The 230686-nt window shown below is 54.7% G+C and carries 156 protein-coding genes, 4 tRNA genes, 3 rRNA genes and 69 pseudogenes (2 of these 232 running past the window's edge); 134 read left to right on the top strand and 98 right to left on the bottom strand.

Features of this window, described 5'->3' with window-relative positions:
- The 14 genes and pseudogenes from FDY98_RS28840 to FDY98_RS22145 form a co-directional block, all read left to right on the top strand.
- Positions 1-785 carry the 3' portion of an immunoglobulin-like domain-containing protein gene (locus FDY98_RS28840; RefSeq protein ID WP_340146939.1) on the top strand. The gene continues 202 nt to the left of window position 1, outside the view, so the window shows 785 of its 987 coding nt (coding positions 203-987); its start codon lies off the left edge, out of view; the stop codon is at positions 783-785.
- Positions 671-1696 carry an immunoglobulin-like domain-containing protein gene (locus tag FDY98_RS26350; RefSeq protein WP_340147094.1) on the top strand — a complete coding sequence of 342 codons (1026 nt, stop codon included), beginning with the start codon at positions 671-673 and terminating at the stop codon, positions 1694-1696. Before FDY98_RS28840 ends, FDY98_RS26350 begins: the two co-directional genes overlap by 115 nt.
- Before the next feature lie 138 nt (positions 1697-1834).
- The gene (locus FDY98_RS22190; RefSeq protein WP_155706207.1) at positions 1835-2578 is read left to right on the top strand and encodes an immunoglobulin-like domain-containing protein; all 744 of its coding nucleotides are present in this window, start codon (positions 1835-1837) and stop codon (positions 2576-2578) included.
- Positions 2478-3674, top strand: coding sequence for an immunoglobulin-like domain-containing protein (locus FDY98_RS22185; protein ID WP_155706206.1), 1197 nt, complete (start codon positions 2478-2480; stop codon positions 3672-3674). Before FDY98_RS22190 ends, FDY98_RS22185 begins: the two co-directional genes overlap by 101 nt.
- Positions 3671-3940, top strand: a complete 270-nt coding sequence (locus FDY98_RS22180; RefSeq protein WP_155706203.1) for a hypothetical protein — start codon at positions 3671-3673, stop codon at positions 3938-3940. The genes FDY98_RS22185 and FDY98_RS22180 overlap by 4 nt, the downstream gene beginning before the upstream one ends.
- A gap of 19 nt (positions 3941-3959) precedes the next feature.
- Positions 3960-4028, top strand: a pseudogene (locus FDY98_RS29800) (hypothetical protein); the annotation flags it as partial.
- Complete coding sequence (locus FDY98_RS28835; protein WP_442907976.1) at positions 4025-4414, top strand: immunoglobulin-like domain-containing protein; 390 nt, start codon at positions 4025-4027, stop codon at positions 4412-4414. The pseudogene FDY98_RS29800 and the gene FDY98_RS28835, both read left to right, overlap by 4 nt.
- Before the next feature lie 139 nt (positions 4415-4553).
- Positions 4554-4862, top strand: coding sequence for an immunoglobulin-like domain-containing protein (locus tag FDY98_RS22165; RefSeq protein WP_155706196.1), 309 nt, complete (start codon positions 4554-4556; stop codon positions 4860-4862).
- A pseudogene (locus FDY98_RS28830) lies at positions 4802-5101 on the top strand (immunoglobulin-like domain-containing protein); the annotation flags it as partial. The gene FDY98_RS22165 and the pseudogene FDY98_RS28830, both read left to right, overlap by 61 nt.
- A gap of 206 nt (positions 5102-5307) precedes the next feature.
- Positions 5308-5457: pseudogene (locus FDY98_RS28825) on the top strand (immunoglobulin-like domain-containing protein); the annotation flags it as partial.
- A 24-nt stretch (positions 5458-5481) separates the two neighbouring features.
- Positions 5482-5772 (top strand): immunoglobulin-like domain-containing protein, encoded by a 291-nt coding sequence (locus FDY98_RS26345; RefSeq protein ID WP_340147092.1) that lies wholly within the window; start codon positions 5482-5484, stop codon positions 5770-5772.
- Positions 5773-5911: 139 nt separating this feature from the next.
- A complete protein-coding gene (locus tag FDY98_RS26340; RefSeq protein WP_196518286.1) occupies positions 5912-9016 on the top strand; it encodes an immunoglobulin-like domain-containing protein in 3105 nt (1034 codons plus the stop codon).
- Between the two features lie 47 nt (positions 9017-9063).
- Positions 9064-10998 carry a hypothetical protein gene (locus FDY98_RS22150; RefSeq protein WP_155706192.1) on the top strand — a complete coding sequence of 645 codons (1935 nt, stop codon included), beginning with the start codon at positions 9064-9066 and terminating at the stop codon, positions 10996-10998.
- 104 nt (positions 10999-11102) lie between these two features.
- Positions 11103-11423 carry a hypothetical protein gene (locus FDY98_RS22145; RefSeq protein ID WP_022522757.1) on the top strand — a complete coding sequence of 107 codons (321 nt, stop codon included), beginning with the start codon at positions 11103-11105 and terminating at the stop codon, positions 11421-11423.
- Positions 11424-11446: 23 nt separating this feature from the next.
- Here the strand turns inward: FDY98_RS22145 and FDY98_RS22140 are convergent.
- The 3 genes and pseudogenes from FDY98_RS22140 to FDY98_RS22130 form a co-directional block, all read right to left on the bottom strand.
- Positions 11447-13347, bottom strand: a pseudogene (locus tag FDY98_RS22140) (EAL domain-containing protein).
- Positions 13348-13361: 14 nt separating this feature from the next.
- A complete protein-coding gene (locus FDY98_RS22135) occupies positions 13362-14063 on the bottom strand; it encodes a transglutaminase-like cysteine peptidase (RefSeq protein WP_009287953.1) in 702 nt (233 codons plus the stop codon).
- Between the two features lie 86 nt (positions 14064-14149).
- Positions 14150-14853: pseudogene (locus tag FDY98_RS22130) on the bottom strand (arylesterase).
- A gap of 76 nt (positions 14854-14929) precedes the next feature.
- Here FDY98_RS22130 and FDY98_RS22125 point away from each other — a divergent pair.
- From FDY98_RS22125 to FDY98_RS22110, 4 genes and pseudogenes are all read left to right on the top strand, one after another.
- Positions 14930-15730 carry an ABC transporter ATP-binding protein gene (locus FDY98_RS22125; protein ID WP_231500643.1) on the top strand — a complete coding sequence of 267 codons (801 nt, stop codon included), beginning with the start codon at positions 14930-14932 and terminating at the stop codon, positions 15728-15730.
- Positions 15727-18318: pseudogene (locus FDY98_RS22120) on the top strand (ABC transporter permease). The gene FDY98_RS22125 and the pseudogene FDY98_RS22120 overlap by 4 nt, the downstream one beginning before the upstream one ends.
- Before the next feature lie 430 nt (positions 18319-18748).
- Positions 18749-19678, top strand: a complete 930-nt coding sequence (locus FDY98_RS22115; protein WP_155706189.1) for an alpha/beta fold hydrolase — start codon at positions 18749-18751, stop codon at positions 19676-19678.
- A pseudogene (locus FDY98_RS22110) lies at positions 19671-20701 on the top strand (patatin-like phospholipase family protein). The gene FDY98_RS22115 and the pseudogene FDY98_RS22110 overlap by 8 nt, the downstream one beginning before the upstream one ends.
- A 3-nt stretch (positions 20702-20704) precedes the next feature.
- On the opposite strand, the pseudogene FDY98_RS22105 reads toward FDY98_RS22110, so the two are convergent.
- Positions 20705-21273, bottom strand: a pseudogene (locus FDY98_RS22105) (Smr/MutS family protein).
- 176 nt (positions 21274-21449) lie between these two features.
- Here FDY98_RS22105 and prmB point away from each other — a divergent pair.
- The 5 genes and pseudogenes from prmB to phaC all read left to right on the top strand — a co-directional run bounded on the left by prmB (position 21450) and on the right by phaC (position 26793).
- Positions 21450-22406, top strand: a pseudogene (gene prmB, locus FDY98_RS22100) (50S ribosomal protein L3 N(5)-glutamine methyltransferase).
- 13 nt (positions 22407-22419) lie between these two features.
- Positions 22420-23511 carry a chorismate synthase gene (gene aroC / locus FDY98_RS22095; RefSeq protein WP_027958405.1) on the top strand — a complete coding sequence of 364 codons (1092 nt, stop codon included), beginning with the start codon at positions 22420-22422 and terminating at the stop codon, positions 23509-23511.
- A 62-nt stretch (positions 23512-23573) separates the two neighbouring features.
- On the top strand, positions 23574-24083 hold the full coding sequence (locus FDY98_RS22090; protein ID WP_051430497.1) for a hypothetical protein: 510 nt from the start codon (positions 23574-23576) through the stop codon (positions 24081-24083).
- A gap of 253 nt (positions 24084-24336) precedes the next feature.
- Entirely contained in the window at positions 24337-24747 is a 411-nt protein-coding gene (locus FDY98_RS22085; protein ID WP_007113285.1) for a phasin family protein, read from the top strand.
- 117 nt (positions 24748-24864) lie between these two features.
- Entirely contained in the window at positions 24865-26793 is a 1929-nt protein-coding gene (phaC, locus tag FDY98_RS22080) for a class I poly(R)-hydroxyalkanoic acid synthase (RefSeq protein WP_155706187.1), read from the top strand.
- A 75-nt stretch (positions 26794-26868) separates the two neighbouring features.
- On the opposite strand, the gene ahpF is transcribed toward phaC, so the two are convergent.
- Together ahpF and ahpC are read right to left on the bottom strand one after the other, a co-directional pair.
- A complete protein-coding gene (gene ahpF / locus FDY98_RS22075) occupies positions 26869-28425 on the bottom strand; it encodes an alkyl hydroperoxide reductase subunit F (RefSeq protein ID WP_027958408.1) in 1557 nt (518 codons plus the stop codon).
- 173 nt (positions 28426-28598) lie between these two features.
- Positions 28599-29166, bottom strand: a pseudogene (gene ahpC / locus FDY98_RS22070) (alkyl hydroperoxide reductase subunit C).
- Between the two features lie 387 nt (positions 29167-29553).
- Here ahpC and FDY98_RS22065 point away from each other — a divergent pair.
- From FDY98_RS22065 to FDY98_RS22050, 4 genes and pseudogenes are all read left to right on the top strand, one after another.
- Positions 29554-30656: pseudogene (locus FDY98_RS22065) on the top strand (polyamine ABC transporter substrate-binding protein).
- A 101-nt stretch (positions 30657-30757) separates the two neighbouring features.
- A pseudogene (locus tag FDY98_RS22060) lies at positions 30758-31935 on the top strand (ABC transporter ATP-binding protein).
- Between the two features lie 68 nt (positions 31936-32003).
- Positions 32004-32911: pseudogene (locus tag FDY98_RS22055) on the top strand (ABC transporter permease subunit).
- A complete protein-coding gene (locus FDY98_RS22050; protein ID WP_027958412.1) occupies positions 32911-33738 on the top strand; it encodes an ABC transporter permease subunit in 828 nt (275 codons plus the stop codon). The pseudogene FDY98_RS22055 and the gene FDY98_RS22050 overlap by 1 nt, the downstream one beginning before the upstream one ends.
- A 6-nt stretch (positions 33739-33744) precedes the next feature.
- Here FDY98_RS22050 and FDY98_RS22045 read toward each other — a convergent pair whose 3' ends face one another.
- Positions 33745-33954: a CPXCG motif-containing cysteine-rich protein gene (locus FDY98_RS22045; protein ID WP_027958413.1), complete on the bottom strand. Its 210-nt coding sequence runs from the start codon at positions 33952-33954 to the stop codon at positions 33745-33747.
- A 147-nt stretch (positions 33955-34101) separates the two neighbouring features.
- On the opposite strand from FDY98_RS22045, the gene FDY98_RS22040 reads away from it, so the two are divergent.
- A complete protein-coding gene (locus FDY98_RS22040; protein WP_022522778.1) occupies positions 34102-34530 on the top strand; it encodes a DUF3617 domain-containing protein in 429 nt (142 codons plus the stop codon).
- Positions 34531-34670: 140 nt separating this feature from the next.
- Here FDY98_RS22040 and FDY98_RS22035 read toward each other — a convergent pair.
- The 5 genes and pseudogenes from FDY98_RS22035 to FDY98_RS29780 form a co-directional block, all read right to left on the bottom strand.
- A pseudogene (locus tag FDY98_RS22035) lies at positions 34671-36730 on the bottom strand (efflux RND transporter permease subunit).
- Between the two features lie 111 nt (positions 36731-36841).
- Positions 36842-36979, bottom strand: coding sequence for a hypothetical protein (locus tag FDY98_RS29795; protein WP_442907975.1), 138 nt, complete (start codon positions 36977-36979; stop codon positions 36842-36844).
- Positions 36980-36998: 19 nt separating this feature from the next.
- Entirely contained in the window at positions 36999-37265 is a 267-nt protein-coding gene (locus FDY98_RS29790; protein ID WP_442907974.1) for an efflux RND transporter permease subunit, read from the bottom strand.
- 92 nt (positions 37266-37357) lie between these two features.
- Complete coding sequence (locus FDY98_RS29785) at positions 37358-37774, bottom strand: efflux RND transporter permease subunit (RefSeq protein ID WP_442907973.1); 417 nt, start codon at positions 37772-37774, stop codon at positions 37358-37360.
- Positions 37774-38854, bottom strand: a pseudogene (locus tag FDY98_RS29780) (efflux RND transporter periplasmic adaptor subunit). The gene FDY98_RS29785 and the pseudogene FDY98_RS29780 overlap by 1 nt, the downstream one beginning before the upstream one ends.
- 136 nt (positions 38855-38990) lie before the next feature.
- Here FDY98_RS29780 and FDY98_RS22025 point away from each other — a divergent pair.
- Positions 38991-40175: an NAD(P)/FAD-dependent oxidoreductase gene (locus FDY98_RS22025; RefSeq protein WP_027958416.1), complete on the top strand. Its 1185-nt coding sequence runs from the start codon at positions 38991-38993 to the stop codon at positions 40173-40175.
- Between the two features lie 184 nt (positions 40176-40359).
- Here FDY98_RS22025 and FDY98_RS28810 read toward each other — a convergent pair whose 3' ends face one another.
- The 3 genes from FDY98_RS28810 to FDY98_RS22015 are packed head-to-tail and all read right to left on the bottom strand — an operon-like array spanning position 40360 to position 42159.
- Positions 40360-40704 carry a helix-turn-helix domain-containing protein gene (locus FDY98_RS28810; RefSeq protein WP_340146935.1) on the bottom strand — a complete coding sequence of 115 codons (345 nt, stop codon included), beginning with the start codon at positions 40702-40704 and terminating at the stop codon, positions 40360-40362.
- Between the two features lie 53 nt (positions 40705-40757).
- Entirely contained in the window at positions 40758-41513 is a 756-nt protein-coding gene (locus FDY98_RS22020) for a sigma-54 dependent transcriptional regulator (protein ID WP_340146934.1), read from the bottom strand.
- Complete coding sequence (locus FDY98_RS22015; protein WP_155706185.1) at positions 41473-42159, bottom strand: XylR N-terminal domain-containing protein; 687 nt, start codon at positions 42157-42159, stop codon at positions 41473-41475. The genes FDY98_RS22020 and FDY98_RS22015 overlap by 41 nt, the downstream gene beginning before the upstream one ends.
- A gap of 225 nt (positions 42160-42384) precedes the next feature.
- On the opposite strand from FDY98_RS22015, the gene FDY98_RS22010 reads away from it, so the two are divergent.
- Genes FDY98_RS22010 through FDY98_RS21995 form a run of 5 tightly spaced genes read left to right on the top strand, consistent with a single transcriptional unit; the run spans position 42385 to position 46024 of the window.
- Positions 42385-42912, top strand: coding sequence for a 2,4'-dihydroxyacetophenone dioxygenase family protein (locus tag FDY98_RS22010; RefSeq protein WP_022522783.1), 528 nt, complete (start codon positions 42385-42387; stop codon positions 42910-42912).
- Between the two features lie 8 nt (positions 42913-42920).
- The gene (locus tag FDY98_RS22005) at positions 42921-43739 is read left to right on the top strand and encodes an SDR family NAD(P)-dependent oxidoreductase (protein WP_027958417.1); all 819 of its coding nucleotides are present in this window, start codon (positions 42921-42923) and stop codon (positions 43737-43739) included.
- Entirely contained in the window at positions 43739-44743 is a 1005-nt protein-coding gene (locus FDY98_RS22000) for an alcohol dehydrogenase catalytic domain-containing protein (protein WP_022522785.1), read from the top strand. Before FDY98_RS22005 ends, FDY98_RS22000 begins: the two co-directional genes overlap by 1 nt.
- Positions 44736-45137, top strand: coding sequence for an MFS transporter (locus FDY98_RS28805; RefSeq protein ID WP_340146933.1), 402 nt, complete (start codon positions 44736-44738; stop codon positions 45135-45137). The genes FDY98_RS22000 and FDY98_RS28805 overlap by 8 nt, the downstream gene beginning before the upstream one ends.
- Positions 45092-46024 carry an MFS transporter gene (locus tag FDY98_RS21995; RefSeq protein ID WP_340146932.1) on the top strand — a complete coding sequence of 311 codons (933 nt, stop codon included), beginning with the start codon at positions 45092-45094 and terminating at the stop codon, positions 46022-46024. The genes FDY98_RS28805 and FDY98_RS21995 overlap by 46 nt, the downstream gene beginning before the upstream one ends.
- A gap of 210 nt (positions 46025-46234) precedes the next feature.
- Here FDY98_RS21995 and FDY98_RS21990 read toward each other — a convergent pair whose 3' ends face one another.
- From FDY98_RS21990 to FDY98_RS21975, 4 genes are all read right to left on the bottom strand, one after another.
- Positions 46235-46546 (bottom strand): YqjK family protein, encoded by a 312-nt coding sequence (locus tag FDY98_RS21990; RefSeq protein ID WP_022522787.1) that lies wholly within the window; start codon positions 46544-46546, stop codon positions 46235-46237.
- Entirely contained in the window at positions 46521-46925 is a 405-nt protein-coding gene (locus FDY98_RS21985; protein ID WP_022522788.1) for a phage holin family protein, read from the bottom strand. The genes FDY98_RS21990 and FDY98_RS21985 overlap by 26 nt, the downstream gene beginning before the upstream one ends.
- Positions 46925-47257 carry a DUF883 family protein gene (locus tag FDY98_RS21980; protein WP_022522789.1) on the bottom strand — a complete coding sequence of 111 codons (333 nt, stop codon included), beginning with the start codon at positions 47255-47257 and terminating at the stop codon, positions 46925-46927. The genes FDY98_RS21985 and FDY98_RS21980 overlap by 1 nt, the downstream gene beginning before the upstream one ends.
- A 109-nt stretch (positions 47258-47366) precedes the next feature.
- Positions 47367-48398 carry a phospholipase A gene (locus FDY98_RS21975; RefSeq protein WP_022522790.1) on the bottom strand — a complete coding sequence of 344 codons (1032 nt, stop codon included), beginning with the start codon at positions 48396-48398 and terminating at the stop codon, positions 47367-47369.
- Positions 48399-48631: 233 nt separating this feature from the next.
- Here FDY98_RS21975 and mscK point away from each other — a divergent pair.
- A pseudogene (mscK, locus tag FDY98_RS21970) lies at positions 48632-51913 on the top strand (mechanosensitive channel MscK); the annotation flags it as partial.
- Between the two features lie 33 nt (positions 51914-51946).
- On the opposite strand, the gene FDY98_RS21965 reads toward mscK, so the two are convergent.
- From FDY98_RS21965 to FDY98_RS21955, 3 genes and pseudogenes are all read right to left on the bottom strand, one after another.
- Positions 51947-52705, bottom strand: a complete 759-nt coding sequence (locus FDY98_RS21965) for a TlyA family RNA methyltransferase (protein ID WP_022522792.1) — start codon at positions 52703-52705, stop codon at positions 51947-51949.
- Between the two features lie 30 nt (positions 52706-52735).
- Positions 52736-54807 (bottom strand): annotated as a pseudogene (locus FDY98_RS21960) (hypothetical protein).
- A 30-nt stretch (positions 54808-54837) separates the two neighbouring features.
- On the bottom strand, positions 54838-56061 hold the full coding sequence (locus tag FDY98_RS21955) for an ATP-grasp domain-containing protein (protein WP_009287975.1): 1224 nt from the start codon (positions 56059-56061) through the stop codon (positions 54838-54840).
- Positions 56062-56269: 208 nt separating this feature from the next.
- On the opposite strand from FDY98_RS21955, the gene FDY98_RS21950 reads away from it, so the two are divergent.
- From FDY98_RS21950 to FDY98_RS21940, 3 genes are all read left to right on the top strand, one after another.
- Positions 56270-56623 (top strand): DUF1820 family protein, encoded by a 354-nt coding sequence (locus tag FDY98_RS21950; protein ID WP_155706183.1) that lies wholly within the window; start codon positions 56270-56272, stop codon positions 56621-56623.
- 63 nt (positions 56624-56686) lie between these two features.
- Positions 56687-57322 carry a TIGR04211 family SH3 domain-containing protein gene (locus tag FDY98_RS21945; RefSeq protein WP_009287976.1) on the top strand — a complete coding sequence of 212 codons (636 nt, stop codon included), beginning with the start codon at positions 56687-56689 and terminating at the stop codon, positions 57320-57322.
- Between the two features lie 54 nt (positions 57323-57376).
- Positions 57377-58009 carry a Thiopurine S-methyltransferase subgroup gene (locus FDY98_RS21940; protein ID WP_009287977.1) on the top strand — a complete coding sequence of 211 codons (633 nt, stop codon included), beginning with the start codon at positions 57377-57379 and terminating at the stop codon, positions 58007-58009.
- A 49-nt stretch (positions 58010-58058) separates the two neighbouring features.
- On the opposite strand, the gene FDY98_RS21935 is transcribed toward FDY98_RS21940, so the two are convergent.
- Both FDY98_RS21935 and FDY98_RS21930 read right to left on the bottom strand, forming a co-directional pair.
- Positions 58059-58652 carry a YajG family lipoprotein gene (locus tag FDY98_RS21935; protein ID WP_027958420.1) on the bottom strand — a complete coding sequence of 198 codons (594 nt, stop codon included), beginning with the start codon at positions 58650-58652 and terminating at the stop codon, positions 58059-58061.
- Between the two features lie 150 nt (positions 58653-58802).
- Complete coding sequence (locus FDY98_RS21930) at positions 58803-59705, bottom strand: DMT family transporter (protein WP_027958421.1); 903 nt, start codon at positions 59703-59705, stop codon at positions 58803-58805.
- A gap of 278 nt (positions 59706-59983) precedes the next feature.
- On the opposite strand from FDY98_RS21930, the gene FDY98_RS21925 reads away from it, so the two are divergent.
- Positions 59984-60604 (top strand): alpha-ketoglutarate-dependent dioxygenase AlkB family protein, encoded by a 621-nt coding sequence (locus FDY98_RS21925; protein WP_035537972.1) that lies wholly within the window; start codon positions 59984-59986, stop codon positions 60602-60604.
- 49 nt (positions 60605-60653) lie between these two features.
- Here the strand turns inward: FDY98_RS21925 and FDY98_RS21920 are convergent.
- The 4 genes and pseudogenes from FDY98_RS21920 to cysP all read right to left on the bottom strand — a co-directional run bounded on the left by FDY98_RS21920 (position 60654) and on the right by cysP (position 64462).
- Positions 60654-61747 (bottom strand): annotated as a pseudogene (locus FDY98_RS21920) (sulfate/molybdate ABC transporter ATP-binding protein).
- Positions 61744-62572, bottom strand: a pseudogene (gene cysW / locus FDY98_RS21915) (sulfate ABC transporter permease subunit CysW). Before cysW ends, FDY98_RS21920 begins: the two co-directional pseudogenes overlap by 4 nt.
- Positions 62572-63426 (bottom strand): sulfate ABC transporter permease subunit CysT, encoded by an 855-nt coding sequence (gene cysT, locus FDY98_RS21910; protein WP_027958424.1) that lies wholly within the window; start codon positions 63424-63426, stop codon positions 62572-62574. Before cysT ends, cysW begins: the two are co-directional and overlap by 1 nt.
- A 26-nt stretch (positions 63427-63452) precedes the next feature.
- A pseudogene (cysP, locus tag FDY98_RS21905) lies at positions 63453-64462 on the bottom strand (thiosulfate ABC transporter substrate-binding protein CysP).
- A 252-nt stretch (positions 64463-64714) separates the two neighbouring features.
- On the opposite strand from cysP, the gene rpe reads away from it, so the two are divergent.
- Positions 64715-65407 (top strand): ribulose-phosphate 3-epimerase, encoded by a 693-nt coding sequence (gene rpe, locus FDY98_RS21900; RefSeq protein ID WP_027958425.1) that lies wholly within the window; start codon positions 64715-64717, stop codon positions 65405-65407.
- 21 nt (positions 65408-65428) lie between these two features.
- On the opposite strand, the pseudogene FDY98_RS21895 reads toward rpe, so the two are convergent.
- A pseudogene (locus FDY98_RS21895) lies at positions 65429-66726 on the bottom strand (NAD(P)/FAD-dependent oxidoreductase).
- Between the two features lie 103 nt (positions 66727-66829).
- Here FDY98_RS21895 and FDY98_RS21890 point away from each other — a divergent pair.
- Complete coding sequence (locus tag FDY98_RS21890; protein ID WP_027958427.1) at positions 66830-67573, top strand: phosphoglycolate phosphatase; 744 nt, start codon at positions 66830-66832, stop codon at positions 67571-67573.
- Between the two features lie 18 nt (positions 67574-67591).
- Here the strand turns inward: FDY98_RS21890 and FDY98_RS21885 are convergent, their stop codons facing one another.
- Positions 67592-68506, bottom strand: a complete 915-nt coding sequence (locus FDY98_RS21885) for a metal ABC transporter substrate-binding protein (RefSeq protein ID WP_009287987.1) — start codon at positions 68504-68506, stop codon at positions 67592-67594.
- A gap of 384 nt (positions 68507-68890) precedes the next feature.
- On the opposite strand from FDY98_RS21885, the gene FDY98_RS21880 reads away from it, so the two are divergent.
- From FDY98_RS21880 to trpC, 3 genes and pseudogenes are all read left to right on the top strand, one after another.
- Complete coding sequence (locus FDY98_RS21880; protein ID WP_009287988.1) at positions 68891-69526, top strand: anthranilate synthase component II; 636 nt, start codon at positions 68891-68893, stop codon at positions 69524-69526.
- Between the two features lie 37 nt (positions 69527-69563).
- A complete protein-coding gene (gene trpD / locus FDY98_RS21875; RefSeq protein ID WP_027958429.1) occupies positions 69564-70583 on the top strand; it encodes an anthranilate phosphoribosyltransferase in 1020 nt (339 codons plus the stop codon).
- A 9-nt stretch (positions 70584-70592) separates the two neighbouring features.
- Positions 70593-71395, top strand: a pseudogene (trpC, locus tag FDY98_RS21870) (indole-3-glycerol phosphate synthase TrpC).
- Here trpC and FDY98_RS21865 read toward each other — a convergent pair.
- The 3 genes and pseudogenes from FDY98_RS21865 to FDY98_RS21855 form a co-directional block, all read right to left on the bottom strand.
- Positions 71392-74595 (bottom strand): annotated as a pseudogene (locus FDY98_RS21865) (FAD-binding and (Fe-S)-binding domain-containing protein). The pseudogenes trpC and FDY98_RS21865 overlap by 4 nt on opposite strands.
- 87 nt (positions 74596-74682) lie before the next feature.
- Positions 74683-75273, bottom strand: a complete 591-nt coding sequence (locus tag FDY98_RS21860; RefSeq protein WP_027958432.1) for a DUF4202 domain-containing protein — start codon at positions 75271-75273, stop codon at positions 74683-74685.
- Positions 75274-75433: 160 nt separating this feature from the next.
- Positions 75434-76678 (bottom strand): annotated as a pseudogene (locus tag FDY98_RS21855) (dicarboxylate/amino acid:cation symporter).
- 419 nt (positions 76679-77097) lie between these two features.
- Between FDY98_RS21855 and serS the strand changes: the two are divergent.
- The gene (gene serS, locus FDY98_RS21850) at positions 77098-78375 is read left to right on the top strand and encodes a serine--tRNA ligase (RefSeq protein ID WP_027958433.1); all 1278 of its coding nucleotides are present in this window, start codon (positions 77098-77100) and stop codon (positions 78373-78375) included.
- Here the strand turns inward: serS and FDY98_RS21845 are convergent.
- Positions 78320-79177, bottom strand: coding sequence for an SIMPL domain-containing protein (locus FDY98_RS21845; protein WP_027958434.1), 858 nt, complete (start codon positions 79175-79177; stop codon positions 78320-78322). The two genes, serS and FDY98_RS21845, sit on opposite strands and share 56 nt — an antisense overlap.
- A gap of 204 nt (positions 79178-79381) precedes the next feature.
- On the opposite strand from FDY98_RS21845, the gene FDY98_RS21840 reads away from it, so the two are divergent.
- Positions 79382-80485: an AI-2E family transporter gene (locus FDY98_RS21840; RefSeq protein ID WP_009287994.1), complete on the top strand. Its 1104-nt coding sequence runs from the start codon at positions 79382-79384 to the stop codon at positions 80483-80485.
- A gap of 68 nt (positions 80486-80553) precedes the next feature.
- On the opposite strand, the gene trxA is transcribed toward FDY98_RS21840, so the two are convergent.
- The gene (trxA, locus tag FDY98_RS21835; protein WP_155706180.1) at positions 80554-80880 is read right to left on the bottom strand and encodes a thioredoxin; all 327 of its coding nucleotides are present in this window, start codon (positions 80878-80880) and stop codon (positions 80554-80556) included.
- Between the two features lie 389 nt (positions 80881-81269).
- On the opposite strand from trxA, the pseudogene cysB reads away from it, so the two are divergent.
- Positions 81270-82243, top strand: a pseudogene (cysB, locus tag FDY98_RS21830) (HTH-type transcriptional regulator CysB).
- 14 nt (positions 82244-82257) lie between these two features.
- On the opposite strand, the pseudogene FDY98_RS21825 reads toward cysB, so the two are convergent.
- Together FDY98_RS21825 and pabB are read right to left on the bottom strand one after the other, a co-directional pair.
- A pseudogene (locus FDY98_RS21825) lies at positions 82258-82877 on the bottom strand (phosphoadenosine phosphosulfate reductase domain-containing protein).
- A gap of 117 nt (positions 82878-82994) precedes the next feature.
- Positions 82995-84348: pseudogene (pabB, locus tag FDY98_RS21820) on the bottom strand (aminodeoxychorismate synthase component I).
- A 281-nt stretch (positions 84349-84629) separates the two neighbouring features.
- On the opposite strand from pabB, the gene FDY98_RS21815 reads away from it, so the two are divergent.
- From FDY98_RS21815 to prpD, 6 genes and pseudogenes are all read left to right on the top strand, one after another.
- On the top strand, positions 84630-85325 hold the full coding sequence (locus FDY98_RS21815; RefSeq protein ID WP_340146931.1) for a GntR family transcriptional regulator: 696 nt from the start codon (positions 84630-84632) through the stop codon (positions 85323-85325).
- A gap of 48 nt (positions 85326-85373) precedes the next feature.
- On the top strand, positions 85374-86264 hold the full coding sequence (gene prpB, locus FDY98_RS21810) for a methylisocitrate lyase (protein ID WP_022522896.1): 891 nt from the start codon (positions 85374-85376) through the stop codon (positions 86262-86264).
- A 232-nt stretch (positions 86265-86496) separates the two neighbouring features.
- Entirely contained in the window at positions 86497-87624 is a 1128-nt protein-coding gene (prpC, locus tag FDY98_RS21805; RefSeq protein WP_022522897.1) for a bifunctional 2-methylcitrate synthase/citrate synthase, read from the top strand.
- 67 nt (positions 87625-87691) lie between these two features.
- Complete coding sequence (gene acnD / locus FDY98_RS21800) at positions 87692-90301, top strand: Fe/S-dependent 2-methylisocitrate dehydratase AcnD (protein ID WP_027958437.1); 2610 nt, start codon at positions 87692-87694, stop codon at positions 90299-90301.
- Positions 90302-90388: 87 nt separating this feature from the next.
- Complete coding sequence (prpF, locus tag FDY98_RS21795; RefSeq protein WP_051052137.1) at positions 90389-91588, top strand: 2-methylaconitate cis-trans isomerase PrpF; 1200 nt, start codon at positions 90389-90391, stop codon at positions 91586-91588.
- A 54-nt stretch (positions 91589-91642) separates the two neighbouring features.
- A pseudogene (gene prpD / locus FDY98_RS21790) lies at positions 91643-93126 on the top strand (2-methylcitrate dehydratase).
- Between the two features lie 78 nt (positions 93127-93204).
- Here the strand turns inward: prpD and FDY98_RS21785 are convergent.
- Positions 93205-93486 (bottom strand): ComEA family DNA-binding protein, encoded by a 282-nt coding sequence (locus tag FDY98_RS21785; protein WP_022522901.1) that lies wholly within the window; start codon positions 93484-93486, stop codon positions 93205-93207.
- Positions 93487-93757: 271 nt separating this feature from the next.
- Here FDY98_RS21785 and pyrF point away from each other — a divergent pair, with 271 nt between their 5' ends.
- Positions 93758-94459, top strand: a complete 702-nt coding sequence (gene pyrF / locus FDY98_RS21780; protein ID WP_027958440.1) for an orotidine-5'-phosphate decarboxylase — start codon at positions 93758-93760, stop codon at positions 94457-94459.
- 30 nt (positions 94460-94489) lie between these two features.
- Here pyrF and lapB read toward each other — a convergent pair whose 3' ends face one another.
- The 3 genes from lapB to FDY98_RS21765 form a co-directional block, all read right to left on the bottom strand.
- Entirely contained in the window at positions 94490-95695 is a 1206-nt protein-coding gene (lapB, locus tag FDY98_RS21775; RefSeq protein WP_027958441.1) for a lipopolysaccharide assembly protein LapB, read from the bottom strand.
- On the bottom strand, positions 95696-96001 hold the full coding sequence (locus tag FDY98_RS21770; RefSeq protein ID WP_027958442.1) for a LapA family protein: 306 nt from the start codon (positions 95999-96001) through the stop codon (positions 95696-95698).
- Between the two features lie 89 nt (positions 96002-96090).
- Entirely contained in the window at positions 96091-96387 is a 297-nt protein-coding gene (locus FDY98_RS21765) for an integration host factor subunit beta (RefSeq protein ID WP_008959540.1), read from the bottom strand.
- A 206-nt stretch (positions 96388-96593) separates the two neighbouring features.
- Between FDY98_RS21765 and FDY98_RS21760 the strand changes: the two genes are divergently transcribed.
- Together FDY98_RS21760 and FDY98_RS21755 are read left to right on the top strand one after the other, a co-directional pair.
- Positions 96594-96887: an FAD assembly factor SdhE gene (locus FDY98_RS21760; protein ID WP_022522904.1), complete on the top strand. Its 294-nt coding sequence runs from the start codon at positions 96594-96596 to the stop codon at positions 96885-96887.
- 18 nt (positions 96888-96905) lie between these two features.
- The gene (locus tag FDY98_RS21755) at positions 96906-97274 is read left to right on the top strand and encodes a hypothetical protein (RefSeq protein WP_340146930.1); all 369 of its coding nucleotides are present in this window, start codon (positions 96906-96908) and stop codon (positions 97272-97274) included.
- Here FDY98_RS21755 and nadB read toward each other — a convergent pair.
- The 7 genes and pseudogenes from nadB to uvrY form a co-directional block, all read right to left on the bottom strand.
- Positions 97271-98877: pseudogene (gene nadB / locus FDY98_RS21750) on the bottom strand (L-aspartate oxidase). The gene FDY98_RS21755 and the pseudogene nadB sit on opposite strands and share 4 nt — an antisense overlap.
- A 270-nt stretch (positions 98878-99147) precedes the next feature.
- Positions 99148-99234, bottom strand: a tRNA-Leu gene (locus tag FDY98_RS21745).
- 68 nt (positions 99235-99302) lie between these two features.
- Positions 99303-99376: transfer RNA gene (locus FDY98_RS21740), tRNA-Cys, on the bottom strand.
- Positions 99377-99462: 86 nt separating this feature from the next.
- A tRNA-Gly gene (locus tag FDY98_RS21735) sits at positions 99463-99537 on the bottom strand.
- Positions 99538-99621: 84 nt separating this feature from the next.
- Positions 99622-100170 carry a CDP-diacylglycerol--glycerol-3-phosphate 3-phosphatidyltransferase gene (gene pgsA, locus FDY98_RS21730; protein WP_027958445.1) on the bottom strand — a complete coding sequence of 183 codons (549 nt, stop codon included), beginning with the start codon at positions 100168-100170 and terminating at the stop codon, positions 99622-99624.
- A gap of 95 nt (positions 100171-100265) precedes the next feature.
- The gene (gene uvrC, locus FDY98_RS21725) at positions 100266-102080 is read right to left on the bottom strand and encodes an excinuclease ABC subunit UvrC (protein ID WP_027958446.1); all 1815 of its coding nucleotides are present in this window, start codon (positions 102078-102080) and stop codon (positions 100266-100268) included.
- Between the two features lies 1 nt (position 102081).
- Positions 102082-102771, bottom strand: coding sequence for a UvrY/SirA/GacA family response regulator transcription factor (gene uvrY, locus FDY98_RS21720; RefSeq protein WP_155706176.1), 690 nt, complete (start codon positions 102769-102771; stop codon positions 102082-102084).
- Positions 102772-102967: 196 nt separating this feature from the next.
- On the opposite strand from uvrY, the gene FDY98_RS21715 reads away from it, so the two are divergent.
- Positions 102968-103042, top strand: a tRNA-Ala gene (locus tag FDY98_RS21715).
- Between the two features lie 76 nt (positions 103043-103118).
- Here FDY98_RS21715 and argF read toward each other — a convergent pair.
- Positions 103119-104038 (bottom strand): annotated as a pseudogene (gene argF, locus FDY98_RS21710) (ornithine carbamoyltransferase).
- A gap of 260 nt (positions 104039-104298) precedes the next feature.
- Between argF and grxD the strand changes: the two are divergent.
- From grxD to FDY98_RS21670, 8 genes are all read left to right on the top strand, one after another.
- Complete coding sequence (grxD, locus tag FDY98_RS21705; protein ID WP_022522910.1) at positions 104299-104649, top strand: Grx4 family monothiol glutaredoxin; 351 nt, start codon at positions 104299-104301, stop codon at positions 104647-104649.
- Between the two features lie 162 nt (positions 104650-104811).
- Complete coding sequence (gene dnaX / locus FDY98_RS21700; RefSeq protein WP_027958447.1) at positions 104812-106830, top strand: DNA polymerase III subunit gamma/tau; 2019 nt, start codon at positions 104812-104814, stop codon at positions 106828-106830.
- A 75-nt stretch (positions 106831-106905) separates the two neighbouring features.
- The gene (locus tag FDY98_RS21695) at positions 106906-107232 is read left to right on the top strand and encodes a YbaB/EbfC family nucleoid-associated protein (RefSeq protein WP_022522912.1); all 327 of its coding nucleotides are present in this window, start codon (positions 106906-106908) and stop codon (positions 107230-107232) included.
- A gap of 3 nt (positions 107233-107235) precedes the next feature.
- Positions 107236-107841 carry a recombination mediator RecR gene (gene recR / locus FDY98_RS21690; RefSeq protein WP_009288010.1) on the top strand — a complete coding sequence of 202 codons (606 nt, stop codon included), beginning with the start codon at positions 107236-107238 and terminating at the stop codon, positions 107839-107841.
- A gap of 47 nt (positions 107842-107888) precedes the next feature.
- The gene (gene rnd / locus FDY98_RS21685; RefSeq protein ID WP_035537978.1) at positions 107889-109022 is read left to right on the top strand and encodes a ribonuclease D; all 1134 of its coding nucleotides are present in this window, start codon (positions 107889-107891) and stop codon (positions 109020-109022) included.
- Entirely contained in the window at positions 109022-109336 is a 315-nt protein-coding gene (locus FDY98_RS21680) for a YcgL domain-containing protein (RefSeq protein ID WP_022522914.1), read from the top strand. The genes rnd and FDY98_RS21680 overlap by 1 nt, the downstream gene beginning before the upstream one ends.
- Positions 109337-109348: 12 nt before the next feature.
- A complete protein-coding gene (locus tag FDY98_RS21675) occupies positions 109349-109927 on the top strand; it encodes an acyl carrier protein phosphodiesterase (RefSeq protein WP_009288012.1) in 579 nt (192 codons plus the stop codon).
- 31 nt (positions 109928-109958) lie between these two features.
- The gene (locus FDY98_RS21670; protein ID WP_027958449.1) at positions 109959-110414 is read left to right on the top strand and encodes a YcgN family cysteine cluster protein; all 456 of its coding nucleotides are present in this window, start codon (positions 109959-109961) and stop codon (positions 110412-110414) included.
- A 15-nt stretch (positions 110415-110429) separates the two neighbouring features.
- Here FDY98_RS21670 and FDY98_RS21665 read toward each other — a convergent pair whose 3' ends face one another.
- Entirely contained in the window at positions 110430-112532 is a 2103-nt protein-coding gene (locus FDY98_RS21665) for a S9 family peptidase (protein WP_035537981.1), read from the bottom strand.
- Positions 112533-112594: 62 nt separating this feature from the next.
- On the opposite strand from FDY98_RS21665, the gene FDY98_RS21660 reads away from it, so the two are divergent.
- From FDY98_RS21660 to FDY98_RS21580, 19 genes and pseudogenes are all read left to right on the top strand, one after another.
- Entirely contained in the window at positions 112595-113020 is a 426-nt protein-coding gene (locus FDY98_RS21660; protein WP_027958451.1) for a hypothetical protein, read from the top strand.
- A gap of 63 nt (positions 113021-113083) precedes the next feature.
- Positions 113084-113861, top strand: a pseudogene (locus tag FDY98_RS21655) (class II glutamine amidotransferase).
- A gap of 211 nt (positions 113862-114072) precedes the next feature.
- Positions 114073-115742: pseudogene (locus FDY98_RS21650) on the top strand (AMP-binding protein).
- A gap of 130 nt (positions 115743-115872) precedes the next feature.
- Positions 115873-117258: a helicase-related protein gene (locus FDY98_RS29775; protein ID WP_442907972.1), complete on the top strand. Its 1386-nt coding sequence runs from the start codon at positions 115873-115875 to the stop codon at positions 117256-117258.
- Positions 117171-119906 (top strand): ATP-dependent RNA helicase HrpA, encoded by a 2736-nt coding sequence (gene hrpA / locus FDY98_RS21645; RefSeq protein WP_442907971.1) that lies wholly within the window; start codon positions 117171-117173, stop codon positions 119904-119906. The genes FDY98_RS29775 and hrpA overlap by 88 nt, the downstream gene beginning before the upstream one ends.
- 127 nt (positions 119907-120033) lie before the next feature.
- On the top strand, positions 120034-121155 hold the full coding sequence (locus FDY98_RS21640) for a beta-ketoacyl-ACP synthase III (RefSeq protein ID WP_027958455.1): 1122 nt from the start codon (positions 120034-120036) through the stop codon (positions 121153-121155).
- 42 nt (positions 121156-121197) lie between these two features.
- A pseudogene (locus FDY98_RS21635) lies at positions 121198-122021 on the top strand (MlaA family lipoprotein).
- A gap of 8 nt (positions 122022-122029) precedes the next feature.
- The gene (locus FDY98_RS21630) at positions 122030-123223 is read left to right on the top strand and encodes a PP2C family protein-serine/threonine phosphatase (RefSeq protein WP_027958456.1); all 1194 of its coding nucleotides are present in this window, start codon (positions 122030-122032) and stop codon (positions 123221-123223) included.
- On the top strand, positions 123213-123731 hold the full coding sequence (locus tag FDY98_RS21625; RefSeq protein ID WP_022522924.1) for an STAS domain-containing protein: 519 nt from the start codon (positions 123213-123215) through the stop codon (positions 123729-123731). The genes FDY98_RS21630 and FDY98_RS21625 overlap by 11 nt, the downstream gene beginning before the upstream one ends.
- Before the next feature lie 140 nt (positions 123732-123871).
- A pseudogene (locus tag FDY98_RS21620) lies at positions 123872-125060 on the top strand (Bcr/CflA family multidrug efflux MFS transporter).
- A gap of 59 nt (positions 125061-125119) precedes the next feature.
- A pseudogene (locus FDY98_RS21615) lies at positions 125120-125850 on the top strand (sulfite exporter TauE/SafE family protein).
- Between the two features lie 130 nt (positions 125851-125980).
- Positions 125981-126994 carry a PstS family phosphate ABC transporter substrate-binding protein gene (locus FDY98_RS21610; protein ID WP_009288020.1) on the top strand — a complete coding sequence of 338 codons (1014 nt, stop codon included), beginning with the start codon at positions 125981-125983 and terminating at the stop codon, positions 126992-126994.
- A gap of 95 nt (positions 126995-127089) precedes the next feature.
- A pseudogene (pstC, locus tag FDY98_RS21605) lies at positions 127090-128338 on the top strand (phosphate ABC transporter permease subunit PstC).
- An 18-nt stretch (positions 128339-128356) separates the two neighbouring features.
- Positions 128357-129522 (top strand): annotated as a pseudogene (gene pstA / locus FDY98_RS21600) (phosphate ABC transporter permease PstA).
- 26 nt (positions 129523-129548) lie between these two features.
- Positions 129549-130387 (top strand): annotated as a pseudogene (gene pstB, locus FDY98_RS21595) (phosphate ABC transporter ATP-binding protein PstB).
- Between the two features lie 156 nt (positions 130388-130543).
- Positions 130544-131590 (top strand): ArsJ-associated glyceraldehyde-3-phosphate dehydrogenase, encoded by a 1047-nt coding sequence (locus tag FDY98_RS21590; RefSeq protein WP_027958458.1) that lies wholly within the window; start codon positions 130544-130546, stop codon positions 131588-131590.
- Positions 131591-131642: 52 nt separating this feature from the next.
- Entirely contained in the window at positions 131643-132809 is a 1167-nt protein-coding gene (arsJ, locus tag FDY98_RS21585; RefSeq protein WP_101148356.1) for an organoarsenical effux MFS transporter ArsJ, read from the top strand.
- Positions 132806-132934: pseudogene (locus tag FDY98_RS28800) on the top strand (MFS transporter); the annotation flags it as partial. The gene arsJ and the pseudogene FDY98_RS28800, both read left to right, overlap by 4 nt.
- 145 nt (positions 132935-133079) lie before the next feature.
- The gene (locus FDY98_RS21580; protein ID WP_009288026.1) at positions 133080-134231 is read left to right on the top strand and encodes a trans-sulfuration enzyme family protein; all 1152 of its coding nucleotides are present in this window, start codon (positions 133080-133082) and stop codon (positions 134229-134231) included.
- A gap of 55 nt (positions 134232-134286) precedes the next feature.
- Here the strand turns inward: FDY98_RS21580 and FDY98_RS21575 are convergent, their stop codons facing one another.
- From FDY98_RS21575 to arsH, 3 genes are all read right to left on the bottom strand, one after another.
- A complete protein-coding gene (locus FDY98_RS21575; protein WP_022522929.1) occupies positions 134287-134580 on the bottom strand; it encodes a CC/Se motif family (seleno)protein in 294 nt (97 codons plus the stop codon).
- A 75-nt stretch (positions 134581-134655) separates the two neighbouring features.
- Positions 134656-135735, bottom strand: coding sequence for an ACR3 family arsenite efflux transporter (gene arsB / locus FDY98_RS21570; protein ID WP_027958460.1), 1080 nt, complete (start codon positions 135733-135735; stop codon positions 134656-134658).
- Between the two features lie 13 nt (positions 135736-135748).
- A complete protein-coding gene (arsH, locus tag FDY98_RS21565) occupies positions 135749-136486 on the bottom strand; it encodes an arsenical resistance protein ArsH (RefSeq protein WP_027958461.1) in 738 nt (245 codons plus the stop codon).
- A gap of 151 nt (positions 136487-136637) precedes the next feature.
- Here arsH and FDY98_RS21560 point away from each other — a divergent pair.
- From FDY98_RS21560 to FDY98_RS21550, 3 genes and pseudogenes are all read left to right on the top strand, one after another.
- Positions 136638-137049 (top strand): annotated as a pseudogene (locus tag FDY98_RS21560) (arsenate reductase ArsC).
- A gap of 24 nt (positions 137050-137073) precedes the next feature.
- The gene (locus FDY98_RS21555; protein ID WP_009288029.1) at positions 137074-138774 is read left to right on the top strand and encodes a methyl-accepting chemotaxis protein; all 1701 of its coding nucleotides are present in this window, start codon (positions 137074-137076) and stop codon (positions 138772-138774) included.
- A 155-nt stretch (positions 138775-138929) separates the two neighbouring features.
- The gene (locus tag FDY98_RS21550; protein ID WP_340146929.1) at positions 138930-139991 is read left to right on the top strand and encodes an SLC13 family permease; all 1062 of its coding nucleotides are present in this window, start codon (positions 138930-138932) and stop codon (positions 139989-139991) included.
- A gap of 47 nt (positions 139992-140038) precedes the next feature.
- On the opposite strand, the pseudogene FDY98_RS21545 reads toward FDY98_RS21550, so the two are convergent.
- Positions 140039-141224 (bottom strand): annotated as a pseudogene (locus FDY98_RS21545) (acetyl-CoA C-acyltransferase).
- A 125-nt stretch (positions 141225-141349) separates the two neighbouring features.
- Here FDY98_RS21545 and FDY98_RS21540 point away from each other — a divergent pair.
- The 8 genes and pseudogenes from FDY98_RS21540 (at position 141350) to rlmM (ending at position 153449) form a co-directional block, all read left to right on the top strand.
- Complete coding sequence (locus FDY98_RS21540; RefSeq protein ID WP_035537983.1) at positions 141350-141919, top strand: TetR/AcrR family transcriptional regulator; 570 nt, start codon at positions 141350-141352, stop codon at positions 141917-141919.
- A gap of 186 nt (positions 141920-142105) precedes the next feature.
- Positions 142106-143776 (top strand): annotated as a pseudogene (locus FDY98_RS21535) (AMP-binding protein).
- Positions 143777-143901: 125 nt separating this feature from the next.
- Positions 143902-144640, top strand: a pseudogene (locus FDY98_RS21530) (SDR family NAD(P)-dependent oxidoreductase).
- Positions 144641-144886: 246 nt separating this feature from the next.
- A pseudogene (locus tag FDY98_RS21525) lies at positions 144887-146691 on the top strand (acyl-CoA dehydrogenase C-terminal domain-containing protein).
- A gap of 547 nt (positions 146692-147238) precedes the next feature.
- Positions 147239-148771 (top strand): 16S ribosomal RNA (locus FDY98_RS21520).
- A 308-nt stretch (positions 148772-149079) separates the two neighbouring features.
- A 23S ribosomal RNA gene (locus FDY98_RS21515) occupies positions 149080-151968 on the top strand.
- Between the two features lie 154 nt (positions 151969-152122).
- Positions 152123-152238 (top strand): 5S ribosomal RNA (gene rrf / locus FDY98_RS21510).
- The 16S, 23S and 5S rRNA genes sit together here, the layout of an rRNA operon.
- A gap of 140 nt (positions 152239-152378) precedes the next feature.
- Entirely contained in the window at positions 152379-153449 is a 1071-nt protein-coding gene (gene rlmM / locus FDY98_RS21505) for a 23S rRNA (cytidine(2498)-2'-O)-methyltransferase RlmM (protein WP_027958876.1), read from the top strand.
- Between the two features lie 18 nt (positions 153450-153467).
- Here the strand turns inward: rlmM and FDY98_RS21500 are convergent, their stop codons facing one another.
- Positions 153468-153755, bottom strand: coding sequence for an antibiotic biosynthesis monooxygenase family protein (locus FDY98_RS21500; RefSeq protein ID WP_022522948.1), 288 nt, complete (start codon positions 153753-153755; stop codon positions 153468-153470).
- A 29-nt stretch (positions 153756-153784) separates the two neighbouring features.
- Between FDY98_RS21500 and tusA the strand changes: the two genes are divergently transcribed.
- Entirely contained in the window at positions 153785-154039 is a 255-nt protein-coding gene (gene tusA, locus FDY98_RS21495; protein WP_027958877.1) for a sulfurtransferase TusA, read from the top strand.
- A 128-nt stretch (positions 154040-154167) separates the two neighbouring features.
- On the opposite strand, the pseudogene FDY98_RS21490 reads toward tusA, so the two are convergent.
- From FDY98_RS21490 to FDY98_RS21480, 3 genes and pseudogenes are all read right to left on the bottom strand, one after another.
- Positions 154168-154862: pseudogene (locus tag FDY98_RS21490) on the bottom strand (hypothetical protein).
- A gap of 109 nt (positions 154863-154971) precedes the next feature.
- The gene (locus FDY98_RS21485) at positions 154972-155961 is read right to left on the bottom strand and encodes a DUF3080 family protein (protein WP_027958878.1); all 990 of its coding nucleotides are present in this window, start codon (positions 155959-155961) and stop codon (positions 154972-154974) included.
- Between the two features lie 2 nt (positions 155962-155963).
- A pseudogene (locus FDY98_RS21480) lies at positions 155964-157377 on the bottom strand (MATE family efflux transporter).
- Positions 157378-157511: 134 nt separating this feature from the next.
- Here FDY98_RS21480 and FDY98_RS21475 point away from each other — a divergent pair.
- The gene (locus FDY98_RS21475; RefSeq protein WP_027958879.1) at positions 157512-158096 is read left to right on the top strand and encodes an elongation factor P hydroxylase; all 585 of its coding nucleotides are present in this window, start codon (positions 157512-157514) and stop codon (positions 158094-158096) included.
- On the opposite strand, the gene FDY98_RS21470 is transcribed toward FDY98_RS21475, so the two are convergent.
- Both FDY98_RS21470 and FDY98_RS21465 read right to left on the bottom strand, forming a co-directional pair.
- Entirely contained in the window at positions 158093-158572 is a 480-nt protein-coding gene (locus tag FDY98_RS21470; protein ID WP_022522953.1) for a hypothetical protein, read from the bottom strand. The genes FDY98_RS21475 and FDY98_RS21470 overlap by 4 nt on opposite strands.
- A 13-nt stretch (positions 158573-158585) precedes the next feature.
- The gene (locus FDY98_RS21465) at positions 158586-159434 is read right to left on the bottom strand and encodes a TatD family hydrolase (RefSeq protein ID WP_155706171.1); all 849 of its coding nucleotides are present in this window, start codon (positions 159432-159434) and stop codon (positions 158586-158588) included.
- A 237-nt stretch (positions 159435-159671) separates the two neighbouring features.
- Here FDY98_RS21465 and FDY98_RS21460 point away from each other — a divergent pair, with 237 nt between their 5' ends.
- The 5 genes and pseudogenes from FDY98_RS21460 (at position 159672) to FDY98_RS21440 (ending at position 166698) form a co-directional block, all read left to right on the top strand.
- A complete protein-coding gene (locus tag FDY98_RS21460; RefSeq protein WP_009288638.1) occupies positions 159672-160913 on the top strand; it encodes an ABC transporter substrate-binding protein in 1242 nt (413 codons plus the stop codon).
- A 176-nt stretch (positions 160914-161089) separates the two neighbouring features.
- A complete protein-coding gene (locus FDY98_RS21455; RefSeq protein WP_027958881.1) occupies positions 161090-162643 on the top strand; it encodes a fatty acyl-CoA synthetase in 1554 nt (517 codons plus the stop codon).
- Between the two features lie 2 nt (positions 162644-162645).
- Positions 162646-163788, top strand: a complete 1143-nt coding sequence (locus tag FDY98_RS21450; protein ID WP_027958882.1) for an acyl-CoA dehydrogenase family protein — start codon at positions 162646-162648, stop codon at positions 163786-163788.
- A 32-nt stretch (positions 163789-163820) separates the two neighbouring features.
- The gene (locus FDY98_RS21445; protein WP_340146928.1) at positions 163821-164900 is read left to right on the top strand and encodes an acetyl-CoA C-acyltransferase; all 1080 of its coding nucleotides are present in this window, start codon (positions 163821-163823) and stop codon (positions 164898-164900) included.
- Between the two features lie 146 nt (positions 164901-165046).
- Positions 165047-166698 (top strand): annotated as a pseudogene (locus tag FDY98_RS21440) (fatty acid--CoA ligase).
- Positions 166699-166715: 17 nt separating this feature from the next.
- Here the strand turns inward: FDY98_RS21440 and FDY98_RS21435 are convergent.
- Positions 166716-167696, bottom strand: coding sequence for an AraC family transcriptional regulator (locus FDY98_RS21435; protein WP_340146927.1), 981 nt, complete (start codon positions 167694-167696; stop codon positions 166716-166718).
- Positions 167697-167891: 195 nt separating this feature from the next.
- Here FDY98_RS21435 and FDY98_RS21430 point away from each other — a divergent pair.
- Positions 167892-169805: pseudogene (locus FDY98_RS21430) on the top strand (ATP-binding cassette domain-containing protein).
- Between the two features lie 61 nt (positions 169806-169866).
- Here the strand turns inward: FDY98_RS21430 and FDY98_RS21425 are convergent.
- Positions 169867-170318, bottom strand: a pseudogene (locus tag FDY98_RS21425) (universal stress protein).
- 183 nt (positions 170319-170501) lie between these two features.
- On the opposite strand from FDY98_RS21425, the gene FDY98_RS21420 reads away from it, so the two are divergent.
- Complete coding sequence (locus FDY98_RS21420) at positions 170502-171068, top strand: hypothetical protein (RefSeq protein WP_035538416.1); 567 nt, start codon at positions 170502-170504, stop codon at positions 171066-171068.
- Here the strand turns inward: FDY98_RS21420 and slyA are convergent.
- The gene (gene slyA / locus FDY98_RS21415; RefSeq protein ID WP_155706170.1) at positions 171047-171496 is read right to left on the bottom strand and encodes a transcriptional regulator SlyA; all 450 of its coding nucleotides are present in this window, start codon (positions 171494-171496) and stop codon (positions 171047-171049) included. The genes FDY98_RS21420 and slyA overlap by 22 nt on opposite strands.
- Before the next feature lie 45 nt (positions 171497-171541).
- A pseudogene (locus tag FDY98_RS21410) lies at positions 171542-172721 on the bottom strand (DUF5924 family protein).
- Positions 172722-173031: 310 nt separating this feature from the next.
- Here FDY98_RS21410 and fadB point away from each other — a divergent pair.
- Both fadB and fadA read left to right on the top strand, forming a co-directional pair.
- Positions 173032-175218, top strand: a complete 2187-nt coding sequence (gene fadB, locus FDY98_RS21405; RefSeq protein ID WP_027958889.1) for a fatty acid oxidation complex subunit alpha FadB — start codon at positions 173032-173034, stop codon at positions 175216-175218.
- Positions 175219-175242: 24 nt separating this feature from the next.
- Positions 175243-176421, top strand: a complete 1179-nt coding sequence (gene fadA / locus FDY98_RS21400; RefSeq protein WP_027958890.1) for an acetyl-CoA C-acyltransferase FadA — start codon at positions 175243-175245, stop codon at positions 176419-176421.
- 81 nt (positions 176422-176502) lie between these two features.
- On the opposite strand, the pseudogene FDY98_RS21395 reads toward fadA, so the two are convergent.
- The 3 pseudogenes from FDY98_RS21395 to FDY98_RS28795 all read right to left on the bottom strand — a co-directional run bounded on the left by FDY98_RS21395 (position 176503) and on the right by FDY98_RS28795 (position 179668).
- Positions 176503-177859: pseudogene (locus FDY98_RS21395) on the bottom strand (IS3 family transposase).
- 95 nt (positions 177860-177954) lie between these two features.
- Positions 177955-179042: pseudogene (locus FDY98_RS21390) on the bottom strand (histone deacetylase family protein).
- A 150-nt stretch (positions 179043-179192) separates the two neighbouring features.
- A pseudogene (locus FDY98_RS28795) lies at positions 179193-179668 on the bottom strand (flavodoxin family protein).
- Positions 179669-179761: 93 nt separating this feature from the next.
- Here FDY98_RS28795 and FDY98_RS21385 point away from each other — a divergent pair.
- The 3 genes from FDY98_RS21385 (at position 179762) to FDY98_RS21375 (ending at position 181074) form a co-directional block, all read left to right on the top strand.
- A complete protein-coding gene (locus tag FDY98_RS21385) occupies positions 179762-180163 on the top strand; it encodes a thiol-disulfide oxidoreductase DCC family protein (protein ID WP_009287121.1) in 402 nt (133 codons plus the stop codon).
- A 17-nt stretch (positions 180164-180180) separates the two neighbouring features.
- Positions 180181-180657 (top strand): YbhB/YbcL family Raf kinase inhibitor-like protein, encoded by a 477-nt coding sequence (locus FDY98_RS21380; RefSeq protein ID WP_009287120.1) that lies wholly within the window; start codon positions 180181-180183, stop codon positions 180655-180657.
- 75 nt (positions 180658-180732) lie between these two features.
- A complete protein-coding gene (locus FDY98_RS21375) occupies positions 180733-181074 on the top strand; it encodes a zinc ribbon domain-containing protein YjdM (protein WP_022522972.1) in 342 nt (113 codons plus the stop codon).
- Between the two features lie 77 nt (positions 181075-181151).
- Here FDY98_RS21375 and FDY98_RS21370 read toward each other — a convergent pair whose 3' ends face one another.
- Positions 181152-181355: a putative motility protein gene (locus tag FDY98_RS21370; RefSeq protein WP_027958665.1), complete on the bottom strand. Its 204-nt coding sequence runs from the start codon at positions 181353-181355 to the stop codon at positions 181152-181154.
- Between the two features lie 300 nt (positions 181356-181655).
- Between FDY98_RS21370 and FDY98_RS21365 the strand changes: the two genes are divergently transcribed.
- The 8 genes and pseudogenes from FDY98_RS21365 to FDY98_RS21335 all read left to right on the top strand — a co-directional run bounded on the left by FDY98_RS21365 (position 181656) and on the right by FDY98_RS21335 (position 188469).
- A complete protein-coding gene (locus tag FDY98_RS21365) occupies positions 181656-182120 on the top strand; it encodes an SUF system Fe-S cluster assembly regulator (protein WP_022522974.1) in 465 nt (154 codons plus the stop codon).
- Positions 182121-182197: 77 nt separating this feature from the next.
- A pseudogene (gene sufB / locus FDY98_RS21360) lies at positions 182198-183638 on the top strand (Fe-S cluster assembly protein SufB).
- Positions 183639-183711: 73 nt separating this feature from the next.
- Positions 183712-184461 carry a Fe-S cluster assembly ATPase SufC gene (gene sufC / locus FDY98_RS21355; protein WP_027958666.1) on the top strand — a complete coding sequence of 250 codons (750 nt, stop codon included), beginning with the start codon at positions 183712-183714 and terminating at the stop codon, positions 184459-184461.
- Positions 184458-185797: pseudogene (gene sufD / locus FDY98_RS21350) on the top strand (Fe-S cluster assembly protein SufD). Before sufC ends, sufD begins: the two are co-directional and overlap by 4 nt.
- 26 nt (positions 185798-185823) lie before the next feature.
- Positions 185824-186630: pseudogene (locus tag FDY98_RS29770) on the top strand (aminotransferase class V-fold PLP-dependent enzyme).
- Positions 186527-187122, top strand: a pseudogene (locus tag FDY98_RS29765) (aminotransferase class V-fold PLP-dependent enzyme). Before FDY98_RS29770 ends, FDY98_RS29765 begins: the two co-directional pseudogenes overlap by 104 nt.
- A gap of 36 nt (positions 187123-187158) precedes the next feature.
- Positions 187159-187728, top strand: a complete 570-nt coding sequence (gene sufT, locus FDY98_RS21340; RefSeq protein WP_009287114.1) for a putative Fe-S cluster assembly protein SufT — start codon at positions 187159-187161, stop codon at positions 187726-187728.
- An 18-nt stretch (positions 187729-187746) separates the two neighbouring features.
- The gene (locus FDY98_RS21335; RefSeq protein WP_009287113.1) at positions 187747-188469 is read left to right on the top strand and encodes a SanA/YdcF family protein; all 723 of its coding nucleotides are present in this window, start codon (positions 187747-187749) and stop codon (positions 188467-188469) included.
- A gap of 50 nt (positions 188470-188519) precedes the next feature.
- Here FDY98_RS21335 and FDY98_RS21330 read toward each other — a convergent pair whose 3' ends face one another.
- The 4 genes and pseudogenes from FDY98_RS21330 to FDY98_RS21315 all read right to left on the bottom strand — a co-directional run bounded on the left by FDY98_RS21330 (position 188520) and on the right by FDY98_RS21315 (position 191522).
- Positions 188520-188975 (bottom strand): hypothetical protein, encoded by a 456-nt coding sequence (locus tag FDY98_RS21330; protein WP_155706167.1) that lies wholly within the window; start codon positions 188973-188975, stop codon positions 188520-188522.
- An 87-nt stretch (positions 188976-189062) separates the two neighbouring features.
- Positions 189063-189969, bottom strand: a pseudogene (gene rimK, locus FDY98_RS21325) (30S ribosomal protein S6--L-glutamate ligase).
- Positions 189970-190010: 41 nt separating this feature from the next.
- Positions 190011-190451, bottom strand: coding sequence for an ATP-dependent zinc protease family protein (locus FDY98_RS21320; RefSeq protein WP_009287110.1), 441 nt, complete (start codon positions 190449-190451; stop codon positions 190011-190013).
- Positions 190452-190484: 33 nt separating this feature from the next.
- Positions 190485-191522: a DUF3549 family protein gene (locus FDY98_RS21315; protein ID WP_009287109.1), complete on the bottom strand. Its 1038-nt coding sequence runs from the start codon at positions 191520-191522 to the stop codon at positions 190485-190487.
- A gap of 327 nt (positions 191523-191849) precedes the next feature.
- On the opposite strand from FDY98_RS21315, the gene FDY98_RS21310 reads away from it, so the two are divergent.
- The gene (locus FDY98_RS21310; RefSeq protein ID WP_027958669.1) at positions 191850-192185 is read left to right on the top strand and encodes a YqcC family protein; all 336 of its coding nucleotides are present in this window, start codon (positions 191850-191852) and stop codon (positions 192183-192185) included.
- Here the strand turns inward: FDY98_RS21310 and FDY98_RS21305 are convergent.
- Positions 192169-192831: pseudogene (locus FDY98_RS21305) on the bottom strand (OmpW/AlkL family protein). The gene FDY98_RS21310 and the pseudogene FDY98_RS21305 overlap by 17 nt on opposite strands.
- A 614-nt stretch (positions 192832-193445) precedes the next feature.
- Here FDY98_RS21305 and FDY98_RS28790 point away from each other — a divergent pair.
- Both FDY98_RS28790 and FDY98_RS29760 read left to right on the top strand, forming a co-directional pair.
- A complete protein-coding gene (locus FDY98_RS28790; protein ID WP_340147090.1) occupies positions 193446-193742 on the top strand; it encodes an AAA family ATPase in 297 nt (98 codons plus the stop codon).
- Between the two features lie 260 nt (positions 193743-194002).
- On the top strand, positions 194003-194242 hold the full coding sequence (locus FDY98_RS29760) for a VOC family protein (protein ID WP_442907998.1): 240 nt from the start codon (positions 194003-194005) through the stop codon (positions 194240-194242).
- A gap of 167 nt (positions 194243-194409) precedes the next feature.
- On the opposite strand, the pseudogene FDY98_RS21295 reads toward FDY98_RS29760, so the two are convergent.
- Positions 194410-194538 (bottom strand): annotated as a pseudogene (locus tag FDY98_RS21295) (type II toxin-antitoxin system RelE/ParE family toxin); the annotation flags it as partial.
- Positions 194539-194668: 130 nt separating this feature from the next.
- On the opposite strand from FDY98_RS21295, the gene FDY98_RS21290 reads away from it, so the two are divergent.
- The 4 genes from FDY98_RS21290 to FDY98_RS21275 all read left to right on the top strand — a co-directional run bounded on the left by FDY98_RS21290 (position 194669) and on the right by FDY98_RS21275 (position 196197).
- Positions 194669-194995, top strand: coding sequence for a DUF7709 family protein (locus FDY98_RS21290; RefSeq protein ID WP_027958672.1), 327 nt, complete (start codon positions 194669-194671; stop codon positions 194993-194995).
- A 3-nt stretch (positions 194996-194998) separates the two neighbouring features.
- Positions 194999-195385, top strand: coding sequence for a hypothetical protein (locus FDY98_RS28785; protein WP_340146926.1), 387 nt, complete (start codon positions 194999-195001; stop codon positions 195383-195385).
- Between the two features lie 309 nt (positions 195386-195694).
- Positions 195695-195937: a type II toxin-antitoxin system Phd/YefM family antitoxin gene (locus tag FDY98_RS21280; RefSeq protein ID WP_027958673.1), complete on the top strand. Its 243-nt coding sequence runs from the start codon at positions 195695-195697 to the stop codon at positions 195935-195937.
- Positions 195934-196197 (top strand): Txe/YoeB family addiction module toxin, encoded by a 264-nt coding sequence (locus tag FDY98_RS21275; RefSeq protein ID WP_027958674.1) that lies wholly within the window; start codon positions 195934-195936, stop codon positions 196195-196197. The genes FDY98_RS21280 and FDY98_RS21275 overlap by 4 nt, the downstream gene beginning before the upstream one ends.
- A gap of 171 nt (positions 196198-196368) precedes the next feature.
- On the opposite strand, the pseudogene putA reads toward FDY98_RS21275, so the two are convergent.
- Positions 196369-200023, bottom strand: a pseudogene (gene putA, locus FDY98_RS21270) (bifunctional proline dehydrogenase/L-glutamate gamma-semialdehyde dehydrogenase PutA).
- 144 nt (positions 200024-200167) lie between these two features.
- Positions 200168-200725, bottom strand: a pseudogene (locus FDY98_RS21265) (sodium:solute symporter family transporter); the annotation flags it as partial.
- Positions 200726-200865: 140 nt separating this feature from the next.
- Here FDY98_RS21265 and FDY98_RS21260 point away from each other — a divergent pair.
- The 5 genes from FDY98_RS21260 (at position 200866) to FDY98_RS21240 (ending at position 206857) form a co-directional block, all read left to right on the top strand.
- Positions 200866-201546, top strand: a complete 681-nt coding sequence (locus FDY98_RS21260) for a heteromeric transposase endonuclease subunit TnsA (RefSeq protein WP_027957962.1) — start codon at positions 200866-200868, stop codon at positions 201544-201546.
- Complete coding sequence (locus FDY98_RS21255) at positions 201539-203467, top strand: Mu transposase C-terminal domain-containing protein (RefSeq protein WP_027957961.1); 1929 nt, start codon at positions 201539-201541, stop codon at positions 203465-203467. Before FDY98_RS21260 ends, FDY98_RS21255 begins: the two co-directional genes overlap by 8 nt.
- Positions 203464-204348, top strand: a complete 885-nt coding sequence (locus FDY98_RS21250; RefSeq protein WP_027957960.1) for a TniB family NTP-binding protein — start codon at positions 203464-203466, stop codon at positions 204346-204348. Before FDY98_RS21255 ends, FDY98_RS21250 begins: the two co-directional genes overlap by 4 nt.
- The gene (locus FDY98_RS29755; protein ID WP_155706165.1) at positions 204348-205433 is read left to right on the top strand and encodes a TniQ family protein; all 1086 of its coding nucleotides are present in this window, start codon (positions 204348-204350) and stop codon (positions 205431-205433) included. Before FDY98_RS21250 ends, FDY98_RS29755 begins: the two co-directional genes overlap by 1 nt.
- Positions 205434-205951: 518 nt before the next feature.
- The gene (locus FDY98_RS21240) at positions 205952-206857 is read left to right on the top strand and encodes a hypothetical protein (RefSeq protein WP_027957958.1); all 906 of its coding nucleotides are present in this window, start codon (positions 205952-205954) and stop codon (positions 206855-206857) included.
- 126 nt (positions 206858-206983) lie between these two features.
- Here FDY98_RS21240 and FDY98_RS21235 read toward each other — a convergent pair.
- The 4 genes and pseudogenes from FDY98_RS21235 to FDY98_RS21220 all read right to left on the bottom strand — a co-directional run bounded on the left by FDY98_RS21235 (position 206984) and on the right by FDY98_RS21220 (position 212301).
- Positions 206984-208026 (bottom strand): annotated as a pseudogene (locus tag FDY98_RS21235) (L,D-transpeptidase family protein).
- A 53-nt stretch (positions 208027-208079) separates the two neighbouring features.
- Positions 208080-209611, bottom strand: a pseudogene (gene lnt, locus FDY98_RS21230) (apolipoprotein N-acyltransferase).
- Positions 209612-209615: 4 nt separating this feature from the next.
- Entirely contained in the window at positions 209616-210119 is a 504-nt protein-coding gene (gene lspA / locus FDY98_RS21225; protein ID WP_027957956.1) for a signal peptidase II, read from the bottom strand.
- Positions 210116-212301 (bottom strand): annotated as a pseudogene (locus FDY98_RS21220) (heavy metal translocating P-type ATPase). The gene lspA and the pseudogene FDY98_RS21220 overlap by 4 nt, the downstream one beginning before the upstream one ends.
- 86 nt (positions 212302-212387) lie before the next feature.
- On the opposite strand from FDY98_RS21220, the gene FDY98_RS21215 reads away from it, so the two are divergent.
- Positions 212388-212846, top strand: a complete 459-nt coding sequence (locus tag FDY98_RS21215; RefSeq protein ID WP_027957954.1) for a MerR family transcriptional regulator — start codon at positions 212388-212390, stop codon at positions 212844-212846.
- 28 nt (positions 212847-212874) lie between these two features.
- Here the strand turns inward: FDY98_RS21215 and FDY98_RS21210 are convergent, their stop codons facing one another.
- From FDY98_RS21210 to FDY98_RS21195, 4 genes are all read right to left on the bottom strand, one after another.
- Positions 212875-213657: a ZIP family metal transporter gene (locus tag FDY98_RS21210; protein WP_016916429.1), complete on the bottom strand. Its 783-nt coding sequence runs from the start codon at positions 213655-213657 to the stop codon at positions 212875-212877.
- A gap of 112 nt (positions 213658-213769) precedes the next feature.
- Complete coding sequence (locus tag FDY98_RS21205; protein ID WP_016916430.1) at positions 213770-214759, bottom strand: M23 family metallopeptidase; 990 nt, start codon at positions 214757-214759, stop codon at positions 213770-213772.
- Entirely contained in the window at positions 214759-215436 is a 678-nt protein-coding gene (locus FDY98_RS21200; protein ID WP_027957953.1) for a DsbA family protein, read from the bottom strand. Before FDY98_RS21200 ends, FDY98_RS21205 begins: the two co-directional genes overlap by 1 nt.
- A gap of 113 nt (positions 215437-215549) precedes the next feature.
- The gene (locus tag FDY98_RS21195) at positions 215550-216464 is read right to left on the bottom strand and encodes a cation diffusion facilitator family transporter (protein ID WP_016916432.1); all 915 of its coding nucleotides are present in this window, start codon (positions 216462-216464) and stop codon (positions 215550-215552) included.
- Positions 216465-216667: 203 nt separating this feature from the next.
- On the opposite strand from FDY98_RS21195, the gene FDY98_RS21190 reads away from it, so the two are divergent.
- Complete coding sequence (locus tag FDY98_RS21190; protein WP_155706163.1) at positions 216668-217585, top strand: bile acid:sodium symporter family protein; 918 nt, start codon at positions 216668-216670, stop codon at positions 217583-217585.
- A 369-nt stretch (positions 217586-217954) separates the two neighbouring features.
- Here FDY98_RS21190 and FDY98_RS21185 read toward each other — a convergent pair whose 3' ends face one another.
- Together FDY98_RS21185 and FDY98_RS21180 are read right to left on the bottom strand one after the other, a co-directional pair.
- Positions 217955-219466, bottom strand: coding sequence for a hypothetical protein (locus FDY98_RS21185; protein WP_155706161.1), 1512 nt, complete (start codon positions 219464-219466; stop codon positions 217955-217957).
- A gap of 80 nt (positions 219467-219546) precedes the next feature.
- Positions 219547-220391: pseudogene (locus tag FDY98_RS21180) on the bottom strand (YifB family Mg chelatase-like AAA ATPase); the annotation flags it as partial.
- 204 nt (positions 220392-220595) lie between these two features.
- On the opposite strand from FDY98_RS21180, the gene FDY98_RS21175 reads away from it, so the two are divergent.
- Positions 220596-220799 (top strand): type II toxin-antitoxin system PrlF family antitoxin, encoded by a 204-nt coding sequence (locus FDY98_RS21175; RefSeq protein WP_340146925.1) that lies wholly within the window; start codon positions 220596-220598, stop codon positions 220797-220799.
- A 310-nt stretch (positions 220800-221109) separates the two neighbouring features.
- Here the strand turns inward: FDY98_RS21175 and FDY98_RS21170 are convergent.
- Positions 221110-221579 (bottom strand): annotated as a pseudogene (locus FDY98_RS21170) (OsmC family protein).
- A 63-nt stretch (positions 221580-221642) separates the two neighbouring features.
- On the opposite strand from FDY98_RS21170, the gene FDY98_RS21165 reads away from it, so the two are divergent.
- Positions 221643-222227, top strand: a complete 585-nt coding sequence (locus tag FDY98_RS21165; RefSeq protein ID WP_340146924.1) for a GntR family transcriptional regulator — start codon at positions 221643-221645, stop codon at positions 222225-222227.
- A gap of 77 nt (positions 222228-222304) precedes the next feature.
- Here the strand turns inward: FDY98_RS21165 and FDY98_RS28780 are convergent, their stop codons facing one another.
- From FDY98_RS28780 to FDY98_RS21130, 11 genes and pseudogenes are all read right to left on the bottom strand, one after another.
- Positions 222305-222520, bottom strand: coding sequence for a hypothetical protein (locus FDY98_RS28780; protein ID WP_340146923.1), 216 nt, complete (start codon positions 222518-222520; stop codon positions 222305-222307).
- A gap of 37 nt (positions 222521-222557) precedes the next feature.
- Positions 222558-222845, bottom strand: a complete 288-nt coding sequence (locus FDY98_RS28775) for a hypothetical protein (protein ID WP_340146922.1) — start codon at positions 222843-222845, stop codon at positions 222558-222560.
- Positions 222842-223038 (bottom strand): annotated as a pseudogene (locus tag FDY98_RS21155) (type II toxin -antitoxin system TacA 1-like antitoxin); the annotation flags it as partial. The gene FDY98_RS28775 and the pseudogene FDY98_RS21155, both read right to left, overlap by 4 nt.
- Positions 222958-223128 (bottom strand): type II toxin-antitoxin system TacA family antitoxin, encoded by a 171-nt coding sequence (locus tag FDY98_RS28770; RefSeq protein WP_340146921.1) that lies wholly within the window; start codon positions 223126-223128, stop codon positions 222958-222960. The pseudogene FDY98_RS21155 and the gene FDY98_RS28770, both read right to left, overlap by 81 nt.
- Positions 223129-223214: 86 nt before the next feature.
- Positions 223215-223574: a hypothetical protein gene (locus FDY98_RS29750; RefSeq protein ID WP_442907970.1), complete on the bottom strand. Its 360-nt coding sequence runs from the start codon at positions 223572-223574 to the stop codon at positions 223215-223217.
- An 11-nt stretch (positions 223575-223585) separates the two neighbouring features.
- Complete coding sequence (locus FDY98_RS29745) at positions 223586-223726, bottom strand: hypothetical protein (protein WP_442907969.1); 141 nt, start codon at positions 223724-223726, stop codon at positions 223586-223588.
- Entirely contained in the window at positions 223714-224103 is a 390-nt protein-coding gene (locus FDY98_RS29740) for a hypothetical protein (RefSeq protein ID WP_442907968.1), read from the bottom strand. The genes FDY98_RS29745 and FDY98_RS29740 overlap by 13 nt, the downstream gene beginning before the upstream one ends.
- 182 nt (positions 224104-224285) lie before the next feature.
- Positions 224286-226389 (bottom strand): annotated as a pseudogene (locus tag FDY98_RS21145) (TonB-dependent siderophore receptor).
- Between the two features lie 157 nt (positions 226390-226546).
- Positions 226547-227545 carry a helix-turn-helix transcriptional regulator gene (locus tag FDY98_RS21140; RefSeq protein WP_051430622.1) on the bottom strand — a complete coding sequence of 333 codons (999 nt, stop codon included), beginning with the start codon at positions 227543-227545 and terminating at the stop codon, positions 226547-226549.
- A 49-nt stretch (positions 227546-227594) separates the two neighbouring features.
- Complete coding sequence (locus FDY98_RS21135) at positions 227595-229646, bottom strand: TonB-dependent receptor (RefSeq protein ID WP_340146920.1); 2052 nt, start codon at positions 229644-229646, stop codon at positions 227595-227597.
- A gap of 263 nt (positions 229647-229909) precedes the next feature.
- On the bottom strand, positions 229910-230263 hold the full coding sequence (locus tag FDY98_RS21130; protein ID WP_035539258.1) for an accessory factor UbiK family protein: 354 nt from the start codon (positions 230261-230263) through the stop codon (positions 229910-229912).
- 344 nt (positions 230264-230607) lie between these two features.
- On the opposite strand from FDY98_RS21130, the gene FDY98_RS21125 reads away from it, so the two are divergent.
- Positions 230608-230686, top strand: the 5' portion of a protein-coding gene (locus FDY98_RS21125; RefSeq protein ID WP_007112359.1) for a P-II family nitrogen regulator. It continues 260 nt past the right edge of the window; 79 of the gene's 339 nt are visible here — the first part of the coding sequence; it begins with the start codon at positions 230608-230610; its stop codon lies beyond the right edge, outside the window.

Below are 230686 nucleotides of genomic sequence, written 5' to 3'. Positions count from 1 at the left end.
TTGAAGACGCCGCGGCCACCGACGGCAGCGCGTTCGAGAACGTCACCTGGGCGACGCCGCCGAGACCACGGTCATCGACACTATCGACACCGTCACCGCCCCTGAGTGCCGACAGTGACAGCGTCGCCGAAGGCGGCACCGTCACCTACACCGTGACGCTGACCGGCCCGCAAGGCGCCGACCTCAGCGGACACAACGGCCTCGAGTTCCGCCTCGCCGACGGTTCCACGGTCCACCATCGCCGCCGGAGAACTCAGCGGCAGCGCCACCGTGACCGCCGCCGACGACGCCTTCGAAGGCGGCCAAGCCCCCTGGTCAACAGCATCGCCACGGTAGAGAACGACAGCGACAGTGAGTTCGAACAACTCGTCACCGCCGGTGAGACCAGCGTCACCGTCACCGACGAACCCGGCACCCCGGGTAACCCTGGCGATCCTGGTGATCCCAATGGCGGCGACGCGATCAGCGTCAGCATCGTGGCCGACCAAGCCGAGTTCAGCGAAGCCGAAGAGCAGACCTTCACGGTCAGCCTCAGTGAAGCGGTCGACCGCGACGTCACCGTCACCCTGGACGGCGGCAACACCGTCACCATCGCCGCCGCGAGACCGACGCCACCTACACCCGTGACCCGCAAGGCGACGACGTCTTCGTGGACGGCGAGAACGTCACCGTGGCCCTTGAAGACGCCGCGGCCACCGACGGCAGCGCGTTCGAGAACGTCACCCTGGGCGACGCCGCCGAGACCACGGTCATCGACACTATCGACACCGTCACCGCCACCCTGAGTGCCGACAGTGACAGCGTCGCCGAAGGCGGCACCGTCACCTACACCGTGACGCTGACCGGCCCGCAAGGCGCCGACCTCAGCGGACACAACGGCCTCGAGTTCCGCCTCGCCGACGGTTCCACGGTCACCATCGCCGCCGGAGAACTCAGCGGCAGCGCCACCGTGACCGCCGCCGACGACGCCTTCGAAGGCGGCCAAGCCACCCTGGTCAACAGCATCGCCACGGTAGAGAACGACAGCGACAGTGAGTTCGAACAACTCGTCACCGCCGGTGAGACCAGCGTCACCGTCACCGACGAACCCGGCACCCCGGGTAACCCTGGCGATCCTGGTGATCCCAATGGCGGCGACGCGATCAGCGTCAGCATCGTGGCCGACCAAGCCGAGTTCAGCGAAGCCGAAGAGCAGACCTTCACGGTCAGCCTCAGTGAAGCGGTCGACCGCGAGGTCACCGTCACCCTGGACGGCGGCAACACCGTCACCATCGCCGCCGGCGAGACCGACGCCACCTACACCCGTGACCCGCAAGGCGACGACGTCTTCGTGGACGGCGAGAACGTCACCGTGGCCCTTGAAGACGCCGCGGCCACCGACGGCAGCGCGTTCGAGAACGTCACCCTGGGCGACGCCGCCGAGACCACGGTCATCGACACTATCGACACCGTCACCGCCACCCTGAGTGCCGACAGTGACAGCGTCGCCGAAGGCGGCACCGTCACCTACACCGTGACGCTGACCGGCCCGCAAGGCGCCGACCTCAGCGGACACAACGGCCTCGAGTTCCGCCTCGCCGACGGTTCCACGGTCACCATCGCCGCCGGAGAACTCAGCGGCAGCGCCACCGTGACCGCCGCCGACGACGCCTTCGAAGGCGGCCAAGCACCCTGGTCAACAGCATCGCCACGGTAGAGAACGACAGCGACAGTGAGTTCGAACAACTCGTCACCGCCGGTGAGACCAGCGTCACCGTCACCGACGAACCCGGCACCCGGGTAACCCTGGCGATCCTGGTGATCCCAATGGCGCGACGCGATCAGCGTCAGCATCGTGGCCGACCAAGCCGAGTTCAGCGAAGCCGAAGAGCAGACCTTCACGGTCAGCCTCAGTGAAGCGGTCGACCGCGAGGTCACCGTCACCCTGGACGGCGGCAACACCGTCACCATCGCCGCCGGCGAGACCGACGCCACCTACACCCGTGACCCGCAAGGCGACGACGTCTTCGTGGACGGCGAGAACGTCACCGTGGCCCTTGAAGACGCCGCGGCCACCGACGGCAGCGCGTTCGAGAACGTCACCCTGGGCGACGCCGCCGAGACCACGGTCATCGACACTATCGACACCGTCACCGCCACCCTGAGTGCCGACAGTGACAGCGTCGCCGAAGGCGGCACCGTCACCTACACCGTGACGCTGACCGGCCCGCAAGGCGCCGACCTCAGCGGACACAACGGCCTCGAGTTCCGCCTCGCCGACGGTTCCACGGTCACCATCGCCGCCGGAGAACTCAGCGGCAGCGCCACCGTGACCGCCGCCGACGACGCCTTCGAAGGCGGCCAAGCCACCCTGGTCAACAGCATCGCCACGGTAGAGAACGACAGCGACAGTGAGTTCGAACAACTCGTCACCGCCGGTGAGACCAGCGTCACCGTCACCGACGAACCCGGCACCCCGGGTAACCCTGGCGATCCTGGTGATTCCCAATGGCGGCGACGCGATCAGCGTCAGCATCGTGGCCGACCAAGCCGAGTTCAGCGAAGCCGAAGAGCAGACCTTCACGGTCAGCCTCAGTGAAGCGGTCGACCGCGACGTCACCGTCACCCTGGACGGCGGCAACACCGTCACCATCGCCGCCGGCGAGACCGACGCCACCTACACCCGTGACCCGCAAGGCGACGACGTCTTCGTGGACGGCGAGAACGTCACCGTGGCCCTTGAAGACGCCGCGGCCACCGACGGCAGCGCGTTCGAGAACGTCACCCTGGGCGACGCCGCCGAGACCACGGTCATCGACACTATCGACACCGTCACCGCCACCCTGAGTGCCGACAGTGACAGCGTCGCCGAAGGCGGCACCGTCACCTACACCGTGACGCTGACCGGCCCGCAAGGCGCCGACCTCAGCGGACACAACGGCCTCGAGTTCCGCCTCGCCGACGGTTCCACGGTCACCATCGCCGCCGGAGAACTCAGCGGCAGCGCCACCGTGACCGCCGCCGACGACGCCTTCGAAGGCGGCCAAGCCACCCTGGTCAACAGCATCGCCACGGTAGAGAACGACAGCGACAGTGAGTTCGAACAACTCGTCACCGCCGGTGAGACCAGCGTCACCGTCACCGACGAACCCGGCACCCCGGGTAACCCTGGCGATCCTGGTGATCCCAATGGCGGCGACGCGATCAGCGTCAGCATCGTGGCCGACCAAGCCGAGTTCAGCGAAGCCGAAGAGCAGACCTTCACGGTCAGCCTCAGTGAAGCGGTCGACCGCGAGGTCACCGTCACCCTGGACGGCGGCAACACCGTCACCATCGCCGCCGGCGAGACCGACGCCACCTACACCCGTGACCCGCAAGGCGACGACGTCTTCGTGGACGGCGAGAACGTCACCGTGGCCCTTGAAGACGCCGCGGCCACCGACGGCAGCGCGTTCGAGAACGTCACCCTGGGCGACGCCGCCGAGACCACGGTCATCGACACTATCGACACCGTCACCGCCACCCTGAGTGCCGACAGTGACAGCGTCGCCGAAGGCGGCACCCGTCACCTACACCGTGACGCTGACCGGCCCGCAAGCGCCGACCTCAGCGGACACAACGGCCTCGAGTTCCGCCTCGCCGACGTTCCACGGTCACCATCGCCGCCGGAGAACTCAGCGGCAGCGCCACCGTGACCGCCGCCGACGACGCCTTCGAAGGCGGCCAAGCCACCCTGGTCAACAGCATCGCCACGGTAGAGAACGACAGCGACAGTGAGTTCGAACAACTCGTCACCGCCGGTGAGACCAGCGTCACCGTCACCGACGAACCCGGCACCCCGGGTAACCCTGGCGATCCTGGTGATCCCAATGGCGGCGACGCGATCAGCGTCAGCATCGTGGCCGACCAAGCCGAGTTCAGCGAAGCCGAAGAGCAGAACCTTCACGGTCAGCCTCAGTGAAGCGGTCGACCGCGACGTCACCGTCACCCTGGACGGCGGCAACACCGTCACCATCGCCGCCGGCGAGACCGACGCCACCACACCGTGACCCGCAAGGCGACGACGTCTTCGTGGACGGCGAGAACGTCACCGTGGCCCTTGAAGACGCCGCGGCCACCGACGGCAGCGCGTTCGAGAACGTCACCCGGGCGAGCCGCCGAGACCACGGTCATCGACACTATCGACACCGTCACCGCCACCCTGAGTGCCGACAGTGACAGCGTCGCCGAAGGCGGCACCGTCACCTACACCGTGACGCTGACCGGCCCGCAAGGCGCCGACCTCAGCGGACACAACGGCCTCGAGTTCCGCCTCGCCGACGGTTCCACGGTCACCATCGCCGCCGGAGAACTCAGCGGCAGCGCCACCGTGACCGCCGCCGACGACGCCTTCGAAGGCGGCCAAGCCACCTGGTCAACAGCATCGCCACGGTAGAGAACGACAGCGACAGTGAGTTCGAACAACTCGTCACCGCCGGGAGACCAGCGTCACCGTCACCGACGAACCCGGCACCCCGGGTAACCCTGGCGATCCTGGTGATCCCAATGGCGGCGACGCGATCAGCGTCAGCATCGTGGCCGACCAAGCCGAGTTCAGCGAAGCCGAAGAGCAGACCTTCACGGTCAGCCTCAGTGAAGCGGTCGACCGCGACGTCACCGTCACCCTGGACGGCGGCAACACCGTCACCAATCGCCGCCGCGAGACCGACGCCACCTACACCCGTGACCCGCAAGGCGACGACGTCTTCGTGGACGGCGAGAACGTCACCGTGGCCCTTGAAGACGCCGCGGCCACCGACGGCAGCGCGTTCAGAACGTCACCCTGGGCGACGCCGCCGAGACCACGGTCATCGACACTATCGACACCGTCACCGCCACCCTGAGTGCCGACAGTGACAGCGTCGCCGAAGGCGGCACCGTCACCTACACCGTGACGCTGACCGGCCCGCAAGGCGCCGACCTCAGCGGACACAACGGCCTCGAGTTCCGCCTCGCCGACGGTTCCACGGTCACCATCGCCGCCGGAGAACTCAGCGGCAGCGCCACCGTGACCGCCGCCGACGACGCCTTCGAAGGCGGCCAAGCCACCCTGGTCAACAGCATCGCCACGGTAGAGAACGACAGCGACAGTGAGTTCGAACAACTCGTCACCGCCGGTGAGACCAGCGTCACCGTCACCGACGAACCCGGCACCCCGGGTAACCCTGGCGATCCTGGTGATCCCAATGGCGGCGACGCGATCAGCGTCAGCATCGTGGCCGACCAAGCCGAGTTCACGAAGCCGAAGAGCAGACCTTCACGGTCAGCCTCAGTGAAGCGGTCGACCGCGACGTCACCGTCACCCTGGACGGCGGCAACACCGTCACCATCGCCGCCGGCGAGACCGACGCCACCTACACCCGTGACCCGCAAGGCGACGACGTCTTCGTGGACGGCGAGAACGTCACCGTGGCCCTTGAAGACGCCGCGGCCACCGACGGCAGCGCGTTCGAGAACGTCACCCTGGGCGACGCCGCCGAGACCACGGTCATCGACACTATCGACACCGTCACCGCCACCCTGAGTGCCGACAGTGACAGCGTCGCCGAAGGCGGCACCGTCACCTACACCGTGACGCTGACCGGCCCGCAAGGCGCCGACCTCAGCGGACACAACGGCCTCGAGTTCCGCCTCGCCGACGGTTCCACGGTCACCATCGCCGCCGGAGAACTCAGCGGCAGCGCCACCGTGACCGCCGCCGACGACGCTTCGAAGGCGGCCAAGCCACCCTGGTCAACAGCATCGCCACGGTAGAGAACGACAGCGACAGTGAGTTCGAACAACTCGTCACCGCCGGTGAGACCAGCGTCACCGTCACCGACGAACCCGGCACCCCGGTAACCCTGGCGATCCTGGTGATCCCAATGGCGGCGACGCGATCAGCGTCAGCATCGTGGCCGACCAAGCCGAGTTCAGCGAAGCCGAAGAGCAGACCTTCACGGTCAGCCTCAGTGAAGCGGTCGACCGCGAGGTCACCGTCACCCTGGACGGCGGCAACACCGTCACCATCGCCGCCGGCGAGACCGACGCCACCTACACCCGTGACCCGCAAGGCGACGACGTCTTCGTGGACGGCGAGAACGTCACCGTGGCCCTTGAAGACGCCGCGGCCACCGACGGCAGCGCGTTCGAGAACGTCACCCTGGGCGACGCCGCCGAGACCACGGTCACCGACACTATCGACACCGTCGATGCCACACTGACCTCGACGCAGGCAGCAGGCAGCAACGAAGACGCTGTCACAGTGACCTACACCATCACACTGGGCACTGCACCAACAGCGACTGAAACCTTCACCTTCGACGTCAATGGCGAGCAGCAAACTATTACAATAGAAGCGGGTGCCACCAGCGGCACCACTGAGTTCACTTTCAGTGATCCCGATGTGTTTGTTGATAGCGATACCATTAGTGCACCGACCAACTTTGAAAGCAGCAATAACAGCGGCTACGAAGACCTCAATCTTGTAAACAGTGCCACCGCGCATGAAGTTGTCGATAGCATCGATATCACCACGCTCACCTTGAATGATGTCTCCGTGGAGGAAGGGACTGGTACAGCGACTATCACTGCCACGCTCAGCAACCCGGCGGGCCAGGGCTTCACCGTGACTTTAAGCAATGGAGCCACCATTGTGTTTGCTGAAGGAGCCACTGAAGGCACCTCAAACGCGTTCGTGGTTCAGGGTGACGACGTCTACCTTGATAGTGAAAGTTACAGCGTCTCAGTTGCTGATGAAGGTGATCACAACTTTGAGAAACTAGACAGTAGTGATTCCGCGATGGTTACGGTCAACGATACTATCGACATCACCACTGTTGGCATCACTGCCATTGTGACGAAAACTTCTGAAATTAATGTTGGCAATGTCGATGACACCGATAGCTTCACCGTGACAGCCTATCGATCCGAGGATGATCAAGGAGCTATCTCCAAAGTCACAGGCACCGACCACGATGGATTTGGCGTCGAGGGTACAACTTCTGGTAGTGGTGATAGCAGCGAACTTGGTTATGGTACTAACGGTGGTAGCGAAAAAATCGTTGTTGACTTTAATAACGAAGTGAAAACCTTTGATATTCAGTTCGCTTGGCGTAACAACGGTGAGAAGGCAAAAGTTGAATTCTTTGATGAAGATGGAAACTCTGTTGGTTGGGCAATCGTGTCTGGCGGCGGTACGTCGACGGATGCTCTAGTGACTTACTACGACGCTGAGGGCAAAGTCACCAAAACAGAGCATGCGGCTGGTGGTTCTGACCGTGTTGACAACTCATATACCTTTGAGCCGGGAAGTGGCGAAACGTTTGTCCGTGCGGAGTTCACAGCAGTTGGTTTCGATGATGATTACCTAATCCATTCCATTCAATACAAGGAAGTGATGAACGGTGAGGCGATTAGTATTGATGGTGCATCCGAAGTCATCTTCGAAATTGAGACATCCAACCATCCTGACGAAAGCAAGTATGATTTCGTAGATACTTTCCCGACCGCTACGGTAAATATTGGTGGCGAGATTTATGAAGTCAAGCTTGATCGCAATGGCAAGGGATCTGTGGCGGTTGAAACCGATGGTGCCGAAGATCTGGTTGCGAAGGTCATTGAGGTGAATGGCAACTTCGAAGAGGTTGCTGTACCAGTCAGCTTAACACTAGAGAACAACACTCCTACGATTGAGAGTATCACTACCGCTGCCCAAGGCGGAGAGGTAGACGAAGGCGACAATGCCGTCTTCGAGGTCGCGCTGAGCAATTCTAGTGGCAGCACCCAGACCTACGCCATCAGCCTAGGTGCCACCGGTGATACTGCCACCAGCGGTTCGGACTATGATGACGTGCTGGCGAACGCCACCTTCAGTGATGGTGTTACTTATGCCAACGGCCAGATCGCTGTGCCTGCGGGTATTACAACGTTCAGCATCACCGTTGAAACGATTGAAGACTTTATCGACGAAGCGGATGAAACTTTCACACTTACAGTAGGAGGCGAGTCCGCCGAAGCGACTATTATCGACGCTGATAGCACCCCAACCTCCACCAACGACGTTGTCAGCTTGAATGAGGGCGCTTCCAATGTAGTTTTGGGTATCAATGATTTTGGTGACTACTCGGATGTAGATAACGAACCATTAGAAAGTGTGCGCATAGAGTCTTTGCCTGATAACGAAATTGGTAAGCTTCAGTTAAATGGAATTGACGTGGCGGTTGGCGAGGAGGTGACAGCTCAACAGCTGACTAACGGTGAGCTTGCGTTTATTCCTGCTAATTCGGATACAGACGCAGATACGTCATTTGAATTTAAAGTCTCCGATGGACAAAATTGGTCAGCGGATACTTATATGACGACGGTCAATATTGATGCCGTTGCTGATAAACCAACTGTTGCCATCTCTCTTGGCGATGCGATGTCTGTCGATGAGACAGGCACCATTTCGGGTCAATCTAGGGAGTTTACTGAGCTACTTGGTGAAGAGCGTGGAGATGGCAATATACAGGGAACGCCTAATTACAATTATTCTGAAGCTTCAACCCAAGTATTTGACTTTGGCACAGTGTTTGCTGGTCAACAAGTTACTGTTGATATGCCCGTGCTAATCCAAGGTAGCTGGAATAGTGGCTGGAATGTGTTTGATGACCGTTGGGTTGTCAGAGCAAATGGTGATGAAGAGTTTGTTTTTGATGATTATGGCTCTTCATCGAATTACAACCTTAACTTCGTTGATAATGTTTCAATTACCACGACTCTTGACAGTCAAGGAAGATTGACGCTGGAATTTAGTGCAGCAACAACAGAGACATCTGAAACAGCGACTATTCAAGGTGCAACCGTTTCGGTTGGCTCTGTTGAAGTTACTGAGGTATCTGCTTATCAATATGCTGTTGATTTAACTGCTGCACTTAGCGATACAGATGGCAGTGAGACCTTGAGTATTAAAGTCACAGGCGTACCCGAAGGTGGTGTGCTTAGTCAGGGGCAGAACAGGGTGATGGCAGTTGGCTGATCGAAGTAGATCCGGGTGAGACCAGCTACAGCGGCAATGGTTTGACATTGACAGTACCTGTTGGTCAGGCGGGCGAAGATTTCCAGCTTTCCGCTGAAGCTATTGCGACCGAGTCTAATCCAGGCACCACGGATACAACGGTCGAAACATTAACTCGTTCAGCAACTGATTCGGCTGAAAGCAAAACTGTACCGATACCGCCAGATAATACTGCTTCTGAGCCTGACGATAACAGCGGTGAACCTGAAGGCTCATGGGAAGGTTTCGAAAGTAACGATGATCATACATTGAATTGGTGGGATCCATCCGAGCCTTATAATTTAGGTGGGAACGCTACTAGTGTAGATATTGAGCTCCAAGGGTTCGGTGGGGTTTTCGACTCAGGGTATGTAGAATTTTATGAGGACGGCAACTCTCTAGGCTATTCATACCTTTCCAAGGGGAGTAATAATGGTTCGTTTGAACAAACGTTCACTCCCGGCTTTGAATTTGATTCTGTTAAGGTCGTGCGTACCGGTGGAGAGTTCGAGATTAAAAGCCTGGCAGCTTATAACGCGACGCAGGCACAGCTGGTCGACGGCATTGTAGAAGGCGCGATGTACACCACCTCCTCCGGGCTTAGCGGTACTACCGATGAGAACGGTGCTTTTGAGTACCGTGACGGCGATTCGGTGACCTTTATGGTAGGCGATGTCGTGATAGGTACCGCCTCCGCGGAAGCCCTTGCCGATGGCAAAGTGTTCCTGCAGGAAATGGCGAATACCGAGCTGACTGACCTCAACAATGAGTACGTTGAGAATATGGCAGTGTTCCTGCAGTCGCTGGACGCGGACGGCATAGCCGATAACGGCATCACCATTACCTCCGCCATGAACGCCGCCTTTGAAGGCAGTACGCTTGATTTGCGTAACGTTTCCGAGGCTGAGCTTAAATCGGCACTGGAGGGAGTTGGTGATAGCTACGTCACCGAAGAAGACGCCATGCAGCACGTGCGCGATATGCTTGAGAAGCATGCGGGGATTACCACCTTTGATGAACATACGGATGATTCAATCAAAACGGCGGTGCTCGCTCATGACGTGATCGACGGTCTGACCTACCAAACCAGCAGTGGCTTGATCGGCGAACTCACCGATGGAATGTTTGCTTTTGACGAAGGTGACACCGTTGAGCTATTTGCTAATGGCCAGTTGGTCGCTTCGTTTGCCACTGCCGATATAGGTGATGATGGTCTCATCACCTTCGCTGAAGCAGGCTTCTTGATGAGTGCCGAAGAGCTTGACGCACTGATTAACAGTGAAGAAGAAACTCAACCTTCTGTTGAAGGGGAGGAAGCGGTAGACGAGCCAGAGCCGACAGACGACACCACTGTTGACGATGCTGAAGACATCGATGAGGAAGAAAGTCGTGACGATAACATTACAGATGACGATACCTCTTCAAGCGATAAGGCGTCAGAAGATGAGAGTGAAGAAGAAGTCGTTGAAGAAGGTGTAGCGACACCTGATGACGAGCAGAGTCAGGATGATGCTCTAACGCAGGGTGATGAACTAGCGCAAGAAGAAGTGCTGGCTGACAATGATGAAGTCACTAACGTTGCTCCAGCAACACCAGGGGATGAAAAAGAGGAACCGGAAAGTAGCGGTAATGGCTATTCGTTGCTAGAAGATGACGAGACGCTGTTTACCTTGAACGATGATTCAGAGAATGCAACAACACCAGTCCCCGCGAGTGAGTTGCAGACTAGCGAATCTGAAGGTGATATCGAGGCTTCACTAAGTGAGAGTGAGTTGTTCTCCAGTGATGAAGACGAAAGCGTTGATAGCCTGCTGCCGCCTTCTGAAAGTGGTGAAGAGAAAGCCAAGCCTGCTCCTGATGCGCCGCAAGAAAGCACTGTGTCGACTGAAGTGGAACCGGCGGGTGGGCATACTGATTATGTGAAACTACATAATGACCATGCTACCAGTAACTCTGATATTTAATCAGTCGTACAATCAACAAGGCCGCCCACAGGGCGGCCTTGTTGTATTAATGCTTTAATTACCTTTCGCAATACTTGAGCGCGTTTACTTACAGAGGACAGGTCATGCTCTACACCAAACGTAATACATCCGGCGAGATCCTGATGCTCAGCAAAGAACCAACGTCAGAGTGTAACGAAACGATTGATCCTGATTCACCTGAGGTACTGGCTTTCCTTGCTGATCAGCCAGGATCCTCAGCACACTTTATAGCGTCTGACTTAGCGTTTGTGAGGGTGGTAGAAGATATTCTTGAGGTGTTACTAAACAAGGGAGTCATCACTTTCACTGACCTTCCGGAAGCTGCACAGGCGAAAGTGATGGAGCGTAAGTCCTTGCGGGTTAAAAATGATGTAGGTTTGCTAAGCGACGACGACACTATCTAGTCGTCGTCGATTGCGTTTATGCGTTAAAGGCGTACGCCTGGTCCGGTGGCTCCATCGACACCCACGCGGAACAGGCAGGCTATTTCCTCATCGTCTGCAACGCCTTCCCCTATCACCTGAATGCCCAATGAATGGCAGAGCGTAGCCATGCCGCGGACAATGGTTTGCTGCTCATTTGAAGCATGCAGTTGGTGAATAAGACTGCTATCCATTTTTAAGTAAGCAAGACCCACATCGTGTAAATCTGCAAGTTTGGTGAATTCTGCCCCCACATGCTCTATACCAAACGTGCAACCAAGGGGCCGTAAGGCGGTACAAAGCCCCCGTAAGCTACCAATCGCGTGCGTGCTAAGCGTGGCGGGCACTTCAAAGCAGAGCTGCTTGGCCAATAGTGGGTGCGCTGCCAACAGAGTCCGTAGCTCGTTAACGAACTGTGTATTAGTGATCGATGCCGCAGAGAGGTTAATGCCTACCGGCTTTAGATCATCTTCTAGATTAGCGAGCGCTTTTTGACCACGGCTAAATCAAGTGCAGGCTCCATCTCAAAGCGGGTGATCCAGGGAATAAAGACTCCGGCGGTTTGCCACTCCCCACCTAGCAGTAAGCGAGCCGGGCATTCGTAATGGATGATGTCTCCGTGAGCGTCTACTACCGGGAAGTACGCTAACTCAGGGCCAACCAGGATTGCTGCTTCCAGTGCATTTCGCCATTCGGCATGGCTGCTGTAGAGTGAAATACGCTTGCGCTGACGCACGACTACCTGTTCAAAGGACGTTAGGCTTTCGGCTTGTGCCAAAGCGTCATCCAGGGTGGCTAACAGTGTGCCGCGATCATCATGTGGAGCATAAGGAACAATCGCCGTTGGTAGATAAATCTCCACGTCGGGCTGCGTGGCGGCTACCTCGGCTAACGCTGCCATCACCTGAATTCGAAGCTCCTCTACATCATCCATAAGCGGCAGCATAAAGATAAAATCGCTGCCGTTAAGGCGGCCTACCATTGGTTCTGCCGACGCGCTGTCCAATTGCCCCAACTGGGTAACCAGCGTATTTAATAGTTGGTCTGTGGCAGCGTAGCCGAGCTGCTCATTGAGTGACTCTAATGCCTGTACGCGAACCATGATCAACATGCCCGTTGCGCGGGCATCTTCACTGCCCAATTGAGACGAAAGCTTACCCATAAACACGTCGCGATTCAGCGCACCGGTGACTCGGTCATGCTGTAAATGGCGGCGTAACTCGTCCAGCTTATGGCTTTCATGACTGAGCATCTGATGGACATTGGCAGAAAGCACGTTCATTGCTTGAGTGACTTGGCGTAACTCCAGCGTGCGTGGCTCCTTAATAGTGGTAAACCGCCGCGCACTGATATCTTGCGCCTGAGTGACGACGCGGGAAAGGGGGTGCTTAATACCACGAACGATCACGGTAGCAATCGCTAAACTAATCACTCCGGCAAGTAAAAACCAAGCAGCGAGTTCCAGCATGCTGCGCCATAAAGAGGTGTAGGCAAAACTGTGTTGGCTCTCAAGCTCCAACGTACCGTACTGTCGCCAGCCATCTTGAATCGTCGCGGTGCCGTTGGGCACATCAAACTCAATAAGCTGACGAAACCAGGCGGGCACATCGCCACTATACTCTTCGGCGGAGCGTTCAATAAGTACGCTATCGTCCGTATCGCGCAGGGTGATTCGGCGGTAGTAGCCGGTGTCAAATTGAGCTGCGATTAACAGTTCGAGGGTGACAAGGTCTTTATCGAGCTGGCTCATTGAAAGCGCCAAAGCGGTAGCATTGTCAGCGTTCTTAATGCGCACTTCCTGTTCGATATAATCGCGGCTAGTGGTAATACTAATGGCAAGACTACCAATGAACGACAGCAGCAGCAGGGCGATAATGGCAATCCAAAGTTGTTTGATAAGTGACATCGTGCCAATTCCTCTTAAATGAAACCCTGGGTTTGCATACGTTCAATGACGCTGCGCCAGCGTGATAGCCGAGCCAATGGGTCTGCGCGGGATTCAGAAGAACCACCTGCCCAAAGTCCATCGCTATTAAAACTAAACAGTGGGTCGAGATCAGTACGCTGAGAGGCAGGGGTGATAGACGGTACAATATTGTCTAGCACCAACGGTTCTGCATCTGGGGTCGAGTAATAGCCTAGCACCATGTGGGCTTGGGTAATTTGACTACGCCCAATGCGCGCACGGACATAAATCATGCGTAGGTACTGACTAGTAATGCCTAATTGTTTAAGGGTAATGTACTTGGCAATGGAGTAATCCTCGCAATCTCCCTGGCCTTTACCCATTGCTTCCAAAGGCGTAGCCCAATAATCCTCTTGCCCCCACACCTGGATATCGTCAATCCACCGGATGCGGCGATTAAAGAAGTCATTAACCCCACGCAGCTTGGCTTGAACGTCTTGGTTTTGTAGCTGTTGAAGCAGGTTAAACCACTCCTCTAATACGGACAAACCAGCCTGCCCATACTGTTGCTGCATGCTTTGGCGTAGGCGTTGTGGATCAAACGCTGCGGCAGGCGTTGGATGAATGCCAAGACCTGCGCCTAACCAAAGCGCGCCGACTGTTGCTAAGAACTGTCGACGCGAGAATGTAGGAGTGTGATGCGAGGATGCAGGCATGAGTCGCCGTTAGTAACCGCCAAATAGGGCTTAAGATTACAAGCTGACGAGTGGAAGTGCTACACCTCTCAGTCAAAAGGCTGAGGTTATTGAACCGCTGCCTGATGCGTGGTTTCTAATAGGGGTTCAATTAGCGGCTCAAGTTCGGGCCATACATTGTCGAGGATAATCGGCTGAGCATCGGCGGTAGGGTGAATGCCATCGCTCTGCATTAACGCCTCGTTCAGGGCGATATCCTCCAATAAAAAAGGCACTAGGGAAACGTCATACTCTTCCGCCAGCGAGTGGAAAACCCCGGTGAAGGCGTCTCGGTACGCTTGGCCATAGTTAGGCGGGATATCGATCCCCAGTAGCAGCACCTGAGCACCAGCGTCTTGGCTCTGCTCAATCATACTGGCTAGGTTTGCCTGCATTTGATTGGGTGATAAGCCGCGTAGACCATCGTTGCCGCCCAGCTCAATGAGAACAATATCCGGCTCCCGCTGTCCGAGAAGGTCAGTGAACCTTTGTAATCCTCCAGACGTCGTTTCACCACTAATGCTGGCGTTAATGACTTGGGCATCATCTCCCAAGCGTTCTTCCAGTAGGTTCACCCAGCCCTCATCACGCTCTATGCCGTAAGCGGCGCTTAAGCTATCACCATCACCAGCAGGGTGGGGCCCGGGTTTGTGTCTGCGTTGACAGGCTCTGCGTTGATAGACGATGAGGCAAAGGTGACTATCAGCAGCACCAGCCATCCGGTTACCATGCGGTTCAGTCCATGCCATGCCATAGGGATGCCACGCTTCATGTCTTATTCCTCAAGTTCAAACTCTTCAAGTTCAAGCTCCTCAGATAAAGCTGCCAATGCTGCTATGGATATATCCATGTCGAGCGAGGCATCCCAAGGTGAGCGCCAAGCTACTACCGACAACCAAGCGGTAGCCGATGTTCCCCGCGGCACTGTTAGGCAAGCCGTGCTGCACGCTGACAAACTTTCTAAAAAAGTCACCAGCGGTGAACGCTCGCTCACCATCTTACACGACCTGTCGCTGAGCGTAGCGGCGGGAGAGAGCGTAGCGATTCTGGGTAAGAGCGGTGCGGGTAAATCAACGCTTTTGGGGCTATTAGCGGGTCTTGATACGCCAAGCGACGGTGAACTAACGCTGTTTGGACACGCATTAAGCCGTTTGGATGAAGATGGTCGAGCAGCGCTGCGTGCCGGACGAGTAGGCTTTGTGTTCCAGAACTTTCAATTGCTGCCCACTTTGAGTGCGCTTGAAAACGTCATGTTGCCCCTTGAATTATCGCCCCGCGCCGGAGAGACGCAAACCGCTGCTCAGTGGTTGGAGCGTGTTGGGCTTGGTGAGCGAGTGAACCACTTACCCAAACAGCTTTCCGGCGGCGAGCAGCAGCGCGTTGCCGTGGCGCGTGCTTTCGTGACCGACCCCGAGCTGGTATTTGCTGATGAGCCCACCGGCAACCTGGATCTGGATACCGGTGGGCAAGTCATAGATTTGCTCTTCCAGCTCAACCATGAGGCGGGCACTACGCTTATTCTGGTTACTCACGACCACGCCTTGGCGCGGCGCTGCGATCGCTGCTTGCGGTTAGATCATGGCAAGTTAGAAGCCGTACTTGAAAACATCGTACCAACTGCCGCTTCGATTGATGAGGGCGCGCAATGAGTGATGTGAATTGGCGTTTGGCGATGCGCAGCCTCAAGCGGGATCTGCGCGCAGCTGATGTGCGTGCGCTATTTATTGCCCTGGTATTGGCTGTCGCGGCCTCCACCATGATTGCGTTTTTTCTTGATCGGTTAGAGCGCGGTCTGGAGCGCCAGGCAGGGCAGATGTTGGGCGGAGATCTGGTGCTAGAGCAGCGTGATCCTTTTTCCGAGGAGCTGAGAGAGCGCTTGGAAAACGCTGGTTTTGTGCTTAGCGACCAAGTGGACTTGGTGTCGATGATTAGCCGCGAGGGGCGCTTTCAGCCTGCCAGCTTAAAAGCCGTGGATGAAGTCTACCCTCACTACGGTGTCTCCTACGTGGACTTTGGCAATGGCACCGAGCAAACTGCTTCTGGTCCGCCGCCAGGGGAGGCGTGGGCGGATCCACGCTTGATGGAACTGGTCGAAATCGAGCTGGGTGATCGAGTACAGGTGGGGCAAACTGAACTGGCCGTAACGGGGATCATCGAGCGCGAAGCGGATCAGTCCGGTGGTTTTGGTAGTTTTAACCCGCGCTTGATGCTCAATACGGCAGATGTCGAGGCAACGGGCCTGGTTCAAGAGGGCTCACGGATTGAGTTTGAAATTCTAGCCGCAGGCCCGCCGGAGGCGCTCGATCAAGTACAAGGCTTACTTGCTGAGCTACGCCGCAATGGGGTAGAGGTGCGGGATGTTCGCGTTGACCGTCCCCAGCTTGGCAATGCGTTACAGCGGGCAGAAAGCTACCTGGGGCTAGCCGGGTTAGCGGCGGTATTGCTGGCGGGTGTGGCCGTGGCAATGTCTACCCGGCGTTATGTCGAGCGCCATTTGGATACCGCTGCGCTACTGCGCTGTTTTGGTGCCAGCCAGCGTCAGTTAGTGACGATTTTCACCCTTCAGTTACTCGGTTTGGCACTGGTCGCGGCAGTCATTGGAGCGCTGCTTGGCCTTCTTGGCCAAGCGGTGCTGATTTGGCTATTGGTGAGTTTTCTACCCATGACACTTCCGCCACCGGGGCTGATGCCACTAGGGTTGGGGGTCTTCACCGCGCTTGCCGTGCTGGTTGGGTTTGCCGGGCCAACGCTGTTGCGTATCAAGCAAGTCAGCGCACTAAAAGTACTGCGTCGTGAGCTAGATCCACTGCCGCCATCGGCCTGGCTGGTCGTTTGGCGTAGCGAGCATCGTGTTTGGTGGGTTGCTTTGGCTCTACTCGGGTAGCCTGCCACTGGCGATTGGATTATTGATCGGTGGTGCGCTGCTGCTTGGTGTGCTTTGGATAATTAGTGCCTTATTACTTAGCGGCTTACTGCGTGTTGTGCAGCGGTTCTCAGGGCGCAGTGAGTGGTCACAGGCACTTCGCTTAGGCGGCCGTCAATTGGCACGGCGTCGCCAAGCGGGCCTAGGTCAGTTGCTGGCCTTCTCGGTGACCTTCTTTGCCATGGCGATGATTGTCTTGGTGCGTGGCGATTTGCTAAGCACCTGGCAGGATCAACTGCCTGAAAATACGCCTAACTACTTTGCCATCAATATTCAGCCTTCCGAGCGTGACCCTTTTGAAGCGGCGGTTTCACCACGGGTGGAAACCCAAAGCACCCTCTACCCGATGGTGCGTGGGCGAGTGATAGCGATCAATGATCAGCCACCCAGAGAGGCCGTGCCGCCGGATGCCCGTGGCGACAACTCACTGCGCCGTGAGCTCAACCTTACTTGGCAATCTGAAGTGCCAGAAGGCAACCAGTGGTGGCTGGCGAGTGGTTCACGCCAGCGCAGCTGGGTAGCAACTCAGGCAGTGAGAGCAGCGATGAAAGCCAAGGCTGGATGAGTGCCGTGGAGGCAACACCACAGTCGGGGCCTGTGCCCATTTCAATGGAGGATGGGCTCGCCGAAAGGCTTGGGCTAAGCATTGGTGATGAGATGACCTTCTCGGTGGGTAGCGACGAGATCACTACCCAAATTACCAGCCTGCGCAGTCTGAATTGGGATAGCTTCCAGCCTAATTTCTTCGTTATTTTCCCGCCGGGCGTGCTGGAGCAGTTTGGCCATAGTTACATCACCGCTTTTCACCTGCCAGACGCGGAACAGGGACTGATTCGTGAGCTGATCACCGACTTCCCTGGCGTCTCGTTGCTTAATGTGGACGCGATTTTAGGTCAGGTGCGGGATGTGCTTGCCCAGGTCACCCGGGCAGTGGAGTTGGTGCTCGCCTTGGTGCTACTGGCAGGGATTAGCGTGCTGTATGCCGCGCTGACCGCAAGCCGCCCGGTGCGTGCCCATGAAAGCGGCCTACTGCGCGTATTTGGCGCAGGCAGCAGAATGATTTCACGGGTACAGGGGGCCGAGTACGCGCTGTTGGGTTTTGCCAGTGGTTTGATGGGCGCAATACTTGCGGAGCTAACCTCGGCCGTACTGTATATTTACCTGCTGGATCTCACCCCGCGTTTGCATCTGGGACTATGGGTTTTCCTTCCCGTTGGCGGGGCGCTATTGATCGGTGTCATTGGGCATGCGCTTTCGCGGGGGTTGCGTCGCCAAGCGCCGGCAGCCAGCCTCGGCCTACTGGGTGAAGCTTAATCCGGTGAGGATTTGACGACTCATGAATCAGCGGGCCAGCCAAAAACCGACGACGGTGGCGCTGATGACAGCAACAAAAAAGACCAGATTACGGGCGCGGGTATCACGACGTGGTTTCATAACGGCACCAATGCAGTGTTAAGTACTATGTTAAGTACAATGTTGAAGTAAAATATTCCTAGCATGGTAACGTTTGTCGCCTACGCCGTCATCTTGCTGACCCTGTGACGCGGCCGTTTGTTTAGGATTATTAGGAAACCTCTGATTAACTATTGCGCTCGACCATACGGCGTTAAAAATCGCCTCAAAATGCTCATTTACAACCCGTAAACTCCGCTTTTTCGTTGATTTTTGCCTTGTCTGGCCTTCGCTCATTACGTTAATCAGAGGCTCCTTAGCTGTTTACTCAGGACTGTTACTTTATGCCCAAATCACCCCGGCAGCGCTCTCTGTTGCGCCAAAGCCGCTGTCGCTTGCCCAAGGTCGCTTAGCGGCGCTGAGCTGGGGGCGTGCTGACGCCCCAACCTGGTTAGCCTTACACGGCTGGTTGGATAATGCGGCCAGCTTTACCCGATTAGCCCCGCTGTTGGTAGAGGCGTTGGATATTCGTATTGTGGCGCTGGATTTTCGCGGCCATGGTCATTCGGCACACGCGCCACAGGGCGGTGACTATGCCTTATGCGACTATGCCCTTTGGGACTATTGCCATGACGTGTTGGATGCCATGGAGTCCTTGGGGCTGGAGCAAACCAGCTTACTGGCCCATTCCATGGGGGCGGCAGTGGCCTGCTTGCTCGCCGCTTCGTTACCCGAACGCGTCGAGCGGCTAACGCTGATTGATGGACTTGGAGCGCTCAATACGCCCATTGAAGAGACCGCCAACCAGCTGCGTAAGGGGCTTACAGCCTACCGTCGGCCGCTGTCACGAGCGCCGCGTTACCCCGATATCGAGAGTGCCGTTGCTGCGCGTGTTGCAGGCGGGGTCACGCCGCTGGATAGCATCGCGGCAACGCCGCTAGTAGAGCGTAACACCCAGCCTACTGCTGATGGTCATGTGCAAATGCGCACCGACAGCCGGTTACTGAAGCCGTCCCTGGTGCGCTTTACCCCTCAGCAAGTGCTATCGCTACTGGCGGAAATTAACGTTCCGCTGCTATTGATAGAAGGCGAGCAGGGAATTTTAGGCGAGCGCAAATGGGCTCAAGAGGCACGGCAAGCGGTCAAAGGATTAACCCGAAAAGTGCTCAAGGGGGGCCACCATTTACACTTGGAGCCTAGAGCAGTGGCGCAAGTTGCCAAGGTTATCGGCGCTCACTGGGTAACACTGGTGCCGTTTAAGGGAGGAACGCAGCATGAATGAATTGGCTCACGTGAGCAGTGGCAATAAAGTCGCTCTGGTATTGGGCAGCGGTGGTGCCCGTGGCTACGCGCATATCGGCGTGATCGAAGCGCTGGAGGCGCGGGGGTTCGAAATTATTGCCGTATCGGGGTGTTCAATGGGCGCAGTGATTGGCGGTATTTATGCCGCGGGTAAGCTGCCTGAATACCGTGACTGGGTGTGTCAACTCGACTACCTGGATGTGCTCAAACTGGTTGACGTAACCTGGAGCTCAATGGGGGCGATGCGTGCAAGCAAGGTCATGAGCAAACTGGAAGCGCTGGTCGGCGATATTCTGATTGAAGACCTAGCGATCCCCGTCACCACGGTAGCGACAGACCTGGTGCGGCAACGGGAAGTGTGGTTTCAAAGTGGCCCTTTGCTGCAGGCGATTCGTGCCTCAATGGCCGTGCCGGGTGTTATAACCCCTGTTCATCTGGGCGAGCAGGTGCTGGTGGATGGCGGGCTGCTCAACCCGCTGCCGATTATGCCTATGGTAGCCGCGCACCAAGCAGACTTTGTGGTAGCGGTTAATGTGACTGCCCATAGCCCGTTGCCGGTGACCTTGGATGAGTTACTGCCTAAGAGGAGGAAAAAGCCGATAGCCGCACCCAAAGCGAGATCGACCGCGATCAACGCATGAGCAGTTGGATAGGCGATGTACGCGCAGCTACCCAAAAACTGTGGGCAGGGCTGGGTGCCAATGGTGATGGCGCAAACGGGGAGAGCGACGACAAAGAGCTAGAAGAAACCACTGAAGCGCGCGGCAAGCGCGAGTGGAGCAAGCTCGATATGATTTTGGAGTCGTTTGATATTACCCAGGCGGCGTTGGCCAAGTACAAGGTGGCGGGGTACCCGCCTGATGTGCTGATCGAAATCCCCAAAACGGTGTGTAGTACTTACGAATTTTACCGGGGCCGAGATTTGATTCGCCTTGGTCGCCACTTGGCAGATGAAGCGCTGGAACGCCGGATGCCCAGTATCGCTTCCGATGCTACCGAGTAACGGCTACTGACCCCGCTTGCGCAGTAGGATGTACACTGCCCCTGTGCCACCATCGAGATCGATGGCCGAGCAGAACGCCAACACCCCCGGCCACTCCCGTAGCCAGGTATTGGTATGGCTTTTGAGTACAGGAAAATCAGAGGTGGTGCCCCACGCTTTGCCATGCACCACCAGCACACAGCGCAGACCTTGCCCCGCTGAATCACGCAGAAAACTCTCCAACTCCGTGCGGGCCTCCTCCAGCGTATAGCCATGTAGATCAAGCCCCGCCTGCCATGCGGTTTGGCCGCGCTTTAGCTGGCTAAACGTGCGCCATGGTAAGTCGGGCACGCTGAACTCGAGGTACTCTGAGGGGCGCACGGCTTCCACCCGGCCATCCGAAGTGCGCCCGCTGGATTGAGGGGCGCTGCTCTCAACCGCCGCGTTGCGCCGTGCTTCATGGGCCTTAACGTCGCGCTTGGGTTTGCCTGGGTCGGCCTGATTGGTGGCGATAGGGCGTACCCCGCCGCCTTCAAGGCGTCGCGGAAGGCACTGATATCGTCATCATTCGGCAGGTGGCGGTGTCGCGTCATGTCAGGCTCGGGTGGGTAGAAAAATGGGGGTAGCACGGGTGAATCAGTTAAAGAAGCACAGTATAGCGGGCTGAGCGTTGCTGTGAACCGGGCGGCGTGAAAGGTACAATTTTTATTCGTCATATGGCTCAGGTTCTATTGCCTGTAGTCATGATTATCGTTAACCAGGAGCCGCTGTGACCACGCATCTAAATGTTGAGCATTCTCACTCAACCTTTCCTCCCGTAGTCGTTGCTGGTGAGCCAGCTCTTTACGCTGCGCGACTACCTGCGCTGGGTCTCCAGCGAGTTTATCTGGCGGGCCTGCACTATGGCCATGGTACCGATTCTGCCTGGGATGAGGCGGTGGCACTCTGCTTGGGCGCGCTGCATCTGCCGTGGAATATTGACCCCAGTGTGTTAGAAGCGCGGCTTCTGCCCGTGGAGCGTCAGCGGATTATTGCCTTGGCGCGGGAGCGTGTTACCACCCGCCGCCCGCTGCCTTATCTGCTCGGCGAGAGCTTCTTTGCCGGTCACCCGTTTAGCGTTGACGAGCGCGTGCTGATTCCGCGCTCGCCGATTGCCGAGTTGATTGAAGACGGCTTTGCCGCCTGGTTTCCCGAAGAGCCGCCTGCTAGCGTGCTGGATCTATGCACTGGCTCCGGTTGTATCGGCATTGCTACGGCACTCTATTTGCCCACTTGTGAAGTGGCGCTTGCAGATATCAGCCAGGATGCCCTGGCCGTGGCACGGCAAAATATTACCCGCCATGATGTGGGAGACCGGGTGCGAGCGGTGGAATCGGATGTATTCAGCGGCTTGGAAGGTCGACGTTTTGATCTCATCGTCTCCAACCCGCCCTATGTTGATGCCCGCGACCTGGCCACCATGCCTGCTGAGTTCCGCCATGAACCCTCCTTGGCACTGGGGGCAGGCAGCGATGGCTTGGATATCGTGCGGCGCATACTCCGTGAAGCGCGGGAACACCTAACCGATGAGGGTTGGCTGATCTTAGAAGTCGGCAACTCTGATCGCCATGTGGAAGCGGCGTTTCCCGACGTGCCTTTCCTATGGCTTGAATTCGAGCGTGGCGGCCAGGGCGTATTTGCCTTGAGCGCCGCTGAACTCGACGCCCATGTGGCGTCTTTCCAGTGAGGAACTAATCGCCATGTCTGGCAATACGTTTGGCAAACTATTTACCGTCACTACCTTTGGTGAGAGTCACGGCCCAGCGCTCGGCGCGATCGTTGATGGCTGCCCGCCTGGGTTACCGTTAAGCGAAGCAGATTTACAGCATGATCTGGATCGCCGTCGGCCGGGCAGTTCGCGGCATACTACCCAGCGCAAAGAACCTGATCAGGTGCGCATCCTGTCAGGGGTGTTTGAAGGCAAGACCACCGGCACCTCTATTGGCCTGTTAATCGAAAATACCGACCAGCGCTCTAACGACTACTCAAAAATCAAAGAGCAGTTTCGGCCAGCGCATGCGGATTACACCTACCACCATAAATATGGCCACCGTGACTACCGCGGCGGCGGGCGCTCCAGCGCCCGTGAAACCGCTATGCGAGTGGCGGCAGGGGCGATTGCCAAGAAATATTTGGCCGCCCAAGGTGTTCAGATTCGCGGTTATATGAGCCAGCTAGGCCCCATCAAGATTGATTTCAAACAGTGGGAAGCGGTGGGTCAAAATGCCTTTTTCTGCCCTGACCCGGAGCGCGTAGCAGAACTGGAAGCCTACATGGATCAGCTGCGCCGCGATCAGGATTCGGTAGGTGCTGAGATCACCGTGATTGCCGAAGGGGTGCCGGTAGGGCTAGGCGAACCGGTGTTTGACCGCCTGGATGCTGACCTAGCGCATGGTTTGATGAGTATTAATGCGGTAAAAGGTGTGGAGATAGGCGCAGGGTTTGGTTGTGTCGCTCAGCGGGGCAGTGAACACCGTGACGAGATGACGCCTGAAGGCTTTCTCTCCAATCATGCTGGTGGCGTGCTGGGCGGTATTTCCAGCGGCCAACCCATTGTGGCTCGTTTGGCGCTAAAACCGACGTCCAGCATTACCACGCCTGGCCGCTCTATCGATATCCATGGACAGGCCGTCGAAGTGATTACCAAAGGGCGTCACGACCCCTGTGTGGGTATTCGCGCAACGCCCATCGCTGAGGCGATGATGGCGATTACGTTGCTGGATCACTGGCTGCGTCATCGCGGCCAAAATGGTGAGGTGAGCGTTGATACGCCGCGTTTAACCCAGCGCTAGCGCAATACGGTGAGGTTTGCAGTTCACTGCTACACTCAAACAAAACAGTGCAGGAGCCGCCTATGAAGATTAACGTTGAATTTGATCTTACCCCGGACGAATTTCGCCAATCTCTGGGTCTGCCGGATGTCGAAGCTTTCCAGAAAAACCTGCTGGAAAATATCCAGCGGCAAATGGAGTCTGGGGTAGAGGGCTACGACCCCATGAGTCTTATGAGGCCCTTTCTCCAGCAGCCGATGATGCAGCAAGGGCTCTCGCAGGGACTATCTGAAGGACTGTCTCAAGGGCTAGCCAACTTCGGCACTTATCAGCAAATGATGCTGGATATGTTGCGCCAAGCGGGCAGCGCCAGCACTAATGCCACTAGTGCGTCCTCGTCTAACGGCAGTGCGGCTGAACAGGGTGGTAACACCAGCTCTAAAAGCAGTGCGGCGAGTTCCAGGGCGAGCAGTACTAATAATAGTAGTGCCAATAAAAGTACCAGTAGTGGTGGTAAGGCCAAGTCAACAGCGTCGTCGCGCTCCCGTTCCGGCTCAAGCACACGTTCAACATCCAAGCGCAGTGATTCATAAATCAGTAACGATAGACTGGCAAAAATAGATTGTGGGGAAGTGGATTGAAAGATTGCTAATGGCGATGTGAGAGAGGCATTGCGGAGACGTTTTGTAGCGTTACTGAATGCAGCTACTTAAAACAGTGTCGCTGTTGCAATGCAGCATGTCAGGGACTACTCTTTTTGCAGTGCAGCAAATCAAGGCAAGACAAGCTACATCACGATGAGTCACTCCAAGGCTCATGCCAAGGAACTAAACAGGAGCAGACACTATGCAAGACAATATGATGGACGCCTTCAACGCCCAAACTAAGCAAATGTTTGAGCCCATGCGTAAAATTAATTCGCTGATGCTCAACAACATGGAAAAAATGACCCAGTATCAGCTGGAAGCCATGAAGCGCTACAGCCAGATGGGTACAGAGCGCATTCGTAGCGCCACTGAAATTCAAGACGCAGAAAGCCTGCGTGATTTCGGCACCAAGCAAGCTGAAATGATGAACGAGCTTTCCCAGCAGATGCAGGAAGACGCGCGCGTCATGAGCGAAATGAGCCTGCAGTTTAAGTCTGAAATGGAAAAAATGTTCAGCGAAGCCGGTCAGCAAATGTCCGAGCAAGCCAAGGCGGCTACAAAAAGCGAGCAACCTGCCAAAGCCTCTAGTCAGTCATCGCGCAAAAGCTGATTAGTGACCTCATCGCGGCGCCCAAGGCGCCGCGATGCATTTATAAGCTTTAATTTATATATGCTTACATAGCCAAAGTGGTCGGTGCGCCCGATGATAGGCGTAGGGAGAATGAGTATGCAGTCAGCGTGGCACAATCCGTTCCAGGCAATATCACAAGGGCTATCTGACAGCCTGTCTGAAGGGCTTTCTCAAGGACTGCCTGAAGGGTTATCCCCAGAGGAAATTGAAGCCTGGAATAACCAGCTTAAAGAGATTAGCGAACAGTACCAAGGATTGATGCAGGATCTGCTTTCCCGTATTGCGCCCAGTGAAGCCGCCGACTCAATTTACAGTGATATGCGTGAAAGCTTTGAAGCGGGTGCGCAGTCATTAATGCAAAACCCTACGCTGCTGTGGGAAACCCAGAACCGTTTGCTTCAAGACCAGTGGCTATTGTGGCAGCAGGCCCTGCGTGGCATGGCTGGCGAGCAAATAACGCCGCTGATTACCCCGGCTAAAAGTGACCGTCGCTTCAAAGATGAAGCCTGGACTCAAAACCCCCACTATATGGCCATTATGCAGCAGTACTTACTGTTCTCGCAGATGGTGGAAGAGCTGGTTGAAAACTTAAGTGGGTTGGATGAAACCCAGAAGCGTAACTTGATGTTTTACGCGCGCCAGTTGGTCAACGCGATGGCGCCCACTAACTTTATAACTACCAATCCAGAGGTCATGCGCCGCACCATTGAAACCCGTGGTCAAAACCTAGTGGATGGTCTGGCCCGTCTACGTGAAGATTTAGGTAACTCTGGTGAGGGCATTAATGTCCGCATGACAGACCGCGCCGCCTTTGGCGTAGGCGAAAACATAGCGGTAACGCCCGGTTCAGTGGTGTATGAAAACGAACTGATTCAGTTGATCCAATACACGCCAACGACGGAAAAGACCTTTAAAACGCCGTTGCTAATGGTGCCGCCGTGGATCAATAAGTACTACATTCTCGATCTGCGCGAAGATAACTCAATGGTGAAGTGGCTGGTGGATCAGGGCCATACGGTGTTCCTGATCTCCTGGCGTAATCCTGGCCCGGAGCAGCGCGATGTTACCTGGGCCGACTATATGCAGATGGGGCCGATCAGCGCGATAGAAGCTATCGAGCAGGCCTGCGGCGAGAAGTCGGTTAATCTTCTCAGCTACTGTGTCGGCGGCACGTTAACGGCATCTACGGTAGCGTACCTCACCAGCACCCGCCGTGGGCGCAAAGTAAAGTCGGTGACCTATATGGCCACGCTGCAGGATTTTCGTGATCCTGGCGATATCGGCGTATTTCTCAATGAGCGGGTGGTTGAAGGCATTGAGCAAACTCTTGAGGCGAAGGGCTACCTTGATGGCCGCTCAATGGCTTACACCTTCAACTTGCTGCGTGAGAATGATCTGTTTTGGTCGTTCTACATTAATAACTATTTGAAGGGCGAGACGCCTGCCGCCTTTGATCTACTCTACTGGAATACTGATGGTACCAATTTAACTGCAGGTACCCATGCCTGGTATTTACGCCATATGTATTTAGAGAACCGCTTGGTTGAGCCAGGTGGCATTGAGCTGGATGGCGTGAAAATTGATCTGCGCAAGGTGTCGGCGCCCAGCTATTTTATCTCCACCAAAGAAGACCACATCGCCAAATGGAACAGCACCTACTATGGGGCGTTGCTACCCAAGGGGCCAGTGACCTTTGTGCTAGGCGGCTCGGGGCATATCGCAGGTATCGTCAACCCACCCCATAAGAACAAGTATAGCTACTGGACTAACGACACACTGCCCGAAAGCCATGAGGAGTGGCTTGCAAGTGCTACGGCTCAGGAAGGCTCCTGGTGGCCTCACTGGCAGGCATGGATGACCGACAATGGCTATGCCAATAGCGAAAAAATGGTGCCCGTGCGCCAACCAGGGGACGGTGAACTCAACATTATTGAGCCTGCGCCGGGCCGCTACGTGAAGATGACAATCCCTGAAGTGTTGGGGAAATCCCGTCTTCTTCGTAATTGGCATAGGCGAATAGCCTAAGGTTTCGCGAGCTGAAGCTCCCTCCCACTAAAAAGCCCGCTGGCATTTTTGTCAGCGGGCTTTTCTTCGCCACTGTCAGTTTCGAATGAGATAGTCGAAAGCACCCAGCGATGCCTTGGCGCCTTCGCCCATGGCGATGATGATCTGCTTGTAGGGCACGGTAGTTACATCGCCTGCGGCGAAGACGCCGGGCACGGATGTCATACCATGGGCATCGACGATGATCTCACCGCGGGGTGTCATCTCAATCGGAGAGCCTTTCAACCACTCGGTGTTAGGCACCAGACCAATCTGAACAAAAATACCTTCCAGCGCGATGGATTTGCTCTCGTCAGACGTGCGGTCTTTATAGTTCAAACCATTTACACGGCTGCCATCGCCTGTCACTTCGGTGGTCTGTGCGTTGAGGATAATATCGACGTTAGGCAGACTCTTGAGCTTTTTCTGCAGCACCGCGTCGGCGCGCATTTCTCCCATAAACTCTACGAGTGTGACATGGCCGACAATACCCGCCAGATCGATCGCCGCTTCAACGCCAGAGTTACCGCCACCAATCACCGCTACCCGCTTACCTTTGAACAGCGGGCCGTCACAGTGAGGGCAGTAAGCCACCCCTTTGTTGCGGTACTGCTGTTCGCCGGGCACATTCATTTCGCGCCAGCGGGCACCCGTCGCCAGTACCAGGGTTTTGCTCTTAAGCGTTGCACCCGACTCAAAGGAGACTTCGTGCAGCCCACCTTCCGCCTCGGCTGCTTTGAAAGCCGTGGCAAGCTGCAGGTTCATGACATCGACTTCGTAATCTTTTACGTGCTCTTCAAGCGCGCTAACTAGCTTGGGGCCTTCGGTATGGGAAACGGAGATAAAGTTTTCAATTCCCATGGTGTCAGCCACCTGGCCACCGAAACGCTCAGCGGCAATGCCGGTGTTAATGCCTTTGCGTGCTGAGTAAATAGCGGCTGCCGCGCCTGCCGGGCCACCACCAATGACGAGCGTATCGAAAGCGGCTTTCTCGTTTAGCTTTTTGGCATCGCGTTCGGCGGCACCAGTATCAACTTTGGCCAAAATCTGCTCAAGGGTCATGCGGCCTTGATCGAACGGCTTACCGTTCAGATAGATGCTTGGCACTGACATGATTTCCCGCGACTCAACTTCGTCCTGAAACAGTGCCCCGTCGATAGCGACGTGACGAACGTTCGGGTTGAAGATAGCCATGAGGTTAAGCGCTTGAACCACGTCAGGGCAGTTCTGGCACGAGAGCGAGTAGTAAGTCTCGAAAAGCATCTCGCCGTCGAGGGCTTTGATTTGGTCGAGTAGCTCAGCAGACGTTTTAGGCGGATGGCCGCCGACTTGCAGCAGCGCCAATACCAGCGACGTGAACTCGTGGCCCATGGGGATACCGGCAAACACCACGCCAGTCTCTTCACCCGGGCGGTTAATCGCAAACGATGGCGTGCGGTCGTCCTGGCCATCGCTGTGTAGGGTAATCTTATCGCTCAGGCTGCTGATGTCCTCAAGCAAGCCGAGAAGTTCTTGTGACTTGGCACCGTCATCGAGGGAGGCAACGATCTCGAACGGCTGAGTCACTTTTTCCAGATACGCTTTTAACTGGGATTTTAAATTGGCGTCCAGCATGACAGTAGCTTCCTCGCAAGTAACAGACGTATTAAATACACGCGTGTGACGGCGCTAATCATTAATAATTTAAAACTGTTTTAAAACAGAACGCCCGGGCGAAACCCGGGCGTTGAACCTGCACGCTCTTGCGCCACGCAAATAAGAGCAAGCGCGTGAAAGCCGTAGGCGGTTTAGATTTTGCCTACAAGATCCAGTGAAGGTGCCAGCGTTCGTTTCTTCGCCTTCTTTCCATTTAGCCGGGCACACTTCGTTCGGGTTGGCACGAACGTATTGAGCGGCTTTCACTTTACGCAGCAGCTCTTCGGCGTTACGGCCGATATTGCCAGCGTTGATTTCGACAATTTGGATTTTACCGTCTGGGTCGACAACGAATGTGCCGCGCTCAGCAAGACCCGCGTCTTCAATCAAGACTTCGAAGTTACGTGAAATCCGTAGCGTCGGATCGGCGATCATTGGGTACTGCAGCTTGCCGATGGTCTCTGAGCTGTCGTGCCATGCTTTGTGAGTGAAGTGGGTATCGGTCGAAACGCTGTAGATCTCAACGCCCAGCTTCTTGAACTCGGCATAGTGATCGGCCAAATCGCCCAGCTCAGTGGGGCAAACAAAGGTAAAATCGGCGGGGTAGAAGAAGAAAATAGACCACTGGCCTTGCAGATCAGCTTCACTTACGTCGACGAATTCGCCATTCAGGTAAGCAGTGGCTTTAAACGGTTTTACTTCAGTGTTGATCAAGGACATTCAGATAATCTCCAGTTGTCATGAGCGAAGGGTTTATAAAGTAGTGCTAATGCTAACGGCTAGCGACTAATGTCTAAAATTAAAAAAAGCCATCTAGCCAATAGCATTGCCCTATTGGCGTACCACAAGATCCTGTTTTACTAGCTACTTAATGGGGTCGGTAGGGCAAAATACAAGAATTTTTCACATTGGCTTGCGGTAGGCGTCACTGCACCGCAAAATTCGCACGGTCAGTAATATGGCCTACGCTATTGTTAGCCGCTGAGGGCTGTTGCCGGCAGCAGCAGGGCGCACTTGGTATGAAGACACTTGGCAAAACATTTGGCTGAATTGTTTAGTGAATGCTGAATTGTTTAATGACTAGTTGAGACAACAGGAGCAGTGATAATGGGGAACATCCACAAACTTTCCGCGGCCGTTGCGGCTATCTCATTCGCCGCAGCGGCTAGCGCTGCCCACGCTGAAGAGGTGCGGGTATTTAACTGGTCAGACTACATTGCCCCGGAAACGCTGGAAAAATTCACCGAGCGTACCGGCATTGAAGTGACTTATGACGTTTATGACAGCAATGAAATTTTGGATGCCGCACTGCTCGCCGGGCGTTCCGGCTACGATGTGGTGGTACCTTCTACCTACTATTTTACCCGCCAAGTGAAAGCCGGTGTTTTTCAGCCGCTCAACCATGAGTTACTAACCAATTTAGACAATCTCAACCCCGAGCTGATGGCCAACCTGGAAACCATCGACGCCGGTAGCGAATACTCGGTTCCCTATAGTGGGGCACCAATGGGATCGGCTATAACGTTGACCGGGTAAAAGAAATTCTGGGTGATGACGCGCCGGTAGATAGTTGGGCACTGCTGTTTGATCCTGAAATAACCGCTGCATTGAGCGAAGCGGGCTGCGGCTTGTCGATGCTGGACTCTGCCGATGAAATGCTCTCGCCCGCCATGGCGTACCTGGGGTTTGATCCCCTGAGTGAAAATCTGGACGATATTGAAGCGGCTGGCGAACTGATCGCCGACGTTCGCGATGACATGACTTATTTTCACTCTTCCCGCTATGTGTCCGATCTGGCGAATGGCGATATCTGCGTGGCCGCTGGTTACTCGGGTGATGTTTTCCAGGCCGCCGATCGTGCTGAAGAAGCAGGGCGAGATTTCACCATCGCCTATAGCATTCCTAAAGAAGGCGCCGCGCTCTGGTTCGACATGATGGCAGTACCCGCCGATGCGCCTAATACTGAAAACGCTCACGCCTTTATCAACTTTATTCTGGACCCGGAAATCGCTGCTGAAATTACCGAGTACGTGCGTTATGCCAATCCTAACGCGGCGGCCGATGAGTACCTCTCTGATGAAATCATCAATGACCCGGCTATTTACCCAGAAACCGAGGTCATGCAAAACCTATACGTGCAGGCTGAAAAGCCTCAAGATGTGCTGCGTGCCCGTACGCGCATTTGGAACCGCGTAAAGTCTGGTCGTTAAACCGACATTTATCCGACGGCGAGCCTGGAGTTAATTCTCTATGGCTCGCTGCTCGTCTTTTTTAATGCCCGGATTGCCGGGCCTTTTGATGGGAGTGGCGAATGGTCACTACGCCCCTGTCGAACGAGCCTTCATCTGCTTCGCCAATCACTCCTTCTTCGTCGCGCCCCCAGGGTAAAACCCCGCGGTTTGCTGAAGATGTGGTGCTGGAAGTAAAACGCTTAAGCAAGCGGTTTGATGATGCGCTGGCGGTGGATGATGTCAATTTGCAGGTTAAGCGCGGAGAAATTTTCGCGCTATTGGGTGGTTCCGGGTCAGGTAAATCAACCCTGCTGAGGATGTTGGCGGGTTTGAAACTCCTTGAGGGCCGTATTTTATTAGACGGTGAAAATATCACCGCTATGCCTCCGCACAAGCGGCCTATCAATATGATGTTCCAGTCCTATGCGCTATTTCCGCATATGACGGTGGCGCAGAATATTGCCTTTGGTTTAAAGCAGGATAAGCTCCCCAAAGCGGATATCGACGCTCGCGTCGCGCAAATGTTGAAGCTGGTGCATATGGAGCGCTTTGCCAAGCGCAAACCGCATCAACTTTCTGGCGGTCAGCGCCAGCGTGTAGCACTGGCGCGTTCGCTGGCCAAGCGGCCCAAACTGTTACTGTTAGACGAGCCCATGGGCGCACTGGATAAAAAACTGCGCACTGAAATGCAGCTAGAGGTAGTGGAGATCATCGAGCAGGTGGGTGTTACCTGCATTATGGTCACTCACGACCAGGAAGAGGCCATGACCATGGCCGACCGCGTGGCGATCATGGCCGATGGCTGGATCGAACAAATAGGCTCGCCGATCGATATTTATGAAAGCCCGGTGAGCCGCATGGTGGCGGAATTTGTCGGTACGGTGAATCTGTTTGAAGGAGAGATTAGCGAAGATGCTGCTGACCACTGCCGCATCGTCGCTCCCGCGCTCGAGCGGCCCATTTATATTGACCACGGTATTACCACCCAGGCGTCGAATCGGCGGGTTTGGGTCGCGCTGCGCCCTGAAAAAATCTGGCTAACCCGCGAGAAACCACAACAGAATATAACTGGGCAGAAGGCAAGGTGGATGATATTGCCTATTTAGGCGGTTTCTCGCTCTACTACGTGCGCACCCAGTCGGGCCAGATCATTAAAGTCAGTATGGCCAATACCGAGCGTCGCGGTGATCGACCCACCTGGGAAGACAGTGTGTATGTCTACTGGGAAGATCACAGTACGATTGTTTTGAACCGCTAGCGTCTTGAGCTGCTAACGTTTTGAATTGCGATAGTGGCGCATTCCTTACCGCGAGGAGACTGCCTTTAATGAAGTTATCTCGTTCTTCAGCACTGCTCAAACGCTTGCAGCTGGGGCGCCGAGCAGTGATCGCGTTTCCGCTCGTGTGGCTGATGCTGTTTTTTTTACTGCCCTTTGCGCTGGTGCTCAAAATCAGCCTCTCCGAAGCGGCGATTGCGATTCCGCCCTATGGCCCGCTGCTTGAGTACGCCGATCAGACGCTGCATGTCTTTCTTAATCTGGGCAATTATCTCTTTCTGCTCTCAGATTCGTTGTATATCGCCGCCTATTGGGGCTCAGTGAAAACGGCGTTTATTGCCACGCTGGCCTGTTTGTTGCTCGGTTACCCGATGGCGTATGCCATGGCCCGAGCCCCAGCACGCTGGCAACTGCTGTTACTGCTGCTGGTCATGTTGCCGTCATGGACGTCGTTTTTGATTCGTGTCTATGCCTGGATGGAATTCTAAGCAACAGTGGGTTAATCAATAACCTGTTGATCGGGATTGGCCTGATTGATTCGCCGCTGCGCATGATGAATACCCAGTTTTCAGTGACTATTGGCATTGTTTATGCCTACTTGCCGTTCATGGTGCTGCCGCTATATGCCCACTTAACGCGCATGGATAACTCGTTGTTAGAGGCCGCTGCAGATCTTGGCTCGCGCAAGTTCAATACCTTTATCAAAGTCACCTTGCCGCTCTCTACGGGCGGCATTGTGGCCGGTTCGATGCTGGTGTTCATACCTGCGGTAGGGGAGTTTGTGATTCCTGAACTGCTGGGCGGCCCTGATACGCTAATGATCGGCAAAGTGCTGTGGGAGGAGTTCTTTCTCAACCGCGACTGGCCCGTGGCGTCGGCGCTGGCCATGGTGATGCTACTGCTGTTACTGGTGCCGATAGTCTGGTTTCATCGTTACCAGTCCAAGGAGCTTGAATAATGAGCATGCGACGGCCGAGCTTCTCAACGGTCATGCTGGTGCTTGGCCTGCTGTTTCTTTACCTGCCAATGTTTGTGCTGGTGGTGTATTCGTTTAACGCCTCGAAACTGGTCACGGTGTGGGCGGGGTTCTCCACCCAGTGGTACGGCGAGCTGTTTCGTGATCAGCAGATTTTGTCGGCGGTATGGACGAGCCTGCGCATCGCGTTTTTCGCGGCCAGCATGGCGGTTTGCCTGGGCACCGTGGCAGCCTTTGTAATGACACGCTATGGCCACTTCCGTGGTAAAACGGCGCTGTCGAGCATGGTCACGGCGCCGCTGGTAATGCCCGAAGTCATCACCGGTCTTTCGCTGCTGCTACTATTTGTGCAGATGGCGCAGATTACCGGCTGGCCAGCCGATCGGGGCATGGCAACCATTTGGATTGCTCACACCACCTTTTGCAGTGCCTATGTGGCTGTCGTGGTGGCTGCGCGGCTGCGGGAAGTGGATCACTCCATTGAAGAGGCCGCCATGGATTTGGGCTCACCTCCAGTGAAAACCTTCTTTTCTATCACGCTGCCGATCATTACCCCCGCGCTGGCTGCAGGCTGGCTGCTGGCGTTTACCCTCTCCCTGGATGACCTGGTGATCGCCAGCTTTGTTTCCGGGCCAGGGGCCAATACGCTGCCGATGGTGGTGTTTTCTTCGGTGCGTATGGGGGTGTCGCCGAAGATCAATGCGCTTGCTACATTGATCATCCTAACGGTATCGCTGGCGACACTGTTGGCGTGGTTTCTTATGCGACGTAATGAGACCCGGCGGAAGGCTGCTCTACGAGAAGTTTAAATCAAACTATAGAACGTCGTCGTCGCGCCCGGCGACGACGCTATCGAGTTCTCCGGTCACCGGTGAGACGATGATCTGTAGCTGGATGGGCGCGCAGCATTGATGGCAATCCTCCCAGGTATCATGGCTGCCCTGTGACGTATCAATCAGAAAGGTCAGCGGCGAATCGCAGTAGGGGCAGTGGAAGTCATAATTGACCAGGGCGTCGTCTTGCATTGTTGGCTACCTTGTATAGCGGATGCGCTAAATCAGTTTCTTACCCAATGAGTGTAGCAGTGTGGTCGTCGGGTAGGGCATCGTAGGATTGAATCAGGTAGGATATCCCAGGATTTAAGTTCCCAAAGCAACGCAGCGAGAGTAGCGATGATGTTACGTAACATGGCAGTAGCGGCCCTAGTGGCCTTTCCGATGGTCGCGTTGGCTGAAACCCCCAATGTCACCGCTGGTGAGTGGGAGTTTGTGAGCAAAACCAGCGTCACCGGCGAAATGGAAATTCCGGATCAAACGGAAACCGAGCGCCAGTGTATTAGTCAGGAAGAGCTTGAGGGAGCTGAATTTGGCTTCATCGAGGAAGAAGAAGGCTGCGAGCTGCTCGACCAGGAGCTGAATGCGGACGGTCTCAGCTACAGCATGGTGTGTCGCGCTGAGGGTGGCGAAGCCACCATCGATGGCGAAATGCGTTTTATGGGCGAGCGTATCGAAGGCAGCGTCGATATCCTTACCCAGTCCCCCATGGGTGAGCTGAGCATGAATACCGTGATTGAAGGCGAGTATCTTGGCGAGTGTGAGTAATCGCTAGCTCTCTTTTCAAAGGGTGCCAACAGGCACCCTTTTTCATTGAGGTCGTCATTGCGAGGAGCGCAGCGACGCGGCAATCTCAAGCGTGCGGTGGCCTCTAAAAACCAGATTGCTTCGCTGCGTTGGCAATGACATCAGTCAGATGGTGCATTAGCAATTTCCTCCTCTAACCGCCTTTTCACTGCCCCAGGCGAACCGGTGTGGCGCGCCAGCAAGTCGTAAGCCACAGGCACTACAAACAGCGTAAACAGCGTTGCCGAGCCGAGCCCCGCCATAATCACGGTGCCGATAACCAGGCGAGACTCAGACCCCGGCCCTGTCGAGACAATCAGCGGAATGGCGCCGGCCATGGTGGTCACAGCGGTCATTAAGATGGGTCTTAAACGCGTCACAGAGGCTTCAATCAACGCCGCACGGAAGGCTTTACCCTCATCGCGCAACTGGTTGGCAAACTCGACAATTAAGATGCCGTTTTTCGCCGCTAGTCCAATCAACAGCACAAGCCTACTTGGCTATAGATATTAAGCGATTGACCGCTTAGTAGCAGGGCGAGTAGCGCACCGCTCATCGCGAGCGGCACCGTAAGCATTATCACAAAGGGGTGAATCAGGCTTTCGAACTGCGCTGCTAACACCAAAAAGACCACAAGCGCGCCCAGTATTAACAAGAACGCGGTGGCGCCACTGGCCTGCTGGAAGTCCCGTGATGCGCCTGCCACATTGGTTTGCGCCTCTTCCGGCAGTAGCTCCGCGGCGCTCTGCTCTAAATAGGTCAAAGCTTCGCCAAGGGGGTAGCTATCCGCCAGGTTGGCTTCAATGGTAATCGCCCGTATACGGTCAAAGCGGTTCAAAGTGCTGGCGCCAGCAAAGTCGGAGAGGGTGACCAAACTGGCCAGGGGGATTAGTTCACCTGTGCGAGCGGATCGAACCTGAATGTTATCCAACGCCCTCGGGCTGTTTTGACTGCCGCGGTCACCTTCCAAAATGACGTCGTACTCTTCACCATCATCAACATAGCGAGTGACGTTACGGCCACCTAACAGCACTTCAAGCGTTCTGCCGATCTCGGTAACCGTAACGCCCAACGAAGCGGCACGCTCGTAGTCAATATCGACTCTTAGCTGTGGCTGGGTTTCGTTGTAGTTGCTCTCTAGTGCCATCAAGCGCGGGTTGTTTTCGCGCACATGATCGATCAGCGTATCGCGCCAGCGGGCAAGCTCTTCGTAAGTCCCACCGCCCAGTACAAACTGCACCGGCTTTTGGGTACGCTGCCCAAACCCCTGGCGCATCACCGGGAAGGCTTGTACCCCCGGCAACGTACGCAGCTTTTCGCGTACTTCGCCCATGATCTCCCAGGCACTGCGTCGGCTGCCCCAGTCGGCCATATTGACGATAATAAAGCCGCTATTGAAATTCTCTATGTTGCCGTAGCCACGAGGGGCGCGAACGACTACGCGCTCCAACTCACCGCTCTCCACCAGTGGCGTCATCCGCGCTTCGATCTCATCCATGTAGTCCATCATGTAGTCGAAGGTGGCGCCTTCAGGGCCATTCACTAATACGATAAAGTTACCGCGATCCTCTTGAGGCGTGTATTCGTTGGGCAGTACCGTGGCCAGCCAGGCGGTGGCGCCAATCAATAATACAAACGCCGCGACCACCAGCCAGCGCATTTTGAGCATCCACTCTAACGTGGCCTGATAGCGGCGCTGTGTGCCGCTGAGCAGCCACTGCACAGCCTTGCCAATCCGGCTTTCGTGCATGCCCGGCTTAAGAATTTTAGACGCCATCATCGGCGTAAGCGTCAGTGCTAGCAGAGTAGAGACCACTACCGCAGCGGCCATGGTTAGCGCGAACTCGGAAAATAGTCGGCCAATATCGCCTTGCAACATACTGAGTGGCAAGAAAACCGCCACCAACACTAGGGTGGTGGCGATGACTGCAAAGGCGATTTGCCGGGTACCTCGAAAGGCGGCGACTAGCGGCGTCTCGCCGTAGTCGTGCATACGCCGGTTAATATTTTCAAGCACGACGATGGCATCATCGACAATCAGACCGATCGCCAGCACCAGCGCCAGCAGAGTTAGCAGGTTAATTGAGAAATTCATCGCTGCCAGAGCAGTAAAGGCGCCAATAACGGCAATCGGAACGGTCACCGCGGGTACCAGGGTGGTGCGCAAATTGCCCAAAAACATAAAGATCACCACCACCACCAGCCCATGGCGATAAACAGCGTCATAACGACCTGCTCAATCGCCCCGGAGACGAACAGCGAGGCGTCGTAGTTCAGGCTCAGTGACATCCCTTCAGGCAGGTACCTTGTAGGCGTTCAGTTCGACCTGAACGGCTTCAGAGAGCTCTATCACATTGGCCGTCGACTGCATGATCATACGCCAGCCGACCATGGGGATGCCGTTAGAGCGGAAGACAGAACGATCCTCCACGCGCCGACCTCTACTCTTGCTACGTCAGCAAGGCGCACCAGATAGCCGTTTTCCTCCTGGTTTTGGAGAGCTGAGGCGAGGCGCTGAAAATCTTCGGCACTGGCAAAACTACGGGGGAGGCGGACAATAAACTGCCGATCCTTGGATTCAAGCGAGCCTGCCGTAGCTCTACGTTCTCTGCCCGCAGTGCGTCTTCGATATCGCTAACGGTGAGTCCCCGTGCGGCCAAGGCATTGCGATCCAGCCACACGCGCATGGCGTAGTCACTGCCGCCGCCGACACGCACCCGTGCTACCCCTGGCTGAACGGAGAGCTGCGACCAAAAAGCGGTTAGCGTAGTCGGTTAGCTCAGTAATGGAATAGTCGTTTCCGGAAGGCTTAACCAACCACCACTTCTTCGCTGCTATCGGCTTTGGTGACCTCTGGGTTGTCAGCGTCGTCGGGTAGGTTGCGCAGCGCGCCGGAGATGCGGTCGCGAATATCATTGCGCGGCATTGATATCCATATCAATGCAAATTCGATCTCGATCTGAGAGCGTCCATCCTCGCTTTGCGAGGTAATCAGCTCAATGCCTTCAACGCCAGCAATGCGGTCTTCTAATACTTGGTAATCCTGTTTCGACGACGCTGGCCGAGGCTCCGGGTAGCGGGTATCGATGGTGACCACTGGCGGGTCGATGGTGGGGTACTCTTCAGCGGCAGACGATTGAGTGCCAGCAGGCCAAAGGCAATAATCAGCGCCGCGATTACCATCGCCAATACCGGCCGCTGAACAGAGATATACCGATAAACGCATTAGCGGTCGGCCTCCAACAGCGCTCGTATACCGGTCTCGTCATCGGCGATCCCGATTAACCTGGCTTCTTGCCCGTCACGGGCCAGCTGTAGGCCATGAAAGACAATTAAATCGTTGGCGGCGAGTCCCTCGAGAATTTCCACCTCGCCATTGCGGCGCTCGCCGATCACCACTTCACGCTGTGCCAAGCGTGTGCTGCCTTCACTCTGTTCAATTAACATCACGAAGTGACGGTCACCGCTAGGCTCAATGGCCGCCTCAGGGATAACAACCGTATCGCGTACGTGCTGTTGAACGATCACTTCCATCAGCATGCCAGGCCGCAAGCGGCCATCGGTATTCTCGAGATCAGCGCGGACGCTTACGCTGCGCGTGACTGGATCCACCCGTGGCCGATGGTGGCAATTTCACCCGCTAAAGAGGGCGTCAGGGTAGGCGGCAGTTGTGGCATTGAGCATCAAGCCTGGTGAGAGGCGGTCGAGAAATACTTCGGGACGCTGAAATCTAGCTGCATAACATCCAATTTATCGAGCGTCACCAGATCCATGCCTGGAGTGACCAGGGCGCCAACACTGATATTGCGAAAGCCGACGCGGCCACTAAAGGGGCTTTTATCTGGTAATTGGCCAACTCCGCTTCAATCGCTTGAATATCGGCATCTGCCTGGCGCAGCCGTGATTGGCTATCTTCTACATCGGCCCGAGCCGCCAGGTTGCGCTCTTGCAACTGCGAAGCGCGATTTGACGCATTACGCCGCTCTTCGCGAAGTGCCTGGGACGCCCTCAGCTGCGCCTGTTCCTCGGCATCCTCCAGACGAATAAGCAACTGGCCTTCTTCGACCTGCTCGCCGTCACGGAAATTGATCTCGGCAACGATATCCGTGACGGTAGCCGATAGTGTGACGCTCTCATCGGCACGAAGGGTGCCCAAGGCTTCTATTGGATCCGACCAGGTAGTCATGATCGCCCGGGTGCCTATGACTGACGGCGCCGATTGGGCGAACGCTACGCTGGAAAGCAGAAGAGTGAGAGGCAGGAGTGCGAGTCGCAACAGCCGTCGTCGATGAAAGGGCAAAAGCATAGTGTTCTCAGCGTTAGATAATATTTATACAGTTATTGTATATGGTAATTGTATCCGCATAATAATTTTTAAGTGCGACCCTGTTAGAATGCCTGCCTTTTACGACGGGAGTCGCTCTCAATATGAGCTGTCCATTATGATCTATGACGTTGTCATCATCGGTGCTGGCGCCGCAGGCTTAATGTGCGCAGCGCAAGCAGGCTATGCCGGAAAGCGGGTCTTAGTGCTTGATCATGCTAACAAAGCGGGCAAGAAGATTCTCATGTCCGGGGGTGGCCGCTGCAACTTTACCAATCTTGGCACAACGCCACAGCACTTTTACTCTTCAAACCCTTACTTTTGTATTTCGGCGCTCAAACGTTACCGCCCTGAGCACTTTGTTGAGCTGGTCGAGCGCCATGGCGTTGAACATGTTGAGAAAACGCCGGGTCAGCTATTCTGTGCAACCTCGGCTAAAGATATTGTCCATACGTTACTGACCGAGTGTGAGTGGGCTGGGGCTGAAATCAGGCTCAGCACCCAGGTTACCCGCGTGGAGCAACAGGGCAGTGCCATGCGTCTAACGACTTCGATAGGTAAAATCGATGCCGGGGTGGTCGTCATCGCGAGCGGTGGGCTTTCCATTCCGAGCATGGGCGCGACGGGTTTTGGCTACGACATTGCCCGTCAATTTGGTCTAGAGGTATTCGCTACGCGACCCGGGCTGGTGCCCTTTACCTTAAGCGATAGCTGGAAAGCGCGCGCAGCTGAGCTCTCTGGTTTGAGCGTGCCAGTGGCTGTTAGTGCTGGCAGTCGCCGCTTTGTGGAACCCATGCTGTTTACCCACCGCGGCTTGTCTGGGCCGGCGATGCTGCAGATATCCAGCGTTTGGCAGCCAGGGGAGAGCATTAGTATCGATCTACTGCCCAATGAAAACGTGGCGGAATCCCTACGTGAGGCACGCCAAGAAACGCCTAAGCGTCAGCTCTCGACTTGGCTTGGCGAACGCTTTCCGAAACGCTTTGCGCAAGCACTGCTGGAGTGGTACCCCGACCATGACTTGGCGCGGCCCCTGGCCCAGTATGCTAATGCCGCATTGGATGAGTGGGCGCAAAGACTCAACGCTTGGCAACTGAAACCAGCAGGAACAGAAGGTTGGCGTACCGCAGAGGTAACCATGGGCGGGGTCAATACCGACGCGATTTCGTCCAAAACCTTTGAGGTTAAAGGCTTACCACAGTTGCGCTTTATCGGAGAAGTATTAGATGTAACGGGAGAGCTAGGCGGGTATAACTTTCAGTGGGCGTGGGCGAGTGGCGTAGCCTGCGGGCAGGCTGTTTAATAAGCTGATCAAAGATTTGCAAGTGCCGTAAACCGATACACTGGCTGTATTAAGCCTCTTGTATTTTGGCGATGGGTTCAAGTTTAGGGGCTGTTGACGTTTCGCTTATGGCAGCGCTGAAAAGTCAACAGAGCCTAGGGCAATGCTGCCAAGAGGTCGGCTGGTAGGTCGATCAGGCGCTTCCTTACAAGTGCCGAAACAGACTAGGATCTAATCCAGCTTTTTGAATTCGATAGGCTAGCTTAGCTCTCGTTACGCCTAGTTCTCTGGCGGCCTTAGACACGTTGCCATCTGTTTTATAAAGTGCATTTGACAAAATTTCTGCTTCACTTCTCCTGTGATATTTAGCGCTCTTCTGCGTATCGTCAATCTTACCCCGGCCAAATAGATCAGGCCCACTTGTGCCAGCCTCCAGCTCTCCTGTGGGATCAATATTGAGGCCTGAAGGGGGATTGAGTTTTGTGGCAAAGCCAACGTCGTCAAACATATGAAACACATTGAGCGGCTCAGAATCTAGCGCGTTAATCACGCCACGTTCTATTAAATTCTGAAGCTCGCGAATATTTCCAGGATAACTATAGTCTAAAAGTGCTTCACTGGCCTTTCGGGTGAGTCCTGGAATATTTTTTTATAAACGTTTGAGTAGCGGTATAAAAAATGTTCGATCAATAAGGGGATATCATCCTGGCGTTCTCTAAGAGGGGGAAGGCGAATAGGAAAAACATTTAAGCGGTAATAAAGATCCTCTCTGAATAGTCCATTCTGCACTTCCTTGAAAAGATCTTTATTTGAGGCGGCAACAACCCTGACGTTAACTTGAATAGGGTGTGCACCACCGACTCTTTCTATCTCACCATTCTGCAGGGTGCGAAGAAGCTTACCTTGTGCCTCATAACTTAATGATGGAATTTCATCAAGAAATAGTGTGCCCCCATTGGCTCGTTCGAACCGACCCGGTCGACTTTTTTCTGCACCTGTAAACGCACCTTTTTCTACGCCAAACAGCTCTGCCTCAACCAATGTGTCAGGGATTGCAGCACAGTTAAGGGCGACAAAGGGGCCGTTTGCCAAGTTGCTTTTGCGGTGAAGCTCGTTAGCAAACAAGTCTTTCCCAACACCTGATTCTCCATTGAACAGTACCGTGGCTGGCGTTGGCGCGACTCTTTCGATCTTCTGCAAAGCAATACTGACTGCTGCTGAAATACCCACGATCTTTTGGGTATCTATTTTCTCATGGATAGAGGCAGGAGATGACGCTGTCGTAACGCCAGTGGTTTGTCGAGACGACTTACGCGCTTCAGGCGCAAGGTATTCTCCTGGTGAGCCAGCTAAGGTCATGGGTACTGCCTATTTCTTGATTTGTCATCTCACCTACGATTCGGCAGAAAGAGCCGCCGCAGCCAGCACACTCCAACTCACGATATATCACTCGCTTACCGTAGAAAGCACTGGCGTAGCCGCTGGCATAACCTAGCTGCATCCAGCAAACCGGTTCACGTGATAGGCCGTACGCATTTATATGTTCGGCGGCTTCGATTGAACCATGCCAAAGGAACTCGGCATTGAAAATACCGTTCGGGATGTCGTGGTCGCGTCGTACCGTTTCGACTTTAACCATCCCCATGACCGCATGTAACCGCTCTCCCGCGGTCAACGCACCAGCTTCATCGTTTAGTGGCCAATGTTTTCGTACAAAAGCTGCGTCGGCAGATCCAGCTGAAAAACCTACGCGCATCAGCAAGCTGCATGCTCTAGAAAAGCCTAGTGATTCAATGATTTCTCTGCGCAACACACCAAATGCATTAGCCCCAAGTAGCACCATGCGGCGATCATCGAACCAAATTTTTCCATCGTTAGGGGTAAGGCGCAGCCTCTCTGTCAAATCACGTAAAGTGGGTGGGTCTCCATCATCAAGGCCTATCTCACAAGAGCTCGCTTGATTGGGTTGCGTTGTCATTTTCGAAAGCGTCATTTTTTTTGTCATGTCTTTCTCATTTTTTTATTAAAAATATTAAATTAATTAAATACTGGCGAGTCTTGTTCAATCCTTCAGTTGTACTTTAGTCGTGTCTAGTCTCTTAACTTCCTTTGCATAATAAGAATTTTACTTTATTTTTTATACTAAGGTCTAGGTTTTGAGTAGTTGGCATAGCAATTGCTGAATAGTTCTCTGTAATACATCGTTTCCATAAATAAAGTGAGAACAATAATGGCTAATGCACCCGCTAGTAATGCTTATCGTATCGTAGAAGTTCCTGAGCCAATGAAGGCAATGCAAGACCGATTTGGGCGTGAGGGAAGCTATGTAGGGCTCTCTGAGGTAGAAAGCCCATGGGTTCCTTTTGGTGATAATGCAGCTATACGGCATCTGGCCTTTGATGTAAGGAATAATGTTTATTGCAATATTTTATGGATTAAAAGCCCTGGTGTGATTGGTACCCATAAGCACCGAGGAATGGTATGGGCTGTAGGAATGGAGGGATCTTTCCGATATTTGGAATACGACTGGGTTTGCGGGCCTGGTGAGTTTATAACGGAAATGCCCGGACAGGCTCACACGTTAGTGACCGACGATGCTAATGGAATGAAAGCTCTATTTTGGATGCAGGGAGCTAACGAGTTCTTCGATGAGAAGGGGGAGTGGGCAGAAACGCTGGATGTTTTCTGGTTCATCAATCACTACGTCACTTATTGTGAAGAACACAATATCCCCATCAATGAACAGTTATTTCTATGAGGTGGGATATGCGTGTATTAGAGCAATTCAGCGTAGAAGGGCGTTCAGCCCTGATCACGGGGGGAGCCTCAGGTTTAGGACTTGCCTATGCCGAAGCGTTGGCAGAAAACGGAGCTAACGTGACACTAGCGGATATAAACATCGACGCAGCCGAATGTGAGGCACAAAGACTCCGTGACGAAGGCTGCAAGGTTCATGCTGTCCAGCTAGATGTCGCTGATCGAATGCAGACCAGTCGAGCCTTCGAAGAACATGTCCGCCAGTTTGGCAACTTGGATATTGTTTTTGCTAATGCGGGGATCGATCCTGGGGCAGGGTTTTGGAACCCTTCAGGAGGGCGAAATAGAGATGGTCAGATTGACGTTTTAGATCCAGCCCGCTGGGATAGAACAATTTCTATTAATCTGACGGGGGTCTTTAATACTCTGCGAGTGGCAGCTAAATACATGAAGCCACGGCGTCGAGGATCAATTGTTGTCACGTCCTCCAATGCTGCCTTTATTACAGAGCCTGTGGTCGGGCTTGCTTACATGCCTGCAAAAGCGGGAGTGTCCCATTTAGTACGTCAAGTTGCCTTAGAGTTGGCAGAGTTCCGGATCCGGGTCAACACTATCGCGCCCGGCGGTTTCGTAACCAACATTGGTGGTGGCTGGTTGAAAGACGAAGCAGTTCGCCAGGCCTGGAACGCCAAGGTACCTCTAGGGGAAATCGCTGATCCTGAACAGATCAAGGCACTGGCGCTATACCTAGCCTCTGACGCCTCTTCCTATATGACCGGTGCTCAATTGGTTATTGACGGAGGCACTTCTCTTGGGAGGGTGGGCTGATGCGTGCTGCCGTCTTTCAGGGGTTACACCAGCCTTTAGATGTTTGCGAACTTCCAGACCCTACACCAGGAGACGATGAGGTTGTCATCCAGGTGAAACGATGTGGAATTTGTGGCTCCGATCTCCATATGACTGAGGATCCCATTTTCGGCATTTGTCCTGGCGATGTGCTGGGTCACGAATATGCAGGCGAGATAGTCGCTTTAGGTCGAAAAGTCAGTGATGTATCTATAGGAGATCTTGTATCCGTTATACCTTTCCGAAGTTGCGGTTATTGCGCTGCATGCCGTTCTGGGAATCCTGCTTGGTGTCTAGATATGGCGTTGGAGGGAGGGGGATATGGTGAATATGCCGTCACCGCTGCGCGCCAGTGCGTACCTCTTCCTCTCAATGCAAGCATGGACGACGGTGCAATTGTAGAGCCTTTAGCCGTTGCTCTCCATGGTCTCCAGCTATCCGGCATGAAACCTGGTGACCGTGTCCTCATCCTTGGTGCTGGGCCTATCGGGTTAGCTGTCGCTTTTTGGGCGCGCCGCTTTGGCGCTCAGACGGTTGTCATACAGGATATTACCCGATACCAAGAACAACGTGCCTATGACATGGGGGCGACCGGTTTTGTTTGTGATCCATATCAACCCATTAAAGCTGCAGAGCGGTCACTTGGAGGTTCAGCAGACATAGTATTCGAGTGTGCGGGCGTTCCTGGTCTCATTGCGCAAGCCATTGAGCAGGTTCGCACGCACGGTACGATTCTGCTTCTTGGTTTATGCACTAAGCCTGACAGCTTTATACCCTTTAGTGCTTTATCAAAGGAAATACGCCTTCAAACTGCCGTTTTCTTCTCACGACGTGAATACGAAAGTGCGTTGGATATTCTCGATTCTGGCGTTGTAGAGCCTCGCCATTTAATCACCGAGACCGTGCCACTTAACAATGTGCCAACCGCATTTGAAGCGTTAAAAAAGCGCACCCATCAATGCAAGGTGTTAATAAGCCATGACTAACAATAATACAGCTACCCTGCCTAACACGCCCAATAACACTCGTTATCAAATCCTTTTAGTTACTCTATTGAGCCTTAACTTTGGCATTGTATTTTTTGACAGGAATGCACTTAACTTCCTGATGCCATTTGTTCAGCCAGAGTTGGCCTTGACAAACCTACAGATAGGCCTAACAGCCTCTGCGTTATCAGTCACCTGGGCAATATCTGGTTTAATATTTGGTGCAATGTCTGATCGAAGTGGCCGAAGAAAGATATTTTTGATCATGGCGACGATTGTGTTTCTCTCTGCTCTTTTTTATCAGGTCTTGCCACCTCATTCTTATTGCTTCTCGGTGCTAGATTGCTTATGGGTGTTGCAGAAGGCCCTATCCTGCCTATATCGCAATCAGTAACGGCAATAGAAGTTACTCCTGAAAGGCGGGGCATTGCTATGGGGGTCATGCAGAACTTCGGGTCAAATTTATTGGGTTCTTTTGCTGCGCCGGTTGTCCTTGTGGCTGTTGCTTCTGCTTTTGGCTGGCGAGAGGCGTTTTTCCTTGCAGGGCTTCCAGGTCTTCTAGCCGCTGGACTCCTCTGGTGGTTAATGCGTGAACCGACAGCATCTTCAGTACCTATCGCAACGGGTGTGAATCAGTCCTGTCAGCGCCCAAGTCTCAAAGAGGTCTTCGCTCATCGAAATATGCTGCTATGTTCGCTTATTGCGGTGTTATTGATTGGATACTTAGTAACTTGCTGGTCTTTCATGCCAATTTACCTAACCAGTGTACGTGGTTATTCTGCTGAAACCATGGGGTGGCTGATGGGAACTTTAGGCATCTCGGCAGCGGTCGGAAGCTTCGTCGTCAGCGGTATCTCTGACAAAATTGGTCGTAAGCCAGTAATGGTAATTACCCCATTTATGGGGCTCATCCTCACCTTAAGCGCCATGTATTTTGATGGCTCGGCTATTATTCTGGCAGTGTTGTTTTTCTTTGGTTGGGCATTGAACGGCATCTTTCCGCTTTTTATGGCCACCGTTCCCTCTGAAACCGTCGATTCGCGCCATATTGCAACAGCCCTGGGTTTTGTAATGGGTATTGGTGAGATATTGGGAGGTGGGGTTCTACCGGCGCTAGCAGGCGCTGCGGCAGATAGTGTTGGCCAATCCGCACCGTTGTGGTTAATGAGCGCTATTTGTGTGATTGCTGGAGTCCTGGCTTTGGGGCTCAAAGAGACCGCACCAGCAGTTCTGGTTAAGCGTGCTCAGGCGCCTGATGTTTCGGCATCTTTCAGCAGTTAGTCGCTAAATACCGATAATCACACAAGAAGCTCAGCTTTCGGGCCAAATGTGTCGGTATAAAGCGAATAGCGAGCTATTTAACGAAAGTGATCAAATTAAGTTGGCCGACAGGCCAGAATTTTTCACTGAGTGGCCGCCTTAAACGATGTTTGGCTAATCTCCGCTCGCTGGCTTCTAAGGTACAGTCAGCGAGCCGCACAGCCGTCCAAATTAACTAGCCACTTTGGCTAATAATTTAAGTTTTTTGAGTAGCATATAGCCCGCAAGGACTTTTCTACCTGCCGCCATTGCTCCACCTGGGTGGCGCATCAGCTTGAATGCAGCAAAGCCACCAATGGCGTAAAGCGGCAGCTTGAAGCTTTGCCAGTTTCTATCCAGTGGTGAGGCGGCTTGCTGTAAAAATTCGCTATCGACCAAAATATCCACGCGCTGCTGCTCTAGCTCGGCTAACAAAAGCGCTTTGCGTTCAGCGCGGCTGAGCGGTTTGGTTGGTGGCTTAGCGGTGTCTGCGGATGGTTTCATCACTTGGCTCCTCAAGCAGTGCTCGATCAGCAGCAAGCTGTTTGAGTGTTTCTTTTAACAGAGAGTGTTGCTTGGACTGGCGAATCGCAATAACCGCGAGTAGCAAACTGGCGCCGATCAGCACACCTGCACTGATGGCAATGGCGGTTAAGCGATAGGTATCCCAGAATATAACCACTACCAGTGCCGTCAAAGTGGCAATACCCAACAAGAGCAGCAGTAAGCTAGCTCCTGCCAGAAGAAGTAGAACCAGTAAGCGAGCACGCTCCTCTTCTAACTCAAACACCGCCAAACGCAGGCGGGTTTCGCTATTCGCAATCAGCGATTTCAGCAAGCGTTTGGCGGCAGAGAAGACGCGTTGGGTGGGGCCCAAAGCCATTAGCGACGACCGAGCAGCATACCCACAACCATACCTACTGCGGCACCAATGCCAATACTCGTCCAGGGGTTTTCATGGACGTAGCGATCACACGCATCGGCCTGATGAGTCAGCGAGTCGCGGGTTTCGTCATAAATACGCTCGCCACGAGCTTCAAGACGTGCACGAGTGTCTTTCAAACGACGTTCGGCGCGAGTACGTAGATCGTTCATCTCTCCGCTGGCATCTTTAGCGGTCGCATTGACCAGCTCTTCAACGGTTTCACTCAAGTGGCGCAGATCATCTTTGAGTTGATCGGCTTGAGTAGAGTAGGTGGGTTGACGTTTAGCCATGGAGTCTTCCTTTGACGAGTGAATGATTGGGCTACTAACTATTAGTTACTGTATTTTTGCTGCTGACTACAAGCATAGCAGCCAGCTAGTAACAGACAAGCAAATGCGTCTATCGGTTCAGCCCTGTCGCACTAAATAAGGGATTTAAACTAAACCCAAGGCTCAAGCGGTGCACGCGATGATCATAATCGATCATGCTTTCACCATATCCGTAGTAGTACTGTACATGCGCTCGCAAGCTGTTGAAAGCGGGCCAGCTGTAATCAATCTGGGTGCCGATATTGCCAGCGCTGGGATTGCCGCGTAACTGACCGCTCACTTCATGGTTATTATTGAGACGCTTGGCGAGGCGAATATCGCCGTATCCCATGTAGCGTTCGATATCCGGGTTGTCGTCATCCTCTGAGGATTCCGGTACCCGCCAGTGGGGTGCCAGGGTGAACGCCCAGTCGCCGCGCTGGAAGGTGCTTTCAAGGTATACCCGGTTCCAACTGCGCGAGAGAGGATCTGAGCGACCATTAGACTGGTGATTGAGAGATACTCGGTTGCGGGTATTCACCCAGCCAAGCGCTTCCCAGGCATTGTCAAAGTCGATAAACACTTCCGGCTCGTAGTTGGTTTCCCTAAAGGGTGATGAGGCGTCGGTATTATAAGCCTGCCACCAACTGCGCTGGGTGTAGCCAAAGTAGACGTCGCCGTAGTTACCGAATACCTGTTCAGCCAGATTAACCTTGGCACTGAACTGGAATTTTAACTCCACGCGATCTGCGGGGGTGCCGTTAGCCACCGTGCGGAAACTTTCACGATTTTGGTTAGCATTGTAACTAACAGGGAACAGATAGTTGGTGCGGTGGGTGGTGATTGAAAACGGATTCCGGGTTGATTCCTGCTCAAGTTCACGGCGATCGCTTAAATCTTCCCTTGCAGCCTCTTCAGGCAACTGTTCAAACGGTATGTCTAGCGCGGCGTCTTCGGGATTTTCTATCTGCTGCAACTGTTGATGCAGATCATACAGTTCAGCATTGAGGGCACGGATACGCGCCTCAATCTCTTGCTGAGACTCGGCAACGGCATTCACACTAAACGTAGCAAGGCTCAGCAGAACAATAAGTTTCGTCAACGGCAATTTTCGGGTGACCATCAAGGTGACTCGCAAAATGAAGGAATAAGTAAACGCCAAGCTTGTTTCTATCACGCCGCCTGTGGAAGTCAACACCTCTGATTGCGCTGACCATCAGAACGCCTGACAATAACCTCATTCTCCGTCTCTGCGGAGCATTTGATGCCAGCGAGGCCCTAAGTAACGTGTTGATACGTAACGTGGTGAGATGCGCCTGTAAGTGGAGTATAACCTGTTTGTTGCTGCTGCTTGTCATGAGCAGTGTCGCTATTAATCCAGCCTACGCTGCGCTTCAGACCAATATGCTGGAGCGGGTGCCCGAGCAGGCTGAATTGGCATCAAGGCTTGCTCAGTTAGAAGCCCTTGAAGAACCCTTGACCGCCCAGCAGGCCAACGATAAAGAGGCCCTGGAAGCGGCCCTCGAAGCTTATGAGCGGCTGGCTTCTGTTGACGAGCGTCTTGCCGCGCTAGATACCCGGGTAGAACAAGCCCCTGAAATGTTAGCACGCCTGCAGCGCGAGTTGAGCGAAGCGGAAGAAGCTTCGCAGCAGCTAACGGTTGCCGACTTGAGCGACCGCCCCCTCGACGAGCTGGAAACGTTGCAAACTAACGCCGTGGTCGAGTTGCAGCAGTTGCAAAGCCAATTGGCGGAAGTGAACTCGCAACTGTTAGCCGCTCAAACACTCCCTGAGCGGGCCCAGCAATCCATTGCGGAAACCCTTCAGCGCGCGGAAAGTTTACGCCGACAGCACGATGAGCGCGAGGCTTTGCTGGCGGATCGTCAACTTTCTGCCCTTAGCGATGCGCAACTGATCCAATTACGCCTTGAACGGGCGCTGGCCGAACGCGAAGTAAGCTTTTATCAGCGCGAGCTAAGCGCTAACAGCCGCCTGCGCGAATTAGCTCAGGAGCGGCGCGATGTGCTGATGCTGCAGGTCGATTATCAAGAGCAGCAGCTAACGATGTTACAAGGGGTGATTGATCGGCAGCGTCGGTTGGCCTCTGAACAAGCCATTGCCGACGCTGCCAGGGATAACCCGCTGATCGCCGCGGGACATCCGGTGGTGGTGCAAGCGCAGCAAACCAACCAGACCCTAAGCCTGGAGCTGCTACGGGCAACCGACCGTGCTAACACTGTTGTGCGTGACAATATTGAAGCCCAGCGGCAGTTGGAGAACGTGCGTCAGCTACAGCGTAGCCTTAATGAGCAAATCGAGGCTATTCGCGGCAGTCAACTGCTGTCGCGAATTCTGCGCGAACAGCGCAAGTCGCTGCCTCCGTTGTCTGCGCCCCGGGATTTGCAGGACGAAATTGCCGACCTGCGCTTAAAGCAGTTTGATTTAGTCCGCCAGCGCGATCAGCTACGCCAAAGCGAACAGTATGCTGCTACGCGGCTGTCCGAGGAGGGCATAGAGGCGACGCCGGGACTGATCGATTCCCTTTCGCAGCTTTATCAATCCCGCCGTGAGCTGGTCGAGCAGTTGGAACAGTCTTACGGCAGCTTATTAAGTGCGGCGATTGAGCTTCAGCTCAACCAGCAGCAGCTGGTCACAACGACCAGTGAGCTGCGTAAAACCATTGATGAGCAGCTGTTTTGGGTTGCTAATAGTCGCCCTTTGGATATCAATTGGCTGCGTCAATTGCCCCGCAACCTCCAGCTGGAGTGGCAGGAAGGGGAGTGGCGAGCCATTTTACCCACTCGCTGGAAAGGGCTCTCTTGGGAGGTGCTCAGAGGGCGCCCCTGATGGTATTAAGCCTGGTATTAATCGGGTCACGACGCCAGATTAAAGCCCGATTGGACAAACTGCACTCGCAGATTGGTCGGTTAAAAAGCGATACCCAGCTGCATACCCCCAAAGCGGTGCTGCTGAATGCGCTGCTAGCGCTCTCCGGCCCGCTGGCCTTGGCCGGGGTTGGGGTTGGGCTCTTGGGAGCAACTGGGCCATTGGCTAATAGCGTTGCCCCTGCGCTGCTTCAGTTGGCGTTAAGTTGGGCGGTGGTCGCCTGGGGCCGCAGGTTATTGGTCGCCGATGGCGTGGCCGAGCGCCACTTTACCTGGTCTGCGCACTACAACGCTCGGTTACGCCAGCTGTTAGGTGGGTTAGGCATTTCCTTGGTGCCTGTCATAGCCATTGCGGCGATGTCTGGAGAGATGGAAACCCCGCTGGCACTGCGTCCCGTTGCGTTGGGGTTGCTGTCGCTTGGGTTGTTGGCGATGAGCTGGTGGCTGGCGCAGTTGATACTGGCGCATATCCCTATTTTTTGGCGTGCGCCTGTTTCGCTTGCTGTTGGGGCTTGCGATGGCCTCGGTGCCGCTGATGCTGTTGGGATTGGTAGTCTGGGGCTACGAATACACCGCGTTGCACCTAGTGGGGCGATTCGCGATCACGCTTTACTTGCTGGGGTTATGGGTTGTGGTGGAGGCGACCTTGGTAAGAAGCCTTGCGGTGGCTGCAAGGCGGCTTGCCTATCGCCGTGCTCTGGCGCGCCGTCGTGCTCAGGTGCAGGAAGGGGCGGAAGGTGGTCTCGAAGTCGTGGAAGAGCCGCCGCTGGATATGGAGCAGATCAATAGCCAGTCGCTGCGGCTTTCCAAGTTGATTGTCTTGATCGGCTTCAGTGCGCTGCTTTATTTGGTCTGGTCAGACTTGCTCTCGGTGCTCGGCTATTTGGACAACGTGTCATTGTGGGAGGCGCAAGAAGGGGATCTGGTCGATAACGCTCTATCGATATCCGACGTCTTTGCTGCACTGCTGATTGTCGCTATTACCTTTATCATGGCAGGCAATCTACCCGGCCTGTTAGAAGTGATGGTGCTATCCCGGCTGTCATTGAAACAGGGCAGCGCCTATGCCATTAGCTCGCTGCTCTCCTACACCATTGTGGGTACGGGGATTGTCATGGGGCTGTCGACCCTGGGCGTTTCCTGGGACAAGCTGCAGTGGCTGGTGGCCGCCTTGAGTGTGGGGTTGGGGTTTGGCTTGCAGGAAATTTTTGCCAACTTTATATCGGGCTTGATCATCCTGTTTGAGCGCCCGATTAGGATTGGCGATACGATTACCCTGGGAAATTTGCACGGCACCGTCAGCCGTATCCGTATCCGTGCGACCACTGTCACCGATTTCGACCGTAAAGAGATTATTATCCCCAATAAAACCTTTGTGACTGACCAACTGATCAACTGGTCATTGTCGGATAATATCACCCGTGTTGTGCTCACCTACGGTGTGGCCCACGGCTCCGATATGGCCAAGGTGCACCAGCTATTACGTAAGGTGGCGGACGAAAACCCCCGAGTGCTAACCGACCCAGAGCCTCAGGTTTTCTGTTTAAGCTATGGACAGCACAGCCTCAATTTTGAACTGCGTATTTTCGTCAATGATCTGCTCGACCGGCTGTTTGCTGCCGATGAAATCAACTGCCGTATAGATGCGCTGTTTCGCGAAGCGGGTATACGCGTGGCGTTTGAGCAGATGGATGTGTGGCTACACCCTGAGCAAGGCGAGGAGGTTAAAGTGCAGTCGGCGAATCAGTTGCCCCGCGTCTACGTAATGCACTTTAAGCTCTCTTTTTTAAGGCTCTTTTACTGCATGCAGGAGAAATTCTCGGTTGCCGTCGCCACCGGTGATCGGGCTCTCCTGCCAATGTTGAATGGTAAGTCCGCAGGCGTCGCAACTGCGACGAATGTTGGCCTCCACTTCTGCAAAGCGTTTAGCGTCGCGTACCACGCCACGTTTATCCAGGGCGCCAGGGCTTAGCTCAAACTGCGGTTTCACCAGCGAAATCAACTGACCGCCCGCTGGCAGCAGGGCAGCAATCTCGGGCAGAATCAGCGTTTGCGATATAAACGACACATCCATGATGGCGCTATCAATGGGGAAAGCAGCAAGCGCGCTATTGAGGGCTTCGCTACTACTCATCGAGCGCGCATTTATCCCCTCTAGACAGGTGACGCGTGGGTCGCTGCGCAACTCAGGTGCAAGCTGTCCGTGGCCAACCTCTACACCAATCACATGGTGGGCGCCAAAGTGCAGCGCACAGTCGCTGAAGCCGCCGGTTGATTGACCAATGTCGAGCACAACAGCGTCATCAAAACGCAGCTCAAGCGCTGTGAGCACCGCCTCTAATTTCAACCCTGCTCGGGACACATAGCGCTCTTCGGGATCGTCCTCTACTTCAAACCGGGTATCGTCGGGCCATTTTTCGGATGCTTTGGTTAACGGCTTACCGTTCTCGGCAAGCCGTATCCGCCCGTGCCGAATAAGCCTTTGGGCGCGGGTACGCGAGTTGGCCAGCCCCTGGATGACCAACAATTGATCGAGTCGCATCATAGTGATTGAAAGTGTCGCTAAGCGTACTTGTTACCCTTCGTCGCGAGGCGTTTCGGGTAGCGGTGAATGGGGGAGGGTTGAGTTGGAGCCTTGATCCGCCTGTAGCTCGGTAGGTGGAAGGCGCGAGGCTCCCCAGCTCCGATGCAGGAAGTGTCTGACATTTTCCACCTCTTCGCTGGTGACGTCGGCGATGTCAACGCGCTCCAGGGGATCATAGTGGTAAATATACAGCCGCGATGCAAAGCGCTCAAAGGCAGCGAGGCTTCGCCAAAACGTTCACCATTGCCCGATGTACTCACAATGACGCCATCGCCCCAATCCTGCCCGCTATCATTGTTGGGATTATAGAAGTAAACCCGCATAACATCAGAGGGGTCGAGAGAGGCCCGCAAAATAGTAATCGCGTGCCAGCCGATAAAACGCGCCGCGCTATCGGTGACCGCAATGCCCGCTGGCTGAGGGTGAATCAGCGGCTGGTTGCCATTGTAATAAGGGTGATAGTAAGCGAAGAAGTGGCGTATAAAGTCGTCCACATCGCTTAGTTGACCGGTGGCAACGTCGACATTGATGCGAAAGCCGCGGCCAGACCACCAGCCGTGAAATTCAGGATTCACCCAGCGGTGAGGGTCACCTTCACGGCCAATGCAGCGCCGGCCCATTTCGGCATAAATTCGATCCAAGTGCGGCACGACAATCAGCGAAACCGGGTCGAGATCGATGGGTAACTGGGTCGCCACACCTGAGAGACTCGCCATTGATGAAATGGCTTGTCCTTCAAAATGCATAATGATTTCGTCATCCCGGGCAGCCCAGGCCACCATCTGCAGCAGGTAATCTGGGTCGTTATAGGCCCACATGGAGAGTGCCCGTGCCGACTGGCAGGTAGGGTTGTTGCCCTGACCAACGCCTAGCGGTAATCCCAGCATGCAGAGTACGCCCTCTATCAAGCGTGCCCGGGGAGAAACAGTGTCGCCATAGGCCATGGAGAGTCGCGACTGTGCCCACTCTGATAGCGGTAGATTAAGCTGACGCCACATTGCCGGTGCTACCGGCGGCTGATAGAGAATGCCGCGTTCAAGCATCAGCGCCAGGCCGTAAACCGCTTGAGCGGTAGCAGGGTAAACGCCGCCACGAATTAGCGCTTGAACAAGCTCGCGGTAGCAGAGCAGGCAGTCGCGGCCGGTAGATGAAAGGCCCAGTGCTTCGGAGAGTAAGTGATCCCCCTCTTCGAGTAGATGACGCAGTAATACGGCGTGATATGGCGATACCAGGCCGGTGTCGTGCATCGCCCGGGCGAAACCGGTGGATTCAGCCTGCAAAGCAGCCTGATCCATACGTTCTAACCGATCACGGTAAACGTCGACCCCAGGGTCTTCACGACAGGCTTGAGTTGGGCCATAAAGCGAACTCACCAGGCGGTCGGCGCCCTGGCCGCTGGCGCCAAGATCAATTTCCGGGTTGGCCTGACACAGCGCAATTTGGGTGATCATCTGTTTGATCGAATCAACCTGAATAGGGCGCTGTTTTAAAATGCGCCAAATCTCATCGATCAGGCGATCAACAATGTGCTCGTAGCCGATGCGCTCGGCTAAATGCTGGAAAAGCTGGCGGGGAATAGTGGCCAGGCGCCCCTGGGTTTCCCGCTCCGCTTCGCTGGGCGGTAAAAACAGTAGCCACAAATTGATCGCCATTACCTGAGTCAGGTAATGGTGAGCATGCTCTGCGGACACCAGTGGATGCTCAAAATTGCCTTTAGCCACAGCTAGGAGCCGAAGCTCGCTTAGCGCCTCAATGACGACAACATTGGCATCCGCGCTTTTCAGCGAGAAGGTTGTCAGAGTCGGCACCAAATATTGGGGTGTTTCCCAATCGGAGCCCAAAAATACACCGGAGTCCTCAAACGCTTGCGCGCGGGTCTCCAGTGCTGCACAACCGCCGTCCTGAAGCAGTACTCGACGCGCAGTGTCCATCACACGCGGCAGCTTGGCGGGTTTTGAGAAGGCGGGCGCCTGGGTAAGCAGGCGAACGGCGTCATCAAATTTGCTCAACAATCCATTGAGCTTGCTATCTTCTTGAGAAGACGTCACTTGATCTGTCTCCACGGTGACTCCTTATCCCAGCGTTAGCGGGGATTATACATAGAAGTCGAGGTCTTCTTGGCGTTTTAGCAGATCGCGAATCGTATGCGCATCCTCGCCTTTGAAGTAGACCAGACCCCAATGGGTACCAAACGCGGTGCGTTTAGTAACGGTTTCTTCTACTGGTGAGGTTAGCTCATGAGACTCGAAGTAGGGGTGATCTTCGGTCTCTTCGGGAATTTCCAAGCGGCTGACCACACGACGGCGGGGGTAAACGCCAAAGCAACCGGCAAAGCCATCGGCATCGACCACTTCTTTCGGAAAGAACGTGGCCACTTCTTCTTTCGTGGTTTTCGGGTCGAACACCAGCATGGAAGCCTGGTAAGCATTGAAGCCGTAAACACGCTCTAGCAGCTCGAATACCTTGAAGCCGGGCGGACGGTAAGCTACTTCGCCAAAGTACATCTCACCATCGCTGGTGACAAAGTATTCCGGATGGATCAAGCCAAACTCAATGTCGAACGCTTTAATTAACTTCTCGATCTGTTGGGTGATCTGCTCGCGGTAAATCTCAAGTTCAGGCGATGCGGGCACAAACACTGAGTAACCCAGCGTCACGTACTCTGAGATGTTCAAGAAAGCGATTTTGCCATCGTGAACCCATGCTTCAACGGCAAATTCCCAGCCATCCAGGTGCGATTCCATCAGTACCGGGAACTCTTCTTCCGGGATGGTATCGACTTCATCTGGGGTACGAATAACGCGATGACCAAGACAGCCTGCTTTATCAAACGCTTTAAGGTGAATCGGGTCGTTGGGGTCGCCGTCCAGCTTAAGCAGTGTCTGGTTAACGCGCTTTAGGAAGCGCACGACATCTTCTTTATCGTGGGCTTCTTCAAAAATACCCACACGGATGCCGCCGAGTTGGGCGCGACGCTTCATCAACGCTTTATCGCGTAGCAGCAACGACTGACCGTAAAGGCGCGGGTTATCCAGTAGCACAGAGTTGATGGCCCCGGCCCATTCAACGGTCTCTTCGTAGAGCGGAATGGCGACATCGACGCCTTTCTCTTTAAGCGTCTCGGCAATTTCCATCGAGCGGTCATTGAGTCGCTCGAAATTCCAAGGCACGTAGGGAATGTCGTGTTTTTGGCAATACTCTTCCGCCCAATCAGGTGCAACGACAATGTAGCGACGGTCAAAATTTTCGGCCGCTTCAATCGCATTGAGGCTCCAGCCTAACAGAGCGATATAGCCCTTATTTGGATCCTTCTGCATGTTGATGACTCCTACTTGGTGAAAAAATATTATTGCTAAACCACGCTAGCTACCATACATGAGAGGCGCATGCCCGGCTAATGAGCGCTTTGTCCGTCGTATTAACGCTAAGCTTGCTAAGGGTTAAGCCTAAAGGCGCGGCGATGGGAATATGGTAAGCTAGGCGGTTCAACTTTTAATGTACGAATGGCAAGAGGATTAGGCCAAGATGGCGGCCAAGCCGATCTACCGTGTGGTGGTCCACCAGCAGGGTGAAATTTGGGATTTATACGTCCGAGAAATCTTTCAAAGCGAACTCTGGGGCTTTATTGAAGTCGAGGAGTTTGTCTTTGACGATGCTTCACGGGTAGTGGTTGACCCTGCAACTGAAAAATTGCAACGAACCTTCGATGGCGTCAAGCGTAGCTACCTACCGTTAAATGCGATTGTGCGCATTGATGAAGTAGAGCGCGAAGGACCATTGAAAGCGGTCAAAACCGATACTCGGGTAGCGGAGTTCCCCCGTCCCTTTCCGTTGCCCCCCGCGGAGAAGGGTAAGCGTATGAGACAAGCGCACCGCTAAGTTAGGCGATAAGCGCTGTTGGCTTCGTCCGCCTTGCAGCGTTTTTAATCAGGACATGATGTCATGCTAGTAAATAGAACTCGTTATCGAAATTACGCCGCTGCGGCTGGCATTTTACTCAGTGTTACCAGCCTCAATGCCACTGCCCAATCTGCTAACCAAGCCTGGGTGACCGATGAACTGAGCACCTATGTGCGCAGCGGCCCAACTGATGGTTACCGCATTATTGGCACGCTCAACGCAGGCGAGCAGGTAGAGGTGCTGGAAACCAGCGGTGACTACACCCGAGTGCGCAACAGTGATGGCAATGCGGTCTGGGTGTTGAGCAATGAGCTTCAAGAAACACCCAGTGCGGTTGAACAGCTACCTGCGTTAGAAGCCCAGGTAGAGGAACTCACCGCCGAGCTTGAGGGCATCAATGAAACCTGGGAACAGCGTACGGCCTCAATGACTGAGACTCTAGAGTTGCGTGAGAGTCGCATTGCCGAGCTTGAGGCCAGCAACCAAGAACTGGATGCGCAAGCGGAGCAGTCCCGCCGGCAAGTTAGGGCGCTTCAAGCGCGGCTGGAAACCCAGGAGGAAGACCTGCTGATGCGTTACTTCATGTATGGCGGCGGTGTGGCTGGCGCAGGCTTGTTGGTGGGACTGATTGTGCCGCACCTACCGCGGCGGCGTAAAAAGCGTGACCGCTGGTTTTAACGGCGCGATAAGCCTCCTCTTCGCTAGTGCAATCGACTTCACGGTGGCCAAATAATGAGCGATCAATGGCGCAAGCGCTGGCAAGAAGGGCGTATAGGCTTTCACCTGCAGCAGGCACACCCGGCGTTGCTGCGTCATTGGGCGTCGCTCGGCGTTGCTAAAGGCACCAAGGTATTGGTGCCGCTGTGCGGTAAAAGCCTTGATATGCGCTGGTTGGCAGACGAGGGTTATCCCGTTCTGGGAATTGAGTTTGCCCCGGAAGCCATTGAGCAGTTTTTGGCTCAGCGCAGCACATCGGTATCCCGCTACCGTCAGGCAGATTTTACGATTTCCCGCCAAGGCAGCGTGGAGCTATGGTGCGGGGACTTTTTTCACCTGCATATCCAGCAAGCCGCCGAGATCGGGGCGTTTTATGATCGCGCCTCGCTGATAGCGTTGCCACCTGCAACAAGGCAGCGCTATGCGTTTCACCTTGCTCAGTTGGTGCCGCCTGGTGCCAAGGGGTTGCTGATTAGTTTGTCGCATCCTGAGGGCAGTGCTGGGCCGCCTTATAGCGTGCCCAACAGCGAAATCGAAAGCCTGTTCACCCCCAACTTCATACTGACGTTTCTGGAACAGGGCAGCCCCGATGAGCGTGGCCGAACGGAAAGCGTATGGGCACTTGAACGACGCGGGCCGCGGCTCTAGGAGTAAAGAGGCGCAGCCCGAGTCAGAGGTGTTTCTATAAAGGGTAATCTTAGCGTGCGAGTAAATTGGCCAGTTCTGGATCGCTAAAGGCGCGGTTCATGCCATCGCTAAGTAGGTCGCTAAGCATCCGTGCGTTGCTGTCGGCATCGGGCTTAAGGGCGTAGCCCTGGGTACGGCGCGAGGTGTAGGTGCCCGTATAGGTAGTGCCCTTGTTTTTAGCAATAGCGCGGAAAACGCCTTCAAGACGTGCTTCATCTACCAGTGGCTGGCCGCTGTCGCCACGGGCGTAGTGCAGGCTGGCAAGTTCCAGGGTTAAGCTCGGGCGGCCTTCGGCCTGCTCGGTGGTGGGGCTAAAGCCCATATCGCGTACCGCGCGCTCAGCTTCTTCTTGGAGACGGGGAATTAACTCGTGGCTGCTCACGGTAATGTGCGCCGTCGACATACCACCACCTGCTCGATTGCCAATAATGTCGCTCTCGCGTCCATCCTGGGCAATCACAGTCACCTGCTGGCCTGAGCCAACTTGCGGCACCTGGGTACTGCGTTCAGGGCTGAGCTGTAAGTATTGGGGGCTTGCGCAACCAGCAAGCCATGCACTGGCAAGCAGTACACCCGAAATCCGTAAAAAGTGACGCCGAAGCATGGTCTTCCTCCGCTATGGCTAAAACGCCAGTATAACGCGGGTAGCGCGTTGGCGGTATGTTCTGGCGATGTGGCTTTGCTCAATCACTTCCGATGTCTCACTGTATATTGCCTTTGCACACCGTTGTGAATGCGAAAGCAGTGAAACAAGCTAGCCCGTTAGGCTGTTTTTTTGAGAATCGGGACTCACGATTAGCCAAACGGAAAGTAAAACGATCAAAGAGCCAAGTAAGAATCCGCTGGAAATTGTTTCATCAAGGATTAAAAAGCCCCATAACACCGCGAAGGGTGGCACCAAGAATGTAACGGTGAGTGACCGTAACGGCCCAATGTCGGCAATCAATCTAAAATAAAGGATATAAGCGAGGGAGGTGCATAAAAAGCCGACTGCGAACAGGCTGATCCACACATCACCTTGAAGCCAGTCGATAGTGGGGCCAGATGAAATATTCCAAAGCAAAAAAGGGCTGAGAAAAGCGGTAGCGCCTATTTGACTGCCAAACGCAACCAGCGTTGAATCCAGGCCACCCTGTTGGGTTATCCACTTGCGGGTAAGAAAGCCAGCAAAGCCGTAACCAATAGTGGCTATCATGCAGGCAGCCACGCCAATATAGATGTTGCCAACGATACTTGAGTCACCCACAGTGGTGATAACAGTGATGCCAACAATTCCTAGCGTTACGCCCAGCCATTTTTTTATAGTTAAACTCTCGCTAAAGATAAAAAAGCCAATCATGGCACCTGTTAAAGGCGTTGTCGCATTTAGAATCGCTGAATAGCCAGTAGGTAGTAGTGTTGCTGCTATGCTGTACATAAGAAATGGGATGCCTGAATTTATAGCACCCAAAATCAAAATTTTGCCTAGTTTGCCTCTGAACGCCAGACTTTTACGTATGATAACGATGATAAAAGCCAAACCAATGAGGCCAAAAAAGACTCTAAAAAATGCTGTGTTGATTGGGCCTATCGCCGGTGAGGCGATTCTCATAAAAAGGAAGCTTGCTCCCCAGATAGCGGCTAGCGACAGCAGTCGTATATAGTCTATTGCTCTCATTTTATGTCCCTTTTCAAGATTTTCTCTTAGCCTCAAGCCGCTAAGTGATGGTTGGCTTTTTTAAGTTTTTTACCTGGAGTGGTCAGGGTGTGTCTTGGTTTTTTGCTCCATGGCAATGCAGTATTGGCTTTTGATAGCATCGAAAAAACCGTTTCTTGCTCTTGTTACGTGTTTTTAAACCGGAATGTGAAGGCTTATGGTTTGAGGCGTCGGGGTTGGCTTCGTGCCACGGGGCGGCTGGCGCCGCTTTCCGCGGCTTCGGGCATTAGAGGGGAAAAATGGATCTGTTTGAAAACGACGATATGAAGTTGATTAATCTGCTTCCAAGGGATGGTGAGGTTTACTACCACGGCAAAGTCTTGGATACAGTTACCGCCGATATGTATCTGGATAAATGCCTAAGCGAATTAACCTGGGAGCATGATCGTGCGTTTATTTACGGCAAAGAGATCGTTACAAAGAGGAAAATAGCCTGGTATGCGGATAAGCCGGTTTCCTATACATACTCAGGATATACAAAGATGGCGTTAGTATGGCCTGATTTTTTACGAGAGATTAAGCAGGTGGTGGAGAGCCACTGCGGGGAGATGTTTAATTCGTGTCTGGGTAATTTTTATAGCTCAGGCGATGAAGGCATGAGCTGGCACAGTGACGCCGAAAAAGACCTTGTTGAGAGTGGATCAATCGGGGCGTTGAGCCTAGGCGGCGCAAGGAAATTTTCGTTTAAGCATAAGCCAACAGGGGAGAGCGTGTCGCTTAATTTAGAGCACGGCAGTCTGTTAATTATGAAAGGTACTACACAACAAAACTGGCTACATAGCCTGCCTAAAACCAAGAAAGATGTTGAGCCGCGGGTGAGCCTGACCTTTAGGCAAATGCGTTTTGAGCTAATGCGATGAAACGTCAACGCTAGCTGCTCCATTTAGGGCAGCTAGCGCTTCCGTAGCGTTATGCCACGCGGCTTTGCTCCGTTGCTTTCGACTCAGCGTTGGGAAAGCGTCGCCAGTGGCGGGGGTGGGCGAATAAGCGTTGCCCGCGGCGAAGCGCCAAGTGCTCAAAGTCAGTATGGCGCACGGTAGCCAGCCAAGGCTGGGCGAGCCAATCCGCCTCCAACTCCACGCGCACTTCTGCGCCCACCGGCGAGATCGCCGTGATAGTGACCGGTAGGTGGCTCTCAGAGGTGGGTTGCTCGGTTAACCGCACTTCATGGGGGCGTAGCAGCAGCTCTTCATGGCCATCGGGTAGATCCACGTGCCAATAGGCATCGCCACAGGTAAGTACGCCGTTGGTCACTTTGCCTTCCAGATGGTTCACATCGCCTAAAAACTCAAACACAAAGCGGTTTTTGGGCTCCCGGTAGAGCTCATCGGGAGTATCAATTTGCTCAATACGGCCGTTGCTCATGACTACGACGCGGTCGGAAAGCTCCAGCGCCTCTTCCTGGTCGTGGGTGACAAAGACGCTGGTGAAATTGAACTCGTCATGCAGGTGGCGCAGCCAGCGGCGTAACTCTTGGCGCACTTTGGCATCAAGTGCGCCAAAAGGCTCGTCCAACAGCAGTACTTCCGGTTCCACTGCCAAGGCGCGGGCTAGCGATACTCGCTGCTGCTGGCCGCCGGAAAGCTGAGCAGGGTAGCGGTTGGCGAGGTGCTCCAGCTTGACCATTTCAAGTAGCCTAAACACCCGGGCGCGAATCTCACCGCTGCTGGGGCGCGTTTACGCGACAACACGGTCAGGCCAAAGGCCACGTTGTCGTAGACGCTCATATGGCGAAACAGCGCGTAGTGCTGGAAAACAAAGCCAATTCGCCGGTCGCGCACATGTACATTGGTCACGTCGCGGTCGCCAAACAAAATCTTGCTGGGTTGTGCGGTGCGGTCGGCATTTTCCAAGCCGGCAATAATCCGCAGCAGCGTCGTTTTGCCCGAGCCCGAAGGGCCAAGCAGGCCGACCAGCTCGCCTTCGTGAATATCCAGGTTGATCGGCTCTAACGCCTGGGTAGTGCCGAAGTGCTTAGCGATGTTGTGTAAGTGAATGCTCATGCAAATGCCTCCCGGCGCGCTGCGCGCCATTCCAGCCCGGCCTTGGCGGCGAGCGTTAGTAGGGCAATAAAGGCGAGTAGCGCCGCGCAGGCAAACGCCCCTACGGCATTATAATCCTGATAAAGCTGCTCAAGGTGCAGTGGTAGCGTATTGGTCTTGCCGCGTATAGCGCCGGAAACCACTGAAACAGCCCCAAATTCCCCCACCGCACGGGCGTTGGTAAGGATAACGCCGTACAGCAGTGCCCAGCGGATGTTGGGCAGTGTGACACGACGGAAGGTCGTCCAGCCGGTAGCGCCAAGCGTCACGGCTGCTTCTTCTTCACGGGAGCCTTGGGCCTGCATCAACGGGATCAGTTCCCGGGCCACAAAGGGGCAGGTAACAAAAATAGTCACCATGAGGATGCCCGGCCAAGAAAACATCAGCTGAATATCATGGCCGTCCAGCCAAGTGCCGATCCAGCCGTTGCGGCCATACAGCAGCAAGTAAATCAGACCCGCGACAACGGGAGAGACCGCAAAGGGGATATCGATCAACGTTTGCAGAATGCGCCGCCCAGGAAAGCTGAACCGCGTGACCAGCCACGCCAGGGCAACGCCAAATACCAGGCACACGGGAATGGTTTAGTAGCGCAATCATCAGCGTCAGACCAATCGCGTGCAGGGTGAAGGTGTTACTGACATTCGACCAGAAAACCATAACGCCCTGGGAGAATGCCTGAGCAAAAATGGCCACCAGCGGCAGCAGTAAAAACAGTGCTGACAGCACCAGAGCGGCACCTATCAGCAGGCGCCGGATAAGTGGCGCATCACCAATTCGACGCATTACCCCTTACCTCCATGCAGACGGCGCACAAAGCGGCCCTGCCAAATATTAATTGCCAGTAGCAGCGCCAACGAGACAAACAGCACCACTGAAGCAATCGCCGAGGCCCCTGCATAGTCATACTCTTGCAGCTTGACGAAAATCATCAGTGCGGTGATTTCCGTTTCATAAGGCATATTACCGGCGATAAAAATGATCGCTCCGAACTCGCCTAGCGAACGAACAAACGCCAGCCCCGTGCCGGTCACCAAGGCAGGCCAGATATGCGGCAAGATCACGCGGCGAAAGGCCACGCCGTCGGTAGCACCCAATGACATAGCGGCTTCATCGACTTCCACTGGCATATCTTCCAGCACCGGCTGCACCGTGCGCACCACAAACGGGATGCTGGTAAAGGCCATGGCCAGGGCGATGCCCACCCAGGTATAAGCGACTTGAAACCCTAGCGGCTCCAGCAATCCACCCATCCAGCCGCTACTGGCATAAAGGGTTGCCAACGTAATGCCTGCCACTGCGGTGGGTAGCGCGAAGGGGAGGTCCATTAAGGCATCGAGTAAGCGCTTGCCAGGGAACTCGTAGCGAACTAACACCCACGCCAGCAATAAGCCAAATATGGCGTTGATAATCGCTGCAACGGCTGCCGCGCCAATGGTGACCATATAGCTGGCAACCACGCGTCCTTCGGTGATGATCGCCCAGTATTGGGCAAAACTAAGCTCCGCTAACTGACCGAACAGGCCCGTAATAGGGAGTAGTAGCACCAGCGAGATAAACAGCACGCTGATACCCATAGAAAGGCCAAAACCCGGCAGCACACGAGTACTGCCGGTTCGCCAGGAGGCAAGTTGACTCATAGTTCAGGCTGGCTCATGAGTGAATATTAGCGGCGCTGCAACTGGTCGAGAAGGCCACCACCCTCAAAGTGGGTCTCCATGGCTTCATCCCAGCTACCAAACACTTCATCTACTTCAAGCAGTTCGGTTTCCGGGAACTGGTCGGCGAACTCTTCGACCACGGCTTCGTTATGCACTCGGTAGTTGAAACCTGCCAGCAGGCGCTGAGTCTCTTCTGTGTAGAGGTACTCAAGATAGCTCTGGGCCAAATCGCTGTTACCGTTGCGCTCTGCGTTTTCACCAACAACGGCAACGGGGAACTCTGCCAGAATGCTAACGGGTGGCACGATTACTTCGTAGTCGTCACTGCCATACTCTTTGCGAATGTTGTTGACTTCAGACTCGAAACTAATCAGTACATCGCCAATTTCACGCTCGATAAAGCTGGTGGTTGCGCCACGACCGCCGGTATCAAACACCGCTACGTTGGCTAAGAAGGTGCGCATGAACTCTTCGATTTGCTCTTCATCGCCATCGAACTCGTTCTCGGCAAAGCCCCAGGCGGCTAAGTAAGTATAACGACCGTTACCCGAGGTTTTCGGGTTGGGGAAGACCATCTGTACATCTTCTTTGACTAAGTCGTCCCAGCTCTCAATTCCTTTAGGGTTGCCTTTACGCACTAGGAAGGCGGGTAGTGGGAGTAGGGAGAGGCATTGTTCTCAAACGCATCCTGCCAATCTTCGGCCACCAGCCCAGCATCGGCAAGTACCTGCACGTCGGTCACCTGGTTAAAGGTCACCACATCGGCACGTAAACCCTGAAGGATGGCACGGGCTTGTGCGGAAGAGCCGCCGTGAGACTGGCTAATGGCAATCTCTTCACCGTGTTCCTCCTGCCACCAAGCTTGAAACTCAGGGTTGATCGCAGCAAACAGCTCGCGAGCGATATCGTAAGACGAGTTGAGTAGTTCACGCTCTTGGGCGGCGGCGGTTCCACTTACCGTAACGCCTAATGCAATGGCAATCAGGCTGCGGCGGAAAATTGTTGGCAGTGCCATAGAGAAACTCCTTAAAAACAGTAAGCGCTTAGTATCGCGATATTGGCAAGGTTAAATCTATCAATGTGGAATTACAATCATGCTTTATATTCTATTTAAGAATATGTGTGTGATGAGATGCGCGACGCGGATACGTGGTTCTGTTAAGCGGCTCTGATAAGATAGCAGCCTGGCTTTGCTCTCTTGCCTGCACACTCGCGGGTATATCGAGTGTCTACACTTCGTCTACTGATTGATAAGCAGGAATGGAATATGACCGCTGCGCAGGATTTCTTGATTGCCCCCTCTATTTTATCGGCTGACTTTGCCAGGCTGGGTGAGGAGGTGGATAACGTGCTGGCTGCAGGCGCGGATGTGGTGCACTTCGACGTCATGGATAATCACTATGTGCCCAACCTGACCATTGGGCCCATGGTGTGTAAGGCGCTGCGTAAGCATGGCGTCACGGCGCCCATCGACGTGCATCTAATGGTTAAACCGGTAGACCGCATGATCAGCGACTTTATTGAGGCGGGCGCCAGCTATATCACCTTTCACCCGGAAGCGTCTGAGCACGTTGATCGCTCGCTGCAGCTGATCCGTGATGGTGGCTGTAAAGCCGGCCTGGTATTTAATCCGGCCACGCCGCTCTCCTATCTCGACTATGTGATGGATAAAGTCGATATGGTGCTGCTGATGAGCGTCAACCCAGGTTTTGGTGGGCAATCCTTTATCCCCGGCACGCTGGACAAGCTGCGCGAAGCACGGGCGCGCATTGATGCCTCAAAATTTGATATGCGCTTGGAAATCGACGGTGGGGTGAAAGTGGATAACATCGCCGAGATCGCCGCAGCAGGCGCCGATACCTTTGTGGCGGGATCCGCCATTTTCAGCGCCTACCAAGCCAGCGACCCGCACGGCTATGACGCGGTGATCAAGCAGATGCGAGCGGCGCTGGCCAAGTAAAAAGTCAGTGTCGAGTGTCGTTTAGTGCAATTTCATGCGCGGTTTTAAGTAACGATTAAGCTTATCGACCAGCCAGGCCAGCCCCGTTTTCGGCGCCCCATGAATAGAGAGCTGGTGCATGCGGTAGAGCGATGCATAGGCTTGGCGAGCCAGCCAGCCCTCTAAAAACAGGCCGCGGGAGGCGGAGCTTCGCATCAAATTACCTACCGCATCGTAGCGGGCCAGCGATACCAGTGAGCCGTGATCGCGATAGCGGAAATCGGCTAGCGGTTTGCCTTCCAGTTTATTGACCAGATTTTTGGCGAGCAGCTTAGCCTGCTGGTGAGCCGCCTGGGCGCGAGGAGGCACCGTGCCGCTTTCACCCATCGGGCAACTGGCGCAGTCGCCTAGAGCAAAAATTTTCTCATCATCGACGCTTTGTAGGGTGCTTTTTACTTCAATTTGGTTTTTCTTATTCGTTGTCAGGCCTAGCTCCGCCAAAAACGGCGGCGCTTTGATACCTGCTGCCCACACGTTGATATCGGTCTTGATCACTTCATCGTCACCGGTGATCAACTGATGCGCCTGAGCTTCTTTAACGGCGGTATCGGTATGGACGGTTACGCCCATGCTCTCAAGCTCTGTTTTGACAGTTTGGCTGACCCGCTCGGAAAGCCCTGGAAGCAAGCGCGGCGCCGCTTCCAGTAGGTGTACGCTGATTTGCTGGTGATCAACGGACGTCACCCCATAGGCATTGAGCATGCGCGAAGCGTCAAATAATTCGGCCGCAAGCTCTACCCCTGTTGCACCGCCGCCGACGATACCAATGGTTAACTGAGTATGTTGGCGTAGGTTGGGGTCGGTATAGCGCAGAAAGGTGTTGATCATATCGCGCTGGAACGCCTTGGCCTGCTCGGGCGAATCAATAAAGTGGCAGTGCTCCGCCACGCCGGGCGTGCCGAAATCGTTGGAAACGCTGCCTATGGCCATGACCAGATAGTCATAGGCAAGCTCGCGGGCGGGTAGTACCTCTTGCCCATCTTCATCATGAATCGGCGCTAATTGCAGCGTCTGTTGCTCGCGATTAATGCCGGTTAGCGAACCGCGCTGATAACGGTAGAAGTGAGCCGATGAATGCCCGCGAAGATCCACCTCGTCCATACTGGAGTTCAGTACGCCGGTGGCCAGTTCGTGGAGCAGCGGTTTCCATACGTGGGTGGTATTGCGATCCAGCAGCACAATTTCTGCGCGTTTGCGCTTACCAAGGTGCGGCCTAATCGTGTGGCAAGGGCTAAGCCGCCAGCACCGGCGCCGACAATCACGATTCTGGGAGTGGGCATATCACTACCTCCTTAACTAAATTAGCCCCAGCATAGAAGGTTCTGATGCGTCTGACTAATGCGAACGTTTGCTTTGAGCAGGTAAAATGGTTTTTAAATCAAAATGGGGCAGAGCGCATTGAAAATACATCCAAGCCACTACTCAGAACGACACCCAGTGCTACAGGGAAAACGGCTAATTGCCTTCGACTTGGACGGAACGCTGATCGATTCAGTGCCCGACCTGGCCGCTGCCGTGGCACGCACGTTAAGCGAGCTGGATTTACCCGAGCCGAATGAGACAAAGGTGCGGGATTGGGTGGGCAATGGCGCGCCGGTATTAGTGGAAAGAGCCCTGACCTGGGCGTTAAAAGCGGCGCCTGAGCCAGCGCTTCTTGAGCGCGGTTATGATGTGTTTATGGCGCACTACGGCGCTGCACCCAATACCCTGACAACGCTCTACCCGGGAGTAAAGCCAGCCCTAGAGGCGCTGCACCAGCAAGGTTTGACCCTGGTGCTGATTACCAATAAACCCGAACGCTTCATTGAGCCGCTGTTAAATCACTTCGAGCTGCTGAACTATTTTACCCTATGGCTCGGCGGTGATTCTTTGGCCGAAAAGAAGCCCCACCCATTGCCGCTACTTCACGCTGCGCACCATTGCCAAATACCGCCAGCTGACTGTGTGATGGTCGGCGATTCACGTCACGATATGGCGGCTGGAAAGGCGGCAGGCTTTACTACTCTGGCGCTGCCCTATGGTTATAACCATGGGGAGCCGATAGAGAATAGCCATCCCGACCTAGTGCTCAGTTCGTTAACTGAATTGCTGTTGAAAGCACCTCGACCCACAAAGGGCATTGACTAGGCTTGGTCGGTCGCTTACTTACTCGGCCGTGGCGCCCCCTAGCGCGGTATGCATCACTTCAGCGTTATGGCGCAGCATGTCCGCGTAGTTGGCAGCGGGGCCATCTTCACCGCTCAGCGAGTCGACATACAGCGGACCTGCTAGGGGCAGTGAAGCCTCCCGGGACAGGGCGTCCATATGGATACTAGGTGTAGTGCTTTCAAAAAACAGCGCAGGGGGGCGTTTCTCGGCAAGCTGTTCGCTGATCTTGGCCATTGCCTGGGCGCTGCCTTGAGTCTCATGGTTAACCCCCCACACCCCTTGGGCATCAAAGGCGTAGGCGCGGGCAAAATAACCAAAACCTGCCTCACTGGTTAGTAATGTGCGGTTAGTTTGTGGGATACCTTCAAGCCGCTCTTTTACCGCTTGGTTAAGATTGTTCAGCGCCCTGCGTGCCTCGTCAGCGCGGGCATAAAACGCATCGGCTTGCTCGGGTAGATGCTCGGCCAGGGTCTCAGCAATGACATCGATGTAGGCTGCAGCGCCCTCTGGATCCATCCACATATGCGGGTCTGGCTCGCCTTTATACTGTCCGGTGGAAATCGTCAGTGGCGTATAGTCGGCCTTTTTAGCCACTTCCACTAGCGTTAGCTGGTCGTCAGACATCGCCTCAACATGGCGTATCCAAGGCTCTAGTCCAAGCCCGTTATAAAACACAATATGCGTCTCTTCTAACGCCAGTACGTTGGGTGGGGTTAGCTCCCAGCGGTGAACATCTTCTCCCCGTGGCACAATGACATTGACGCTGACAGTGTCACCCGCCACTCGTTTGACCAGCTCCTCCATGACTGAAAAGGAGGCAATTACGCGCAGCGTTGTGTTGGCATAAGCTGGCGCAGCGCTTATCAGCGCGACGAATAAGAGCGCCCACACCCAGGTAAACCACTTTGACATCCCACGCTCCTAACTGGCTAAAAAAACTATCGAAAAAGACGGCAGATAATAAAGACTGCGGTGGCCCGTTGCCAGTTCCACTGCAATGCGAGGCCGCAAGAAGTATTACCCAAGGGAGGATTCCCTCAAGTGAAAAGTGCCACTATGCTGAATAGTATTACACTCCTAAGCATAGCGTGCCTTATGACTGGCTGAACGGTTTCTTATTCGCGGCATCGGTGTGGCATCCCCAAAGCTGTGATTTATCGCCCATAGCGCTGGTGGTCTAAAGGGGAGGGGGCTGGTTGACACTTAACCCCTGCAAGGGAGTGCTCGGTTGCGGTATCATCACTCCATTAACGGTTTAATCTGTGGTCGAAATGACACAACGGAGTAAGTGGGGCAATGGCGCAAGCTCAGTCGGTGCATAAACAGCCATCACAGGAACAGTCAGCGCAAAAAGTGGTGATGCTGGACAATTATGACAGTTTCACGTTCAACATTGTCCAGTACCTGGGTGAGCTTGGTGCCGAAGTCATCACTCACCTCAATGACGAAATCACCATTGAGCAGATCGAAATGCTGGCGCCGACACACCTGGTGGTATCGCCTGGGCCCTGCACTCCCAACGAGGCGGGCATATCCATGACCGCCATCAAACACTTTGCAGGCAAGCTGCCTATTTTAGGCGTTTGCCTGGGCCATCAGGCGATTGGCCAAGTGTATGGTGGCAAGGTCGTGCACGCGCCACAGGTGATGCATGGTAAAACCTCCGCTGTGCTGCATGCTAACCAAGGCGTGTTTGAAGGGCTGGATAACCCGGTTGAGGTTACCCGCTATCACTCCCTGGTGGTCGATAAAGCGAGCCTGCCCGACTGTTTACAAATCACTGCCTGGACAGGTGATGACGACGTAACCCCCGGTTTAGTCATGGGGTTTCGTCACCGCGAGTTGGATATTGAAGGGGTGCAGTTTCACCCCGAGTCGATTCTTACCCGCCAAGGCCATGAGCTGTTGGCCAACTTTTTAAAACGCGGCTGATAGCCGGTTTCACACGCTTTTAGGGGCCCCTCTGCTCATGCAAATGCGAGATGCGATTAATGCGGTGATGCGCCGCGAAGACCTCTCTTTCGATGCCATGCACGCTTTGATGCGTCAGATCATGACCGGCGATGCAAGCGATGCACAAATTGGTGGCCTGTTAGTAGGCCTCGCCATGAAAGGTGAAAGTGCCGCGGAAATTAGCGCCGCTGCTCAAGTAATGCGCGAGTTGATGAAGCGCGTTGAACTGAGTGCTGAAAACGTTGTGGACATTGTCGGCACCGGTGGCGATGGTGCCAACCTGTTTAACGTTTCCACCGCCGCCAGTTTTGTCGCCGCTGCCGCTGGTGCCCATGTGGCCAAACATGGCAACCGAAGCGTTTCGTCTTCATCGGGTAGTGCGGATCTGTTCGATGTGGCGGGCATCTACCTGGATCTCAAGCCTGACCAGGTAGCGCGCTGTATCGAGCAGGTGGGTGTAGGCTTTATGTTTGCGCCTAATCATCATCCGGCCATGCGCTATGCCATTGGCCCCCGCCGTGAAATGGGCGTGCGCACGCTGTTTAATATTTTGGGCCCGTTGACCAATCCTGCTGGTGCTCCCAATCAGGTACTGGGTGTTTACGCGCCGGAGCTGGTGCCGCTGATGGCGGAAGTGTTGCAAACCTTGGGTAGCCGCCACGTGATGGTCGTTCACTCCGAGGACGGCCTGGATGAGATATCTCTGGCCAGCCCCACCTTGGTAGCCGAGCTTAAAGCGGGTGAGATTACCCAGTACACCATTACACCCGAAGAGCTGGGTATTGAGCGCCAAAGCTTGGCAACGCTGAAAGCCGCCAGCGCCGAAGACAGCCTGCGCTTGGTTAAGGCCGCGCTTTCCGGTGAAGGTGCCGCTGCCGATATGGTCGCGCTAAATGCAGGGGCCGCGCTCTACTGTTCGGGCGTTGCGGATACGTTAAAAGAGGGTGTGATGGTAGCCCAGGACGCGCAAGCTTCTAAACTGCCGCTTGAGAAGCTTAGAGAGCTTTCGCACTTCACCAGCGTTTTTAAACAGTAAGAGACCACCATGACTCAACAGGCAACGCCGACTATTTTAACGCGCATTCTTGCTCGCAAAGACCAAGAAGTGGCTGAGCGCCGTCAGGCCGTTTCAGAGGCGGATTTGCTCGCGTTAGGAGAGCAGCAGAGCACCCCGCGTGGCTTTATTGAGGCGCTTAATACGCGCATCGCAACGGGTGATCCGGCGATTATCGCCGAGGTGAAAAAGCCTCACCGTCAAAAGGCGTTATTCGCGAAGAATTTCACCCCTCGGATATCGCCAAAAGCTACGCCCAGGGCGGTGCTGCCTGTCTCTCTGTGCTTACCGACGCCGACTTTTTCCAGGGCCATGAAGACTATCTAATTGCCGCTCGGGACGTCTGCACGCTGCCGGTGATTCGCAAGGACTTTATCACCCATGGCTATCAGGTTTGTGAAGCGCGGGCGATTGGTTCGGACTGTATTCTGCTGATCGTTGCCGCCCTGGATGATGCTCAACTGCGCGACCTGCATCAGCAGGCCAATCAGTTGGGTATGGATGTGCTGGTCGAGGTGCACGATGCCAACGAGCTTGAGCGTGCCCTGGCACTGGATCTAAAGCTGGTCGGCATCAACAACCGCAACCTGCATACCTTTGAAACCAGCCTGAATACCACCCTGGATCTGTTGCCGCGCATTCCTGAGGGCGTCACGGTGATTACCGAATCGGGTATTCATACCCGCGATGACGTTGAGCTAATGCGTGACCACAATGTTAACGGCTTTCTGGTTGGCGAAGCCTTTATGCGCGAAAGTGATCCAGGCTTGGCGCTGAAAAGGCTGTTCTTTTAACCTGCTTGCTTTAGGCACACAAGCAGTGCCTGAAGCGGGTGCGGTAATGATTGTTCCGAGTAACGCTTCACTTGGCTACGGCAGGAATAGCCGGTGGCCAATAGCTTGCCTGTGTTTTCTTCGGCCTCCACCTGGGGCTGCCACGACTGGCGTAGATAGTTTTGGACGTAGCGGCATTGCGGGTTTCGTGGCCATAGGTGCCAGACATACCGCAGCAGCCGGTGTCCATCAGCTCAAGCTCTAACCCAAAGGCCGCAAATACCTGCTGCCATGCTTTAGGGCTACCCGGTGCATTGGTTTTCTCGGTGCAGTGGGAGAGCAGCTTAAAGCCGGGGTCGGTTAGCTTAAGTTGGTTGGGCGCTAGCGTATTGATGCGGGTCGTGAGCCACTCCTGCAGCATCAGCACCTCCGGCACCGCCTCATTACCTAGCGCTTTGACGTACTCCTGGCGGTAGGTGAGCGTCATCGCCGGGTCGATGCCCACCAGGGGGATATCAAAGCGGGCCAAGGTGCGTAGCCGCTCGGCCTGCTTGGCGGCGGTACGTTCGAAGGCGCCCAAGAAGCCCTGCACCTGGAGTGGTTTGCCGTTCGCCGAATAGGGCATCACAAACACGCGTAGATTGAGGCGCGAGAGCAGTTCCACCACGTCCATCACCAGCTTGGCTTCAAAGTGGGTGGTGAAGGCATCCTGGACAATAATCACGCTATTGGCACGCTGCTGTTCGGTTAACAGGGCCAGTGAGAGCGGTGTTGCCTCGGCGACGCCCCAGGCGTTCAGCTGCTTTTTAACACTGGCCCGTGAAAGCGCCGGGGAGTCGCTCATGCCCAGCGTACGGCGCATCAGTTGCTCTACCCAGCGCTGGCCAATCACGGCGTTATACAGCGGTGCGGCTTTGGCCAGGGTAGGCAGCATAAACTCGGTGCCGCCAATCACGTAGTCGCGCAGCGGGCGCAGGTAACGGCCGTGGTAGACCTCCAAGAACTGCGAGCGGAACTGGGGAACGTTGACCTTGATCGGGCACTGACTCGCGCAGGACTTACACGCCAGGCAACCCGCCATGGCGTCATAAACTTCATGGGAGTAGTCGTGGTGCTGCTTGCGGCTTAGAGTATTCGCCACCCGCAGCGGAAAGCGTTTAATAAAGCCCCAGCCGCCTTCGGCTTTTTTCTTGCGCGACTCCTCAACAACATCGATTCCCGCCTGGGTCTGCAGGCGCAGCCACTCGCGGATCAGGCTGGCGCGGCCTTTGGGCGAGTGACGACGATCCCGCGTCGCCTTCCAGGAAGGGCACATGGGATCGTCAAGGTCGTAGTTGTAGCAGGCGCCGTTGCCGTTGCAGTACACCGCGGCGTCATAGGCTTGCCAGGCGCGCTCGTCGATGGTGCGATCAAACTGACCGCGCATGGGCACGCCATCCACCGTCAACAGATCAGGGTCGCTATCCCTGGCAATTAGCTCGTTGCTTTGAGGCTTACTCGCAGCGTCGGGCGAGGGGAAATGCCCGCGGCCCCGGGCGGGTTAGAGAGAGGTGAGGCGATCTTGCCAGGGTTTAGCTGGTTATAGGGGTCAAAGGCGGCTTTTACCCGCTGTAGGCTGGGGTAGAGCTCACCAAAGAATTTAGGTGAGTACTCCGAGCGCACGCCCTTCCGTGTTCGCCCCACAGCAGGCCGCCATATTTCTGGGTCAGCGCCGCCACTTCATCGGACACCGCGCGAATCAGTGTTTCCTGTTCGGGATCCTTCATATCGATGGCGGGACGCACGTGAAGTACACCGGCGTCGACATGGCCAAACATCCCGTAGGCGAGGTCTCGGGCATCCAGCGCGGCGCGGAACTCGGTGATAAAGTCCGCCAAGTGCTCCGGCGGCACGGCGGTATCTTCCACAAACGGAATCGGCCGCTTCTCGCCCTGCACATTGCCGAGCAAACCCACTGAGCGCTTGCGCATGGCGTAGACTTTCTGGATCTGCCCACGCCCCTCGGCCAAGTGTAGCCTAGGCGCTCAACGGTGGTGTCTTGGCTTAGGTGGTCGGTGAAGGCGCGAACCCGCTTGGCGAGGGCGCTCTCATCGTCGTCATTAAACTCGATCAGGTTAATGCCGCGAATCGCCGTGTTAGCGATCGCCGGGAAGAACTCCGCCACGCTGTCCCAGACGAAGTCCTCCATGGCCAACTGCAGCACGGTGTCGTCGATGGTCTCTATGGAAGTAGGGCGCAGCGCCTGCGGCTGGGTTGTAGCGCCTGCGGCTGAGGTTGTGAAGAGGTGCTAGCGGCCATCAGCGCTTTGGCATCCCGCAGTGCATCCATAAAACTGGTGTAGCGCACATTGACCAGAGTGGAGTGCTTGGGAATCGGCAGCACATTCACACCGCCTCGTTCAAAAAGCCCAGCGAGCCTTCCGAGCCGCACAGCAGGCTGTTGAGGTTGAGCTGCCCCTTGTCGTCGCGCAGGTGGGCCAAGTCGTAGCCGGTCAAGCAACGGTTGAGCGGCGGGAACTTGGCTGCAATCAATTCGCGCTGTTGGTCGATAATATTGGCGGCGGTGGCATGTACGCGGCCCAGAATACCTTCCTGCTGGCACTCAGCCTGCTCTTCGTCCGATGTTAAAGCGCGGCTGTGCAGGTGCTTTCCACCGATCAAAATGGTATCGAGCTCCAGCACATGATCACGGGTTTTTCCGTATTCGCAGCTGCCCTGGCCGCTGGCATCGGTAGAGATCATGCCGCCTATAGTGGCGCGGTTGGAGGTCGAAAGCTCCGGGGCGAAAAACAGCCCATGGGGTTTGAGCGCGGCGTTTAATTGATCCTTCACCACGCCCGCCTGAACGCGCACCCGCCGTGCTTCCACATCGATCTCTAGGATCTGATTCATATGGCGGGAGACATCCACCACAATGCCATCGGTGAGCGACTGACCGTTGGTGCCGGTGCCGCCGCCTCTGGGCGTTAATACAATGCTGCGGTGAGTGGTTTGCGCGGCCAACCGGGTAAGGCGCTCTAGGTCTTCGGCATGCTTGGGGTAGACCGCCGCCTGGGGCAGGCGCTGGTAAATTGAGTTATCCGTCGCCAGCACCGTGCGGTTGGCGTAATCGGGAGCAATTTCGCCTTCAAAACCGCGCGTTTTAAGAGCCTGTAAAAAACGTACATACTCATTGCCCAAGCGTGCGAACGGGGCGGTACGGGTGTCCAAGGATGCAATCATAGTTGATCAAGCCGTCAGTGCCGGGGGCGCAATAAAAGACCGCTACTTTACCGCAGCGGCTGCCTCGCTGCATCTCACTGTAGCGCTTTACTCTGCTCCCAGGGCCTCTTTTACCAGCGCTAATGAGGCATCCGACATCGGTAGCTTCAAGGCTAGTGCATGGGCGCGGGGTGACATTTTACGCCAGGTCATCTGCACAATGCGCACCATATGGTCGTGCTCGATCTTGCGCGAGAAATCGGCAAAGTAGTTCTCTAGAAACACCAGGCAGGCGCAATCTTCCAGCGCTTGTACATCGGGGTCGCGGCCCAGGCCTTTCTTGCCGATAATCGTTGCGGCTCTGGCGGCATCTTCGTCTGCATAGCCTGCGTCGCGCATTAGCTGGGCGGTGGTATCGCCTGCGCGCTTGCCCTGGTCGCGTCGCCAGGTTAAGTAGCCTACGCGCCCTTCGGGGTACTCCTCACGCGGCACTAACCAGCGCTGTAAGTGCTGGGCGCGTACGGCTAAGCGCAGCACCTCATCTGGAGCGTCATGCACGCGGTCTAGCCAGTCGCTCATGCGCTGGGCATAAGCCAGTTCCTGGGGCATGGGTGTGCCATCGGCAAGCGTCGTGGAGCGCGGGTCTTCGGCATGCAGGGCATCGATGGCGATGAGCGTTTGATCAAAAGCGGTAGGCATAGCAGCGTTGCTCGGCTAAAAATGATGCTAATAGGTTGCCGAGAAACCGTGCGAATCACAACTGCTGTATGGGAGGGGGTTATGAAAGGCGGTAAAGCGCAGCGCCCGCTGCTAAGCACAGCGGACGCCTTTTCATACGCTATAAATGCTAGCGTTAAAGTTAGCGACGGTTGTAGATTTCTTCGTTGAGCTCACCCTCGCTTTTACCTACCAGCGTGGTGACCATTAAATCGCCCGCGACGTTGACGCTGGTGCGTGCCATATCAAGGATCCTATCAATCCCCGCGACCACGGCGATAGCTTCCAGCGGCAGACCAACCTGGGCCATCACAATCGAGAGCATAATCAGGCCAGCGCCTGGTACGCCTGCGGTACCAATGGAGGCCAGCGTGCCGGTGGCGACAATCATGCCGTAATCCATCATGCTCAAATCAGTGCCAGTCATTTGGGCGATGAATAGCACGACCACGCCCTGGTAAAGCGCGGTGCCATCCATATTGATGGTGGCGCCTACCGTAACACAAACCCTGAAACCCCTTCGGAAACGCCCAGGTTCTTCTGCGCGCAACGTATAGAGACCGGCAGGGTGCCCGCAGAAGAAGCGGACGAGAACGCCACAACAATAGCGTCCAGACTGCCCTGCAAATAGCGCATGGGGTTTAGCCGCCCCAGTAGCGAGATCAAACCCGAGTAGATCACCAGCACGTGAAGAATGCTGGCCAGGTACGCCACGCCAATCAACTTGGCCAGCGGCAGCAATATCTCTAAACCGTACTGTCCGGAGACGTGGGCGATAAGCCAAATACGCCGAAGGGCGCAAACGCCATCACAATGCCAGTGAGCTTGTACATTGCCTCGGCAAAGCTATCGAAGACCTTCATGACCGGCTCGCCTTTATCGCCGATCAACGTCAGCGAAATACCTAAACCAATGGCAAACACAATGATCTGCATAATGTTGCCGTTGGCCAGGGCGTCCAACGGGTTACGCGGCACTAAGTTAACCAGAATAGAGACCAGCGATGGCGCTTCGTTAGCGGCCACTTCAGAGTCAAAACTTAAATCAACGCCCACGCCCGGCTGCAGCAGGGTGGAAAGTACCAGACCAATGGAGATAGCAAAGGCGGTGGTGACCAAATAGAGCGTAATGGTACGCGCGCCAATACGACCCATTTTCTGGGGGTCGCGCATTGAGGTAATACCCACCACCAGAGTGGAAAACACTAGTGGCACAATCAGCATCATAATGGCGTTAATAAAAATATCGCCAGCGGTTTAAACACGCTGGCGGTCTCACCTAATAGCGCGCCTGCCAAAATACCCAACGCCAAGCCGGCGAGAATCTTCTTCCATAGGGCAATTCGTCGCCACCAGGCAAACTTTCCTTGCTGTGCTGTCTCCTGCACTGCGCTTCTCCTGTCAAAAGTGTTAAAACCTATTATTTATCGATTCGTTAGACGAATCGGCGGGCACTCTATCACTTTTGGCTAACGGGCTGGGATGGATATGCCGAGTGGTCATAGCACATACAGTCGATTCGATAACTGAACCTTGCTTAGCGATAGTGCAAACTTATTACGTGCCGCTACCTTCTAGCAGCGCTATGCGCTGCATTCGCGGGTGCGCCGTAGGCTTACCACGCGCTACTGGAGTGTGGCGTTAGCTAGTGCTGACTTCTCTGGTGCTGGAGCCTTTTAGCGTAGCTAAACGTGCGTCTGGTGATACCGGCCATAGCTCCTCGCCGCGCTTTTGCCTACAATAGACCCCTTTATGCACGCGCATTGGCGCGGTGCTTTTATTGTTTTCAGGCCAAGGGACAGGATTCATGCTCGATCCGAAACTGCTGCGCGGTGATCTTGACACGGTTGCTCAACAACTGGCCCGGCGGGGCTTTGTGCTTGATAAAGCGGGATTGCAGGCGCTGGAGTCGCGTCGCCGCGAGCTGCAAACGCAAACCGAGCAGCTGCAAAATGAGCGCAATATGCGCTCCAAAGCGATTGGTAAAGCCAAAGCCAACGGTGAAGATATTCAGCCGCTGCTGGATGAAGTCAGCGATTTAGGCGATCGCCTGGATAAAGCCAAGCGCGAGCTAGCCGACGTCCAGGAAGAGTGGGACGACGCTATCAGCGGTATTCCCAACCTGCCCCATGAAAGCGTGCCGGAAGGCAAAAGCGAAGACGAGAATGTCGAGCTGCACCGCTGGGGCACGCCGCGGGAGTTTGATTTCGAGGTGCTCGATCACGTTGATCTGGGTAAGCAGTCGGGTTATCTCGATTTTGAGCTGGCGGCTAAAATCACTGGCGCTCGCTTTGCGGTCATGCGCGGGCCGATAGCGCGCCTGCACCGGGCGTTGGCGCAGTTTATGCTGGATACCCAAACCGAACAGCACGGCTACGAAGAGTGCTACGTGCCGTATATGGTCAACCGCGATTCGCTGATGGGCACCGGCCAACTGCCGAAGTTTGGCGAAGATTTGTTCAAGTTGGACGATGAGCGCGAGTACCACCTGATTCCCACTTCAGAAGTACCGCTGACCAACTTTGTACGCGATGAAATTGTCGAGCAGGCAGCGCTGCCGATGAAGCTTACCGCACATACGCCCTGTTTCCGCTCCGAGGCGGGCTCGCACGGGCGCGATACCCGCGGAATGATCCGCCAGCATCAGTTCGATAAAGTCGAGATGGTGCAGATTGTGGAGCCGGAGAAGAGCTACGAAGCGTTGGAAGAGATGCGTGGTCATGCAGAGGCGATCCTGCAGGCACTGGCGTTGCCGTATCGCGTAGTGACGCTATGCACTGGGGATATGGGCTTTGGGGCCACGAAGACCTACGACTTGGAAGTGTGGCTGCCCAGCCAGGAGACTTACCGGGAGATCTCGTCTGTCTCTAACTGCGAGGATTTCCAGGCCCGGCGTATGCAAGCGCGGTATCGCCATCCGGATTCCAAAAAGCCGCAGTTGCTACATACGCTGAACGGTTCAGGGCTGGCGGTTGGTCGTTGCCTGCTGGCGGTGCTTGAAAACCACCAGCAGGCAGATGGCTCGGTGATTATTCCTGAGCCGCTACGTCGCTATCTGGGCGGCGTGGAGTGTCTGGCCCTTTAAGCGCCCACTCAACGCTAACCCCGGCATCAATGCGGATGGTGCCGGGGCTGTAATCGCTGGCGGCACTGGATTGACTGGCGCCAGCGGCATCGCTTTCTGCACGCATCGCCATCATGCGCGGCTGGAAGATAGGTGATTGCGTCTCTTCAATGCGCTGCACATGACCAAGCTCAGCATCTAAGCTGTCGGCCATCAGGTTTGCTTTGTGTTGCGCTTTCTCCAGCGCTTTGACCAGCGCTTCGTCAGTGGCAGCGTCGCGGTCTTGTAGGTCAAACTGCACGCCATCCAATGAGTTAACACCAGCGGCTATTAGCGCGTCTAACACCTCGCTTAACTGACCAAGGTCGGTGAGTTCGACGGTGATCGGGCGCTCAAGACGTGTGCGCTGCAGGGTCTCATGCTCGCCATCTTCATTGCGTGGCCCTTGAATATGCTCAGGATAGACATTTAGCGAGCCTGCATTGATGGCATTGCGTTCAAGGCCGGTGGCTTCCATTTGTTCGATTAATTCGCTGGCGCGGGTCTCTAAGCGCTCGCGGGCATCGCTAAGTGCGCTACTATCGCTCTCTTCCAAGGTGGAAAGGGCGGGTGTGTTTTCCCACAATCGTGCATTCAGGGTGGCCTTGTCGGGTTCTACCTCAACCCAAGACTGCGCTTGAACATGCAAGCTTGGCTGGGGCGGTGTTGACGGTGAAGCGTGTGCAAAAGGAGCGCTAAGGAGTGCCAATAGAGCGCCGCCTAGTAGGCCATTGCGTAAACGTTTAGAGCCTGGTTTTTGAAGGTTAGCTGGTATGGCTTGCATAAATGTTTTCCTTAGTGAGCGGGCAGTGGCGCCGCCAAGTTAAAACCGGGTATAAATCATTCAAGTAGACGCAGCTTTGAAGCGAAGTAGAAAAGAAAGTTCAGTACGGAAGAGTGGACGCAAAACAGTTGCTTATTATTTGCACGGTTTGTGCAATACGCCGAATGCAGCCATCATATATGGACAACAAGCTAGGGATGGATTATGTCGAACTTGTCGGACGAGGATTACCGCAGTATTCCCCTCAATGCCACCTTGGCACTCGCTGCGTTGGTAGTGATCATCGCTGGAATGAAAGCAGGTGCTGATTTGTTAGTGCCGTTGCTGCTCGCGATATTTATCGCAGTAGTGTGTACTTCACCGGTGCAGTGGCTGCATCGCTGTGGCTTAAGCATGCGAATGTCGGCATTTCTAACATTGATGGTATTGCTGGCGTTTATATCGCTGATTGGCCTGCTGGTGGTCAATAGCTTCAGTACCTTCGTGGCAGCGTTGCCGGAAATTGAGTCGCGGCTTTATGAACAGTATTGGAATTTACTTAATGCGCTCTCTTCACGCGGGCTAGCAATTAATCCCGACCAGATTAACTCGCTGTTTGAAATGGAGGATGAGGGCTCTTGGATGCCTGCCTTACTGGGTCAGCTAGGCAACCTCTTTATGCAGGGCATCATTGTTGGACTGCTGGTTATATTCATGCTGTTCGAGACGTTGAACGTGCGCGATAAAATTTCCCGCGCACTGGAAAATCCGGCGCCTAGCTTGAAGCGTTTTAGTGAGTTCAGCTTAACGCTGAAGCGCTATCTAGCCGTAAAAACCATGATTAGCCTGGCCACTGGGGCGCTGGTATGGCTCTCTTGCATGATTGTAGGCGTGGATTTTCCGCTGTTGTGGGGCGTGTTGGCCTTTGCACTCAACTTTATTCCCAATATTGGCTCCGCGCTGGCGGCGATCCCCCCCGTGTTGTTGCTGTTGGTCGCCCAAGACGGCGGTGCTTTTCAGGCGTTACTGCTAGCCTCTGCTTATTTGGTCATCAACTTTGTGCTCGGCAATCTGATTGAACCGCGGGTAATGGGGCAGGCGTTGGGGCTTTCTACATTTGTGGCGTTTTTATCGCTGGTGGTATGGGGGTGGATCTTTGGTGCGGCGGGGATGCTACTTTCGGTGGTACTAACGATGACGTTGAAGATCGCACTTGATAGTCACCCACAAACACGGTGGATCGCTAGGCTGTTAGGGCCTGGAAGGCGTCGTGTAAAAGATATTCGGGTAAGCGATGCGAGTCTGCCGCCGTGGAAACGCAAAAATTAGGAAGGAAAGTTAGCGAAGGCGTGTTACCGCCGACAGAGTCGGCGGCTATTACAAGTGCTACACATTCATCAGGCGTTTTGTTCGATGAATTGCGTCAGTTGTGACTTAGATTGCGCGCCAACCAGTGAAGCGACTTTGGTGCCGGATTTAAACAGCATGACGGTAGGTACACCGCGGACGCCTTGCTCGGCAGCAATTTCTGGTGCGTCGTCTACATTGACACTAACAACTTTCAGGCTTTCCTGACGTTCTGCAGCTACTTCATCAACGACCGGGGCCATGACCTTGCATGGGCCACACCAGGGCGCCCAGAACTTCATTAGCACAGGCTGTTCAGCGTTGAGGACTTCTTCTTGCTCAAAATTGGCGTTGGTGACATCAACATTATTAGCCATTTGCTTCTCCCGTTTGCGTTGCTCTTACTGTTTCGTTGCCTCAAATGGAGCAACGGTCATTACGCGATCCATTGGTGCTCTTTCAGTGCGCCTCGTGTCTATCGCGACAAGTGTGGGCAGATGTTAGCGGGCGCGAAGGTTGCTGGCAAATTTCCTGCACAGTGAGTTAACTAAATAGCAGAAATTAAAGGGTGCTGGTAGGGCGTTTTTTTATAATATAAAAGTATTATTTTGGTGTTTTTTATTCTATATGGTGCTGTAGAGTGCCGAGTGTGACGACACGATCCGTCAGACGTGATGTGGCATCAGCGCTGTGTGTGCTTAAAGATTCGGCCTACATCAAGATACGGTCTACATAGATCTGTATAGAGAATAAATAAGGTGAGGATATGAAGCTACAACAGCTCCGCTATATCTGGGAAGTCAATCGACATAACCTGAACGTCTCGGCCACAGCGCAAAGTCTATTTACCTCACAGCCGGGGATCTCTAAACAGATACGTTTGTTAGAAGATGAGCTTGGCGTCGAGATTTTTGCGCGCAGTGGTAAGCACTTGACACGTGTGACGCCTGCCGGGCAGTCAATTATTGACCTGGCCGGGCAGGTACTGCGTCTCACCGAAAACATCAAGCAGGTGGCTCAGGAGCATAGCGATGAGCGCCGCGGTAGCCTCGCCATTGCTACGACCCATACCCAGGCCCGTTATGCGCTACCGCCCATTATCAGCGAATTCACCCTTAAATATCCTGATGTGGCGCTGCATATGCAGCAGGGTACGCCCAAGCAGATTGCACAGATGGTCAGTGAAGGCCAGGCCGATTTCGCCATCGCGACCGAGTCGCTGGAGCTATTTACCGATTTAGTGCTACTGCCCTGCTATCGTTGGAACCGCTGCGTACTGGTGCCTAAAGGGCACCCGCTAGCCACTCATCAGGGCCCGTTGACCCTGGAGGCGCTCGGTGAACATCCGCTGGTCACCTACGTGTTTGGGTTTACCGGCCGCTCGCAGTTAGACGACGCCTTCAAAGCGAAAGGGTTAACGCCCAATGTGGTGCTAACCGCCGCCGATGCCGACGTGATCAAGACCTACGTGCGGCTGGGCATGGGGGTTGGCATTGTGGCGCATATGGCTGTGGACGAGGCGCTTGATGATGACTTGGTGGCACTGGATGCAAGCCACCTGTTTGCCAGCTCTACGACAAAAATTGGTATCCGTCGTGGCACCTTTATGCGCGGTTACATGTATGATTTTTGGAGCGCTTTGCGCCTCATTTAACCCGCGACCGGGTTGATGAAGCATTAACGGCAGGCCCGCGCCATGAGCAGTCGTTGTTTGACGACCTGGACCTGCCGGAGTATTAACCCGCAGTGTGGAGTTAGTGCTGCAAATGTAGCCCGCACTCGCGTTTCTCTTCCACCTTGGTAGGGTCGAAGTAATCGAAGTTATTGGGCAGATTATGCGCCTGTAGATACTGGTACATATCTTTGGCGCTCCACTGCAGCAACGGGGCAACTTTCAATAGGCCATCGCTGTTGCGACTAACCGGCTGCATTTTTGCGCGCTCGGGGTGTCCTCAGCGCGCAGTGCGGTGAACCATACGTCGGGCTGCATTTCACGCAGCGCACGCTCGAAGGGCTCGATTTTAACTTCCTGAGTAAAGGCTGCGTGGCGTGGGTCGTCGATACCCGGCATGGGGCCTTCCAGCGCTTCACGGTGGGCGCGCGTGCGCCGGGGTACAAAGCTCACGATGTTCAGGTTGAGTTGTTGAATCACTTCGTCAGCGAATTGATAGGTCGCTTCGGTGTTGTAGCCGCTGTCCATCCACACAATGGGTATATCCGGGCGCACCTGGGTCACCATATGCAGAATCACCGCCTCAAAAGGGCGAAAGTTGGTGGTGCAAATAGGTCGTGCACCCTGGGCCAGCGCCCACTCAACTAACCCTTGAGGATTATTTGCGAAATCTCTGTTAATCGCTTCAAGCTCTGAGGACATACTGCCTCCTAATCGGAAATTAAATAATACTGACTAGGCTACCAAACAGGAGGCAGCGAACCCCAATACCGTTTAGTTTGGCTTTTATATTCCTTTTTGATATAGAGCTCGCGCTGCTTATTCCAAAGCGCCAATAAGGTGGCGAATTTTATCCAGAGTCTCGGTGTACTCTTCGTCCGCTTGAGAGTCTGCTACTAAGCCCCCTCCGCCCCATACATGCAGTCTTCCCGCCTCGGCAACCATAGTGCGAATAGCGATGGAGGTATCCATGCTGCCACGTACATCGACATAGCCAAGGCTGCCGCAATAAACACTGCGTTGGCAGGGTTCTAGTTCATCAATGATCTGCATCGCGCGAATTTTAGGTGCACCGGTAATTGAGCCGCCAGGAAAGGCCGCCTTAAGCAGTGCCAGCGGGGTGTAATTACCGGCCAGCGTTCCCTGCACCACGCTAACTAGGTGGTGCACGTTAGGGTAGCTCTCTAAGCGACATAGCTGCGGAACGCGAATGGAGCCTGGCTGGCAGACGCGACCCAGGTCATTGCGCAGCAGGTCAACGATCATCACATTTTCAGCGCGATCTTTAGTGCTGCTCAATAGCTGTGCCGCCAGCGCCTGATCCTCTTCATGTGTGGCCCCTCGCGGGCGGGTACCTTTAATCGGCCGTGTTTCGACCTCGCCGTTGCTGCACTGAATAAACCGCTCGGGTGAAAGTGACAGTACGGCCTTATCGCCCCAGGCCATAAAACCTGAATAGGGTGTGGGGGTCGCTTTGCGTAACTGCAGGTACGCCTGCCACTCATCCCCTTGGTAGTCGGCATAAAAGCGTTGAGCCAGGTTGATCTGATAGCAGTCACCCGCGCGAATATAGCGCTGCACGGCGTTAAAGCGTGCGACATATTGGGTGTGGCTAAGTTCTGCTTTAAAGGTATTCGTTAATGTAAACGCGCTAGTTGGCTCTGGCGTCTTGGTAAGCCAGTTTTCCACCTGCTCACGACGCTGCGGAGTGGCGATTAGCCACGCCTGCTGGGCCATGTGATCCAGGGTGATACACCAGTCGTAAAGCCCCAAACGGGCTTGCGGTAAGGTGACCGGGCTTGCCTGAGCACTCTGAACCGATAAGGTTTTACGCCCTAAATCGTAGCCCCAGTAGCCTATTAGCCCGCCTAGAAAAGGGAGTTCACTGGTTTCATCAGGGATATCCAGTTGATCCAGTAGCCACTGCTGAAGGGCAAACGCATCGTTAGCCAAGTGCGCCGGTGGGCTAAGCTGATCTGACGCAATACTCGCTTCGCCATGATGAGTAACTTCCAGCGTAGCAAGTGGGTCGCTGCTGATAATATCAAAGCGACCGGTGGCGATAGGGCGGCCACTATCGAGCAGCACCGCCGGGCCTGGCACGTAGGCAGGCGAATATACCCAATGGGTCGGGTGAATAGGGCAGGGCAGTTATCGTCAACGCCTGGTTCATTAAGCAAACGCCTGGCCGGTAAAAGGGCTGCATATGTTAGAGGTCGTTGAAGATCGGCACCAGTCGCACGATTGACGCATTTCTCACGCTTGGAAGAGGATTGTTGACACTGTTTTTGCAGCTAGACTTTTTGCCTACAACGAAAGATGTATAAAGTCGCTTTATAAGCAGGTTGACGGCGGTGGTTCGCGGGGCTAAAGTTTCGCTATGTTTCTAATTGTCGACAATTCGCCATGAGCTTACCTGTTTCTTCTTCTTATTCCGATTCCTCGCCGCATGAAATGGCAACCCCTGAAGTACGCACGCTCGCCGAGCGGGTATTTCATCAGTTGCAGGATGCCATCGTACGCGGCGAGCTTGCTCCCGGCAGTAAGATCACCGAGCCGGGATTGTCTAAAACCTACGGTATTTCACGTGGGCCGCTGCGCGAGGCGATGCGCCGCCTGGAAGCACACCGCCTCATCGAGCGGGTTCCCCATGTGGGCGCAAAGGTGGTTAAGCTCTCAATGAAAGAGCTTTTAGAGCTGTTTGACCTGCGTGAAGCCCTGGAAAGTATGGCGGCGCGCTTGGCGGCTGAGCATATGTCACCGGCAGAGGTTCAGGGTTTGCGGGATGTGCTGGCGCTGCACGAAGGTCAGGCGGATTTAAAGCGTGGCGAAGCTTACTACCAGCGCGAAGGCGATCTCGATTTTCACTACTGCATCGTTCAGGGCAGCCACAACAAAATGCTAATGAACCTGCTCTGTGATGACCTTTACTACCTTGTGCGCCTTTATCGCACTCAGTTCAGTGCTAGCGGCACGCGACCGCAGCGCGCCTTTGTGGAACACCATCGCATTGTGGATGCCATTGAAGCTGGCGATGCGGAGCTGGCCGAGCTGCTCATGCGCCGCCATGTCAGCGCCTCCCGCGCCAATGTGGCGGATCGCTATGCAGCGACCCTCGAACAGTCAGCATCTAAATCGCAAAGCTCTTAATCACGCAGCTAAAACATAACTAGAAATTAGCAATAGGAGAAACACCCCATGTCCCAGATGACTCCCGGCGCCCGGTTTCGAGCCGCGCTTGAGGCTAACCGTCCGCTGCCGATCTTAGGCACCATTAATGCCTATACAGCGCTAATGGCCGACAAGGTTGGCCATCAAGCCATTTACCTCTCTGGTGGCGGTGTAGCTAACGCCTCGTTCGGCTTGCCGGATCTGGGCATGACGACCATGAATGATGTGGTGGAAGATGCCCACCGTATCTGCGGCGCTACCGAGCTACCCCTGCTGGTGGATATCGATACCGGTTGGGGCGGTGCCTTCAATATTGCACGCACGGTAAAAGAAATGCAGCGCGCTGGCGTGGCCGCGGTACATATGGAAGACCAGGTGGCTCAAAAGCGCTGTGGACACCGCCCCAATAAAGCAATTGTCTCTCAGCAGGAGATGGTCGACCGCATTAAAGCTGCCGCCGATGCCAAGATCGACCCCGACTTCTATTTGATTGCTCGCACCGATGCGTTTCAAAAAGAGGGGCTTGATGCTGCCATTGAGCGTGCCAACGCCTGCGTTGAAGCCGGTGCAGATGCCATCTTCGCTGAAGCGGTTCATACCCTGGATGATTACAAAGCCTTCTGTGAACGGGTCAATGCACCCATTTTGGCTAACATCACCGAGTTCGGTGCTACTCCGCTGTTTACTCAAACGGAGCTTGGCGAGGTTGGCTGCCGCATGGTGCTTTACCCGCTCTCGGCCTTCCGCGCCATGAACGCTGCGGCACTGCAAGTCTATCAAAGCATCCTCGACAACGGCCACCAAAAAGACGTGGTGCCGCTGATGCAAACCCGCGACGAACTCTACGATTTTCTCAATTACCACGACTTTGAGCAGAAGCTGGACGCGCTGTTTGCCGAGAAAGGCGATGACCAATAAACCGCCAGTTAAGATGAAGCGCAGTTGGAAATGATTTCTTCTGCAAACTGGTGAGAGGACAGGTTGAAGCGAGGGTCTTTTGTCATGGATGACAAAAGTAGCGCCCAGGGAGGGGTTCACAGCGCCCTCGCGGAAACCTGTCCTCTCACCAAGATAGCTTTGCCGAAAGTTTAATGAACGACCTTATTCATAAATCGATAGTAAAAATAAAAGCAGTAATAGGAGACACACCATGGCTGATAAACCCGCAACAGGTGCAGGACTGCGTGGCCAGAGCGCCGGTTCCACCGCGCTATGTACAGTAGGCAAAACCGGCTCAGGCCTGACCTACCGTGGTTTCGATATCAAAGAACTGGCTGAAAAAGCCAAATTTGAAGAGGTCGCTTACCTGCTGTTAAAAGGCAAGCTGCCTAATCAGGGTGAGCTAGACCACTACATCAGCAAGCTCAAAAGCCTGCGCGGCTTGCCCGATGCATTAAAAACGGTACTTGAGCAGATCCCCAAAGACGCTCACCCGATGGACGTAATGCGCACCGGCACTTCAATGCTGGGCAATCTAGAAACCGAGGAGAATTTTGATCAGCAGCAAGACGTTGCTGATCGGCTGCTGGCGGTGCTGCCCTCGATTATTTGTTACTGGTACCGCTTCTCCCACGACGGTGTGCGCATCGATACCGAAACGGATGATGACTCAGTAGGCGGGCATTTCCTTAATATGCTGCGCGGCGAGCCCGCCTCTGAACTGCATGCGCGGGTCATGAACGTATCGCTGATTCTTTACGCCGAGCACGAGTTTAACGCCTCTACCTTTACCGCAAGAGTATGCGCCTCGACGCTTTCCGATATGCACTCCTGCGTGACCGGTGCGATTGGGTCGCTGCGCGGCCCACTGCATGGCGGCGCCAACGAAGCGGCCATGGCGATGATCGAGGATTGGCAGTCGCCGGAAGAAGCAGAAAGCAAGATCATGGGCATGCTGGAGCGTAAGGATAAAATTATGGGCTTCGGGCATGCGATTTATCGCGAGTCCGACCCGCGCAACGCGATTATCAAGCACTGGTCCAAGAAGCTCTCTGACGATGTGGGTGATAAGGTGCTTTACCCGGTTTCTGAGCGGGTCGAAGAGGTCATGTGGCGTGAGAAGAAGCTGTTCTGTAACGCAGACTTCTTCCACGCCAGCGCATACCACTTCATGGATATACCCACCAAGCTGTTTACGCCGATTTTCGTCTGCTCTCGGCTGACCGGCTGGGCGGCGCACGTATTTGAGCAGCGCGCCAATAACCGCATTATTCGCCCTAGCGCCGATTACACTGGCCCCGAGAAGAGCGAGTGGGTGCCGATAGAAGCGCGAGACTGAACCGCTTGCTGCCCGGTGACTTGGACACCGGGCTTTTTTCAGCCCCCTTCTTGTGAGTCTGCCTGCTATGAATACCCAATACCGTAAACCGCTGCCTGGCACAGAGCTTGAGTTTTTTGATGCTCGCGAGGCGGTGGAAGATATCCAGCCCGGTGCCTATGCACATCTGCCCTATACCTCTCGTGTGCTGGCGGAGCAGCTGGTGCGTCGCTGTGATCCTGAATTGCTTACCGATGCGCTAAAACAGTTGATTGAGCGCAAGAGTGACCTGGATTTTCCTTGGTATCCCGCGCGTGTCGTCTGCCACGATATCCTAGGCCAGACTGCGCTGGTCGATTTGGCCGGGCTGCGTGACGCCATTGCTGAGAAGGGCGGCGACCCCGCCAAGGTCAACCCGGTAGTGCCCACCCAGCTAATCGTTGACCACTCGCTGGCGGTGGAGCACGCAGGGTCGGAAGAGGGCGCCTTCGAGAAAAACCGCGCCATTGAAGATCGCCGCAACGATGATCGCTTCCACTTTATCAACTGGACTAAGACGGCATTTGAGAACGTCGATGTGATTCCCCCCGGCAACGGCATCATGCACCAGATTAATCTGGAGAAGATGTCGCCGGTGGTGCAGAACCGCGACGGCATTGCCTATCCGGATACCTGTGTGGGTACCGATAGCCATACGCCCATGGTCGATGCCCTTGGCGTTATATCCGTAGGTGTGGGTGGTCTGGAGGCTGAAAGCGTCATGCTGGGCCGTGCCTCCATGATGCGCCTGCCGGATATCGTCGGCGTGGAGCTGACCGGCAAGCTGCAGCCCGGCATTACCGGCACCGATATGGTACTGGCGATTACCGAGTTCCTGCGTAAAGAGCGGGTAGTGGGCGCTTACCTGGAGTTCTACGGTGAAGGTGCCGACGCGCTAACGGTCGGCGATCGCGCCACTATCTCCAATATGACCCCCGAATACGGCGCGACCGCGGCGATGTTCTACATCGATGGCCAAACTATCGACTACCTGAAAATTACCGGCCGTGAAGATGAACAGGTGGCGTTGGTCGAAACCTACGCCAAGCACACCGGCCTGTGGGCGGATAGCTTGACCGAGGTTGAGTACGAGCGGGTACTGACCTTTAACCTCTCGTCGGTAACCCGCACCCTGGCGGGGCCCTCCAACCCCCACGCCCATTTGCCAACTTCAGAGCTTGCCCAACGTGGTATTGCTGTTGGGCTTGAGGCGGCACAGGCGGAAGAGAAAGCGGGCAAAATGCCCGATGGCGCGGTTATCATCGCCGCCATTACCAGCTGCACCAATACTTCTAACCCTCGCAATATGGTCGCCGCCGGGCTAATCGCCCGTAACGCCAACCGGTTGGGTTTGCTGCGTAAGCCATGGGTGAAATCGTCGCTGGCGCCGGGCTCGAAAACCGTCAAGATGTACCTGGAAGAAGCTGGGTTGATGAGCGAGCTGGAAAACCTCGGCTTTGGGGTAGTGGCCTACGCCTGCACCACCTGTAACGGGATGTCCGGGGCGCTGGATCCAAAAATCCAGCAGGAGATTATTGAGCGTGATCTCTACGCTACCGCCGTGCTTTCCGGCAACCGTAACTTCGATGGCCGTATCCATCCCCATGCCCAACAGGCCTTTTTGGCGTCTCCGCCCCTGGTGGTCGCCTACGCCATTGCGGGTACAATTCGCTTTGATATCGAAAAAGACGTCCTGGGCGTGGATCAGGCGGGAAATCCTGTCACTTTGAAGGATATCTGGCCAGCGGATGAAGAGATCGATGCGATTGTTAAATCGTCGGTGAAGCCGGAGCAGTTCCGCCAGACCTATATTCCCATGTTCGATCTGGATAAGAGTGCCCGCGCTCAGGTCAGCCCGCTATATGACTGGCGGCCCCAGAGCACCTATATCCGTCGCCCGCCTTACTGGGAGGGCAATATGGCTAAAGTGCGCACCCTGAAAGGCATGCGGCCGCTGGCAATTTTGCCGGACAATATCACCACCGATCATCTCTCACCCTCCAACGCGATTCAGTTGAACAGCGCGGCAGGGGAGTACTTGGCCAAAATGGGCCTGCCGGAGGAAGACTTCAACTCCTACGCCACCCACCGCGGTGACCACCTGACTGCCCAGCGCGCTACCTTCGCCAACCCGAAGTTGTTCAACGAGATGGTGCGCGATGCCGACGGCAACGTTAAACAGGGCTCGCTGGCGCGGGTAGAGCCGGAAGGCCAAGTCACCCGCATGTGGGAGGCGATTGAAACCTACATGGCCCGCAAGCAGCCGCTGATCATTATTGCCGGGGCGGATTACGGTCAGGGCTCCTCACGGGACTGGGCGGCTAAAGGCGTGGCGCTGGCGGGCGTGGAAGCGATCGCCGCCGAAGGCTTTGAGCGTATTCACCGCACCAACCTGATCGGGATGGGGGTGATGCCGCTGGAGTTTGAGCCCGGGACTACGCGTATGACACTGGGCCTGGACGGCACTGAAACCTTTGATGTCGAAGGCGCCGTTTCGCCAGGGGCGATGCTCACCCTAGTGATCCACCGCCAAAACGGTGAAAGCGAGCGGGTTACGGTGAAGTGCCGTTTGGACACCGCCGAGGAGGTGTCTATTTACACTGCTGGTGGTGTACTGCAGCGTTTTGCCCAGGACTTTCTTGAGTCCACGGCGGCTTAATTGAAACGGCCTAGCTGACCAAGTGAACCCGGTGCCTTTAGCTTTTCAGATAAAGCTTGGAGCACCGGGTTATTTTTAGGAGTGGTAATGATGAGCGAGTCAGTTCAAAACAACCGTGTGCCGCAGATAAAAATTCCAGCCACCTATATGCGCGGCGGCACCAGTAAGGGCGTGTTTTTTAAACTAAGCGACCTACCCGAAGCGGCCCAGCAGCCAGGCGTGGCGCGGGATCAGTTGCTACTGCGTGTCATCGGTAGCCCTGACCCTTACGAAAAGCAGATTGATGGTATGGGGGGCGCCACTTCAAGTACCAGCAAGACGGTGATTCTGTCTGAAAGTGAATCGGCAGAACACGATGTGGATTACCTGTTCGGTCAGGTCTCCATCGACAAGCCCTATGTGGATTGGAGCGGTAACTGCGGCAACCTCTCCGCGGCGGTCGGCCCTTTTGCGATTAGCAATGGTCTTGTTGACCCTGCACGTATTCCTGAAAACGGGGTGGCCGAGGTACGCATTTGGCAGGTGAATATACAGAAAACCATCGTCTCACGGGTTCCTATCGTCAATGGCGAAGTGCAGGAAACTGGCGATTTTGAGCTGGATGGCGTGACCTTTCCTGCTGCCGAGATTCCGGTGGCCTTTATGGATCCGGCCGATGGTGAGGGAGCCATTTTTCCCACCGGTAATCTCATTGATCAGCTTGATGTGCCAGGCGTGGGGATATTGAAAGCAACCCTGATTAATGCCGGTATTCCCACCGTGTTTATTAACGCCGCCGACATTGGCTATACCGGCGCCGAGCTGCAGGATGCCATCAATGGTGACAGCCGGGCGCTTGAGATGTTTGAAACTATCCGTGCCCATGGCGCTGTGCGCATGGGGCTAATCAGTGATGTCAGCGAAGCGGGTAAACGACAGCACACGCCCAAAGTGGCTTTCGTAGCGCCGCCGGCGGATTACGTATCATCGAGCGGTAAAAACGTACTGGCGGCGGATATCGATCTGCTGGTGCGAGCGCTCTCCATGGGCAAACTACACCACGCCATGATGGGCACCGCCGCCGTTGCCATTGCTGCGGCGGCGGCCATTGAAGGCACATTAGTGAACCTGGCCGCCGGTGGCGGTAAACGAAACGAGGTCACCTTCGGGCATCCTTCCGGCAGCCTGCGGGTGGGAGCTGAGGCAAGCCTGGTGGAAGGGCGTTGGCATATCGAACAGGCACTGATGAGCCGCAGCGCGCGGGTGTTGATGGAAGGATTTGTGAGAATTCCTGGTGACAGCTTTTAGGACGCATTCCTTGGGCCATACTGAGTAGGTGATTCAACAGTAGGAGATAGATCCATGTCTGCCACATCCGAAGCCAATGAGCGGCCCGATTACGACCCCGAGCTACAGGCTATTGCCGATTACGTACTCAATTATCAGGTGGCGTCCGATGAGGCATTGGAAACCGCCCGCTACTGCTTAATGGATACGCTTGGCTGCGGGCTGTTGGCGCTGCGTTTTCCAGAGTGCACAAAGCACTTAGGCCCGATAGTGGAGGGCACGGTAGTACCGTTTGGGTCGCGGATACCGGGCACCTCGCTTCGCCTTGACCCGGTTAAGGCGGCGTGGGATATCGGCTGTATCATTCGCTGGTTGGATTATAACGACACTTGGCTTGCCGCCGAGTGGGGGCACCCTTCCGACAATCTTGGCGCGATACTCGCCGTTGCTGACCACCTTTCCCAGCATCGGGTTGCACAAGGCGACGCTGCGCTTGCGATGCGCGATGTGCTCAACGCCATGATCATGGCCCATGAGATTCAGGGCGTGCTGGCGCTGGAGAATAGCTTCAATCGGGTTGGCCTCGATCACGTGGTGCTGGTGAAGGTCGCCTCTACGGCGGTGGCCGCCAAGCTGTTGGGCGCCAATCGTGAACAGTTGCTCTCGGCGCTTTCACACGCCTGGGTGGATGGTCAGAGCCTGCGCACCTATCGTCATGCGCCAAATGCTGGTTCACGTAAAAGCTGGGCCGCAGGGGACGCCACCTCACGGGGCGTGCGCTTAGCGGATATCGCCCTGCGCGGTGAAATGGGTATTCCCAGCGCGCTCTCGGCGCCCCAATGGGGCTTCTACGATGTGCTGTTCAGTCATGCCAACAAAGATTTGAGCCTCAAACCGGAAGCTGACCGCCGCCTACGCTTTCAGCGGGAGTTTGGCAGCTACGTGATGGAGAACATTCTGTTTAAGATCTCCTTCCCGCTGAGTTTCACGCTCAAACCGCCTGTGAAGCCGCCGTGACGCTCCATCCGCAGGTGAAAGACCGCTTGGCCGATATCGAGAAAATCGTGCTCACCACCCACGATTCGGCTATTCGGATTATTTCCAAAACCGGCGCACTCGCCAATCCGGCGGATCGTGACCACTGCCTGCAATACATGACAGCGGTGCCGCTTATCTTTGGTGCGCTTACCGCCGAGCACTATGAAGACAGCTTTCATGCAGCTCATCCGCTAATAGATGAGCTGCGTAATAAAATGGTGGTAGAAGAAAACGCCGAGTATTCGGCGGATTACCACGACCCTGAGAAGCGCTCTATCGCTAATGCAGTGCAGGTGTTTTTTAGCGATGGGAGTGCGACCGATAAAGTGACAGTGGAGTATCCGGTCGGCCACCGACGTCGTCGGGAAGAGGGGATGCCGCTATTGGTTGAAAAGTTTGAGCGCAATCTGGCAACTCGCTTTCCGACAAGTCGTTGCCAAAAAATCGCCGAGCTGTGCAGCCATCAAACAACGCTTGAAGCGATGCCAGTACACAAATTTATGGATATGTGGATGATTTAACGTGCGCTATTCACAGTGCCCGGTGCTTATACACACCGGGCACTGTGGTGTTAACGAGCGACATGCTCTCCAATGAGGCTATTCAAATGTCACTTGATCGCGCATGCGGTCAACGGTGGCAGGCCCAATGCCGCTGACGCGCTCAAGATCTGCAGCGCTTTCAAAGACGCCGTTGGTTTCGCGCTCTTCAATGATCGCGTCGGCTCGGCTGGGGCCGATCCCTGGTAGTTCGGCCAGCAGTTCAGCATCGGCAGTATTGACGTTAATCGGGGCTACATCTTGTGCCAGCACGCCACTGGAAAGCCCTAAGCTAATGCTAAACAGTAGTGCGGCCAGCATTCCTTTAAGTGTCATTTTCATATGCAATGATCCTTTTAATAGCGTTGGTTTTTTGTGTTTACACATGCGACGTCGTGTAGAGGTTTCTACCTGTGCCCGCGTTATCAGTGGGCAAGATAAACGCCGCTGCACTTGTTAACTTAGCCTTATTTAAAGCGTGTTTATGTCAGCGATATATGACAGCAGTTGTAAGATTTTAGCTATGGATATATGGCAAATGGCTTACATGATGAGGGCGCGAGGAGTAGGGAGAGGCTGATATAATGGTCAAAAACGTACTTGGAGTAACGTTGTGGTCACCGATTCCCCGATTATTATTGCCCTTGATTACCCGTCGCTAGACGCCGCGCTGTGCATGGCTGATCAGTTGGATCCCACCCGATGCCGTGTGAAAGTGGGTAAAGAACTGTTCACCCGTAGCGGCCCGGCAGTGCTTGAGGCGCTGCATGGGCGCGGGTTTGAGGTGTTTTTGGATCTTAAATTCCACGATATTCCCAATACCGTTGCCAGCGCTGTGCAGGCGGCGGCGGAGCAGGGCGTGTGGATGGTCAACGTACATGCCAGCGGCGGGCGGCGGATGATGGAGGCGGCCGTGCAACGTCTGGATCAGAATGCCTTAACGACCCATCTAATCGCCGTTACCGTATTGACCAGTATGCAGACCGATGATTTGGCAGAGCTGGGTATTAAGGCACCACTCGCCGATCACGTGGAGCGCTTAGCGCTGCTGGCGAAGCAGAGTGGCTTACAAGGAGTGGTCTGCTCGGCCCAGGAGTCTGCGCGAATCAAAACGCTATGCGGTGAGTCGTTCTTGAAAGTGACCCCTGGTATTCGACCAAGTTTTGCAGTCGCTAATGACCAACAGCGGACGATGGGCCCCAGTGAGGCTATGGCTGCGGGAAGCAGCCACCTGGTCATTGGTCGCCCCGTCACTCAGGCTGACGACCCCATGGTAGCGCTTGAGGCGATTGAGGCGGAGCTAGAGGGGCACTAAATATTTCTGCATACCTTAGCTTTGTGAACACTATTCGCCCTCCACGCCAATGACCGGCTTAATCGTGCCCCAGAAGCGGCAACTGGGGCACTGCCACTGTAACGCGTCGCTAGCAAAGCCGCAGCGCTGGCAGCGATGACGCGTGCGGTTAAGCAGCAGCGCCTCGGTATGATGTTTTAGCAGCAGCAGGCGCGTATCAGGGGAAGGTTTTCCGCTAAGCCGCTGGCTTTCGATATACAGATCGATCAAATAATCCAGCCCGCCTAAGCTTGGTACTGCGCGCAATCGCTCACCAATCAACTCAATCGCTTTGTCGACGCCGTCACGCTGATGAACGAGCTGACCTAGGGCAATAATGGTACTGGTGTAAGGCGCTAGCTCAAGCAGGCGATAGAGGTGCGCTTCGTAGCCGGTGTCATCATTATTGCGCATATAGGCGTGCTTAAGGGCAGGCAGCATGGTGGGGATATGCGCTATCTCCTGGCCGGGGATGTTGTCTAATCGCTCAATAGCGCGGGCATAGTGCCCGTTGTCCATCTCTAGTTCGGCCAGCATCAGGGTGGCGCGAACGCATTTCTCATCCAGCTGCAGGGCTTTTTTGAGATGCTTTTTCGCCAGAGGTCGACTGGCTTCACTAATTTCTTCCAGTGCCAGCTCGCATAGCCAGTGCGCCGCGGGGCGACGCATCTTAGGATACTGTTTAAGCAGCGGCTGAATAACGTCAAGGGCTTGCTGCCACGCTTTTTCACGCTCTAGTAAGTCGACGAGCAGCTGTTTGGCAGCATAGCGGTGATCATCATCACCGCTATGCTCCAGCAGGGTATTGAGTAGCCGCTGGGCGCGGTCATGAACACCAAGCGCCATAAAATCCCGAGCAAGTTCAAGCTGGATCTGTTCGTTAGTGTGCTGCGAAAGGGCGGGGCGAGCCAATAGGTTTTGGTGAATGCTAACGGCTTTGTCGGCCTCGCCGCGGGCGCGAAACAGCTTGCCGAGGGCGATATGGGTGTGAACCGTGTCACTGTTGACCGCTAGCACGTTGATAAAAGTATTGATCGCTTCGTCGGGCTGCTCATTAAGCAGGTAATTAAGCCCGACGAAGTAGTCCCGGGAGAGGCCTTGAGACGAGGCCGCAGGCGGATGGGTGCGATGTCGGCGGCGTAAGGCTTGGCGATAACCTAACCCGTAACCAATGGCAATGGCGACCAACAGTACGCTTAGCAGCGCGACATCCAGCATTTATGCCAGTTCCTTAAACTCCTGGGTGCGTAGGCTATCGAGCTCTTTACGCTGCTGCTTATTCTGGCGCTGGCTGCGGGCCAGGGTGGCTTTTAACCGCACGTAGACACCTAGCATGGCGAGCATGCCGAGTATGACGCCAAACACCAGGGTCGCGAGTAGCCAAACCGAGAGTGATACCGCTGGCAGCTCCAGCCAGATAAGGTTTAAGGCAATGGTTTGCTGATTATTAACGGCAAACAGAATGCCTACCAGCACTACTATCAGCAAAATAACGGCTAAAATCAGCCCTTTGATCCAACGCATGTGAGTTTCCTAGTCTGTGACGTTCACGGTAGCGCTATTGTGTACGACTCAAGCAGCGACGTCATCCCACAGAAATTAATAGTCGCGTTTTAGTAGCCTAGTGCTCGACTAGCGTCTACCTGCTCGCGTAGCTCCTTGCCAGGCTTGAAGTGCGGCACATACTTACCTTCCAGATCGACTGCATCGCCTGTTTTTGGATTGCGCCCTACCCGCGGCTCCCGATAGTGCAGTGAAAAACTGCCGAAACCACGGATTTCAACGCGACCGCCGCTAGCTAGAGAATCCGTCATGTCGTCCAGGATAATACGCACCGCCGTTTCAACATCTTTGGCGGATAACTCCGGCTGACGCATCGCAATTTGTTCGATTAATTCAGATTTAGTCATCGGTTGGCTCCCTGCGAACATTGAAGGCCGTGACGCGCTCTCGACCTCGCTAACATCAAATTCAGCATACTGCGCAATTCAGTATAAAACAATTCAGATAAAACAAGGTTCTACACTCTTTAATAGCATAGGCGATGGAGGGCGCTGGCGCGACCCCACAGCTTAGGTATACTGGCCTTTCATTTATATAACTGGAGCGGCTGACGTTGAACGACGATAATTCCCCAGCAGCCATTTTGCGCAAACGGCTTTACTGGCACTCCCGGCGCGGTATGTGGGAGCTTGACCTGCTGCTTATTCCATTTCTTGAACAGCGTTTTGACCATCTTGGCGAAGCGGATCAACTGGCCTACCAGCAGCTCATTGAAGGCGAGGATCAGGATCTTTTTGTCTGGCTGATGCACCGAGAGTGGCCCGAGGAGCCTAGCCAGCGGCGTATCGTACAAATGATCGTTGAACATGCTGAAACCACCGATAATTCTGCCTATCGTACCCTCTAAGTATTGGCTACTAGCCCAATGTGGATTGTTGATCGGCATTGTGGCGCTGAGCTATTGGGTAGGGGCATGCCAGCGGCGGTGGCGATAACGGTGTTAGGCGTTGTCCTTGGATGGCGCGGCTATCTTCGTCAACCCAAAGGCGTGCTCTCGCTGACGTCGACGGCGCCACAAGTTCAAGGTCGTTGGCTGCGCGAGTCGCAGCCTGAAGAGGGGGCTCTCACGCGAAATGAGGCTCTGGGCGATACGGATCGAGTACGCTGTGACTATCTAGGGCCCTGGTTAATAGGGCTTTATGTGGGTAAGCAGCGGGTTTGGCTCTGGCCTGATAGCGCGCCTCAACAAAGCTTGCGTGAGGCGCGCAAGCTCTTTCATCGTCCGGGCCGCTAGCGGTTTGTTGCTAACGCGTCTGTTAAGTCGTTCATCGCAAGCGAAGAAGCAACGGCTTCAGGCTGCCGGCTAGGCCAGTCGGTGGAGTAATGCAGTCCGCGTGACTCATGCCGCTGCTGAGCGGCGAGAACAGTCAATAGTGCTAACTGTAGGGTCTGGTGCAGGCGTTTGCCTTCCGGGGCTGTTAGGGCCCCCTGAATCTCTTCCACACTGTTTAGCAGTGACTTCAAGTGCGTCAGGGCAGTACTTAGCCCGGTGGCGCTGCGCACAATGGAGACATGCTGGCTCATGGTGGTGCGCATTTGTTGGCGTATATCGCTGAGTACTGCCTTGGGTAAGACAGTCGCCGCAGCCTGCGCCGGGGGGGGAAATCCGCTACCGCTGGTCGTTTGGCCGTGCTGTTCCACATCGGCTAACAGCGCTTGTGCACAGCTGCGGGCAAATACCAAGCACTCTAACAGCGAGTTGCTGGCCATACGGTTGGCGCCATGCAGCCCCGTGCAGGCGGTTTCACCGATGGCATAGAGGTTGGCAACGTTCGTGGCGCCTTGCAAGTTGGTGGCGACACCGCCGCAGCTATAATGGGCGGCAGGCACCACGGGGATAGCCTGCTGGGTGATATCAATCCCCGGCAGGCACAGTGCGCCAGAATAGTGGGGAAGTGGTGGCGAATTGCCTTTTCACCTAAATGGCGAATATCCAACCACACGTGGCCCAGAGCGCTGCACTGTATTTCGGCATCAATGGCGCGGGCGACGACATCCCGCGGGGCTAGCTCCGCACGCTTATCCAGCGCCAGCATGAAACGCTCTCCCGCCTCATTGAGCAGATGTCCGCCTTCACCACGAACCGCCTCACTTATCAAAAACGCCGGGCCTTCGGGGTCAAACAGACAGGTTGGATGAAACTGTTGAAACTCTAGATTCATTAACCGAGCACCCAGCTCTGCAGCCATCATCATGCCTTCGCCGCTACTGGGAGCGGGCGTAGTGGTGTGGCGGTAAAGGCCGCTTGCGCCGCCAGTGGCCAATACAGTATGGCGCGCAGTGAGCGAGTGCCACTGGTGGTTAGTATCGCTGCCATAGGCGCCGCGGCAGGCACCTTGGGGATCTTGTAGCAGGCCAACCACCGTTAAATCGTTGCGCTGGGTGATGTTGGGGTGCTGCGCTACTTTGTCTATAAGAGTATCCACCACGGCGCGGCCGGTGGCGTCGTCAGCATGTATGATCCGCCGTGCGTTGTGGCCGCCTTCTCGGGTTAGATGATATGGGTAGCGTGCGGCAGGGTCGTGCTCGGGTGTAAAGGGAACGCCCTTATCAATCAGCCACTGAATAGCAGCGGGCCCATGGGTAACGGTAAAGCGAACGGCCTCGATATCGCATAGCCCATCGCCAGCCACCAAGGTGTCATTGATATGCGCGTCGAGGTCGTCATCCGGCGAGAGCACGGCGGCAATGCCGCCTTGAGCCCAGCGGCTGGCGCCTTGATCATCTTGTGCAGGGCGAACCAGCGTCACTGACCTGTGATCAGCCACCTCCAAGGCAAGGGTGAGCCCAGCGACGCCGCCGCCAATGATAAGTACATCGGATGTTGGCGTGCTCATGGTGCCCGCTCCCTCTTGATACTGATCGAAATATTGCAAACCCTAAACGTCACTAGCTTCGTCGAGCGCGAAAAGTTAGAAGGCAGGCATCATAGCGCGGCGATTAGCGTTTAGCGATGCTTCGGCTTAAGAAATGAGTGATATTCGGGGAGACAATTGCGCGATGTTCAAGTACGCGAATAGGCGCGGTAAAAGGCCGCGTAAAGAAAACCGATACAGGAAATAAATGACTGAAGAAGAAAAGATGGAGGGGAAGTAAAAAAACAGAAATGGTGCCCGGAGCCGGACTTGAACCGGCACGGGGTTGCCCCCGAGAGATTTTAAGTCTCTTGCGTCTACCGATTTCGCCATCCGGGCTATACATCACAAAAAATCACATCGCAATGCTGTTTCGTTCTGCTTAAAACACCACTGCTACACAAAGATGGAGGCTGGAGTCGGAATCGAACCGGCGTACACGGAGTTGCAGTCCGCTGCATAACCACTCTGCCATCCAGCCTCAAAAGTCGTTGGAGCGGGAAAGTAGATTCGATCGGACTGGCGCACCAGCTCACGACCCTAGCCTTCAATACCACACATCCAAAATGGAGCGGGAAAGGAGATTCGAACTCCCGACCCTCGCCTTGGCAAGGCGATGCTCTACCACTGAGCTATTCCCGCTCGACTCGAGGGCGAATTATACGGATCGCCACCGCGTTGTCAATCAATGAATTAGCGTGTGTTCCTTATTTACTTATCAGCAGCTTACATGGAGCGGCTAAGATGCGGCCAGGCGGCTTTTAGGTACTGAATCATCGACCACAGCGTTAGGATAGCGGCGGTATATAGTACTACAACGCCTAACAGCGCAAATTCGTGCGTCGGTGGAAGCGCCAGCAAGATCAGCAGTGACACCATTTGCAGAGTGGTTTTAAGCTTGCCTATCCAAGAAACCGCCACCATGCCGCGTTTGCCCATTTCAGCCATCCACTCACGCAGCGCCGAAATGACAATTTCCCGGCCGATAATCACCAGCGCAGGGAGCGTCAGCACCAGGGTGTCGTAACGCTCGATCAATAGCGCTAGGGCGACGACCACCATGAGTTTGTCAGCCACTGGGTCTAAAAAAGCGCCAAAAGGCGTTGACTGATTCCAGCGTCGCGCTAAATAGCCATCCAGCCAGTCGGTAATGGAGGCCAGACCAAATAGACCGGCCGCCACGGGCATGCTCCAACTGAAGGGTAGATAAAACAGCACCACTAGCAGCGGAATAAAGGCGATTCTCGCCAGTGTCAGTATGTTGGGTATATTCATCGCAGAGAGCGATCCTTGCCGGAAAATCAGAGGATTCGAAGTGTCTGGCCTCATTCTATCCCCCTTGGCCGATGGCATCCATGCCAAACGGGCGTTTATCCGTTGAGTGCTCGGTAAATACTCTCGGCTAACGACGCATTAATGCCCGGTACGCGAGCGAGTTCATCGCGGCTGGCCTTTTGCACGCCCTGCAGGCCGCCGAAAAAGCGCAGTAATTCCCGTCGACGTTTGGGGCCAATGCCGGGGATATCTTGTAGGGTTGAAGTGCGTCGCGCTTTATCGCGCTGAGCGCGGTGGCCAGCAATGGCAAAACGGTGTGATTCATCACGAATATGCTGGATCAAGTGTAGGGCGGGGGAGGCAGGGTCCAAATCTAGCGGATTGTCCGCTGTTTCCACAAACAGGCTTTCAAGCCCCGCCTTACGCGTGGTGCCTTTGGCGACACCCAATAGAATGATGTTGACGATGTCGAGTTCTTTAAACACCTCGCGGGCCATATTGAGCTGGCCCTTGCCACCGTCGACGATCAGGATGTCAGGGGCGACTGCTTCACCGCTTTTCACGCGCTTAAGGCGTCGGGTTAGGGCCTGCTGCATGGCAGCGTAGTCATCACCGGCGGCTACCCCTTCAATGCGGAAATGGCGGTAATCGCTTTTGCGTGGGCCTTGGTGATCAAACACCACGCAGGAGGCAACGGTCGCCTCGCCGTGGCTATGGCTGATGTCGAAACACTCCAGGCGTTGCGGTGTGTCCGCTAAGTCCAGCGCTTTCTGCAGGGCGGTAAAGCGTTGAGTGAGCTGGGTTTGGTTGGCCAGTTGAGAGGCTAGCTGCTGCTCAGCGTTGGTAATGGCGAGCTGTTGCCACTGGGCGCGGTGGCCGCGCACTTGGCTGGTAACGCGAATGCGCTTGCCCGCCTGTTGGGTCAGCGCTTCGGCAATCAGCTCGCTGTCGTCTAACGGGTGGCTGGTAATCACTTCGCTGGGCACGTTGTGCGGTTGACCGAAATAGTATTGGCTGACTACTTCGGTGAGCAGCGTTTCAAGCGGTAGATCCAGATCGTTTTTCGGCGTGTGATGACGCGCCCCCAGCAGGCGACCATCGCGCACGCTCAACACCGAAACGCCCAGTGCACCGGGGCGCTGGGCGAGGGCGAAAATATCCGCATCACCGCCGCCGGTGTCGACAAACTGGCGTTGCTGAAGCTGGCGCAGTTGCTGAACCTGGTCGCGAAGACGGGCGGCCTCCTCGAAGTTGAGTGCCTGGCTGGCCTTTTCCATCGCCTCCATCAGTTCTTGAGTAACACTCTCACTTTTGCCTTCCAGGCACATCACTGCGTGTTCGAGGTCGCGCCGGTAGTCTTCGGCGGAGATATAGTCGACGCAGGGAGCGCTACAGCGATGAATCTGATACTGCAAGCAGGGGCGTGAGCGATGGGCAAAGACGCTGTCCTCGCAGTTGCGAATATGAAATATCTTTTGCATCAGCGCCAAGCTTTCACGCACGGCTCCGCTGCTAGGGTAGGGGCCTAGGTAGCGACCATCGTCGCTGCGCTGACGGGCGCGCTTATACTCAAGTGCCGGGTAAGGGTGGCGGTCGGTGACAAAGACAAACGGGTAGGACTTATCGTCGCGCAGTAAAATGTTATAAGGCGGACGCAATTGTTTGATCAGCGTCTGTTCGAGCAGAAGGGCTTCAGTTTCCGTGCGGGTGACGGTGACCTGAACGTCGGCGATACGCCCCACCATGGCCTGGGTTTTGGTATTCAGTTGACCACGGAAATAGCTGGCTAGGCGTGCCTTTAAGCGCTTGGCTTTGCCCACATAGAGCGTATTGCTTTGCTCGTCGAGCATGCGGTAAACCCCTGGAGAGGAGCTTACCGAGCTCAAGAACTGTTTTGAATCAAAGGTCATATTAGCGTGTCGGTACCCGATAACAGCAGGGAAGATAGGGGTTATATTTGGGTGGCGTCAAACCCTCGACCAGCCCGTGACGGAGCGCTAAGTGAGTAAGCTCGACGTCGGTGGCAACCTGTAGTTTATCAAAGAGTCGGTAACGATAGGTGTTTACCGTTTTAGGGCTTAAGTGCAGGCGATCGGAGATATCTTGCACTCGCTGGCAGTTAACGATCATCAGGGCAATCTGTAGCTCACGGTGGGAGAGGTGGCTAAACGGATTATCTTCCTCGGTGAAGTGCGAAAGCGCCAGGCGTTGGGCAATTTCCTGACTGACATAGCGGCGGCCATGAAACACTTGGCGAATGGCATCGGTCATTTCTATCGCATCTGCACCTTTGCTTAAAAAGCCTGAAGCACCTGCTTCAAGCATGCGGCGCAGCACGCTGTCTTCCATATGCGCGGTCAAGATCAAGACCTTCACGTCTTCCATGTTGCGGTGAATGCGTCGAGTGGCTTCGAGCCCGCCTATGCCCGGCATGCGAATATCCATCAACACGATGTCGGGTTTTAAATGGCGACACTGTGTTACTGCACTTTCGCCATCGTCGACCTCGCCCACAATTTTAATGTCACACTCTTCATTTAGCAGGTGAGCAATGCTAGTTCTTACTAGGTGATGATCATCGGCGATAAGTACACTGATCAATGGACAGGCTCCTGCTTGGAAACATCATGGACTCAGGCGTTGGCCTTGGACACTACTCTATCTTGTTAACTATATGTGCATATAGAGTGCCACAGCTAACGACAAAGGAGAATTAGTTGTCCGCTGCTGATGTAAAAACTTGACCGCGGTAAATGTTCACCGTAGTATCCGCCTCGCTGTTGGAAAGACAGCACGTGGGGCCTTAGCTCAGCTGGAGAGCGCAACACTGGCAGTGTTGAGGTCAGCGGTTCGATCCCGCTGGCCCTCGCCACCAACAAAAATTTCACCCAATATTAGAAAAAAGCCTCGTTGTTTAAACGAGGCTTTTTTTGTTTGCAGTAAATCGTTTATTCAGTGACCTTACCCAGAAGCAAAAACTCGATCAACGCTTTTTGTGCATGCAGGCGGTTGCCTGCTTCCTGCCAAACCACGGCACGTGGGTCGTCGAGCAGCGTGTGGCTGATCTCTTCTCCGCGATGGGCAGGCAGGCAGTGCAGGAAGAGGACGTCTTGGTCTGCCTGATCGAGCATGGCTTCAGTAACTTGGAAACCTGCGAAGTCGGCTTCACGTTTCGCCTGCTCCTCCTCTTGGCCCATGGAGGCCCAAACGTCGGTGGTGATCAGGTCGACGTGCTTTACCGCTTCCTGAGGGTCGTGCAGCAGCGTTACTTGATCGCCAGCGGCCGCCATAATATCGGCTCGGGGCTCGTAGCCTTTCGGGCAGCAAATGCGCAGATGGAAACCGAATTGGCGAGCGGCATTGATCCAGGAGTGGCACATGTTGTTACCATCACCAATCCACACTGCTGTGCGTCCCTTTACGCTGCCGCGTAGCTCAGTCCAGGTCATCACGTCGGCAAGTAGCTGGCAGGGGTGGTAGTCATCGCTTAAGGCGTTAATCACCGGTACGCTGCTGGCGCTGGCGTAGGTTTCCAGCCAGCGTGGGAGAAGGTGCGAATCATCACCGCATCGACCATTTCAGACAGTACGCGAGCGGTGTCTTCAATTGGTTCGCCACGACCCAGCTGAGTATCGCGGGGGGAGAGAAAGAGTGCATGGCCGCCAAACTGTGCCATTCCCGTTTCAAACGAAACCCGTGTACGCGTCGATGATTTTTCAAAGATCATCGCCAGGGTACGGTTGGGGAAGGGTGTGTAAACAGGACCTTGGGCTTTTAGATTAGTTTTGATCGTAATGGCACGCTGGATCAAATAGTCCAGCTCATCTGGGGTCAAATCTAGCAAGGTCAGGAAATGGCGTGTCGCCATAAGGGCTTCTCTCGCGCAAAAACACTATCCTAGCTATGCTGCAGGGGATGCGCAACGCGAACGGCATGCGGTAGAATGCCATATACACGTTAAAGCCGAGCGCTCTACTCAGTACTATTCTAAGTACGATTTCTTAAGTACTAGTCTCAAGTACCCATTACAAGGGCTAGGTTTTAGAATCAGGTTCAAGGATCTGGTTCAAGGGCTAAGCCTAGTAGATGAGTGAGAGGGCATCGGTCATCAATAAGCGAGGAAATAGTATGAGCACAACTGCCGAAAACATTCAGCGTCAAATTAGCGAAAATCCGATCCTGATTTACATGAAAGGTTCGCCCCAACTGCCTCAGTGTGGGTTTTCTGCCCAGACCGTCCAAGCGCTTATGAGCTGTGGCGAGCGTTTTGCGTTCGTTAACGTTCTGGATAATCCGGATATTCGCGCCGAGCTGCCCAAAATTGCTAACTGGCCGACCTTCCCACAACTGTGGGTAGAAGGCGAGCTGGTGGGTGGTTGCGACATCGTGGTTGAGATGCATCAAAGTGGCGAGCTGGAAAAGCTAGTAAAAGCCGCTGCTGAGCGTGCTGGTGCGGCGGAAGGTGGTGATAACGCCTAGGCGTTGTCTAAAATAGCCCGCTTTATTCAGGCGGTTGGCGGGCTGCGGTGCAACCGTTAGAATGGCGTTTGTTCTCGCATCGTCTTTGTTATGCATCGTGGCCTTTGCCCCGCGCTGGCTACAGCGTGGGGCAAGTCAGCCCGCCGAAGGAAGTACAGCTTCATGAGTTATCAGGTTCTGGCCCGTAAGTGGCGGCCTCGCACATTCCACGAACTCGTGGGCCAGGCCCATGTTCAACGCGCCTTGGTCAATGCCCTGGATCAGGGTCGTTTGCATCATGCCTACCTGTTTACGGGGACTCGCGGTGTGGGCAAAACCACCTTGGCGCGTATTCTTGCCAAGTGTTTGAACTGCACGGCTAACGGGCGTGGTGATGAGGGCATTACCTCTACACCGTGTGGGCAGTGCGATAGCTGTCAGGCAATTGATGAAGGGCGCTTTGTTGATCTTATTGAGGTCGATGCGGCGTCAAGAACCAAAGTAGAAGATACCCGGGAACTGCTGGACAATGTCCAGTATGCGCCTACCCAAGGGCGTTATAAGGTGTACCTGATCGATGAGGTGCACATGCTTTCCACCAGCAGTTTCAATGCGCTGCTGAAAACGCTGGAAGAGCCTCCCCCTCACGTTAAATTTCTGTTGGCGACCACCGACCCGCAAAAACTGCCGCCGACGGTACTTTCACGCTGTCTTCAATTTACCCTCAAACATATGCCACCAGAGCGCGTGGTGGAGCATCTCACCTATGTGTTGGGTGAAGAGGGCGTCGCTTTTGATGAAAGCGCCTTGTGGCTATTGGGTAAGGCGGCGGAAGGCTCAATGCGCGATGCCATGAGCCTCACCGACCAGGCTATTGCGTTTGGCCAGGGGGCCGTTCGCCATGCGGATGTGGCCGCCATGCTGGGTACCTTGGATCATCGCCATATTCTTGGGCTGGCAGAGTCTCTGGCCGATGTGGATGTACAGCGCCTGCTCTCCGAAGTGGCCGAATTAGCCGAGCAAGGCCCGGACTTTGCCGCGGTGTTGGATGAGCTATCGAGCATACTGCACCGCTTGGCAGTGGCGCAGATGGTGCCGGATGCCGTGGATAACAGCCACGGTGATCGTGACGCTATCCTGCAGCTAGCAAGCCGCTTCACTGCTGAAGACATTCAGCTCTATTACCAAATTGGTATTCAGGGGCGTGGGGACATGGTGCACGCTCCTGATCTGCGCAGCGCGTTAGAGATGACGTTGCTGCGTATGTTGGCATTTCGCCCTCAGGGTGTACCGAAACCGCCGCGTACCCCGCTACCGCTTCGCCGCGAGCCTTCTCAATCGGCAGCGACCGAAACGAGTGCCCAAGTAGCAGAGACGCCATCACCGGCGCCGCAGCCCTCGCCAGCAGTTGATGCAAAGCCAGAAGTTCATTCCACACCAGACGCTCAGCCTGAAACGCCATTAGAGCCAAGCCCTGAGCAGACAGCGCCTGCCGCTGAAGAGGAGCCTCCGCTGCAAGAGCCACCGCCTTGGGCAGTCGAGGCGGATACGCAAGCGGCTGAGGTGGAAGCTCCCCAGCAAGCCCCTGAGCCAGAGGCTATGTCTGAATCAGAACTTGTTACTGAGCCCAAGCCTGTTACTGAGCCAGTGCCAGCCTCAGCGCCTTCACCCGATGCCGAGCCACAAACGGTGGGGCCCTTAACGGCTGCAGCGCCAGAAGCTGAACCAGAGGTCGTTCCAGAAGCCCTGTCAGAAACCCCGCCAGAAGCCTTTCCAGAAAGCCGGCCGGATATTCAGTCCGGCAAGCTGGATAATGCGCAGTGGTTGCAGTGCTTTGATTCTCTTGGCTTGGGCGGCTTAACCCGTAACTTGGCGGGCAACTGCCTGGTCGAGAGTGACGACGGTACGCTGCTGACGCTGCGCCTCGACCCCAGCCAAGAGGCCATGCAGGCGGAAGTGCATCAAACCCGCATTGAGCGGGCGCTAAAAGAGCAGGGCATGCCAAGGCGAATAGCGTTTTACGTTGCCGAGTTGTCTAATAGCCTTGAGACGCCACGGCAGCGTGAAGAGCGTCTTAATAAAGAGCGTCATGCCCAGGCGGTTGATCTACTCAATCACGACCCCCATGTACAAAAGTTACAGCAGGCGTTTGGGGCAAAGCTGATAGAATCCAGCGTAAAGCCTGCCGACGCTATGCGCTAAGCTCATTTTCTAGACGCGTGATAGAAACACTCGTTTTAGCTATACCTTTTAACTACGTATGTTGGAGATCAGACCATGCTTAAAGGTGGAATGGGCAACTTAATGAAGCAAGCCCAAGAGATGCAGGAAAAAATGCAGCAAGCCCAGGAAGAGGTCGCCAAAGCCGAAGTCCAGGGTGAGGCGGGTGCCGGTATGGTCAAGGTCACCATGAACGGTCGCCATGACGTTTCAAACGTGACCATTGACCCCAGCGTCATGGAAGAGGACAAAGAGTTGCTGGAAGATTTGCTAGCCGCGGCGGTCAATGACGCAGTGCGCAAATTGGAGGTCAGTTCTAAACAGAAAATGGAAGAAGCGACGGCAGGTTTGAACCTTCCGCCCGGCTTTAAGATGCCGTTCTAAGCAATGCGTTTTTCTCCTCTCGTTGAGCAGTTAATGGATGCGTTTCGCGTATTGCCAGGCGTTGGGCCCAAAACAGCTCAGCGCATGGCGATGCATTTGCTTGAGCGTGAGCGTCCTGGAGGGCAGCGTCTGGCGGCGGTTATTCAACAAGCGATCGATGAAGTTGGATACTGCCAGCGCTGCCGCACGCTCACTGAAGCAGAGATCTGCATGCTGTGTGAAAGCCCGCGGCGCGATGATGCACTACTTTGCGTGGTGGAGTCGCCTGCCGATCAATTGGCGATTGAAGAAGCCGGTGGTTTTAAGGGGCGCTATTTTGTGCTCCACGGGCACCTTTCGCCGCTAGATGGCGTGGGGCCTGAGTCGATCGGTTTAGACTTACTGGAAGCGCGTGTTGCAGAAGGGCTCATCGAAGAGGTGGTGTTGGCGACTAACCCCACCATCGAAGGTGAAGCGACCGCCCATTATATTGCTTCGCTACTAGCAGAACACGGTGTCAAACTCTCGCGGCTTGCCTATGGCGTTCCCATGGGTGGAGAGCTGGAGTACGTAGATGGCGGCACTTTGAGCCGTGCATTTAATGGTCGCTTGCCGTTTGCCAGTGAATAAGCCTACCTAAAACGCAAATGCTTTAGTATTTGCGCCAACCTGGAAGAATGCTTTTGTCCTCTCTGACCCCCTCTTATCAATGGCTTGATACTCCAGAGGCGCTTGATGCAGCGTGTGAGCAAGTAGCCGATGCTTCTGTAATTGCTCTGGATACCGAGTTTTTCCGAGAGAACACGTTCTTTCCAGTGCCGGCGTTGGTTCAATTCACCGCGGGGGAAGAGGCTTATCTGATTGATCCGGTAGCCGTCCCGTGTACTGATAAATTCCGAGCCCTGCTGCAAAATAGTGCTATCAAGTTACTGCACGCCTGCAGCGAAGATCTAGAAGTCTTCCAGCACTGGGCAGGTGTATTGCCGGAACCGTTAATCGATACTCAGGTAGTACAAGGATTTTTAGGCGAAAATCCTGGAATGGGGTATCAAAAGCTGGTCGAATTTTGGGTCGGCGAAACCCTGCCTAAGGAAGAGACCCGCTCAAACTGGCTATTACGCCCGCTGTCGCCTGCGCAGTGCCAGTACGCTGCTCTGGATGTGATCTATTTGTTAAAAGTCTGGACGCTCCAGGCTGAAAAACTCGCCATGTTGGGGCGGCGTGAATGGGTAGACGCTGAGTGTGCTAGCTTAATTGAACAGGCGGGCCGCAGCGTCGATAACGACCAGCAGTGGTATACCCGTCAACGCCAATTGTGGCGCTTGACGCCCCGGCAAATGGAAGCGTATCGGCTAATGACCACCTGGCGTGAAGGCGAGACACGCCGTCGTGACTTGCCGCGCAACTGGTTGATTAGCGACAAGCTGCTATTTGCGATCGCCGAAAAGATGCCCAGTAATCGCTTCGAGCTCGCTGAGGTGGAAGGCGTTAAACCGATGCTGATCAAAAAAGAGGGCGACGCACTGCTGGCAATGGTCAAACAGGCTCAGCACTGTGATGAAGAAGCGCTGCCCAAGCGTTGGCCAGACCCCATGCACCCGACGTTCAAATCACGCTTTAAAGCACTCAAGAAGGCGGTAACCGCTAAAGCTAATGACTTGGGTGTGGCACCGGAAATGCTCATGCGCCGCCGTGATATTGAAACACTGGTGATGCAGGACTTGGCAGGGGAACCTCTCACCTGGCCGACCGGTTGGCGTGGCGAATGTCTGAACGGCGCGTTGGCCCAGGCCCTTGAGGAGCGAGCATAATGAGCGACAAGCTGATTTGCGAGGTTTTTAAAAGCTCGCGTAAAGATGAAATGTATTTATATGTCGATAAGCGTCAAGGATTTGCAGACGTCCCTGCGCAATTACTTGAAACCTTCGGCAAGCCTGTACCGGTGTTTACCATGCTGTTGACCGCAGACAAAAAATTGTCACGGGTTAATGCGGCAGACGTGGTGGAAGGGATTAAAGACAAAGGGTTCTACCTGCAAATGCCGCCACCCAAAGAGGCTTATTTGCTCGACGTGCATCGTGCCCATGTGGCTTCGCGCTCTGATGCCCGTTCTGACGAACAGTAGCGCCATCCGGCTATGAATTTTCTTGCCCATGCGTGGTTGGTGAGCGCTGGTAGCGATGATTTCCTCTACGGCAATTTAATTGCCGATGGCGTTAAGGGGCGCAATTTGGCCGATTGGCCTGCTGCTACTGCACTGGGCATTCGCCATCACCGTCGGGTAGATGCCTGGGTAGATAACCACCCTAGCGTTGTTAATGCACGGCGGCGTGCGCCAACAGGGCAGCGGCGCTATGCGGGGATAGCCCTGGATATGGTGTGGGATCATTTCCTGGCCCGTGATACGGCAGGGCAGGCGGATCAAGAAGCAATTGTTGAGCGCTGTTATCGACTGCTCTCCGCTCGTACCGCGCCGAACCGGCTGGCCGGTATGATGCCGATTCTCGTCGAGCAGGACTGGCTAAGAGGCTATGCTGATTTTGCGTTTACCTGCCGGGCCGTTGCCGGGATTGGGCGGCGTTTGTCTGGCCCCAATCAGTTGGCTGCTTTAGTGCCTTGGCTGTACGACGATTATCAAGCGTTAGAGGCCGATTTCCAGACCCTATGGCCCGAACTATTGGCTGAATTAAGCCACCAAGATACACCCCCATCATAATGAGTTTTTCGTAATAATGAGCCAGGAGACGATGGAGACCGCAATGCGCGAACGTTTTTGGGAGCGCTTTACCCTCGAAGAGTTGACGCCCCTGGAGTGGGAAGCGTTATGCGATGGCTGTGGGCAGTGCTGCCTGCTAAAGTTGCACGACGAGGATACTCAGGAGTTAGCAGTACTGAACGTTGCTTGTCGCTTGCTGGATATTCACAGTTGCCAGTGCAGCGATTATGCGAACCGCTTTGAAACCGTTCCCGACTGCACCCAACTGACGCCTGCCTTGGTTAAAGAGTTCACCTGGCTGCCGCAGAGCTGTGGTTATCGGCGGGTGGCTGAAGGGCGCAAGTTGGCGGGTTGGCATCCGCTGTTAAGCAATGATGCCGAGCGGGTTCACCGCAAAGGCGTCAGCGTACGCAGCTTTGCGGTGTCCCAAGATGAGGTGCCCGAGCAGCAATTGGAGTCGCATATTATTGCCGTGCTGCCGATGTAGTTCCCTTCGAGCACTTTACTCAGCAGTTGAAGATGCTTGCGAGTGCAGTCCCAGCGCCCAGAGAATAAACGCGTCTTGGCGGGCGGTATCGCGCCACGCTTTGAATCGACCGGATGCGCCGCCGTGGCCGCTGCTCATATCGGTACGCATCAAAATCGGCGCTGAACCCAGCTGCTGCTGTGTCACCTGGGCATAAAACTTGGCGGGCTCCCAGTAGCTGACACGGGTGTCGAACCAACTGCCCTCAATCCATAGTGCAGGGTATATCTGCGCTTTAATGTTATCGATAGGTGAGTAAGCGGCTATTCGCTCGGCGACCTCTGGTTCTTCAGGGTTGCCCCACTCGCTGTACTCCGCGGTCGTCAGAGGCAGCTCCGGGTTCTGCATCGTGCGCAGCACGTCTAAGAAGGGCACGTCTAGCAGAGCGGCGCAAAACTTTTCCGGGGCACGATTAATGCAGGTGCCGACCAGCAGCCCGCCAGCGCTGGCGCCATAGGCCGCTACGCGCTGTGCATCACTGACACCTTGCTCCACAAGCGCTTCCCGGGCGGCCAGGAAATCGTCAAAGCTATTCTCTTTGTGGGCCATCTTGCCGTTTAAATACCAGGGTTCGCCGCGCTCGCCGCCGCCACGCACATGAGCAACGGCAAAGGCCGCACCGCGCTCAAGCAGTTCCAGCCGGGCGATCGAGAACCAGGGGTCGAGAGCCTCACCGTAAGCGCCGTAGCCATACAGCAGCGTGGGTAAGGGCTGATCCGCCAAGTCGGCGCGCATCACCACCGATACGGGCACTTGCTCACCGTCGCTGCTGGTGGCCCAAAGGCGGCGACTGATTAGCTGTTCCGGCTGTAAATTGCCGTAAACAGGTACCCGCTTCAGCAGCGTTCGCTCGCCGCTGGTTAGATCGAGTGAAAACCAGCTGGGCGGCTGGGTAAACGACTCTTCGCGCAGGCGCACTACCTGAGTATCGAAGTGCGGCGCATCTTCCAGCATTTGCGAGCAGGGTTGTTCAGGCAGTGCCAGGGTCTCATCTAGGGTGCAGCTGTGCTGGGCATCAAACAGTAAACGCCGCAAACGCACTTGCGCCTGGGCATGGTCGCGCTCAGCCAGCATCAGTCCCCAAGAGAACGCATCAACGCCTTCCAGGGTGGCTTCTTCACGGTGGGTGATTAACGTTTGCCAATTCAATTGGGGCTGACCAAGCTGACTTTCGGGCAGAAAGTCGAGCTGGAAGTGAGCACCTGCCTGGTTATGCAGGCGGTAAAAGCTGCCTGGTCGGTGATCAATGCTGTATTCAACCCCCGCCTGGCGCTGCTGAATACACAGCGGGGCTGAATCAGGAGAGTGAGCGGCCAATAGGTGAATTTCACTGGTGTCTTTTGAGCCGCTTTCTAGCAGCAGCCACGACCGCGAGCGCGTTTTGCCAATACCGAGCCAAAACTCAGGATCCTCTTCCCGTAGCACCAATACTGGCTCATTTGAAGCGTCAGGCTCCATCAGCGAAAGCGCAAGCCGCCAAACGCTATCAGGGCGCTGAGTGTCGTCAAACCGCGTGAACAGCAGCGTCGCCGTGGAGGCAGTTTGATCTTCTGCCCAGCAAAGCCCCGCACCAATATCGCTTAATAGTTGCACGGGCGTTCCGTTAGGCAGCGCTTTCAGCCACAGAGTAAAACGCTCGTCGCCTTGAGTATCTTCTGTCCAGGCCAACCACTGCTCATCGGGTGACAGCGCCATATCGCCCATGTCGTAAAAGTCGTGCTCGGCGGCACGGGCTCTAACGTCAAAAAAACATTCCTGTTGTTCAGGCTGGCGATTGGGGTGGCGCCACCAGCAGGGGTAATCATCCTCGGCACTGGTTTCGTTCCAGAACGTGAAGTGGTCAAGCGTTGTCTTAAGGCTGGTCACGGCTAATTCGCGGCGCGCCAGGTGGCTCTGGTATAACGCTTCCTCCAGCGGGGCAAGCGGGGCAAACCAATCGGCTTGTTGCTGGTTGGCGGCCTCTAAAAAGGCACTGACCTGTGGGTCATCGCGCTCTTCTAACCAGTGCCATTGCGGGTCATTAGCGCGATAATAGCGTGCAGCGGGTAAGCCTGAAGGTATGCCTTGCTGTGCTTTCATAAATTGATAGGTACCATAACGGGAAATCAACGTCGGGTGAGTTCACCCATATGAGGGGTATTATGCTGTTTGCAAATTCAACGCCACTACTGTGGTTGAGTTATTACGGGCTGTCGCTGTTAGTGATTGTCGCGGTCTATTTTGCGCTCACTTTTCTGCCTCGCTTGCCACGTCTTGTACTGACCTGGATGGTGGCAGGGGCGATATGGGCACCCGCTACTTTCCGGCTGCCGTTAATAGAAGAGGGTGAATTCTATACCGGTTGGGCACCTTCGGCGATGGTGGCAGCGGTTGGGTTTTTAGAAAACAACGGCGCGGCACTTCGTGGCGGGCTAATGTGGCTGGTGTTGGGGATGGCATTAGGCGCGCTGATTGGCGTTGCTCTGTGGTGGTGGCGCCGTCCTGGGGACGATGAGTATGTCGCCCAGGAAGAAGAGAGTGCCGATGAAAGCGAATCACCACGCCGTCGCGAACCGGTGATTGGTTAATGCCTGTGTTTAGGTTCCATGCTTTTGCAGAAAGCGCCGGGTGTCTATGTATTGGTAAAGCGTATGTGTGAACTGCTGGGTATGAGCGCCAATGTGCCCACCGATATCTGTTTTAGCTTTTCGGGCTTTTTGCATCGCGGTGGGGCACCGGCCCTCATCGCGATGGTTGGGGAATTGCCTTCTACGAAGAGGGCGGTTACCGCGATTTTCGCGACCCCCATCCCTCCGTCGATTCCCCTATCGCCCGGCTAATTTGCGATTACCCGATTAAGTCCAATGTGGTGATCAGTCACATTCGCCAGGCCAACGTGGGGGCGTAAAGCTTGCCAATACCCACCCTTTCACGCGCGAAATGTGGGGGCGACCCTGGTGTTATGCTCACAATGGGCAATTAAGTGGCTGGGAGCGTTTAGCGTTAGGAAACTACACCCCGGTTGGCAGCACCGATAGCGAGTACGCCTACTGCTGGTTAATGGGGGAGATTCGCCGTGAATTTCCTTGCCCGCCAGCAGATCCCACAACGCTGTGGGAGCGCTTGCACCAGCTATGTGAGCAGCTAAGAGCGCTGGGCGTGTTCAATATGCTGCTCTCCGATGGCGGCTATTTATATACATTTTGCGCCACGAAGCTTGCACATATTACCCGCTGCGCGCCCTTCGGCGAGGCGGAACTCTCCGACGCCGAGATGACGGTGAATTTTGCCGAACATACCACGCCTGACGACATCGTTTCAGTAATTGCCACTGAACCGCTCACGCACAATGAAGCCTGGCAGCGCATGGTGCCGGGTGAGCTATTGGTCTGGCGCGATGGAGAAATTCAGGCGCGTTACTGTCCATAAAGAAACGATCTACTAAATTGGAATGAGGGACGCAGCAGAAAATCAAGTGAGCCCGACTATGGGCTAAAGTTGAAACGTTAGTTTCAATCGATCGTTTTACAGCCTGTTAGAGGTCGTATATCGTTGGGCTTCTTAACCTATTTTTCAGATAGAGCCTAGCGACAACAACAAGGTCGGTGACTTACGCCGACGCCAATAGCGGAGATTGCCCATGAGCGAACACGCCAACGCCGCCGTTTTACGTGGCCCAGCGCTTGAAGGGTTGGATCAGTACGATTCAGTCACGGATGTTTTTCATAACGCAGTAACACGCTTTAAGGACAAGCCAGCTTTTTCCTGTATGGGAAAAACGCTCTCTTTCGCTGATCTTGACCGCCTCTCTGCAGACTTTGCTGCATGGCTACAGCATGAAACCGACCTCGTTCCCGGTGATCGTATCGCCATCCAGTTGCCCAACGTACTGCAGTTTCCTGTGGCGGTATTCGGTGCACTGCGCGCAGGCTTGGTAGTGGTCAACACCAACCCGCTATATACCGAGCGGGAAATGGCCAACCAGTTCAAGGACTCCAACGCTAAAGCCATTGTGATTTTGGCCAATATGGCGGACAAGCTGGAGAAAGTGCTCGATAAAACAGATATCAAGCATGTGCTCGTCACCCAGCTAGCTGACTTGCACGATGTGCCCAAGCGCTGGTTAATCAATGCAGTGGTCAAGCACGTTAAGAAAATGGTGCCTGCTTATTCACTGCCCAGTGCGGTTGGCTTCCGTGATGCGCTAAAAAAAGGTGCCTCGCTAAGTCATACCGAGGTCAAGAGGAGCCCCGACGATTTAGCCGCGCTTCAATATACCGGTGGCACCACGGGTATGCCAAAAGGCGCAATGCTGACCCATCGCAATCTCATCGCCAATATGCTGCAAGCGCGGGAAGCGATTGGTACTCATCTGACCGATGGCGAAGAGTTGGTTATCGCACCGCTACCGGTTTATCACATCTATACCTTTACGGTTAACTGCCTGTTCCTAATGGAAACCGGTAACCACTCTTTGCTGATCACTAATCCTCGCGACCTGGATGGTTTTATCAAAGAGCTCAAGGGGGTGCCCTTTAGCGCTTTTATCGGCCTCAATACGCTGTTTAATGCGCTATGTAATCGCGACGATTTCAAGCAGCTCGATTTTTCCAAATTGAAACTGACGATCTCCGGCGGCATGGCGCTGACCAAAGCAGCGGCGCAGCGTTGGGAAAAAACCACCGGTTGCCCAATTGCCGAGGGTATGGTCTGACCGAGACTTCTCCCATTGTTAGCTTCAACCCGACCGATGCGATCCAACTGGGCACTATCGGTAAGCCCGTGGCAGGCACCGCGGTAAAAGTCGTCGACGCCGATGGCAACGACGTGGCATTGGGCGAGCCGGGAGAACTGTGCGTGCAAGGGCCACAGGTGATGAAAGGCTACTGGCAGCGTGAAGATGAAACCCGTGACGCCATCGATGAGGATGGCTGGTTCCGCACCGGCGACATCGCTGTGCTGCAGGATGATGGCTATATCCGCATTGTTGATCGCAAAAAAGATATGATCCTGGTCTCTGGCTTTAATGTTTATCCCAACGAAGTTGAAGATGTGGTGGCAGCCCACCCGGATGTGCTTGAGTCTGCCGCGGTCGGTGTGCCAGATGAAAATGCTGGCGAAGCCATCAAGCTGTTTGTGGTAAGTAAAAATGACCAGCTAGATGAAAAAACACTACGCGACTGGTGCAAAAAAGAGCTCACTGGCTACAAAGTGCCGAAATTCATAGAGTTTCGCGATGAGCTGCCCAAAACCAACGTGGGCAAAGTGCTCCGCCGCCAGCTGCGCGACGAAGAGCCCTCAAAAACGTAACTGTAGATGATGACTCGGCACTGTGGTTAGGCGTCGCGGAGCTGAAAGCGTTACACTATACGACCCGCTCAATTGAGCGGGTTGATTTTTTATAACTCTTACTAATATCTCTTGTTAAATGCCCAAGCGAATGGAAGCCGACTCAATCGTGACCACCGACACATCCCCAGCCCCCACCGATAGCCAACGTCTTGCGTCGCTGAAACAGGCCGCGGGCGATGTGATGCTGCGCGATGCAGAGCGGCTGGAGCGCCGGCTGGCTGGTTTAAACCGTCGCCTACGTGATAGCAAACCGATTAGCCGTGGCTTGGACGAGGTGCAGCGCGAGCTTGGTCGTGCCCAGCAGCAGCTCAGTCAGCGCGAAAGCCAAAAGGTCGCCCTCAATTACCCGCCAGAATTGCCGGTGGTCGAACGCCGGGAGGATATTGTCAACGCCATCCGCGATCATCAGGTCGTGGTGGTGGCGGGGGAGACCGGCTCAGGCAAAACCACCCAACTGCCTAAAATGTGTTTGGAACTGGGCCGAGGCCGCCGTGGCTTAATTGGCCACACCCAACCGCGTCGCTTGGCTGCCCGCAGTGTCGCCAGTCGCCTGGCGGAAGAGCTGGAAGTCTCTCTGGGCGAGCAGGTGGGCTATCAGGTGCGCTTCACCGACCAGAGCAGCCCAACGACCCTGGTCAAACTGATGACCGACGGGATCTTGCTGGCCGAGACCCAGCATGATCCGCTGCTGCTGCGTTACGACACCATCATTATTGATGAAGCCCACGAGCGCAGCCTGAATATCGACTTTCTGCTTGGTTACCTCAAGCGTTTGCTCCCCAAGCGGCCCGATCTAAAAGTCATCATTACCTCGGCGACTATCGACGTAGAGCGCTTTGCCAAACACTTCGGCACCGCCAAGACGCCTGCACCGGTGGTGGAAGTCACCGGGCGTACCTACCCCGTTGAAGTGCACTACCGGCCGCTGGTACGCGATGAGGACGATGAAGAAGACCGCACGCTGCAAGAGGGCATTCTGCACGCGGTGGAAGAGATTGAAGCCGTTGAGCGCGAAAAAGGCTGGTTGCATGGCCCTCGCGATGTGCTGGTGTTTTTACCTGGTGAGCGCGAAATTCGTGAAACCGCAGATACCCTGCGCCGCGCCGAGCTGAAAGGCACTGAAATCCTGCCACTCTACGCGAGACTCTCCAACGAAGAGCAGAACCGCGTGTTTGCGCCGCACCGCGGTCGGCGCATTGTACTCGCCACCAACGTCGCGGAAACGTCGCTGACCGTACCCGGTATTCGCTACGTGATTGACCCTGGCCTCGTACGTATCAGCCGCTATAGCTACCGTTCCAAGATCCAGCGACTGCCGGTAGAAGCGGTTAGCCAGGCCAGCGCCAACCAGCGTAAAGGGCGCTGTGGGCGGATTGCCGAAGGCGTGTGTATTCGCCTCTACAGCGAAGAGGATTTCCTATCCCGGCCGGCTTTACCGACCCGGAAATCCAGCGCACCAACCTTGCCTCGGTGATTCTCTCGATGCTGGGGCTCAAGCTCGGCGATATCGAGGCCTTTCCGTTTGTTGATCCACCGGATAGCCGCTTTGTTAAAGACGGCTTTCGACTGCTGTTCGAGCTGGGGGCGGTGGACGACAAGCAGCGCCTTTCTCCGCTTGGGCGTAAGCTGGCGCGGCTGCCGATTGACCCGCGCTTGGCGCGAATGGTGTTGGCGGGTGCCGAATTCGGCAGCCTTCGCGATGTGCTGATCGTCGTCTCGGCGCTAGCCATCCAAGACCCCCGCGACCGACCGGCGGATAAGCGCCAGGCGGCCGACCAAGCTCACCAGCGCTGGCATGATCCGGATTCCGATTTTGTCGCCTTGCTGAACCTTTGGCACGGCATTGAGAATGCCCGTGAGGCGCTTTCAGGTAATCAACTGCGCCGCTGGTGCCGCGAGCACTACATCAACTACCTGCGCATGCGCGAATGGCACGACACCTTCCGCCAACTGCGCCAACTGCTGCGCGATATGGATATCGACGTGCCCGCGCCGCCGCCCCGTAATGAAGACGAGAGCGAAGAACAGGCGCGTCAAACGCGGCGTAAAACGTCGGGCAAGGTGCATCAGGCGCTACTCTCGGGGCTGCTCTCTAATCTGGGGACGTTGGTGGAGAACCGCGAGTATCTCGGCGCCCGCAATCGCAAGTTTATGATTCATCCAGGCTCAGGGTTGGCCAAGAAGTCGCCCAAGTGGATCATGGCGTTCGAGATGGTGGAAACCTCCAAGCTGTTTGCCCGCACCGTGGCCAAAATCGATCCCCAGTGGATTGAACCCCAGGCGCAGCACCTGGTTAAACGCAGCTACAGCGAACCGCATTGGGAAATGAAGCGCGCCCAGGTAGTGGCCTTTGAACAGGTCACGCTGTTTGGTCTGCCGATTGTGGCGCGGCGCAAGGTACATTACGGGCCAATCGCGCCCCAGGAGTCCCGGGAGCTGTTTATTCGCCGTGCGCTGGTGGAAGGGGAATTTCACACCAAAGGTGCCTTCTTTGCTCATAACCGCGCGTTGATCGACGAAGTCGAAGCGCTGGAAGATCGCGCTCGGCGGCGAGATATTCTGGTCGATGAAGACACGCTCTATGACTTTTACGACCAGCGGATCCCGGCGGAGATAGTCAACGGCAAGGGCTTTGAGCACTGGCGCAAGCAGGCCGAGCAGCAAGAGCCACAATTACTGCATTTCGATATTGATTCACTTAAAGCGCGCGACGCGGAGGACGTTACCCAGGCGCAGTATCCTGATCATTTGATTCTGGCGGGCGTCGCGTATCCGGTAAGCTACCACTTTGACCCCGAAGCCGAGGATGACGGTGTTACCCTGACCGTTCCCGCTGCAATGTTGCCCAGGTGCCGGTGCATGCTCTGGAGTGGGTTGGTACCTGGGCTGCTGCGTGAAAAGTGTATTGCGCTTCTGAAGTCACTGCCGAAAAGCATCCGCCGCCAGGTGGTGCCGATTCCTGATTGGGTGGATGCGGCGCTGGAAACCCTGGTGCCCGATCAGCGCCCGTTAACCGAGGCCTTGGGGGAGTTCATTCGCCGCCGTACATCGACGCGGGTGCATCCCGACGACTGGCGCCTCGACGTGCTCGAACCGCATCTGATCATGAATATTCGCGTGGTCGATCACGCGGGCGAAACCTTAGGGCAGGGGCGCGATCTGCGTGCTTTAGAGCAGCGCTTTGAAGCGGCAGCCAGCGCAGGCGCCCAGGCACTGGCTGAACAGGTTAGCCAAGAGCCCGCTGTGGCCGGGCTACCCAAGACGCCGCTGCCCGCTTCGCGCGTTACCACCCAGGCAGGTATTCGCGTAGAGGCGTATCCTGCCCTGGTCGCTGAAAGCAGGATTGCGAAAACCAGCGGTCTTGACGCCAGCGAGTTCAAGGTGGCGTTGTTTGATCACCCTGCAAAAGCTGACGCTGCCCACCAGGAGGGCATCGCTCGGCTGGCAATTGCCAAGCTACCTGAACAGGTTAAAGCGATTAAACAACTGCCGGGTGTTGAGAAGTGCGCGCTACTGTTCGCCAAAGTGGGTAGTAAACAAGCTTTGATCGACGATCTGCTGCTTGCGGTGTTTACCCAGGTGATTGCTCAGCACCCCCTGCCGCGCTCGGAAGGCGAGTTTAGCCAGCGACTAAACGCTACTCAGGGTCAGCTTGTAGACGAAGCGAAAGCACTGCTGGTACGCGTAGAGGCCGCGCTAAAAGGGCATCTGGCGGTCAGTAAGGTGCTCAAAGGGAAGCTTAATTTTGCTCTGGCGCTGGTGTATAGCGATGTTAGCGCGCAGATGCAGCGTCTGGTCTATCCAGGCTTTATTCGCGATGCGGGCGCTTGGCTGGACGAATACCCGCGCTACACCGAGGCGGCGCTCATTCGGCTTGAAAAAGCCGCCCGTGAGCGCGGTCGCGATCAAATGATGATGCAAGATGTCCAGGCATTAGAGGCCCGCTTTGATGCCCGCCGCGAAAGCGAGCGACGCGGAAGGGTGGAAGATCCTGAATTGGTCGCTTTTGGCTGGTGGCTGCAGGAGCTTAGAGTATCGCTATTTGCACAGCAGTTGGGGACTAACATGGTGGTGTCGGTAAAACGATTGGAAAAACGCTGGCAAGAGATCACTAGCGTTTAGCTAGGGGTTGAAAAAAGTTGCTGGAAAAACCGCTATTTTACGCACACAGTAACGTGATGGGTTCGCCGTAAGTCGCACGCTACATTGATGGCCGGTCACGTCGGCAAGCCGCTTAGAGGAGATTGGCATGACACATGTGGTGATTACCGGTACAGGTCTCTATACACCGGAACACGCCATTGATAATGCGGCCCTGGTGGCGGCATTTAATGCTTGGGTAGACAGCGAGAATGAACAGCATGCCGGAGCCATTGCGCGCGGCGAGCGCGAACCGCTGGCACATTCAAGCAGCGAATTTATCGAAAAAGCCTCCGGTATTAAGAGCCGCTATGTGCTCGATGCAGCTGGGATCCTTGACCCACAGCGTATGCGGCCTAAACTTCCGCAGCGGGGCAATGACGAACCCTCTATTCAGTGCGAGATGGCGACCGCTGCCGCGCGGCAGGCGCTGGCCGCTGCCAAGGTAGAAGCTGCTGACATCGAGCTGGTGATCGTGGCCTGCTCAAACCTGGAGCGTGCCTACCCCGCTATGGCGGTCGAGGTGCAGCAGGCCTTGGGCACAAGTGGCTACGGGTTCGATATGAATGTGGCCTGTAGTTCAGCGACGTTTGCTTTGGAAACGGCTGCCAACGCCATAGCCTCCGGCAGTGTGAAGCGTGCCCTGGTGGTCAATCCGGAAATTTGCTCGGCGCACCTCAACTTTCGAGACCGTGACAGCCACTTCATTTTCGGCGATGCTTGTACCGCTGTGGTACTAGAAAATAGCGCTATTGCGGTGGCCGATGAGCAGTTTGAAATTCTTGGCACGCGTCTGGTTACCCAGTTTTCCAACGCGATCCGTAATAATGCAGGGTTCCTTAACCGCGTAACGGACAGTGACCCACTCGCCTTGGATAAGCTGTTTGTGCAGGAAGGGCGTCGGGTGTTTAGAGAAGTTTGCCCGATGGTGGCTAAATTGATCACCGATCATTTGGCCTCCTTAGAGTTGGCCGGTGGCGATCTGAAGCGCATGTGGCTACACCAGGCTAACCGGCATATGAACGATTTGATTGCCCGCAAAGTATTGGGCTATGACCCGAGTGAAACACAGGCGCCGATTATTTTGGATCGTTACGCCAACACCAGTTCAGCGGGTTCTATCATCGCCTTTCACCTCCATCGCGAGGCGCTTGTGGAGGGCGATATTGGCGTGATTTGCTCCTTTGGAGCAGGTTATAGCGCGGGCAGTGTGGTTATTCGTCGTTTGTAGATGTCTGTATAAGGTGCAAGGGAATTGAAAAAGGAAAATGTCATGTGGCAGTGGTTTAATAACGCGCAGCCTGCGCTTTCGCTGCGTAGCAAAGGGTTGCCACTACTACTGGTGACGTTACTCGCAACCGGAGGCTGTGCCAGTACGCAAATGGCGGAAAATACTGCTCCCGAAGACCCTTGGGAAGGCTTTAACCGCAAAGTGTTTGCGTTTAACGATGTGTTGGATCGCTACGCGCTCAAGCCGGTGGCAACAGGCTATCGTGCTATTACCCCCGACCCGGTAGAAACGGGCGTAGGTAATTTTTTCTCCAACTTAGGTGAAGTGCGTACTGCGCTTAACAGCGTGCTGCAGGGCAAACCGTCAAACGCGGGCCTCGCCACGTCACGTTTTTTAATTAACTCCACGGTAGGCATTGGCGGACTGTTAGATTATGCCACCCTAATGGAAATTACTGCGGATGAAGAAGATTTTGGCCAAACGTTAGCGGTGTGGGGGTGGGAAGATTCGCGTTATCTGGTGCTGCCTTTCTTTGGCCCCAGCACGCTGCGGGATACCACCGGTATGCCCGCGAATATGGCAACGAACCCCGTTAATTATGCAGAAGACGATATTGTTCGAGTAGGCCTTACCGCACTCAAAGCGATCGATATTCGAGCGGGTTTGCTTGACCAGGAAGAATTAATTCGTGGTGATCGCTACCGTTTTATTCGTGACGCTTACTTGCAGAACCGCCAATTTGAGGTGAGCGATGGAGAATTGGGTGATGACCCCTTTGCCAGCGAACCTTCGACTTTGATGACAGCGATTTTGATGACAGCGGTCAGGATGATAGTGACTTTGGTGACAACGAAGTCACCGATTGAGGCTTATGATGGATCATTCTAAGCAGTTGATCGCGGTGATCGACGAACCTGGTCGTGAACGTGATGCGCTGGCTGAAGCGATTACCTGCGATGGCATGTGGGTGTTTGCCGCTGAGGATATCGCGCATTTGCCCGCTGACACGGCGCTCATTGTTGCCCATGCTCGGGCAGTTCCGCGGCAGCAATGGACACACCTAACGCGACGCCTACCGACACTGGTAGTCAGTGACTCGCGTCAGGACGCCGACTTGATCAAAGCGATTGATGTGGGGTTGGTGGACTATATTGTCCATCCGCTGCGACACGCCGAGCTGTTGCGACGAATGATCCGTAAGGCCATTAAGCTCAACGATTTGGCGCTGGAGCGCGAGCGTGACCATGCGCGTCTGGCGGAGTTAAACGAGAGCCTAGAGACCCACCTCGCGCTGCTGCGGATGGATCAGCAGAGCGGAGGGCATATCCAGCGGCGTTTGTTGCCGCTGCGGCCCAAGGTGATTAACGGGGTGTATTACGACTACGTATTTGCCCCTTCGCTCTATTTGTCTGGTGATTTTCTCGATTACCAACGCTATAACGAGCGCTACAGTGCCTTCTATTTCGCCGATGTATCGGGGCATGGCGCCTCGTCGGCGTTTGTTACCGTGCTGCTCAAATATTTATGCAACCGCTGGCTGAGTGAGTGGGATGGCCAGCATCCGGAAAATCTGCCGCCTGATTGGTTAAAGGCGATGAACCGCGAGCTGCAGGGCACCGATATTGGTAAACATGCCACCTTATTTGTCGGTGTTATTGACCACGAGGCGCATACTCTTCACTATTCGCTCGGCGCACAGCTTCCCATGCCCCTGTTGGCAGCAGAGGGAGAGCTACGCCGTTTAGAAGGCGAGGGAATGCCGGTAGGCCTTTTCCCCGATGTGGAGTATCCTTCGCTGAGTTGTGCATTGCCGAATAAATTTCGTCTATGGCTCTGCTCAGATGGAGTATTGGAATGCTTGCCGGGTAAAACGCTCGACACGCGGCTCAAGGAGCTTGAGCAATTAGTAAGCGAGAGTGTAACGCTTGAGCAGTTGCGCGACCGGCTAGCAGAAACGAATGCACTCCTTGCCGAAGGGGATGCAGAGTTTGATGCCAACCAAGAGCGCGATGCTTTACCCGATGATCTAACAATCATGATGGTGAGCGGATTTGGTCATGCTGATTGAAGAGGGCCGCATTAAAGCGGCGTTCGATTCTGGTGTTTTTATTCTAAAACTGTGTGGTGATGTGCGTTTGACGCTCTGCGCCACGCTGGATACTCAAGCCCAGCGTCTTGCCGAGACGCCGGGGTTGCGTGCCGTATTGATTGACCTGCGTGAAGCCACCAATGTCGATTCGACGGCGCTTGGTTTTTTGGCCAAGGTCGCGATGGCGGTGAAAGGGCGCCTGGAGCAGCCGCCGACGATTATTGTCGATAATCCTGATGTACGGCAGATGTTGGACGTGATGGGCTTTGCGCGTTTCTTCACGCTGATGGAAGCGCCGCTACAACAGACGAGTACGCTCAACAATGAGCTTGAAGAGCTGCCCCAAGAGCCGGCAGACGAAGAGGGACTGCGCGATCGTATCCTGGAAGCCCACCGTATTTTAATGCATATGAACGAGCATAACCGTGAGCAGTTTCAGCCACTGGTTGACATGCTTGAGTCGCAAGACGCCACTACGCATCACTAAGCTCCCCTCTCCTTGATAAGCCCCTGGCCTCTCCCAAGGGCTATCTACCGATAGTCTCCAATCCCGACAAAGGCCTTAAAATCAGCTATGATTAGCGGCCTATCTATTCCAGTGCGTACATTATCGCCTTAAGGAGACCCATGGATCTTAATCCTCGCCGGGTAGCACTGTTGGTTGCCGCCAATACGGCGCTGGCACCCTTTGCTATCGACGCTTATTTGCCTGCCATGGGTATCATTGCTGAAAGCATTGGCGCCAGTATTCACCGTACTGAACTCTCCATCAGCGTATTCTTGTTCGGCTTTGCATTGGGCCAGCTATGCTTTGGGCCGCTTTCGGATCGGATGGGTAGAAAGCCTGTGCTGTTGGGCGGATTGGTGGTGTTTATGCTGGCAAGTCTTGCTATTACGATGGCGCGAACAGTTTGCCACGCTGCTGGCTTGGCGGTTTATTCAAGCGCTGGGAGGCGGGGCCTGCGTGGTCAACTCGGCGGCGATTGTGCGCGACTGCTTTAGCGGGCGTGAGGCCGCCAAAGTGATGTCCACCATGGCAATGATTATGATGCTGGCGCCGCTGGTGGCGCCTGCAGTGGGCAGTTTGCTACTGCACGTGGCCGGCTGGTGGCTGATTTTTGTATTCTTAGCCGTTTACGCAGGCTTTTTGCTCTGGCTGCTAGGAACGCGGTTACCTGAAACCCGCGATATGTCGCTGCCGGCAGCTTCACCACGGCAGGTAATACGCAACTACGCCAGCGTGCTTAAGCATCGTGAAGGCATGGGCTATATCTGTGCGGTAGCGGCTTCCTTTGCGGGCCTGTTTGCCTTTGTGACCGCTTCGCCGTTTCTTTATCTCGACTATTTTGGCCTCTCGCCCGGCACTTATCCGCTAGTGTTTGGGGTCAACGTGGTCGTTATTGCGCTCTCTAATCGGGTCAATATTCATCTGCTCCGCAAGCGCACTCCTCAGCAGAATTTGCGTTTAGGGTTGCTTATACAACTGGTGGCCGCGCTTGGGTTGGTAGCGGTGACCGCCCTGGACATCGCGTCGCTAGTGATCGTGGTGCCGTTGATTATGCTGTTTACCGGTATGATCGGGCTGATTACACCCAACGCGATCTCGTCGTTACTGGATCATTTTGGCCATATCAGCGCCACGGCAACGGCGCTACTGGGCGGGATCCAGTTTACCTGCGGCGCCCTCGCGGGAGTGATGGTAGGGCTGTTCGAGGTAGAGCATCTTTGGCCCATGGTACTCACCATGCTGGGCGCTGCGTTGCTAGGCAATATCGGTGTGCGCAAACTGACTAAAGCACCTGCTGCGGATGAATAGTTTTCAAATGGATAGGGCGTATGGATAGAGCATATGGATAGTTTGAATGGGTAAGTTGAATGGATAGCATGCTGGCTTGGGTCAATATGCCGATGAGCACTTGGTTAGCTTGCTCCGCCGTACTGTTAATGGGTGCTTTTGTGCAGCGCGCTACCGGCTTTGGTTTGGCCATTATTGGCGCACCGCTACTGTTGATGCTAGAGCCTCGTCTGGTGCCGGTCACTCTGGTACTGTTCGGATTTACCGTCTCCCTGATGATGGTGCGTCATTACTGGCACGAGGTGCGCCTGGATTCCATTGGCATGGCGCTAGTGGGGCGCCTTCCCGGCAATGCGCTGGGTATTTGGCTGCTACTCGCCGCCCCCATGTTTGTGTTAGAAAAGCTGATTGCGGTCATCGTCCTGTTTGCGGTACTCGTCACCTTGTGCCGCTTTCAGTTGCCGGTAAACCGAATAACGCTGTTTGGCGCTGGGGTGCTCTCTGGCATTTTTGGCACCGTTGCGGCTATTGGTGGCCCACCATCGTGCTGCTGATGCACGGCTTACCCACTGATCGTGTGCGCGGCAATCTAGCCGCCTTTTTCATTTTGACCTCTCTATTGACCTTAATTACCCTTGCCTTGGCTGACCAGATTCAGCTTTGGCATTTCCAGGTCGCGCTTACCTTCCTACCTGCAGTATTAATAGGTAACGCCTTGGCAGATACCGTAGCCCACCGTTTAGACCGACGCATGCTGCAAGGTGCCTCGCTGGCGTTATGCACCCTCGCGGCGCTAGGACTTTTGTGGTGATGTAAGGTCGGGTTGCCTCTATGTAACGAAAAATTTTCTACGTTTTGCTCGCTGTCATGAAGTTGTCATGGAACCAGTGCAAGGTATGCCTTGCGAAGGCCAGATCCCTACATGAACAGGAGTATTTCGCATGAACCGTATTCTAAAAACCACCGTTATCGCGGCTGCTGTAATGAGCGTTGCCGGTGTTGCTCAAGCCCGTGATCAAATCCGAATCGTTGGTTCCAGTACCGTTTACCCGTTTGCCAGCTACGTAACGGAAGAGTTCGGTGCGACTACTGGTAACCCGACGCCTGTTATTGAATCGACTGGTTCGGGCGGCGGTTTGCGTCTGTTCTGTAATGGTGTTGGTGAAGGCACACCCGACATTACTAACGCTTCTCGTCGCATGAAAGTGTCTGAGTTTGAGCGTTGTGAAGAGAACGGCGTTACCGATATCACCGAGGCTAAAATCGGTTCTGACGGCATCGTATTGGGTCAATCAAGCGAAAACGATGACATTGCTTTAACCCGCGAACAGATCTTCATGGCGGTAGCTGCCATGGTGCCGGTTGATGGCGAGTTAGTTGAAAACCCCTACACCAACTGGAGCGAGATCGATTCTTCGCTGCCAGACCGTGAAATCTCCATTTATGGGCCGCCGACAACTTCGGGTACCCGCGATGCTTTTGAAGAGCTGGTAATGGAATCTGCGTCTGAGGGTATGGATGTTTACGGCGATGAAGGCTACACCGATATTCGTTCTGACGGTGTTTACATCGATGCCGGTGAAAACGACAACCTGATCGTTCAGCGTCTTTCAGAAGACACCGGTGCCTTTGGTATCTTCGGCTACTCTTTCCTTGAAGAGAATACTGACACGATCAGCGCCGCCAGTATTGATGGCGTCGATCCTGAAGCTGAGGCGATCAGCTCCGGTGACTATCCTATCGCGCGTTCACTGTGGTTCTACGTGAAGAACCAGCACGCTGAAGACGTCCCGCCGATGTACGATTACGTCGATATGTTTATGAGCGAAATGATGATTGGCGATGACGGCTACTTGCGTGATATCGGCTTGATCGTTCTGCCAGAAGAAGAGCGCGAAGAGTGGCGCCAGGCTGTTGCAGATCGCACTTCAATGACAGCAGACGTTCTTAAGTAAGTTGGTAGGTCAGATTAAAAGTGGTCGGCAGCGCAAGCTGCCGACCCGTTATTGTTGATAGGTTTCTTAACCGGTGACCACGTGAGAGAGATGCGATGCAGACCAACCAGCTTCTTCTGATTTTTTGCAGTGCATTATTGCTGCTGGGGCTGCTGGCTTTTTTGCTGGCCGTTCAAAAGCCACTCGGTTACGTAGCGCGGGTACGGCGATGTTCGCCCAGCCTGACCAATACGCTTGGTTTACAGTACTCTCCACGCCGGGCCAGCCGTGGTAGTGAGTGCCTTGGGCGCTTTCGTTTTGCTTCTAATGGGCGCCGACATTCCTACGCTTTATCTGCTGGCGGCGAGCTTAGTGATAGCAGCCATCGGGCTACTGGTGAGTCTTAATCAAGTAAAACCCGATTTTCATGCCCGTCAAGCCATTGAGCGGGTCATTCGCATGACCCTGGCTGGGGCAGCGTTAATCTCCATTTTGACGACCTTTGGTATTTTAATTTCGATTATTTCCGAGGCGCTGCGCTTTTTCCAAATGCACAGCTTCTGGGAGTTCATCACCGGCACCACTTGGAATCCAGGCGCGAGCTTTTTAGCATCCGCGGGTCGCGGTGATGGTAGCGGCGCTGAGTTTGGCTCGGTACCGCTGTTTGCTGGCACCTTTATGATTACCGCCATCGCTATGCTGGTGGCGGTGCCTATCGGTTTGCTTTCAGCGATTTATATGTCTGAATTTGCACCGCGCAAAGTGCGTACCGTCGCCAAGCCGGTGTTAGAAGTATTGGCAGGTATTCCTACCGTCGTTTATGGCTTTTTTGCCGCCATCACCGTGGCGCCGATCATTGTCAATATTGCCGGTTTTCTGGGGCTCGATGCGTCTTATAACAATGCACTGGCACCCGGCATTGTGATGGGCATTATGATCATTCCGTTTATCTCATCGCTATCTGATGATGTGATCAATTCGGTGCCCGATAGCATGCGCCAGGGGTCGCTGGCACTCGGTATGACCAAAGGGGAAACGATTCGTGATGTGGTAGTGCCCGCTGCCATGCCGGGGATTATCTCAGCGTCGCTCTTGGGTATGTCTCGTGCCATGGGTGAAACCATGATCGTGGTTATGGCGGCGGGTATGCGGCCTAATTTAACCGCTAATCCGCTGGAAGATATGACCACGGTGACTGTGCGTATCGTGGCGGCGCTCACCGGCGACCAAGAGTTTGAAAGTGCCGAAACATTATCAGCTTTTGCCCTTGGACTCGTGCTCTTCGTGATCACACTCGCACTCAACTTGGTGTCAGTATTGATGATCCGTCGTTTCCGTGAAAAATACCGCGTGAATAACCTGTAACGCCGAGGAACTGTTTCGATGAGCCACTCTTTTGACGAAATCAGCCAGCAGCTTAAGCGGCGTCACCGAAAGTCTACCCGCCTTAAATGGATAACCATGGGATCGTTAGGTCTCGCGGGCCTTTTTCTGGTGCTGTTTTTTGCCGATATGCTGAGTAAAGGTCTACCCGCTTTCCAGCAGGCCTATATACAAACCGAGATTAGCTACACACAAGAAGCCGAAACCGATGGGCGGCGGGCATTTGATGAAGAGCTGTTGCCGTTAATTAGCCGTACGGCGGTGCGTACAATTCCATTAGAGTTGCGCAACAATCCTGACATGATCGGCACCAGTAAAGCGGAGTGGGTATTAGCGAATAGTGATGTCGATCAATACTTGAAGGGACACCGGCATCGCTTGAGTGACGAGGAGCAGGAAGCCCTTGATGCCCGAGTCGAATCTGGACAGGTGGATCTACGCTTTAATACCACTTTCTTTGGTTCGGGTGATTCAAAAATTGCCGAGAACGCGGGCATTTTATCGGCAGTGGTCGGCACCATTATGACCATGATCGTCACCCTGGCGATATCTTTCCCGATCGGCGTGATGACAGCTATTTATCTTGAAGAGTTTGCGCCGGATAACCGCTTAACCCAGATTATTGAAATTAACATCAATAACCTAGCGGCGATCCCGTCGATTCTATTTGGTCTGCTGGGTCTTGCGATCTTTATTAACTTTTTCGGGGTGCCGCGGTCGTCCCCATTAGTGGGCGGTATGACGCTGGCATTGATGACGCTGCCAGTGATCATTATTTCGACACGTACCGCACTGCGTAGCGTGCCTGAATCCATCCGTCACGCAGGCTTTGGGGTGGGCTGTTCACGCTGGCAGGTAGTGCGGGATCACGTTCTACCCTTAGCAATGCCGGGTATTATGACAGGTTCTATTATCGGCCTGGCGCAAGCGATGGGTGAAACGGCGCCGCTGATTATTGTAGGGATGGTGGCCTTTATCCCCGATGTGGGCGTTTCCTTTACCAACGCGGCAACAGTGATGCTGCGCAAATATTCACCTGGGCTGGTGAACCTGAGCAGGCGTTTGTGGAAAAAACTGCTGGCGGTATTTTGGTGCTACTCACCATACTCATCTCACTCAACGCTTTTGCCGTTGTGATGCGTAAGAAATTTGAGCGTCGCTGGTAGGCCAGTGCGTTATAGAGGACATTTCTATGAATAGCCATGCAACTGTAATGAACGGCCAGCAGACACCTGCGGTTGGGCAACCCTATACACGAAATGAAGCTGCGTGCCACGACCTGAGTTTCCGGGTTCGCGATTTGAATCTGTGGTATGGCAAAAACCAAGCGCTGAAGAATCTAAATATTGATCTTTTTCAGAAAAATGTGACGGCGCTGATTGGCCCTTCGGGTGTGGTAAGTCGACGTTCTTACGCTGTTTGAATCGTATGAACGACCTGATTCCTAGCGTACGCACCGAAGGCCTGGTCGAGATGGACGGGTTGGACGTTAACGCACCTAAAATGGATGAAGTGGCGCTCCGTCGCCGGGTGGGCATGGTTTTCCAAAAGCCTAATCCGTTTCCTAAGTCGATCTTTGAAAATATCGCTTACGCACCACGCATGCACGACTTGGTCAGCCGTAAAGCCGAGCAGGAAGAATTGGTTGAAAAAGCGCTGCGTGACGCTGGGTTGTGGAATGAGGTGAAAGACAAGCTGCATGAGCCAGGCACCTCTCTGTCCGGTGGTCAGCAACAGCGGTTGTGTATTGCCCGCGCTATTGCGGTTCAGCCTGATGTGATTTTGATGGATGAGCCAACCTCAGCGCTTGATCCTATTTCCACCGCCACCATCGAAGACCTGATGGACAAGCTGAAAGAGAAATTCACCATCATTACCGTGACGCATAATATGCAGCAGGCGGCGCGGGTGGCGGACTACACGGCGTTCTTCCACCTGGGGGAAATCATTGAGTACAACGACACCAAAGTGATGTTCTCAACCCCGGCACAGAAGAAGACCGAGGACTATATCTCGGGTCGTTATGGTTAATTAATGCTTGCTAATTAATACTTACTACGCAGGCCTACTACACGGTGGGCCTGTTTGTTAGTAAGCGTTTTTTTAAGTGTTTATATATGTTTTAACGTATATAGCCGTTATGCTTTCTCTTAATAGATTGTGTAACCGTTAGCTTAGGAGGCACTCATGGCACTACGTATTGGCATTAACGGCTTTGGGCGGATTGGGCGTTTGGCACTGCGCAGTTTGTGGGGGCAGGTAGACGCTGGCGCGGTAGCAATAACACGCATTAACGACCCGGGCGGCGATGCGGCAACCTTTGCCCACCTGCTGGAGTTTGATTCAGTTCATGGGCGCTGGGCACCAGGTAAGGGCATCTCGGCAACCGATGACGCTATCGTTCTCGATGGAAAAACTGTCGTCTTTAGCGCTAATAAAGCAATTGCCGATAGCGATTGGTCGAACTGCGATATCGTGATCGAGTGCTCGGGCGTAATGAAAACCACCGATAAACTGCAGGCATACATTGATCAAGGCGTCGGTCATGTGGTGGTGAGTGCGCCTATGAAAGAGGCGAACGTGCTTAATGTGGTGGTGGGGGTGAACGACCACCTTTACGATCCTGCTCAACATAAGATCGTTACCGCTGCCAGCTGCACCACCAACTGCCTGGCGCCGGTGGTCAAAGTCATTCAGGAAACCTTCGGTATCCGCCATGGCTCGATGACCACGGTGCACGACATTACCAATACCCAAACCATTCTAGATGCTCCGCACAAAGACCTGCGCCGGGCGCGTGCTTGCGGCATGAGCTTAATTCCCACCACTACGGGTTCGGCCAAAGCCATTACAGCCATTTTTCCTGAGTTAGCGGGTAAGCTTAATGGTCATGCGATTCGTGTACCCCTGGCGAATGCTTCGCTGACTGATATGGTGTTCGAGCTTGAGCGTGAAGTGAGTGTCGAAGAGGTCAATCAGGCGCTAAAAGCCGCGGCTGATGGCGAGCTTGCCGGTATTTTGGGCTATGAAGAGCGCCCGCTAGTGTCGATTGATTACCGCACCGACCCGCGCAGCTCGATCATTGATGCGCTCTCCACCATGGTGATCAATGGCACCCAGCTAAAACTCTATGCCTGGTACGACAACGAGTGGGGCTACGCCAACCGCACGGCAGAGTTGGCCCTGATGGTAGGTAGTGGGCAGGTAGGCGGTGAGCAGGTGGGCCGTGGCTGATTTATCGTTGTTAAAGCGGGTAAAGGCGCTACCTTTCGAGGTGCGCCAATATATGCTGATTACCGGCAACTACTGGGCCTTCACGGTAACCGACGGCGCGCTGCGTATGCTGGTGGTCATGCACTTCCATCAACTGGGTTACTCGCCGTTAGAAATCGCCATGCTGTTTCTGTTTTACGAAGCTTTTGGTGTGGTGACTAACCTGGTAGGTGGCTGGTTGGGTGCGCGGTTGGGTCTCAACCGCACCATGAATGTGGGGCTTGGGCTGCAAATTATTGCGCTTGCTATGCTGATGGTACCCGCTAGCCTGCTGACAGTTGCTTGGGTGATGGCCGCTCAGGCGCTGTCGGGGATCGCCAAAGACCTCAACAAAATGAGCGCTAAAAGCGCCGTTAAAGTGCTGGTGCCAAAAGAGAGTGCTAACGCCAATAGTTCACTCTACCGCTGGGTGGCGATGCTGACCGGCTCTAAAAACGCGTTAAAGGGGCTGGGCTTTTTTGTTGGCGGGTTGCTGCTAACGTTGATTGGCTTCCAGGCCGCTGTGTTGGTCATGGCGGTGATGCTTGGCAGCGTGTTACTGCTTTCACTGTTGAGGCTTAAGGCGGATTTAGGCCGCCAAAAAGTAAAGCCCAAGTTCTCCGAAATCTTCTCAAAATCACGCGCTATTAACGTGCTCTCCGCGGCGCGCTTTTGCCTGTTTTCGGCACGGGATGTGTGGTTTGTGGTAGCGCTGCCGGTGTTTTTATACGATCAGCACGGCTGGACACACTGGACAGTGGGTGGGCTGTTAGCGGTATGGGTGATCGGTTATGGCGGGGTGCAAACCCAAGCACCTAAATTAACCCGGCTGATCAAAGGCGATGCGCGGGCACTTACCGCCGGCTGGGCGGCGGCATTGGGCGTGCTGGCGATTTTGTTGGCGATGCTGCCCTTGGCGCAGGTAGGCTGGTTAGTCGTCGGTTTGCTCGCCTTTGGCGTATTGTTTGCGATTAACTCCAGCTGGCACAGTTACTTGATTGTGCATTATGCCCGCGCTGACGGCGTCTCCATGGATGTTGGTTTCTATTATATGGCCAATGCCATGGGGCGTTTAGTGGGCACGCTACTGTCGGGCTGGCTATATATGGCATATGGGCTGAGCGCCTGCCTGTGGGTATCCGCCGCCTTAGTGGCTGCCAGCGCATTGATGGCGCTGGCGTTGCCTAAGCAAGTCGCATGATCCGCGCTTCGCCCAGGCTGGGTTTAACGCTCACTTTAGGCAGTGCACAAACTCTTGCCTGGGCCTCCAGCTATTACTTGACCGCTATCCTTGTGGTGCCCATGGCCCGCGAGCGGGATTTGAGCTTCTGTGTATTCGTGTGCTTCGACTGTAAGGGCGAGGCGTCTATATAAAGGCGACGTAGTTTCCACTGTCCGATCTGTATGAATTGGATTGGTTTATGGTATATGTGATATATCTTGCATTGAGCTTACTTAAGCGAGAGTTTATATGACAGACCATCCTTTTTCGTCTCAATCACTCCTTGCTCAGGGCGGTAGTCACCTTGAGCACGAATATGGAGTAATCATCCCGCCAGTATATACATCAACGACTTACCTTCGAGACAGCGATAATCAATATCGCAGCGGTCGAGTGTATTCCAGAGCTGACAACCCAACGTACCGACCTGCAGAAATACTCTTGGCAGAGCTGGAAAATGCGGTTGATGCCCGTTTATTCGCCTCGGGTATGGCAGCGGCAACAACTGTTTTTCAGGCGTTAAAGCCCGGCGATTCAGTCATCGCTCCTAAAGTGATGTACTGGGCGTTGCGTAAATGGCTGCAGACCTTTGGTGTCGATAGCGGGCTGAATGTTCGTTTTGTGGACACTACAAATCTGGACGAATTACGCCTTGCCATTGATGAAAAAGCACCCACACTTATTTGGCTTGAAACGCCTGGCAATCCGCTCTGGACCGTTACCGATATTGCTGCAGTAGCTGATTTAGCAAAAGACTGCAGAGCCCTGCTTGCTGTTGACTCTACTGTTGCTACACCATTGCTAACAAAACCGTTGAACCTTGGTGCTGATATCGTGATGCATTCAGCCACCAAATACCTCAACGGCCACTCTGATGTTATTTCCGGAGTATTGGCTGCACGGGAAGATAACGCCTTCTGGCAGCGTCTGGTTGCCATTCGCGCCCAATCTGGTGCAGTTCCTGGCCCAACTGATGCAGCTCAATTACTACGTGGAATGCGAACCTTGTTTTTACGGGTGCGGGAAAGCTGTCAAAGTGCGTTATATATTGCTGGACAGCTGGAGCAGCATCCGCATGTAATTGAGGTGTTATACCCCGGTTTAAAAAGTTTTTCCGGCCACGACGTGGCTCAAAAGCAAATGAGCAGTGGTTTCGGCGGTATGTTGTCTATTCGTTTAGCCGGTGGAGAAAAAGCCGCTATTGCAGTTGCCGCTAAAACGCAGCTCTGGTGTCGGGCTACTTCGTTAGGCGGTGTAGAAAGTTTGATTGAGCACCGTGCCAGTATTGAAGGTTCTGACTCGCCAGTTCCGCTGGATTTGCTGCGCTTGTCGGTCGGGATTGAAAAGGCCGACGATCTGCTGGCCGATTTGCAGCAATCCATTGATAGCGCTCACGCGTAAATGCTCATGTACGTAAAGCCGCGCGTACCATTAACCCTTGTTACCGTCTTCTTAGCTAAGGCTGTAACAAGGGTGAACCCTCCATATACAGGTGGCGAAGCTTCCACCATCCCTCAACGTTTAAGCTTAACCCTTGCCCTATAAGCGCCGGGTCAATGAACAGCGTTATATTTTGGTAGCGATGGCATTGGTAAAGCGAAGAGTCTGCGGGTGGGTTTGCCTCGGCAATGGCGACCTTGGCAAGCCCACCGCAGCAGCCATGTCTTGGGGAAAGGCGTACGGTAAGGATGCCGCCTCGCTGCTTGATAAAGTCTAGTGCTTTGCTATCTATATCAATCACATTACCCATGGCCTATCCAATCGTTATTGAGCCCAATGCTTGGGATGGCTACAGGCATGATGACCTGGTGACCTAGCTCAAAATTTAATGATTAACAGTAGCCGGAAAATGATGGCGGGTCTTGTTTGCAATTCTTACCAGCGCGAGCATCAGCGGTACTTCGACCAATACGCCGACAACAGTGGCTAGCGCAGCGCCCGACTGTAAGCCAAACAGTGCGATAGCCGCTGCCACCGCCAGTTCAAAGAAGTTGCTGGCGCCGATCATCGCCCCCGGGGCGGCAATATTGTGCGGCAACTTCCAGGCCTTAGCCCAGCCATAGGCAATAAAGAAGATCAAAAAGGTCTGAATAATCAGCGGGATCGCGATCAGCACGATATGCAGCGGATTATTCAGAATGACCTCGCCCTGGAAGGCAAACAGCAGCACTAGGGTAATGATCAAACCAATCGGCGTGATCGGGCCAACGCGCTTCATAAAGACATTGTCGTACCATTCGGCGCCGCGTTTTTTAATCAAGCTCTGCCGGGTGATATAGCCCGCCGCCAGGGGAATCACTATATATAGGATCACTGATAGTGCGACGGTGTCCCAGGGCACCTGAATATTGGAGATGCCCAGTAGGAAGACCACGATAGGGGCAAACGCGAACAGCATAATTAGATCATTAAGCGCCACTTGCACCAGAGTGTAGGCGGCATCGCCGCGGGTCAGGTAGCTCCACACAAACACCATGGCGGTACACGGCGCGGCGCCCAGCAGAATTGCACCGGCTAAATACTGGCTGGCTAGCTCGGCGGGAATAAACGGTCGAAAGATCACCATCAGAAATAGCCAGGAGATGGCGAACATAGTGAAAGGTTTGATCAACCAGTTCGCTGATGTAGTAATGATCAAACCTTTGGGCTGACGACGCACACCCAGTAGCGAGGTGAAGTCAATTTGCGCCATCATGGGGAATATCATCGCCCAAATGAGCACCGCCACCGGAATCGATACCTGCGCCACTTCAAAGCGTGACAGCGTTTCCGGTACCGCTGGAATAAATTGCCCAACTAAGATGCCTACCACAATGGCGAGTGCTACCCATAGCGTGAGGTAGCGCTCAAAAAATCCCATGCCTTCGGCGGTAGAGGGTGAGGCGTTGTCTTGCAGTGCTGGCATGTGAAGCTCCTGATTAGATGGCGCGTTGATTAACCCGCTTTGAGACTTCTTCGGCGCTCTCTTTGCGCTCCGAATAACGATCCGTCAGCACGTCACTGCGATCACGCACTAGTAGAGTGAATTTCACCAGCTCTTCCATGACATCCACGATACGGTCATAAAACGGTGAAGGCTTCATCCGGTCTTTATCATCAAACTCCAGAAAGGCTTTGGGTATCGAGGACTGATTGGGAATCGTCAGCATACGCATCCAACGCCCCAAGATGCGTAGCTGATTGACCGTATTGAAGGACTGCGAACCGCCGCAGACCTGCATTACCGCCAAGGTTTTGCCCTGAGTAGGGCGGACGCCACCCAGGGCAAGGGGGATCCAATCTATTTGCGCCTTCATAATGCCGGTCATTGCGCCGTGACGTTCGGGGGAGCACCACACCATCCCTTCTGCCCATTGGGCCAATTGGCGTAGCTCATCGACTTTGGGGTGGCTGGCATCTTCTGCATCCGGTAACGGCAGCCCCCTGGGGTCAAAGATTCTTGTTTCTGCGCCCATGGCATTGAGTAAATGTGCGGCTTCCTCAACCGCTAACCGGCTGAAAGAGCGCTCACGCAGAGAGCCGTATAGCAGCAATATTTTAGGTGCGTGTTCAGTGCTATGTGGAATCCTCAGCCGTTCGCTGCTGGGCGGTTCAAAGAATTCAGCGTCTATATTAGGCAGATCATTCAGGTCGGAAAAATCAGTCAGTGAGATCATCGCGGTTTACTCGGATTGGGTCTTAATAGCTTGATGATTCCATCATATATGTTTTTTCGTATATTTCTAGGGCAACTGTGTGCCTGCAATATTGCCGTCATGAACCCGGCGTAGAGTGACAGCCACTAACTACATAAGAGGCTGTTTATTTATGACGAAGCGCCGCGTGTTGTTCCTCTGCAATGCTAACTCTGCACGGTCTCTGATGGGGAGGCGTTGCTTCGCCATTTGGCAGATGATCGTTTTGAAGCGTTTAGTGCCGGTTCTGAACCGGATGAGCCCCATGCATTGACACTTGAAGCGTTGCGTAAACACGGGCTCCCACCGAGGGCCTGCGCAGTAAGTCGTTGGATGAGTTTGAAAGCGAGACCTTCGATTTTGTCATTGTGCTGTGCGACAAATCCCAGCAAGCCTGCCGCGATTGGCAAGGGGAGGCGGGCGAAGTTCTATCCTGGGATATTCGTGACCCTCGCTTGATCGGCAAGTCAGATGCTTATGAGCAGGCATTATTAGAGATTCGTCGGCGCCTACAGCTCTGGCTGCCTCTCCACACATCTGATTAACCTTACTGAAAGGGGCGGGTCGAGATGAAATGGATTAATAACTTAAGCGTCAAGGCAAGTTGGACGCTTGTATTAGTGGCCTTTAGCGGCCTGGTCGTCGTCATTGGCGCACTGGGTTTGTTCGCCAACCATTTTGGTCGTGAGGCATTTACGTCGCTTCATGAACGGGACATGGCACAAATTAGTCAGCTCAATAGCGCCTATACCCAGCTGTTGCGTGCGCGTATTCAGATGAACCGTGCAGCGGAGTTAATTCGTACCCCTTCGTTTGATCGACCTGACCCTCTGATAGAAGAAGCCCAGCGGTTGCTTGATGAGGCGTCCGAGAACTTCACTCAATTTACAGCGAGTGATTTTGATCAGGATCAGCAGTCGTTTGTCGAACAGTTAGCTTCGAACTTTCAATCATTTGTTAACAATAATCTCAATCTTCAGATGATGATGCTTGAAGAGCGCGACATATCAGGCTTTTTCTCGGGTGAGTCGCGAGTGGATGATAGTAGCGAGCACTTTGTGGCAAGCGCTGAGGCTTTTATTGGCGCTTCCACTCAGCGGGGTAACACCTTGCTTATGCGCTTTGAGCAGGTTTCATCGCTACTTTTTTGGGGAGTGATTACAGCGCTTGGCGCTGCGCTGTTGGTAGTGACGGTAGTGGTATGGGGCGTGCGTAAAAATGTGCTTCGTCCATTGAAGAAAATCACTGGGCACTTCCAGCGCATTGCTAACGGTGACCTGTCGGCGCCAGTAACGGCGCACTCAAGTAACGAAATTGGTCAGCTATTTAGTGAGCTGGATAAGATGCAGCACTCGCTGACGGCCACGGTTAATCGTCTTAATACGAGCAGCCAGCAGGTATATAGCAATAGTCAGGAGATGACTGAGCAGAACCAGCTTTTGGCGAGCCAAACCGACACTCAAGTGTCAGCTTTGCAGCAAATGGCAGCGAGCTTGGAACAGCTAACCGCCACGGTGAATCAGAATGCTGAAAGTGCGGCGCATGTTAACCAGTCAACGGCAGATGTGTCTCAAAAAGCGCAGCAGGGTGATGAGGTGATTACCCAGTTTATCGCCACCATGGAGGCGATAAATAGTCACTCCGAAGAGATTCAAAGCATTATTCGCATGATTGAAAGCATTGCTTTCCAAACCAATATTTTAGCGCTCAATGCATCGGTTGAAGCCGCGCGTGCCGGTGAGCACGGGCGTGGGTTTGCGGTGGTCGCCAATGAGGTGCGTGCACTGGCAACGCGCAGTGCCAGTGCCGCCAGTGATATTCGCTCACGCATTGAAGCGTCGAGTGCGAGCGTCCAGCAAGGCAGCATATTGTCTCAGCAGGCTGGTGAACATACACGGGCGATCATGCAAGCAGCGAGGAATGTGGACACGCTGATGACGCAAATCACCCATGCCTCTGAAGAGCAGCGGCGAGGCATTGAGGAGGTCAACCACGCGGTTGCTCAGATCGATACCACTACCCAAGACACCATGCGCTTAGTCAATCAGGCGGCCCAGAGCGCGGAGGTGCTGTCCCAAGAAGCTTTGCAGATGCGTGAATATGCCGGTCAATTTAGTGTGTTGGAGAGTGCCATTGAACCAGGCTTGTCTGGTATTGATAAAAATCAAACTGACTATCCCGAATGGGAGCAGCTCAGTCATCAAGAGGGCGCCTTACCGGATGACCATGAGCAAGCCCGTCGTCAGGCGGGATTATTGGCTTCGGCTTAGCATTCTGGATGAAGGAATTTAGCTTTACTCCTGAGCTTACAACGCTATCATGCGATTTTCTCTGAGCGTCATGTAGCGTGTTAGCAACAAAGTGGTTAGTGACACCCTTTAGCTTGTTTTTTCAGCGTTTTCTGAACGACCCTATGCTGCTCTCAATGAGTATCCTATGGGTCGTTTTGTGTTGGCTGGAGCCTCAACCACTGAGTGAAATGGCTGACCGGGTTCACTGGACAACCCTTGTAGTATTAACCGGCCTAATGCTGCTCAGTCGCGCGTTAGAACTGAGTGGTTATTTAACGCTCTGGGGTCGTCAGTTATTAGCTCTACTGCGTGGTGAGCGCCGACTTGCGGTCGGTTTGATTCTGTTTTCGGGGCTTCTCTCGGCGATAGTCACTAACGATGTGGCGCTGTTTATTGTGGTACCACTGACGCTTAGTCTGGCGGGAATGGCAACACTGCCGATTGAACGCTTGATTGTGTTTGAGGCGCTGGCTGTGAATGCAGGCTCATCGCTGAGCCCGATTGGTAATCCGCAAAATCTCTATTTATGGCAGCTTTCAGGCATTCGCTTCGGCGACTTTTTATGGGTAATGTTGCCGCTTGGGGGGGGCTTGATGCTGTTGCTCTTACTTTTTGTTCCCTTGGCATTTCCGAAAGCGTCAATACACTTGGAAGCAGTTTCTGCGATGACGGCTGAGCGCCGAAAGGCGCCGTTATGGGCGGCGCTTATTGGCTATCCACTTTTTCTGGTCGCGGTAGACATGGGGTGGGTGCTATCGGCGCTGGCTGGCGTTTTGCTTTCGATGCTATGGGTGGCTCGACGGGCGGTATTCAGTATTGATTGGCTACTGCTGATAGTGTTTGTATTGATGTTCGTAAATCTAAGTGTCATCGGTGAGCTGAGCGTTGTTCAGCAGTTTATACATTCAATGCGCCAGTGGCCGGGTGGCGATGTTAGTGCTGGCGTACTCCTTTCACAGGTCGTATCCAACGTGCCAGCGACCCTACTGCTTGCCCAGCAGAGTGAGTGGCAGCCGCTGGCTTGGGGCGTTAGCGTGGGTGGCTTTGGTTTGGCGGTAGGCTCAATGGCGAATTTAATCGCGCTACGTTTGGCACGCCAGCCTGGGATTTGGAAGGAGTTTCATTGCTGGTCGCTCCCCATGTTGGGGCTGGGGTGGTTGTTTGCCGCCGTATGGCTCAGCGCCCTGGCGCGGTAATAGGGTCAGGGCGCTTCACAAAAGGCTATATTTTGTAATAGCGCAGCTTAATCAACTAGCTCGACGGCGACAGCCGTTGCTTCGCCACCGCCAATGCATAAGCTGGCAATGCCGCGTTTGCCGCCTTTGGTACGTAGGGCATGAATTAGCGTAGCGATGATGCGTGAGCCGGTAGAGCCAATCGGGTGGCCTTGGGCGCAGGCGCCGCCAAACACATTGACTTTGTCGTGGGGCAGGCCCAAGTCATCCATGGCCATCAGTGTCACCACCGCAAAGGCTTCGTTAATCTCGAATAGGTCTACGTCATTCACGCCCCAATCGAGCTTTTTCATCAGCTTTTCAATCGCACCCACTGGCGCGATGGTGAACTCACTAGGGTGTCGCGAGTGAGTCGTGTGGCCTAGCATACGCGCTAGCGGCTTAATACCTTGTTGATCTGCAGCTTCCTGACTCGCCAAGATAAGTGCCGAAGCGCCGTCGGAAATTGAGCTGGCGTTGGCGGCAGTAATCGTACCGTCTTTGGCAAAAGCGGGGCGCAACTGGCGGATTTTGTCGAGCTTAGCTTGGAAGGGCTGCTCATCGTGTTCGACAAGGGTTTCGCCCTGGCGAGAGGTGACCATCACCGGTGCGATCTCTGCGCTTAGGTGGCCTGAGTTGGTGGCGGCCATGGCGCGCTCAAGGGACGCAATAGCAAAATCATCCAGGCGCTCCCGCGTGTAGCCTCGCTCAGTAGCCACATCCTGGGCAAACACGCCCATTAGTTTGCCCGTTTCGGCGTCTTCCAGCCCATCCAAAAACATATGGTCTTTAAGCTCGCCGTGCCCCAGCCGATAGCCGCCCCGCGCCTTGGTAAGCACGTGGGGGGCGTTAGACATGGACTCCATGCCGCCAGCCAGCAAAATATCGCCACTGCCCGCTTTGATTAAATCGTGGGCAAGCATGGTGGCTTTCATCCCCGAGCCGCACAGCTTGTTAATAGTGGTGGCGCCATTGGCATCAGGAATGCCCGCTTGGCGCATTGCTTGCCGCGCAGGGCCCTGCTTAACACCAGGGCAGTACACAGCCCATAATGCCTTCGGTGATCAGGGCTGGGTCAATTCCCGCCTCTTCAATGGCCGCTTTGATGGCGACTGCGCCAAGCTGTGGCGCTGTCATGCTTGCAAGGCTGCCCATCATGCCGCCCATCGGCGTGCGTTTGGCGGCGAGAAATACAACATCGGTGGGGTTGCTCATGGCCAATCTCCTTCAGTTTATTGTGATTATCATAACGAGTAGTGGGTGATACGTTGACCCGTAGGCGGTGCTGTGGTTCTCTCCAGAGTAACCAAGCAAGCGCTAGTGTAAATGACATGAATGTAATGAATGCATCCCCTCGCCGCAAGGAACTGACGCGCCTCGCTGCTCAGCTATTCGTCCAAGAGGGCTTTGATCGCACGACCGTGCGAATGCTGGCGCAGGAAATGGGTATTAAGTCCGGTAGCTTGTTTCATCATTTTAAAGATAAGCAGGAAATCCTCGCTGCGGTCATTGAAGAGGGCACTCAAAATGCCTTGATGATTGCGCGAAAAGCGCTGGACGAGTGCGCTGCAGAGCCTGAAGTTCGGCTGCGCGCTATGGCACGTGCCCATCTTGAAACCCTCTTTACCGATCGCAATGCCCATGTGGTGGCACTCTTTGAGTGGCGCCGACTCGACCCAGCGGCCAGTGCTCATTTGAGCCACTTGCGTGACGCTTACGAGGCGCTGTGGGTCGCTGTTATCGACGATGCGTTGGAAGCTGGCTTGATCCATGGCGACCGCTTTCTTGTCTCGCGTTTTGTTTTGGGGGCGCTGAACTGGACAGTGCGCTGGTACGACCCCAGCGGGCCACGCTCGCCTGATGACCTCGCTGACGAGCTGGTTGCCATGATTATGCCCACCTCTGCTTAATACTCTGACAACAGCCTCGACCAACGTCTAACGCTACAGCTTATATCAGTGCTTGCTCTCTGAGTCGTTTGCTTTTAGCGTTGCTATTATCTTTTAGCTTACGTTAACGTCAACGGATAAATATAACAACACTGCTTGCGGTTATTCTCACTACGAGCTCATTTCCAATAACACAAGAGAGCCATCATGACAGCGACATCACAATCACTGCCCGACTATTACCACTACCTCGATAACTTTTCCGTTGATCGCGTTCTTGCCCGTCTGGATGACCACCGGGACGGCCTGCTAAATGCCTTTGAGGCCTGCTGTGGTCGTCATGTGCGCGCTGGCCGCGGCGATGTGCTGGCGCTGGTTCAAGAGGACTCTCAAGGTGATATGCATACCTTGAGCTACGCCGAGCTAGACGAGCAAAGCGCAAAGTTGGCAGGGTGGTTTGAATCCCAGGGGTTGGGTATAGGCGACCGCATTGCCTGCATGCTGCCGCGGTCACCACAGCTATTGATTGCAGTGCTCGCCACTTGGCGTATTGGGGCGGTCTACCAGCCGCTGTTTACCGCCTTTGGCCCCGATGCGGTGGACTATCGGCTAGGGCGTGCAGGCACCAAGTTGGTGATTACTGATCACGCTAACCGCTATAAATTCGATGGCCTTAGCCAATGCCCGCCGGTACTGGCGGTGGGCGGGGCGACCAGTGAGCATGCCGATGATCACGACTGGCAGGCGGCGTTGACGCATACGTCAATGAGCGACAAGCCGCCGAGGCTTGCGCCTGAAGCACCATTTCTGCAAATGTTTACCTCTGGCACCGTGGGCAAGCCGAAAGGCGTTGCCGTTCCACTGGCAGGGATGACCGCTTTTGCGATCTATATGGAGCTGGCCATTGATCTGCGTGACGATGACCGCTTCTGGAATATGGCCGATCCCGGTTGGGCTTATGGTCTCTACTATGCGATTGCCGGGCCTTTACTGCTTGGTGTGACGACGCATTTTTGTGAGGCAGGATTTAGCGCCGAGGGGGCGCTGGCGTTTATGAAGCGCCACCACATTACCAATTTTGCTGCCGCGCCGACCGCTTACCGCCTAATGAAAGCGTCAGGGCTATTTGATGACGCCCATGAAACGCTTGAGCTGCGTGCGGCTAGCTCGGCGGGCGAACCTCTAAATACTGAAGTAGTGACCTGGGTTGAGAAGTCGTTGGGATGCCCGGTTATGGATCACTACGGCCAGACCGAAACCGGCATGACGTGCAATAACCACCATGCCCTTGACCATCTCAAGCATGTGGGCGCAATGGGCGTGCCGAGCCGGGTTATCGACTGGCAATTTTGGACGCGGAGTATAAAGAGCTGCCTGCCGGGGAGCCTGGTGTCCTCGCCGTCGATATCAAGAACTCCCCGGCACACTTCTTCCAGGGCTACACCTGGCAAGAGAAGAATCCCTTTGTGGAAGGCTATTACCTGACGGGCGATGTGGTTATCCGCAATGAAGACGGTACCTTTCAATTTGCCGGCGTGTGATGACGATATTATTACCACCGCGGGTTATCGGGTGGGGCCAACGGACGTTGAAAATAGTGTGATGACGCATCCTGCAGTCGCCGAATCGGCGGCAGTGGGGCAGCCTGATGAGATCCGCGGCGAGGTGATCAAGTCGTATATCGTGCTCCGCGAAGGCTATGAAGCCAGTGACGAGCTGGCTGATGAAATCAAACAGCGAGTGCGCGAGCGGCTTTCGACCCATGCTTTTCCGCGCATTATTGAGTTTGTCGATGAGTTGCCTAAAACCCCCAGCGGCAAGATTCAGCGCTTTAAATTACGTGCCCAGGCAGTAGAAGAAGCCAAAGCAAGTCAATAGCCCATCAAGTGAGTAGCCAAATCAAATGAATAAAAAAGCGAGTGAATAAACCCACCACGATATATAGCAACCATACATAACGACCAAAGGGATACGGAAATGCAGGTTAAGGAGAGTACCTTTTAATTACCGGGGCTGCCTCTGGTCTTGGGGCGGCTACCGCTGAGCGCTTAGTCGCTGCAGGCGCTCGCGTCGTGTTATGCGACTTAAACGACAGTGTCAATGCCCATGCCCAGCAGCTGGGGGCAAGCGCACGCGCCATTCTGGCGGATATTACGTCAGGCGAACAGATGCAGCAGGCCGTAGATGCGGCGGTAGCGCTGGGTGGCGAGCACGGGCTTTCAGGCGTAGTTCACTGCGCGGGTGTGGTTAGCGTGGCCAAGCTGGTTGATCGTGAAGGCAACCCGGCTGATTTAGAAAGCTATATGAAAACGATCAATATCAATCTGGTCGGCACTTTTAACGTCATGCGCCTTGCGGCTGCCGCCATGGCTAAAAACGCGCCGAATGAGAGTGGTGAGCGCGGGTGATTATTAATACTGCGTCCATTGCTGCTTTTGATGGGCAGGTAGGCCAGTGTGCTTATAGTGCCTCTAAAGGGGTGTTGTGGGTATGAGCTTGCCAGCGGCGCGGGAATTGTCGCGCCATGCTATTCGGGTGATGGCCATCGCCCCTGGCGTATTTGAAACGCCGATGATGAGTGAAATTCCTGACGAGGCGGCCCAGGCACTAGCGGCGGCGGTACCTTTTCCTAAGCGTTTAGGTAAGCCAGATGAGTTTGCTCAATTAGCCGAGCAGATTATTACCAACCCCATGCTCAATGGCGAACTGATCCGCTTAGACGGTGGCATTCGCATGCAGTAACTAGATGGCCAGTAGGTAAAAGAAAAATAAAACGACTCGCCGGCTTTTGGTTGGCGAGTTTTTTTATTATTTGCACCAGGGGTTTACTGGTTGGGCGACCAAAGTTCTAGAGTGTTTTTGGGCTAAATTCAAACGCTCGCTTGACTCTGAGGGGCGCTCGCGCTAATTTTCAAACATGTGTTTGAAAGCTCTCTGCCATTAAGAGTTGCTTGGCTTTCAACCCCCCCCTTTCTTAGGAGAAGTGTGATGCCCAGCTATCAGGCCCCTATTCGTGATATGCGTTTCGTTATGGACGAGATGCTTGACTACCCCGCTCACTACGCGCGCCTGCCAAGCGGTGACGATGCATCGCCAGATGTTGTCAGCGCTATTTTGGAAGAGGGGGCACGCTTCGCCCGCGATGTACTGCTGCCGATCAATCAGAGTGGCGATGAAGAAGGGTGCCTACTGGAAGGGGGCGAGGTCAAAGCGCCTAACGGTTTCAAAGAGGCCTACCAGCAGTACGTAGAGGGGGGGTGGCCGAGTCTGGCCGCCGATCCTGCTCATGGTGGTCAAGGGCTGCCGCCTTCATTGGCGATGCTGTTGTCGGAAATGATCTGCGCCACTAACTTGGCGTGGGGCATGTACCCAGGGCTCTCTCATGGTGCGGCAGACGCACTTCGCCATCATGGCACCGATGAGCAGAAGGCGACGTATCTCACCAAGCTGGTAGAAGGGGTATGGACGGGCACTATGTGCCTAACTGAACCGCACTGCGGCACTGACCTAGGATTGATCAAGACGCGAGCAGTGCCCGCTGATGGCGATGCCTATGCGATTACTGGCACCAAAATCTTTATCTCGGCCGGTGAGCATAATCTGGCTGAAAACATTGTCCACCTGGTATTGGCAAAACTGCCTGGCGCACCGGAAGGTTCTAAAGGTATTTCGCTATTTGTAGTGCCTAAGTTCTTGCCCGATGCCCAAGGTAATGTGGGTGAGCGTAATGGCGTCACCTGCGGTTCGCTCGAGCACAAAATGGGCATTCATGGTAATGCCACCTGTGTGATGAACTTCGACGACGCAACCGGCTACTTGGTAGGGCCGCCCAATAAAGGGCTGGCGTGCATGTTCACCATGATGAACGCTGCGCGTCTTGGGGTGGGGATTCAAGGGCTGGGGTTGATTGAAGCCAGTTTCCAGAATTCATTGAGCTATGCCCGTGACCGGTTACAGATGCGCGGCTTATCGGGCAAACAGGCTCCTGAAAAGCCCGCTGATCCGATTATCGTCCACCCTGATGTGCGCCGCATGCTGCTGACCCAGAAAGCCTTCGCCGAAGGCGGGCGTATGTTGGTGCTTTATACCGCGCAAATGCTCGATTTGGTGGAGCATGGTGAGCCGGGTGAAGAGCGAGATCACGCTGAAACCCTACTTGGCTTGCTAACGCCTATTGTTAAAGCCTTCCTGACCGAAGTTGGTTTTGAAAGCACTAACGAGGGCGTACAGATCTACGGTGGTCATGGCTTCATTAAAGAGTGGGGCATGGAGCAATTGGTGCGCGATGCTCGCATTACTCGACTCTATGAAGGTACTACCGGTATCCAGGCGCTTGATCTGCTAGGCCGTAAAGTACTAATGAGTCAGGGTGAATCGCTGAAGGTATTCACCAAAGAGATCCATAAGTTCTGTAAAGCTGAAGCCGACAACCCTGCACTCAAAGAGTTTGTTGGGCCGCTCGCCAAGCTGAATGCAGAGTGGGGCGAACTGACCATGGGGTGGGGATGAAGGCAATGCAAGACCGCGAGGAAGTAGGTGCGGCGAGTGTTGATTACCTAATGTATTCAGGCTATGTCACCCTGGCGTACCTATTTGCACGCGCGGCCAAACAGGCGTCTATTTCTTTAGAAGGTGACGATAAGGCCTTCTACGCTGCAAAATTGAATACTGCTCGCTTCTATTATCAGCGTCTATTGCCGCGTACCAAGGCCCATGCGCAGATGATACAAGCAGGTGCTGCAAGCCTGATGGCCATCTCCAGCGAAGATTTTGGTCTGGGATTTGAAATTTAATTAACGGCTAAAATGTGAAAAGAGCACTCTCTGATCAGGCGTTCTGATCGGTGGTTTGCGGCAGAAGGGTAGCCTTCTGCCGCTTTTTTATACGCAATAACTTCTTTTACTTGCTATCTTATTAGTCAGGCCTTAAAGTACGCATCCGCTGCCGGGGACGCCAAGCGTTACCAGCGGTGAATGAAGTGTAAAAGCTTCGGTTTGTCAATGAGTTAGCGGTTTTAGGTGTGGTTAGTTTTACATCGAAAACAACGCCCTTGACAACCACCAGGAAATGCGTAGAATACGCCTTCCTCGCTGAGGCAAGCCAGTTCAACGGCAAGTCGAGTGGCCCAGTTAGTTTATTAGCTAGCCACCGTAGCGAAACAGCTCTTTAACAATTTGATCAGGTAATTCATGTGGGCGCTTGCTGATGTTGGTGACAAATCACCCAATATCAAGGCAAGCGGTCATGAAAACGTAAGTTTGAATGAATTCGTTTGAACCTTGAGCCAAGTTTGATCCGCTTTGTTGCCTTCGGGTGACATGTAAGGATCACATAGATCTTAAACTGAAGAGTTTGATCATGGCTCAGATTGAACGCTGGCGGCAGGCCTAACACATGCAAGTCGAGCGGTAACAGATCTAGCTTGCTAGATGCTGACGAGCGGCGGACGGGTGAGTAATGCATAGGAATCTGCCCGATAGTGGGGGATAACCTGGGGAAACCCAGGCTAATACCGCATACGTCCTACGGGAGAAAGGGGGCTTCGGCTCCCGCTATTGGATGAGCCTATGTCGGATTAGCTAGTTGGTAAGGTAATGGCTTACCAAGGCAACGATCCGTAGCTGGTCTGAGAGGATGATCAGCCACATCGGGACTGAGACACGGCCCGAACTCCTACGGGAGGCAGCAGTGGGGAATATTGGACAATGGGGGCAACCCTGATCCAGCCATGCCGCGTGTGTGAAGAAGGCCCTCGGGTTGTAAAGCACTTTCAGCGAGGAAGAACGCCTATCGGTTAATACCCGGTAGGAAAGACATCACTCGCAGAAGAAGCACCGGCTAACTCCGTGCCAGCAGCCGCGGTAATACGGAGGGTGCAAGCGTTAATCGGAATTACTGGGCGTAAAGCGCGCGTAGGTGGCTTGATAAGCCGGTTGTGAAAGCCCCGGGCTCAACCTGGGAACGGCATCCGGAACTGTCAGGCTAGAGTGCAGGAGAGGAAGGTAGAATTCCCGGTGTAGCGGTGAAATGCGTAGAGATCGGGAGGAATACCAGTGGCGAAGGCGGCCTTCTGGACTGACACTGACACTGAGGTGCGAAAGCGTGGGTAGCAAACAGGATTAGATACCCTGGTAGTCCACGCCGTAAACGATGTCGACCAGCCGTTGGGTGCCTAGAGCACTTTGTGGCGAAGTTAACGCGATAAGTCGACCGCCTGGGGAGTACGGCCGCAAGGTTAAAACTCAAATGAATTGACGGGGGCCCGCACAAGCGGTGGAGCATGTGGTTTAATTCGATGCAACGCGAAGAACCTTACCTACCCTTGACATCTACAGAAGCCGGAAGAGATTCTGGTGTGCCTTCGGGAACTGTAAGACAGGTGCTGCATGGCTGTCGTCAGCTCGTGTTGTGAAATGTTGGGTTAAGTCCCGTAACGAGCGCAACCCTTGTCCTTATTTGCCAGCGAGTAATGTCGGGAACTCTAAGGAGACTGCCGGTGACAAACCGGAGGAAGGTGGGGACGACGTCAAGTCATCATGGCCCTTACGGGTAGGGCTACACACGTGCTACAATGGCCGGTACAAAGGGCTGCGAGCTCGCGAGAGTCAGCGAATCCCTTAAAGCCGGTCTCAGTCCGGATCGGAGTCTGCAACTCGACTCCGTGAAGTCGGAATCGCTAGTAATCGTGAATCAGAATGTCACGGTGAATACGTTCCCGGGCCTTGTACACACCGCCCGTCACACCATGGGAGTGGACTGCACCAGAAGTGGTTAGCCTAACGCAAGAGGGCGATCACCACGGTGTGGTTCATGACTGGGGTGAAGTCGTAACAAGGTAGCCGTAGGGGAACCTGCGGCTGGATCACCTCCTTAAACGATGCGTCACAGTCAGTAAGCGTCCACAATGAATTACCTGATCAGAATACTGTTGATACGCAGTGATAAGTGGCTCTGTTTTTTTCACGTTAAAAAGAAAAAATAGCTTTTAAGGTCTTAAAGGTCTTTTTCTTTTTTAATATGAAAGAACGCTTATCACTGCTTATAGCAGTCGCTCTTTAACAATGTATATCATGCTGACAAGAACACTTCGCAAGAAGTGGTCTTAAATTGTGATACGTCTCAAGCGTATCCGGCAAAATGAAACGTGATCATTGCGACATCCAGACTCCTTCGGGTTATAGGGTCAAGCAATGAAGCGCACACGGTGGATGCCTAGGCAGCCAGAGGCGATGAAAGACGTGGTAGCCTGCGATAAGGCTCGGTGAGGTGGCAACAACCTGTGACCCGGCATTTCTGAATGGGGAAACCCACTCATCATAAGATGAGTATCGTGCACTGAATACATAGGTGTACGAGGCGAACCAGGGGAACTGAAACATCTAAGTACCCTGAGGAAAAGAAATCAACCGAGATTCCCCTAGTAGCGGCGAGCGAACGGGGACCAGCCCTTAAGCATGAGACTGATTAGGCGAACACGCTGGGAAGCGTGGCCGTAGCGGGTGATAGCCCCGTAGTCGAAAATCTGATCATGTGAAATCGAGTAGGTCGGGGCACGAGAAACCTTGACTGAAGACGGGGGGACCATCCTCCAAGGCTAAATACTCCTGGCTGACCGATAGTGAACCAGTACCGTGAGGGAAAGGCGAAAAGAACCCCGGAGAGGGGAGTGAAATAGATCCTGAAACCGTGTGCGTACAAGCAGTAGGAGCAGACTTGTTCTGTGACTGCGTACCTTTTGTATAATGGGTCAGCGACTTATATTCAGTGGCGAGGTTAACCGTATAGGGGAGCCGTAGGGAAACCGAGTCTTAACTGGGCGACACAGTCGCTGGATATAGACCCGAAACCGAGCGATCTATCCATGAGCAGGGTGAAGATTGAGTAACATCAATTGGAGGCCCGAACCAGGATCTGTTGAAAAAGATTTGGATGACTTGTGGATCGGAGTGAAAGGCTAATCAAGCTCGGAGATAGCTGGTTCTCCTCGAAAGCTATTTAGGTAGCGCCTCACGTAGTACCGCCGGGGGTAGAGCACTGTTTCGGCTAGGGGGTCATCCCGACTTACCAACCCGAGGCAAACTCCGAATACCGGTGAGTAGAGCGTGGGAGACACACGGCGGGTGCTAACGTCCGTCGTGAAAAGGGAAACAACCCAGACCGTCAGCTAAGGTCCCGAAATCCTGGTTAAGTGGGAAACGATGTGGGAAGGCTCAGACAGCTAGGAGGTTGGCTTAGAAGCAGCCATCCTTTAAAGAAAGCGTAATAGCTCACTAGTCGAGTCGGCCTGCGCGGAAGATGTAACGGGGCTAAACCAGGTACCGAAGCTACGGGTTCATTCTTAGGAATGAGCGGTAGAGGAGCGTCGTGTAAGCCAATGAAGGTGAATTGAGAAGTTCGCTGGAGGTATCACGAGTGCGAATGCTGACATGAGTAACGATAAAGGGAGTGAAAAACTCCCTCGCCGGAAGACCAAGGGTTTCTGTTCGACGCTAATCGGAGCAGAGTGAGTCGGCCCCTAAGGCGAGGCCGAAAGGCGTAGTCGATGGGAAACGGGTCAATATTCCCGTACCGGACATGGTTGCGATGGGGGGACGAAGAAGGCTAGGTGAGCCAGGCGTTGGTAGTCCTGGTGAAAGTGAGTAGGCCGAGACCTTAGGTAAATCCGGGGTCTTAAAGCCGAGACACGAGACGAACTGACCACGGTCAGGAAGTCACTGATGCCACGCTTCCAGGAAAAGCCTCTAAGCTTCAGATCATGTGCGACCGTACCCCAAACCGACACAGGTGGTCAGGGTGAGAATCCCAAGGCGCTTGAGAGAACTCGGGTGAAGGAACTAGGCAAAATGGTGCCGTAACTTCGGGAGAAGGCACGCCGGCATAGGGTGAAGAGACTTGCTCTCCTAGCCCGAACCGGTCGAAGATACCAGGTGGCTGCAACTGTTTATTAAAAACACAGCACTCTGCTAACGCGCAAGCGGACGTATAGGGTGTGACGCCTGCCCGGTGCCGGAAGGTTAAATGATGGTGTTAGCCGCAAGGCGAAGCTCTTGATTGAAGCCCCGGTAAACGGCGGCCGTAACTATAACGGTCCTAAGGTAGCGAAATTCCTTGTCGGGTAAGTTCCGACCTGCACGAATGGCGTAATGATGGCCACGCTGTCTCCACCCGAGACTCAGTGAAATTGAAATCGCCGTGAAGATGCGGTGTACCCGCGGCTAGACGGAAAGACCCCGTGAACCTTTACTATAGCTTCACACTGGACGCTGATGTTGCCTGTGTAGGATAGCTGGGAGGCTTTGAACTCTGGACGCCAGTTCGGAGGGAGCCAACCTTGAAATACCAGCCTGGCATCATTGGCGTTCTCACTCAGGTCCGTTATCCGGATCGAGGACAGTGTGTGGTGGGTAGTTTGACTGGGGCGGTCTCCTCCTAAAGAGTAACGGAGGAGCACGAAGGTACCCTCAGCACGGTCGGACATCGTGCATTGAGTGCAAGAGCATAAGGGTGCTTGACTGCGAGACAGACACGTCGAGCAGGTGCGAAAGCAGGTTCTAGTGATCCGGTGGTTCTGTATGGAAGGGCCATCGCTCAACGGATAAAAGGTACTCCGGGGATAACAGGCTGATACCGCCCAAGAGTTCACATCGACGGCGGTGTTTGGCACCTCGATGTCGGCTCATCACATCCTGGGGCTGAAGTCGGTCCCAAGGGTATGGCTGTTCGCCATTTAAAGTGGTACGCGAGCTGGGTTTAGAACGTCGTGAGACAGTTCGGTCCCTATCTGCCGTGGGCGTTGGATGTTTGAGAAGGGCTGCTCCTAGTACGAGAGGACCGGAGTGGACGACCCTCTGGTGTTCCGGTTGTCACGCCAGTGGCATTGCCGGGTAGCTATGGTCGGACGGGATAACCGCTGAAAGCATCTAAGCGGGAAGCCCCCTTCAAGATGAGACATCCCTGAGGCCTAGAGCCTCCTGAAGGGCCCAGCGAGACCAGCTGGTTGATAGGCACGGTGTGGAAGCGCTGCAAGGCGTTGAGCTAACGTGTACTAATGGCCCGTGAGGCTTGACCCTATAACACCCAAGGGGTCTGGTCGTAATGATGACGAACATTAAACGCCGGATACGCAGCGTGTGGCCCAAGCGACATAACGCCAGGGCGGCAGGCGATGAGACGATCACAAGATAGCAAAAACGCTAGTCAGCATGATGTACATTAACAGTTACGCCTGACGACCATAGCACGCGTGAACCACCTGATCCCTTGCCGAACTCAGAAGTGAAACCGCTTAGCGCCGATGGTAGTGTGGGGTCTCCCCATGCGAGAGTAGGTCATCGTCAGGCACTTATTTAACAAGAAACCCAGCCCATCGGCTGGGTTTTTGTTTGTGTGGAAGAAAATAAATAGCGCTGGATAAATGCTATGATGCGCCCCAATTAATTAGGTAGCCCACACCGTTTGTGATGGGCGGAATCGAGGTGAAGTGGTGAGTGAAACGGTACCTACGTCATGGTTAGTTTACTGCCGTCCTGGGTTTGAGAGTGATGCGTTGACAGAGCTACAGCATCACGCAGCATTACAGGGCATCGCCTGTGAGTCATCTCATGGTGAGGGGTGGGTAAGCTTAACGCGTGTTGATGGTGAAGCGGTAAATGATTTACACCGCCAGGCAGCGTTTAAAAAGCTGATTTTTGCGCGCCAGAGCTTAGCGGCTTTACCTGCGCTCACTCTTTCACGTGACGATCGTCTTACCGCTATCTTGGAACAGGTCAAAGCCAGCCGTTGGAGCTTTGAAGAGATTTGGCATGAAACGCCGGATACCAACGATGGCAAAGCACTGGCCGGGCTGATTAAGGCGCTTACCAAGCCGCTGGAAAGTATGTTGAAAAAACGTGGTGCGTTAAGGCGCAGCGCGGGCGCACGACGTTTACATATTTTCTGGACTGACGGTGATCAAGTGCAGCTGGCGATGAGCTTCCCAGGCAATCGTAGTGATTTGATTAATGGTATTCGGCGGCTGCGCTTCCCCTCCCGTGCGCCTAGCCGCTCAACGCTGAAGTTGGAAGAGGCGTGGCACGAGTTTATTCCTAGGGATGAGTGGGATGTGCGGCTAGCACCGCATATGCAAGCAGCTGACTTAGGGGCCGCCCCAGGAGGTTGGACGTGGCAGTTGATTCAGCGCGGCATGTACGTGTATGCCATCGATAATGGCCCGATGGAATCACAGTTGATGAAGACTGGGCAGATTGATCATCTCAAAGAGGATGGCTTTACCTGGGAGCCACCACAGCGCTTAGACTGGCTGGTCTGCGACATTGTTGATAAACCAGTGAGAGTGCTAGCCATGGTGGAGCGGTGGCTGATTCGTAAATGGTGCAAAGAGGCGATCTTCAACCTCAAGTTGCCCATGAAAAAGCGCTGGGATGAGGTGACACGTTGTCTAACGGCGCTGGAAGAGTCGCTGGAAAAAGCGGGTGTGCATGCCAACGTATCATGCCGTCACCTCTATCACGATAGGGAAGAGGTAACGGTGCATGTAAGGCTTAGGGATTAATGCTAGTGAAACCCATGTTTAATAGCTTGGCTCGTAAATCCGGATAGTTTCATCTTCGGTTAACAGCGGTAAAATACGCTGCATGGCCATTGCCCGCGCTTCGCTTGAGTGCCACTCCTTCCAAGCGCGGAGGTCACGCCATTTGGTAATCATCAGTCGGCGATCGGTATGGCCCAGTTCTACCAATGTTTCACCACTGATAAAGCCCCTTACGCCTAGAGAAACACGCATTGCCTCTCGCGCTGCTTGCTCAAATTCTTCTTCAAGACCGGGCATAATTCGCCGTTCGATGATAACTTTAATCATACTTTCTGTTTCCTACATCGAGGATATTGATGGCTGATAATACGTGTACGTTACCCAACGTTGATGCGGTATTGGACACCACAGGACTCTACTGCCCAGAGCCGATTATGCTGATGCATAACAAAGTGCGCGACATGACCCCAGGCCAAGTGCTCAAAGTGATTGCCACAGATCCAGCCACCACGCGAGATGTGCCCAAGTTTTGTCAGTTTTTAGGGCACGAGCTGCTAGAGCAGCACACCGTCTCTGAGAGCAACTACCTCTACTTTATTCGTTTAGCATAACCTTTTGAGATAGACCTTTGAGATAGTCCGTCGAAATAGCCCTTCGAAATAGCCCGAAAAGCCATGCGAGGCTCAAATCAAAATCGTTGATGTTGGCCTCGCTCACAAAGCGACATTAAGGCACTCGATTAATCACTGGCCACAACCATCATGGCTAGCGCATCAAGCGTCGCTGGATCTTCTTCCAGGATACGGTTGGCGATATGGCGCTGGAAAAAGTAAACGGTCTGATGGCGGGCGTGAGCGCTGTACAGGCATTCATCCCCTAACAAAATCGGTGTCATCGCCGCTTTGTTCTCGTCGGCAAGGAGCGCGTCAAGGCTACCGTCGCTGTAGAGACGCCAACCGTAAACGGGCTTCATATGCCAGGGTGAATCGGGGTGATTCATGCACAGCGCGTGGGTGCCCAGAGTGTCGGGGATTTGCTGAATAAGGGTGACTTCGCCAGAAGCCTCATAATCAAAGTATTCAGCCGCCGCAACTAGCTCGTGGTATTGTGATCCGGTGGCGTATCAAAAATTTCTTCCGTTTCAGGATCGCGATAACCTACGAAGTAGCCATTTTCCTGGCTGTTCAGATCATGGCAGGCTGCCAGGCTTTCCATCCACGGCACCAAACCGATGACGCTACCGTCCTCTCTTAACCCCCAGGCCAAAATAGGTAAGCCATAGTAGGCGTCGGGACTCGCAGCGAGCTGGTACACCATCTCTAAGCCATCTAGCTCAGGGGCTAAACGGACAAGGCACTTTTGCGCCTGCTGACGCTGGCGCACAGTTTCCAGGTCGATGACCTGGGCAGAGCGGGGTGACAAGGATGCGCCCATTGTGTCCCTCCTTATGCTGCGTGGTCATCAGATTGGCAAAGCTGATTCATTTGCCTCTCATATCCACAAATAGCACAACTTGCTCATAAGGTTAAGGGTTCTGCGCTTTTTAATTATCTGAACAAGTTGGAAAGCGAGCTCGCAGCGCTTGATGCTCAGAGAGCGCTTGCTGAAACTGGCCCCAGGGCGCTTGGGCATTATCCAGCGAAAGCCAGCGTTCCTGGTAGCGTTGAATCGCTATTGGCTTGCCTACCTGCTGTGCGTCAATTAAGCGATTGATCGCTGTTAGCCATTGCTGGGCAGCGTTCTCCAAGCGCTCAAGCGACGGCGATTCCCAACGGCTTAAGCAACGTGTGGTATCACTCTGCCGAGCTAACAATGCATTCGCTTCTGTTAAGCGTTGAGTGGCGAGTAGCAGGGCGCGCAACACCTCAGCGGTCAATGGCCGCTCTTGCAGGGTTTTCAAATGGTTTTCAAGGGTTGAAGAGTCCTGCTGCCAGTCGAGGTCAAACTGGTGATCCGTCATTTGCTGCAAGTAATCGATCGCTTCAAGCTGGCCAGCAATAGTAGTTTCATCGATGTTAGATAAAGGCTGGCTTGCTCGTGAGAAGCTTTTAACCCACTCGCTGGAATCAAAAATAGCGTTCCAGCTTACCGCGGGTAACTGTGTCGTTTTAGTCGTGGTTAATCGGTTTAGGCGCGTTCTATCTTCATCGCTTAACTGCTCGGGAACTTCGCTATTTAAGCAGGTGCTTAGCCGCTGCCATAGAGTGCGCTCATATAACCACTGTTGGCTAGGCGGTGCTACACGCCCCAGTTGATTGTTACGTGCAGCGACTAGCGACGTGATTTGGCATTCGCGTAGCGCGTATACATTCAACAGGCTGTCCCGGGTTTCGGGGATATCTATAATTCGATCGGGGCGCTCAGGGAAGTCGCCAATATTACCCGGGTCAGCTCTTTGAATGTTTGATAGTGCAAGGTCATTGGCGAGTTGCTGATGATAACGCTGCCACTGCTGCTCAGCGGGGTTGTCCCCACAGCCAGCCAGGAGGGCGCTTAGGATGATTGCTAGAGAAAAGTTTCTCCATCGCGCCATGCTTACCCCCGAATGCTAATACGCTGTAAACGCCAGCCAAGTAGCAGTGCTGCGGTGCTCAAGCCCGCAATCAACCCAATCCAGTAGCCATGAACCCCTAGCGGGGCGACCTCGCCCACTCCATAGGAGCCCAGCCAGTGGCCGCCACCCAAGCCTACAATCCAGTAGGAGAGCACCGTAATCACCATCACAATGCGGGTATCTTTATAGCCGCGTAAAGCACCCGCTAAATTGACCTGCAACGAGTCTGAGAGCTGAAAAATGACGGCTAAAGCAATGATCGAGAGCGCTAGCGCCTGTATCTCACTATTGGAGGTGTAAAGTGCGATTACCGGCTCGGCGCTAACCCACAGTACGAGGCTGTTAATAGCGGCAATGATGACGCTGATGACAATTCCATTCCAAGCGACTTTACGGGCTAGTGCTAAGCGCTGCTGACCCAGCGTATTACCCACTCGTACGGTCAGTGCCATACTCAGCGACAGGGGCAGCATAAACAGAATGGAGGTGAAACTTAGCGCTATTTGGTGAGCTCCCACCGTGACTTCACCAAAGCTGGCAATGAAGAGCGCAATGAGTGTGAACAGAGTCACTTCAACAAAAATGGCTACGCCAATGGGAACGCCCACCACCACTAATTCACGTATACCTAGCCACTGGGCGGTGTCAGTTTTTGCCAAATCGCAACGCTTTTATAAGTACTTCCCCTGCGCGTGTAGTAGGCCATCGCGAGTGCCATCGTCCACATGGAGAGCGCCGTCGCAATGCCGCAGCCAAAAGCGCCCAAGGCAGGTAACTGTTGCAGACTAGTGGGAACCCAGGCGCCAAATAAATCAACCAAACCATCACCGCCGTAGATCAAGAGGTAGTTGGCAGGAATGTTCACGCTTAAACCGACCAAGCTGATCCATAGCGCCGGACGGGTATGATTCATACCATCTGAAAACGCTCTAAGCGCCTGAAATAGAGCGATCCCCGGCATGCCAAAGGCGACGGCTGACAGATAGGCGGCAGACTGGCTGGCGACCGCTGGGGCACACTCATTAATTCAAATATCGGCATGATAGCCGACCAAAGCAGCACAGCCGCGATAGCGCCTAGTAGCAGCGCGACCCAAAGCGCCTGATGAACGGCTGGACGAATAGCCTCATTGCGCTTCCCACCCAGCAAATGCGCCACAATTGGGGTAAGCCCCATTAAAGTGCCCGTCATAAATAGCATGAGTGGCATCCACAGGCTCGAGCCCACCGATACAGCGGCAAGTGAGGTGGCGTCATGCCGACCGGTCATCATAACGTCGACGACACTCATCCCTGCCTGAGCCAACTGAGCACCGCAAATAGGCAGTGCCAAGTGCATTAACATTCGTGTTTCTGGCCAGTAAACCGATTTAATTTGCTGAGTAAAGCCGCCCACTTGTTGGCTCCTGAAGGGGAAAAGTTGCTGTGAAAGGCCGCTATATTAGCAGGAGCGACTCACTTTTGGGGTTAGCCGTTAGCTTGTATTAATGTGGGTATAATGCCCCAAAACCAGTATCAAACGAGGTCAATGTGAGTGACAGGCAGGAGAGATGGACGCTCGAGGATATTACCGCGCTTTTTGACGGGATTTTTGCTGAGCGGTATCAAACCCGGTTGATTCGGGGCGGGGATGAGCCTCTCTATCGGCCCGCTAACAGTGAAACCCCTTATCATCAGGTTATCTTTGCGCGGGGTTACTATGCCAGTGCGCTGCACGAAATCAGCCATTGGTGTATTGCGGGAGCACAGCGGCGCCAACAAGAGGATTACGGCTACTGGTACTGCCCTGATGGGCGCGATGCTGAACAGCAAAAAGCGTTTGAGCAGGCTGAGATTGCGCCACAGGCGTTGGAGTCTATCTTCACCCGTGCCTGTGGTCGCGTGTTTCATGTCAGCGTGGACAATCTAGGCGGCGATATAGAGGTAGATATAGAGGCATTTGCAGCGCGAGTGGAGGCCCGCGCCCAGCGCTACTTGAAGGAGGGCTTTCCAGCCCGCGCAAACGCCTTCCAGGTGGCGCTTAAACGCTTCTACTCTGACCAGGCGACGCTAGCGGAAGCCGTGGCACAGGCGCATGCCACGTTGGATAAAATGGATAAAGCGCTGCCGGCTTAATCCTCTTCGGTCAGGCGCTGATGCATCGATAGCATCACTTCCAGCTCATGCTCTGGGCGCATCGGCTCTAAACCCAGCTCGCTGAACGTTTCGCGCCGTTGGCGGTGCCATTCGCCTGGGGTAAGTGAAGGGTAGAGCACCGACGCTGGGGCTAGCTCAACAAAAGGATCAAGCCCGTAGGTGTCAAAAAGGCGCGCTAGTGCCGCTTCGTCGTCGCCATTGTCGCTGGTATACAGCGTGGCGGAGAAGTGGTCGTTCTCAAGCTCGCGAATTACCTCAAGCGGACTAACCCCTAAGCTCTCCAGCTCTTCCATGCTGTAAGCGCCCATGGCATTGGTATCCTCTTTGATCCAGCTATCGTCCGGCTGAATCAATGTTTGCTTCACCCGGCCATCGGGGAGCGACCAGGCAATGGCTAGCGGGAGCCCATCGTCTTCGCCTGTTTCAATGGCTATAAACCCTGGATAATCGGCCACGCTAATACTCCTTTTAAGATTCCGTGGGAAGACGGAAAAAACGCTGGGCGGTCTGTGTGGTTGCCGCACCTAGCTCTGTTTCGCTAATACCATGCCACTGGGCGATCTCGCGGACAATCCACGGTAGCAACGCCGGTTCGTGTCGGCGACCCTTTAATTTCGCCGGTAGGTTACGGGGTAACAGATAAGGGCAGTCGGTTTCTACCATCAAGCGCTCTAAGGGTATATCGCTTACCAATGGGCGCAGGTGATGACCGCGCCGCTCGTCGCAAATCCAACCCGTCAACCCTATATGTAAGTCTAGGTCGAGATAACCAAACAGCGTATCGCGGTCAGCGGTAAAACAGTGCACCGCGTGGCTGATGTCGTCTCGCCACGCATGCAGGATTTCGCGCATACGCTGGCCAGCATCTCGTTCATGTAAAAACAGCGGCAAACCGCTTTCTACTGCGAGAGCCAGCTGCGCTTCAAGGGCACGCTCCTGCTCCTGGGGCGTCGAAAAGTTGCGATTAAAATCCAAACCACACTCGCCTACGGCGACCACTTCCGGCATGGCATGCAGGGCCGCCATGGCATGTTCAAGGTTCTTATCCCAGTGACTGGCATCATGGGGGTGCACTCCCGCCGTGGCGTAGAGGCCAGGATACTGCTTAGCCAGGGCAACCGCTTGCTTGGCGTGGGCAAGGTCGGTGCCAGTAACGATCATGGTCGTTACCTGCGCCGCCTGGGCGCGCTGGATAACCGTCTCAAGATCACGCTCGAAGCTTTCATGGGTCAAGTTAGCGCCGATATCCACCAAAGGAGCGCTAGGCCGAAACTGTAGTGCTTCGGGTAAAAAGTCATCGGCATCAGCAGTGGCCAAAGGTCTCTCCCGTTCAATATGCAAAGGCACCATTGTAACGGCACGCGCGAGCATCGACTAATGGTGTATTGAAGAAGGTGAGCGCAAGGAAATGGCACGAATTGCAAAAAATCTGGCTCGATAGGTAAACAGCAAGGGCTTATTACCGCCTAAGATGAACGCAAGCTATTACGTGCTACGTCACTGCGATTGATTCAATAACACCCTTTAATAACAACAAAAGAGAGCCACATAATTATGCAACAATCTTATCGTTCATCTTACCGCTTTGCTACTTCCACTCTCGCCGCTGCCATTCTGGTGGCCTGCTATGTGCCAACTACCGTCGCTGCTGAGGGTATCTCTGATAACGAAATCCGTATTGGCTATTTAGCCGATATGTCCGGCGTTTATCGCGACCCCATTGGCCCGTTGGGCGAAGACGCTATCCATATGGCGATTGAAGATATGGGCGGCAGTGTCAATGGGGCCAATATTGTGGTGTTTAGCGCCGATGACCGTAATAGCCCGGATGTAGGCTCAAGCGTCGTGCGTGAGTGGATCGATGAGCGCAACGTCGATATGGTCACCGGGCTGGTGGCATCTTCTGTCACTCTGGCGGCGGTGAGCCTGCTGGAAGAGGCGGATAAACTTGGGCTGGTCAATGGCGCTGTCTCTTCAAGCATTACCAACGAGCACTGTTCGCCCAATCATATTCACTGGGTTTATGACACCTGGGCGATGTCCAACGGTACGGCAAAGGCGATTACTGATGAGGGCCACAAAAATTGGTATCTGTTAAGCGCTGACTACTCTTTTGGTCACGCACTGGAGGCCGACGTCACGCGCGTAGTGACTGAAAATGGCGGCACTATCGTAGGCAGCGCTCGCCACCCTTTCCCCAGTAGTGACTTCTCCTCCTTTATGCTTCAGGCGCAAGCCTCTGGCGCTGATGTCATCGCGCTGAATAACGCTGGTGGCGATACGATCAACGCGGTGCAGACAGCAGGGGAATTCGGCATTACCCAGGCAGGGCAGATTCTGGCGGGAATGGTGCTGTTTAGTACCGATATACGCAGCATTGGCTTAGAGAACGCTCAGGGGCTGCAGTTCACCAAAGCATGGTACTACGATTTAAACGATGAAACCCGCGCATGGGCGGAGCGCTTCCGTGAGCGTACCGGCAGCATGCCCACCATGGTACATGCGGGTCTCTACTCCAGTACTCGCCACTACCTTGAAGCGATTGAAGCCACCGGTACTGATGACACTCAAACCGTTCGTCAGCAAATGGCCGATACCCCCATCAACGACATCTTCGCCACCGGTGGCTACATCCGTGAGGATGGCCGCATGGTTCACGATATGTATTTAGTAGAAGTGAAAACACCTGAAGAGTCGCAAGATGAGGATGATCTCTTTCATGTTATTCGCACCATCCCTGCAGAAGAGGCCTTCCGTCCGCTTTCAGAGAGTGTCTGCCCGCTGGTAAACAGTTAAGAAACCTCTGATTAACTATTGCGCTCGGCCATACGGCGTTAAAAATCGCCTCAAAATGCTCATTTACAACCCGTAAACTCCGCTTTTTCGTTGATTTTTGCCTTGTCTGGCCTTCGCTCATTACGTTAATCAGAGGCTCCTTAAGTCTCTGCTAATAACAACTCAGAGGATTTGGCATGCCGGAAACGTCGGTTATTCAGCAAAACAGTATCGGGGCTGCTTTAAACCGCAGCGCTCGAAAATACTCACACCAGCTGGCGCTGGTATTTGGCGAGCGCCAGTGGCGCTATCAAGCGCTCAATCAGGCAGCCAACCGCGTAGCCAATGGCTTGCTGGCAGCTGGGCTTTCGCCAGGTGACCGGCTGGCGGTATATGGCAAAAACTCCGATACCTATGTCATCGCCTGGCTAGCCGCTGCTAAAGCGGGTTTGGTACATGTGCCGATCAATTTTGCCTTAAGCAGCGATGAGCTGCGCTATATCCTTGACCAGTCTGGGACAACGGGTTTGCTCAGCGATATCAGCCTCGCCGACAAAGTGAGTGTCGCGACCGAAGGCTTGGATCTAGCCCTGATGGGAACCCTGCACGCGGATCAGGGGCAGGATGCAGCAAGCTTTGATGTACTCGCTCATGCTACGTCAGGATCCAATAGTGAAGAGCCCAATGTGGCGGTCGACGGTGCCAGCCTTGCTCAGTTGCTCTATACCTCGGGCACCACCGCCGCGCCGAAGGCCGCGATGATGACCCATCAAGCACTGATGGCCGAATATATGGCCTGCATGGTTGAGCTGGATATCAAAGGCAGCGACGCCATGCTCGCCGCGCTGCCGCTCTACCACTCAGCACAAATGCACGTCTTTCTCATGCCAGCACTGTTGCTCGGTGCGCCCGTCTATTTGCTAGAGGCGCCGCTTCCCGAGCTGTGTTTAAGCGCCATAGCTGATCACCAGATCGCGTCATTTTTTGCCCCGCCCACGGTCTGGATCAGCCTGCTACGCCACGCTGAATTTGATCGCTTTGACCTTGGCGCTCTCAATAAAGCCTATTACGGTGCCTCGATTATGCCGGTGCCGGTACTGGAGGAACTCCAGCAACGTATACCGGGAGTAGGGCTCTATAACTGTTATGGGCAGAGCGAAATTGCTCCCTTGGCGACCGTGCTGCGCCCTGAAGAGCACGCCGAGCGCCCAGCGTCCGCTGGGCGGCCGATTCTGACGGTGGAAACCCGTATCGTCGATCTCGATATGAATGACGTCCCACCCGGCGAGCATGGTGAAATCGTCCACCGCTCACCTCAGCTTATGAACGGGTACTGGGATAAACCGGTGATGACCGAAGAAGCCTTCCAGGGCGATTGGTTCCACTCCGGGGACGTGGGCTACTTCGATGAAGCGGGCTACTTATACGTTGTTGATCGTATCAAGGACGTGATCAATACCGGCGGCGTGCTGGTGGCTAGCCGTGAAGTAGAGGAGGGGCTATTCAAGCACCCAGCGGTCTCCGAAGTAGCGGTGATCGGCCAGCCGGATGAGAAGTGGATCGAAGCCATTACGGCAGTGGTGGTACTGAAAGAGGGTCAAGAGGCAAGCGAGGAAGAACTGATCCATCACGCAAAAACGCTGATGGCGCCTTATAAAGTGCCTAAGCGCATAATGTTTACCGATGCGCTACCCAAGAGCACCGCAGGCAAAATTCTCAAGCGCCATCTGCGTCAAGACCTCAAGGAGTGAGCATGGACGAGCAAACGACCGACCTGTTTCACACCATGATCAAGCGCTGCCTAAGCCAGGAGGTTGCCCCGTACTACGATGAGTGGGAGGCAGCGGGTGAAATACCCCGTTCACTATGGCATTCATTGGGCGCTGCGGGGCTGCTCGGCATTGACCTTGACGAACAGCACGGTGGTTCAGGGGCCGATATCGCCATCACCCAGCTGGCGCTGGAAGAGCTCTCCCGCCAGGGTTTTGGTGGCCTTGCCAGTGCCTATAATATCCACGCCAATATCGTTATGCCCTACCTGCAGAACCTGGGGACAGCGGCTCAATGTGAGCGTTGGCTACCTGCCATGGCCCGTGGCGATGCTCTTGGAGCCATTGCCATGACTGAACCCCATGCGGGTAGTGATCTTGCGTCAATGAGAACCCGGGCAAAGCGTACTAACGATGGCTGGGAGTTAAGCGGTAGCAAAATCTTTATCACCAATGGCCAGTTTGCCGACCTGGTGATCGTGTGTGCCAAAACCGACCCTTCCGCCGGGTCAAAGGGCGTGTCACTTTTTTTGGTCGACACCCGCTTACCCGGCTTTTCGCGGGGGAAACCGATTAAAAAGATCGGCCAGCACGCCAGCGATACCGCCGAGCTTGCCTTTGATCAAATGCAGTTGCCCCATGATGCGCTGTTGGGAGAGGAGGGCGCCGGGTTCCGCTACCTAATGCAGGAGCTGCCCCGTGAACGCCTGGGCGTTGGTGCACAGGCGCTGGGCGCCGTGGAGGGAGCGCTGGTGCTGACGTTGGAGTACGTACAGCAGCGCCAAGCGTTTGGACAGCGGGTGGCGGATTTTCAAAATACCCGCTTTACCTTGGCGGAGATAAAAGCCCAGCTGGACGTGGCCCGTGCCTACTTTGAGCACTGCGTCGAAAAGTACCGCCAGGGCACCATGAGCAGCACGGATGCAGCGATTTTAAAACTGCAGCTCAGCGAGCTGCAGTGTCAAGCGGTGGATCGCTGCCTGCAGCTATTTGGCGGTTACGGCTACACCCACGAATATCTCATTTCACGCTTTTATCTGGATGCCCGAGTACAAACGATCTATGCCGGCAGCTCAGAGATCATGAAAGAAGTTGTCGCCCGCTCGCTGCTGGGCAAAGTGGCGTAGCAAGACGATGCGTTTGAACACAGGAGAGAGCCATGCGGTTGGATGATGTAGTGATTTTAGGCGGTGCACGAACCGCGATCGGAAGTTTTGGCGGTTCGCTCTCAACCAAGGCGCCGTTTGAGTTGGGGGCGATAACCGCCAAAGAGGCGTTGCGCCGTGCTGGCGTTGGGGGCGGAGATATCGATCACTCGGTATACGGCCACATTATTACCACCGGCCCCCAGGATGCCTATCTGGCGCGTCATATTGCACTGGAAGCAGGCGTGCCGAAAGAAGCGGGGGCCTTCAACGTCAATCGGCTATGTGGTTCCGGCGTACAGGCGGTGGTCTCAGCCGCCCAGCAGATTGCCATGAGCGACAGCCGCTTAGCGCTGGCAGGTGGCGCTGAGTCGATGTCGCGCGGGGCTTATCTGCTGCCTCCTCAAGCGCGCAACGGCGTGCGTATGGGTGATGTAAACGTTGAGGATTTAACCCTGGGCATCTTGAGCGATCCCTTTGGCAGCGGCCATATGGGCTGCACCGCCGAGAACATCGCTAAACAGTATGGCCTAAGCCGTGAGCAGCTGGATCAGTTTGCCCTTGAGAGCCATCAAAAAGCGGCGCGTGCCATCGCGGAAGGCCGCTTTGACGATCAAATCGTAGCAGTGGAGGTCAGTCGTGGTAAGCAAACAGCTCTTTTTTTCCGCGATGAGCATGTACGCGATGGCGTCCAACTTAGCGATTTGGCGCGGCTCAAGCCCGCCTTCCAAAAAGATGGCATGGTGACCGCAGGCAATGCCTCGGGTATCAACGATGGTGCAGCCACGTTAGTGCTTGCCCATGCCGATGAAGCCACACAGCGGGGCTTAGCGCCCAGGGCGCATCTTCGTGTTGCCACAACAGCAGGCGTTGAGCCAACGCTAATGGGCCTTGGTCCGATTCCTGCGGTGCAACGCTGCCTCCAACAGGCGGGGCTAAGCATTAACGATATTGACGTGATTGAGTCCAATGAAGCCTTTGCTGCCCAAGCTCTGGCGGTGGCCGACACGCTAGGTTTTCCGTTAGAGAAACTAAACCCTAACGGCGGCGCGGTTGCCTTGGGCATCCGGTGGGGGCCACGGGGGCTATTCTGATTCTCAAAGCGCTACACGAATTGGAACGTATTAACGGTCTACGGCTTGATAACGCTATGTATTGGTGGTGGGCAGGGCATCGCCCTGCTTATCGAGCGCGGCTGATCCGACTTGATTGCCACAAGAACAAGCTTATAGGAGTGTTTATGCCTTCAGTTACCCCGAAAATTTTACCCGCCGCGGCCTCTGCGACAAATCCTGCCTTGATGATTGGCGACCTGCTGGAGGCAGGCGTGCGAATGGCGGGCGACAATCAGATTGTCTACCGGGATCAGAGCCGCCATAGCTACGAGCGTTTTCGTGAGCGGGTGCACCAACTGGCCCATACGCTGACGTCACAGGGCGTACAAGCCGGTGACGTGGTAGCGGTGCTGGATTGGGATAGCCACCGCTATCTGGAGTGCTTTTTTGCCATTCCAATGATCGGCGCGGTACTCCACACGGTGAACGTGCGCCTGGCTCCGGAGCAAATCCTCTACACCATGGAGCATGCCGAAGACGTTTTCGTCATCGTGCACGAAGAGTTTGTGCCGCTGCTTGAGCCGCTGGCCGATAAGCTGCCCCAAGTACGTGGTTATCTGATGTGTCAGGAGGCTCCGCAAACAATCGATACCACGCTGCCGCTGGTGGGCGAGTTTGAAGCGCTATTAAGCCAGCAGCCCATTCACTATGACTTTCCCTCCTTTGATGAAAACGCCGTCGCCACACTGTTCTATACCACCGGCACTACGGGTAACCCCAAAGGGGTTTTCTTTACCCACCGCCAGTTGGTGCTGCATACATTGAACGAGTCTAGCGCTTTCCAGGCGCCCGGTTTTGAGCTGCTCAACCGCGACAAGGTCTATATGCCCATTACCCCCATGTTTCACGTTCACCCTGGGGAGTGCCGTATACCGCCACGCTGATGGGGGCTACCCAGGTCTACCCTGGCCGCTACGAGCCGGAAATGCTGGTCAAGCTGCTGGTCAGCGAGAAGGTCGACTTCTCCCACTGCGTTCCCACCCTGCTCAACATGGTAGTCAGCGCCGAGGCGATTGCCTCAAAACAGGTCGACCTCTCCGGCTGGAAAGTATTGGTCGGTGGCAGTGCGTTAACCGAGTCGCTAGCGAGCAAGGCATGGGCGTTGGGGATCGACACTCGCAGTGCATATGGCATGTCGGAAACCTGCCCGCTACTCACTGCCGATATTCTACCGCAGGATATCGGCGACGCTGATTTTGAGACCCAGCTACCCTGGCGCTGTAAAGCGGGCCTGCCGATACCATTGGTTAAACTGCAAGTGGTCGATGCGGACGGCGAGCCGCTACCCAATGATGGTAAAAGCGTTGGCGAAGTGCGTGTTCAAGCGCCTTGGCTGACCCAGGCCTACTACAAAGAGGAGAAACGCAGTGCGGAGCTATGGCGCAACGGCTGGCTGCACACCGGGGATGTGGGCTCCCTTGATGAGCGGGGCTTTTTGACCATTAGCGACCGCATAAAAGACGTGATTAAAACCGGCGGTGAGTGGCTCTCGTCGTTAGAGCTGGAGAGCTATATCAGCCAGTGCCCAGGTATTGCCGAAGTGGCGGTGATTGGGGTCGCGGACGATAAGTGGGGAGAGCGTCCTGCTGCTTTAGCTGTCCCCGTGGATCTGAATAACCCGCCCACTATTGAAGCCGTGCAGGCGTTTTTAGAGCAGTTTGTGGCTCAAGGAAAGCTCAACCGCTGGGCGGTTCCCAGCATGATTCGCTTCGTCGATGAGATACCCAAAACCAGCGTGGGCAAGCTGGATAAGAAACGTATCCGCACCGAAATTTAGGCTATTCCCTCGGTAGATTAGCGAACATTCCCCGCCGTGCGTGCTTTGCGATACGCGGCGGGCGAATTGCCTGTCCAGGTTTTAAAGGCACGACTAAAGCAGGCTAGATCCTCAAAGCTCAACGCCTCCGCGATGCTAACCAGGGGCTTCTCACTACAGGTGAGTGCCTGAATCGCGACATCGCGGCGGTACTCATCCTTGACCGCTTGAAAGTGAGTGCCCTCCCTTTTGAGATGCCGCGCCAGCGTGCGTGCCGACATATGCAATGCATCGGCGGCGCTATGCACTGTGCCTGCCGTCAACAAATGGCGTGAGAGGTGTTCGCGCACCCGGTGGGTGAGCAGGCGATCTGCAAACGACACATAGAACCAGTCTGCCGGGGCGCGCTTTAGAAAAGCGCCCAGGTGTCTCTTGGTCTGGCGGATAGGATGATCAAGAAAACCGCGATCTATATAGATCGCGGTTTGCGGCTGCCCAAAGCGTACTGTACCAGGATAAAAGTAGAGATAATCAGCGCTGTGCGGCGGCTGGGGGTAAGCGCACTCCATTAAAATGGGTGGTATTTTACGCGCTATCATCCACGACGCGATGCCGTGAAACAGCTTGAGCATCAGCTCATGAATCAGAGTGCGGCTGCCCGTCAAGGGGGCATGTTCCACCAGGGCCATACGGGCAAGATCCCCTTCGAGCGTAAATGCATAGCCAAAGTCGTCGAGAAGAATACGGAAAAACTGCGTATAGCGGTGCAGTGCTACCTGCAAATTGGGCGCATCCAGCATGCTTAAACACAGCAGCTTCAGGGTGCCACCCCGCAGCGGGCGGGAAAAAAAGCCGGGCGTTTCGTCGTCCAGTTCGTTCACCAACCCACGATACAGTTCGGCAAACTGCTCAACCGTGACGCGGCCATGGGGGCCGAAAGTAAAAAGGGCGAAATGCCCGCCCGTTCCAGTAGCGTGTGGGCGATGTTGAGCTGTTGGGTAAGCCTTTAAACAGCTCATTTACAAAATGCATCGAGACGGTCACCGTCACTGTCAGCCCGCCTTTAAAAGTCGTTTTTTGGTTGAGATATTGTAGTTGCTAGCAAAACGGTATCACGCTGGTGGTTTCCGCTCTACGATTCCCCTCTATATGGTTCCCCCTCCTGGGCCGCTCATGCGTTACACTGTGCGCCTCACGATTTAGGAGGACACCGCGTGACCCTGTTACGACTCGAACAGCTGCAACTCGCCTACGGCACCCATGTACTACTCAATCGCGCCGACCTGACGGTTGAAAAAGGCGAGCGGCTGGCGCTGGTCGGGCGCAACGGCACCGGCAAATCCACTCTGCTGAAGCTGGTAGCGGGGGATATCCTGCCCGATGATGGCTCAATTTGGCGGGCACCTGGCCTCAAGATCGGTGTGCTGGCTCAGGAGTTACCCGAGTCATCCGGCCTGACCATTTTTGACATGGTCGCCCAAGGGCTGCCGGAAGCCGGGGAGCTACTCTCCGAGTACGATCATCTGATCAATGATCCCGACCCGATATGGATCGCATGGCGACCCTGCAAACGCGCCTGGAAGCCATTGATGGCTGGTCGTTCCACCAGCATATCGACACCGTGCTGACCCGCTTAGGCCTGCCCCCCGCGGCTGAGATGAGCTCGCTCTCCGGTGGCTGGCGCCGCCGGGTGGCGCTGGCGCGTGCCTTGGTCGCCGAGCCTGATCTACTGTTGCTTGATGAGCCTACCAACCACTTGGACTTAGACACCATTGCCTGGTTGGAAGAGCAACTGCTGGCGTTTAACGGCGCGGTACTGCTGATTACTCACGATAGGGCGTTTCTTTCCAAGCTGGCCACCAATATTCTGGAGCTAGACCGTGGCCAGCTAGGGCGCTACCCGGCAAGTACGAAGAGTATCAGGCTCGTAAGCAGCACGAGCTTGAAGTAGAGGCGCGGGAGAACGCCGAATTTGATAAAAAACTTGCCCAGGAAGAAGCCTGGATTCGTCAGGGCGTTAAAGCACGGCGTACCCGCAACGAAGGCCGGGTTCGAGCGCTCGAGGCAATGCGTAACGAGCGTAGCCAGCGCCGCGAGCGTCAAGGCAATGCCAACCTGACGGTGGATCGCGGTGAGCGTACCGGCAAGCGCGTTGTGGAGCTGCAAGGTGTCACCCAACGGTTTGGCGATGAGGTGGTACTGCGCGATATCAATCTTGAGGTACTGCGCGGTGACCGTATTGGCTTCCTGGGGCGCAACGGTGCGGGCAAGACAACCCTGCTGAAAATCCTGCTGGGCGAGTTGGAACCCACTGAAGGCAAGGTGCAGATGGGCACCAATCTGAAAGTGGCTTATTTCGACCAACTGCGCGCTGGGCTTGAACTGGAAAAAACCGTTTACGACAACGTTGCCCAAGGCAGTGATCGTGTCAGTGTGGGCGGTAAAGATCGCCATGTGATGAGCTATCTACAGGACTTTCTTTTCACCCCCGAGCGGGTGCGCCAGCCGGTGAAAGCGCTCTCCGGTGGCGAGTCCAACCGCCTGCTGCTGGCCAAGTTGTTCACTCAGCCAGCTAACGTGTTAGTGCTCGATGAGCCGACCAACGACCTCGACATGGAAACCCTGGAGCTGCTCGAAGAGCTGCTGCTCGATTTCGATGGCACGCTGCTACTGGTCTCCCACGACCGAACCTTTATGGACAACGTGGTGACCAGCATGCTCGCCTTTGAGGGCGATGGCGTTGTACGTGAATACGTGGGGGGCTATACCGACTGGATTCGCCAGGGGGGCAAGCTGCCGCCAGCACCTGGGAAGGGGCGGCGCGTCAGCGTACCGAACCCACCTCAGAAGCGCCCAAGAAAGTGGCTGAAGCACCTGCCGCAACGGTCAAGAAAAGCGTCAAACTCTCGTATAATTTGCAACGCGAGTTAGATGCACTGCCCGCCGAAATCGAACGTCTTGAGGGGCAAGTAGAGACGCTGGAGAGTGAAATCGGTGACCCAGCGTTTTATCAGCAGGATGCCGACGCCGTTACGGCTAAGCTGCAAACGCTTGAAAAAGTGCAGAAAGCGTTAGAAGTTGCCATGGAGCGCTGGATGGAACTGGAAGCGATGGCTGCCGGTGAGTAGCTTGAAAACGTTAAAAGGCGCCGTATGGGCGCCTTTTTTATAAACGTTATCGGGCCTTAGGTTACTCGTCGCTTTCTTCGCCTTTTTTACCGACGCGAACGGCTAGCACATCGCATTGGGCACCGTGCAATACGCCGGTAGAGGTTGAGCGAGCAGTAGAGCAAAACCGTGCGGCCATGGGAGCCCACTACGATTAGATCTACATCGTGCTCTTCAGCAAAACGGTGAATTTCGGTGTCGGGCATACCCACCACAACGTGTTGGTCAGCCTCGGCAATATGCGGGGCGGCGATTTCGGCTAAGCGTTTTTTTGGCGTGTTCATCCAATTGATCCTGGATGCTGGTCAAGTCCATGGGGATATCGCCACCGTAGGCAAACCCAAGCGGTTCCAGGGTATGCATAATGGAAATTTTGGCTTGGTCGTTGCGCTCAGCGATCGCAACGGCACGTTCCAGAATCTTGTGGGAGTCTTTGGTTAAGTCAACGGCAACTAAAATGTGGTGATAGCTCATGGCGTATCTCCTTGGCAGTAGGTAACAAAGAGGCTCTTTGTTCAATAACCGTTACTTTAGATGGCGTGTCCTGTTTTAACAATAGCAAGCGTTTTAACAATGACTTGGGTCAAAAACAGCGACCTGAGTCATGGTTTTTAGATTAGTTTATACAGTGTGGCTTATGTGGGAGGAAATGTAGAGATGGAATGGTTGATTATCGTGTTTATTATGCTGTTTGTAATTGCGCCGGTGATGTGGCTAAAGCCTAGCCCGCGTCAAAAACGCCAGCAGGCGCTGCGTACTCAAATCGCCAAACAGGGCGTCAGTATCAAGCTGGAAAAGCCGCCACTACACCATTTTAGAGGCACCATGCCAGCTTATCGCTGGCACTATCCCCAGGAAGAGCCGGGCCCTGATTTTCTATTGGTAAGAGACAGCAATGCCAGTGAAGCCTTAACGCCATTTCATGCTGGCTGGCGTTGGCGGATTGCCCCCTTGCGGCCTTTACCTGATGCCGCCACCGCAGCGTTAAAAACACTACTTGAACGCTTGCCGCAAGATGCCTTGGTGGTGCAGTCAACGCCCTATGCATTGACGCTTTGGTGGTGGGAGTCGCAAACCGCGGAGCGATTCGCGACCTATCTACCCGAATTTCAGCAACTGCGGGAGGCGCTGCGTGGCCGTGCCGACCAGCCTTTCAGCCAGCCGTTAAAGGGCACTGAGCAGGCGTCATCCACAGTCAGCGATCAAGATGCCGGATTATCCTGATCCCGTGCTTGTATCGCCAAGCCGTTTGCCTCGATCACTGCCAACCATTCGTTGAGTTGTTCGAGGTTCTCCTCGCTTAAGCCAGCGAACATCTCTTTGCGCGCTTGTTGCGCAACGCTGTCGATCTGTTCCAGCAGCGGCATAGCGGCAGGGGTAAGATAAATCCGCTTGCTGCGACGGTCGTTGTCGCAGGCTCGGCGTTCAACTAGGCCTTGTTCTTCGAGCTGGCCCAGGGTGCGCACAAGAGAGGGCGCCTCAACACCAATCACACGGCGAGATCGCACTGCGGATGGCCTTCGCCAAGACGCCAGGTGATATAGCGTCACCCAGCGTGTTTGGGTTAATCCCAGCGGCGCCAAGCGGCGATCCAAGATGGAGCGCCATAAGTGGGGCAAGCGTGCGATGCGAAATCCAATCGTTGAAGCCATAGGTAACTAGCTGCCAATAAATGTGAGTAGTCGAATTGTCATAAGCTACGCCGCTGAATGCAAGGCGCTTAACCCTTCAATCTTCGGTCGCGCCTCTTCATCGTTAGGGCTACCCGCACAAACCGCCGTAAGTTTAATCCACTTAGACCACTGGCGCGTATCTCTCCATCTGCCAGCGTGGCTTGCTGAGCATCGTCTGAGACCTCAAAACGTATAATCCCAAGCGCTGGCCCGTACCTGTCATGATATCATGCGCCAATCGCCAGTAGGGTCTTCGGGAAAGTTTTGCTTGTGGCTCCATGCGCGGTAACCCTGCTCGCGTCCACCGTCGATATTAAGCTCCACAACATCCATTGGCACACCATTGTGATGCCAGGCATGGGTAATAGTTTCACTTAATCCCCGCGGTGCCCGAATAGCGTGTAAACATAAAGGCCATTTTCGCTGATGGCTTGTGGCGTTAACGCCATCGAGCCTTGAGGCAGGCGCTGCTCAACATTAAAACCAGGAGAGAGCGCGCTACTGGTCATCCAGAGACTGGCAGGCGGTACCCATATACGTCCAGCCAAGCTCCATAGGCGAGTAGCAGCGTCAACACAAAAAAAGCGCACCAGCGTTTGAGCGAGCGCTGCTTAAGCAAGTGCCAAAAACTTGGCAAGGCCACCAAAATGGTGATCCCCAGGGCCAGTAGCAGGCTCTGGCCGGTGGTAAGGTGCACCATGATGGGGAGTGTGACCAGTAGTACCAGGAAGACACACTGGGCATGAAAGACGAAATAGAGACTGCGCCAGCGCTCCGCGACTTTGAAGTAGAGCGGATCGATAATCGACAGTATTGCCATGCCGCCCACCAGCAGCGCAAACAGCGTTTGCCCGCTATTCCACACCGTGGTGACTAAGATAAACGGCAGGGTGAAGAAAAGTGTCTCCTGGTGAATCATCTGGGCAATAAAAGTGGTTACGCCCCGGGGTGGCGTGGGGTGACCCCGGCGCGACAACCAGCGGCTGATCAAGCCTTCCGAAAGCAGTAGCGTCCAGGCAAACAGTAATCCCAGCGCCAGCGCTGCGCCTAACCACTGCTGGCGATCAACTAAAAAGAAGCTGCTTAGCCCGGCAGCAAAGGCCATTGGTGGCCAAAGCCAGCTCCAGGGCTTGAGGCGTTCGACAATGCGTTCAATTCGCTGCTGAATGGCTTCAATACGTGAAGGCGTGAGCAGTGCGCTCATAACAAGATAACCTGCAAAGTAAAAGGAAGCGCGATTCTAACAGGCTGTCAGGCTTAACGCTGATCTACTGCAAATCCATGCTTCTGGCGGGATCGGTTACATTCACTCAGACGGCGCTCTATGAACGGATGCCGGAGAGCGCTGGTCTCACTAAATGAGTAAATTAGCCAAAAGTCTGGGCTTGACGTTATCAGGCAACTCAACCAAGCTAAGGCAATCAAACGACCGTATGAAAGTCGTGTGGAAGCCGTATGAGAAATGTGGCGGGTTCTCTTTTCAGAGCCAGCCCGAAAATGTGGAGAGAGCGCGGATGATCTATCAAGGCAACGCCATCACGGTGACACGTCGTGACACCCCGAGTGGCAATGATATCGCAATGCTCACTTTCGATCTGAAAGATGAGTCCGTCAACAAGCTTTCCAGCGCGGTGGTCGCAGAGCTGAGCGAAGCAGTAAAAGCCATTCAAGCTGAAAATAGCTTAAAAGGTTTACTTATTGCGAGCGGGAAAGATGTGTTTATCGTGGGCGCCGATATCACCGAGTTTCACAGTCTATTTGATAAAGGCGAAGCCTACCTTGAGGAGATGAATCTCAAGGTTCACGATATTTTTAACGCTATTGAAGATCTGCCGTTCCCTACCGTAACGGCGATCAATGGTCTGGCACTGGGTGGCGGCTGCGAAGTATTGCTGACCACTGATTTTCGCGTGATGGGCGAGAAAGCCAAGATCGGACTGCCAGAAACCAAGCTCGGCATTCTGCCCGGGTGGGGCGGTTGTGTACGCCTGCCGCGCATTATTGGCGCCGATAATGCCATCGAGTGGATTGCCGGTGGTACCGAAAACCGTGCCGATGCCGCGCTAAAAGTGGGCGCCGTCGACGCGGTGGTGACGGACGAACAGCTGGAAGAGGCCGCGCTGGATATTCTTGACCGTGCCAATGCCGGTGAGCTGGATTACCAGGCCCGTCGTGCTGAAAAGACCAGCCCGCTGAAGCTCAACCCGATTGAGCAGATGATGGCGTTTGAAACGGCGAAAGGCTATGTCGCCGGTAAAGCGGGGCCTCATTATCCGGCGCCGGTAGAAGCGATCAAAGTGATTCAGAAAGGCGCTGGCGAAGAACGTGGCCGTGCCCAGGCGATTGAAGCCAAAGCCTTCGCCAAGCTGGCACTCAGCAGCGTGGCGTTCAACTTGGTGGGTCTGTTCTTGAACGACCAAGTGGTCAAGAAAAAAGCCAGCAAGTATGAGAAGCAGGCGCAGCCGGTGAAGCAAACGGCCGTGCTGGGTGCGGGTATCATGGGTGGTGGTATCGCTTATCAGAGTGCCTCTAAAGGCACGCCGATTCTGATGAAAGATATCAAGGATGACGCCATTGAACTGGGCCTGAAAGAAGCCCGTAAGCTATTTGCCAAACAGGTGGAGCGCAAAAAGCTGACCACCGAGCAGATGGCGGAGAAGCTGACTAATATTCGTCCGACGCTCTCCTACGGAGATTTTGGCAACGTCGATCTCGTCGTCGAAGCGGTGGTTGAAAACCCCAAAGTCAAAGACGCCGTGCTTACCGAAGTGGAAGGTATGGTGAGCGAAAATACCATTCTCACCTCGAACACATCGACGATTTCCATCAACCGCTTGGCGCAAAACCTAAAGCGGCCTGAAAACTTCTGCGGCATGCACTTCTTCAACCCCGTGCACCGCATGCCGCTGGTAGAAGTCATCCGTGGTGAGAAGACCTCTGATGCCGCCGTTGCCGCCACCGTGGCCTACGCCAGAGCAATGGGCAAAACGCCGATTGTGGTTAACGACTGCCCAGGCTTCTTGGTCAACCGGGTACTTTTCCCCTACTTTGGCGGCTTTAGCTTCTTGGTTGAGCAGGGTGCTGACTTCCAGCACGTTGATAAAGTGATGGAGAAGTTTGGCTGGCCCATGGGCCCGGCTTACCTGCTGGACGTGGTCGGCCTGGATACCGCCGTTCACGCCAATGAAGTAATGGCGGAAGGCTTCCCTGATCGTATGGCTCGCGACGGTAAAACCGCCATTCAAGTCATGTATGACAACGACCGTTTAGGCCAGAAGAACGACAAGGGCTTTTACGCCTACGAAGAGGACAAGAAGGGTAAGCCGAAGAAAGTCACCGACGAAGCGGCTTACGCTTTAGTTAAAGAGGTGGTGAAAGAGCATAAAGAGTTTTCCGACGAGGATATTATCGCTCGCATGATGGTACCACTCTGCTTGGAAACCGTGCGCTGCCTGGAAGATGGCATTGTGGCCACGCCAGCCGAAGCCGATATGGCGTTGATCTATGGTATTGGTTTCCCGCCGTTCCGGGGTGGTGCGCTGCGCTACATCGACGCCATGGGCGTTGCAGAGTTCGTCAAGCTGGCGGAAGGGCTAGCCGAGGAGTTGGGCCCGCTATACGCGCCCACCGACAAGCTGCGTCAGATGGCTCAGAACAACGAGCAATTCTATTCCAGTGACAACTCTGCCACCCAGGCCTAACCACCACGCACAAGGAGATATAAGATGAGTTTGAATCCGAGAGACATTGTGGTGGTAGACGGTGTTCGTACCGCCATGGCGAAAGCCAAAAATGGTGCTTTTCGTAACGTTCGTGCAGAAAATCTGTCTGCTGCGGCTATGCAGGCGCTGTTTACTCGCAATCCTAATCTAGATCCTTCTGAAGTGGATGATGTGATCTGGGGCTGTGTGAACCAAACGCTCGAGCAGTCGATGAACATTGCTCGTAATGCGGCGATTATGACCGGTATTCCACGCTCGGTGCCCGCGCAAACCGTTAACCGTCTGTGTGGCTCTTCAATGACGGCGCTGCATATCGCCGCCGCCAATATCAAAGCGGGTATGGGCGACTTCTTTATCATCGGCGGCGTTGAGCACATGGAGCACGTACCCATGGCTCACGGCGTTGACGTTAACCCGGCGGCCAGCAAATACGCTGCTAAAGCAGCAATGATGATGGGCCTAACCGCTGAACTGCTGGGTAAAATGCACGGCGTTTCCCGGGAAGAGCAGGATAAATTCGGCGTACGCTCTCACCAGCGCGCCCAGGCGGCCATGGAGAAGGGCTACTTCGATAACGAAATTATCGGCGTCGAAGGCCACGATCAACGCGGCTTTAGAGTCATGGTTCAGCGTGACGAAGTGATTCGCGGTGACGCTAGCCTGGAGTCTATGGCGAATCTGAAGCCGGTGTTTGACCCGCGCAACGGTACGGTCACGGCGGGTACCTCCTCGGCGCTCTCCGTGGGTGCCTCGGCAATGGCAGTGATGAGCTACGAGCGCGCTCAAGCGCTGGGCTTAGAGCCTATTGCGAAGGTGCTCTCTACAGGCGTCGCGGGTTGTGATGCGTCGATCATGGGCTACGGCCCGGTACCCGCGTCTAAGAAAGCGCTGAAAATCGCCGGTCTTTCCGCGGCGGATATCCAAACCGTTGAACTCAACGAAGCCTTCGCGGCGCAGGGTATTCCGGTGCTGAAAGATCTCGGCTTCCTGGATGCGATGGACGACAAGGTTAACCTCAATGGCGGTGCAATCGCTCTGGGGCATCCGCTGGGCTGCTCGGGGTCACGTATCTGCACAACGCTGTTGAACGTTATGCAGCAGCGCGATACCACCCTGGGTTTAGCCACCATGTGTATTGGCATGGGGCAGGGCGTTGCGACAGTGTTTGAGCGCTTGAAATAACCACCTCGCGCTATTGCTATCAATCAGCACCACAAAACGGCATCTGCGTGAACTGACCCCATAAACTTGGACAGTGAAAAACTAAGCAGCCAAGGCCTGATTTCGGTACTGCACCGGACTCAGGCCTTTTAATTTGGTCTTAATCCGCTCGTGATTGTAGTAATGGATATAGTGCCGAATGCCCGCCTGTAATTGCTCAATGGTGTCAAAGCGGTTCAGGTAAAAATATTCTGACTTCAGCGTACCAAAGAAGCTCTCCATTGCGGCATTATCCAGGCAATTGCCTTTACGTGACATGCTCTGAATCACGCCATGCTCGCTGAGCTTACGCCGGTAAGCTGACATCTGATATTGCCAGCCTTGATCAGAATGCAGTAAAGGCGCGTCTTGGTCGGCCAACTTAGCCAAGGCTTTCTTGAGCATCCCCCTACCAGCGAGTACTGCGGCTGTTTCTGCATTGAGTAGGACACGATTTCCCCGTTGTAGAGATCCATCACAGGCGACAAGTACAGCTTTTCGCCTCGGATATTAAACTCCGTGACGTCGGTTACCCACTTTTGGTTGGGTCGTTCAGCATGAAACTGGCGGGCAAGAAGATTGGGAACACTGGCCTGTTGTCCACGATAGGAGCGGTATTTCTTCGGGCGTACCAGCGACTTCAAGCCTAGATGCTGCATTAGGCGCTGGACTGTCTTATGGTTGACCTGCTCGCCCGACTGACGCAACGCTGCTGTGATTCGGCGATAACCGTAGCGGCCTTTGTGATGCTCGTAGAGGACGTGAATGCGTCGCTTCAGACCAGCATGCCGATCTTCCAACTGCTGAGCCCTTGCCTGATAATAGAACGTACTACGCGACAATTCTGCTACTTTTAGCAGCACCGCCAAAGGGTGGCCTTGCTTCAGCTCAAGGACTATCTGCGCTTTTTCTGCGCGGCTTGTTCTTTTGCCTGACGCAAGGCCCTCAACTTTTTTAGGTAGGCCACCTCAGCACGCAAGTACTCATTCTCTTGGAGCAGCTGCTCCAGCGAGCTCTTATCCGTCAGTGGAAGTGGGGGCTTTGGGGGCTCTGTTGTAGGCATCTTCGTCGGACGTCCTCGGGCTTTAGGCTCCAACGCTTGGAAGCCTCCTTCATGATACTGGCTTTCCCACTGCCGTACGACGCTCGTACCACCTCGAATATCGAACAGAGTCGTCGCTTGTAAGGCTGATAGCTCCTCTTGCCTCATCTGTTGCAACACCGCTAATTTGAACTCAGCGCTGTAGTGGGTGAACTTTTTCTGCAAGCCACTTAGACCATGCTGTTCAAAGTGTTTAACCCAACGCCTGACGGTTGTAGGGCCAAGACCGTACTGTCTGGCCAGACTCTTGTAACCCTGCTGTCCTTCTGCGTAGCGTTGCACTACTAGTAACTTGAACGCTTCATTATGTTTCGTCATGAAAAACACCCCAATCGTTGGATGAGCGTCCAACTTTTGGGGTGCAGTTTCAGCGAGGTGCCGTTTTTATTTGCAAAGCTCCTATTCAGAAAATGCTATTCGGCTTGAAAAGCCGTGCGGTGGAAATCCGCCGCGGCTTGGACTTCCGCAATACCGCAGTTATCGGGCACAGGCACGGTGTTGCCCGCTAATACTGCAAGTACGGCTCTAGTGCCGTTGGACAGTGACTCCAGGTTGTAGCCGCCCTCTAATACGAACACCAAACGGTCATCGCAGTGTTGTTCGGCCAGTTGCTGCAAGAAACCGGTCAGTGCGCCAAAACCCTCATAGGAAACGTTTAAGGCTAAATCGTGCCAGGGGGGTCAAATCCTGCCGAGACTAAAATAATGTCGGGCTTAAACCACGCTGCGGCCGGAGCAAGAATGTCACGAAATGCCTTGAGATACGCTTCGTCGCCAGCGCCAGCCGGTAACGGAACATTAATCGTGGTGCCTTCAGCTAAACCGGCTCCCACCTCTTCCAGGTGACCTGAGCCGGGATAGAAGGGCGCCGCGCGGTGAATATCGAAAAACATCACGTCCGGCTCTGCCCAAAAAATATCCTGGGTGCCGTTGCCGTGATGGGCGTCCCAATCAACAATCAGCACTCTCTCACAACCCAGCGCACTGCGCGCATGGGCTGCGGCGACCGCTACATTGTTGAATAAACAAAAGCCACGGGCGCGAACGGGCTCTGCGTGGTGCCCTGGCGGGCGCACAAGTGCAAAGGCACTTTTAGCGCGCTTCTCCATGACCGCTTCTACTGCGGCAATGGCCGTTCCCGCGGCGACTTCGGCGGCATCGACGCTACCCGGTGAGACCGCTGTGGTATCCACATCCAACCAGGCATTTTTCCCGCGCAGGCTAAAAATATCGCTTAGATAGGAAGTGGTATGCACCCTAGCGAGTTGTTCATGGGTGGCTGCTTTGCCACCTTCAATGTGCAGGCCCGCAATGGGCGCTTTCTCAAGCAGGTGCTGAATGGCTTTCAAGCGGCCGGGGTGCTCGGGGTATTTCCACGGCACAGGGAGCCCTGCAAGTAGATGTCGAATGCGCTTATCGATCCGTTGAGGTAGAAAGTCGGCGTCAATATTGGGCTCGTGAGCGAGCACCCGATCATCATAGAAAGCAATGACTTTATGCATAATGGCTACCTAATGTACGTGCGCTAAGTCACAGCAGTAAATTCAAGCAAGTACTGCCGCCCTTTAATCGCACAATGGGCACGAAATGCTTATCTACAGTAAGGCAGGCTGGGCGAGGTTATACAATATCACTCTCAAACCATGTCACTTTCAAACAATGCCACTCTCAACACTAAACGCTAGGGTCATGCTGAGTTCTTCTACCTGATCTACAAATGAGGGCTGCCACTCGCCGCGCAAAATGAGCGGTGGCTGTACCCATCGCCAGCGTAAGCCAGTGACGATGCTTTCTACTGCGCGTTGGGTGCCCGTGCCATCGTGCCCTGCGCGAATATAGAGCGCGCAGGGTAATCCCTGTTTCTTTTCAATGACAGAATAGTAGCTCCGATCAAAAAATCCTTGAGGGCGCCGCTCATATACCCCAGGTTTTCCGTGGTGCCGAGCAGAATCGCGTCGCAGGCCAGCACGTCGTCTGGGCCGGCTTCCAGGGCGCTTTTACCACGCAGTGCATCTGTTCAAGGTCGGAATGGCTAGCACCCTGGAAGGCCGCATCGCGCAGTAGGCGCGTATATTGTCGAAGGGGCATGGGCAACAATTAATAGCTGTTTTTTGAACTCAGATGTCATAGCCGTAGCCTAAGTAAGCAGTAAATATCTAAAAGTTTGCGACCAGTGCTGGAAATGCCACACTGCTTCAGTGACTTTAAGTAGAGAGCCTATATGCCCAACAAGACTTCTATCAATGTCTTTTACGATGCGAAGTGCCCGCTGTGTCGTAAAGAGCGCCGCCGCTATGAGCGCTGGTCGGGGCGGCATGCCGCTGATATCGCTTGGCTTGATGTGAGTGAACATCACCAGGCGCTACAGCAAAAGGGCGTCGATCCCGACATGGCGCTGCGTTCTCTGCATATCGAAACAGCATCTGGGCAATTGGTGGAGGGGATCGATGCTTACCGTTTATTAATGAAGCGTATTCCCCTGTTGGCGCCGGCTGCCTGGATCATTGGTCTACCGGGCATTAAATCGGGCTTGCGGGCGCTTTATGATGCCTGGGTTAAGCGCCGCCTGAAGAAACAAGGCCGGTGGAGTTGTGAGACTAGGAGCGAAAGGCATATTAGATAAAACCAAGGAGATAAAACATGACATTTGCACTTTCATCAATGCAGGTTACCAGCTTGGCGTTTGCTGACCATCAGGCGATCCCTGCCAAGCACACCGGGGAAGGTGAGGATGTTTCGCCAGCACTTGCTTGGCAATACGCTCCCGAGGGAACCCAAGGGTTTGCGGTGATCTGTCACGACCCGGACGCGCCGTTGGTCAAAGACGGTAGCTATGGCTTTGTCCACTGGGTGCTCTATAACCTACCCGGCGATATTCAGGAATTAACTGAAAAGACGGCGGCGGGCACCGTCGGTGCAAATGATAAAGGTGGTACTGGCTATTGTGGCCCGATGCCGCCAGAAGGGCACGGCAAGCATCTTTATTATTTCTGGGTGCTGGCGCTGGATCATCAAACCTCGCTCCCTGAAGGGCTCACGCTGGCTGAACTGCTCAAAGAAGTAGAGCCTCACCTGCTGGGAATGAACCGTTTGGTGGGTACTTACCAGCGCGATTGATCTAGCCTCTGGCTGGACATTTTGCGTAACCGTGTAGGCTCCATCGCTTTCTAACTGTGGTGATGGAGCCGACTGATGAGTGATTTGCCTAACTGTCCTGCCTGTGCCTCTGAGTTTAGCTACGATGATGGTCTGCAATATGTCTGCCCAGAGTGCGGCCATGAGTGGTCAAAAGTGGCAGAAGAAGAGGGCGCTGATGACGCTTCAGGCGTGCGCGATGCCAACGGCAATATGCTCGCCGACGGTGATAGCGTAACGGTGATCAAGGACTTGAAGGTTAAGGGCAGTTCACTGGTGGTTAAAGTGGGTACCAAAGTGAAAAGCATTCGCTTAGTTGAAGGCGACCACGATATCGACTGTAAAATTGACGGTATCGGCCCGATGAAGCTTAAATCCGAATTTGTTAAGAAAGCCTAGCGCTAAAGCAGATCGTTAAAAAAATAGCCCCCTGGCATTGACCAGGGGGGCTATTGATTTATCTAGCCTAACGTTTATTACGCAGTCGTATTAATCTGCGTACCTACGCTGCCACTGGTGGCCAGTTGCGGATCCATCGAAACACTCTCCATCAGCGCGGCAATCTGTGATGCACTGCCATCTAACGCTTGTTTAAAAACGCTAAGCTGGGCCTGTTGGCTTATCTGCACCTGCTGAAGCGCCATTGATGCACTTACCATGTTATTTACTGCTGAATCCATGTCGTCACCTCGAATAGCATTTGCCATCCACAATGATGGCATCTGATACCTAGCCGAAATTACCAGACGCCATCATTAAGTGTAAAGCCATAAAGCAAAGAATGACTGATGATAGCTTTCCTAAATGATAATGATTGTTGTTTTTGATGCTATCAGCGCCGAACGTGCCGATATTTTGCGTAAATTGCTATCCATTTTGCTCAGGGGCTTCACATCAAATTTATACAGGACTAAAATGGTACTCAATTGACGTGGCGACCATTTGATTTGCTGCGTACTGATGACATAAAGGGAGTCGACATGCTTAAGCTTTCTCGGCTGACAGACTATGCCGCGGTGGTCATGGCGCAAATTGCCCGCCATTCCCAGGCGTCGCATGCAGCGGCAGAGTTAGCAGAGGCCGTGCAGTTGCCCCATCCGACGGTGAGTAAAACGCTCAAAATGCTAGTGCGGGCAGGGCTGCTGGTTTCTCAGCGTGGCGCCCAAGGCGGTTACCGCCTGGCCCGGCCCGCATCGCAGATTACTGCCGCCGATATTATTGCGGCGATTGAAGGCCCCGTCGCCATGACCGAGTGCAGCCAAGCAGAAGGCGATTGTGAGCTTGTGGCTACCTGCGGTGTGGCAGACAACTGGCAGCGGGTCTCCTTGGCAATGCGTACTCTGCTAGAGAGCGTGACCCTGGCGCATCTGGCTGATACAGCGCCGATTAAGCTGCCAGTACAACTGCCTATTCAAACGATCAGCCTGTCGGCGGCGTCGGCCTAACGGCGGCGCGAGTACAGCAGGCCTAATTTATTATTAAAGGCGATGACCTCGCCACCCAACTGCCGGAGGGTATCACCATGGCAAGCGAAGAAATGGAACAGTTGGTTCGTCGCGAATACAAAGATGGCTTTGTAACCGATATTGAGAGCGACACCCTGCCACCTGGCCTGGATGAAAACACCATCGCCTTTATCTCCAAAAAGAAGGGCGAGCCGGAGTGGATGCTGGAGTGGCGTCTGGATGCCTACCGCCAGTGGCTGAAGATGGAAGCCCCTTCCTGGGCGCATCTCGACTATCCGCCGATCGATTACCAATCGATCTCCTATTTCAGTGCGCCGAAACGCCCGGAAGACCGCCCGCAAAGCCTGGATGAAGTGGATCCCAAACTGCTGGAAACCTATGAGAAACTGGGTATTCCGTTGCACGAACGCGCCGCGCTGGCAGGTGTTGCCGTCGATGCGGTGTTTGACTCCGTTTCGGTCGCCACCACCTTCAAAAAGCAGCTTGGCGAAGCAGGGGTTATTTTCTGCTCTATCTCTGAAGCTATCCGTGACTACCCAGAGCTGATCAAGCAGTATTTGGGCACCGTGGTTCCCGTGGCGGACAACTACTTTGCGGCGCTGAACTCAGCGGTGTTTACCGATGGCTCCTTTGTGTTTGTACCAGAAGGCGTGACTTGCCCGATGGAGCTGTCTACGTACTTCCGCATTAACGCGGCCAACACTGGCCAGTTTGAGCGCACGCTGATTATTTGCGAAAGCCGTGCCCAGGTCTCTTACCTGGAAGGCTGTACGGCTCCAATGCGCGATGAGAACCAGCTTCACGCCGCGGTGGTCGAGCTTGTCGCTCTGGACGACGCCTATATCAAATACTCCACCGTGCAGAACTGGTACCCGGTGATGAAAATGGCGTAGGCGGTATCTATAACTTCGTCACCAAGCGCGGTGACTGCCGTGGTGACCGTTCACGGATTAGCTGGACGCAGGTAGAAACCGGCTCGGCGATTACCTGGAAGTACCCCTCCTGCGTACTGCGCGGCAAAGACAGTATCGGCGAGTTCTACTCCGTCGCCGTTACCAATGGTCGCCAGCAGGCCGATACCGGCACCAAGATGATTCATATTGGCGAAGGCACGCGTTCGTATATCGTCGCTAAAGGTATCTCAGCGGGCAGGAGTGACCAATCCTATCGCGGCCTGGTGAAAATTGGCCCGCGGGCCAAAGGGGCGCGTAACTTCACCAGTGTGACTCGCTGTTGATAGGTGATAAGTGCGGTGCGCATACTTTCCCTTATCAGGAAATTGGCAATAGCACCGCGACCATTGAGCACGAAGCGACGACCTCGAAAATCGGTGAAGACCAGCTGTTCTACTGCCAGAGCCGCGGTATCTCTGAAGAAGACGCGGTCAGCATGATCGTTAACGGTTTCTGCAAGGATGTCTTTCAGGAACTGCCGATGGAGTTTGCCGTTGAAGCCGAAGCACTGCTCAACGTCACCCTGGAAGGCGCGGTAGGTTAATCGCTGGTTGTCCAGTTCACCCAATTTTATCAGTGTCGCCGTGGCGACTCGCCAGAATCAGAAGGTATTCAATATGTTGCAAGTGAAAGATTTACACGTCACCGTCGAAGGCAATGAAATCCTCAAAGGCCTCACCCTGACCATCAATGCGGGTGAAGTGCACGCCATCATGGGGCCGAACGGCGCGGGTAAATCGACGCTATCCGCGGTGATTGCCGGTAAAGATGGCTATGAAGTCACCCAGGGCACGGTTACCTTCGATGGCAAGGATGTGCTCGAAATGGAAATTGAAGAGCGCGCCCAGGCCGGCCTGCTGTTGGGTTTCCAGTACCCGGTCGAGATTCCAGGGGTTAAAAACATTTACCTGCTGAAGTCTGCGCTTAATGCCCAGCGCGTAGCCCGCGGCGAAGGCGAAATGCCAGCGCCAGAGTTTATGAAGCTGGTGAAAGAGAAGCTTGGTTACATGAAAATGGACGCTAGCTTCCTACAGCGCGCCGTTAACGAAGGCTTCTCTGGCGGTGAGAAAAAACGTAACGAGATCCTGCAGATGCTGGTGCTTCAGCCGAAGCTCGCGATGCTCGATGAGATCGATTCCGGCCTGGATATCGACGCCATGAAAGTGGTCGCCGATGGTGTCAACAGCCTGCGCGCTGAAGACCGCGCCATTCTACTGGTCACCCACTACCAGCGTCTGCTGGATTACATCGTGCCAGACCAGGTTCACGTCTTGGTCGATGGCCGTATTGTCAAAACCGGTGATGCCGAGCTGGCCAAACAGCTGGAAGCCAATGGGTACGAAGGTATCGAGGAGTCTGTGGCATGAGCGATACGCAAACCTTTTTAGACACGCTGAAGGCGCGCAGCTCGAACTACACAGCGGAACCGACCTGGATTGCTGCTCGTCGCCAGGCGGGTGCTGCACGTTTTGAGGCGCTGGGTTTTCCTACGCGTCGCGATGAAGAGTGGAAGTACACCGACGTACGTTCGATTGCCCAGGGCAACTTTGCAATAGCCGACAACGCTGAGTTCTCTCCGGCCACCGCTGCGGCGCTAACGCTGCCGATTGATGCCTACCGGCTGACCTTCGTGGATGGTGTTTTCTCATCGGCGCTCTCTGATTTGGATTCACTGCCGTCAAGCGTTCAGGTGTTACCGCTTTCCAAGGCGCTCGCAGAGAACCACGAAGCCGTGGGTGGCCCGCTTGGGCGCTTAACCGGGGTCGATTTTTCGCCCTTCGCCGCGCTAAACACGGCGTTTATGGAAGAGGGGCAGTGGTTCGCATTGCACCGGGAACAGTGGTTGAGAAGCCCATTCTGCTGCAGTTTCTGTCCCGCGCAGGCCAGCCGGTGATGTGTCACCCGCGGGTGCTGGTGGAGGCAGGAGGCCGCAGCGAGGCGACGCTGATCGAGCACTACACAGGCGAAAGCGAAGCGACGAACTTCACCAACGTGGTTGGCGAGCTGATGCTAGACCGGGGCGCGATACTGGCCCACTACAAGCTGCAAGAAGCGCCGTTGGGTGATTTGCACGTGGCGAGCATTCACGTAGAGCAGGGACGCGATACGCGCTATACCTCCTATAACCTGAGCCTGGGCGGTGCGCTGGTGCGCAATGACCTGATCAGTGACTTGAACGGCCAGGGCGCTGAAACCAACTTCCTGGGTCTGTTCTTTGGTCAGGGTCGCCAACACGTCGACAACCATACCAAGGTCAACCACAATGCGCCGCTGACGTTCTCCAATGAGAACTACAAGGGCATTCTGGATGATCGCGCCCACGGGGTGTTTAACGGCAAGGTCTATGTCAAGCGCGATAGCCAGAAGATCGAAGGTTTTCAGAGTAACCAAAACCTACTGCTATCGGATCGTGCCCACATTGATGCCAAGCCTGAGCTTGAAATCTACGCCGATGACGTTAAGTGCTCACACGGCACGACTACAGGCCAGCTAGACGAAGAGGCGATTTATGCGCTGCGTACCCGCGGTATCGATGAAGCCACCGCTCGCGGTCTGCTAACGCTCGCTTTCGCTGGCGAGGTGTTGGACAAAGTCACCCTGGATGCGATTGCCGAGCGCGTTGAGTTAGCGGTCGCCGGTAAGCTGCCAGAGCGCTTCAACCTTGCCGGGCTTGTCGAAGCGGCGGTTTCACTTAACGACTAGCGCCACTACCCAATCAGGAGCGTCTGATGCCACATTCCGTTATTGAGCCAACGTCTAGCCCTTCTCAAACAGGCACTGTGCAAACAAGCCCTGCGCAAGCGACCTTTGATGTTATGCGCCTGCGCCAGGACTTTCCGGTGCTGGCCCGTGAGGTGCACGGCAAGCCGCTGATCTATTTAGATAATGCGGCCACTAGCCAAACGCCTCAGCAGGTGATTGACGTGTTTAGCGATTACTACTCGCGCTATAACGCCAATATTCACCGCGGGCTGCATACTCTCGCCGATGAGGCGACGGCGGCGTTTGAAGGCACGCGCCACCGGGTTAAGGCGTTCCTTAATGCGGAAGATGCGCGTCAGATCATCTTTACCCGCGGCACCACGGAAGCGATTAATCTGGTCGTGCATAGCTGGGGGCGTGCAAATCTTGCACCTGGCGAGAGGTGTTGATTTCGATGTTGGAGCATCACTCCAATATTGTTCCCTGGCACAGCTGTTGGCCGCCGAGATTGGTTTTACCATTAAGGTGATTCCGTTGAGGCCAACGGCGCGCTGGATATGGCTGCCTATCGCTCGCTGCTGAGTGAGCGCACTAAGCTGGTGGCGGTGAACCATGTCTCTAATGCCCTGGGAACTATTAACCCGGTGCAAGAGATGGCAACCCTTGCCCATCAGCAGGGTGCGCTGATTCTGATTGATGGTGCTCAGGCAGCACCTCACCAAGTGGTCGATGTGCAGGCAATCGATGCTGACTTCTATCTATGCCTTCTCTGGCCACAAAGTGTATGGGCCGACAGGCGTTGGCGTGCTCTACGGCAAGCAGGCGCTGCTTGAAGCGATGCCGCCCTGGCAGGGGGCGGGGAGATGATCAGCACGGTCTCCTTTGATGCGGGTACCACTTTTGCCGCTATTCCGCATAAGTTTGAAGCGGGCACGCCCGCTGTTGCGGAGGTCATTGCCCTGGGTCGAGCGCTTGAGTGGATGGAGAGCATTGGCATAGATGCCATCGGCGCCTGGGAAGGCCAACTGCTCGATCACGCTACCCAGGCGGTCGGTCAAATCGATGGTCTACGTATTTTAGGCACTGCGCCGGATAAAGCGGCCGTTCTTTCCTTTATTGTGGAAGGGGCGCATTCGCAAGATATCGGCCTGCTGATCGATCAGCTCGGCGTCGCTATTCGTACCGGCCACCATTGCGCACAGCCCTTGTTGCATCATTTTGGGGTCGACGCGACGTGCCGTGCTTCATTTGCGGCGTATAATACCCTCGATGAAGTGGATCGCTTTGTAGAAGCACTCCAACGTGTCATTGGTATGGTGCGTTAAGGTCGATTCTTTAGGAATCGTCATTTAAGGACAGTTATGGATCTTGAGCAAGTTGCCAGCCTCGAACGTGGTCAACAGTTACCGCTCCAGCGCGATGTGGAAGCCATTGCCATTCCGTTTGGCAGTACGGAAACACTGGCTGAAGATAGCGTTGTTAGCGTTATGCAGGCGAAAGGCAGTACGGTAAGCGTCGGTTTTGAGGGGCGCCTCTATTTGATTGAGGGGCAAAACCTGGATGCCCTGGGGCTTGAGTCGCTCCCGCGTCCTACGCTGCCCGAAACGGCTACCGAGGAAGAGATTGAGCAGTTCGTGTGGGATCAACTGCGCACCTGCTTTGACCCGGAGATACCGGTCAATATCGTTGACTTAGGGCTTGTCTACGGCTGCCGTATCGAGCGCCTTATCAGTGGTGAGCGTATGGTAACTATCCGCATGACGCTGACCGCCCCTGGGTGTGGGATGGGCGATGTAATCGCGGCGGATGCGCGCAATAAGATCCTCGGTGCGCCGCAGATCAGCAAGGTTCACACCGAAATAGTCTTCAGCCCGCCCTGGAGCCGTGACATGATGAGTGACGAGGCCAAGCTTGAACTCGGCATGTTCTAACCCCGGCTGGGGAGCTGGATGCATAACCTTTTGTTGAAATGGCTAAAGCGTTTATTAATGTCGCTAGGAGCACTGTCGCTGCTGGCGACATTGCTGTTTATAGGCGGCAATTTTTGGGTGCTCGCGACGACCGCCGCTTACATTGAGCGTCAGCCGCAGCAGTGTCGTCCAGCAGAGGTGGGGATTGTCTTCGGTACGTCTCACTGGACGCGTAGTGGGGTGAGAAACCCGCACTTCCATGCGCGCATGCGAACCGCTGCTACTTTAATTGAGCAAGCTCAGGTCGAGCATCTTTTGCTCTCTGGGGATAATCGTACCCAGGCGTATAACGAGCCGCGCGCAATGTGGCGCGAGCTGTATCGACGCGGTGTCGCGTCTGAACAGCTGACCATGGATTTTGCTGGTTTTAGCACCTACGACACGCTAGCGCGTGCCCGAGACGTTTTTCAGCTGGATAAAGCCCTGCTGATCACCCAGAGCTGGCATCTTCCCCGCGCGGTATTTATTGGTCGTGCGCTAGGTATCGATGTCACTGGCTGTGTGGCGGATGATCCTACCGTAGCAGTGGGGTGGCGTTTAAAGCTGCGCGAGTGGGCAGCACGCGTAGCCACCCTGGGTGATCTCTATGTATGGGGGAGGGAGCCCTATTTTCTCGGTACGCCTGAGCCCATCGAATTACCCAGGCGGACGCCCATAGACCTTATTCTGCCATCACTAAACGAGCGCTTTAGCCCTCCATAGCTCTTTTATTAGCCCTTGCCATAGATAGTTTCAAGCCCCTAGCAGCGTGTCTATAGGGCGTTAGCGGTGGGTTTGCGCTTTTGCAGCGCATACAGCTCGCGGATAAGCTTACGGCACCCCTGCATGCACTCTTCTACCACCGGTTCAATCGGATCGGGTAACGGGTGGGTATACAGAGAGGAGAGCGCCTGCATTAATACACGCTCTTGCTCCAATAGCTCATTGATGAGTACTTGGCTATCGTTGCCGACAAAGCTTTTTAGACGGCTCCACAGCCATAAAAAATCATCGCGCTCAACGTCTGCATCCCGGGGCAGCATTTTTAAATGCGCACGGGCCAGATCCTGCAGCTGGCGCATCTGCTTGAGCCGCGCAGCATAATGCGGCTTTAAAGCGTCACGCAGCGACGGGCGCAGGCGTTCAATATTGTCTTGGAAATAATCAATGCTATCGGCCAGCGCTTCCAATACGCTGTCCATCGCCACTTGGCGATTATCGAGAAACATGAGCGTCTACCTCCTTCGGTGACGCAGATTGTGGGGGTGACAGCGACTATTTGCCACCCCCGAAACGGATTATTTTAATATTTTGCCTTAGCCTTTAGGCTTGGGCGGTGCTTTACGGGCTGGTGAAGCGTTTCTTTCAATGTGCTCAATGATCATTCCCGCAATATCTTTGCCGGTGGCGTTCTCAATGCCCTGCAAACCAGGCGAAGAGTTAACCTCCATAATCACCGGGCCGTGATTGGAGCGTAGCAAATCGACACCGGCAACGCGCAGGCCCATGGCTTTGGCTGCACGGATCGCCGTTGAACGTTCTTCAGGGGTGATGCGGATCACGGTGGCGGTGCCGCCGCGGTGTAGATTCGAGCGAAACTCACCGTCCGCCGCCTGGCGCTTCATTGAAGCGACCACTTTATCGCCAATCACGAAGCAGCGAATATCGGCGCCACGCGCCTCTTTGATGTACTCCTGCACCATGATATTGGCTTTCATGCCATGAACGCTTGAATGACGGATTCAGCGGCCTGGTTGGTTTCCGCCAATACCACACCAATCCCCTGGGTGCCTTCGAGCAGCTTAATGACCAGCGGCGCACCTTTGACCATGGTGATCAGGTCGGGAATGTCATCGGGGGAGTGGGCAAAGCCGGTAATTGGCAGCCCCAACCCCTTACGCGACAGCAGTTGCAGTGAGCGTAATTTATCCCGCGAACGGGTAATCGAGACGTTATCGTTGATAACGTAGGTGCCCATCATTTCAAACTGGCGCAGCACCGCACAGCCGTAAAAGGTGACCGATGAACCAATGCGCGGGATCACCGCATCGAAAGGCTCAATCTCTTGGCCTTTATAGTGATCGAAGGGTGGTGCGAGGTAATGCTCATATAGCAACGCAGCGTGTCCACCACGCGGGCGGTATGCCCACGCTGCTCTGCGGCTTCAACCAGGCGGCGGGTAGAGTACAAATTGCGATTGCGTGACAGCAGAGCGATATGCATGTAGGAGACTCCGAGCTGAGATTGAAGCGACTAATAAGGGGTTAAGGCTCACCGTGCAAGAATGCGGCACCGGGGGCCACCAGGAGGCGGCGCATGGCACTACGGCCTAGTAGCATCGGGTGGCGCATATTGCTGCGGTCAGTAAGGGTCAGTTCAATGGGGAAATTCAAATCGCCCATCTGCATCGGGGTACGTATAACATAGCGCCACTCGCTATGACCGTTGGAACTGGTGACCCGGCGTCGATCATGCAGGTGCAAACGGAAGCGATGCGCTGGCGTGTCTGGCCCTCCGCTATGGGTGATAAAGCTAACCCACAGTTGACCATGGTCATCTTCATCGGTCTCTATCTCTTCTGCATGCAGTGCAGATGTTCGCGCGCCAGTGTCAGCTTTACAGCATAGGTGAAGCCCTAGTTCAGGTAGCGTCACCATCTCGCGGCGGCCAATGACCGCTTTGGCCTGATAGGGTAATTCCTTCACGGCTCACTCCTTGCAATTAAAAGTGACATCGGATCAAGCGTTCCTCTGTGACATCATCAGTGTCAAACGGCGTTGGGTTGCGGAGCCAGCAGGCGCATCCCGCAGTGCCATCATGACCGGTAAGCGTAGTCGTGGTATTAACGCAATATCACGCACTACGGCGGCAAAATCGCTACGCTCATCTTCTGCTAAGCGTTGCAGAAAAAGTGGCAGGCGCTGCGCGTCTTCAAGATAGCCCCAGCCGCGCCCGGCTATTGCCGCGAGCACATCCGGCCCACAGGCCGCTGAGTTGTTAAGTAAGGCCGTGTACCAATTACCCACCTCTGATGCATCCGTATTGCCCACTGCGCGCAGACAGGCACACAGCGTTTCGATGTCGCCCGCTTGTGCAGCGGCTTCGCCACGACGCTGCAGTGCCGCGACTAACGCCTGTGGCAATGGCTGGTGCTCTAAACAGTAGCACAAGGAGTGGATAACGGCGGTAGGCAGTTCAGGCAACCGCTGCGCGAGCGATTCAGCGTCAAGTGTTTCCATTCTCACGACGTAATCGGCAATCCCTTGTAACCCCAATGCCTGCCAATCGATCGCTTGCTGGCCGCTCAAGTAGGCATCAACCGGCTCAAAATGCTGGCTGGCGGGTAGCCCACGCGCATGGGTGGCGCGTGCATTGAGCATGGCTTGGAAGGTGACGTTAGGCGTGAAGGCGAGGGGATTATCCTTCATTAAGTGATCCACGTCCGCTGTTTCTTCACGACCCACGTTAGAAACCGCGCGCCCCAGTGTTTCCAGCAGCCGGTTTAAAAACGCATCGCGCTGGGCGGGGGCAATCATTCCCTGCTCGTCCAGTGGCAAGGCTAAGAACCAAATAGCCGGTTCGGGCATATCGCCAAGGCGAAACACAATGGCTAAGCGCGCTTGGCCTTGCCAGGGTTCTGGCCAGGCCATTTCGCCACCTTCAAAGGCGGCAAGTGACTCCCGCGGGCAGGAGACGACATGGCGCCCCATATGGTAAAGGGAAACCTCGCCACCGCTGCGGGTAAAAAACTCATCAAGGGTTTGAATTGGTTGCATGACATCCTTCCGCGTTGCAAGCCTGCACTCTACCTTGCTGATGTGACACTGTCAGCCGCAGAGACTGATAAAACATGGTGTTAATGACAGTGCCTTAAGGCATTAGCATTAATGACAATGCGGTTAAAAATTAATCAACTGTGCGAAAGCCCCATGAGAGCAAGCGTTGCGACACCTTTCCATAGTTTATCCACAGGCTCGTGCAGGTTTTCTGTGAGTCTATGGATAACTTCCCGCAAGCGTTGATAGGTGGCAAGGCACTCGCTGAGTGGGGATAATGGGCAGACGACACACTTTTCATTTTCCGAGGTAGTGACACACGTCTTTATGAGTACTTATCAACCGCTGCAGACAGCACTTCTAGAGCTTGAGGCGTCGATGAAAGCCGCCGATCTATGGCGCATGCCAACACCCGATGCAGAGGCGTTTGCCAGCCAGCAGCCATTTTGCATCGACACGATGTCGCTGCCTCAATGGGTACGCTTTGTGTTTATTGCCCGCTTGAACGCTTTGATGGATGCCCGTGCAGCCATGCCCGCAAAGTGCGAGGTGGCTCCCGCCGTGGCGGCCTATTTACAGCAGGAGAAAACACCCGCCCACCACCAGCTGCTCATCGTGCGGGCGGTAGAGAAGGTCGACCAGATCGTCACTGAAAGCGCTTAAAGCGGCATGCTACTAAACGCACAAAGCCCACCGTGAGGCAGGCTTTGTGGATAACATCCGCTAGCGGTTTTGCAAGTGGCTTAGAAGCGGTAACTGAGGCCTGCCATGACCACGAGAGGATCGATCTCAACGGTACTGCCGCCGCACCGTTAACGCTCGCATCGGTATCGATATCGATGTACCAAGCAGCGGCGTTCAGCGCCCAATGGTCATCAATTAATAGATCAACACCTACCTGGCCTGCCGCCCCAGGAGTCATCCAGGTCTAAATCACCAATCGTCAGCTCCTCATCGGAAAAAAGGTGTAGTTAATACCGGCGCCGACATAGGGCTGTACGCGTGACTGAGTGCCGCCCAGCGGGTAGTACTGCAGTGTTAGGGTCGGCGGCAGGTGCTTGGTTGAGGCAATGTTATCGCCGTTTAAATGGATGTCGTGTTCAAACGGCAGCGCCGCCAGTAGTTCCACGCCGACTTTATCGTGGAAGCGATAGCCCAAGGTGAACGCGAAATCGGTTTTATCCTGTACATCCACTGATAGCGCACCGTTGGCCAGTGAGCCGTTGTCGCTGGTGGGGGCGACTTTGGCCACACCCACGCGGGTGAAGAAATCGCCAGCGCCGTAGGCGAATGCCTGGCTGCTGGTCATCATTGCCGCAGCGGCAACAGTGGTGACGAATAATGTAGGCAGGGTGGCTTTACGCATGGGATCACTCCAGGTGTTAACGCAGATAGTAAGATTAGACGGCTTTTCGATAGCCGCTTAACGATGAAACCAGTGTAACGAGACCCAGGGAGTGGATTATTGATCCAGGGCAAGAGTTATTAGACATGGGGGGTTAGGGGGAGGGGAGGCTGGAGAGACCTAATTCAGAAGCGGGCTGCTAACCATTTGGCTTGCCCATTTGTATGGATGCATGCGCAGTGATATGAAGTATTTTTAGTCTGTAATGCGTGTTTTTCTGATACGCTCAGCAAGAGGTATGATCAAATATTGCCAGAATATTGTTTATAAAAATAAATTAAAACAGCAGGTTGTAAAACATCTGCTCGTGTTTATAGGCAATGCGAAAAGATGGTCAGGAATGAGCATGCGCATTTTTCTAGCGAGCATTTGAATGGGAGTTGGTAATTTGCCCATTACTATTAACACATTGGAGTTTTTTTATGGTGTTACGCTTTCTAGGAAAATACGTATGCGCAGAAATAAACTGCTATGCAATACGAGGCAAGAAATGAAGAAATGAAGAAAGGAATGTTGACATTTTTCTGCGGGAAAATGGGGGCAGGGAAAACTACAAAGTTCTTGAAGTTTCCCAAGAACGAAACGCCGTACTGCTTTCAGAAGACGAGTGGCTTGCGTCGGTTTATCCCGATAGCATTAAGACACTGGAAGATTACGTAAAATATGCTGGACGGCTCAAGCCTCAAATGAAGAAGCTGGCTCAGTCGATCTTGGCGTCAGGCACTAATGTGGTAATGGACTTTCCTGCAAATACGATTCCGCAACGAAAATGGCTTAGAAGTGTCTTTTCAGAGATTCAGGCTCCCATGAGCTAATTTACATTGACCAGCCAAATGATACCTGCTTAGAGCAGATAGCCAAAAGGCGTGCAGAACAACCGCAGAGAGCGACAACGGATACTGAAAGAGATGTTTGAGCAGGTTACAAAGTACTTTGTTGCGCCCACACCTGATGAAGGGTTAACATAACTGTAATTTCGGCAAATGGATAATAGCCGCAGGTACAGCGACTGCTTGTACGTTGCGGCTGCGCCTTTATTACAAAGCCGCGCACGTTGCAGCGTTATGTCATTTTGGTGAATTATAAACTTGATTTGTTCGTACTACGGTGCAGCGATTTGCGGGCCAGCAAGCAGTTCTATGAGCAGCTCGGTTTCAGCTTCGTGGAAGAGCAGCATGGCTGTGGGCCAGTGCATTACTCGTCAGAAAATGCGGGGTTTGTATTCGAGTTGTATCCATTGGTTAGCAGCGAATCAGTAGACAACACGCGACTAGGATTTTCAGTGGAAGGTCTGGGCAATATCATCCTGACTTAGAATTAGTGGACCAGTATAAGTTTGGCGGAAAGCATGTTTATGTCGTCCAAGATCCTGATGGCAGAAAGGTTGAGCTTAGTGAGCAGAAACCATAACAAGCGGCATCACGGTGAGCGCTTTTCCGCTGATCCAAAGCGCAGGTTGTACCGGGAGTTATAACGTCATTGCTACCGTTTGAGATCGTGGTAGAAATTTTCGTGTGAGCCCAAGACCATCAGTTCAAGGACAAGAGCACCATCATCAAAACTGTAGCCGAGCAGAGTCAGTTGCTCGTTCATTTTGAACTGATGGACTCTAGCGCAAACGCTAAGAAGCTTGTTGCCGCCTGAAACAGCCCATTTAGGCCGTGCACCAGATGCCAACCCCTTCGCTGCGTTTGCCCACGCTGATGACTGTCTTGAGCTGCTTTAAAGAGGAATAATTGCAATGAGCAACAGTATTGAAAACTCAGACCAGTTGGCTGAGGCCAACCAAAAAATTGTTTCAGAAGGTCAGGTTCTTCCTTCTGTTCGACTTAAAGATGGTAGCAAGGTACAGACGGGCACTGTCGCAACCATGCTCCACAACATTAATCTATACAATTCAGGCGAGCGCGGGCAAGTAGAGAAAGAGCTTGAGCTGGCGGTGCCGACACTGATCAAGGTAGGACTGTTTGAACTATTTGCGCCTGATGATTGGATAAACGGCTCTAATCCTGGGCGTCGTTTCGTAGGCGAGCTTGCAAAAGGCTACTTGTCAGAAGCAAGAGGCTAAGCAATGTACGCAACAAGCTTGGGTACGGCGTTACGTGGAGAGAAGGCGTTGAACCATAGCGAACACTCTTCTTTTAGAGAAAAGCTCGTTGAGCATCTTTTCATTGGCGAACTGCTAAAGCTTTCCTGGAAGGAATTTGGCTGCACGCTAGAGGTGGCGAGTCCAGAAGTTGATAACGCTGGCTATGATCTAATAGCGGAAGATAATGGGGTCGTGAGGCATATACAGCTTAAAGCTTCATACGTTGGCGGCAAAACAGCCAGCCAGAAAGTTCATACGAGGCTTTCTGAAAAGCCTTCGGTGTGTTATTTGGATTTATTTCAACGAAGATACCTTGGAGCTGGGGCCATTCCTCTTCTTTGGCTCTCTTCCAGGCGAGAAATTACCTAGCCTTGACGGGCTTATGGTTGCAAAACATACCAAGGGCGACCAGGGCGGATTTAAAGCCGAACGCCCTAATATAAGGGTTTTGCCAAAAGGTTGGTTTAAAAATTTCAGTTCTATCGATGAGGTCTATGAGGCCTTATTTGGGGCAACATGTTACAAGGCCGCTACCACGAAACCGGGAGAAAAGGCTCAATGAGTATCAGGGCCATACACGCGAAAGACGTATTCTGACGATGTTATGCACAACGTTCGTCTTGACGTACGTACCCAAAGGCGTACATTGTTAGAAAATTGAATGAGTAAGAGGGCGTCATGACCGGAATCACAGCAACTGAGGCGCGCAGCAATCTTTATCGGTTGATCGACGAAACTGCCGAGTCTCACCAGCCCATCGTCATCATGGGCAAGCGGAACAAAGCTGTCTTGGTATCCGAGGAAGACTGGTCGGCGATTCAGGAAACACTTTACCTGCTCTCCGTGCCAGGTATGCGGGAGTCTATTCGTGAGGGGATGAATACCCCCCTAGATGAATGCGATGAGGAGCTGGACTGGTGACATGGAAGTTGGTTTACACCAAACAAGCCCAAAAAGATGCGAAGAAACTGGCCTCCAGCGGCCTCAAGCCAAAAGCCCAGGATTTACTGGTACTGATTGCAGAAGACCCCTACCGTAAGCCGCCTCCGTTTGAGAAGCTCATTGGTGATCTTGCTGGCGCCTACTCACGCCGGATCAATATCCAGCATCGCCTAGTCTACCAAGTGCTTGAGGACGAGCGAGTGATAAAAGTTCTTCGGCTCTGGAGCCACTACGAATAATGCATCACCAGCCGCTATTGCCAAAAAAACCGTTCGTTAGATAAAAAAAGCCACTAACAAGTAGTGGCTAACTATTGATTCCTGGGACAGTCTGGGAGGAGGGCGAGCGAGCTCAATGAGTCGCTCGCCTCCTAAGCACCGATCCCTAAGCACCTACCATTTAGCGCCGACCTATTCAGCCGTTGCCAGCAGGCTGGCGTTACCACCCGCTGCGGTTGTGTCTATGCACAGATGACGTTCCACCACGTAGCGATCCGGCGAGATGGTCTGGGTCTCAAGCGATACGATGGCACCGTCGCGCTTGGCCAGCGCCATCCGCAGTTCACGAGTCCAGTCGCTGGCGCCAGCGGCGGCGACCGCTGCAATGCCTTTGACTTCGCTCAGTGTCTCGGCTGAAAACGCTTCCATCAAGCCCAGCCACCGGTGCGCCGGCATCGGTCAGTGGCTTCACGGCTTGCTCGGCACCTGATGCGACTACGACAGCGGCACAGCCCGCGCCTAGGGCCTGTGCTGCTTGAGCAATGGCGATATCCAGCGTCGGCCCTAGGCACAGAACCACTCCCTTCGGATACATGGCCAGGCGGTTGCTTTCACCTGTCGGTCCCGGCAGTGTCTGTGGCGTCATGTCCAACGCTGCTGTTTCGGCAAGTGCCTTGCGGATCACGCCGCCTTTGCCGGAGAGTGCCTTGCGCAGTACCTCGATGCGATTGGGTCGTACCGCCCAGTTACGCGCATCCAGCCCGTCGATGGCCGATTGGAGATCGCCGAGTGATACGGTTTTTCCCTCCGGCGTCTCGTGGCGCTCGGCGTCAGCGGTGCGGCGGAAGCGATTGACGTAGAGCGGGCCGCCAGCCTTGGGCCCGGTACCTGAGAGGCCCTCGCCGCCGAACGGCTGAGAGCCAACGATAGCGCCGATCTGGTTACGGTTGACGTAGATGTTGCCGACATGGATGCGCTCGACGATCTGCTGCACGCGGTCGTCGATGCGGGTATGCAGGCCGAAGGTCAGCCCGTAGCCCTTGCCATTGATGTCGTCGACGACCTTGTCGATATCCCGCGCCTTGAAGGTGGCCACGTGCAGCACCGGGCCGAAGATTTCACGTTCGAGATCTTCAATGCCTCCAACCTCGATCACCGCCGGGGTCACAAAGGTACCGGTGTACGGCGCAGACAGCTTCTTCAGTACTTTGCCAGCTTTCTCATTCGACGCCACGTAGTCGCTGATTTCCTGTTGGGCATCGGCGTCGATCACTGGCGAGACGTCGGTATCGGTGTTCCAGGGGTCGCCAATGGTGAGCGCGTCCATGGCGCCATAGAGCATGTTGAGCAACCGGTCGCGGGCCTCTTCCTGGACATACAGCATGCGCAGTGCCGAACAGCGCTGGCCAGCCGACTGGAAGGAGGAGATCAGGATATCGCGCACCGCTTGCTCGGTCAGCGCCGTGGAGTCCACGATCATGGAGTTCAGACCACCGGTCTCGGCGATCAGTACGGCGTCGGGGCCTGCGTTGTCCGCCAGAGCCTTGTGGATGATCTGTGCCACCGGGTCGAGCCGGTGAAGCAGACGCCAGCGATACGTGGATCGCTGGTTAGCGGGCCGCCCACCGTTGGGCCGTCGCCAGGAAGCAACTGTAGTGCCGCTTCCGGTAGGCCAGCCTCACGCATCAGCTCGACGGCGCGGGCGGCGATCAGGGGCGTCTGCTCGGCGGGCTTGGCGAGCACCGCGTTGCCAGCAACCAAGGCGGCAGCGATCTGGCCGGTGGTGATGGCCAGGGGAAAGTTCCACGGGCTGATGCAGACGAAGATGCCGCGGGCGCTGCCGGGCTCTTCCGCTTCCAGCCGCTCGCCCTCGTTGGCGTAATAACGCAGGAAATCCACCGCTTCGCGCACTTCGGCAATACCATCGAACATCATCTTGCCCGCTTCGCGGGTGGCGATCACGGTCAGCTCGGCAATGTGTTCCTCGTAGAGGTCGGCGGTGCGTCGGAGTACCGCGGCGCGTTCGGCGGCCGGGCGCGCCGACCACTCTTTGAAGCCTTGCTCGGCGGCGTCGAGGGCAGTGGCGACCTCTTCCGGGGTAGTTTCATGCACCTTGCCGATCACCCGAGAGCCGTCGGCGGGGAGACGGCATCGCGCGCCGGGCCCTGGGGAGCGGGGCTGCCCACCAGCATGGGGCCTGCGGTCCAGATGGCGTCGGCAAATGCTTCGCGGGCATTGAGCAGCGGCAAAATCGAAGCGGGTTCGTTGATGCGGTAGCCCTTGGAATTCTTGCGGTCGGGCTCAAACAGCTCGCTGGGCTGGCGGATCAACGGGCTTGAAACGTCGTTGCCGAGTTGCTTAAACCCTTCAATGGGATCTTTTGAGACCTCGCTGGGCGGAATCGAGCTATCCACCACCTGGTTGACGAACGAGGAGTTTGCGCCGTTCTCCAGCAGGCGGCGTACTAGATAGGCCAGCAGGTCGCGGTGCGCGCCGACCGGGGCGTAGATGCGACAGTGCGTGCCCTCTGACTCTTTAACGATGTGGTGCAGCGATTCGCCCATGCCATGCAGGCGCTGGAACTCGTAGCTGTCCTTATCGTCGCCCGCCATTTCTACAACGGCGGCGCAGGTGTGGGCGTTGTGGGTCGCGAACTGCGGGTAGATGCGGTCGCGTCGGTCGAGAAGCATTTGCGCGCAGGCCATGTAGCTGACATCGGTGTTGACCTTGCGGGTGAAGACCGGGAAGGTCTTGACCCCCATCTCCTGGGAGAGCTTGATCTCGGTATCCCAGTAGGCGCCCTTAACCAGCCGCACCATAATCTTGCGGTTAAACCGCTCGGCCAGCTCGTAGAGTGTCTCTATCATCGGCGCGGCGCGGCGCCCGTAGGCTTGCACGACCACCCCGAAGCCGTCCCATCCATCAAGACTGGGGTCGGCCATTAGAGCCTCAATCACGTCGAGGGAGAGATCCAACCGATCCTGTTCTTCGGCATCGATATTGAAACCGATATTGGCCTTGGCTGCCTGCTGCACTAGTTCCTTGGCGCGCGGTACCAGTTTCTGCCATCACCGTGTCGCGGTGGGTGTATTCATAGCGCGGGTGCAGCGCCGAGAGCTTTACTGAGATGCCGGGGCTTCCGCGCACGTCGCCCTTGGCCTGCTCGGCAATCGCGGTGATCGCCTCTGAATAAGCTTGGTGATAGCGGACGGCATCTTCGTCGGTGCGTGCCGCTTCACCCAGCATATCGTAGGAGTAGGTATAGCCCTGTTTCTCCAGTTCGCGGCATTCTTCATGCCTTCTTCGATGGTCTGGCCAAGCACGAACTGGCGGCCGAGAATCTTCATCGACTGGCCAACCGCCTTGCGTACCACCGGCTCGCCCATCCGGCGCACCAGGCCGCGCAGCGCTCGGGTCGGGCCCTTGGGGTCTTCTTCCAACACCTTACCGGTCAGCAGCAGTGCCCAGGTAGAGGCATTGACCATTGATGACGAGGACTTACCCAGGTGGGCGCCCCAGTCGGAGGGCTCGATCTTGTCGTGGATCAGGTCGTCGATGGTTTCTGCATCGGGCACGCGCAGTAGCGCTTCTGCCAGACACATCAGGCCAACGCCCTCAGTGGTCGAGAGCCCGTACTCGGCAAGGAACGCCTCCATCATCGAGGGCGACCTTTCCTTGCGCCACGCTCCACGTAGTTGGCGCCAACGGCGGCGACCTTCTTGCGGTCATCCTCCGACAGCTTGATACGCTCGACCAGCCCGTGCAGCACATCTGCCTCGTTGGCGTCGTAGTTGGTGCGAATGCGTGAGCGTAGATCACTCACGTCGCTATGCAGATGGTCGTTCATACAGGGTCTCTCCTTGCTAGCCGACACTAAGGCGTTGCTGCGTCGGTTAGGGTGTAGTCATACTTTTTGCAGTCAACACAAAATAACTAACCTAAAGAGGGCTCCCGCGGGAGCCCTCTTGATACGCTCAATGTGGCTGAGCGCTTACTTGCGTTCGATATGCTGATATTCACCGGCATCGTCAGTCGCATTGCTGACTACGATGATGGCGATGAAGGACGCGATGAAGCCAGGAATAATCTCGTACACGCCAGGACCACCCAGGAATTCACCGTTCCAGCCCAGTGAGATCCAGATCATAACGGTGAGAGCACCCACGACCATGCCTGCGATGGCGCCATTGCCATTGGTGCGTGACCACATCAACGACAAGATAATCAACGGGCCAAACGCGGCGCCGAAGCCTGCCCAAGCGTTACTGACCAGCCCCAGAACCTGGGAGTTTTCGTCAGAGGCAATAACCGCTGCCACAATGCCCACAAGTACTACACAGACACGGCCTACGGCGACACACTGCGCTTCCGTTGCGTTCTTGTGCAGGAACAGGCGATAGAAGTCTTCGGTTAGTGACGAAGAGGCCACCAGAAGCTGGCTTGAAACGGTGCTCATAACCGCTGCAAGCAACGCCGCATAGAGGAAGCCGGTAATCAACGGATGGAACAGTAGGTCTGCCAGGATGATAAAGATCGTTTCTGGATCTTGGTGTCATTTTCAGCAATTGATGCGACCCTCAGGGCGTAATATCGGGCTATTATGGTAGTCTGTACAGGATTGAGTGCGACAGAATTAATAGCAATTGATGCGACAGGCCTTGTTTTATTCAACATTTGGTGCGACTACCCATGCCACTGCCTACATCCGTTCGTAAAATCGGCCCTACCCGACGAAGTGTGTCTGGCTACTATGCCTTTCGCGGGGAGGAGTCTATTGCGTTCGAGTCGACGCTCGAACGTGATTTCCTCATCAAGGCTGACTTTGATGTGAGCGTCCTTGGTGTGATTTCCCAGCCGTGCGAGATCCCGTTTCATCATCCCGTGACCGGTAGGCGCTACACCTACACACCTGACTATTTGGTTTATTACCGTCTCGGTAACCGTCATTACAGGGATTACCCAAAACCTCTCCTGGTGGAGGTCAAACCACGGGAAAAGTGGCAAGCACATTGGCGTGAATGGTCGCCTAAATGGAAGGCGGCGATACGGCATGCCAACAATGAGGGCTGGGCGTTTCGCATTCATGATGAAAGCCGCATTCGTGATAAGACCTTGGACAACATTACCTTCCTAGCGCGCTACAAGCGGATGGTGTTTCCCTCTGTCGAAAGCCAGGCAGTCCTCAACACGGTGAGGGAAATGGGGGTGGCGACCTTGGATTACCTGCTTTCTCGGCACTTTATGGGCGATATTTACCGGGCAGAGGGGATTGCGCATTTATGGCATCTACTGGCGACTCGGCAGTTAGATTGCGATATGGCCCAATCCTTCAGTCCTCTATCGGAGGTATGGGTACCCGATCATGAATAATCATCGTGGCAGCGCAACTGAACCCAATAACGGCGTCGCCCAAACACGCCAACACTTGCAGATTATGGTGGGTGAGCAGGTTCAGAAAGATGGCACCGTTTACCGAATTTCCCAGGTGCTCGATTTTGAGACGGTCATTGGCATTGCCGTTGAGTCCGGGCGTAGTTGCCCGCTTCGCATCAAAGAACTAGCGCCTCTCAATAGCGGGTCCGTATCCCCTGAGCAGGATATGTCCGAGATTGGGGATGCCGATTGGCGGGAGGCCGAGCATCGCTTTTCCATCATTAAGCCCTTGGTGGATCGCCATACGGTGGGGCGGGATGCAGCGGAGGAGCGTGCTAAACAAACGGGGGTTGATACGGCTACGATCTACCGTTGGTTGAAGCGGTATAAAGCGACGGGCTCGGTGCTTGCATTAATTCCTCAAAAGCCAGGGTGGAAGAAAGGAAAGTCGCGTATCCCCGCGCATGCCGAGGCGGTGATTCAGGAAGTCATCAAAGAGGTGTATTTGACGCTGCAGCGTCCGTCCGCACAAAAAGCGGTACAGGAAGTCATGCGGCGCTGCCATGAGCGGCGCATCGACCCGCCGAGCCCTGGTACCGTTCGTTCTCGTCTGCGCGACATCCCAGAGCGCGACCGATTGCGTGGGCATGGCTTTAGAGAAAAAGCGATTAATAAGTTTCAGCCGGCGGCCGGAAAATTTCCCAATGCGGACTATCCGTTAGCCGTCATGCAGATTGACCACACGCCTGCCGATATTATTTTGGTCGATGACGTATATCGCAAACCGATTGGCCGTCCATGGATTACGCTGGCCATGGACGTGTGTACTCGCATGGTCACGGGGTATTACTTATCGTTTGACCCGCCCTCTGAAACATCTGTCGGCATGTGTGTGGCGCACTCCATGCTTCCTAAAGATGAGTGGTTGCTACTGCATAATGTGGAGGCTGAGTGGCCGGTATGGGGCACACCCGCCACGATTCATGTCGATAACGGCCCAGATTTTCGCTCTGAGACGTTTAGGCGCTCATGCCTAGCCTATGGGATCAACCTTGAGTTTCGGCCTGTTAAGCAGCCTCGTTACGGTGGCCACATTGAGCGGGTGCTGGGGTCTCTTCTCAAAGAAATTCATAACCTGCCTGGGACGACTTTCTCCTCCATTAAAGAGAAAGAGGGGTACGATCCAGAGAAACACGCGGCCATGACGAAAAGCGAGTTTGAAGAGTGGCTGGTGACGTTGATCTGCAAGGTTTACCACCAGCGCCTTCATTCTGGGATTGGTATGTCGCCGATGAAGAAGTGGGAAATTGGTGTGTTTGGCAATGCGGATGTGCAGGGAGTGGGATTAGCGCCGAGGCCTGCTGACAGGCTCTCTGTATTGCTCGATTTTTTGCCCAGCTTTCAGCGTACGATCCAGACCTTTGGTGTGACCATCGATGGCATAAACTATTACGATGAAGCGCTAAGACCTTGGATCAATGCCAAAGATCCAGACATGCCAGACAAGAAACGCACCTTTGTTTTCCGGCGCGACCCTCGCGACATTAGTGTCATTTGGTTCAAAGACCCGGAGCTCGGGCACTATTTTCGCGTGCCCTTTGCCAATCTTGCCCTCCCCTCGATGAGTGTTTGGGAGTATGCCCAAGCTAAAGCGCGCCTTCGGCAGGAAGGAAGAAACTCGGTCAATGAGACTGAAATTCTACGCGCTATTAGTGAGCTGCGAACCCATGTGGAGGAGTCGCAAGCACGTACTAAGCGAAGTCGCCGTCAGGCACAACGACGTAAAGAGCATGAGAAGAAGGTGACGCCTGCAGATCCCCTTTTACATGCGCCCTCAACTGCGGCCCCTAAAGAGACACCCGCTCAAGGGGACGGTCTTTTAACGGGTGATATCGATGTGAACTGGGACATAGCATGAGCACACACCTTCATCCTGATCTTCGTCACGTCTTGGGGCTGTCCGCTAAAGAGCGAATGGAGTTTATGGATCAACCGCGCTGGTTGGGCTATCCATTGGCCAATCGTGTCATTGAGGTCATGCGTGGGTTGATGGAGAAGCCCAGTCGTCCTCGTATGCCTAACCTCTTGCTCGTGGGTGACTCCAACAACGGAAAGACAACCATCGTTCAACGGTTTCGTAAGCAGTACGGTGAAGGCTACGTGAATGAAGACGTAGAGCCCGTGAAGCCTGTTGTTGTCACTCAGGCTCCCCCGAGTGCCGATGAGAAAAGTCTGTATATCGCAGTGCTAGAGAGTTTCTGGGCTCCCTACCGGCCTACAGATCCTGTTCCCAAGCTGCGCTACCAGGTGATTCATCAACTGCGTGCTTGCCATACGCGCTTACTGATCATCGATGAGTTTCACTCTCTGTTAACCGGTGGTGCTGTTAAGCAGCGCGAAACGATGAATGCCATTAAGCTTTTATGCAATGAGCTAATGATTCCCATCGTTGGTGTGGGGACGCAAGACGCTGTGCGTGTGCTGCATTCAGACCCACAGCATGCGAGTCGCTTTGATGTGGTCGCGTTACCAAAGTGGGAGCTCAATCAGGAGTTTCAGAAGCTGCTCGCTGGCTTTGAGAAGATATTACCTCTCAAACATCCTTCCCAACTGCATGAGCCCCAATTGGCGACCCAGCTCCACGCGATCTCTGGCGGCAATTTTGGCGACCTGCACCGGCTGCTGATTGAGTGTGCCAATGCCGCTATTTTGTCCGGGGCTGAGCGCATCGATGAGAAAATTATTCAGAGTAAATCATGGGTGCGACCTACCCGTGGCATTAGGGAAGTGATGCTGTAATGCCCTGGGCGCTGAGTGTGCCTCTGTTGCCTGAAGAGTCGCTTTCTTCATGGCTGGTACGGGCGGCGTTGAGACAGGGGTGTGATCCCTTGTCGCTCACTGGGGCTATCTGGCCAACATGGCGTATATGGACGAGAGATATTGACAGGGAAATTCCCCTCGTCAGAATGCGCCCATTAGCCAATGCATCGGGGATATCTTCCGCTGAGTTTCAGAAAGCTGGGATGCGGGACGATTGTGAGAAAGTGGCCGGTTACTCATTACCCGAAACGCGTACTTGGCCCTGGTTGTTGGCACTCGGCAGCCGAAATCGAAATCGCCATGGAGGACAACAGGTATGTACGTTGTGCTTGGGAGAGGACTCGACCCCGTACTTACGCCGACACTGGCGATTCGCTTGGCACACTGGGTGTCGCTCTCATGGGGTGCAGTTGGTAGACGAGTGCCCGGTATGCAAGGCCCCTATAGAGCCCCATCGCTTGTCAGCGGAAGGTCAACATTTAGCTCAGTGCAGCCGGTGTCATAACGATTTTAGAAAGGCGGTATGCACGTCGCCTTTACCTGAAGCGTTCAGTGTTCAAGTGATGGCTGATCGTGTGTTAGAACAGGATAAGGTGACGTTTAGGCAGGCCTCTATCGCACCCGCCGATTGGTTTTCTATGGTGGCCTTTTTTATTGGCGTTATACGGCGTGCAAGTCGGCGGCCTGTGTCACCCCTGGCCGATGCGCTTCTTTCATTGGGCATTTCGGTTACGGATTGCCGAATGCCTGTGTCTGGCCTGGCGTTTGAGCTGCTGGCTGTCAGCGAGCGTAGTGCCTTATTGGTAGCGTTGGAACGCTTGCTCAGTATTGGCCTTGAAGAAACGTTTAGCGCTCTGGTCGCTTGTAATGTCAAAACGAGCGCGCTTCATGATCCCCGAAAGTCACCCCCCGTTATGTTGTTGCCGTTGTTATCGCGGTTATCTCATCACCCCCATGGGCCGCATCGCCGTGCTCTACCGGCTCATCGCCCCATGTCGGAACGCGCAGTGAGAGCCTCATGGGCGCGCTTAAAACGGAGAATGAAAGCGGAGCCAACCTCTTGAAGCAACACAAAACGGTCGACTGCGATGAGTGTGGTCGAGAAGTCTCCAAATTGTGGCGACGCCATAAAGGGCATGGTTACTGTTCAACTTGCTATGCTCGTGTGTTTAAGCGGCGAATGTGCCCACGATGTGGTGAGTTAGCCCGTCTGCCTAAGAATGACCCAGACGCCGTCTGTCGTCAGTGCAACGTCGACAAACCGTGTGCACGATGTGGAAAAGCCCGTTCAGACTACAACATCGGCAAGGTCACTCCCTACGGCCCTGTCTGTATCGCCTGCGCTCCCTATTTCAAAGAACCAGAGCCCTGCGAGGCGTGTGGGAAAGCATCTCAACGTCTTACCCGAGTGGCGCGTATGGGGCATGATCATCGCTTATGTCCACGCTGTTCGACAGCAGACCACGGTACCTGTTCTGCATGTCGTCGACATCGCTTATTGGTCATGACATCCAGCGGTGACGCATTGTGCAAAGCCTGTAATGAGCAAGGGGAAATTGCCTGTCCATTGTGTGGTAATCCCATGCCAGCGGGTCGAGGCGATGCCTGTGAGCCCTGCTATTGGACGCGCACATGTCGTAAGCGGATCATCATTGGCCAAGCCGGTATCACCACCAAAGCGTTACGTGAGGCCTTTGGGGAATTTGGTGAATGGCTGATTCGTACCACAGGGCCGCATAAGGCTGCCCTCAAGATCAATCATTTCTTCTCGTTCTTCCTTGAGATCGACCAGGCATGGTCACGGATACCGAGCTATTCGGAGCTGCTTCATCACTTCGGTGCGGAGGGGTTGCGGCGTGTAAGACTTCCTATGCGATGGCTGCATGAAGAGCAAGGGGTAGAGCCGGATCACCAAGCAAAGAAGATCGACTCAGAGAAACGACGTATCAAAGCGTGTCTCAGGTCTATGCCGTCCGCTTCTTTATCAGAAAAAGCGCTGCATGCTTATTGGCAGCAATTGGAAACCCGTATAGAGGCGGGCAAAACGTCCCACACCTCCGCACGACTTGCACTAAGAGCGGCAGCCGCATTGCTACTCGCTACTGACCGGGAGGGGCAGCGACTGCCTCAACAGGGCGATGTGGACAACTATTTGCAGGCGGTGCCCGGACAAGCAGCCTCGGTCACGGGGTTTACTAATTTCTTAAATCGCCAACATGCCACCACGTTGGCTCCTCGGGTGGATGTAAAACGGGCAAGAAAGCGGCGAAAAGAAACACTAGCCCGCACCCTGATGACGATGGCCCGGTGTGCTGATCAAGGAGAGGCCTGGAGGGAGGCATGGATCGTTGCTGCCATGGAGTATTTCCATGACACAAAATTAACGCAGAAAATGCTTCGACAACAGACCGTAGAGCGGACGACAGACGGGATACAGGTGGTAGTGGGTGGCGTTACCTACTGGCTGCCTCTGGATATTGAGTGCTAAGACACTGATAGCGCGCAGTCACTTGGAGGGCCCCGCGACTCTGTAGGCGAATGTCGCCCCGCCGTTTGGACGGGGCTATGGCTCTCTACCTATATGCCAGGGCTCAACGGGGTGCCAAAAGGCGTGTCATGACCGTTGAGATGACGTCAAAACCAGGTCTTCATAAATGCCCTTGATAGCCTTCTCTTCTGGGCTGTGGCGCTGTGGCTCCTGTTCCTGCTTTGGATGTAGTGGGGTTATAAGCCCGTTAGAGAGTGACAGGACATCGCTGAGCTGCTCGTAATCGAGGTTTACGTTATCGACATTGTATTGGTTAAGGCGTGTCATGGTCTCTGTGAGTGCGGTCATACTGTGCTCTTCTTCTCCAAGCGGCGGAAAGGCTTGAATCAGCGGCTGACCGCCTTCCCAACCTATCTTGATCGGCTGATTGATGATGTTGACTTGGGTGCCGGGTGGAATGCGGTCAAATATAGATTCGATGTCTTTGGGTAACATGCGGATACAACCTCGGCTTGCGCGCATGCCAATGCCATCGGGCTGGTTGGTGCCGTGAATCAAATAGCCATCGAAGCCTAGGATGATGGCATGGTCTCCTAGCGGGTTATCGGGGCCGGGTGGCACAACGCTGGCGCGGTTTCACCGCGTGCTTCCGCTTCGCGTTTTACCGACTCAGGCGGGTACCACGCGGGGTTTTTAATGTTCATGGTGGTCTCGGTCACGCCTAGAGGAGTATCAAACCCTTCGCGACCAATGCCAATAGGATAGGTCTCAACACGCGGTGTCTCACCGTTTTTGACATCTGGGTAGTAGTAAAGCCGCAGCTCGGCGATATTGATGACGATCCCAGTACGCTCCACATTCGGCAGAATAAAACGTCCCGGAATAGTCACTTCCGTGCCCACCCCTGGAACCCAGATGCTAACCTCTGGGTTTGCACGGATCATCTCCAAATAGCCAAGGTTGTGACGCCTGGCAATATCTATCAAGGTATCGTCGTAATCCTTTACGATAAAGGTGTCAGCCTCTCCGATAATATTACCTTCCTCTGGTAGCGGGTAATGCCCTTTGGGCCATTCCGTCTCCTGGGCAGTGGAAGGTTGTGCCGCCATGGCGACAGGGAGCCATGCCAGAAACGAAACCATCACACTCACGATGAAGCCGATCTGCATTGGCCATGGGAGGAATCTCTTAAGTATTGCTGCGTTCTTTGCCAAGAGCATCGCTAGGTTCCTTTTTCATCTAATGCGTCGTTTTTTGATCGAGATAAGTTCAGTTGTAACCCGAGCAGTGTCAGCACCGCAGCGAGTATCCAAGCGGGGCCACTACCGGTGCGTGTGAAAGGAGTTAGGCCCTGCATCGGGGTCACCTCGCCAGTTAAACTGGCCGGTTCAAACTGTGGGGCACGGGCTGTGACGTGGCCTTGTGAATCGATGATGGCCGTCACGCCATTACTGGTAGCTCGAAGTAGGTGACGACCATTTTCTAAGGCACGTAGACGCGCCATTTGAAGATGTTGGTGTGGGCCAATGGAGCGCCCAAACCACGTATCGTTGGAAACCGTTAATAGCAGCTCGGCATTACGCGCCTGTTGGGCGACATGGTCGGCAAAAATGATTTCGTAACAAATGGCATTGCCAATGGTGGCTCCAGCCACGTGTAACGGAGCCTGTTCGCCTGTCCCTGGGGTCAGGCGAGGTACTGGCAAGTCGAAAAAGCAAGGGTGCCAGCGAGGAGACTTTGGAATGGCAAATACTCGCCAAAGGGCACCAAGTGCGCCTTCTGGTATTCGCCCTGCACATCATTTAGCCCTATGACGCTGTTATAAGAGCGCCCTTCACTGTCGCGTTGCAAAATGCCGGTCAACAAGGCGGTGTCAGGCCCCAGGTCGGACGCTACTTGCTCAAGTATTTGCTGTGCTTCCTGCTCAAGCATGGGAAGGGCTGCCTCGGGCCAAACGATGAGATCGATATCCCTTGCTTGCTCCCGTGTCATCGCCGTGTAGATACTGATCGCCTCGCGCTGCCCTTGGGCAGTCCACTTAATGCGCTGGTCAAGATTCCCTTGCAGCAATGCCACCCGGATGGGCTTGCCAGCCGGGGTTGTCCATTGGGCGGGCAATAGGAATGGAACGATCCACAAGGCGGCCATTGGGACAAGGAAACCCCAGCGGCGACGCAGTACCTCTACCCCTAACGTACCTGTCAGCGCGGTCATGAGTGACAGCAAGTACACACCACCAACGGGCGCCCATGGGGCTAGTGGAGAATCTACCTGAGAGGTGCCCAGCAATAACCAGGGAAAGCCGGTGAGCAACCAGGTGCGTAGCCATTCGCTCACCACCCACATACCGGCAAAGCTAAGACAGGCTAACCGTGGCCCCGTGATGCGCCGATAGAGCCCAAAGGGGATTGCAAAGAAGAGCGCCAGGGCGCTGACAAAAAGAGTGGTGAGGAGCATCGCCACCAAGGCCCCGGTGCCACTGAAATCGTGAATAGCAACGAAGACCCATGATGTGCCAGAACCGAACAGGCCTACCCCATAGCACCACCCACGCAGGGTGGCCATGGCGGGCGTTAGCGACTGTATCTTCCAATAGACCAGTGCCACGGCCACTGGGCCAAGCCACCATAGGGAAAAGGGGGCGGCACTCAAGGTGGTCATTACCCCAGCGGCGAGCGCTACAACGCAATCGACTATTGGTGAGGAGCGCCCAGCAAAAAGCGTATATTCTTTATCTTTATCGACCACATCCATAGCGTTACTCAGAGCGCTTAAAAGCAGGACTTTCACGCCATAACGCCACTGCGAACATCAATACACCTGCAAACAGAGCGATATCGGCCATGTTAAAGGCGGGCCAATGCCATTCGCCCCAGTAAATGTCCAGATAGTCGACGACGTACCCTCGCGCTAAGCGATCAACAGTATTACCGAGCGCGCCGCCAAGAATCAGGCTGTACGCACAGGCCTCCAAGCGCGACAGGGGTTTGCATAGCTGCACAACCAATACGACGACCACCACCAACGCTAAACCAAGAAAGAGGTAGCGCTGCCAACCCCCTGCTTCTGCGAGAAAGCTGAAAGCGGCTCCTGTGTTCCCGGTATAAACCCAGTTAAAAAACGGCGTTAGCGGAATGACTTGGCCAAACGACATCTGGGCGTGCACGATTTCTTTGACCAGTTGATCGGCTAGAGCCAATACGCAAGCAAATGTGAACCATGGCCAACGTCGTGAAGGGCTATCGTTTGGCGCTGTTCTCATGACGTTGTTTTTCCTTGTGACAGGCCTGTCATTGCGGTACTGGGCGAAAAGCGGTAACCCAGCAGTCGCATGGCGTTCAACGTCACCAGGACGGTAGCACCGGTATCGGCCATCACCGCAATCCACATGCCGGTAATACCCAGCGCCGTTGTAACTAGGAAAATGGCTTTTAAGCCAAGGGCGAGAACAACGTTGGTTTTCACATTGCGCAGTGTGGCACGAGAGAGGTCTATCAGCTCAGCGATGCCGGTAACGCGGTTCTTGAGCAAGGCTGCATCGGCGGTTTCCAACGCCACATCCGTGCCGCCCCCCATCGCGATACCCACATCGGCTGCCGCGAGTGCCGGTGCATCGTTGATGCCATCGCCTACTTTACCGATGGGGCCACGGCCAGCCGCTTGCCAGTCTCGAACATACGCTGCCTTGTCTTCAGGCATTAGTTCGCCGTACGCTTCAATGCCTAAGCGACCCCCCGTGGCAGCGACGGTGCGGGCATTATCACCGCTGAGCATGACCGCCTGTACGCCCAAACGGGATAGCGCCGCTAGGCCTTCAATGGCATCTTCGCGTGGCTCATCGCGAACCGCGATCAAGCCCAGTAAACGCTCGCCTTCGACGAGGAGAGCGAGGCTCTTACCGGCTTCTTCTAACGCGACAATCCGAGCACTGAGACTTTCCTCAAGGATGACTTTCTCGTGAAGGTGACGAGGCGTCATTAAGCTCAGCTCGCGACCCTCCACCTGGCCGGAAACACCGCGCCCCGCCAGAGCGCGGCCGCCGGTGACGGTGGGGAGGTTGATGCCCGACTGTCGGGCATGCTCAACGATAGCCGTGGCGATAGGGTGACTGGAATCCCGCTCTATTGCGGCGGCGAGCCGCAATACGCTGTTATCGTCTTCCTCAGCAATCCAAGACTCCACATCTGTGACTCTTGGGGTACCCGCAGTGAGGGTGCCCGTTTTATCTAATGCCACCAAGCGAAGCTTACCTAACTGTTCAAGAACGGCTCCCCCTTTGATCAGTAGTCCGCGCCGAGCTCCCGCCGAGAGACCGGCGGCGATGGCGGCTGGGTGGAAATGACTAACGCGCAGGGGCATGCGATTAACAGCAATGCTAACGCACGGTAAATCGACTCCGACCATGCCATGGTCGATACCAGCGGTGGCACTATCGCCATCAGTAGGGCGAGTAAGACGACGGCGGGCATATAGTAATACGCAAAACGATCAATAAAGCGTGCTATCGGTGCCTTGGCGGCCTGTGCTTCTTCAACCAGACGAATAACGCGTGCGATCGTATTGTCATCAGCGCCTCGTGTTACCTCCACCTCCAGGGCGGCATCAAGATTCACTGTGCCAGCAAAAATGTCATCACCAGGCGCTCGCGAACGGGGTATGGACTCGCCGTTTACCGGCGACTCGTCAATGTCGGAGGTGCCCACCAGGATGCGTCCATCGCAGGGTACGCGATCACCGGGCCGCACCAGCACACGCTGCCCGGGTTTAAGTGACTCCGCCGAGACGTCACGCAGATGGCCATTGTCCATCAGCCTCGCCGTTGAGGGTGTTAAATTTGCCAAGGCTGAGATACTGCGGCGCGCTCGTGAAGCAGCTACCCCTTCGAGTAGCTCACCTACGGCGAACAAGAACACGACCATCGCAGCTTCAGCGGCAGCATTGATGGCCAATGCGCCAAGCGCAGCGATGCACATCAGCATCTCTATGGTAAAGGGATTGCGCATTTTGAGGGCGCCCCAGGCACTCTGCGCAATGGGTATTAAGCCGACTAGCGTGGCCAAAATGAAAGGCATATTACCCAGCGCAGGCCATGCTAAACGAAGCGCGAAGGCTACGATCAGCAAATTGCCTGTGATAATGACCAAGCGCCCTTTAGCGGTTTGCCACCAAGAGGATGAAGCACCAGGTGCGCGTGTTTGGCCATCATGGGAAGCCACTTGATAGCCTAGTTCGTTCAGGATGCCCTCAATGGTCTTTCGCGAGGGGGCCCCGTGATCGTGGTGGTGAATCTTCACTGATCCCGTGACCGAGCTTGCCGTGACTTCCTCAATGCCTTCCAGTCGCTCTAGCGCCGATACAACCTTGCGCTCACAACCGCCGCAGTCCATGCCTTCAACACGCAGCGTCAAGGTGGTAGGCGCTGTTGTCGGCGTTGATGTTTTCATGGTGCCTCTCCTGCCAATGGGCTATGGTTTTTAAGTGTAAACCTTGTAGCAACTACAGCTTCAAGCCCTGCCTAAGGAGTTTTACCATGTCGATGATCGGCCAAAGTATCAGCATTGGTGAGTTAGCACGACGAGCCGATTGCAAACCTGAAACGGTTCGCTATTACGAGCGTATTGGGCTGTTGCGCGATGCGACACGAACCGGTGGGGGGCAGCGCCGCTATGGAGACGACGCTGTGCGGCGCTTGACCTTTATTCGTCATGCCCGTGACTTTGGCTTTTCGGTGGAGTCAGTGCGAGAGCTTTTGGCCATGTCAGATCAACCTGATATGCCTTGCCAAGAAGTCGATGCCATCGCCACGCATCACCTAAAGAAAGTGGAGTCCCGCCTTCAACGACTGTCCATACTGCGTGAGGAGCTTCAACGGATGGTCACGCAGTGTGCCGGTGGTAAAGTGGAAAGCTGCCGAATCATTGAGGTCATCAGTGATCATCAACTCTGTATCACTGAAAAATCGCACGGAGGGGCTCTCGACTTGGGTTAGCACTAACGCTACGCCCCACGCCCAATGGTCAGCCCAGCGAAACATCCAAAAACAGCATGAGTACCAATCCGATGGAGAGGCCCAGCGTGGCCTTTTTTTGGTGCCCGCTTCGATGAGTTTCGGGAATAATCTCATGACTGATCACATACAACATCGCCCCCGCTGCAAAGGCCAACCCCCAGGGCAGTAGCGCTTGTGACATGCTGATGACTCCAGCGCCTAATAAGCCACCCAACGGCTCAACAAGCCCCGTAAGGGCGGCAATCGTCCATGACCGCCAACGTGAATAGCCCACGCCTAGCAGTGATACTGCTACGGCCAGTCCTTCTGGGGCATTCTGAAGTCCAATGCCAATCGCTAGTGGAATGCCTCCTTCGCTTCCCCCTGCGCCGAAGGCCACGCCAACGGCTAGCCCTTCTGGCAGGTTGTGTATCGTAATGGCAATAATAAACAACCAGATACGACGTAGTGAGGCAGCCTCTGGCCCTTCTCGCCCCTGTTCGAAGTGCTCATGAGGTAAGAGTTCGTTCAGTAGTGCGACCATTCCAATCCCTAGCAAGATGGCCGCACAGGCAATGGCAGCAGGTACCACGCTACCTCCGTAACGCAGCTCCGAGGCTTCTAAGGAGGGTATGATCAGTGAGAAGAAAGAGGCCGCTAGCATGACGCCAGCGGCGAACCCCAACGCTAAATCGCGAACACCACGATTCGGTCTTTTGGTAAACAAGATAGGAAGCGCCCCGACAGCCGTCATCAAGCCCGCGGCAAGGCTTCCCAATACCCCCATTGTGACGAGAGAAACCTCTTCCATACCGATTACCTGTCTTGTGGTAGATGAGTGATCACAGCGCTAGGGTTCCATAACGAGGCAAGCACACGTTCACGTTACTAACAATCCATGCAACGTTGCTAAGCACGGGTGGTTACGGCTCGTTAAACGAGATCAAGTCATAAATGGACGCCGTGCCGATAGCTTGTTCCAAGCGATCTCTTGCCTCGTAAAGTGACGCTTGATATTCACCTTGAGTCGGCTGCTCACCCAACATGATGCGTTGACCTTGACCAAGGGGATCAACAGGCTGGTTATTGACTCTCACTTCGTAATGCAGGTTGGGGCCCGTGGCGACCCCGGAGGAACCTACCTCTCCGAGCGACTCTCCCGCATTGACTAAATCCCCAACCACTAGCTGTGGGGAGAATCGGCTAAGGTGTGTGTAGCGACTAATGGCCCCTGTGTCGTGCTCCACCTCGATCACCTGCCCATATCCCCCTTGGCGACCCATAAAGAATACGCGCCCAGGTGCGGTGGCAATGACCGGCGTTCCTGTCGGCGCAGCCAAGTCAATTCCATTATGAGGACGCATCCCTCCATACACAGGATGTCGCCGATTCCCAAAGCGAGACGTTAAGCGGGCACTAAGCACGGGCAACCGCAACGTGCCTAGCAGGGTGTCGCTTTTGAAAAGAGCTACGTCCCCCTTTTGGGTGACCGGCCATATGACCTCCAAGGGCTCTGCCTGATCAGGCAGAGCGGCATAACTGAGGCGTGGTGGCCCAACACGGGCGCCGTCCTGGCGTCGATCTTCCTCCCACACTAATTGAATACGTTCACTGCCAGAAAACTCCAGCGGCGCTGCGATAAACTCGCTGAGCAGTGTTTCCAGTTTAGTGGCGAAACGCGTTGGGACACCTTCTGCTGCCAAGGCCTCGTAGAGGGTGGTATCAATGACGACATCACGCCCAAAGGTTAGGGTATCAACGCTATCGAGCGGTAATGTGCCTTCTTGCTCGCTAGCCGCCTGTAACTTGACAGGGCTAAGTTCAGACGGAGGCAATGACAGATGCGTTTGCCAATTGGCTTCGGCTAGCAAGGGGTAAAAGCCCACAAAGCCTAGTAACCACCAGCGCTGCATCACTGGCCATCCTCTTCCCCAGAGATCTCCGCTACTTCACTCTCAACGGCATCAATCAGCTCTTGCATACCAAAGGGGTCTAAAGGCTCGCCATTGACAAAAAAGGTAGGTGTTTGGCGAATCTGATTGGCTCTGACATCCGCCATGTCTTGGTCAATCACCGCCTGCACCTCAGCAGAAGTCAGTTGCTCTTCGGCAGCCGCTAAATCAAGGCCTCCTTGGCTCGCGATATCGAGGATAGCGGATTCATCAAAACTGCCATGTGAAGCCCATTGATCCTGGCGAGCCAGCAGCCTCTCCAGTACCGGTTCAAAGACGCCCTGACGACGAGCAACTTCTAATACCCGAATGGCCTTATCAGATACGTCGCCGTGGAAAGGAGTGTAGCGCACGATGAGCCGCACTTTTTCTGGGTAGGTTTCCAGAATACTTTTTGTCAGGGGATAGAAAGCACGGCAGGCTTCGCAAGCCGGATCGAAGAATTCCACAATCGTCACCGGCGCGTCTTCTCGTCCCAAGATGGGGGAGTGTGAGCGCACCAAGGAGTCCTCTGTCTGGACACTGCTCTCCTTTGCTGCCTGAGCTTGCATATCTAAGAGGGCAGGTTTCGATACGGCGACGATCGCAGCGGTCAGCATTAACGTACCGGCCAATATAAAAGACGCTTTTTTGAACATGTTTCTCTCTCTTTCTCAACGATGGGGTGGAAAAGTAGGGTTGAAAAATAAGCCAATCGCTATGGGAGTAAGCCGCTCGCTACCTACCTGAGCCGGGAGTCGGCCTCGGTCTATCACTCGTGCCCATATAGATTGGCATTTTGATGCGCGTGGTCACTATGCTCAAACTCTAGGCTGGAATGAGCAATACTGAAGCGCATTTTAAGCTGCTCCTTGATCTCTGCTTTGACGGATTCAAGCTGCTGCCAGCCGGTTTCTGTCAGAACCACGTGGCAGTCAAGGGCTGCCATGTTTTCCTGCATCTGCCATAGATGCACATGGTGAATATCCTGGACTCCCTCGATATCTCGTACGGTCTCAACGACTGCCTGCCCGTCAATGTCCGGGGGAGATCCCAGCATTAGCGTACGGATAGGGCCGCCAATTTCAGAGAAGGCTAGGTAAAGAATATATAGCGCAATCCCTATCGTGATCGCGGGGTCCACCCAGCGCATGTCGTACAGTAAAATAAGCGAACCACCGATAATCACGGCGATGGAGGCAAACGCATCCGATAAGTTATGCAGAAAAAGGGCGCGGATATTGACACTCTCTTTTTGCATTGACCACGTGAGCATGGCGGTAAGGGCATCGACGACGAGCGCGACGCCACCAATAATCACGATCGTCCATCCCTCTATCTCAGGGGGATCGACCATCCGCATAGCGCCTTCGTAAATCAGGTAGACACCGACAATAATGAGGGTGGTGTAATTGATGAGTGCTGCCACTATCTCGATGCGGCCATAGCCAAAGGTCATATGCGCATCGGCAGGCCGTCTGGCGATTTTACGAGCAGCAAAGGCAATGACTAATGCTGCCATGTCAGAAAAGTTATGTAACGCATCAGCGATCAGCGATAGGCTCCCCGCCATAATGCCACCGACGATTTGAGCGATGGTTAAGAGCCCATTGGCCCAAATGGAGATGCTGACGCGCCGGTCGCCAGAGGCAGGATCAATGTGGGGATGATCATGATGATGTCCCATCTGTTACCTTCTCTCGAATTATCTGTTCTTGGTACTATAAAACCTCTAGCAACTAAAGCTTCAACCCTTGAGCATTATCTATTTGCATCGCTGGATTGGGAAGCACGTCCCTAGCTACCAAGGAGCCTTTGTGTGCTGGGCCGAAGGTGATCATGTTTTAGGTGGGGGCTCAATCCACTTCAACCGGTAACGTCCAATCCACCATGGGTAGATTCATTTATTTTGTCGAGGCGCACCTTGTCTGGTTTAATCGTCGTCGCGGGGGAGGCTTACTCTTTCCGGCCACCGGAATAATGCTTAAGTTCGCGATTGGGCCATTACTGGCATTACTGATGTTGATTATCAGCCTCACATTCGATGCGCATGCAGTGCGCATCGTGTTCCGAAAGCCGTCACGGCAGTTGTTGGCATTGGGGCTGGTCTATGGGCCTATGTCGATTGCCGGGTGGCTAACGGGCCGTCTATTTTTTGGAAGCGGCCCGCTGGCTGCTGGCCAAACCTTGCTCGGCACGCTGCCGACAGATGTGTCTTCTCCTCTTTTGGTACTGATGGCGAAAGGCAATGTGGCGCTTGCCGCTGTTTTCAACGCAGTCAACACCGCGTTATGTCCGTTTATTGTTCCCTTCCTGTTTTTATGGCTCACCGGCCTTCAGTTAGACGTGCCGCTTGGATCAATTATTCTTGAATTAACACTAATCGTGCTTCTTCCTACCGTGATTGGGGTCAGCTTGCGTACAAGGTTCTCGGCTTTCTTTGCACGGCATGATTCAGCGTATGCAGGGATAGGGTCGATTCTGTATCTGCTGATCCTACTCGCCGTGGTCGGGCCGAATGCCACCACGATCATTGGCTATGGCTGGTATGCGTTTGTGATTGCGGGCGCGGCCCTGTGCCTCAATTTGATTGGGTACCTGGTAGGTATGTCCTCACGGTTACTCACCTCTGATCGCAAAGAGGTGATTACCTATCTTTTCACGGTCAGTAAAAAGGAATTCAGCATCGCTGCAGCGTTTGTCGCTGCTTCTGGCTTGCCATCAGAGATCGCAATTCCAGCCGCTTTTTTTGCCGTGATTCAAATGATCACTTCGCCCATCGCAGCGAAGATCCTCGCCCGCCACTGAAGGGATGGCCGTATCGGCTCTTCGTCAGAAGAGCAACCTGCACACGGGGTGTACAGGTTGCTCTTACCGACAAAACAGACACCGCTACTCATAAAGGTGGCAAATAGTACCTATGCTAAGTCACTGCGACCAATACTGACCTTGCTAAAAGCATTTAACACAGAGGCTTCGCAGGGTATCTGTTCCTTTTTGGATTTAGGGTGCTTGAACGTATCGGCGAATCCTGGGCAGTGACCAACTAGTTTTTGGACAACACCTTCTACGTGCCGCACGTTAGACAGCACTTGGCGTAACCACTGCTCGAAGCTGCCTTGGTGGCTCAGCGTGAAGACTAAACCTTTATAGGAAGGAGGCTTGGATGCCTCCTCGCTACCGCCAGCTCTGGGTTTTGGAGGGCGTCGTTGGATCTCCATGAGATAGAGCGTTTGATCTAACACATGCACCCGAACGACGAGCACCCCCGCGAGGTACCTTGGTCTGAGTATCAATGTAAACCCAATTAGCGACTGACGTTTCCACCTCCTCGTCTATTTCGAAAGGTTCGAGGCTGATTAACCGAGGGTCAGGAGAAGTGCTGAATCCGTCTTCAAAGGTAAACCAGCTAACGCCACGAATCGTTGCGGGATAGGCCGATTGTAAATAGAGAAGCGCATTCCACATATCACGTAGAAAGCCCTGTGATTCCAGTGTAATAGGAGCATGAATAGACGCTTGTCCCACTCCCTTCCCTGACCCATGTGGCTCCCCAGTGGAGAAAATGGTTTCGTCACCCGGAACGGGGACGCCTCGTGTATCGGGCACGTTTTTTCGGGTATATCGTTTATCCAAGACGGCGCGAGGCTTACCTAAAATAACGAATTCGTCCTCAGTAAGGTCTAGCCAGGAAGAACCATGGTCGGGCTCGTCATCATCCGTCAGGTCAATGACATCGGGGATGTCTTGAAGCTGATGATAGGGGAACTGAGAGGGGGCATCGTCGCCATCGGTGGCTGGTACTGTCGTTGATTTCTCTCTTTCACGGTGGATCGTGGCACCATCGGGCTGCGTACAGCCTAATATCTGCAAGCCTAGGAATGTGTTGCCACCATCAATTGGAACGCCAGAAACAGAGATTTCCCCGCTGCCTTGAAACCATGGAGTGACTTTTAAAAGCATCTTATCTTGGGGGAAGCTGGCTTCAGTCTGCGCATAAATATCTCTGGCAGCTTGTTCGGCATAGGGGTCGTACAGCATGTGCGCGAGCAAAATCGCATCGTGCCTATGAACACGATATGTAAATCTGACAGGCCAGGTACCTGGCGATGGGGGCGCATTAAGCGGTCGATAAAGCCGTTCTTTGACCTCCTCCCAACAGTAAGTGGCGAGCACACGCTTGATTTCAGATGATCGACCGTAAACGCGTGCAAAAAATTCGGTGCAAGGGATGAGCAGATGTTTGCCATCTGGGAGGTCAAATTCAATCAGGTACGATTTGTGTTTTCTGTCCAGCGGTAAATAGCTTGCCTCATGAAAGGAGGTATAGAGGCTGCGCCCTGCTTTGTGCAAGTCGTCTAAGGAGACAATCCGCCAGCCGCCCGGAGAGAACGAAACAGGGAATGTTTTCTCCTCAAATGCGATGCGGGAGTTGCTCACGCCCTTTTCCCAGACGGAGCCGATTCTCAATAGTCCGACATGCGTTAAGACCGTCGTTCGCTTAATCACGTCTCCTAATTTGTTCTCCTGATCAATAGGTCTTAAAAATACATAAATTTTAGGGACGCTTTGTGAGCGGATATTTTTGAAGATAGGCCCGTACCACCAAACGACCAAGCGCTCAGTTTCGTCTTTAAGGGTGCCATCTTGAAAGCTAAAGGTTCTGGATTGTTTGAGAGAAACGGTCACAAGGGCGTGCTCTATGTAAACTCAACATAGAGATTGTCGCAGCAATTATTGTTTAGTCGCAACAATTGTTGAAAATGACAGCCGCCACCTACCAGGGCGGCGCCGCTGGCACTGTGATGGGGTTGTCGAAATGGCCTTTTGCCCCAGTCTGCTTCCAGCGGTAGCCCGCAAACCGAACGCACGGCAGCGACTTCCAAGGCATTCTCCTCGGAAAGCGGCGGCAGAATGCCCGGCAGGCGGCTGGCCAGCATGGTTTTGCCGGTGCCAGGAGGGCCTGCAACAACAGGTTATGCCCCCGGCCGCAGCGACTTCCAGCGCCCGGCGCGCCTGCTGCTGGCCGCGCACATCGGCGAGGTCATCCACCGGGGCGGTGGTTTTCACCGAAGCGCTGAGTTTGTGTGGGGAGATCTTCTCTTGGTCGAGTAGGTGAGCTACTACCTGCCAGAGAGTATCGGCAGGCAGCACCGGCAAATCGCTGCTAGGGCGGCCTCATCGGCGCAGTCGCGGGGAATGATCAGTGCTTTTTTTGCCCGCCGGGTGGCCAGGGCAAAGGGCAGTATGCCCGGCACCGCGCGCAGTTTGCCATCCAGGGCCAGCTCACCAGCGCACTCCATACCTTCCAGCGCTTCCACGGGAATTTGCCGGAGGCGGCGAGGATACCTAGGGCGATGGGGAGGTCAAAGCGGCCGCCCTCCTTAGGTAGATCGGCGGGGGCGAGGTTTAAGGTAATACGGCGGGTATTGGGAAAATCAAAGCCCGCATTAACCAGTGCACTGCGCACCCGTTCGCGGCTCTCTTTTACCGCCGTTTCCGGCAAGCCCACTAGCGTTAGCCCCGGCAAGCCGTTGGCTAGATGCACCTCAACATGCACCGCCGGTGCATCTAAACCTACGCCTGCCCGCGTGGCTACAATGGCTAGCGTCATCGCCTTTCCTCGCTGTTTTTAGGTAAAACTCTAACCCGAATGTAAGCGAAATCTACATTACCTTAAGTACTTAACCTATCGTAATTAAGAACGCTTTGGTAGCGCTTGAGTGGCCGGTTTAAAATAGTTGGGCAGCTTGTCGAGGTAATGCGGCTGCCTTAAATTATCGCGCATCACTTTTGCATTGCCACTAAGCGGAGAGCGATGATGAGCACTCCCATTGCAGATCACTCTACTCTGACGGATCGCTATCAAACGACTGTTCCAGCATCGATTCGCCGGGCGCTAAAGCTGAAACGGCGAGACCGTATCCACTATTCCGTCCGCTCGAATGGTGAAGTGGTGTTTTCCCGTGCCAGTAATGAGACTAAACATGGTCCTGTGATGGTTAATTTTCTTAACTTTTAGAGCGCGATCTTCTGGTGTATCCAGAGAGCATTTGTCCTGTTACCGCAGGTAGTTTTGTCGAGGTCGAATGTCTCATCGCAGGCATGGAGGCAGACCTCGAAGAGGTGCTGGAAGAGAATGATGACGAATGAAATCTCTAGCGGTGAATGGATGGACAATCTATGCCCATCCGATGTTTTGGGAAAAAACCGAAATGCTCGCCGCGAAGGTGAAACGGCTGTAAAGATCCCGTCGTCAATTAGGCCAACGCGTAGACGAGCAGAGTAGAACGGTTGATACAAGCATCATCCAGTCGTGGAAATGCTATTAATTAGCTTCCCTCTGTAGTGAAGGTGGGCTCGTAGTTCACAGGAAAATTTATTGATCGTGCAATAAAGCAAACCTCATGTATCCGGTGGTGGATGGCTTCTGCAGCTTGTAAATCAGTCCCTGTCTTCACCGTTATTTGAGGACGCAAAGTAGCGGATGAAAAACGCCCTGCTCCTCCTCGTCCGACCTTTCCTAGCCCGACAGGGTCATCTGCATAAGATGTAACCACGATGCCTTCATCGGACGCATAATGCAGATACCAGAGCATATGGCAGGCAGACAATGCTGATAGCAAAAGGTCTTCTGGGTTCATCTTTGTTGGATCACCACCTAGAAGTGGGTCATTAGAACAGTGAATGACAGACTTACCAGCTATGGAAATATCCCAAGTCCGATCAAAATCGTGGTAGCCAGTCGTACCGTTCCACGACTTCCAGTCCAAACAACATGTGAAGAATATTCATGACCCATGGTTTTGTCTCTTGGCTTTGATAGTATGTATACATGTATACACTTGCGTTGAAGGGAATGACAATGGGTCTTGTCGAAAAAATTCGAATGGAAATTTTAGAAGGACGGTATGCCCCTGGATCGATGCTGCATCAGGCTGCGCTTGCCGCTAAATATGAGGTCAGTCGTATACCTGTGAGAGATGCTTTACAGGCTCTTGCCACGGAGAAGTTAGTCCATGTCATTCCAGGAAAGGGAGCCCGTGTCATCTCTTTAACGTCCGAAGAGCTAGATGAGATCTATGACCTTAGGGTTACACTTGAGTGCGACCTTCTTGAGCGCGCTATCTATCTAGCAAATAACAGTGATCACACGGAAGTTAGCTATGCACTCAAAAAGTCATCCCTGGAAGCGGGACGCCCGGGATGGCAAACAGGAGATTGGCAATTTCACCGAGCGCTTTACTTGCCTGCGCGTAGACCGCGTCAACTAGCCATTGTCGAGGAGTTGCGGACTAGCTGTGCCTTGTATGCTAGCAATTATGAAGATTTATCATCAGAAACTAACCGCTGGTTAGATGCACGAGGCAATCGTTCGTGCGTTTGTAAATGGTTTGAGCGAAGAGGCCAGCTCCATCCTACGCAGTCACATTATCGCTTCACGCGCTAAGTTAGGTTCTAGTGGCTAAGTATAGGCTGGCAAATAGGTTTTGTCGGAGAGGAAGTTTAATGGAAGGAAAACATACGCTAAGACGATTTGGCTACTACTAATAAATTCTGAGGCAATACATTCAGGGATTTAAGCGGAAGGAATAGGCGTTGGCTGTCTGAACTGAGAAGCGAGAAACCAAACTGTTCATAAAAGCGCTGTGCTCGCTCATCAATAGCGTCGACTACCATGGCGTAAATGGCGATCTCATCGCTGACAGCCAGCGTTCGCTTAATGGCATCGACCAGCAACATTTTTCCCACCCCGTGGTCTGGGCGCCTTTATTAACCGCTAACCTGCCGAGCAGGGCTGCTGGGATAGGGTGCCGCGGGAGTTTACGAGCGAGGTCTTGGGCAATTGCCCGAGTTCAATCGACAGCGTGGAGAGCGTGTAATAGCCCACAATGCTTGTTGGCTGCTCCACCATTGTTGCCACAAATACCCGACTGACACGACGCTTCACATCAAGGCGCGCCTGTTTTTGAATATAGTTATCCAGTGAGGGTACGCCGCAGTGAAACCCTGGCCTGTAGTGATCGCTGTTCAGTGGTCGTATGACCAGGTTTGTATCATCGGTCATTGGCTAGTGACACGCCGATCATGCTCCTCGAAAGCGGCTGCCAGTTTTTTGTTAAAGCTAACCGGCTTATCCAACGCATGGAAAAAGGCTTCAGCGTCTTGGCTGTTTAGACTCATGGCTTCATGCGCATGAATGGTTTTTCGGCATGCGCTAACGCGCTGGTCAGAATGAAATTGCTGACGGTTTTCCCTTCGAAGCTTGCCGCGCGTTCAAGCGCCATTTTGGCGCTATGTTTCAACCGGAGATTAATACGCTCTTGTTTGGCATCGGTGGCTACGTTCATGACGGATTCCTGATGTGGTTCATCTAGAATAAATGTACGTCAAAATGGTGCCTTTTTCAATTTGATGTGATCGAGGTATCCGCGGGCTAAAACGCTAAATCCGCTGGCGCAGCCTCTAGCGCCGTAGTCAGCTTCCGGGCAAAGCGCTGGGCGGAGGGAAGTGCGCCGAAGCTCCATACCGGCGGCAGGTGAACTATCCTGTTGTGCCTGACACTGGGGAGCTGCTGCCACAGGCCGCTTTTTGCAAGCTTCTCTTCGACTCCTGTGGGCAGCGGGTCGATGATCACCAACGTTGCCTCGGGGTAGCGCGCCAGCGCTTCAATCCCTACCAGCGCAAATCCCCAGGCATTTGTGGATTGATCCCAGGCATTGGGGAGGTCGAGCTGCTCCAGAACGGCGTTGTACAAGCTGTTTTCCCCAAACACCCGCACGTGGCGGGCATCCATAAACTGCACCATCAGTAGCGGCGCGGTTTCTGACTGTGAGAGGGCCGGGATTCGCGCAGCCTGGTCATCAAGGCCTGGGTTTCTTCAATAAGCTGCTTGGCCTGGGGCTGGTGCTCGGTTAACTCGCCCAGCTCACGGGTCAGGGTTTGCATCTCCTGCCAAGTATCGGTGCCGGGGAGTAGAGTGAGAACGACGTGACGGGTGCTATTCGTTCCAGGCGCGGCGTTAAACCGGCAAACATGGGCGAGATAAGTGTCTGTTCTGGCGGCACCTGGGCCAGCAGTTCTAAATTGGGCTGGGTACGTAGCCCCATATCGGTGACGCTGTCGGGTATATGGGGCTCGCCCACCCACTCCTGGTAATCGCTTTGCTGAGCCACGCTGCTAACCGGCGCATCAATCGCCAGCAAGGTTTCGGCAATCGTCCAGTCCACCGTGGCCCACTGTGCCTGGGCAGTCGACAGGTGCAGCATACAAACGGCAAATAGCCCGCAGTGCGCGAGCAAAGAGAACAGGTTGGTGTGGCGCATGGTGGTGAGAGGCCATCCAGAAAATAAGGGCTGTATTTAAACGATAATATTTATTGTTTGCAAACCTGCATTCAAGAAAAAAAGCCCAGGCACAGAGGTCTGGGCAGGCTAGGTTACAATAAATTAATAATGCTTAGATAAGGGCTTAGGCAAGTGCTTGAACCGTCGCCTAGCACGAGCGTTTAGAAACGGTAGTGAACACTGGCGGTGACGCCGCGCTCGGCACCGAAGTAGCAGTACTCCAGGGAGTTGCAGGAGGCCACGTACTCTTTATCCAGCAGGTTATTCACGTTTAAACGTGTTTCGACACCATCTACGCCGAGTTGGCTGAGGTCGTAGCCAATGGTGGCATCCACCAGGGTGTAGTCGGGCACGGTTTCGGTATTGGCCCGGTCAGCGGCGATATCCGCGTAGTGACGCACGCCGACACCCATATCTACGCCATTTAGCCAGCCTTTGTTGGCCTCGTAGTGGCCCCAGAGCTGCACTTGGTGCCGTGGGGAGTAAATCGCGTTGTTGCCCTGGTTACCATCATCGCTTTTGGCGTAGGTGATGTCGGTGAAGCTATAGCCTGCCTGAAGCGAGAGGGTATCCGTTAGCTGGGTTTGCGCTTCCAGCTCCAGCCCTTGGGATTCGATCTCCCCTACGGCTCGGTATGGGTCGGTGGGCTGCTCTTTGGTGGCGACGTTCTCCTGACCGATATGGAACAGCGCCGCGCTGTATTGGTTTTGGCTACTGTTAGGCTGGTATTTAACGCCGGTTTCCCACTGTTCGCCTTCCATGGGCTGGAGCAGATCGCCACTCTCATCCACGAAACTGGTGGGGGTGAAGGCGGTAGAGTAGCTCAGGTAGGGCGCTACGCCGTTATCGAACAGGTAGACCACCCCGGCGCGGCCACTGAACTGGGTATCGCTAAGGGAGCTGGTATCACCGCTATCGCGGTTGGCATTGTCGATATTGACCCAGTCGTAGCGGCCACCCAGTGTGAAGCGCCAGTTATCGAGGGCTATCTGGTCTTGCAGGTAAACCCCGGTCTGGTCGATCTCATGGCGTTCGCGCACCGGGGCGTAAAACTCGATGGGGTCGCTGCCATAAACCGGGTCAAACGCATTGAGCGGCGGGAAATACCCAGTGGGCCATGACACGTCGTTTTCCCGCTGCTGGTAATCCACTCCAAACAGCAGCGTGTGATCCATAAAGCCGCTGCTGAGTGTGGCTTCAAGCTGGTTATCGAGTGTCCAGGCTTCCAGAGATTCATTGCTGCCGGAGTAGTAGCGGGTGAGCTCGTCAGAGGTCGGTGACGTCCAACCATAGCCATAGACTTGATTGAGCACTACGTCGGAATTGAGATAGCGCATCAATTGGCGGCCGGTCACCTGGTCGTTGAAGCGGTGTTCCAGGGCGTAGCCGAACATGCGTTGGGTTCGCTCGTAGGTGTCGTAATCCTTTTCACCATCAAAGAAGTTGTTGCTGATCTTGTGGCCATTATGGGCGACCACGGCCCCCTCATAGGGTACGCCGGAGTGGTAGCCGCCTTCGGGTTCATCCTGTAGGTAGGCTTCTACGGTGAGGCTGGTGTCATCGGTGATATCCCAGGTGAGCCGGGGCGCAATGGCATAGCGCTCCTCTTCTGCCGGGCCAAACTGGGTATCCGCGGCGCTGGCAATCCCGGTCAGGCGAAAGGCCACCCGCTGCTCTTCGCCAATAGGGCCGGTGAGGTCAAAAGCGGCGCTGCGCTGGTTATTATTACCCACTCGAAAACGCAGCTCACCGCCCCCTGTTCAAATTCTGGCCGCTTGCTGTTCAGGGCGACTACCCGCCAGGGGAGGCGCGTCCATAGAGTACCGAGGCGGGCCCGCGCACCACTTCAATGCTTTCCAGAAACCATGGGTCAATGCGCATACTGCTATGGGAGTTGGCATCCCCCATTACTTTCAGGCCATCCAGGAAGGTATTGCTCAAGCTGCCGTCAGAAAAACCGCGCAGTACCAGGTAGTCGAAGCGATTGGAGGCGCCTACCTGATTGCTGTAAACACCTGGCGTGTAGTCGGTGGCGCGCTGCACGGTACTTACGCCGCGGTTATCCATCTGTTCGCGGGTGATCGTGGAAACGCTCTGGGGTATTTCGATCGTCGGCGTTTCCACTTTGGTGGCAGCCTGCTGGGCAGTCACCGTGACGGTGGCTAACTCGGTGCTTTCTTGAGCGTATACCGGGGAAACAGCCAGTGCCGAGAGAACGGCGACGCTAAGCGGAGAGCGTAGAAAACGGTGATGGGGGATGAGCATGGAGGCACCTGCAATAAGCATCAATTAACCAATGTGTTAATGAGAATTATTGCGCTTAATGGCTACTGAAAGGTATGCGCAATGACAAAGGGAGTATGCGTACTGCCAAAAAACGTCCAACAGAGGAACTTAGCGCTCCAAAAACAACCCTGCGGCTTTAATGGCGATGGTGTACTTCATGGGGCGCAATGCCAAAAGCGCGCTTAAAGGCGGTGGCAAAATTGGTGGCGTGGCGGTAGCCACAGGCGTGAGCGGTTTGCTGCACGCTATAACCTTTGCGTAAGTACGCTTGAGCTTGGGTCAGGCGACAACGTCGTAGGTAGTCGAATATCGAGCAGCCGTAACAGCGGTGAAACTTGGTGCGTAGGCTGCTCGGGCTCATCGCGGCATTGCGGGCCAACTGCTCAAGCCGATAATCCTGGTTGGGGGAGTGTTCGAGCTGCTGACGCAAGTGCTCCAGGCGCTGGTGGTCGCGCTGGGTTAAACCCGGTGGCAGGCTGACTGCCTTTTCTTCGTCGCTGGACTCAAGGGAGGCGGCAGGCAGCCCATGAGCTAACAACTGGAGCGCGAGCCCCTGCCATAGCAGGCGCTGCCGCTCTATTGACCAGTTCGAAGCCAGTGCTGCCTCCAGGCTATGAATAAGGAACTGCGGCACCTGCCAGGTATGCAGTACGGGCGTTGCCGGAGGGGCAACATTGATAGGCGAAGAGTTAATGGGCGAGAAAGAGAGAGGCTCTGTGCAAGCCAGAATCGATACGTTGAGAATGCGCAATCGTTGTGGCGCGGGCTGGAAGACCTCAAGCCCGGTCTGCTCGTTGAAATGGGCACTGAAGGCATCGCCGGCCTGCAACTGAAACGACTGGCGCCCTAGGCCGACTTGGATATGGCCTTCGAGTATCACGCTGAGAAACCACGGCGCGGCATGCCGGGAAGTGGAGGCGTAAGCGTGCAGGACATCAAGATCAGAGTGTGTCACCCGCAGTGTGGGGGCTACCTCGACGTCCATCACCCGCCCATGGGCAACACAAGGCGCTGGCTGGGAGCGGTCGGGCGCTTCGGGAAAGCGGTAGTCGATCCCGAAGCGCTGACCAATAGCCAGCAGGTCATGGGTGGTCAGTGGTACGCAAGATGGCGTTATTGAGCCGAGTGTAGCCATCCCCGTTACCTCACCCTTGAGCGGTTGTCAGCGAGTAGCGAATCAGCACTTAGTACTCCATTGACCAGTTCAGGGTGTAAGTACGCCCGCGGCCCTGGTAGTCGTAGAGGTACTCTGGGCCGTAGTAGGGCGAATAGAACATGGCGGCTCGCTGACCCCAGACGGTGGAGTACTGATCATCCAGCAGGTTCTGCACTCCCAGGCTTAAGGTGCCAAAATCGGTTTCCTGGCTGAGCGATAAGTCGAGGGTGGTATTGCCATCGATCTCGCGGTCGGCATCGTCTTTCAGGTCGAAGTTGTGGTTGGCCTGCAAGCGAGCCGAACGTACATAGTCCGTCCAGCCAATAAAGGCAGTGGCGGAAGAGAGCGATGCATAGCGGGCGTCACGCTTCTCCCACTCCCCTTGGTCGTTCTCCTGCTCGGAACGCACCAGGTGCAGAGTGCCCCCTGCCTCCAGGCCATTATCAAAGTAACGGGTCACGGCGCTTTCCAGGCCGAAGTCGCGTTTCTTCTCATCGACGACGCTGACGCTTAAATCCTCGGCGTTCTCTACCGCTTTGTCCGACCAGGCGTAGTAAAGCGCTGTTTGGGTCGTCCAGTTGCCACCCTGGTAGCGCCAGCCTAGCTCTATCTGATCCGTCTCGATGGCAGATAACGGGTTGTTATCGACACTTACGCCGGGGCTCTTGCCGTAATATTTGGCAGGATCTGGCAGTTCGAAGCCCTGGCTAAACTGCAGCCAGTTCTGGTGACCGTTGCCGTAGTCGTAGAGGGCGCTGGCATTGAAGAGCGTTGCTTCATAGTCATTCTCGCCGCCAGGAATCCCCTGGAATTCATCCACTTCGACGTCCATATGCTGCTGCCGCAACCCTGCGGAGAGCTTGAGCGCCTGGGTGGCCTGCCAATCGCCCTGGAGGAAGCCTGAAAGCCCGTCCACTTGATAACCGGGGTAGCGGGGTTCAACCCCTGATGCCTGTTGCACCAGGCCGCCGGAGGCGTCCGAGATGTTGGTATCGAACAGCATCTGGCTGGCATCGAAAGTTTCACGATCCAGATCGAGGCCGTAGGTTAGCGAAACGTCATCACCCAGGCGCGATTCAAACAGCGCTTTGATGCCGCTTAAATCGGTGTTTTGTTGCGAGGCGCGAAATTGCAGGCCGTCGGAAATTGGGTAGGGAAATGCCTGGAAGCTGGACTCCTCCTCCCGGTGGAACGCCTGCAGGTAGAAGTTTTGCCCCCACAGGTTGGCGTGGTGATAGTTGACGTTGACGAGCTTACGGTCGGTTTCCGGATCGCGCTGTGAACGGTAGCCATCGCGAATTTCGGCATCGTTCAAGTTGGGCGTGGCAGCGTCGAGGTTGGGAAAGTAAACACCCCGGTCACCTTCATAACCTGAACGGTACAGCTGGGCACCCAGTTCCAGACTCTGTTCATCGGTCAAGCGGAAAGAGAGGTTGCCCAATACATCAATGCTGCGATTATCCTGTAGGTCGGTCTGGGCGATATCGGGAAAGATTTCCTGGCCGCTGCCGTCATAGTGGCGGCCGTTGTCGCCAATGGCGGTACCCAGATAGCCTTGAACCCGCTCGTTACCACCGCTGATGGATTGTGCGAGGCGTCGATCTATGTCATCGCTGTTGTTGAAGCCGGTGGTGATGCCTGCTTCAGTACGCCAGTTCAGGCCTTCTTCACCTTTGCGGGTAATGATATTGATCAAGCCCCCCGTAGCACCGCCGCCATACAGGCTGCTGGCGCCGGAAAGCACTTCCACGCGCTCAATATTGAAGGGATCGATGGCATCGAACTGTCGGGAAAGCCCACGGGAACTGTTCAGCGATACGCCGTCGATGAGCACCTGCACGCCCCGGCCTCGCATGTTTTGCCCATAATTGGTGCGCCCTTGAGGCGCCAGATCCAACCCCGGTACCAGATGCCCCAATGCTGTCTTTAGGTCTGCACCATTGCGGGTCTGCTGTTGCAGCATCTCTTTGTCAATTACCCATACAGCACCGGGAATTTGACTGATCTGACTAGGAGTGCGCGATCCAACGACCCATGGTCTCGTCGGCGCTAGACGCAGTATTTTGGGCGAAAACGCCATTGGAGAAGCTCAGTAACAGGCCGGTGCCAACAAGCCCAGATATTGAAACAGACGACGGCGAAAAGAAAGGCTTTGCAAAAGGCAGCTTTGCAACAGATAGGTTTGATAGTGACAGGGCGTGCATAGTGAACAATCCGCAGACGGTAAGAAAATCAAAGGCGGAGAGTATCATCACGAAAAACAAAGTCAACGATAGTGATTCGTATTTATTTTGAGGCGTGTGCAGCAATAGGCCATCGCCCTATTGCTGCTGCTAATGAAACTTAGGCGTTATCGGGTTTGTTCTTCTCTTCTGCTGCATCTGATTCCGGCTCATGCGGCTCTGGAACCGGTGGAGCTTCTGCTTCAAATGGCGTGGCCGTTGTTGACGCGGAGGCATCAACGGCTGCTTCAAGGTTAGCGACTTGGCGCTCTAACGCCTCTACCCGCGAACGGGTGCGCTGCAGTACATCCATTAAAATGTCGAAATCTTCCCGTGAGACAAGCTCCAGGCGGTCGAAGGCGCCGCGCACGACTTGCTGCACGCCCATTTGAATATCTTCTGGCGCCTGGGAGGCGTTTTGTAAACGGTCACCAATCTGCTGTGCCAAGCGGCTAATACGGTCTTGAGGCGCCATCGTTCTCTCCTAGATAAACCTGCTTTAAATATTGCTTACCGGTAAGGATACGCAACAGTTGGCGAATTCGCATGTATCGCGTGCTTTTACTGCTTAACCCAGGGTGTGCATCGAAATAGAGCAGGCTACTTTTGCTTACGCTCTTTTTTGGTGCAATAGCGGTGGTGTGAGAATGGATTTGCTCAGATTTAGCGCTGAGCTGCACTTTTGATGACGGCTAATTGGCTGACTTATAAGCAAAAAAAGTCAGCTGGCACAGTATGCGCATTATCGGTTCAGGTGCTTATTCTGGCGGCTGTGCCGCTACCAATCTAGCAGGACTTATCCAGCAGGGGAGATCCGGGATGAAACTCATCACCGCTATCATCAAGCCATTTAAGCTCGACGACGTTCGTGAGGCATTGGCCGACAACGGCGTTCAGG

Source organism: Halomonas sp. PA16-9 (assembly GCF_009728585.1).
GTDB lineage: Bacteria > Pseudomonadota > Gammaproteobacteria > Pseudomonadales > Halomonadaceae > Vreelandella > Vreelandella titanicae.
The sequence above is the reverse complement of the archived record's forward strand: the minus strand, read 5'-3'. Positions and strand labels throughout refer to the sequence as shown.

Bases quoted from the DNA above. Each gene is read 5' to 3' on its own strand.
- FDY98_RS22125 (WP_231500643.1), top strand. From the start codon at position 14,930: ATGTCGAGCGAGGCATCCCAAGGTGAGCGCCAAGCTACTACCGACAAC.
- prpC (WP_022522897.1), top strand. From the start codon at position 86,497: ATGGCTGATAAACCCGCAACAGGTGCAGGACTGCGTGGCCAGAGCGCC.
- ahpF (WP_027958408.1), bottom strand. From the start codon at position 28,425: ATGCTGGACGCCAATTTAAAATCCCAGTTAAAAGCGTATCTGGAAAAA.
- FDY98_RS22025 (WP_027958416.1), top strand. From the start codon at position 38,991: ATGATCTATGACGTTGTCATCATCGGTGCTGGCGCCGCAGGCTTAATG.
- FDY98_RS21840 (WP_009287994.1), top strand. From the start codon at position 79,382: ATGTCGAACTTGTCGGACGAGGATTACCGCAGTATTCCCCTCAATGCC.
- FDY98_RS21260 (WP_027957962.1), top strand. From the start codon at position 200,866: ATGCCACTGCCTACATCCGTTCGTAAAATCGGCCCTACCCGACGAAGT.
- cysT (WP_027958424.1), bottom strand. From the start codon at position 63,426: ATGAGTCAACTTGCCTCCTGGCGAACCGGCAGTACTCGTGTGCTGCCG.
- FDY98_RS21985 (WP_022522788.1), bottom strand. From the start codon at position 46,925: ATGGCTTTGGGCCCCACCCAACGCGTCTTCTCTGCCGCCAAACGCTTG.
- FDY98_RS21995 (WP_340146932.1), top strand. From the start codon at position 45,092: ATGGGTGTTGCAGAAGGCCCTATCCTGCCTATATCGCAATCAGTAACG.
- FDY98_RS21240 (WP_027957958.1), top strand. From the start codon at position 205,952: ATGCCAGCGGGTCGAGGCGATGCCTGTGAGCCCTGCTATTGGACGCGC.
- FDY98_RS22020 (WP_340146934.1), bottom strand. From the start codon at position 41,513: ATGACCTTAGCTGGCTCACCAGGAGAATACCTTGCGCCTGAAGCGCGT.
- FDY98_RS21550 (WP_340146929.1), top strand. From the start codon at position 138,930: ATGAGTATCCTATGGGTCGTTTTGTGTTGGCTGGAGCCTCAACCACTG.
- acnD (WP_027958437.1), top strand. From the start codon at position 87,692: ATGAATACCCAATACCGTAAACCGCTGCCTGGCACAGAGCTTGAGTTT.
- FDY98_RS22090 (WP_051430497.1), top strand. From the start codon at position 23,574: ATGAAGATTAACGTTGAATTTGATCTTACCCCGGACGAATTTCGCCAA.
- FDY98_RS21670 (WP_027958449.1), top strand. From the start codon at position 109,959: ATGGAGACCGCAATGCGCGAACGTTTTTGGGAGCGCTTTACCCTCGAA.
- FDY98_RS21785 (WP_022522901.1), bottom strand. From the start codon at position 93,486: ATGAAAATGACACTTAAAGGAATGCTGGCCGCACTACTGTTTAGCATT.
- FDY98_RS21930 (WP_027958421.1), bottom strand. From the start codon at position 59,705: ATGAGAGCAATAGACTATATACGACTGCTGTCGCTAGCCGCTATCTGG.
- FDY98_RS21385 (WP_009287121.1), top strand. From the start codon at position 179,762: ATGCCCAACAAGACTTCTATCAATGTCTTTTACGATGCGAAGTGCCCG.
- FDY98_RS21675 (WP_009288012.1), top strand. From the start codon at position 109,349: ATGAATTTTCTTGCCCATGCGTGGTTGGTGAGCGCTGGTAGCGATGAT.
- FDY98_RS21625 (WP_022522924.1), top strand. From the start codon at position 123,213: ATGCTGATTGAAGAGGGCCGCATTAAAGCGGCGTTCGATTCTGGTGTT.
- FDY98_RS21140 (WP_051430622.1), bottom strand. From the start codon at position 227,545: ATGGCTACACTCGGCTCAATAACGCCATCTTGCGTACCACTGACCACC.
- FDY98_RS21885 (WP_009287987.1), bottom strand. From the start codon at position 68,506: ATGTCAAAGTGGTTTACCTGGGTGTGGGCGCTCTTATTCGTCGCGCTG.
- FDY98_RS21375 (WP_022522972.1), top strand. From the start codon at position 180,733: ATGAGTGATTTGCCTAACTGTCCTGCCTGTGCCTCTGAGTTTAGCTAC.
- FDY98_RS21955 (WP_009287975.1), bottom strand. From the start codon at position 56,061: ATGCAGAAGGATCCAAATAAGGGCTATATCGCTCTGTTAGGCTGGAGC.
- FDY98_RS21255 (WP_027957961.1), top strand. From the start codon at position 201,539: ATGAATAATCATCGTGGCAGCGCAACTGAACCCAATAACGGCGTCGCC.
- FDY98_RS21445 (WP_340146928.1), top strand. From the start codon at position 163,821: ATGCGGTTGGATGATGTAGTGATTTTAGGCGGTGCACGAACCGCGATC.
- FDY98_RS21950 (WP_155706183.1), top strand. From the start codon at position 56,270: ATGGCGGCCAAGCCGATCTACCGTGTGGTGGTCCACCAGCAGGGTGAA.
- FDY98_RS22015 (WP_155706185.1), bottom strand. From the start codon at position 42,159: ATGACAAAAAAAATGACGCTTTCGAAAATGACAACGCAACCCAATCAA.
- FDY98_RS28785 (WP_340146926.1), top strand. From the start codon at position 194,999: ATGTACGCAACAAGCTTGGGTACGGCGTTACGTGGAGAGAAGGCGTTG.
- FDY98_RS21485 (WP_027958878.1), bottom strand. From the start codon at position 155,961: ATGGCGCGATGGAGAAACTTTTCTCTAGCAATCATCCTAAGCGCCCTC.
- FDY98_RS28780 (WP_340146923.1), bottom strand. From the start codon at position 222,520: ATGTTGCTGGTCGATGCCATTAAGCGAACGCTGGCTGTCAGCGATGAG.
- FDY98_RS21455 (WP_027958881.1), top strand. From the start codon at position 161,090: ATGCCGGAAACGTCGGTTATTCAGCAAAACAGTATCGGGGCTGCTTTA.
- FDY98_RS29775 (WP_442907972.1), top strand. From the start codon at position 115,873: ATGGAAGCCGACTCAATCGTGACCACCGACACATCCCCAGCCCCCACC.
- FDY98_RS21770 (WP_027958442.1), bottom strand. From the start codon at position 96,001: ATGCGTTGGATCAAAGGGCTGATTTTAGCCGTTATTTTGCTGATAGTA.
- serS (WP_027958433.1), top strand. From the start codon at position 77,098: ATGCTCGATCCGAAACTGCTGCGCGGTGATCTTGACACGGTTGCTCAA.
- FDY98_RS21575 (WP_022522929.1), bottom strand. From the start codon at position 134,580: ATGGGTAATGTGATTGATATAGATAGCAAAGCACTAGACTTTATCAAG.
- FDY98_RS21315 (WP_009287109.1), bottom strand. From the start codon at position 191,522: ATGCAACCAATTCAAACCCTTGATGAGTTTTTTACCCGCAGCGGTGGC.
- FDY98_RS21815 (WP_340146931.1), top strand. From the start codon at position 84,630: ATGGCAACCCCTGAAGTACGCACGCTCGCCGAGCGGGTATTTCATCAG.
- FDY98_RS21460 (WP_009288638.1), top strand. From the start codon at position 159,672: ATGCAACAATCTTATCGTTCATCTTACCGCTTTGCTACTTCCACTCTC.
- FDY98_RS21935 (WP_027958420.1), bottom strand. From the start codon at position 58,652: ATGCTTCGGCGTCACTTTTTACGGATTTCGGGTGTACTGCTTGCCAGT.
- FDY98_RS22135 (WP_009287953.1), bottom strand. From the start codon at position 14,063: ATGCCTGCATCCTCGCATCACACTCCTACATTCTCGCGTCGACAGTTC.
- FDY98_RS22145 (WP_022522757.1), top strand. From the start codon at position 11,103: ATGCTCTACACCAAACGTAATACATCCGGCGAGATCCTGATGCTCAGC.
- FDY98_RS21660 (WP_027958451.1), top strand. From the start codon at position 112,595: ATGCTGTTTGCAAATTCAACGCCACTACTGTGGTTGAGTTATTACGGG.
- aroC (WP_027958405.1), top strand. From the start codon at position 22,420: ATGTCTGGCAATACGTTTGGCAAACTATTTACCGTCACTACCTTTGGT.
- recR (WP_009288010.1), top strand. From the start codon at position 107,236: ATGCGTTTTTCTCCTCTCGTTGAGCAGTTAATGGATGCGTTTCGCGTA.
- FDY98_RS21860 (WP_027958432.1), bottom strand. From the start codon at position 75,273: ATGCCTACCGCTTTTGATCAAACGCTCATCGCCATCGATGCCCTGCAT.
- slyA (WP_155706170.1), bottom strand. From the start codon at position 171,496: ATGGCTTCAACGATTGGATTTCGCATCGCACGCTTGCCCCACTTATGG.
- FDY98_RS21130 (WP_035539258.1), bottom strand. From the start codon at position 230,263: ATGGCGCCTCAAGACCGTATTAGCCGCTTGGCACAGCAGATTGGTGAC.
- uvrC (WP_027958446.1), bottom strand. From the start codon at position 102,080: ATGACCTTTGATTCAAAACAGTTCTTGAGCTCGGTAAGCTCCTCTCCA.
- lapB (WP_027958441.1), bottom strand. From the start codon at position 95,695: ATGCTGGATGTCGCGCTGCTAAGCGTACTGTTGGTCGCCATTGCCATT.
- FDY98_RS21205 (WP_016916430.1), bottom strand. From the start codon at position 214,759: ATGCAGCGCTGGTGGTTACTAGGCTTTGTGGGCTTTTACCCCTTGCTA.
- FDY98_RS21610 (WP_009288020.1), top strand. From the start codon at position 125,981: ATGAACCGTATTCTAAAAACCACCGTTATCGCGGCTGCTGTAATGAGC.
- FDY98_RS21330 (WP_155706167.1), bottom strand. From the start codon at position 188,975: ATGTTTCTCGATAATCGCCAAGTGGCGATGGACAGCGTATTGGAAGCG.
- FDY98_RS22000 (WP_022522785.1), top strand. From the start codon at position 43,739: ATGCGTGCTGCCGTCTTTCAGGGGTTACACCAGCCTTTAGATGTTTGC.
- FDY98_RS22045 (WP_027958413.1), bottom strand. From the start codon at position 33,954: ATGCAAGACGACGCCCTGGTCAATTATGACTTCCACTGCCCCTACTGC.
- FDY98_RS21280 (WP_027958673.1), top strand. From the start codon at position 195,695: ATGACCGGAATCACAGCAACTGAGGCGCGCAGCAATCTTTATCGGTTG.
- FDY98_RS21945 (WP_009287976.1), top strand. From the start codon at position 56,687: ATGCTAGTAAATAGAACTCGTTATCGAAATTACGCCGCTGCGGCTGGC.
- FDY98_RS28775 (WP_340146922.1), bottom strand. From the start codon at position 222,845: ATGACCGATGATACAAACCTGGTCATACGACCACTGAACAGCGATCAC.
- arsH (WP_027958461.1), bottom strand. From the start codon at position 136,486: ATGATCTCACTGACTGATTTTTCCGACCTGAATGATCTGCCTAATATA.
- FDY98_RS21940 (WP_009287977.1), top strand. From the start codon at position 57,377: ATGAGCGATCAATGGCGCAAGCGCTGGCAAGAAGGGCGTATAGGCTTT.
- FDY98_RS22005 (WP_027958417.1), top strand. From the start codon at position 42,921: ATGCGTGTATTAGAGCAATTCAGCGTAGAAGGGCGTTCAGCCCTGATC.
- FDY98_RS21450 (WP_027958882.1), top strand. From the start codon at position 162,646: ATGGACGAGCAAACGACCGACCTGTTTCACACCATGATCAAGCGCTGC.
- FDY98_RS21435 (WP_340146927.1), bottom strand. From the start codon at position 167,696: ATGAGCTGTTTAAAGGCTTACCCAACAGCTCAACATCGCCCACACGCT.
- FDY98_RS21540 (WP_035537983.1), top strand. From the start codon at position 141,350: ATGAATGCATCCCCTCGCCGCAAGGAACTGACGCGCCTCGCTGCTCAG.
- FDY98_RS21665 (WP_035537981.1), bottom strand. From the start codon at position 112,532: ATGAAAGCACAGCAAGGCATACCTTCAGGCTTACCCGCTGCACGCTAT.
- FDY98_RS22085 (WP_007113285.1), top strand. From the start codon at position 24,337: ATGCAAGACAATATGATGGACGCCTTCAACGCCCAAACTAAGCAAATG.
- grxD (WP_022522910.1), top strand. From the start codon at position 104,299: ATGAGCACAACTGCCGAAAACATTCAGCGTCAAATTAGCGAAAATCCG.
- FDY98_RS28805 (WP_340146933.1), top strand. From the start codon at position 44,736: ATGACTAACAATAATACAGCTACCCTGCCTAACACGCCCAATAACACT.
- FDY98_RS29750 (WP_442907970.1), bottom strand. From the start codon at position 223,574: ATGGATGCCCGCCACGTGCGGGTGTTTGGGGAAAACAGCTTGTACAAC.
- fadB (WP_027958889.1), top strand. From the start codon at position 173,032: ATGATCTATCAAGGCAACGCCATCACGGTGACACGTCGTGACACCCCG.
- pgsA (WP_027958445.1), bottom strand. From the start codon at position 100,170: ATGAATATACCCAACATACTGACACTGGCGAGAATCGCCTTTATTCCG.
- FDY98_RS21845 (WP_027958434.1), bottom strand. From the start codon at position 79,177: ATGCAAGCCATACCAGCTAACCTTCAAAAACCAGGCTCTAAACGTTTA.
- FDY98_RS29745 (WP_442907969.1), bottom strand. From the start codon at position 223,726: ATGCAAACCCTGACCCGTGAGCTGGGCGAGTTAACCGAGCACCAGCCC.
- FDY98_RS21165 (WP_340146924.1), top strand. From the start codon at position 221,643: ATGGGTCTTGTCGAAAAAATTCGAATGGAAATTTTAGAAGGACGGTAT.
- FDY98_RS21335 (WP_009287113.1), top strand. From the start codon at position 187,747: ATGCATAACCTTTTGTTGAAATGGCTAAAGCGTTTATTAATGTCGCTA.
- FDY98_RS21630 (WP_027958456.1), top strand. From the start codon at position 122,030: ATGGATCATTCTAAGCAGTTGATCGCGGTGATCGACGAACCTGGTCGT.
- FDY98_RS21365 (WP_022522974.1), top strand. From the start codon at position 181,656: ATGCTTAAGCTTTCTCGGCTGACAGACTATGCCGCGGTGGTCATGGCG.
- FDY98_RS21195 (WP_016916432.1), bottom strand. From the start codon at position 216,464: ATGGGACATCATCATGATCATCCCCACATTGATCCTGCCTCTGGCGAC.
- FDY98_RS21990 (WP_022522787.1), bottom strand. From the start codon at position 46,546: ATGAAACCATCCGCAGACACCGCTAAGCCACCAACCAAACCGCTCAGC.
- sufT (WP_009287114.1), top strand. From the start codon at position 187,159: ATGGATCTTGAGCAAGTTGCCAGCCTCGAACGTGGTCAACAGTTACCG.
- arsB (WP_027958460.1), bottom strand. From the start codon at position 135,735: ATGCCAGCACTGCAAGACAACGCCTCACCCTCTACCGCCGAAGGCATG.
- FDY98_RS21555 (WP_009288029.1), top strand. From the start codon at position 137,074: ATGAAATGGATTAATAACTTAAGCGTCAAGGCAAGTTGGACGCTTGTA.
- FDY98_RS21925 (WP_035537972.1), top strand. From the start codon at position 59,984: ATGGATCTGTTTGAAAACGACGATATGAAGTTGATTAATCTGCTTCCA.
- FDY98_RS21975 (WP_022522790.1), bottom strand. From the start codon at position 48,398: ATGGTCACCCGAAAATTGCCGTTGACGAAACTTATTGTTCTGCTGAGC.
- FDY98_RS21380 (WP_009287120.1), top strand. From the start codon at position 180,181: ATGACATTTGCACTTTCATCAATGCAGGTTACCAGCTTGGCGTTTGCT.
- tusA (WP_027958877.1), top strand. From the start codon at position 153,785: ATGGCTGATAATACGTGTACGTTACCCAACGTTGATGCGGTATTGGAC.
- FDY98_RS21310 (WP_027958669.1), top strand. From the start codon at position 191,850: ATGAGTACTTATCAACCGCTGCAGACAGCACTTCTAGAGCTTGAGGCG.
- FDY98_RS21215 (WP_027957954.1), top strand. From the start codon at position 212,388: ATGTCGATGATCGGCCAAAGTATCAGCATTGGTGAGTTAGCACGACGA.
- FDY98_RS21580 (WP_009288026.1), top strand. From the start codon at position 133,080: ATGACAGACCATCCTTTTTCGTCTCAATCACTCCTTGCTCAGGGCGGT.
- FDY98_RS21590 (WP_027958458.1), top strand. From the start codon at position 130,544: ATGGCACTACGTATTGGCATTAACGGCTTTGGGCGGATTGGGCGTTTG.
- FDY98_RS29740 (WP_442907968.1), bottom strand. From the start codon at position 224,103: ATGCGCCACACCAACCTGTTCTCTTTGCTCGCGCACTGCGGGCTATTT.
- prpF (WP_051052137.1), top strand. From the start codon at position 90,389: ATGATGAGCGAGTCAGTTCAAAACAACCGTGTGCCGCAGATAAAAATT.
- FDY98_RS21680 (WP_022522914.1), top strand. From the start codon at position 109,022: ATGAGCGACAAGCTGATTTGCGAGGTTTTTAAAAGCTCGCGTAAAGAT.
- FDY98_RS29755 (WP_155706165.1), top strand. From the start codon at position 204,348: ATGCCCTGGGCGCTGAGTGTGCCTCTGTTGCCTGAAGAGTCGCTTTCT.
- FDY98_RS21755 (WP_340146930.1), top strand. From the start codon at position 96,906: ATGTGGATTGTTGATCGGCATTGTGGCGCTGAGCTATTGGGTAGGGGC.
- FDY98_RS21695 (WP_022522912.1), top strand. From the start codon at position 106,906: ATGCTTAAAGGTGGAATGGGCAACTTAATGAAGCAAGCCCAAGAGATG.
- FDY98_RS21965 (WP_022522792.1), bottom strand. From the start codon at position 52,705: ATGATGCGACTCGATCAATTGTTGGTCATCCAGGGGCTGGCCAACTCG.
- rnd (WP_035537978.1), top strand. From the start codon at position 107,889: ATGCTTTTGTCCTCTCTGACCCCCTCTTATCAATGGCTTGATACTCCA.
- trxA (WP_155706180.1), bottom strand. From the start codon at position 80,880: ATGGCTAATAATGTTGATGTCACCAACGCCAATTTTGAGCAAGAAGAA.
- FDY98_RS21210 (WP_016916429.1), bottom strand. From the start codon at position 213,657: ATGGAAGAGGTTTCTCTCGTCACAATGGGGGTATTGGGAAGCCTTGCC.
- FDY98_RS21420 (WP_035538416.1), top strand. From the start codon at position 170,502: ATGGAATGGTTGATTATCGTGTTTATTATGCTGTTTGTAATTGCGCCG.
- FDY98_RS21290 (WP_027958672.1), top strand. From the start codon at position 194,669: ATGAGCAACAGTATTGAAAACTCAGACCAGTTGGCTGAGGCCAACCAA.
- FDY98_RS21190 (WP_155706163.1), top strand. From the start codon at position 216,668: ATGGGTAGATTCATTTATTTTGTCGAGGCGCACCTTGTCTGGTTTAAT.
- FDY98_RS21250 (WP_027957960.1), top strand. From the start codon at position 203,464: ATGAGCACACACCTTCATCCTGATCTTCGTCACGTCTTGGGGCTGTCC.
- rpe (WP_027958425.1), top strand. From the start codon at position 64,715: ATGACCGCTGCGCAGGATTTCTTGATTGCCCCCTCTATTTTATCGGCT.
- fadA (WP_027958890.1), top strand. From the start codon at position 175,243: ATGAGTTTGAATCCGAGAGACATTGTGGTGGTAGACGGTGTTCGTACC.
- FDY98_RS21200 (WP_027957953.1), bottom strand. From the start codon at position 215,436: ATGTTCAAAAAAGCGTCTTTTATATTGGCCGGTACGTTAATGCTGACC.
- FDY98_RS21640 (WP_027958455.1), top strand. From the start codon at position 120,034: ATGACACATGTGGTGATTACCGGTACAGGTCTCTATACACCGGAACAC.
- FDY98_RS21370 (WP_027958665.1), bottom strand. From the start codon at position 181,355: ATGGATTCAGCAGTAAATAACATGGTAAGTGCATCAATGGCGCTTCAG.
- FDY98_RS21880 (WP_009287988.1), top strand. From the start codon at position 68,891: ATGGCGCAAGCTCAGTCGGTGCATAAACAGCCATCACAGGAACAGTCA.
- FDY98_RS21135 (WP_340146920.1), bottom strand. From the start codon at position 229,646: ATGGCGTTTTCGCCCAAAATACTGCGTCTAGCGCCGACGAGACCATGG.
- prpB (WP_022522896.1), top strand. From the start codon at position 85,374: ATGTCCCAGATGACTCCCGGCGCCCGGTTTCGAGCCGCGCTTGAGGCT.
- sufC (WP_027958666.1), top strand. From the start codon at position 183,712: ATGTTGCAAGTGAAAGATTTACACGTCACCGTCGAAGGCAATGAAATC.
- FDY98_RS28770 (WP_340146921.1), bottom strand. From the start codon at position 223,128: ATGAACGTAGCCACCGATGCCAAACAAGAGCGTATTAATCTCCGGTTG.
- arsJ (WP_101148356.1), top strand. From the start codon at position 131,643: ATGCTGATTACCGGCAACTACTGGGCCTTCACGGTAACCGACGGCGCG.
- trpD (WP_027958429.1), top strand. From the start codon at position 69,564: ATGCAAATGCGAGATGCGATTAATGCGGTGATGCGCCGCGAAGACCTC.
- FDY98_RS21765 (WP_008959540.1), bottom strand. From the start codon at position 96,387: ATGACTAAATCTGAATTAATCGAACAAATTGCGATGCGTCAGCCGGAG.
- phaC (WP_155706187.1), top strand. From the start codon at position 24,865: ATGCAGTCAGCGTGGCACAATCCGTTCCAGGCAATATCACAAGGGCTA.
- FDY98_RS22050 (WP_027958412.1), top strand. From the start codon at position 32,911: ATGAGCATGCGACGGCCGAGCTTCTCAACGGTCATGCTGGTGCTTGGC.
- FDY98_RS21175 (WP_340146925.1), top strand. From the start codon at position 220,596: ATGATGAGCACTCCCATTGCAGATCACTCTACTCTGACGGATCGCTAT.
- FDY98_RS22010 (WP_022522783.1), top strand. From the start codon at position 42,385: ATGGCTAATGCACCCGCTAGTAATGCTTATCGTATCGTAGAAGTTCCT.
- FDY98_RS21890 (WP_027958427.1), top strand. From the start codon at position 66,830: ATGGGGCAGAGCGCATTGAAAATACATCCAAGCCACTACTCAGAACGA.
- lspA (WP_027957956.1), bottom strand. From the start codon at position 210,119: ATGAGAACAGCGCCAAACGATAGCCCTTCACGACGTTGGCCATGGTTC.
- FDY98_RS22040 (WP_022522778.1), top strand. From the start codon at position 34,102: ATGATGTTACGTAACATGGCAGTAGCGGCCCTAGTGGCCTTTCCGATG.
- FDY98_RS21980 (WP_022522789.1), bottom strand. From the start codon at position 47,257: ATGGCTAAACGTCAACCCACCTACTCTACTCAAGCCGATCAACTCAAA.
- FDY98_RS29785 (WP_442907973.1), bottom strand. From the start codon at position 37,774: ATGCGTTTATCGGTATATCTCTGTTCAGCGGCCGGTATTGGCGATGGT.
- dnaX (WP_027958447.1), top strand. From the start codon at position 104,812: ATGAGTTATCAGGTTCTGGCCCGTAAGTGGCGGCCTCGCACATTCCAC.
- FDY98_RS21500 (WP_022522948.1), bottom strand. From the start codon at position 153,755: ATGATTAAAGTTATCATCGAACGGCGAATTATGCCCGGTCTTGAAGAA.